The sequence below is a fragment of the Sorangium sp. So ce426 genome, assembly GCF_051475585.1.
GTDB lineage: Bacteria > Myxococcota_A > Polyangia > Polyangiales > Polyangiaceae > Sorangium > Sorangium cellulosum_B.
In genome coordinates this window covers 3,450,659-3,681,344 of record NZ_CP150341.1, presented here as the reverse complement: position 1 = coordinate 3,681,344, position 230,686 = coordinate 3,450,659, and the positions used below count along the sequence as shown (strand labels likewise).

General features: G+C 71.0%; 144 protein-coding genes, 2 tRNA genes and 3 pseudogenes (2 of these 149 cut by a window edge). 83 read left to right on the top strand and 66 right to left on the bottom strand.

The features are described from left to right. Positions 1-662 carry the 5' portion of a formylglycine-generating enzyme family protein gene (locus tag WMF44_RS13905; protein WP_437299600.1) on the bottom strand. It extends 631 nt beyond the left edge of the window, so 662 of the gene's 1,293 nt are visible here — the first part of the coding sequence; it begins with the start codon at positions 660-662; its stop codon lies beyond the left edge, outside the window. A gap of 4 nt (positions 663-666) precedes the next feature. Then, entirely contained in the window at positions 667-2,112 is a 1,446-nt protein-coding gene (locus tag WMF44_RS13900) for a sigma-54-dependent transcriptional regulator (protein WP_437301561.1), read from the bottom strand. 400 nt (positions 2,113-2,512) lie between these two features. Here WMF44_RS13900 and WMF44_RS13895 point away from each other — a divergent pair, with 400 nt between their 5' ends. The 12 genes from WMF44_RS13895 (at position 2,513) to cyaY (ending at position 13,588) form a co-directional block, all read left to right on the top strand. Beyond that, complete coding sequence (locus WMF44_RS13895; RefSeq protein WP_437299599.1) at positions 2,513-3,292, top strand: tetratricopeptide repeat protein; 780 nt, start codon at positions 2,513-2,515, stop codon at positions 3,290-3,292. A gap of 138 nt (positions 3,293-3,430) precedes the next feature. Next, positions 3,431-4,645, top strand: coding sequence for a hypothetical protein (locus WMF44_RS13890; protein ID WP_437299598.1), 1,215 nt, complete (start codon positions 3,431-3,433; stop codon positions 4,643-4,645). Beyond that, on the top strand, positions 4,642-5,949 hold the full coding sequence (locus WMF44_RS13885; RefSeq protein WP_437299597.1) for a hypothetical protein: 1,308 nt from the start codon (positions 4,642-4,644) through the stop codon (positions 5,947-5,949). Before WMF44_RS13890 ends, WMF44_RS13885 begins: the two co-directional genes overlap by 4 nt. An 11-nt stretch (positions 5,950-5,960) precedes the next feature. Then, the gene (locus tag WMF44_RS13880; protein ID WP_437299596.1) at positions 5,961-6,545 is read left to right on the top strand and encodes a hypothetical protein; all 585 of its coding nucleotides are present in this window, start codon (positions 5,961-5,963) and stop codon (positions 6,543-6,545) included. Between the two features lie 128 nt (positions 6,546-6,673). Beyond that, entirely contained in the window at positions 6,674-7,375 is a 702-nt protein-coding gene (locus WMF44_RS13875) for a winged helix-turn-helix domain-containing protein (RefSeq protein WP_437299595.1), read from the top strand. 3 nt (positions 7,376-7,378) lie between these two features. After that, the gene (locus tag WMF44_RS13870; protein WP_437299594.1) at positions 7,379-8,755 is read left to right on the top strand and encodes a histidine kinase dimerization/phospho-acceptor domain-containing protein; all 1,377 of its coding nucleotides are present in this window, start codon (positions 7,379-7,381) and stop codon (positions 8,753-8,755) included. Positions 8,756-9,041: 286 nt separating this feature from the next. Further along, positions 9,042-9,782 carry a polyprenyl diphosphate synthase gene (uppS, locus tag WMF44_RS13865; RefSeq protein ID WP_437299593.1) on the top strand — a complete coding sequence of 247 codons (741 nt, stop codon included), beginning with the start codon at positions 9,042-9,044 and terminating at the stop codon, positions 9,780-9,782. Between the two features lie 111 nt (positions 9,783-9,893). Next, positions 9,894-9,967 (top strand) — tRNA-Arg (locus WMF44_RS13860). Between the two features lie 64 nt (positions 9,968-10,031). Beyond that, entirely contained in the window at positions 10,032-10,313 is a 282-nt protein-coding gene (locus WMF44_RS13855; RefSeq protein ID WP_012235184.1) for a hypothetical protein, read from the top strand. Positions 10,314-10,413: 100 nt separating this feature from the next. Further along, the gene (phnA, locus tag WMF44_RS13850; protein ID WP_437299592.1) at positions 10,414-11,709 is read left to right on the top strand and encodes a phosphonoacetate hydrolase; all 1,296 of its coding nucleotides are present in this window, start codon (positions 10,414-10,416) and stop codon (positions 11,707-11,709) included. A 34-nt stretch (positions 11,710-11,743) separates the two neighbouring features. Then, on the top strand, positions 11,744-13,192 hold the full coding sequence (phnY, locus tag WMF44_RS13845) for a phosphonoacetaldehyde dehydrogenase (protein ID WP_437299591.1): 1,449 nt from the start codon (positions 11,744-11,746) through the stop codon (positions 13,190-13,192). Positions 13,193-13,249: 57 nt separating this feature from the next. Beyond that, positions 13,250-13,588, top strand: coding sequence for an iron donor protein CyaY (cyaY, locus tag WMF44_RS13840; RefSeq protein ID WP_437299590.1), 339 nt, complete (start codon positions 13,250-13,252; stop codon positions 13,586-13,588). Between the two features lie 25 nt (positions 13,589-13,613). Here cyaY and WMF44_RS13835 read toward each other — a convergent pair whose 3' ends face one another. Beyond that, positions 13,614-15,323 carry a hypothetical protein gene (locus WMF44_RS13835; protein WP_437299589.1) on the bottom strand — a complete coding sequence of 570 codons (1,710 nt, stop codon included), beginning with the start codon at positions 15,321-15,323 and terminating at the stop codon, positions 13,614-13,616. Positions 15,324-15,753: 430 nt separating this feature from the next. Between WMF44_RS13835 and WMF44_RS13830 the strand changes: the two genes are divergently transcribed. The 8 genes from WMF44_RS13830 (at position 15,754) to WMF44_RS13795 (ending at position 29,801) form a co-directional block, all read left to right on the top strand. After that, the gene (locus tag WMF44_RS13830) at positions 15,754-17,961 is read left to right on the top strand and encodes a pseudouridine synthase (RefSeq protein ID WP_437299588.1); all 2,208 of its coding nucleotides are present in this window, start codon (positions 15,754-15,756) and stop codon (positions 17,959-17,961) included. 117 nt (positions 17,962-18,078) lie between these two features. Continuing rightward, positions 18,079-19,566 (top strand): HD domain-containing phosphohydrolase, encoded by a 1,488-nt coding sequence (locus WMF44_RS13825; RefSeq protein WP_437299587.1) that lies wholly within the window; start codon positions 18,079-18,081, stop codon positions 19,564-19,566. 6 nt (positions 19,567-19,572) lie between these two features. Next, the gene (gene lipB / locus WMF44_RS13820; RefSeq protein ID WP_437299586.1) at positions 19,573-20,421 is read left to right on the top strand and encodes a lipoyl(octanoyl) transferase LipB; all 849 of its coding nucleotides are present in this window, start codon (positions 19,573-19,575) and stop codon (positions 20,419-20,421) included. A 143-nt stretch (positions 20,422-20,564) separates the two neighbouring features. After that, positions 20,565-22,841 carry a hypothetical protein gene (locus tag WMF44_RS13815; protein ID WP_437299585.1) on the top strand — a complete coding sequence of 759 codons (2,277 nt, stop codon included), beginning with the start codon at positions 20,565-20,567 and terminating at the stop codon, positions 22,839-22,841. Positions 22,842-23,035: 194 nt separating this feature from the next. After that, positions 23,036-23,734, top strand: coding sequence for a hypothetical protein (locus WMF44_RS13810; RefSeq protein WP_437299584.1), 699 nt, complete (start codon positions 23,036-23,038; stop codon positions 23,732-23,734). A gap of 126 nt (positions 23,735-23,860) precedes the next feature. Next, entirely contained in the window at positions 23,861-24,412 is a 552-nt protein-coding gene (locus tag WMF44_RS13805) for a hypothetical protein (protein WP_437299583.1), read from the top strand. 161 nt (positions 24,413-24,573) lie between these two features. Continuing rightward, complete coding sequence (locus tag WMF44_RS13800) at positions 24,574-27,603, top strand: hypothetical protein (protein WP_437299582.1); 3,030 nt, start codon at positions 24,574-24,576, stop codon at positions 27,601-27,603. A gap of 92 nt (positions 27,604-27,695) precedes the next feature. After that, positions 27,696-29,801: a S9 family peptidase gene (locus WMF44_RS13795; protein ID WP_437299581.1), complete on the top strand. Its 2,106-nt coding sequence runs from the start codon at positions 27,696-27,698 to the stop codon at positions 29,799-29,801. A 139-nt stretch (positions 29,802-29,940) separates the two neighbouring features. Here WMF44_RS13795 and WMF44_RS13790 read toward each other — a convergent pair whose 3' ends face one another. Both WMF44_RS13790 and WMF44_RS13785 read right to left on the bottom strand, forming a co-directional pair. Beyond that, entirely contained in the window at positions 29,941-30,696 is a 756-nt protein-coding gene (locus tag WMF44_RS13790; protein WP_437299580.1) for a hypothetical protein, read from the bottom strand. A gap of 552 nt (positions 30,697-31,248) precedes the next feature. After that, positions 31,249-32,487 carry a leucine-rich repeat domain-containing protein gene (locus WMF44_RS13785; RefSeq protein WP_437299579.1) on the bottom strand — a complete coding sequence of 413 codons (1,239 nt, stop codon included), beginning with the start codon at positions 32,485-32,487 and terminating at the stop codon, positions 31,249-31,251. 372 nt (positions 32,488-32,859) lie between these two features. Here WMF44_RS13785 and WMF44_RS13780 point away from each other — a divergent pair. Both WMF44_RS13780 and WMF44_RS13775 read left to right on the top strand, forming a co-directional pair. Then, positions 32,860-32,997, top strand: a tRNA-Arg gene (locus tag WMF44_RS13780). A 166-nt stretch (positions 32,998-33,163) separates the two neighbouring features. Beyond that, a complete protein-coding gene (locus tag WMF44_RS13775) occupies positions 33,164-34,795 on the top strand; it encodes a TROVE domain-containing protein (RefSeq protein WP_437299578.1) in 1,632 nt (543 codons plus the stop codon). Between the two features lie 361 nt (positions 34,796-35,156). Here the strand turns inward: WMF44_RS13775 and WMF44_RS13770 are convergent, their stop codons facing one another. From WMF44_RS13770 to WMF44_RS13760, 3 genes are all read right to left on the bottom strand, one after another. Continuing rightward, positions 35,157-35,588, bottom strand: coding sequence for a hypothetical protein (locus WMF44_RS13770; RefSeq protein ID WP_437299577.1), 432 nt, complete (start codon positions 35,586-35,588; stop codon positions 35,157-35,159). A gap of 390 nt (positions 35,589-35,978) precedes the next feature. Continuing rightward, positions 35,979-36,164, bottom strand: coding sequence for a hypothetical protein (locus WMF44_RS13765; protein ID WP_437299576.1), 186 nt, complete (start codon positions 36,162-36,164; stop codon positions 35,979-35,981). A 230-nt stretch (positions 36,165-36,394) separates the two neighbouring features. After that, on the bottom strand, positions 36,395-37,642 hold the full coding sequence (locus tag WMF44_RS13760) for an aspartate kinase (RefSeq protein WP_012235167.1): 1,248 nt from the start codon (positions 37,640-37,642) through the stop codon (positions 36,395-36,397). Positions 37,643-38,019: 377 nt separating this feature from the next. On the opposite strand from WMF44_RS13760, the gene WMF44_RS13755 reads away from it, so the two are divergent. From WMF44_RS13755 to WMF44_RS13710, 10 genes are all read left to right on the top strand, one after another. After that, complete coding sequence (locus WMF44_RS13755; protein ID WP_437299575.1) at positions 38,020-39,216, top strand: ATP-binding cassette domain-containing protein; 1,197 nt, start codon at positions 38,020-38,022, stop codon at positions 39,214-39,216. A 5-nt stretch (positions 39,217-39,221) separates the two neighbouring features. Continuing rightward, positions 39,222-39,956, top strand: a complete 735-nt coding sequence (locus tag WMF44_RS13750; RefSeq protein WP_012235165.1) for an ABC transporter permease — start codon at positions 39,222-39,224, stop codon at positions 39,954-39,956. Between the two features lie 9 nt (positions 39,957-39,965). Beyond that, a complete protein-coding gene (locus WMF44_RS13745; RefSeq protein ID WP_437299574.1) occupies positions 39,966-41,810 on the top strand; it encodes a GldG family protein in 1,845 nt (614 codons plus the stop codon). A gap of 27 nt (positions 41,811-41,837) precedes the next feature. Then, positions 41,838-42,914, top strand: coding sequence for a DUF4340 domain-containing protein (locus tag WMF44_RS13740; RefSeq protein ID WP_437299573.1), 1,077 nt, complete (start codon positions 41,838-41,840; stop codon positions 42,912-42,914). Positions 42,915-43,544: 630 nt separating this feature from the next. Next, positions 43,545-45,368: a fatty acyl-AMP ligase gene (locus WMF44_RS13735; protein WP_437299572.1), complete on the top strand. Its 1,824-nt coding sequence runs from the start codon at positions 43,545-43,547 to the stop codon at positions 45,366-45,368. Continuing rightward, complete coding sequence (locus tag WMF44_RS13730; RefSeq protein ID WP_437299571.1) at positions 45,355-46,239, top strand: class I SAM-dependent methyltransferase; 885 nt, start codon at positions 45,355-45,357, stop codon at positions 46,237-46,239. The genes WMF44_RS13735 and WMF44_RS13730 overlap by 14 nt, the downstream gene beginning before the upstream one ends. A gap of 3 nt (positions 46,240-46,242) precedes the next feature. Beyond that, on the top strand, positions 46,243-46,494 hold the full coding sequence (locus tag WMF44_RS13725) for an acyl carrier protein (protein WP_437299570.1): 252 nt from the start codon (positions 46,243-46,245) through the stop codon (positions 46,492-46,494). Continuing rightward, a complete protein-coding gene (locus WMF44_RS13720; protein ID WP_437299569.1) occupies positions 46,491-47,366 on the top strand; it encodes an acyl-ACP desaturase in 876 nt (291 codons plus the stop codon). Before WMF44_RS13725 ends, WMF44_RS13720 begins: the two co-directional genes overlap by 4 nt. A 36-nt stretch (positions 47,367-47,402) precedes the next feature. Beyond that, a complete protein-coding gene (locus tag WMF44_RS13715) occupies positions 47,403-48,731 on the top strand; it encodes a beta-ketoacyl-[acyl-carrier-protein] synthase family protein (protein ID WP_437299568.1) in 1,329 nt (442 codons plus the stop codon). A 56-nt stretch (positions 48,732-48,787) separates the two neighbouring features. Further along, positions 48,788-50,938 carry a thioredoxin domain-containing protein gene (locus WMF44_RS13710; protein WP_437299567.1) on the top strand — a complete coding sequence of 717 codons (2,151 nt, stop codon included), beginning with the start codon at positions 48,788-48,790 and terminating at the stop codon, positions 50,936-50,938. On the opposite strand, the gene WMF44_RS13705 is transcribed toward WMF44_RS13710, so the two are convergent. Together WMF44_RS13705 and WMF44_RS13700 are read right to left on the bottom strand one after the other, a co-directional pair. Continuing rightward, positions 50,919-51,176, bottom strand: a complete 258-nt coding sequence (locus WMF44_RS13705; RefSeq protein ID WP_437299566.1) for a hypothetical protein — start codon at positions 51,174-51,176, stop codon at positions 50,919-50,921. The two genes, WMF44_RS13710 and WMF44_RS13705, sit on opposite strands and share 20 nt — an antisense overlap. A 40-nt stretch (positions 51,177-51,216) precedes the next feature. Further along, positions 51,217-52,902, bottom strand: coding sequence for an OmpA family protein (locus tag WMF44_RS13700; protein ID WP_437299565.1), 1,686 nt, complete (start codon positions 52,900-52,902; stop codon positions 51,217-51,219). A 361-nt stretch (positions 52,903-53,263) separates the two neighbouring features. Between WMF44_RS13700 and rpmH the strand changes: the two genes are divergently transcribed. The 3 genes from rpmH to yidD all read left to right on the top strand — a co-directional run bounded on the left by rpmH (position 53,264) and on the right by yidD (position 54,439). Then, entirely contained in the window at positions 53,264-53,413 is a 150-nt protein-coding gene (rpmH, locus tag WMF44_RS13695; RefSeq protein WP_012235155.1) for a 50S ribosomal protein L34, read from the top strand. A gap of 10 nt (positions 53,414-53,423) precedes the next feature. Then, complete coding sequence (gene rnpA / locus WMF44_RS13690) at positions 53,424-53,987, top strand: ribonuclease P protein component (RefSeq protein ID WP_437299564.1); 564 nt, start codon at positions 53,424-53,426, stop codon at positions 53,985-53,987. A gap of 71 nt (positions 53,988-54,058) precedes the next feature. Next, complete coding sequence (gene yidD / locus WMF44_RS13685; RefSeq protein ID WP_437299563.1) at positions 54,059-54,439, top strand: membrane protein insertion efficiency factor YidD; 381 nt, start codon at positions 54,059-54,061, stop codon at positions 54,437-54,439. On the opposite strand, the gene WMF44_RS13680 is transcribed toward yidD, so the two are convergent. Continuing rightward, positions 54,436-54,597 carry a hypothetical protein gene (locus WMF44_RS13680; RefSeq protein WP_437299562.1) on the bottom strand — a complete coding sequence of 54 codons (162 nt, stop codon included), beginning with the start codon at positions 54,595-54,597 and terminating at the stop codon, positions 54,436-54,438. The genes yidD and WMF44_RS13680 overlap by 4 nt on opposite strands. On the opposite strand from WMF44_RS13680, the gene yidC reads away from it, so the two are divergent. The 10 genes from yidC to WMF44_RS13630 all read left to right on the top strand — a co-directional run bounded on the left by yidC (position 54,596) and on the right by WMF44_RS13630 (position 71,396). Then, the gene (gene yidC, locus WMF44_RS13675) at positions 54,596-56,380 is read left to right on the top strand and encodes a membrane protein insertase YidC (protein ID WP_437299561.1); all 1,785 of its coding nucleotides are present in this window, start codon (positions 54,596-54,598) and stop codon (positions 56,378-56,380) included. The genes WMF44_RS13680 and yidC overlap by 2 nt on opposite strands. Then, positions 56,373-56,936 carry a protein jag gene (locus tag WMF44_RS13670; protein WP_437299560.1) on the top strand — a complete coding sequence of 188 codons (564 nt, stop codon included), beginning with the start codon at positions 56,373-56,375 and terminating at the stop codon, positions 56,934-56,936. The genes yidC and WMF44_RS13670 overlap by 8 nt, the downstream gene beginning before the upstream one ends. A gap of 379 nt (positions 56,937-57,315) precedes the next feature. Continuing rightward, on the top strand, positions 57,316-57,669 hold the full coding sequence (rplS, locus tag WMF44_RS13665) for a 50S ribosomal protein L19 (protein ID WP_012235149.1): 354 nt from the start codon (positions 57,316-57,318) through the stop codon (positions 57,667-57,669). A 279-nt stretch (positions 57,670-57,948) separates the two neighbouring features. Continuing rightward, on the top strand, positions 57,949-59,121 hold the full coding sequence (locus tag WMF44_RS13660) for an FHA domain-containing protein (protein WP_437299559.1): 1,173 nt from the start codon (positions 57,949-57,951) through the stop codon (positions 59,119-59,121). Positions 59,122-59,349: 228 nt separating this feature from the next. Further along, positions 59,350-61,491, top strand: a complete 2,142-nt coding sequence (locus WMF44_RS13655) for an FHA domain-containing protein (protein ID WP_437299558.1) — start codon at positions 59,350-59,352, stop codon at positions 61,489-61,491. Positions 61,492-61,533: 42 nt separating this feature from the next. Next, positions 61,534-63,693: a protein phosphatase 2C domain-containing protein gene (locus WMF44_RS13650; RefSeq protein ID WP_437299557.1), complete on the top strand. Its 2,160-nt coding sequence runs from the start codon at positions 61,534-61,536 to the stop codon at positions 63,691-63,693. Positions 63,694-63,959: 266 nt separating this feature from the next. Next, complete coding sequence (locus tag WMF44_RS13645) at positions 63,960-64,097, top strand: hypothetical protein (protein WP_437299556.1); 138 nt, start codon at positions 63,960-63,962, stop codon at positions 64,095-64,097. Between the two features lie 220 nt (positions 64,098-64,317). Beyond that, complete coding sequence (locus tag WMF44_RS13640) at positions 64,318-67,416, top strand: FHA domain-containing protein (RefSeq protein WP_437299555.1); 3,099 nt, start codon at positions 64,318-64,320, stop codon at positions 67,414-67,416. A 4-nt stretch (positions 67,417-67,420) separates the two neighbouring features. Next, a complete protein-coding gene (locus WMF44_RS13635) occupies positions 67,421-70,252 on the top strand; it encodes a TonB-dependent receptor domain-containing protein (protein WP_437299554.1) in 2,832 nt (943 codons plus the stop codon). Between the two features lies 1 nt (position 70,253). Next, positions 70,254-71,396 (top strand): hypothetical protein, encoded by a 1,143-nt coding sequence (locus tag WMF44_RS13630; RefSeq protein ID WP_437299553.1) that lies wholly within the window; start codon positions 70,254-70,256, stop codon positions 71,394-71,396. A gap of 180 nt (positions 71,397-71,576) precedes the next feature. On the opposite strand, the gene WMF44_RS13625 is transcribed toward WMF44_RS13630, so the two are convergent. From WMF44_RS13625 to WMF44_RS13555, 15 genes and pseudogenes are all read right to left on the bottom strand, one after another. Continuing rightward, entirely contained in the window at positions 71,577-72,320 is a 744-nt protein-coding gene (locus WMF44_RS13625) for a class I SAM-dependent methyltransferase (protein WP_437299552.1), read from the bottom strand. Between the two features lie 305 nt (positions 72,321-72,625). Next, positions 72,626-73,495: a PTS sugar transporter subunit IIA gene (locus WMF44_RS13620; RefSeq protein WP_437299551.1), complete on the bottom strand. Its 870-nt coding sequence runs from the start codon at positions 73,493-73,495 to the stop codon at positions 72,626-72,628. Between the two features lie 4 nt (positions 73,496-73,499). Then, a complete protein-coding gene (locus WMF44_RS13615) occupies positions 73,500-75,695 on the bottom strand; it encodes a cation:proton antiporter domain-containing protein (RefSeq protein ID WP_437299550.1) in 2,196 nt (731 codons plus the stop codon). Positions 75,696-75,912: 217 nt separating this feature from the next. After that, positions 75,913-76,671, bottom strand: coding sequence for a TraX family protein (locus WMF44_RS13610; protein ID WP_437299549.1), 759 nt, complete (start codon positions 76,669-76,671; stop codon positions 75,913-75,915). Positions 76,672-76,714: 43 nt separating this feature from the next. After that, positions 76,715-77,728 carry a TauD/TfdA family dioxygenase gene (locus WMF44_RS13605; protein ID WP_437299548.1) on the bottom strand — a complete coding sequence of 338 codons (1,014 nt, stop codon included), beginning with the start codon at positions 77,726-77,728 and terminating at the stop codon, positions 76,715-76,717. Positions 77,729-77,760: 32 nt separating this feature from the next. Next, positions 77,761-78,513, bottom strand: a pseudogene (locus tag WMF44_RS13600) (thioesterase domain-containing protein); the annotation flags it as partial. A gap of 36 nt (positions 78,514-78,549) precedes the next feature. Continuing rightward, positions 78,550-80,379: pseudogene (locus WMF44_RS13595) on the bottom strand (amino acid adenylation domain-containing protein); the annotation flags it as partial. Between the two features lie 72 nt (positions 80,380-80,451). Continuing rightward, positions 80,452-86,361 (bottom strand): annotated as a pseudogene (locus WMF44_RS13590) (amino acid adenylation domain-containing protein); the annotation flags it as partial. A 67-nt stretch (positions 86,362-86,428) separates the two neighbouring features. Then, positions 86,429-102,253: a non-ribosomal peptide synthase/polyketide synthase gene (locus WMF44_RS13585; RefSeq protein ID WP_437299547.1), complete on the bottom strand. Its 15,825-nt coding sequence runs from the start codon at positions 102,251-102,253 to the stop codon at positions 86,429-86,431. Continuing rightward, on the bottom strand, positions 102,250-108,798 hold the full coding sequence (locus WMF44_RS13580) for an amino acid adenylation domain-containing protein (RefSeq protein WP_437299546.1): 6,549 nt from the start codon (positions 108,796-108,798) through the stop codon (positions 102,250-102,252). Before WMF44_RS13580 ends, WMF44_RS13585 begins: the two co-directional genes overlap by 4 nt. Continuing rightward, positions 108,795-120,575, bottom strand: a complete 11,781-nt coding sequence (locus WMF44_RS13575; protein WP_437299545.1) for a non-ribosomal peptide synthase/polyketide synthase — start codon at positions 120,573-120,575, stop codon at positions 108,795-108,797. The genes WMF44_RS13580 and WMF44_RS13575 overlap by 4 nt, the downstream gene beginning before the upstream one ends. 8 nt (positions 120,576-120,583) lie before the next feature. Continuing rightward, positions 120,584-121,690 (bottom strand): TauD/TfdA family dioxygenase, encoded by a 1,107-nt coding sequence (locus tag WMF44_RS13570; RefSeq protein ID WP_437299544.1) that lies wholly within the window; start codon positions 121,688-121,690, stop codon positions 120,584-120,586. 140 nt (positions 121,691-121,830) lie between these two features. Beyond that, entirely contained in the window at positions 121,831-122,043 is a 213-nt protein-coding gene (locus tag WMF44_RS13565) for an MbtH family protein (protein WP_437299543.1), read from the bottom strand. Positions 122,044-122,069: 26 nt separating this feature from the next. Beyond that, positions 122,070-123,740, bottom strand: a complete 1,671-nt coding sequence (locus WMF44_RS13560; protein WP_437299542.1) for a cyclic peptide export ABC transporter — start codon at positions 123,738-123,740, stop codon at positions 122,070-122,072. 598 nt (positions 123,741-124,338) lie between these two features. After that, positions 124,339-125,928 carry an SDR family NAD(P)-dependent oxidoreductase gene (locus WMF44_RS13555; RefSeq protein WP_437299541.1) on the bottom strand — a complete coding sequence of 530 codons (1,590 nt, stop codon included), beginning with the start codon at positions 125,926-125,928 and terminating at the stop codon, positions 124,339-124,341. A gap of 268 nt (positions 125,929-126,196) precedes the next feature. Here WMF44_RS13555 and WMF44_RS13550 point away from each other — a divergent pair, with 268 nt between their 5' ends. Then, positions 126,197-127,708: a PAS domain-containing sensor histidine kinase gene (locus WMF44_RS13550; RefSeq protein WP_437299540.1), complete on the top strand. Its 1,512-nt coding sequence runs from the start codon at positions 126,197-126,199 to the stop codon at positions 127,706-127,708. Between the two features lie 9 nt (positions 127,709-127,717). Continuing rightward, entirely contained in the window at positions 127,718-128,071 is a 354-nt protein-coding gene (locus tag WMF44_RS13545) for a response regulator (RefSeq protein ID WP_012235137.1), read from the top strand. Between the two features lie 27 nt (positions 128,072-128,098). Here WMF44_RS13545 and WMF44_RS13540 read toward each other — a convergent pair whose 3' ends face one another. From WMF44_RS13540 to WMF44_RS13530, 3 genes are all read right to left on the bottom strand, one after another. Beyond that, on the bottom strand, positions 128,099-128,656 hold the full coding sequence (locus tag WMF44_RS13540; RefSeq protein ID WP_437299539.1) for a hypothetical protein: 558 nt from the start codon (positions 128,654-128,656) through the stop codon (positions 128,099-128,101). A 129-nt stretch (positions 128,657-128,785) separates the two neighbouring features. Continuing rightward, positions 128,786-131,863: a DEAD/DEAH box helicase gene (locus WMF44_RS13535; protein WP_437299538.1), complete on the bottom strand. Its 3,078-nt coding sequence runs from the start codon at positions 131,861-131,863 to the stop codon at positions 128,786-128,788. A gap of 229 nt (positions 131,864-132,092) precedes the next feature. After that, positions 132,093-132,878, bottom strand: coding sequence for a hypothetical protein (locus tag WMF44_RS13530; RefSeq protein WP_437299537.1), 786 nt, complete (start codon positions 132,876-132,878; stop codon positions 132,093-132,095). A gap of 913 nt (positions 132,879-133,791) precedes the next feature. Between WMF44_RS13530 and WMF44_RS13525 the strand changes: the two genes are divergently transcribed. The 7 genes from WMF44_RS13525 to WMF44_RS13495 all read left to right on the top strand — a co-directional run bounded on the left by WMF44_RS13525 (position 133,792) and on the right by WMF44_RS13495 (position 142,469). Then, positions 133,792-134,694, top strand: a complete 903-nt coding sequence (locus WMF44_RS13525) for a hypothetical protein (RefSeq protein ID WP_437299536.1) — start codon at positions 133,792-133,794, stop codon at positions 134,692-134,694. 554 nt (positions 134,695-135,248) lie between these two features. Next, positions 135,249-135,746, top strand: coding sequence for a hypothetical protein (locus tag WMF44_RS13520; protein WP_437299535.1), 498 nt, complete (start codon positions 135,249-135,251; stop codon positions 135,744-135,746). Between the two features lie 205 nt (positions 135,747-135,951). Then, on the top strand, positions 135,952-136,980 hold the full coding sequence (locus tag WMF44_RS13515) for a hypothetical protein (protein ID WP_437299534.1): 1,029 nt from the start codon (positions 135,952-135,954) through the stop codon (positions 136,978-136,980). Positions 136,981-137,077: 97 nt separating this feature from the next. Further along, on the top strand, positions 137,078-138,364 hold the full coding sequence (locus WMF44_RS13510; RefSeq protein WP_437299533.1) for an RNA polymerase sigma factor: 1,287 nt from the start codon (positions 137,078-137,080) through the stop codon (positions 138,362-138,364). 340 nt (positions 138,365-138,704) lie between these two features. Beyond that, entirely contained in the window at positions 138,705-139,502 is a 798-nt protein-coding gene (locus WMF44_RS13505) for an RNA polymerase sigma factor (RefSeq protein ID WP_437299532.1), read from the top strand. Between the two features lie 254 nt (positions 139,503-139,756). Next, complete coding sequence (locus tag WMF44_RS13500) at positions 139,757-140,824, top strand: 3-deoxy-7-phosphoheptulonate synthase (protein WP_437299531.1); 1,068 nt, start codon at positions 139,757-139,759, stop codon at positions 140,822-140,824. A gap of 268 nt (positions 140,825-141,092) precedes the next feature. After that, on the top strand, positions 141,093-142,469 hold the full coding sequence (locus WMF44_RS13495; protein ID WP_437299530.1) for a hemolysin family protein: 1,377 nt from the start codon (positions 141,093-141,095) through the stop codon (positions 142,467-142,469). Positions 142,470-142,578: 109 nt separating this feature from the next. Here the strand turns inward: WMF44_RS13495 and WMF44_RS13490 are convergent, their stop codons facing one another. Continuing rightward, a complete protein-coding gene (locus tag WMF44_RS13490) occupies positions 142,579-142,788 on the bottom strand; it encodes a hypothetical protein (protein WP_437299529.1) in 210 nt (69 codons plus the stop codon). Positions 142,789-142,973: 185 nt separating this feature from the next. Between WMF44_RS13490 and WMF44_RS13485 the strand changes: the two genes are divergently transcribed. Both WMF44_RS13485 and WMF44_RS13480 read left to right on the top strand, forming a co-directional pair. Then, entirely contained in the window at positions 142,974-144,773 is a 1,800-nt protein-coding gene (locus WMF44_RS13485; protein ID WP_437299528.1) for an MXAN_6577-like cysteine-rich protein, read from the top strand. A gap of 47 nt (positions 144,774-144,820) precedes the next feature. Further along, positions 144,821-145,777, top strand: coding sequence for a YheT family hydrolase (locus WMF44_RS13480; protein ID WP_437299527.1), 957 nt, complete (start codon positions 144,821-144,823; stop codon positions 145,775-145,777). A 100-nt stretch (positions 145,778-145,877) separates the two neighbouring features. Here the strand turns inward: WMF44_RS13480 and WMF44_RS13475 are convergent, their stop codons facing one another. Then, a complete protein-coding gene (locus tag WMF44_RS13475) occupies positions 145,878-146,621 on the bottom strand; it encodes a YqjF family protein (RefSeq protein ID WP_437299526.1) in 744 nt (247 codons plus the stop codon). Positions 146,622-146,727: 106 nt separating this feature from the next. Here WMF44_RS13475 and dhaK point away from each other — a divergent pair, with 106 nt between their 5' ends. From dhaK to ptsP, 3 genes are read left to right on the top strand one after another with little or no spacing between them, the layout of a single operon-like run. Beyond that, entirely contained in the window at positions 146,728-147,729 is a 1,002-nt protein-coding gene (gene dhaK, locus WMF44_RS13470) for a dihydroxyacetone kinase subunit DhaK (RefSeq protein WP_437299525.1), read from the top strand. A gap of 3 nt (positions 147,730-147,732) precedes the next feature. After that, positions 147,733-148,392 (top strand): dihydroxyacetone kinase subunit DhaL, encoded by a 660-nt coding sequence (gene dhaL / locus WMF44_RS13465; RefSeq protein WP_437299524.1) that lies wholly within the window; start codon positions 147,733-147,735, stop codon positions 148,390-148,392. After that, entirely contained in the window at positions 148,389-150,836 is a 2,448-nt protein-coding gene (gene ptsP, locus WMF44_RS13460) for a phosphoenolpyruvate--protein phosphotransferase (protein ID WP_437299523.1), read from the top strand. The genes dhaL and ptsP overlap by 4 nt, the downstream gene beginning before the upstream one ends. 113 nt (positions 150,837-150,949) lie before the next feature. Here ptsP and WMF44_RS13455 read toward each other — a convergent pair whose 3' ends face one another. The 7 genes from WMF44_RS13455 to WMF44_RS13425 form a co-directional block, all read right to left on the bottom strand. After that, positions 150,950-152,491, bottom strand: coding sequence for a pentapeptide repeat-containing protein (locus tag WMF44_RS13455; protein ID WP_437299522.1), 1,542 nt, complete (start codon positions 152,489-152,491; stop codon positions 150,950-150,952). Positions 152,492-152,502: 11 nt separating this feature from the next. Beyond that, positions 152,503-153,123, bottom strand: coding sequence for a pilin (locus tag WMF44_RS13450; protein WP_437299521.1), 621 nt, complete (start codon positions 153,121-153,123; stop codon positions 152,503-152,505). A gap of 179 nt (positions 153,124-153,302) precedes the next feature. Beyond that, positions 153,303-154,421 (bottom strand): non-hydrolyzing UDP-N-acetylglucosamine 2-epimerase, encoded by a 1,119-nt coding sequence (gene wecB / locus WMF44_RS13445; protein ID WP_012235118.1) that lies wholly within the window; start codon positions 154,419-154,421, stop codon positions 153,303-153,305. Positions 154,422-154,584: 163 nt separating this feature from the next. Continuing rightward, on the bottom strand, positions 154,585-157,422 hold the full coding sequence (locus tag WMF44_RS13440) for a cation-translocating P-type ATPase (RefSeq protein ID WP_437299520.1): 2,838 nt from the start codon (positions 157,420-157,422) through the stop codon (positions 154,585-154,587). A 290-nt stretch (positions 157,423-157,712) separates the two neighbouring features. Continuing rightward, a complete protein-coding gene (locus WMF44_RS13435; protein ID WP_437299519.1) occupies positions 157,713-158,438 on the bottom strand; it encodes a class I SAM-dependent methyltransferase in 726 nt (241 codons plus the stop codon). A 42-nt stretch (positions 158,439-158,480) separates the two neighbouring features. Further along, a complete protein-coding gene (locus WMF44_RS13430; RefSeq protein WP_437299518.1) occupies positions 158,481-159,431 on the bottom strand; it encodes a glycosyltransferase family 2 protein in 951 nt (316 codons plus the stop codon). A 169-nt stretch (positions 159,432-159,600) separates the two neighbouring features. After that, positions 159,601-160,902: a glycosyltransferase gene (locus tag WMF44_RS13425; protein ID WP_437299517.1), complete on the bottom strand. Its 1,302-nt coding sequence runs from the start codon at positions 160,900-160,902 to the stop codon at positions 159,601-159,603. A gap of 88 nt (positions 160,903-160,990) precedes the next feature. Between WMF44_RS13425 and WMF44_RS13420 the strand changes: the two genes are divergently transcribed. Further along, a complete protein-coding gene (locus WMF44_RS13420) occupies positions 160,991-162,598 on the top strand; it encodes an oligosaccharide flippase family protein (RefSeq protein WP_437299516.1) in 1,608 nt (535 codons plus the stop codon). Positions 162,599-162,832: 234 nt separating this feature from the next. Then, positions 162,833-163,756 carry a DUF4123 domain-containing protein gene (locus WMF44_RS13415; protein WP_437299515.1) on the top strand — a complete coding sequence of 308 codons (924 nt, stop codon included), beginning with the start codon at positions 162,833-162,835 and terminating at the stop codon, positions 163,754-163,756. 42 nt (positions 163,757-163,798) lie between these two features. Here WMF44_RS13415 and WMF44_RS13410 read toward each other — a convergent pair whose 3' ends face one another. Genes WMF44_RS13410 through xseA form a run of 3 tightly spaced genes read right to left on the bottom strand, consistent with a single transcriptional unit; the run spans position 163,799 to position 168,682 of the window. Then, positions 163,799-165,988: an amylo-alpha-1,6-glucosidase gene (locus tag WMF44_RS13410; protein WP_437299514.1), complete on the bottom strand. Its 2,190-nt coding sequence runs from the start codon at positions 165,986-165,988 to the stop codon at positions 163,799-163,801. Beyond that, a complete protein-coding gene (locus tag WMF44_RS13405; RefSeq protein WP_437299513.1) occupies positions 165,985-166,971 on the bottom strand; it encodes a shikimate dehydrogenase family protein in 987 nt (328 codons plus the stop codon). The genes WMF44_RS13410 and WMF44_RS13405 overlap by 4 nt, the downstream gene beginning before the upstream one ends. Beyond that, a complete protein-coding gene (gene xseA / locus WMF44_RS13400; RefSeq protein WP_437299512.1) occupies positions 166,958-168,682 on the bottom strand; it encodes an exodeoxyribonuclease VII large subunit in 1,725 nt (574 codons plus the stop codon). Before xseA ends, WMF44_RS13405 begins: the two co-directional genes overlap by 14 nt. Before the next feature lie 157 nt (positions 168,683-168,839). On the opposite strand from xseA, the gene WMF44_RS13395 reads away from it, so the two are divergent. The 4 genes from WMF44_RS13395 to WMF44_RS13380 all read left to right on the top strand — a co-directional run bounded on the left by WMF44_RS13395 (position 168,840) and on the right by WMF44_RS13380 (position 172,289). Then, the gene (locus WMF44_RS13395) at positions 168,840-169,220 is read left to right on the top strand and encodes a biotin carboxylase N-terminal domain-containing protein (protein WP_437299511.1); all 381 of its coding nucleotides are present in this window, start codon (positions 168,840-168,842) and stop codon (positions 169,218-169,220) included. Between the two features lie 137 nt (positions 169,221-169,357). Further along, positions 169,358-170,515, top strand: coding sequence for an IMP dehydrogenase (locus tag WMF44_RS13390; RefSeq protein ID WP_437299510.1), 1,158 nt, complete (start codon positions 169,358-169,360; stop codon positions 170,513-170,515). Positions 170,516-170,717: 202 nt separating this feature from the next. Further along, positions 170,718-171,062, top strand: coding sequence for an SCP2 sterol-binding domain-containing protein (locus WMF44_RS13385; RefSeq protein ID WP_012235105.1), 345 nt, complete (start codon positions 170,718-170,720; stop codon positions 171,060-171,062). 42 nt (positions 171,063-171,104) lie between these two features. Continuing rightward, on the top strand, positions 171,105-172,289 hold the full coding sequence (locus WMF44_RS13380; RefSeq protein WP_437299509.1) for a CaiB/BaiF CoA transferase family protein: 1,185 nt from the start codon (positions 171,105-171,107) through the stop codon (positions 172,287-172,289). A gap of 91 nt (positions 172,290-172,380) precedes the next feature. Here the strand turns inward: WMF44_RS13380 and WMF44_RS13375 are convergent, their stop codons facing one another. After that, positions 172,381-173,952, bottom strand: coding sequence for a hypothetical protein (locus WMF44_RS13375; RefSeq protein ID WP_437299508.1), 1,572 nt, complete (start codon positions 173,950-173,952; stop codon positions 172,381-172,383). Positions 173,953-174,093: 141 nt separating this feature from the next. Between WMF44_RS13375 and WMF44_RS13370 the strand changes: the two genes are divergently transcribed. Then, positions 174,094-176,931 (top strand): protein kinase domain-containing protein, encoded by a 2,838-nt coding sequence (locus tag WMF44_RS13370; protein WP_437299507.1) that lies wholly within the window; start codon positions 174,094-174,096, stop codon positions 176,929-176,931. A gap of 10 nt (positions 176,932-176,941) precedes the next feature. Next, positions 176,942-178,021, top strand: a complete 1,080-nt coding sequence (locus tag WMF44_RS13365) for a hypothetical protein (protein WP_437299506.1) — start codon at positions 176,942-176,944, stop codon at positions 178,019-178,021. 58 nt (positions 178,022-178,079) lie between these two features. Here WMF44_RS13365 and WMF44_RS13360 read toward each other — a convergent pair whose 3' ends face one another. After that, on the bottom strand, positions 178,080-178,895 hold the full coding sequence (locus WMF44_RS13360; RefSeq protein WP_012235100.1) for a uracil phosphoribosyltransferase: 816 nt from the start codon (positions 178,893-178,895) through the stop codon (positions 178,080-178,082). A gap of 243 nt (positions 178,896-179,138) precedes the next feature. Here WMF44_RS13360 and WMF44_RS13355 point away from each other — a divergent pair, with 243 nt between their 5' ends. Continuing rightward, complete coding sequence (locus tag WMF44_RS13355) at positions 179,139-179,627, top strand: SMI1/KNR4 family protein (RefSeq protein ID WP_012235099.1); 489 nt, start codon at positions 179,139-179,141, stop codon at positions 179,625-179,627. A 57-nt stretch (positions 179,628-179,684) separates the two neighbouring features. Further along, positions 179,685-181,622 carry a protein kinase domain-containing protein gene (locus WMF44_RS13350; protein ID WP_437299505.1) on the top strand — a complete coding sequence of 646 codons (1,938 nt, stop codon included), beginning with the start codon at positions 179,685-179,687 and terminating at the stop codon, positions 181,620-181,622. A 54-nt stretch (positions 181,623-181,676) separates the two neighbouring features. Here WMF44_RS13350 and WMF44_RS13345 read toward each other — a convergent pair whose 3' ends face one another. Beyond that, entirely contained in the window at positions 181,677-182,669 is a 993-nt protein-coding gene (locus tag WMF44_RS13345) for a hypothetical protein (protein ID WP_437299504.1), read from the bottom strand. Between the two features lie 185 nt (positions 182,670-182,854). Between WMF44_RS13345 and hisD the strand changes: the two genes are divergently transcribed. After that, complete coding sequence (hisD, locus tag WMF44_RS13340; protein WP_437299503.1) at positions 182,855-184,237, top strand: histidinol dehydrogenase; 1,383 nt, start codon at positions 182,855-182,857, stop codon at positions 184,235-184,237. A gap of 167 nt (positions 184,238-184,404) precedes the next feature. Here hisD and WMF44_RS13335 read toward each other — a convergent pair whose 3' ends face one another. Further along, positions 184,405-185,334, bottom strand: coding sequence for a DUF4388 domain-containing protein (locus WMF44_RS13335; protein ID WP_437299502.1), 930 nt, complete (start codon positions 185,332-185,334; stop codon positions 184,405-184,407). A gap of 362 nt (positions 185,335-185,696) precedes the next feature. On the opposite strand from WMF44_RS13335, the gene WMF44_RS13330 reads away from it, so the two are divergent. Beyond that, the gene (locus WMF44_RS13330; RefSeq protein WP_437299501.1) at positions 185,697-186,779 is read left to right on the top strand and encodes an L-erythro-3,5-diaminohexanoate dehydrogenase; all 1,083 of its coding nucleotides are present in this window, start codon (positions 185,697-185,699) and stop codon (positions 186,777-186,779) included. Positions 186,780-186,881: 102 nt separating this feature from the next. On the opposite strand, the gene WMF44_RS13325 is transcribed toward WMF44_RS13330, so the two are convergent. The 6 genes from WMF44_RS13325 to WMF44_RS13300 all read right to left on the bottom strand — a co-directional run bounded on the left by WMF44_RS13325 (position 186,882) and on the right by WMF44_RS13300 (position 195,557). Then, positions 186,882-189,098: an ATP-binding protein gene (locus tag WMF44_RS13325; RefSeq protein WP_437299500.1), complete on the bottom strand. Its 2,217-nt coding sequence runs from the start codon at positions 189,096-189,098 to the stop codon at positions 186,882-186,884. Between the two features lie 107 nt (positions 189,099-189,205). After that, the gene (locus WMF44_RS13320) at positions 189,206-189,580 is read right to left on the bottom strand and encodes a hypothetical protein (protein ID WP_437299499.1); all 375 of its coding nucleotides are present in this window, start codon (positions 189,578-189,580) and stop codon (positions 189,206-189,208) included. Between the two features lie 4 nt (positions 189,581-189,584). Beyond that, positions 189,585-193,148 (bottom strand): sigma 54-interacting transcriptional regulator, encoded by a 3,564-nt coding sequence (locus tag WMF44_RS13315; RefSeq protein WP_437299498.1) that lies wholly within the window; start codon positions 193,146-193,148, stop codon positions 189,585-189,587. Positions 193,149-193,418: 270 nt separating this feature from the next. Then, complete coding sequence (locus WMF44_RS13310) at positions 193,419-194,297, bottom strand: DUF2520 domain-containing protein (RefSeq protein WP_437299497.1); 879 nt, start codon at positions 194,295-194,297, stop codon at positions 193,419-193,421. Continuing rightward, a complete protein-coding gene (nadD, locus tag WMF44_RS13305) occupies positions 194,294-194,956 on the bottom strand; it encodes a nicotinate (nicotinamide) nucleotide adenylyltransferase (protein ID WP_437299496.1) in 663 nt (220 codons plus the stop codon). Before nadD ends, WMF44_RS13310 begins: the two co-directional genes overlap by 4 nt. Continuing rightward, positions 194,940-195,557, bottom strand: coding sequence for a hypothetical protein (locus WMF44_RS13300; protein WP_437299495.1), 618 nt, complete (start codon positions 195,555-195,557; stop codon positions 194,940-194,942). The genes nadD and WMF44_RS13300 overlap by 17 nt, the downstream gene beginning before the upstream one ends. Positions 195,558-195,900: 343 nt before the next feature. Here WMF44_RS13300 and WMF44_RS13295 point away from each other — a divergent pair, with 343 nt between their 5' ends. Continuing rightward, positions 195,901-197,175: a 2Fe-2S iron-sulfur cluster-binding protein gene (locus WMF44_RS13295; RefSeq protein WP_437299494.1), complete on the top strand. Its 1,275-nt coding sequence runs from the start codon at positions 195,901-195,903 to the stop codon at positions 197,173-197,175. Positions 197,176-197,215: 40 nt separating this feature from the next. Here the strand turns inward: WMF44_RS13295 and WMF44_RS13290 are convergent, their stop codons facing one another. The 3 genes from WMF44_RS13290 to WMF44_RS13280 form a co-directional block, all read right to left on the bottom strand. Beyond that, positions 197,216-197,947 carry a heme exporter protein CcmB gene (locus tag WMF44_RS13290; RefSeq protein WP_437299493.1) on the bottom strand — a complete coding sequence of 244 codons (732 nt, stop codon included), beginning with the start codon at positions 197,945-197,947 and terminating at the stop codon, positions 197,216-197,218. Next, entirely contained in the window at positions 197,944-199,887 is a 1,944-nt protein-coding gene (speA, locus tag WMF44_RS13285) for a biosynthetic arginine decarboxylase (RefSeq protein WP_437299492.1), read from the bottom strand. Before speA ends, WMF44_RS13290 begins: the two co-directional genes overlap by 4 nt. 228 nt (positions 199,888-200,115) lie before the next feature. Beyond that, the gene (locus WMF44_RS13280) at positions 200,116-200,484 is read right to left on the bottom strand and encodes a hypothetical protein (protein WP_012235084.1); all 369 of its coding nucleotides are present in this window, start codon (positions 200,482-200,484) and stop codon (positions 200,116-200,118) included. Between the two features lie 207 nt (positions 200,485-200,691). Between WMF44_RS13280 and WMF44_RS13275 the strand changes: the two genes are divergently transcribed. After that, on the top strand, positions 200,692-201,705 hold the full coding sequence (locus WMF44_RS13275; protein WP_437299491.1) for a CPBP family glutamic-type intramembrane protease: 1,014 nt from the start codon (positions 200,692-200,694) through the stop codon (positions 201,703-201,705). Positions 201,706-201,754: 49 nt separating this feature from the next. Here WMF44_RS13275 and WMF44_RS13270 read toward each other — a convergent pair whose 3' ends face one another. Then, positions 201,755-202,240 carry a hypothetical protein gene (locus WMF44_RS13270; protein WP_437299490.1) on the bottom strand — a complete coding sequence of 162 codons (486 nt, stop codon included), beginning with the start codon at positions 202,238-202,240 and terminating at the stop codon, positions 201,755-201,757. Between the two features lie 219 nt (positions 202,241-202,459). Between WMF44_RS13270 and WMF44_RS13265 the strand changes: the two genes are divergently transcribed. Continuing rightward, positions 202,460-203,164, top strand: a complete 705-nt coding sequence (locus tag WMF44_RS13265; protein WP_437299489.1) for a lytic transglycosylase domain-containing protein — start codon at positions 202,460-202,462, stop codon at positions 203,162-203,164. A gap of 251 nt (positions 203,165-203,415) precedes the next feature. After that, on the top strand, positions 203,416-204,801 hold the full coding sequence (locus WMF44_RS13260) for a KamA family radical SAM protein (RefSeq protein ID WP_437299488.1): 1,386 nt from the start codon (positions 203,416-203,418) through the stop codon (positions 204,799-204,801). Positions 204,802-204,855: 54 nt separating this feature from the next. On the opposite strand, the gene WMF44_RS13255 is transcribed toward WMF44_RS13260, so the two are convergent. The 5 genes from WMF44_RS13255 to WMF44_RS13235 all read right to left on the bottom strand — a co-directional run bounded on the left by WMF44_RS13255 (position 204,856) and on the right by WMF44_RS13235 (position 213,313). Beyond that, positions 204,856-205,959 (bottom strand): helix-turn-helix transcriptional regulator, encoded by a 1,104-nt coding sequence (locus WMF44_RS13255; protein WP_437299487.1) that lies wholly within the window; start codon positions 205,957-205,959, stop codon positions 204,856-204,858. Positions 205,960-206,535: 576 nt separating this feature from the next. Further along, positions 206,536-207,168 carry a hypothetical protein gene (locus tag WMF44_RS13250; protein WP_437299486.1) on the bottom strand — a complete coding sequence of 211 codons (633 nt, stop codon included), beginning with the start codon at positions 207,166-207,168 and terminating at the stop codon, positions 206,536-206,538. 151 nt (positions 207,169-207,319) lie between these two features. Further along, positions 207,320-209,380, bottom strand: coding sequence for a MopE-related protein (locus WMF44_RS13245; RefSeq protein ID WP_437299485.1), 2,061 nt, complete (start codon positions 209,378-209,380; stop codon positions 207,320-207,322). A gap of 234 nt (positions 209,381-209,614) precedes the next feature. Further along, positions 209,615-211,291: a hypothetical protein gene (locus tag WMF44_RS13240; RefSeq protein ID WP_437299484.1), complete on the bottom strand. Its 1,677-nt coding sequence runs from the start codon at positions 211,289-211,291 to the stop codon at positions 209,615-209,617. Positions 211,292-211,582: 291 nt separating this feature from the next. After that, on the bottom strand, positions 211,583-213,313 hold the full coding sequence (locus WMF44_RS13235; RefSeq protein WP_437301560.1) for an OmpA family protein: 1,731 nt from the start codon (positions 213,311-213,313) through the stop codon (positions 211,583-211,585). A 768-nt stretch (positions 213,314-214,081) separates the two neighbouring features. Here WMF44_RS13235 and WMF44_RS13230 point away from each other — a divergent pair. Next, on the top strand, positions 214,082-214,861 hold the full coding sequence (locus WMF44_RS13230; protein WP_437299483.1) for a formylglycine-generating enzyme family protein: 780 nt from the start codon (positions 214,082-214,084) through the stop codon (positions 214,859-214,861). Between the two features lie 209 nt (positions 214,862-215,070). On the opposite strand, the gene WMF44_RS13225 is transcribed toward WMF44_RS13230, so the two are convergent. The 4 genes from WMF44_RS13225 to WMF44_RS13210 form a co-directional block, all read right to left on the bottom strand. Beyond that, entirely contained in the window at positions 215,071-216,828 is a 1,758-nt protein-coding gene (locus tag WMF44_RS13225; protein ID WP_437299482.1) for an FG-GAP repeat domain-containing protein, read from the bottom strand. A gap of 20 nt (positions 216,829-216,848) precedes the next feature. Next, on the bottom strand, positions 216,849-218,729 hold the full coding sequence (locus tag WMF44_RS13220) for an IgGFc-binding protein (RefSeq protein ID WP_437299481.1): 1,881 nt from the start codon (positions 218,727-218,729) through the stop codon (positions 216,849-216,851). Between the two features lie 299 nt (positions 218,730-219,028). Then, positions 219,029-220,057 carry a cytochrome d ubiquinol oxidase subunit II gene (locus tag WMF44_RS13215; RefSeq protein WP_012235070.1) on the bottom strand — a complete coding sequence of 343 codons (1,029 nt, stop codon included), beginning with the start codon at positions 220,055-220,057 and terminating at the stop codon, positions 219,029-219,031. Beyond that, positions 220,047-221,408, bottom strand: a complete 1,362-nt coding sequence (locus WMF44_RS13210; protein WP_437299480.1) for a cytochrome ubiquinol oxidase subunit I — start codon at positions 221,406-221,408, stop codon at positions 220,047-220,049. Before WMF44_RS13210 ends, WMF44_RS13215 begins: the two co-directional genes overlap by 11 nt. 145 nt (positions 221,409-221,553) lie before the next feature. Here WMF44_RS13210 and WMF44_RS13205 point away from each other — a divergent pair, with 145 nt between their 5' ends. The 3 genes from WMF44_RS13205 to WMF44_RS13195 are packed head-to-tail and all read left to right on the top strand — an operon-like array spanning position 221,554 to position 224,709. Beyond that, positions 221,554-222,864 (top strand): thymidine phosphorylase, encoded by a 1,311-nt coding sequence (locus WMF44_RS13205; RefSeq protein WP_437299479.1) that lies wholly within the window; start codon positions 221,554-221,556, stop codon positions 222,862-222,864. Positions 222,865-222,923: 59 nt separating this feature from the next. Further along, a complete protein-coding gene (locus tag WMF44_RS13200) occupies positions 222,924-223,955 on the top strand; it encodes a sensor histidine kinase (protein ID WP_437299478.1) in 1,032 nt (343 codons plus the stop codon). Positions 223,956-224,004: 49 nt separating this feature from the next. Next, positions 224,005-224,709 carry a response regulator transcription factor gene (locus WMF44_RS13195; RefSeq protein ID WP_437299477.1) on the top strand — a complete coding sequence of 235 codons (705 nt, stop codon included), beginning with the start codon at positions 224,005-224,007 and terminating at the stop codon, positions 224,707-224,709. 165 nt (positions 224,710-224,874) lie between these two features. Here WMF44_RS13195 and WMF44_RS13190 read toward each other — a convergent pair whose 3' ends face one another. Next, on the bottom strand, positions 224,875-225,315 hold the full coding sequence (locus tag WMF44_RS13190) for a hypothetical protein (protein WP_437299476.1): 441 nt from the start codon (positions 225,313-225,315) through the stop codon (positions 224,875-224,877). 129 nt (positions 225,316-225,444) lie between these two features. Then, positions 225,445-225,912, bottom strand: a complete 468-nt coding sequence (locus WMF44_RS13185) for a DUF3293 domain-containing protein (RefSeq protein WP_012235064.1) — start codon at positions 225,910-225,912, stop codon at positions 225,445-225,447. Between the two features lie 292 nt (positions 225,913-226,204). Between WMF44_RS13185 and WMF44_RS13180 the strand changes: the two genes are divergently transcribed. The 4 genes in view from WMF44_RS13180 to WMF44_RS13165 are tightly spaced (each overlapping or abutting the next) and all read left to right on the top strand, a layout consistent with a single transcriptional unit that may run on beyond the window. After that, entirely contained in the window at positions 226,205-227,290 is a 1,086-nt protein-coding gene (locus WMF44_RS13180; protein ID WP_437299475.1) for an ABC transporter ATP-binding protein, read from the top strand. After that, on the top strand, positions 227,287-228,033 hold the full coding sequence (locus WMF44_RS13175; protein WP_437299474.1) for an ABC transporter permease: 747 nt from the start codon (positions 227,287-227,289) through the stop codon (positions 228,031-228,033). Before WMF44_RS13180 ends, WMF44_RS13175 begins: the two co-directional genes overlap by 4 nt. Continuing rightward, on the top strand, positions 228,033-229,739 hold the full coding sequence (locus WMF44_RS13170) for a GldG family protein (protein WP_437299473.1): 1,707 nt from the start codon (positions 228,033-228,035) through the stop codon (positions 229,737-229,739). The genes WMF44_RS13175 and WMF44_RS13170 overlap by 1 nt, the downstream gene beginning before the upstream one ends. Further along, on the top strand, positions 229,739-230,686 hold the start of the coding sequence (locus tag WMF44_RS13165) for a DUF4340 domain-containing protein (RefSeq protein WP_437299472.1). 1,392 nt of this gene lie beyond the right edge of the window; only the first 948 of its 2,340 coding nucleotides appear in the window; the start codon lies at positions 229,739-229,741; its stop codon lies beyond the right edge, outside the window. Before WMF44_RS13170 ends, WMF44_RS13165 begins: the two co-directional genes overlap by 1 nt.

Here is a 230,686-nt window from a genome sequence, read left to right as displayed (position 1 = left end):
GTCGGGCCGTTGCCTCCGCGCAGGGTGACGAGCCCCGGCTTGCCGCTGCCCCGCTGCCACTGGCTCGAGGTCCAGGTCCATACGCCGCCATGGAGATCGTGCACCCCGAATGCGCTCACGCACCCGGCGTTCACCCCGTTGGGCGTCAGGACCCGGCTCTGCCCGGTCGCGCAGAGCGGCGCCTTGTACGTGTCGCCGTACTCGTACGTTGTGTTGTCCGGCCCCTTGCAGGCCCGCTCGATCTCGAGCTCCGTGCAGAGGCGCTTGCCCTGCGCCTCGCACAGCGCGCGCGCCTCGTCCTGCGCGATGTTCGTGGTCGGGATCGCGCCGACCTCGTTGGGGTACGAGAAGATGTCGATGTAGAAGCCGTGCATCACGACCTGCGCGCCCGCCATCTCCTCGTCGGCGATGCGCGGCAGCCGGTCCGGCGGCGTGCCCGCGATGAGCACGCCCTTCGGGATCCACGCCATGCCGGGGCGCGGCTCCGGCTCGGTCTGGCTCACGTCCCAGGGCGGGGCGGCGTCGAGATCGGCGTCCGTGCCCGACGGGGCGCCGCCGCGATCGCAGCCGGGAGAGGCCGCGAGGAGGCCGGCGAGCGAGGCGGCGGCGGCGAGGGCCTTCCCCCCCGGCGCGCGGACGGAGCGATGCTCGCCGAGGCCCACGGGCTCACTCGGCGTCGCGCTCGCGGAGGTTCAGCTCCTTCATCTTGAGCTGGAGCCCCTTGCGCGAGATCTTGAGGAGCCGCGCGGCGTGGGTGACGTTGCCGTGCGTCTGCTTGAGGGCGCGCTCGATGAGGTCGCGCTCGAGCTTGCTCATCGCCGCCTTCACCTGCTCCTTGAGGCCGTCGGGCGTCGACGGCGCGGCGGAGGTGTCCGCGGCGGCGGCCGCGAGCGGCAGCGACGCGCCGGGCAGAGGCGTGGCGCCGCCGCGGATCTCCTCCGGCAGGTCGTCGAGGCGGATGCGCGCGCCGTCGGCGAAGAGCAACGCCCGCTCGACGACGTTCTCGAGCTCGCGGATGTTCCCCGGCCAGGCGTGCGAGGCCAGGCGCTCGAGCGCCTCGGGCTCGATGCTCTCGATGCTCTTCTTGAGGCGCGCGTTGAACTTCGCGACGAAGTGGGTGCAGAGGTGGGGGATGTCGCTCCTCCGGTCGCGCAGCGCGGGGAGCGCGATCGGGACGACGTTGAGCCGGTAGAAGAGGTCTTCCCGGAACGTGCCCGCCGCGATCTCCCGCTTGAGGTCGCGGTTCGTGGCGGCGACGAGCCGGACGTCGACGTGGATGGTCTTGATGCCCCCGACCCGCTCGAACTCGCTCTCCTGCAGGACGCGCAGGAGCTTCACCTGCATCTCGTTCGGGATCTCGCCGATCTCGTCGAGGAAGAGCGTGCCGCCGGAGGCGAGCTCGAAGCGCCCCGGCTTGGAGCCGACCGCGCCGGTGAAGGCCCCGCGCTCGTAGCCGAAGAGCTCCGACTCCATGAGGTCCTTCGGGATGGCCGCGCAGTTGACCTTGATGAACGGCCGGTCGCGACGGCCGGAGTTCTCGTGCAGCGCCCGCGCGACGAGCTCCTTCCCGGTGCCGCTCTCGCCGCTGATGAGCACCGTGGTCGGCGTGTCGGCGACCCGCTCGAGGATCGCGTAGAGCTCCTGGATGGGCGGGCTCTCGCCGATGATGCCGAACCGGTCGGAGCCCCCCCGGGGCTGCGCCGCGGAGACGTCCCGCGTCGCGTCCGCGCTCGCGAGATCGCGGGTGCGGAGGGCCTTCTTCACGACGACGCGCACCTCGTTCTGATCGAACGGCTTCGTGATGTAGTCGAACGCGCCCGTCTTGAGCGCCTCGACGGCGTTGTCGACGGTCCCGTGCGCCGTGAGCAGCACCACAGGCCGCGACGGGTCGTCGCGGAGCGCGGCGCGGAGCAGGTCCATGCCGTCGACCTTGGGCATCCGGAGATCGGTGATGACCAGATCGATGTGGTGCTCCTTCAGGAACGCGAGCCCCTCCTCGCCGTCTTCCGCGGTGTGGACCTCGTAGCCATCCCGGCCGAGCTGGGCGCTGAGGACCCGCCGGAGGTTCGCCTCGTCATCCACGACGAGGATCTGCTTCTTTTCGGGGAGCATCACCGGGCGAGACTAGCAGAACCGGAAACCAAGCAAGCGCCGGGACCGTCCCTCGACGATCCTGCCGGCCGGTCGGCCACCCACGCGCCGCGCGGGCGCGCCGGCGGCGTTCCCCGCCCCGCTCCCGCGGCCGCCGCCTCGCTCTGGACTCCCATGCCGTCCCCCGGCCGTCGCTTCGCTCGGGGCTCCTGTCCCGCTCCCCTGGCCGCCCCTTCGCTCGGCGCTCGCCACGCCGGTCGGCAGGCCGAACGCATTGCCTCGAGGTCCGCAACTATTCCTTTTTCTCGCTGCCGGCGAAGCGGATCAGTATGCTGCGGCCACTTCTCGGAGGGCGGCTCGGATGCGTGTGCTTCGGACTTGGCTGGTCGGTCTCGGCGCGGGGATATTCCTCGCCGCGGGGTTGGCCTTAGCAGGAGATCCGGCCATCGAATACCCCGAGTGCTACCGCACGGCGACCCCCGCCGACCTGGAAGGCGCCAAGGGGGCGCACAAGGCCGCCACCCAGTTTTACGAGCGCGCTGACTACGATCGCGCCATCCAGTACTGGAAGGACGCTTACCAGCTCGACTGCTCGGCGCACGGCGTGCTGATCAACATCGCCAACGCCTACGAGAAGAAGGGCGAGCGGGCCGAGGCGGTCACGGCGCTGGAGACCTACCTGGCCCGCACGCCGGACGCGAGCGACGCGCAGACGATCCAGGACAAGATCCAGAACCTCAAGAACGCCCTCCGGCCGGCGCCGAGCGCCAGCGCGAGCGCGTCCGCGTCCGCGCCGGCGGTGCTCCCGACGGCCCCCACCGCCTCGGCGGTCCCGGATCGCCCCAGGGAGGAGCCTCCGCCGCAGCCTCCTTACGGCTATTCGCCGTGGGTCGCGACGGGCGCCGGGGTCGTCACGCTGCTGGTCGGCGGGATTCTCACCTCGAGCGGCTTCGCGGACATCAGCGCCGCCGAGGATCGTTGCCCGTCGCGCAAGGGCTGTACGGAGGAGGTGGCCGAGAAGGGCAATCAGGGGCGCACGCACGCGACGGTCGGCGGCGTGCTGCTCGGGTTGGGCGCCGCCGGCGTCGCCGGTGGCCTCATCTGGGAGCTCGGGTTCAACCAGCCCTGGCCGAGCAAGCTCCAGCTGACGCCGGTCGCTGGACCGGGCGCGGCCGGGCTCGGCATGACCGGCCGCTTCTAGGGCTGGCGACCTGGCGCCGGGCGCGACGGCGACGGGGTCGGGCGCCCCGGCCGCGCGGGACGGCGGGGAGGCAGAGGCTGGCAAGCGAGCGCCTCCTCGCGAGCGAGCGCTCACCGGCGCATCGTCTACTCTCCTGTCGTGCATCTCAGCTCCTACGCCCGCTCGCCCCTGACACGGCGCCGTCTGCGCAGGATCGCGCTCCCCTGCGCGCTGCTCGCCGCGCTGACGGGCACGATGACGGCGGTGCTCGCCGATGGCGACGCCGCTGCGCCCGCGATCTCGCGGGTCGGCCGTCTCCTCGTGCCAACGGCCGTCGCGGCGCTCGCCGATCCCTCCGCGCCACCCAGCGTCGCGATCCTCGCGACGCCTCCGGGGGCGGCCCGGACCACGCTCCACATCGCGCCGATCGGCGGAGCCAAGGCCGGTCCCGCGCTCGCCGCGCTCCGGCACCTGAGCGACGCCGTGGTCCGCGCCCGCGTCGTCCCGCGAACGCGGCTCGTTGTCGCGACCGCCGAGACGAGCCCGTCCAGCGACCGCTCGTTCAACGCGAGCCTCTTCCGGATCCAGCCGGGCGCAGAGCCCGTCGCGCTCTGCGACGGCGTGGTCCACGCGAGCCGCCCGCTCGTCACCGCCGAGGGGCGCGTCTTCGTCTCGCGCGGCGTCGCCGGCCCGGAGCGGCAGCCCAACAACAACCCCACCCAGATCCGGGTCGACGCGCTCACCATCGACGAGGTCGACCTCGCCACCGGCGCGATCCGCACCGTGCACCGGCACACCGGCCACCTCGCCTTCCTCGCCGGCGCGTGGAACGGCGAGCTCGTCCTCTACCGCGTCTCCCCGGCGTCGGCCGACATCGTCCTCGTGGACCCCGACTCCGGCGCGACGCGGGTGATCGCCCCGTCGATCCCGCCGTTCGCGCGCGATTTCTCGATCGACGCCGCGGCGGGCGCGCTCGTGTTCCAGGAGCGGCACGAGACCGACCCGGGCCTGTGGGTCATCGATCGGATCGATCTCGCCCGGGGCAAGCGCACCCGGCTCGGGGCGAGCGCGAGCCACGGCCTCGCCCCGTACGCCTGGCCGGGCGGCGGGCTCGCGTACACGCCCGAGCGCGCCACCGGCTTGTCCGTCGTCGGCGCGCGCGCCGCGATCCGCAGCCCGCTCGGGCCCGGCATCGACGCCATCCAGGCCGTCTCGCAGGACGCGGCGTGGGTGGCGGCGCTGCACACGAACCCGTCCGCGTTCGCCGTCCCCTTCGCGATCCGGGTGGAGAGCGGCGAGGTCGCCACGATCCCTGCGCCACCCGGAGCGCGCATCGCGGTCGCCGGCTTCACCGTCGCGAAGGAGGAGCCGTGACGGGCCGCCTTCTCCTGATCCCGGCGGCGCTCTCCGCGGCCGCGCTGCTCGCGCCGGCCGCGCGCGCCGCGTACTGCCCCTGCTTCACGGCGTCGAGCGCGTACAACGATCGCGGCTGCGCGATCGAGGCCGTGCCCGGGATCAACCCCTCCGTCGCGGAGTGGAACGCCATCTTCGATCGCGTCTCGCGGGGCCCCGAGGCCTGGGGCGACGCCGGTCCGCCGGCCTTCAACCTCGGTCAGGGCTGCGATCTGCCCGAGGCGCGGCGCAACGTTCCCGCCACGTTCCCCTGCGAGCTGCTCAAGGCGATCGCCATGCAGGAGTCGGGGTGGCAGCAGTTCTGCGCGCCGGACCGGCCCATGGATCAGGTGGGGGAGAGCTCGCGGACGATCATCTCCTTCGACTGCGGCTACGGCGCCTCGCAGATCACGAGCGGCATGCGGCGCGGCGACAGCCCGGATTTCGATCCTCGCCGCGTGGCCGCGGAGCCGACCTACAACGCGGCCACCGGCACCCAGATCCTGGCCGCGAAGTGGAGGGCCACGCGCTGCGTCGGCGACCGGCAACCCGCGTTCATCGAGCACTGGTACAGCGCCGTGTGGGCCTACAACGGGCTGGCGTACGTCAACAACCCGAACAACCCCAACTACGATGCGGGCCGCGGCGTCTACGACCCGGCGATCGGCGGCGCCGTTCCGTACCAGGAGCGGGTGTTCGGCTGGATGGAGCACACCGGGGGGCGCTGGGAGAGGACCGAGGTCGCCTACCCTGACCTGGGCGAGATCGGCGGCACAGGCGCGCCGCCCGCGCTCTCCGATCCCCGCTGCGCGTCGCCGACCGACTGCACGCGCAAACGTCCCCTCCATCTCACGCGCTGCGCGGACGACGGCGGCGAGACGGGCAGCGGCGGCGAGACGGGCAGTGGCGGCGAGACGGGCGGCGGCGCAGGCAGCGGCGGCAGCGCAGGCGGCGGCGGCGGTGAAGGCGGGAGCGGCGGCGCAGGCAGCGGCGGCGATGAAGGCGGCGGCACGGGCGGCCGCGGCGGCGCAGGCGGGAGCGGCGACGATGCCGGTGACGCCGGCGGCGCGCCGATCGCGACCACAGGCCACGGAGGCGCTGGAGCCCCGCTGGGCAACGACGACGACCACGACGGCGAGACGACGGTCGGCATCTACGGCCGATGCTCCTGCGACGCGCCCGGGAACGGCGCGGCCGCGGGCGTGGCGTCCTGGCTCTCGCTCGGCGCCGGGGCGCTCGCGGTCGCATGGCGCCGGAGGCTTCCGAGGCGACGCCGCGCCGACTAACCTCGACATCCATGCCGCCTTCGCTGGGATCCGAGCACATCGCGGCGTGGGCTGCCCGGCGCGGCCTCGCCTTCACCGCGCGCCCCGACGAGACCTGGTTCCGCCGCTGGGAGCCCTACGACACGATCGCGCCGCCCTCCGCGTACCTCTCCGCGTGCACGTGGACGGCGAACCCCGGGCACGCGGTGATCGCCGAGCCCTGGTATGCCGAGGGCGAAGCCGAGCCCCTCGAGCGGACGCTGCTCGGCTTCGCGGCGCACCCGGCGCTCCAGCGCCGCGCCTCGATGCGCGTCGGCGAGCATTTCCTGACGCGCGTCGCCTTCATCGAGAGCGCTCCCCCACCCCGGGTCACCCTCGACGATGCGCTCTGGGACGCCCACGTGACGACCTTCGCCGCCTCCCAGCGCGAGGCCGCAGGCGCGTTCCACCCGCGGCTGCGCAAGCTCCTCGCCCGCCGCGGTTTCCAGGGGCACCTCGAGCTCCGCCCTGGCGGCCTCGTGGTCCACTGCGCCGGCCTGCAGCCCATCCCGGAGCACTACGAGCGGCTGCTCGGCGTCGTACGCGAGCTCGTCAGCGCGGCGATCCCGCACGCCTGAGCGCGAACGAACGCGGCGATCGCGACGCCCGCGAGCCCCCGCGGGGGCGGGGCCGGCCAGGCCCGCCGACCAGCCCCGCCGACCAGCCCTGTCGACGCGTCCGCCGCGCCGTTCTAGGCTCAGAGGCCATGGCCAAGGTCCTGGTCGTCGAGGATGAGCCGGCCATCGCCGAGTCGATCGCCTACTTCCTGCGCCGCGACGGGTTCGCGGCCACCGTCGCCACCACGCTCGCGGCCGCGGAGCGGGAGATCGACAAGGCCGACCTCATCATCCTCGATCTCATGCTCCCCGACGGCAGCGGCTTCGACCTGATCGGGCAGGCCCGGCGGAGCGCGGCGCGCGCCGCGATCATCGTCCTGTCGAGCCGCGACAGCGAGGCCGACCGCGTCGCCGCGCTCGAGACCGGCGCCGACGACTACGTGACCAAGCCGTTCTCCCCCCGGGAGATCGTGGCGCGGGTGCGGGCCGTCCTGCGCCGCGCCGCGCGGCCCTCGCCGTTGGCCGGCGCGCCGGCGCCGCTGCCGCTCGTGGTCGACGAAGCCACGCGGCGCGCGTACGTGAGCGGCCAGAAGGTCGACCTCACCCGCGTCGAGTTCGATCTGCTCGCCTGCATGCTGGCGGCGCCGGGAAGGGTCTTCACGCGCGCGCAGCTCATCGATCGCGTCTGGGGCGACGGGTTCGCGATCACCGACCGGACCATCGACTCGCACGTGAAGGGGCTCCGGAAGAAGGTCGTCGAGGCCGGCGGCGACGCCGACCTCATCGAGACGGTGCGCGGCGTCGGCTACCGCGTCGCGGACAAGCCGGGCCCCGCGGAAGGCGGCGGTTGACGCGTGCTGCGCCTCGTCGTCACCGCGGCGGCGGCGGTCTCGCTCATCCTGCTCGTCGCGCTGTTCGCCTCCCGCCTCGTCCGCGCCCGCACGGCGGGGATGAGCATCCGGATGCAGATCTTCATCGCGCTCGGCGGCATCGTCGGCGCGTTCGCGTTCGGGCTCGGGCTGCTCGTCATCGATCGCATCGAGGCGCGCGCGACGCTGCTCGCCGAGGGCAGCGCGCGCGACGAGGCGGCCGCGTTCGCCGCCGTGGCCGCGATGGAGATGGAGGTGCGCGGCGTCGATCTCGCGGCGGTGCGCGCGCTCGACGGCGAGGCCGAGGGCCCGACCGCCCAGAGCATCGCGCTGCTCGATCCCGAGGGCCGCGTGCTCCGGGCGCGCGGCGCCTCGCCGGGCGAGCCAGGGACCGTCTTCGTGACCGCGCCCATCCAGGTCCGCGGCCAGCGCGTCGGCAGCGTGCAGGTCGTGAAGCCGACCATCGTGGTGCAGCGGATGGTCGCCGACTTCGCCCCGCCGATCCTCGTGCTCAGCACGGTGCTCGGCGCCGCGGCGGCGATCTCGTCGTTCCTGATCGGCCGCACCATCGCGACGCCGATCGAGGCGCTCACCGAGTTCGCGGTGCGCGTGAGCGAGGGCGAGGTGCGCGCGGCGACGCCGCCGGCGCAGGGCCGCGAGGTCCAGCGGCTGACGCGCGCCATCGACTCGATGCGGCGCCAGATCGAGGGCCGCCCCTTCGTCGAGACGTTCGCCGCGGATCTCTCGCACGAGCTCAAGAACCCCGTCGCCGCGATCCGCGCGAGCGCCGAGGTGCTCTCCGAGGGCGCGCTCGACGACGCCGAGGAGGCCGCCCGCTTCGTCGCGCGCATCCGCGAGGCGACCACGCGCATCGAGGCGCTCCTCGGGGAGCTGCTGTCGCTCGCGCGCCTCGAGGCGCGCGGCGTGGAGCACGCCGCCGTGGTCGACCTTGTCGCGATCGCAGAGGCCGCCGCGGCGCGGGCGCGAGAGCGCGGCAGCCGCGTCGAGCTCGACGCGCCGAGCTCGGCGACGGTGCGCGGCGACGAGCAGTGGCTGTCGCGCGCCCTCGACAACCTGCTCGACAACGCGCGCACGCACGGCGACGCCGCGGCCCCCGTCCAGATCGCCGTGTCTCGCGTGGGCGGACAGGTCGCGATCTCGATCCGCAACCGCGGCGAGATCGGGCGGCACGTCGCGGGCCGCCTCTTCCGCCGCTTCGTGACGACCCGCGCCGACCGGGGCGGCACCGGCCTGGGCCTCGCGATCGTCAAGGCGATCGCCGAGGCCCACAGCGGCTCGGCCGAGTGCACCCACCGCGGGCCGCCCGAGGTCGAGTTCAAGCTCTCGCTGCCGGGGGCCTGATCCTGTGAAAGGGTGAGCTCTCTCGCCACGCCGCCCCTCCCCGGCGGCCCTCTTGGTTTCCGGGAGGTTTCCTCGGTTTGACAGCGCGCCGGATCGGTGGTGCGAAGGCGCCGCGGTGGTCGTCGGGCGAGCGGGCTGGAGCGCTCGCGCACCCGTCAGCGGACAGAGCGCCTTGAGCTCTCCCGCGCCATCCTCCACAGAACCTCCACAATCGCATCACCGTCGGCCCCCCCGCCGCGCCCATGCTCGGCGCAGAGTCTCTCGTCGTCCCCACCCAGGAAAGCCCATGACGTCCAGCAATCTCCCCAAGCACGTCGCGATCATCCTCGATGGCAATGGCCGCTGGGCGGCGGCGCGGGGGCTCCCCCGCATGCAGGGGCACCAGCACGGGGCGAAGGCCGTGCGCCTCTCGGTGCGCGCCTGCCGCGACCGCGGCATCCCGTACCTCACGCTCTACGCGTTCAGCGTGGCGAACTGGTCGAGGCCCAAGGACGAGATCGACGCGCTGATGCGCATCTGCCAGGAGTTCGCCGAGGGGGAGCACGACGAGCTGATCCGTCGAGGGATCGCGGTTCAGGTGGTCGGCGATCTCGAGGACATCCCGACGCCGACGCGGCGCGCGATGGAGAAGCTCGTGGAGGACACCGCCGGGGGCACCGAGATGACCCTGGCGCTCGCGCTGAGCTACGGCGGTCGCCGCGACATGGCGAACGCGATGCGCGCGCTCGCGGTCCGCGCGCGGGCCGGGCTGGTCATCCCGGAGGAGATCAACGAGAAGTCGCTCCGGAACTTCCTGACGACCAGCTCGATGCCGGATCCCGATCTCATCATCCGCACCGGCGGAGAGAAGCGCCTCAGCGACTTCCTGCTCTTCGAGGCCGCGTACGCGGAGCTGTTCTTCACCGACACGCTCTGGCCCGATTTCACCGAGGCGACCTTCGACGAGGCGGTCGCGACCTACAGCCGGCGACAGCGGCGTTACGGCCGGACCGGCGAGCAGGTCCGCCGCCTGGCCGCGTCGACCTGAGCGGACGTCGCCGGGCGCTCCCCGCGCCCACGGCGCTGGCGACGCTCGTAACGCTCGTAACGCTCGATTCCGCGTCCGCGATGCAGTACGAGAGATGCGCTTGTCGTCCAAGCGCCCGTAGCTCAGCTGGATAGAGCAGCGGCCTTCTAAGCCGCGGGTCGCAGGTTCGAATCCTGCCGGGCGTGCCGAACGTCCTCGGTGCGTCGCTTGACGGTCCTGCCCAGCGCGGACCACCATGTCCCTGACGCCATGGATAAGAGGGTCGTGCTCGTGCTGGGCGGTCTGGTGCTGGGCGCGGCCGTCGCGCTCGCGGCGGGGCGAGTGCGCGCCCAGGGGCTCACGCCGAGCGTCCCCGCGCCGCGGTGGGAGCAGGACTGCGAGCAGGCGCACGGCGTGGACGAGGCGCGTGCCATCGCGAAGGCGCGGGGCGAGGGTGGCTGGGAGCTCGTGGCGCTCGACGCCGGCGTGATGTGCTTCAAGCGGCCGGTCCCGGCGCCTCCGAAGCCGGCCGATCCCTGGCCGGGTTACTGACGCACCGCCGCTCCCCTGCCCGCCGTTCGAGGCGGAGGAGCGCCCGTGGCGGCGCAGCGACGGCCCTTCTCGGCCCGCGCGCTGCGTGTCAGCGTTCGGCATGATCGAACTCGGCGATCGGCGCTATGCGCTGCCCGCGCGCAAGACGGTGGTGTTCTGCGTCGACGGGTGCGCGCCGGAGTACCTCGACCAGGCGCTCGCGGACGGGCTGATGCCGCGGCTCGCGGGCACGCTCGCCGCCGGCGGCCTGTACGTGCGCGGCCGAGGCCAGGTCCCGAGCTTCACGAACCCGAACAACGTGTCGATCGTCACCGGCCAGCCGGCGCGCGTGCACGGCATCTCGGGCAACTATTACCTCGACGCCGCCACGGGGGAGGAGGTGCCGATGAACGATCCACGCTTTCTGCGCGTCCCGACGCTCTTCGAGAAGATGGAGCAGGCGGGCGTCAGGACCCTCTGCGTCACGGCCAAGGACAAGCTCCGCGCGCTCCTCGGCGCCTGCCGCGAGGGGGGTCCTCGCCCGATCTCGCTGTCAGCCGAGAAGGCGCACGAGCAGGCCATCCCGGAGCACGGGATCGGCTCGATCACCGCCGCGGTCGGCCGCGAGAACCCGTCGATCTACGACTGGGACATCTCCCACTACGCCATGGAGATGGGCCTCGCGCTGCACGAGCGGCTCTCGGCCACGCTGCTCTACGTGTCGCTGACCGACTACGTGCAGCACAAGGAGCCGCCGCGCGGGCCGATGTCCGATCGGTTCTACGCCCGCTTCGACGCCCTCTTCGGCGAGTACCTCGACGCCGGCTTCGTCTGCGGCATCACCGCGGATCACGGCATGAACGACAAGACCTCGCAGGACGGCTCGCCGAACGTGCGCTACCTGGACGACGCGCTGCGCGAGGCCGGCCTCTCGGGCTTCCGCGTGCTCCTGCCGATCACCGACCCGTACGTCGTGCACCACGGCGCGCTCGGGTCGTACGCGACCGTGTACCTCGGCGCGCCGGACGACGGCGCGCGCGCCGCGCAGGTCCTCGGGCGGCTCCCGGGCGTGGAGGTCGTCCTGACCCGGGAGGAGGCAGCGCGGCGCTTCGCGCTGCCGCCGGATCGGATCGGCGACCTCGTGATCCTCGGCGATCGGAGCACGGTGCTCGGCAAGAGCGCGGCCTACCACGACCTCTCCGCCGTGCAGCGCGGGCTCAGGTCCCACGGCGGCCTGCACGAGGCGGAGGTGCCGATCCTCGCGAGCCACCCGCTCCGGCCCGGAGAGCGCGCCTGGCTCCTCGGCGCGGAAGCCGCCGAGGCGGACGCGGACGCCGCGCGCGGCCGGCCGAGCGCGCTGTCGAACGCGGACGTCTTCGATCTGGTGCTCAACCGACTCTCGACCGCCATGGCCTAGCGCCGACGATCGAGCGCCTGAAGGGGGGACAGCGATGGGCTCGATGCTCTCAATCGATCGACCAGCGTTCCATTTTCCGTGCCTGATCGGGGGAAGGCCGGTGAACCGGGACGAGGTCATCCTCGTGCGCTACCCGTTCACGGGCGAGGTGATCGGCAGCGTGCCGAGGCTCGACGAGGGGGCGGTGCTGGAGGCGCTCGCGAGCGCGTCCTCCGGCCCGCCGCGGCTCTCTCGCCACGAGCGCAGCGAGATCCTGCTCCGCGCCGCGGCGCACATCGAGGCGCAGGCGGGGGCGGTGGCGCGGCTCATCACGTGGGAGAGCGGGCTCTGCCTCAAGGACACGGCCTACGAGGTGCGGCGCGCGATCGACGTGCTCCGCTTCTCCGCGTACGAGGCGCTCCGCGACGACGGCCAGTGCCTCGCGTTCGACATCTCGGCGAACGGCAAGCCCCGGCGGGGGTACACGCTGCGCGAGCCGCTCCGCCTGGTGACGGCGATCACCCCGTTCAACCACCCGCTCAACCAGGTCGCCCACAAGGTCGCGCCGAGCGTCGCGAGCGGCAGCTCCATGGTGCTCAAGCCGTCGGAGAAGACGCCCCTCTCCGCGATCTACCTCGCGTCGGTGCTGCACGAGTCGGGGCTGCCGCCGGGCATGCTCAGCGTCGTGACCGGCGATCCGGCGGAGATCGGGCGCGCGCTCGTGACCCACCCCGCCGTGGAGCTCGTGAGCTTCACCGGCGGGGTCGAGATCGGCAAGCGCATCGCCGGCCTGCTCGGCTACCGGCGCGCGGTGCTCGAGCTCGGCGGCAACGACCCGCTCATCGTGCTCGACGACGCGGATCTCGACGAGGCCGTGCGGCTCGCGGCGTACGGCTGTTACAGGAACTCGGGGCAGCGCTGCACGGCGGTGAAGCGGCTCATCGTGAGCGAGCGCGTCGCCGACGAGCTCGCCGGGCGCCTCGCCGCCGCGTCGGCGCAGATCAAGGTGGGCGATCCGCTCGATCCGGCGACCGACATGGGGACGGTGATCTCCGAGGCCGCGGCGCGGCAGCTCGAGGCGGCGGCCGAGGACACGATCGCGCGCGGCGCCCGGCTGCTGTTCGGGAACGAGCGCCGCGGGGCCCTGTACGGCCCCACCGTGATGGATCATGTCCCCCGGGACGCCCCGTCCGTGCAGCACGAGACCTTCGGCCCGCACGCGCCCATCCTGCGGGTGAGGGACATCGACGAGGCGATCGCGGTGGCGAACGGGACGAGCTACGGCCTCTCCGCCGGCGTCTGCACGAACGACCTGGGGCGCGTCCACAGGCTCGTGCGGGAGCTCCGCTGCGGCACGGTGAACGTGCGCGAGGTGCCGGGGTACCGGTCCGAGCTGTCGCCGTTCGGGGGGATCAAGGACAGCGGCATCGGGATCAAGGAGGGCGTCGTCGAGGCGATGAAGGCGATGACCAACGTGAAGCTCTACACGGTCCCCTGGGAGTGAGGGGGCGCCGGCGCTTCCCCGTACCGCCTCGGCGCGCGCCGTTGTAAGCGGATCGGCATGAGCGGAGAGCCCCTATCGGAGCGAGAGTTCGACGACGTGGCCGATCGGTCGCTGCGCGCGCTGGATCGAGCGATCAACGAGATCCCCGACGGCGTCGAGGCCGACCTGCAGAGCGGCATCCTCACCCTGGAGTTCGAGGACGGCATCAAGTACGTCGTCAACAGCCACCGCGCGGCGCGGCAGATCTGGATGGCCGCCGAGCGGGCCGCGTGGCACTTCGACTACCGGCCGTCCGAGGACCGCTGGGTGGCCCAGAAGTCGGGCGACGAGCTCTGGAGCACGCTCGAGGCCGTGCTGTCCCGGAAGCTCGGCCGCGCCGTGAAGCTCGCTCGCTGAGCCCGCGGTCCCGGGGCGAGGCGCATCACAGGGCGAAGCGGATGCCGAGCCCTCCGACGAGGCCCGTCACGGAGGCGCCGACCCGGAGGTCGAACGCGACGCGGTCCCACGGGCGAAGCGCGAGCCCGATCTCGGGCAGGACGAGCCACGGATAGACGAGCGGACGCAGGCCTTGAGGCCGCCCCTTGGGACGGGTGAACCAGCTCGGCTCGACATAGCCGGGGTAGTGATCCGCGTCGTAGTCGAGCTGGTTACAGTACCGGAAGCTCCCGACCGGGTTGTTGGGCCCGCGGCATTTCACATAGCGGTACGGGTCCCCCGGCACGAAGGAGCCCGGGTCGCCGGGCACCGCGTCGCCGGGATATGCCTGGGTCCGGTAGAGATCGCCCATGAACGTCCAGCCCACGCCAAGGCCGGCCCCGACGCGGAAGGCGAACAGCTCGTCCCGATCGAGCGGGATGTTCCAGACCAGGCGGACCCCCGCCTGGAGCGCCTGGAGATCGCTCTCGACGATCTCGTAGTCGGTGTCCGGGTGTCCCTTCGGCTTGAACGGCGTCTCGTCCATCCAGAAGCGCGCGTAGGCGACCGAGAAGACGAGATCGAACCGCCGCCCGAGCCGCGTGGACAGCGAGATGTCGCCGCCGGGGACGAGGACGTCCCGCCCCCCTTCCCCGAGGAGCCCGAACATGAGCTGAGGGATGAAGAAGCCCTGGAAGCCTGCGCCGAGCCACACGTCGCGCTGCTTGCGCGGACTGGGCGGCGTGGGCTCGGGCATCTCGACGGCGGGCTTCGGCTTCTCGTCGGGGCCCGTCGCGACGCGCGGCGTGTCCTCGGCCGGCTTCTCGGCGGCGCGAGGCGGCTTCTTCGCGACCGGCTTCTCGGCGGCGCGAGGCGGCTTCTTCTCCGGCGGCTTCTTCGCGACCGGCTTCTTCGGTGGCTTCTTCTCCGGCGGCTTCTTCGCGACCGGCTTCTTCGGTGGCTTCTTCTCCGGCGGCTTCTTCGCGACCGGCTTCTTCGGTGGCTTCTTCTCCGGCGGCTTCTTCGCGACCGGCTTCTTCGGTGGCTTCTTCTCCGGCGGCTTCTCCGCGCTCGGCTTCTCCGCGCTCGGCTTCTCCGCGGCCGGCTTCTCCGGTGGCTTCTTCGCGACCGGCTTCTCCGGCGGCTTCTTCCCCCCGGGCTTCGGCTTGAGGCGCAGCTTGATCTCGCGCCGCTGCTTCTCCTTCAGCGTGATCTTCTGCGACGTCTCCTCGTGGCCCTCGGCCCTCGCGACGATCACCAGCACCTCGCCCGGATCGAACCGGTGCGGCGCCGACGGCTCGCTGATCACCTCCCCGTCGATCTCGACCACCAGCCCCTCGTACGGCTCCGCCGGCGTGACGACGAGCGTCGGGATGCGCGCATCGAGCTGAGCTGCCTTCTTCTTGGCCGATGTGATGGCCGCGACATCCCGCGCGTTGTAGCCGGGCGCCTTCTTCTCGCTCGCGACCTTGTGATAGATGTCGCTGGCCTTCAGCAGCTCGCCCTGCTTGACGTAGCAGTCGGCGAGCGGAACCGCCGAGCTCGGGCGATGCCGCTGGCTCTCGGCGGACTCGAGCAGCGGGATCGCCCGCTTGCAGAAGCCGCCTCTGGCTGCGTTCATGCCCTGGTTCGCCTCCTTGTCGCCGGGTCCGGCGAACACCGGAGGGGCGAGCAGCACAGCCAGGAGGCCGAAGAGAGAAGCGATCGGAAGGCGCAAGAGGCGCTCAGTCTACCATCGCCCCCACGGGGCGCGCGGGACGGACCGGGCGCCGCGACGCTGCGACCGCGGATGTCGCGAACGGCGCGGCCGGAGGTAAGGAGCAGCGCCAGGGATCGCCCACATTGGCCCCTGCGTTCCCTGGCGGCTGGCTCGACGGAGCGAGCGGGGCCTGGACCGCCCACCGTCCGGGCAGATACCGCAGACCCCGGCGAAAGCGCGGGATCTCGTCAGGATCCAAGAGCGCTCCCCGGCGCGCCGAGCGCCGCAGACGAAAAGCTCGACGGATTCCGCTTTACACCTTCGACGCTGGCCGAGAGCCCCTGTAAGCTCCCCCGGAATGGCTTCCGGCGCAGGTATCGAAGGACCGCACGGGCTGGGCGAGAGCACCAGCGCAGAGGGATCGGGCGGCGGTGTTTTGTCCGGGCCCGTGCGACGCACATTGAAGGCAGGCGAGATCCCGAACACGCTGATCGAGTGCACGCACTCGGTCGAGTGCGCGGGCTGTCCGCTCATCGCGGGGGATTACGCGGAGCAGCTCGGCACCAAGCGTGCTCGGGTCGTGTCCGCAGCCGCGCACTACCCATCGCTCGGGCTGCTCCAGACGAGCTCGGTCATCCCGGCCGATCCGATCACCGGCTACCGCGGTCGAGCGAAGCTCATCGTCGCCCCCTCCGGCGCGATCGGGCTGTACGGCCGCACGGGACATCACGAGGTCGTCGACATCCCGGGCTGCCGGGTGCTCACCCCGGCCCTCGCCGCGGTCACCTCGCGGCTGCGCGAGCTGATCGCGTCGCCGCCGCCGGAGGTCCGGCCGCTGCTCCTCCCGTACGACCCGGCGAGGGGCGGCGTGCTCCGCGCCCTCGATCTGCGCGAGGTCCACCTCGCGCCCGGGACGCCGCTCTTCGCGGAGGTGGGAGCGACGGAGGACAACCCGGCGTTCGTGCTGGTCACGTTCGTCCTGCAGCGCGAGCGCGCGTGCACGCGCGAAGAGCTGCGGGAGGCCGGCCGCGCCATCCGCCCGATGCTCCCGCGCGTCATCGGCGTCGCGGCGAACTTCCACGACGCGGAGGCGCCGCAGATCCTCGGGCCCGAGACGATCGTGCTCGACGGCACCGCGCACGCGGAGGACCGGATCGGGCAGACCTACCACATCGCCGCGTTCGGCTCGTTCGTGCAGGCGCACCGCGCGCAGGCCGCGCGCGTGCACGCCCTCCTGCTCCGCGAGATCGCGTCGCTCGAGAACGACGGGCCCGTCATCGAGGGAGAGGCCGCGCTCGGCCCCGCCTCCCGGCGCAAGGAGCCGCCGCGCATCCTCGATCTGTACGGCGGCTCGGGCGCGATCTCGCTCGCCCTCGCGCAGGGCGGCAACCGGGTCCTCATGGTCGAGTCGTTCGCGCCCGCGGCGGCGAACGCCCGCGCAGCGGCCGAGGCCCAGGGCCTCAGCCAGCGCGTGGAGGTGCGCACCGGCGACGTCGCGGAGATCGTCGGCTCCCTCGTCAACAGCTCGGAGAAGTTCGACGGCATCGTGGTCAACCCGCCGCGCCGCGGCGTCTCCCCGACGGCGCGCGAGGCGATCGCGCGCCTCGGCGCGCCGCTGCTCGTCTACGTCTCGTGTGATCCCGACACGCTCGCGCGCGACCTCGATCACTTCTGCCGCCTCGGCTACTCGTCGACGGAGCTCACGCCGCTCGACATGATCCCGCTCACGGAGGAGATCGAGACGATCGCCGCCCTCCGCCGGACACCCCCGCCCGCGCCGAAGGTCATCTACGACGACGACGGCGTGCTGGTCGTCGAGAAGGGCCCCCACGAGCCGGTGGCCATGCAGCCGGAGTACCTCGGCTCGCTGCTCGCCCGGTGCGCCCGCATCCCGGGCAGCACGACGACGCCCATCATCGTGCACCCGCTGGATCCGGGCACGAGCGGCCTGGTCATGCTCGCCCGGAGCGAGGAGGCGGCCGCGCGCTGGGGCGAGGCGCTCGCGAAGACGGGGCGCCTCATCTACCTCGCCGCGGCCAAGGGCGTCACGCCGGGCAAGGGCGCGATCACCCGCGATCTCCGCGAAGGGACGCGCACGTACACGGCGCGCACGCGGTACCGCCGCCTCGCGGTCGCGTCGGGCCACTCGATCCTCCGCGTCATCCCGGACGGCGGGCGCACGCACCAGATCCGGCGGCACCTCGCCGCGATCGGGCACCCGATCCTCGGCGACGAGCGCTACGGTCACGTGCCCACGAACCGGTACTTCGAGGAGAAGCACGGGCTCGATCGCTCGTTCGTGCACCTCGTGCGCATCGAGATCGAGCACCCCCGCACCGGGGTGAAGATGATCATCGAGTCGACGCTGCCCGGCGATCTGCGCTCCGCGCTGGAGCGCTCGACCGGCCCCTCGGTCCTGCGCTTCCTCGAGCAGAAGCACGCCCTCGGCGAGCAGCGCGCCGTGCCCGTCCTGACGACCGCGAGCGACGAGCCCGCGCCGAGCAGCAGGATGATCCCGCTCCGCCCCGAGGACGCGGAGTCCGCGCCTCCTCCCTCCATCCGCAGCCCCGGGCCCATCTCGATCCGCGTCCCGGATCTGGACGAGTCGCCCCGGACCATCCGGCACCCCATCATCTCGACCGGCGACGAGGACTGAGCGGCCCGCGCGCGCCGTGTGGATCGGCCACCCCGGCGAGGCGGGTCCGCTCCTGTGCCCGACCCGCCCACCTTGGTGCGATGCGCTGCGAGCGGATCTGGTAGGCTTACCGGCCGCATGTCCACGTTTCCAGAAGACCGCCCTCGCATCCTCGTCGTGGACGACGAGAAGGTGATCCGCGACATGCTGGCCGACTTCCTCGGCATGGAGGGCTACTACGTCCGCACTGCGGAGGACGGCTCCAGCGCGCTGAACGAGCTCACGAAGGGTCACTACGATCTCGTGATCAGCGATCTCAAGATGCCGCGGATGGGCGGCATCGCGCTGCTGGACGAGATCGGCAAGACGGCGCCGAACGCGCTCACGGTCATCATGACAGGCTTCGGCACCGTCGAGACCGCGATCGACGCGATGAAGCGCGGCGCCTACGACTACGTGCTCAAGCCGTTCAAGCTGGACGAGGTGGTGCACGTCGTCCAGCGCGGGATCGAGAAGCAACGGATGGCCGCCGAGAACATCCGGCTGCGCGAGGCGGTGTCGCTCTACAAGGTGAGCGAGGCCATCGCGGCGAGCCTCTCGCTCGACCAGGTGCTGGAGACCGTCGCGGACAGCTGCCTCCACGAGGTGTGCGGCGATCTCATCTCGACCTGGCTCGACGACGGCGAGGGCGGCTTCTTCGAGCGCCAGCACCTCCGCGGCCCGTCCATGCCGGCGGGCGCCGACCTCGGGCGGCTCGACCCCGCGCTCGTGCTCGAGCACTTCCGCCCCGACGCGCAGCTGCTCGAGCAGGGCATGAAGGGGCTCAGGTTCTTCGCGGCGGAGCCGGCGCTCCCGCTCCAGTCGCTCGTCGCCGTGCCGCTCCGCATCCAGAAGCGGCTGATGGGCTTCCTCGCCGTCGCGTCGTTCACGCGGACGAGGCGCTTCGACGAGGGGCAGCGCAAGCTGCTCAGCATCATCGGCTCGCGCGCCGCCGCGGCGATCGAGAACGCGCGCCTTTACCAGGATCTCCAGGCGACGTTCCAGCAGACGATCGAGGGCCTCGCCAAGGCGATCGACAAGATGGACCGCTACACGTCGGGCCACTCGGATCGGGTCGCCGTCTACGCCGTGCTGCTGGCGCAGCGGCTCGGCCTCGGCCCGCACGAGATCGAGATCGTCCGGCAGAGCGCGCTCATGCACGACATCGGCAAGATCGGGTGCGTGCTCAACCTGAACAAACCGGGCAAGCTCACGAACGACGAGTACGAGGTGTTCAAGCGGCACCCCGCCTACGGGCGCGACATCCTCGACCCGATCAAGTTCCTGCATCCGCTCATCCCCGGCGTGCACCTGCACCACGAGCGCTGGGACGGGCGCGGCTACCCGCTCCGGATGCGGGGCAACGAGATCCCGATCATCGCGCGCATCATCTCCGTGGCCGACACGTACGACGCCATGACGAGCGACCGCTCGTACCGCCGCGCGCTCCCCCACGAGGTCGCGGTGACCGAGATCGAGCGGTGCTCGGGCTCGCAGTTCGACCCCGAGGTCGCGGCCACCTTCACGACGCACATCGAGGCCTACCGCGAGGAGCGGCGGGCGCGGGGCGAGAAGGTCCCGGAGTAGCCAGCCATGCCGACCACCTCGCTCCGCGACCTCCTCCAGCCCGCGACCGGCCAGGCGACGGCCGTCGAGGCGCCCCGGCCGAGGCGCGCGCGCGCCGTGTGGATCGGCCGGCGCCGCTATGCCCCGATCCACGATCTGCAGAAGCAGCTCGTCGAGGCGCGCGCGCAGGGGCGGATCGGCGACACGATCCTGCTCCTGGAGCACGATCCCGTGATCACGCTCGGCCCGCGAGCGAACCCCGAGAACGTGCTCCTCGACGCCCGCGCGCTGGACGAGCGCGACATCGACCTCGTCGCGACGGGGCGCGGGGGCGACGTCACCTACCACGGCCCCGGCCAGCTCGTGTGCTACCCGCTGCTCGATCTCAGGCCGGACCGCTGCGACGTGCGCAGGTACGTGCGCTCGCTCGCGGAGGTGATGATCCTGCTCGCGCGCGAGCACCACGTCGAGGGCGGCGTGGTCGACGGCATGATCGGCGTCTGGGTCGATCGCGCCGCCCCGGAGGCGTGGGGCGGCGCCGAGTGGGCGCGCGAGATCGCGAAGCTCGGCGCGATCGGCGTGCGCCTGTCGCGATGGCTCACGATGCACGGCTTCGCGTTCAACATCGCGGTGGACCTCAAGGCGTTCGAGCTGATCGTGCCCTGCGGCATCCGAGAGCACGGCGTGACGTCGCTCCACCAGCTCACCGGGCGGAAGCTCACCGTCGCCGAGGTCGCCCTCGCCAGCGCGCCGCAGCTCGCCCGCGGGCTCGAGCTCGACGTCGCCTGCGTCGAGGATCTGTCGGCGGTCACGGATCTCGCGGGCGCGCTCCTCGCCCCGGACGCCCCCGCCGCCGAGGGCCGGAGCGCGCCCTAGCCGCGCGCGCCGGCCTCCGGGGCGAGGAGCGCGCTCGCACGTCGCGCGCGCGCTCCGCGGGTGACGCCGCCTCGCGGGACGTGGAACACGCTGCGTCGCGGAGGCAGTGTCGCTCGGCCGTGCCGTGGGCTAAAAGCCGTCCCGTGTGCGCGCAGCCCACCCCACGGCCTCGTGAGCGCGACGGGGGCTCCCCGCTCCACCGCGACGCCTCGACCGCGCGGCCGCCCTGGCGGCGCCCCCTCGCCCTGGCGCTCGCGGCGGCCGCCGTGGCCGTGCCCGCGCTCGCTCTCCTCGGCCCTGTCGCGGCGATCCGCGTGGGCACGCGCACCGCCGCCGCGTGCCTCGCCTCGATCGAGGCGCCGCGCGGCCCGGCGCTGCCCGACTGCAGGCCCGAGATCCGCTGGTTCGCGCTGCCGTCGCGGCTGCCCTGGACCTACAGGGCGGCGAGCGCGCTGGCCGAGGAGCTCGGCGTGCGCGCGGCGGTCGCCGACTACACCGACGCCGCGGTCGGCCGGCCGGACGGCGCGGCGCTCGCCGGCGCGACCGAGGCGGTGGCGACGGCCCAGGCCACGGTCGCCGCCGGGACCGGGCGCGTCACGTTCGATGAGCTCGGGCCCGCCCGCGGCGCGCCGAGCCTAGGCCGCGAGGCGGCGAGGCTCGGCGATCGCCGCACGCTCCTCTCGCAGCCGGACCGCTGGACCGACTGGCACGTGCGCGTGCACACCCTCAGAGCGGCGCTCACCGAGGGCGACCCGCAGCGCGCGCTCGCGATCGCCAAGGGGTACGCGGCGATGGAGCCCCGCGACGAGGATCTGCGCACGACCACCGGCGCGATCCTCTGCCTCGGCGCGGACGCCGAGGCGAAGCGCGGCATCGAGCTCCTGACGCTCAACCAGGACGACCGGGCGTCGAGGCGCTACGCCGGCATGGCGCGCAACTGGGGCGAGGTCCGCGCCGTCCTCGTCGCCTGCGCCGCCCGGGCCGGCGTGGAGCCTCCGCCGATGCCGGAAGCCCCCGAGGCCGGCGTGGCCGACGCCGTGGAGGCGCGGCTCGCGCAGCGCGCCCGCCTCGCCGCCGCCCGGAAGGACGCCGTCGAGGCGACGCGGCGCGCGACGCGCGCGATCCGCGACCTGCTCGGCACCTCGGCCGCGCTCGATCCCGAGGCCCGCGGCGATCTGCTCGCCGTCGTGCTGGCGGAGGACGAGGCGCTCGACGCGGCCGAGGCCGCCGCGCTCGCGCGGCCGGAACCGGAACCGGAAGAAGACGATGGGGGCGAGCCCGCGGCAGGAGAGGCAGGCCTCGACGGCGCCCCGGCGCGCGTGGAGCCCCGCGCGGCGACGGCACTGCCCGCGGGCTCGCTGCGCGCGCTCGACTGGCTCCCGGAGCGCGGGCTCGCGAGGCCCGCGATCGCCGGGTCGTTGCGCGCGCGCGCCGCCGCGCGCGCCGCCGAGCTGGCCGCCGCCCCCCAGCTCTCGCCGTCCCAGGCCGACGCGCTGCGCGCGGCCGCGGGCGCGCTCGCGCTGCGCGCCGCCCGCGAGCTCGCGCTCGAAGGCGACGCGCCCCGGGCGGTCGACGCGCTGGATCGCCTTGGCCCGCTCGCCCCGGAGCTCGCGCCGGAGGCGGCCCGGGCGCTCGCGCGATCGAGCGTGTGGGCCCTCGTCGGCGAGCGCGATCGCGCGCTCGATCTCGTGGAGCGCGTCGACCTCGCCGCCGCGCCGCCAGCGCTCCGCGCGGCCGTGCTCCTGCAGCGCGCCGAGCTCCTCGCCTCGCGCGGGCGCCGGCGCGACGCCGCGCGCGCGGCCGTGCTCGCCGACGAGGAGGCCGCCGCCGCGCGCGCGGTGGACCCCGCCGGCGAGGCGATGCTTGCCCGCGCGGAGCTCGCCCTGCTCGACGCGCGATCGCGGTGGACCCGGCTCTCCCTCGCGCTCCCTCCGGGCGACTCGCCGCTCCGCCAGGGCAGCCCGCCCGCCCAGCTGCCCGCGGACCACGCCGCCGCCTGGCCGTGGGTCGGCTTCGCGAGCCTCGACGCGCCCTGGGCGCGCGACGGCCAGCCGGCGCTCTCGCGCGCGCTCTCCACCTGGAGCGCCGCGCGCGACGCGCCGCCGCCCGCGCGCCGCGCGCTCCGCTACGCCGCCCTCCGCCGGCGCGGCGACGCGCCGCCCGCGCTCGTCCCGTACGCCGCGCTGTCGGCCCAGCTGCTCGGCGACGGCGAGGGCGATCCCGAGGTGTGGCTCGACGCCTTCCTCGCGCTCGACGCCTCGCGCTTCTCGCTCCGGCGCTACGCCTTCGCCCGCGCCGAGGCGGCGCGATGGCGTGGAGATGAAGGCAGCGCGGCCGCATGGCAACGCCGGTACGACGCCCTGCGCGCCGTGGCCTCCGACCCGGACCGCGCCGAGATCGCGCGCTACCTCGGAATCTGACGCTGACGGACGCTGACGGACGCTGACGGACGCTGACGGACGCTGACGGACCCTGACGGGCGCCGACCGACGCCGACCCGCGCGGCGGGCCCGCGAAAAACCTGGAGATCCCGCGGCCGCACACCTGGCGGCGGAGGGGCTTCATTCCTACGCTACGGCCTGGCTCGCGGAGATCTGCTCGCGGGGGAGTCCTCATGTGTCCTCATTGCGGAAAGAACGCGCCCGTCATCCACCGCGGGCTCGCCGCGTACTGCACCGCGTGCGGTCGGGAGCGCCTGCCGTTCGCGGGCAAATCGGTCAGCCTGGCGGGGCAGCCGTCCAGGGTCGGCGGCGCGGTCGCCGGCGTGCTCGGCTGGCTGGTCCTCATCGGCGGGACCGCGCTGGCGCTCCTCCTCGGCCTGGGCGCGGCCGCGCTGTTCCCGGGGTCGATCGCCGGCCTCGCCATCGGCCTGCCGATCGGCTTCGTCGCCCTCGCCGTCGGCCTGCTCCTCCTGCTGGGCGGGCGGAAGCTCTCCCGCTCCGGGGCGAAGGCCTCGCGCGACGCCCAGGTTCAGGCGATCTTCTCGCTCGCGTCGCACCGCCGCCGCCCGCTCACGGCGCAGGAGGTCGGCGTCGCGCTCGACCTGCCGGCCCCGGAGGCGGACGCCCTGCTCACCGAGCTCGCCAAGGAGCGCCCCGGCGACGTGGGCGTCGAGATCGGCGAGCGCGGCGAGATCCTCTACACCTTCCCCGGGATCTCGGGGGCGGCCGCCGTCCGCTTTCCCCGGCCGTCGCTCCGCATCGATCCGGGCGAGGGCGCGGCCGACCCCGCGGCGCGCATCTACGCCGACGAGATCGAGGACGAGGGCGCGGAGGCGTCGCGCGCCCCCCGTCGCCGCGAGCAGCTCCGCTGAACATGTCCTGCGGCGCGCGTGCTAGCCTCGGCCGCGCGCGCCCATCGAGCGCCCGGCGCGCGCCGTCGTCGCCCTCGATCCATGGTTCGCCGCGGGGGCGCTCCGGGCTGCTCGCCGCAACCGACCATGAGATGCCCCCCTGTCGCCCTGCTGACCTCCGCCGCGCTCGCGCTCCTCGCGCTCCTGGCCCCCTCGCGGGCCGACGCCTTTGAACGGCAATGGCATGCCGGCGCCGGCGTCGGCTACGCGCTCCTCGCGGACGGCGGGACGTACCCGGGGATCGGTGGCAGCCTGCACCTCGCCTACGGGCTCACGGACGCCTTCAACGCGGTCGCCGAGGTCAACACCGCGTCCCACCCGGGGGGCGATCTCATGCTCCTCGGCGCATCCGCCGGCGCCACGTACGTCATCGATATCCTGCAGTGGGTCCCCTACGTCGGCCTCATGACCGGCGCATACGACAGTGTGCGCCTCGCGCCCTGCGGCTCGTCTGGCCAGCCGGGCTGCCACCGGGGGCAGTTCGGGGTCTCCATCCCGTTCGGCATCGACTACGCGTTCAATCGCGAGTTCGCCGCCGGCTTCGCTGGCAAGTACACCCTGCTCCTCCCTGGCGCGGGCGACGGTCCGGGGAGCTATTTCACGGCGTTCGCCCGCGCGGAGTTCCTCTGGGGATACTAGAGCGGGGTGCAGGCTCGTAGGATACGGGCCCAGCCGCGAGGCAGGCGAGCGAGGCGCACGAAAGTACGCCGCAGCGAGCCGAACGACGCGGAGGATCCCGTGGCGCACGACGAGGCGCCCCGCTCTGGGCCGTGTGCGCCTGGAGAGAGGAGGAGCGGACCGTGGAACAGCTCTGGCAGCGCATTTCCGAGGGCCGGCACACGGCCTTGCTGAACATCGTCCCCGGGGATCCGCCGGCGCGGCTCGGGCTGCGGATCGTGCGGGTGCGCTGCGACGTCCCCGAGATGACGCTCGGACCGCTGCGCGACGCGCGGACCCAGATCGAGCGCCTCGCCGGCGGGGCGCAGGCGACGATCGATCAGGCGCGCGGCCGCGCCGCCTCGGGGCTCCGGCGCCGCCTCCTCGGCGACGTGCACGAGCTGATGGTGGACGCCGAGTTCATCGAGACCGCGAACCGCCTCGCGCAGCAGGCGGATCGCACGTGGGCCATCGTGTTCGACGCGGTCGAGCACGCCGATCCTGCCACGCTCGACGTGCTGCGCCGGGTGGTGTCCCGCCCCGACGCGCTCCGCGTCGCGCTCGTCCTCTCCTTCCGCCTGCACGCGCCGACCGGCCCCGCGGGCGGCCTGGTCGACGCGATGCGCGCCGCCTGCGGAGCCGACGCGCTCCTCCGGCCGGCCGACGGCGCGATCACGCTGACGAGCGCGACAACGCCCCCGCAGCCGCAGCCGCAGCCGCAGCCGCAGGTCGCGGTGCGCGAGCTGCCCGGCGAGGTGCTCCGGGTGCTCCGCGCCGGCGCGATCGTCGGCTCGGGGTTCGAGAGCGAGCTCGTCGCCGCGCTCCTCCGCGTCGACGCGCTCGACGTGCTCGATGCGCTGCAGCGCGCCGCGGACGCGGGTGTTCCTGTCGAGGACCGCGGCGACGGGCGCTTCCATCTCCCGCAGGAGACCGTCGATACGCTCCGCGGATCGATCCTCCCGTCGCTCGCCCGCGTGTGGCACCGGCGGCTCGCGACGCTGCTCAGCGAGGAGGGGACCGCGCCGGACGCCGCGGCCGCGCGCGAGCCGCGCGCCGCTCCGGGCGTCGCCGCGGCCGATCACCAGGCGGCCCATGCCGCGGCGCCGCCGGCCCACGCCGCGGCGCCGCCGACCCAGAGCGCGGCCATCCTCACGTCGACCGTCGAGCGGCACGTCGTCGGCGGAGCGAACCTCGGCGTGCCTCGCGGCGACGACCCGGCCACGAGGGCCGCCGCGCAGGCGAAGGCCGGGGCGCCGCCGCTCTCGACGGCGCCGCCGTCCGCGTCGTTGCCCGCCATGGCGACGCCGCGCACGGTGGCCGCCGCGCCCGCACCCCCACCGCCGGGCCTGTCGCCGGCGACGGCGTCACCAGCGGCCGCTTCGCCCGGCGTGCCCGTCGCCGGCGGGCCGACCCCCGAGGCCGGCGGCGCGGCGACCGCCGATGAGTGGGAGAAGACCGCCGACCCCACGCTCTCGGTGGCGCGCGGCGGGGTGCCGCGGGCGGCCGAGACGCTGAGGCCGCCGCCAGCCGTGGCCCCTGCCGGCGGTGCGTCCATGAGCAACACGCGCCGCGCGCCGCCGCGCGTCACCCAGGACAGGCCCGCGCCGATGGCCCCCGCAGGGCCCGGCAATCCCGCGTGGCCCTACGCCGATCTGTTCCACCGCAACCCCGAGAGCCGCCGCGTCTCGGAGCCGCCCGAGTCCCTCATGTTCGACGCCCCGCCCGACTCGCTCGACGCGCCCATCCCGGGGCCGATGCGGGTGCCCCGCGATCTCGCGTCCCTCGGCGGCGCCTTCCCGGACGAGCCGAGCCGCTCGGCCCGCGGGGCCTCGCTGCGCGTCCCTGCCGCGCTGTCCGAGCGATCGTCTTCCGGATCCCGCCACGCCTTCTCCTGGCCGGCGGCGGCCGACTCCGTCGCCGGGCGCGCCGCGGCCGAGTCCCTGCGCGCCGCGGCGCCGCTCGGCGTGTCCATGTACCCGGCGCCCGCGGCGCCCGATCGCGCCGAGGCAGCGGGCGCCGCGAGCGCGGCGGCGCACGGCGCTGGACGCCACCTCCACGACGTGCGCGCGGCGGCGCACCTGACCGAGGCGGGCGAGCACGAGGAAGCGGCGCGGCGCTACTGCGCGGCCGCGGTCGAGGCGGCGGACATGGGAGCGTACGCCCAGGCGCTGAGCTACGGGCGGAAGGCGCTCTCGCTGCTCGACGGCATGCCGGCCACGCCCGCGCGCCGCCGGCTCCGCATCGGCGCGCTCGCGGGCATCGCCCGGGTGCAATGGCAGGCGGCCGGCCCGGACCCCGCCAGCACGCTCGCCGACGCGCTCGAGGTGCTCGACGCCGCGCGCGCGCTCCTCGCGCAGGGCGACCCACCGGAGCTGCACGCCGACGTCGCCGTGCTCATCGCTGGCGTCTGTTACGACATGGGCGACGCGCGCTCGCTGGAGCGCGCGCTGGAGGAGCTCGCGACCGCGAGCCGCCAGCTGCTCGACGCCGGGGACGCGCTCGGCGCGGCCCGGCTGCTCAACGATCAGGCGGCGGTCCACGTGCGCATGGGCGATCCCGTCCGCGCGACGCACCTTCTGATCGAGTCGCGCCGGACCTTCGAGGAGCGGGCCCGGGTCGATCCGTCGGCGCGCGTCGAGCTCGCCGAGACCGACCACCTCTTCGCGCGGATCCCGCTCCACGTCCCCGCCCGCCCCGGGCGCGAGTCCGACGCGCTGTCGATGGGCCTCGACCACGCGCTCGCCGCGGAGCGCGCCTACAAGCAGCTCGGCGACACCCGGGAGCTCGCCCGGGTGTGGGAGACGATCGGCCGGCTGGAGCTCCGCAACGGCCGCCTCGACCGCGCGACGCAGCGCCTGACCGCGGCGATCGAGGCCGAGGAGGCGCTCGGCGACCTGCTCGGCCTGGCCCGCTCGACGGCCGCGCTCGCGGAGGTGCTCTCGGCGAAGGGGTTGCACCGGGAGGCGCTGGCGGTGCTGGCCGAGTCGATGGTGATGAACCTCGAGAAGGGCTCGCCGCTCGGGCTCGCGTACAACCGCCGCGCCCTGAACGCGCTCGTCCCGAACATCTCGCTCCAGGGCGAGGAGGCCGAGGAGCTGCGGAAGCTCGCGGCGCAGCTGGCGGCGGCGGAAGCGGCCCTCGGCCGCGCGAAGCTCCCCGGCGAGCTCGACTGAGGCGGGCCCGCGCCGCGCGGCCTCTTGACCTTGCCCGCGCCGCGCGGCCTTTGACCTTGCCGGCGCGCGCCCGCTCCGGCGAAATGCGCCGCATGTCGTCCTCCTCGACGCGGCGCGTGCGCCATGGCGCCGCGCGGCGCTCCTTGCTCGGCTTGCTCGGCTCCCTCGCCCTCTCCGCGGCGTGCGCGCCGGCCCCGCCGGTCCCTCCGGCGGCTGCGCCTCGGCCTGCCGCGTCCGCGCCTCTGGCGCCGCCTTCGCCCGCCGGACCGCCGCGGCCTGCTGCGCCCGCGCCGGAGCGGCCCGGGTACGCGGGGCACGGCGCGGCGAGCGTCTCTCCGGAGATCCTGGCGCGCTACGCGCCGCCTCCGCTCCCGGACGACGTCTCGCGCCGGATCCAGGCCATGCTCGACGTGCGCGCGCCTTCCGGAGGCGTCCTCGGGCCGGATGGCAAGGCGCTCTACTTCACCTGGACGATCACGGGGACGAGGCAGGTCTTCCGGCTCGACGGGCCGCAGCGCTTCCCGCTGCAGCTGACGGGCGGCGAGGATCCGACCGTCGTGGCGGACGTCACGCCGGACGGCGCGCGCCTCGTCCTCTCGCGCGACCGCAAGGGCGAGGAGAACCCCGGGCTCTACCTGCAGGACGTGAAGGGCGGCCCGCTCGTCGCCATCCAGCACATGCCCGGCGTGCAGACGCAGCTCCAGTTCGTCTCCGACGACGGGCGGCACGTTTACTATCGGGCCAACGACGTCAAGAAGGACGCGTACGTCATCTACAGGTACGACATCGCGTCGAGGCAGCGAGAGGTCGTGTTCGATCGCGAGGGCATCTGGCGCGCCGTGGACGCCGCGGGCGACGGCCGCCTGCTGCTCGCGAAGGACGTGGGCTCCAACATGAGCGAGCTCTTCGAGTGGGCGCCTTCCGCGAAGGCCGCTCCGGGCGCCGACCCGCTGACTCCCCTCTTCGGGCAGGGCGAGCGCGAGGACTACAGGGCCCTTTACGGCGCGGCCCCCGGCGAGGTCCTCGTGCTCACGCCGCGCCTCGGGGAGCACCGCCGGCTCTACAGCTGGAAGGCGGGGAAGCTCACGCCGATCTCGCCGGAGATCCCGTTCGACGTCAGCGCGTTCTCCGTCGATCGGGCGAAGAAGAGGATCCTCTACACGGTGAACGAGCGGGGCTACACGCGGCTCCGCGCGCTCGACGCGAGGTCGCACCGCGAGATCAAGCTGCCCGCGCTCCCGGCGGCGGATCACGTGACCCCTGTCTCGACGACGCGGGACGGCCGGTTCACGACGCTGCTCCTGGAGACCTCGACGTCGCCGGCGACGGCGCATGTCCTCGACTGGACGACTGGCAAGCTTTCGCAGTGGCACGCTCCGAGCATGCCCGAGGTGGCGCCGGGCGCGTTCTCGGCGGCCGCGCTGGAGTCCTATCCAGCGCGCGACGGGGCGCAGATCCCGATGTTCGTGCGCCGCCCTGCGCGGTGCGAGCGGCCGTGTCCCGTGATCGTCCATTTCCACGGCGGCCCGGAGGTGCAGACCAGGGCTGGGTTCAGCGCGCGGGCGCAGATCTTCGTGGACGCCGGGTTCGTGTTCGTCGAGCCAAACGTCCGCGGGAGCGACGGTTACGGCAAGACATGGCTGCACGCCGACGACGGCGCGAAGCGGCTCGACGTCATCACGGACATCGAGGACGCCGCGAAGTTCGTCAAGGCGAGCTTCGGCCACGAGGGCCGGCCGCCGAAGGTCGGCATCTTCGGCGGCAGCTACGGCGGCTATTCTTCGCTGATCGGCATGACCATGTTCGCCGGCGCGTACGACGCGGGCGCCGCCGTCGTCGGCATGAGCAACCTCGTGACGTTCCTCCAGAACACGGCGCCTTACCGGCGCATCCTCCGGATCTCCGAGTACGGTGATCCCGAGAAGGATCGGGACGCCTTGCTCAAGCTCTCGCCGATCACGTACCTCGATCGGGTGAAGGCGCCGCTGCTGATCGTGCAGGGCGTGTCCGATCCGCGGGTCCCTGCGGGTGAGTCGGTGCAGATCCAGCAGGCGCTGGAGGCAAGGAAGATCCCGTCCGAGCTCATCCTGTTCGCCGACGAGGGGCACGGCGCGCAGAAGCGGGACAACCAGGTGCTCCAGTACGGGCACCTCGTGCGTTTCTTCCGGGCGCACCTCGGGGGCGGGGACGGCAGGTAAGGAAAGAAATGAACCGCCATGGCGCCGAGGACGCCAAGATTCTTTCTCTCCTTGGCGTCCGTGGTGTCATGGCGGTTCTAAATTCCGCTCTCTCCTGGCGGTTTCAACCCGTCGAGCTCCGGCGTGAGCAGCGGAATCATCACGCGTGCTCGTGCTCGTGCTCGTGCGCGTGCGCGTGCGCGTGCGCGCTGGCCGGCAGGCGTCGCGCGGCGGTGGCCACCTCGGCGGCGCGGGGGGCGCGCGGCAGATCGCCGAAGATCTCGGGCATCAACGACGTCTTGCCGTGGAGCCGGAGCACACACTCCACGAGGAGCTTCGCCGCGCGGTAGGTGTTGAGCCACTCGTCGCGCGCGGCCTTCATCTCCGGGGTGATGGCGCGGCGCGCGAGCCGGGTCTTGCGCACGCTCCGGATGAGCGGCTCGAGGGTGTCCCGGGAGCGCTCGAGGTCGGCCGTCCACGCCTCGCGCTCGGGCAGCTGCCCCTCGTGCTGCTCGATCACCTCGATCGCGTGCGTCAGCGCCGCGGCGAGCGCCGCGGGGCGGCGGCGCAGCACGGTGGCGAGCGTCTGGCCCTGGAGGAGCTCGCGGGCCAGCGCGACCCCGTTGGGCCGCGAGGCGGCGTGCTCCACGAGGCGGCGCAGCAGGCCGCGGCCCGCCGCGACCGGATTGGCCCTGCCGCCCCTCGATCCGCGGACCGCGCCGGGAGGCACGGGAGCGGCCGTCGCGTCCAGCTTCGCCTTGCGCAGGGCTTCGGCCGCGGCGTCGAGGCGCGCCGTGACGGTGCGCAGCGCCTTCCCGAACCCCGCGTCGACCGGCACGACGAGCTTCTGTATCTGCGACGCGGTGAAGCGGCCGTACGTCTCGATGTCACGCTGGTAGATGTAGGGATCGGGCATGGGAGCGACTCCACCGCGCGCGTGCGCGTTCAGGGCGGGCGCCATCATACCTGTCGCCGGCGCCGACGAAAGGAGTCGAGCTCGCGAGAGCGGGAACGGGGGCGCAGCCGACGACAGCCTGCCGCCGACGTCGCGACCTGACCAGACCCTCGTCTCCAGCCTGCCGCCGACGTCGCGACCTGACCAGACCCTCGTCTCCAGCCTGCCGCCGACGTCGCGACCTGACCAGACCCTCGTCTCCAGCCTGCCGCCGACGTCGCGACCTGGCTGAGCCCTCCTCTCGCACCCGCCTCAGAGGTCTCGACCTACCCCAGGGCACGCGCCACGACGTAACCCCCAGGTCTGGATCTGGGCGTTCCTTCAAAATTCTACCGATCCCTGGATCGTACCCCCCTCACGCCCACGGTGATGAGCGCGCTCCACGGTCGCGACGTTCCGGATCCCCCGCACAGGTCCGCCTCACGCGCCCTCTGGATCCCCACGGCCAGGGATCCTGACGTGAAAGGCGGTCCGCGCGCAGCGCCCTGGCTCGGCGCCGTCGAGCCGAGGCGCTCATTCGCAGTTCGCGTTCGGGCAAGGAGTGCACGCAGCGGGCGAGCAATGGCCGTCGACCTCGATATTCCTCGCGCAGAGCGCGTCCAGCACGCTGCCGAACGAGCTCTCGCCGGGGTTCCCCGAGAGAGAGACCCGCGCGCAGGATTGGAACACGACGTCGTTCAGAGGAGACGCGTCCTCGATCAGGTTGTCCGACAGATCCAGTCTGACGATGCGCTGTACGCCCAGGAGGGGTGTGAGGTCGGTGATGGCGTCGGAGCGCGCCTCGATCCACGTGAGACCCGTGAGCCCCGTGACCCAGCTCAGATCCGCGCCGCTCGATCCGATCTCGCTGATCTGCACCACCACCAGCTGCGGGTGGCTGGCGAGCGGGGACGTGTCCGTCAGCGGATTGCGATCGAGCCCCAGGTTCTTCAGCTTGGGCACGTTCGCGGGATCGAGCCCCGCGATCGACGCGATGTGATTGCCGTCGAGCTGAAGGTTCTCGAGGGCTGGAAGCTCCGCTCCGAGGCGCGCGTCCTCGACCTCCGCATCCGCCAGGATCAGCGCCCTCAGGGAGCCGTGGCGCGGCAGCGTCCCGAGGCTCCTCACGTCGGTGTTCGTGAAGTGCGCGACGTTCAGGGCCGGAAACTTGGAGAGGCTCGAGAGCTCGGCGATGTGCGTGCGATCGACCGCGAGTTGGTAGAGGGCCTGCACGCCGTCCAGCCCTTCGAGCGCCTCGAGCGGATTGCCCGACAACATCAGGTGCTGAAGCTCCGGAAGGTCATTGAGGTCGCTCGTCGACGAGATGAGATTGTCCTTCGCGGACAGCGTGGAGAGCGCCGGGTGCCCGGAGAGCGCACCCAGCGAGACGATCCGATTCTCGTCCAGGTACAAGGAAGTGATCCGCGGCAGGCGCGCGAGGACCGAGATGTCCTCGATCTCGTTACCTCGGAGGGACAGCTGCTCGGCCGACGTGGCGCACTCGAGGCCGCTCAGGTCCTCGATGCCGAGTCTGCTGAGGAGGAGCGATCGAGGAACGGCGACCGCCGCCCCCGGAATCGGCTCGTCGGCGCCGAGGCCAAGCATCTGTCGGAGGCCCGCGGCGAGCGCCGGATCCGGCACCTCCAGAATACCGCTGCAGCCCTCCGGAGCGGGCCTGGCGTCGACGCTCGCGCCCGGAGCGCCGCCCGTGTCCGACGCGCTCCCATCGTCGTCGAGGGGGGCGCAGCCGAAGAGGGAAAGGTACGTGGCCAACACGAAGCAGCTTGGCGTTCGGATGAGCATGAGGCGGCTCCAGCAAACCCGATGCCGCCGAGCACGGCCAATTCTGGCGCATCCCGCTCATCCCCCCGCCTGATGGGCCAGGCTGCGCCACATCCCTCGCGCCGCGTCGCAGCCGGCTCGCTCGACGGGCGCGTTCGTCAGCGGCGCGCGCCTTCTGGCGCGCCGACCACGGCGATCGCTCCGTTCTAGCGTTTCATCTAGGATTTTATCCCGTAGGATATGCAGCGCACGGACGGGACCCGTCGGCTGCCCTCGCTCCCGCCCGTGAACCCCGGAGTTTCCGCGGTCGGCGCCGGCCGAGACCACCTTGGCATCCGCCCTGCAATACCCCCCTGCGTCCACGCCAGAGTAGCTCAGCGGTTAGAGCGCGAAAACAACTCCGGACGGTGTTCTCCGGCGCGATGAGCGCCGGCAGTGAGATCCGGGGTTACTTCCCTTCTAAGGACGAGGCAGCGGGTTCGACTCCCGCCTCTGGCACCAGGGTGCAGCGCGGCAGTGAGCGTCACGGTTCCTTCGTTTTGACACGACCAACCCCGTGACCACCATCCTCCGCGCTGCGCCCGCTTTCTCGAGCGGGGCGCACCTTCAACCCGGCGCCCCGCTCTCGACCCCTCGCCGCGCGTGCGTCGAGGATGGAGGTGTCATCATGGCGTTCTTTCAGCATCTCAAGCGTCAGGACAAGCGCAGCGCCGACGCGCACCTGAACTGGATGGGCGGCCGCTCCTACGACATCGCCGATCCGCTGAAGCGCCTGCGCCTCGCGGCCTCGTCGTGCTTCTTCGGCGAGCCCATGTACTACCACCTCGATCCCGCGGATCCGCGCCCGGCGAAGGCCGTGAGCGCGGCGAAGGCGAAGACGTCGGCGAAGGCGGCGAGGAAGGCGGCCGCCCGCGCGCGCCTCTCGGACGCCGAGGTGCGGCGCCTGCGCGAGACGCTCGGCGCCGTGGACCCGGCCGAGTGGCGCAAGCTCTCGCCGGCGGCGCTGATCGAGAAGGCCATCGACGAGGCGCTCGCGGCCGACCCGGAGGCGACGCTCGCCGAGGCGGCGCGGCTGCGCGAGGAGGAGCACATGCGCACGACGCCCCAGGTCATCCTGGTGCGCGCGGCGAACGCCGCCTCCGTGCGCGGGACGGGCCTCGTGCGCCGCTACGCGCCGTCCATCCTGAAGCGGGCGGACGAGCCGGCGGTCGCCCTCGCGTACCAGCTCTACCGCTTTGGCAAGCCGGTGCCGAACGCGCTGAAGCGCGCGCTGCGCGACGCCCTCGAGCGCTTCGATGATCACGCCCTCGCGAAGTACCGGCTCGAGGGCAAGGGGAGCAAGACCGTGGACGTCATGAACCTCGTGCACCCGAAGAGCCCCAGCGTGGACCGCCTCGCGAAGGGCGCCCTCCGCGCGACGGGCCGCACCTGGGAGGCGATCGTCTCGGCGCGCGGCTCGAACCGGTGCGCGTGGCGCAAGGCGCTGCCGGTCATGGGCCACATGGCCCTGCTGCGCAACCTGCGCAACCTGATCGAGGCGGGCGTGCCGTTCGACCAGTTCTTGCCGAAGCTCGTCGAGACGGCCGCGGAGGGCAAGCAGCTGCCGTTCCGGTACTACAGCGCTTACCGCGCCGTGAAGGGCTGCGCGCCGGGCGCCGTGCTCGACGCGGTGGAGAAGTGCCTGAACCGATCGCTCGGCCAGGTGCCGTACTTCCCCGGCCGCGTGATGGTGCTCTGCGACAACAGCGGCTCCGCGCAGGGCACGACCACGAGCAGCCTCGGGACGATGCAGATCTCCACGATCGCGAACCTCACGGGGGTCGTGGCCGGGATGCGCGCGAGCGACGGGCACCTCGGCGTGTTCGGCGACCGGCTGGAGACCTTCGCTGTGCGCAAGCAGGAGAGCGTGTTCTCGCAGCTCGAGAAGGCGGAGCACCTCGCCCGCACGATCGGGACGGCGACCGAGAACGGCGTGTGGCTCTTCTGGGATCGCGCGATCCGCGAGCGGCAGCGCTGGGACTCGGTGTTCGTGATGAGCGACATGCAGGCCGGCCACGGCGGCCTGTACGGTACGCGGCCGAAGGACTACGCGGACTTCGCCTGGAACGGGCACTACATCGACGTGGCGAAGCTCGTGGCGACGTACCGCGCCCGGGTGAACCGCGACGTGCGCGTGTTTTTGGTCCAGGTCGCCGGGTACCAGGACACGCTGGTGCCCGAGTTCTACGACCGCACCTACATCCTCGGCGGCTGGGGTGAGGGGCTGCTGCGCTTCGCCGCGGCGATGGCGCAGGACTAGCGTCCCGTCCCTGGAGAGCGCGAACCCAAGGAGCGCAGCAGCGGGTGCCGAGTCCGCTGCTGCGCCAAGGACGGCCGATGGATCTGGGCGTCGGGCGACGACGCGGAGCGCAGGGTCACAGCGGCTGACGGCACGACGCATCGCGGGCGCGCCTTCGCGCTCCTCGATGTGGTGAGCCTCGTGGCCTCGCTGTCGCCGGCGAGCGCCGCCTCGGGCTCGCGGGGGGGCCCGCCCTTCCCCTCCGGGCCTGCGCCAGCCCGAGACGATCCTCGATCCGGCAGGCGCCGATCAGAAGCTCAAGGCGTTCGGCGCCCGCGTCGCGCGCGACGTGCGGCGGTGAAGGTCGGCGCGGGCTGCGCCGTCACTCGCACGCGTAGCCCACTCCGCTGCAGTCGTTCGGGCACTCGTCGCAGTAGACGCAGGAATACATGGCATGGGCCAGCGCGGCGCCCGCCGGGAACGTCTCCGCGCATTCGGCCACGCATTCAGGATCCAGCCCGCACGTGACCGTAGTGCACTCCAGGTAGAGGACGCATGAGTCGCTGCCCCCGCAGGCGTCGAGAGCAGCTGAGCAGTTGCCTGCGAACGCGCATTGGACACACCCGCTGGCATAATCTCCGCAGACGTTCGTGTTGTCGCAGACGAGCTCCTCCTCCAGGGCGAAGGCGTCTGTCGCGTGGCTCTCGCTGCCACACCCCGCCTCGCCCGGCGCGCAGTCGCTCGCTTCGCCTGGTGAGGCGACCGTGCACGACGCCGCGGACACGGCAGCTCCCGCGGCGACGCAGAACAACATGAGCGAAGACGCAATCCTGAAGCGCAAAGCGAGCTTTTTCGATGTCATTGATTTTCCTCCAGCAGACGTGGTGGCAAGGCGGGCTCTAGACCCAATACATCGTTGAAGACAAGCCTGTCACCGCCCCCCCGCAGCGTTAACCTAATCAGCGGAGCCGATCAAGCGGCAGCTGCTCTGACGCAGCGGCGTGACATGTCACGTGACATCGGAGAGGCGTGACATGTCACGTGACATGGGAGAGGCGTGACATGTCACGTGACATGGGAGAGGCGTGACATGTCACGTGACATGGGACATCGGAGGCCCGACTCCGCACGCCGGCGGTGAAGTGAAAGCGGCTACGCTGTACGGCGTGTCATCGGAGCCGGCGCGGCGCGCGCAGGGGCCGTATCAGGGACACGTCAGGTCGTCCGCAGCGCAGGCCTCGCTCGGCGGAGCGATGTCCGCGCGCCCGTTCGCCGGCTGCGAGCTCCGGATATAGAAGTCGCTCTGGACGAAGCGATCGACCCGCGTGAACACGATATCCACGCTCGGGGAGCTCCGCCCCTCGTGCCAGGCGCTCTGCGCGCCGCCCATGGACTGACCCTTGTCCACCACCCGCGCAGGGCCGCCCTGGAGGTGGATGCCTCCACAGGTGCCGACGGCAACGTCGCTCGGTCCGATGAGCTCAGCGCGCGCATGGAGCGACGCCGTGCACCCCTGACGGAGCGATCACGACGCCACAACGCAACACGCCGCGAGCAGCCTCACCGACCGGGTCGGGGGCCGCTCACGGCGAGCGCATCACGACGGTGGCAGAGGTTCGCTCAGGCTTTGCCGCCGAGCCCGAAGCCATCGTGCAGCGCACGGACGGCGAGCTCGGCATACTTCGTCGAGACGAGGCACGAGATCTTGATCTCGCTCGTGGAGATCGCCTGGATGTTGATCCCCTCCGCCGCGAGCAGCTGGAACATCCGCGCCGCCACGCCCGCGTGCGTCCGCATCCCGAGGCCGACGATCGACACCTTCACGATGTCCTCCTCGTAACGGATGCTCATCGCGCGCACGCCGCTGGAGACCTTCTCCATCACGAGCTTCGCCCGCGGGAGATCCGCCTTGCCAACGGTGAACGTGACGTCCGCCTTTACCTCGCCGGACGTGCCGCGCGTCTCCAGGCCGTAGCTCGGCGCGTTCTGGATGATCATGTCGACGCTGATGTTCTCCTCGGCCAGCGCGCCGAAGATCTGCGCCACGACGCCCGGCTTGTCGTCGACGCCGACGAGCATCACCCGCGCCTCGTTCCGGTCGAGCGCCACGCCCGTCACCGTCACGCTCTCGAGGGACTGCTCCTCGCTGACGACCCACGTGCCCGGCACGTCCGAGAACGATGACCGCACATGCACCGGGACACCGTACTTCATCGCAACCTCCACGCTCCGTATCTGAAGGACCTTCGCTCCCAGCGAGGCGAGCTCCAGCATCTCTTCGTAGCTGATCCGCTCGATCTTCCGCGCCGTCTTGCAGATGTTCGGGTCCGTCGTGTAAACGCCGTCGACGTCCGTGTAGATCTCGCACTCGGCGCCCACCGCCGCCGCGATCGCCACGGCGCTCGTGTCGCTGCCGCCCCGGCCGAGCGTCGTGATGTTGCCCGCGTCGTCCACGCCCTGGAACCCGGCGACCACCGCGATCTTCCCCCCGGCCAGCGCCTCGTGCAGCCGCTGGGCGTCGATCGCCTTGATCCGCGCCTTCGTATAGGCGCTGTCCGTCAGGATCTTCAGCTGGTGGCCGAGGAAGCTCCGCGCCTTGCCCCCCTGCGCCTGGATCGCGATCGCCATCAGCGCAGCCGAGACCTGCTCGCCGGTCGCCGCGAGCGCGTCCATTTCCCGCGCGTCGGGCACGGGCGCGATGTCCGACGCCAGCTTGAGCAGCCGGTTCGTCTCGCCGGACATCGCGCTGACGATGACCACGACGTCGTGACCGGCCTGCTGTGTGGCGAGCGCCCGCGCGGCCGCCCGCTGGATGCGCTCGATGGACCCGACGGACGTGCCGCCGAACTTCTGGACGATGAGGCTCACGCGAGGTGTGGCCAACTAGTCCAACACAGCCGCTCGGGTCAAGGAGAAATTCGGCAACGGCGCGCGCCGGACGAGCCCGTCCCGCGCACGACACGCCGCGGAGGAACCGCTGCGACCCCGCCAAACCGGGGATAGCCCGGACAACCGTGCCCGGTGCGCCCCCGATCGCCGGGAATAAACCCCAGGTTCAGCCGCTTCGGGTCGGCGCTGTTGACAGAGATCCACCCGCCGCTACGATGGCGCCGCCATTCGCCTGGGTAATGGGTGATCCAGGGTGCCACAACGGCGCGCCCGCCGGTCAGTGCGGGGGGGATCGCCAGGGGCGAACGACGGAGCAGGGCGCTCCGCTTCTCAAGGAACCATCTAAGGAGGTCATTTTGGCTAGCGATGTGATGATCGAGGCGAGCTCGCTGACCAAGCGCTATGGGTCGCTGCGCGCGCTCGACAAGGTGAGCTTCGAGGTCCATCGCGGCGAGGTCGTCGGCTTCCTGGGACCGAACGGGGCCGGCAAGTCGACGACGATGCGCATCCTCACCTGCTTCCTCTCGGCGTCGGCCGGGACGGCGCGGGTCCACGGGTACGACGTCTTCGACGACCCGCTCGATGTCCGGCGCAAGCTCGGGTACCTGCCCCAGCGCGCCCCGCTCTACGGCGAGATGAACGTCTGGGAATACCTCTCGTTCGTCGCCGACATGCGCGGCCTCGATCACTCGCTCTTCAAGAAGCGGATGAAGGGGATCGTCGAGGTGTGCGGCCTCGCCCAGGTGCTCGGCAAGGACATCGGCACGCTCTCCCACGGCTATCGCCAGCGCGTCGGCCTCGGCCAGGCGCTCGTCCACGACCCCCCGATCCTCATCCTCGACGAGCCGACGAGCGATCTCGACCCGAACGAGAAGGCGGAGGTCATCCGCTACATCAAGGAGATCGGCAAGGAGCGGACGATCCTCCTCTCCACCCACAACCTGTCCGAGGTCGAGGCCGCCTGTGCCCGCGCCATCGTCGTCTCCAAGGGGCGCGTCGTCGCCGACGGCCCGCTCGACGACATCCGCGCCAAGAGCGGCAAGGTCCGGTACGTCATCACCGTCCACGAGAAGAAGGTCTTCGAGGGCGGCGACGGTTACCGGTCGGGCGCGCGCAAGCCCCCGACGGCCCAGGAGGTCCAGGAGGCGCTCTCCGGTCTGCCCGGCGTCACCAGCGTCACCGAGCTGCCGACCGGCGACAGCGCCCACAGCTTCCAGCTGCTCGGCGCGCTCGGCGGCGACATCCGGCCCGAGCTCTTCCAGCTCGTCGTGCAGAAGGGCTGGCTCCTCCTCGAGATGCGGCGCGACTCGCAGAGCCTCGAGGACGTGTTCAAGGCGCTCACGCGCGGCGACGAGCGCAAGGACCGCGGCCGCAAGCTGATCACCGACGACCTCGACGACGAGGACGAGGCGGGCGCGCCGGCCGACGACGAGGACGACGAGGACGACGAGGACGAGGACGACGACAGCGCCGGCGACGAAGCCAAGGACGGCGGCGACGGCGACGAGGACGAAGGCGCGAAGGAAGAAGCGCCCGCCAAGAAGAAGGGCTGAACGGTATGAGCACCACCCTGACCATCGCGAAGCGGGAGTTCCGCTCCAACTTCGATTCCCCCCTGGCCTATGTCGTGATCTGCTTCGGGCTGATCGCGCTCGGCGTCATCTTCTTCCTGATGAACGGCGGCTTCTGGCAGGCGGACCGCGCCTCGCTCGTGCAGCTGTTCAGCTGGGCGCCGATAGGGCTCTCCTTCCTCATCATCCCCGTCATCACGATGCGGCTCATCGCCGAGGAGAAGCGGAGCGGCACGCTGGAGATGCTGATCACCCTGCCCGTGCAGGATCACGAGGTCGTCCTCGGCAAGTTCCTCGGCGCGTGGGGGCTCGTCCTCGTGCTCGTCTTCTCGACGATCCTCTACCCGCTGATGATGTTCGTGTGGCCCTGGCACCTCGGCGCGCTCGACAGCGGGCCGGTGCTCTCGGGGTACATCGGCCTCGTGCTCTACAGCGCGGCGGCGGTGTCCATCGGCCTCCTCATCTCGTCGCTGACCGACAGCCAGGTGATCGCGTTCTTCATCACCTTCCTGGTGCTCGGCTTCCTGCACGGCGTGGACAACCTCGCCGACTACGCCCCGTCGCTCTTCCGCGACGTCCTCTCCTTCATCAGCTTCGACACCCGCCTCACGCCGTTCGCGCGCGGCATGGTGTCCACCCGAGACATCGTCTTCTTCCTCTCGATCACAGCGGGCTGCCTCATGGCCTCGTTCAGGGCGCTCGAGCGCAGGAAGTGGGCGTAAGGACCAACCATGGAACGGAAAGCCAAAGCCGCGACGCAGACAGGCGTCTACCTGGCCATCGTCGCCGCCATCCTCGTGGCGGCCAACATCATCTCGTACGGCGCCTACAAGCGCTTCGACATGACGAAGGCCGAGAGGTTCACCCTCTCGAAGGGCTCGGCCCACCTCGTCCGCGAGGGGCTCAAGCAGGATCTCCAGATCGACGTCTACGTCACCCGGGGGCTCCCGAAGCACGAGGCGTTCATCCAGGACCTCACCGACCTCATGAACGAGTACGAGCAGGCCTCGAACGGCAAGCTCCACTACGCGATCATCGAGGCGAAGACGGACGAGCAGCGCGCCGCCGCCAAGGAGGCGGGCCTGCAGGAGGCCGCCTTCGGCGAGGGGAGCGAGACCGGCCAGGATCAGGCCACGATCACCCGCGGGTTCATGGGCATCGCCTTCAAGTACGGCAGCGAGAAGGAGGCGATCCCGATGCTCTCGCCGGACCAGGCGCAGGGCCTCGAGTTCTGGATCACGAACACCATCCGCGAGATCCGCGACAAGGCGGACGCCATCGACACCAAGATCGGCGTCGTGACCGGCAAGGATGAGATCAAGCTGACGGACGCGAACCTCGTCGCGTCGCAGGGCGGCCGGGGCGGCGGCCCGTCGATGCGCGCGCTGCTCGAGCACCACTTCCCGTTCTACAAGTTCGAGGACGTCGATCTGAAGGGCGGCGACAGCGAGATCAACAAGGAGCTCGCCGGCCTCGTGATCACGCAGCCGGGCAAGGAGTTCACCGAGAAGGAGCTGCGCCGCATCGACCAGTTCATGATGCTGGGCAACAAGGCGCTCGCCGTGTTCGCCGGCGCGGTGAACCTCAAGGCGTCCGACCCGGCGATGAAGGCGTCGCTCAACACCTGGGGCCTCGAGAAGCTGCTCGACGGCTACGGCGTCGAGATGAAGAAGGAGGCGATCCTCGACTGGAGCCGCTCGATGGCCATCCCGGTGCAGACGCAGTCGGGCCAGATGATGTGGTTCCGCGCGCCGGGCATCCTCCAGCTCCAGGAGGACAGCCGCTTCGACGAGAAGGAGCAGATCCTCGACTCGTCGTTCCCCGGCTTCTTCCGCCTCCCCGAGCTCTCCTTCCCCTTCCCGTCGACCCTCGTGCCGCACCCGGAGAAGCAGCCCGAGGCGACGATGAAGGTCGTGGCGCGCTCGACGCCGAAGACGACGGTCGACGTGTCCGAGGCCATCGACATGAAGTTCTCGGCGGACTGGAAGCCGAAGGGCGAGTACGCGCAGCGCGCGATCGCGGTGACGGTCGAGGGCAAGCTCAAGAGCGCCTTCGGCGGCCAGGAGGGGCTCGGCATCAGCGCGCCCGCGGAGAGCGCGGACAAGGGCCGGATCCTCGTGCTCTCGGCGTCGCAGTTCCTCGCGAACCCGTTCGCCCGCTCCGGCAACCCGCCCCCCATGCCGCCGCAGATGGCGATGATGGGCGGGATGGGCGGCGACGAGGATCTCCTGATGCTCTCGCAGCCGTACGCGCAGAAGTACCTGACCGCCACCATCCTGGCGTTCAAGAACACCCTCGACTGGATGGCGGGGGACAGCACGCTGCTCGCCGCGACCGCGAAGATGTTCGGCGAGACGAACCTGACCTACGCGGGCATCGAGAAGCCGAAGCAGGAGGCCACGGACGACGAGGCCACCCTGGCGAAGAAGGCCGAGGAGTACCGGGCGGAGCGCAAGACGGTGCAGCAGCGCGTGCAGTGGACGCTGACGCTCCTGCCGGCGGCGCTCTTCGCCGTGTTCGGCCTCATCCGGTGGCGGCGTCGCGAGAGCGCCCGCGAGAACATCACGCTCGACTGAGCCAGAGCCCCATCGGGTGAAAGAGCCATGAAGACCGAGCACAGAATCTACATCGCCCTCGCCGTCCTCGCGCTCCTCGGCCTCGGCGTGTACTTCACGCAGAAGAAGCAGAAGGACGAGCTCGCCGCGCACTCGGCGACCGCCGCCACGGCGGATCTGCCGAAGGTGGGCGTCTCGAAGGACGACGTCGAGAAGGTCACGAAGATCGCGATCAAGAACGCCGACAAGTCCGACGTGACGCTCGAGAAGAAGGGCGACACGTGGGAGGTCACGAAGCCCGTCAATGCCAAGGCGAACGCGGCGAACGTGCGGAGCCTCCTCGACAACCTGAAGGAGCTCAAGCTGAAGGAGGTCATCGACCGGACGAGCGGCACGTACGGTCAGTACGAGCTCACCGACGAGAAGGCGCTCCACGTCGTCGCGTACAAGGGCGAGGAGAAGGCGCTCGACCTGTACTTCGGCAAGAGCGGCTCGCGCGGGCAGATGGCGCGCGTCGACGGGCAGGACGGCGTCTACGTCGCGGGCGGCTACTCGAGCTACCTCTACACGCGGGAGCCGAAGAACTGGCGCGAGACGTCGATCCTCAAGTTCGAGGACGAGAACGCTATCCAGGTCTCGGTCGAGAACAAGAACGGCCTGTTCAGCTTCTCGAAGAACGGCGACAAGTGGGCCGGCACGTTCGCTCAGCGCGACAAGGGCGGCAAGCTGGGCGCGGCCTCCGCGAAGTGGGAGAAGTTCGACGAGGCCAAGGTGAAGGACCTGCTGCGCGCCTTCAAGAACCTCGGCGCGGAGGACTTTGGCGACGAGAAGTCGGACACCGGGCTCGACGCGGCGGCCTCGAACGGCGGCATCATCACGATCAAGCTGAAGGACAACGCGGGCGACTTCACCGTCAACGTGGGCAAGATCGCGAAGGGGTCGAGCCGCTACGCCACGAAGGAAGGCGGCGACGGCACGATCTACGTCCTGTCGTCGTGGTCGGCCGACTGGGCCCTCGCAGAGGCGAAGAGGTTCGAGAAGACCGAGAAGAAGGACGACAAGAAGGGCGAAGACGCCCATGACGACGAGGCGGCGGGCCACATGGGCCTGGACGGCGTCGAGTAGCCGGCGACGTCGCGCATGAGAGCGGGAGGCGCTGGGAGACCGGCGCCTCCTTGCATTTTGTGCGCCCGCCTCCCGAAGCCGCGTCGGCGTCGCTGCGGCCCAACCAGACAACCTCAACCCGGGTCGGCGCCGGAAACCTCAACCCGGGTCGGCGACGGAAACCTCAACCCGGGTCGGCGCCGGAAACCTCAACCCGGGTCGGCGACGGAAACCTCAACCCGGGTCGGCGCCGGAAACCTCAACCCGGGTCGGCGACGGCAACCTCAACCTGGGTCGGCCGGCAACCTCAACCTGGGTCGGCCGGCAACCTCAACCTGGGTCGGCCGGCAACCTCAACCCGGGTCGGTGCTATCGGCCCGTGTGGCTCCCGCGCCACGCGAACCTCGATTCGCACTCAGAGGCCGATGTGACGAATATTCGACGCACTCTGCGCACGATTTTTCGTCACCTATGACCACCGCGCCCGGTCGCATCAGAGGCGTTCACGGCGGAATCAAGCCCAAACCCTGGATTCCCGTGTTTTCTGTTTGCCCTGGCTCGATTTTCGCTTATGGCTGCGCTCACTCAGGCCCCCGCTGTCCTTATCGGACGGATCACGACATCCGGCCGACCTGAGCCGCCAGAGACCCTATGCGCACGTTCGTCGAAGTCCTCCAGCAGAATTCGGTGCACGCCGACCGCGCAGTCACGTTCGTTCGCAGCTCCGGGGAGGAGCGAGCGATCAGCTACGCCGAGCTCTGGCTCGAGGCGAGGCGCCGGGCCTACGCGCTTCGCAAGCTCGGGCTCCGCAAGGGCGACCGCGTCGCGCTGATCCTGACGGAGGCCGACGAGTTCGTCCTGACCTTCGTGGGCGCGCTGACGGCAGGCATCGTCGCCGTCCCGATGTACCCGCCGCAGTCGCTGGCCAAGCTCGAGGCGTACGGCGAGACGGTGCAGCACATCCTCGAGGCGTCGGGCGCCAGCGTGCTCGTCACGAACGAGCAGCTCAAGGAGATGATCGACGCCTACCTCGCGGCGAACGGAGAGAGCCGTGAGGCCCTGCCAGGCCTGCGCGTGGTCCTCGAGCGCGACCTGCGCGCGGTCGATGGGTCAGACGCATCCGACGCATCACACGCGGCCGAGCCCTGGCGCGTGTCCCTCGACGACCTCGCGTTCCTGCAGTTCACGTCGGGGAGCACCTCGCGGCCGAAGGGCGTGATGGTGACCCACCGCAACCTGACGGTGAACAGCCACGCCATCATGTTCGACGGGCTGCGCTCCACGCCGGAAGATCGCGGCGTCAGCTGGCTGCCCCTCTACCACGACATGGGGCTCATCGGCTTCGTCATCGCGCCGCTCTACGCGCTCGTGCCGGTGATGTTCCTGCCGACGACGGCGTTCATCCGCCGCCCGTCGCTCTGGCTCGACGCGATCCACAGGTTCCGCGGCACGATCACCTTCGCCCCGAACTTCGCCTTCGCCCTCGCCACGCGCGCCGTCACCGACGCGCAGGCGGGCAGCTGGGACCTCTCCTGCGTGCGCGCGCTCGGGTGCGGCGCCGAGCCGATCCAGGCCGACGTGCTCCGCGCGTTCCTCCGCCGCTTCAGCGAGCGGGGGCTCCGCCCGGAGAGCATCCTCCCCTCGTACGGCATGGCCGAGGCCACGCTGGCGATCACGTTCAGCGACCTCAAGGCCCCGCTCACCACCGATCGCGTGGACGCGAAGGCGATGCAGGCCGGCAAGGCGTGGCCCGCGAACGGCGGCGCCTCGCTGGAGCTCGTCTCCTGCGGTCGCCCCCTCCCCTGCCACGAGCTCATCATCGCGGGCCCCGACGGATCGCCGCTCGGCCCGCGTGAGGTCGGGGAGATCTGGGTGCGCGGCCCGAGCGTCGCCGCCGGCTACTTCAACGAGCCAGAGGCGACGGAGGCCGCGTTCGGAGGGGGCTGGCTGCGGACAGGCGATCTCGGCTATACCGTGGCCGGCGAGGTGTACCTCTGCGGCCGCTCCAAGGACCTCATCATCCTGGGCGGCAAGAACTACTTCCCCCAGGACATCGAGCGCATCGCGTCCTCCGTCGAGGGGGTGCGCGACGGCCACTGCGTCGCGTTCTCGTGCCTCACCGCCGAGGGGGCCGAGCGCGCGATCGTCGTCGCCGAGGCCAAGCGGAGCGTCGCCGGCGTCGCGCAGGCGATCACCCAGGCCGTGCGCGCCCAGCTCGGCGTGCAGCTGTCCGAGGTCGCGCTGATCAAGCGGGGGACGCTGGCGAAGACGTCGAGCGGCAAGGTGCGGCGCCGCGAGATGAAGCGGCGCTTCGAGGCCGGCGAGCTCGAGGTCGCCTCGGACATTGACGAGGGCGCGACGCCCTCTCCCCATGGCGACGTGGTCCGCGCGGGCGGCCCTGTGTCGCGAACCGAAGGGGGCCGCGCGGGCGGCGCCCCGGCACGTGTCGAAGGAGTCATCGATGGGATCCAGTAAGGCCGAGGTCGAGGTCAGCTACGACGTCTCGAACGAGTTCTTCAGGCTCTGGCTCGACGAGCGCATGAACTACACCTGCGCCGTCTACGAGTCCCCCGAGCAGTCGCTCGAGGCCGCGCAGCTGAACAAGCTCCGGATCCTGTCGGACTTCGCCAAGGCGGGGCCCGGGAGGAAGGTGCTCGACATCGGCTGCGGCTGGGGCGCGGCGCTCGAGTACGTGGCCACGGCGCGCGGCGTGACGCGCGCCGTCGGCGTCACCCTGTCCACCGCGCAGGCCGCCGAGGTGAACGCCCGGAAGATCCCCGGCGTCGAGGTGGTCGGCGGCGACTTCCGGACCTTCGCGACGGCCGAGCGGTTCGACAGCCTCATCTCGATCTGCATGATCGATCACCTGTGCTCGCCGGAGGAGGCGCGCCAGGGCAAGGCGATCGACATCTATCGGGCTTACTTCAAGAAGGCCTGGGAGCTCACGAACAAGGGCGCCTGGTTCGGCCTCCAGACCATCCTCCGCAACCGGACGCCGCGGATGACGCCCTGGGGCGGGCTCCCCGCCGGCACGAGGAAAGATCTGGAGGACATCTACTTCGTCACGAAGGAGATCTTCCCCGGCGGCCTGAACCCTCGGCTCGAGGACATCATCCAGGCGGCGAACCCCTACTGGGAGGTGATGCAGGTGAACACGCGGCGCGAGCACTACCAGCGCACCACCGCGGAGTGGCTCCGCCGGCTCAGGCTGAACGAGAAGACCATCCGGTCGACGTGGGGGGACAAGGTCTTCGACGACTACGATCGTTACCTGTCGACGTGCGTGAACGCGTTCGACAAGCACTACAGCTCCCTCGCTCAATACGAGCTTCGCAGGATCGACTGAACCATGACGGACAAGACCAATCTGCTCGAGATTTTCAAGACGGTTGCCGCCCGGGTGGACAAGCGCGAGTTCCCGAACGTCACCGCGGCTTCTGTGATCACGGAGCTCGGCATCGACTCGCTCTCGATGATGCAGATCGTCGGAGAGATGGAGACCGAGCTCGGCGTCATGATTCCGGACGAGGATCTGGTCGAGCTCATCACCGTGGGCGACCTCTGCAAGAAGGTCGGAGAGCGGCTGGAGGCGACCGTATGAGCCGGCTGGAGGAGAAGATCTTCCAGGAGTACATGACGTTCTTCGAGAAGGCGGAGCGCGAGCGCCGCTGGAACGTCTTCCAGGACATCCCCTGGGAGCGCGTGAACAAGGACGCGAGCGAGGAGCTCGCCCTGTGCGCGGAGACCTTCTGCTCGGTCGAGATGTACCTGCCCGACTACGTGTCGAACGGCATCAACCTCGTGCGGAAGTACTTCGGCCAGGCGTGGTTCCAGGCCAACTGGGCGTATGAAGAGTCGAAGCACTCGCTCACGCTGATGCAGTACCTCCTGCGCTCGGGCAAGCGCACGGAGGAGCAGCTCAGCGATCTGCAGCACCAGATCTTCGCGAAGAAGTGGGACCTCCCGTTCCACACGCCGCGGCAGATGACGTTCTACGGCTGCGTGCAGGAGATGGCGACGTTCGTCATCTACGTGAAGCACCGGGAGCGGGCCGCGACGGAGGGCGACGAGTGCCTGCGGACGATCTACGACTACATCGCCCGCGACGAGATCGCCCACTGCCGCTTCTACCAGAGCGTCGTCAAGGTGCTGCTCGAGGAGGACCGGCCGGGCACGCTCGCGGACATGGCGCACGTGTTCGCGAACTTCGAGATGCCGGGCGTCGGGATCGTCCCCGACTACGACTCGCGCATCCTGAAGATGCGCGAGGCCGGCGTCGACCGGAACGTGTTCATCCAGAAGGTCTACATGCCGATCCTCAAGTACCTCGGCGTGGGCCGGCACGAGATGCTCGCCGCCCAGCGCGCCGCGCTCGAGCTTCGCCGCGGCGGTGAGCGCCGTGACCCCTCGCTCGAGGGGCTCGCAAGCGCTCCCAACCTGGACAACACTGCGCCCCAGGCGCTGTCCGCCTGAACCTTCCACCTCCCCCCAACGAGCAAGAGCAGTCCGATGCGAAGGCGCGTCGTCGTGACCGGGATCGGCGCCGTTTGCCCGCTGGGCAACGACGTCGCCACCACCTGGCAAAACCTCCTCGCCGGCCGATCCGGCGTGGACTACATCCGCGATTTCCCCGTCGACAGGCTCCGCAGCGACATCGCGGCCAGCGTGAAGGGGTTCGATGTCGCGAGGTACCTGTCGCCCAAGGAGGCGGAGATCTATGGCCGCGTGACCCACTTCAGCCTCGCGGCCGCGGTGGAGGCGCTGCGCGAGGCCGGCATCGCGCCGATCGAGCGCGCCTCCGCCGCGGAGGACGAGGCGGCGGAGCGCGCGGGCGCGCGGGCCCAGGGCGCGCCGCCGCTCGCGGCCGCGGCGCCGGCGAGCGGCTTCGACCGGACCCGCGTCGGGTGCCTGATGTCCACGGGCATGGGGTCGGTCGAGATCTTCGAAGAGCAGGTCGGCAGGAGCGCGGCGCGCGGCCCGCGGGCCGTGTCGCCCTACTTCATCCCGGGGGTCATGCCGAACGGCGCCGCGGCGCTCATCTCCATGCGATACGGGCTCATGGGGCCTTCGTACAACCTCGCGAGCGCGTGCGCGACGGGCACGCACTCGATCGCGACCTCGGCCCTGATGATCGAGGCGGGCGAGGCCGACGTGATGGTCGCGGGGGGCGCCGAGGCCGCGACGCGGCTCAACACCGTCGCGGGGTTCGGCAACGCGAAGGCGCTCGCCAGGGCCGTCGACGGCGACCCGGCGCGCGCGAGCCGCCCGTTCGACCGGCGCCGCCAGGGCTTCGTGATGGGCGAGGGAGCAGGCGCGCTCGTGCTCGAGGAGGAGCAGCACGCGCTCGCGCGCGGCGCGAAGCCGCTCGCCGTCGTGGCCGGCTTCGGGATGACCACGGACGCGGAGCACCTCACGCGGCCGCACTCGGGGGGGCTCGGGCTCGCGCTCGCGCTTCAGCGCGCCCTCGCCAGGGCGGGCACGGCGCCGGAGGCGATCGGCTACATCAACCCGCACGCGACCTCGACGCCGCAGGGCGACGCCGCCGAGGTGCTCGCGCTGCGGCGCGTCTTCGGCGAGCGCCTCGCGCGCATCCCGATCTCGGCGACCAAGTCGATGATCGGGCACCTGCTCGGCGGCGCCGGCGCCGTCGAGACGATCGCGGTCGTGTGCTCGCTGCGCGACCAGCTGCTGCACCCGTCGATCAACGTGGATGAGCTCGATCCGGAGTGCTCCCTGGACGTCGTGAGGGAGCGGCGGGCGGTCGATCTGCGTCACGCGGTGAAGTGCTCGGCGGGCTTCGGCGGGCACAACTGCGCGCTTGTGCTGGAGCGGGCGTAGCGCCGGCGACCGCGCCACGGCTGGCGGCCCCCCGCGCCCGGCTCTACGTAGGGCCCATGGCAGCCCACAAGAACAGGCTCGCGAGCGAGTCGTCGCCGTACCTCCTGCAGCACGCGCACAACCCGGTCGCGTGGTACCCGTGGGGCGCCGAGGCGCTCGATCTCGCGCGCCGAGAGGACAAGCCGATCCTCCTGTCCATCGGCTACGCCGCCTGCCACTGGTGCCACGTGATGGAGCGCGAGTCGTTCGAGGACGAGGCGATCGCCCGGCACATGAACGACCTCTTCGTGAACATCAAGGTCGACCGGGAAGAGCGGCCCGATCTCGACCACATCTACCAGCTCGTCGTGCAGCTCATGGGCCGGAGCGGCGGCTGGCCGCTGACGGTGTTCCTCACCCCGGATCAGCGCCCCTTCTTCGCGGGCACGTACTTCCCGCCGAAGGACGCGCTCGGCATGCCCGGCTTCCCGAAGGTGCTCGACAAGATCGCCGACGCCTTCAGGAACCGGCGCGACGACGTCGAGCAGCAGGCGCAGGAGATCACCCATGCCATCGAGCGCGCGCAGCGCGCGCCGGCGCGCGCTGCAGGCGTCGTCGCGCCCGCGCCGTCCGATCTGCTCCGGCGCGCGTCGCGGCAGCTGCTCGCGCGCCTCGATCCCCGCCACGGCGGCATCGGATCGCGGCCGAAGTTCCCGAACACCATGGCGCTCGACGTGCTGCTCCGCCGCGGCGTGCTGGAGGGCGATCGCGTCGCGGCGGAGGGCGTCGAGCTCACGCTGGACAGGATGCGGGACGGCGGCATCTGGGATCACCTGCGCGGCGGCTTCCACCGCTACTCGACGGACGAGCGCTGGCTCGTGCCCCACTTCGAGAAGATGCTCTACGACAACGCGCTCCTCCTGCGCCTCTACGCCGACGGGTTCCGCGCGTTCAAGAAGCCGATCTACGCCGAGACGGCGCGCGAGATCGTCGGCTACCTGTTCGCCGAGATGCGCGCCCCGGAGGGCGGCTTCTACGCGTCGCAGGACGCCGACTCGGAGGGGCGCGAGGGCAAGTTCTTCGTGTGGACGCTCGAGCAGCTCCGCGACGCCGTCGGCGAGGATCAGCTCGCGTACGACGTGGCCCGCCTCGTCTTCGGCATCAGCGAGGAGGGCAACTTCGAGGACAGCGGCGCGACGGTGCTCTCGCAGCACCGCACGCTCGATCAGGCCGCGGCGGTCATCGACGACGGCACGGGAGGCGGCCCCTCGACCCACCTCGATCGGTGCCGCGACGCGCTCGCGCGCGCCAGGGTCGCGATGCTCGCGGCGCGCGACGCGAGGCCTCGGCCGGCGCGCGACGACAAGGTGCTCGCGAGCTGGAACGGGCTGCTCATCGGGGCGCTCGCCGACGCCGGGCGCGCGCTGGACGAGCCCGCCTGGGTCGACGCCGCGGCGCGCGCCTTCGCGCTGCTCGAGCGGAAGCTCCTCCGCGGCGGCCGCGTCGGCCGCTATCTCAAGGACGGCGCGCCTCCCGGCGCGAAGAGCGAGCAAGGCGGCTCCGGGGCGGCCGTGCGCGACGTCCGGCCAGGGTTCCTCGACGATCAAGCGTACCTCGGGAACGCGGCCCTCGACCTCTACGAGGCCACCTCCGACCCGCGCTACGTCGACGTCGCGCGCGCGATCGCCGACGCGATGATCGCGCACCACTGGGACGAGGCCACGCCCGGCTTCTTCTTCACGCCGGACGACGGCGACGCGCTGATCGCGCGCACGCAGGACATCTACGATCAGGCCGCGCCCTCGGCCGCCTCGATGGCGGCGCTCCTCTGCCTGCGCCTCTCCGAGATCGCCGACGAGCGTTACCTCTCACCGGCAGAGCGGCAGCTGGACGCCCTCGCGCCGACGGCGCTCGAGAACGCCTTCGGTCTCGGCCAGACCGTGTGCGTGCTCGACCGCCTGACACGCGGTGCAGTGACGGTCGTGGTGGTCGGCGAGGCGGGCTCGGCGTCGGCGGCCGAGCTCACGCGCGAGGCGTTCAAGGCGTACCTGCCGAACCGGGCGGTCGTGCTCGTGGATCCGGCTCGGCCGGAGAGCGCCGCGGCGGTCAAGGTCGTCGCCGAGGGCAAGCCCGCGCGCCCTGATGGGGCGGTCGCCTACGCATGTCGCGGGCGGACGTGCTCGGCGCCGGTCACGACGGCGGCCGACCTCAAGGCGCTGCTGGCGTGACGCGGCACGCGCCGAGCTCGCACGGGCCGCGATCCGGGGCGCCTCCGCAGGTACAGCCGGACACCGGGCCCGGCGCGTGGGTCTGCGCGCATCCACGTCCGACGCCTTCGGCGCGGGCGTCGCTCGGAGCGCAGACCTCCACGTCGAGCCTCGAGTCGTCGTCGAAGTCCGTGACGAAGGTGCAGCTGCAGCGGTAGGGCGTGCCCTGCTCAGGGCGGCACGCCGGCGAGAGCACCACGCACAGCAGGGCTCCCGCGCGCGCCGCCCGGATGAGCCACCTACGGCGTGACGGTACCGCCACCCTTGTCGCCGCCAGCCTTGTTCCCGCCCGTGTTGCTCTCGCGGATGTGGAACTCGACGCGCCGGTTCTTCTGGCGCCCGGCCTCGGTGTTGTTGTCGTCGATCGGCCGCTTCGGACCGAAGCCCGCCGCCGTGAGCCGGGCGGGATCGATGCCGCCCCGCTCGATCAGGTACGTCCTGACCGAGTGAGCGCGATCGTTCGAGAGCTTCTCGTTGAGCTGGTCCGAGCCCCGGTTGTCGGTGTGGCCCTCGATCGCGACGAGCGTGATCTCGGGGTTCACCTTCAAGAGCCGGACGACCTCGTCGAGGATGCTGTAGCTGTTCGGCAAGATCCTCGCGCTGCCGGTCGCGAACTGCACCTGCTTCAGGATCTGGATCTCGCTCGACCCCGTGATGCGGCGGATGAACTGCGGGCAGCCGTTCTTCGTCGGCTCGGGGCTCGGCTGGCCCGGCTCCTTGGGGCAGGCGTCCTTCGCGTCCGGGATGCTGTCCTCGTCGGCGTCGTCCTCCGGGCAGCCGTCGGCGTCGTTGATCTTGTCGAAGTCCTCGGGCTGATCCGGGCACTTGTCGCTGGTGTCCGGGATGCCGTCGCCGTCGCGATCGGGCAGCGCCGGGCAGCCGTCGTCGCGGTTCGGCGGCTTGCCGTCCTCGGGATCGGTCGGGCAGAGATCGATGTCGTCGGGGAGCCCGTCCTTGTCCGTGTCCGCGGCGCGCGGCGGGACCGCCTGGAAGCGCCTGCCAGGAGACATGGGCTCGACGTCCTTGATGCCGAACGAGTAGCCGATGACCCCGACCATCCGGAAATCCGGCGCGTAGCCGCCCGACAGCCGCGTTCCGGCGCCGACCCCGAGCCACCCCTTCTTCCGCTGATCGAGCGCGAGCCGCCCCTCGGCCATCCACTCCAGCGGCGTGTTGTCGCCGGTGAACGTCGTGCCGCGGCCGAGGCCCGTCGATCCGAAGATCTGCGCGCCGAGCCGCAGCGCCCCGTTCCGCAGCGGGAGGAAGCCGCCGACCCCCCACCTCCACTCGTTCGTCACGGCGAAGTCGTTGAGCGATGAGTACGGACGGAAGTGCACCCCGGTGTTCAGGACGAAGAACATCGACTTGAGATCGATCTCCCCCGAGAGCCCGATCATCGCGCTCGCGGCGTTGTCGCCCGAGAACGAGAGCTTGCTGCCGGTCGGCACCCACGCCGTCACGTTGGCGCCCAGCTTGAAGAAGCGATCCTCGGTGCGGTACAGGATCGCCCGCCCGTCGAGCCGGATGTCCATGAGCGCGGCGGTCGACGGGCTCGCCGCGTCCTCTGCGCCGGCGACGCTCGGGTCGTTCGTCGGGTTGCTCGTCTGGAGGGCGATGATCGGCAGCCCCACCTGGAACGAGAAGCGGTCGAGCAGCTCGACGCCCCCGTTGAAGTAGCCGATGAGCTGCGAGGACACCGGCGAGCCGTGTTCCCTGCTGAACCGCCCCGCGGCCTGCTCGTCATTCAGCATGTTCTCGACCCGGAAGGGATTGAGGCCGAGCCCGAGCCCGAACTGCCCGAAGAAGCGCGTCTCCGGCGCCACCTGCGGTCGCCAGAGCGCGATCGAGTCGTCGGGAGCGCCGGCCATGTAGAGCCGGTCCAGGTAGAACGTTCTCGTCTGCGCGCTCACAGGGAGCGCGCTCAAGAACAAGGCTCCCGCCGCAGCAGCCGCCAGCGCGCGTCGCTTGACGCCCCGTGCGGGCGCGTGCTGCTTTTCCCCCTCATGTCCTCCGGTGCGCGTCAAATTCCCTCCTGTGACCCGCTCTTGAACGACCGTTGCGGTCGATCGGAGGCTACACGCTAACCCAGGCCTCTAGAAAGGTGAGAGAGAACGGCGAACGTGGGCAAGGCGCGTCATCTCCCGTCACCGCGCGTAACCGCCCGTGACCGCGCGTAACCGCGTCGTCTGGTGTTGACCTGGGCCAAATGCCGTGCTTTCTTGCGCGCCCGCTTGACGTGCGGCCAGGATGCCGCCGTTCGCGGTCCAGACCGAGGGACCACCAGCCATGAAGCGCACCTACCAGCCCCATAACACCCGCCGCGCCCGGACCCACGGCTTCCGTGCGCGTATGGCGACCGCCGGCGGTCGCAAGGTCATCAACAACCGCCGCCGCAAGGGCCGCGCCCGGCTCGCGCCCACCATCTACAAGAAGTAACGCGGCGGTGATGGCGCCAGCGCAACCGCGCTCGTCGGCGTCCTCCTCCTCGTTCCCGCGCGAGCGCCGCATTCGCAGGCGGGCAGAATTCGTCTGCATCCAGAACGGTGGTCATCGCGTCAGCACCCGCCACCTGCTGATCCTCGTCGCGGCCCCCACCGAGGGCGCTGCTCGCGGCGGGGCCCTCCGCGGCACGAAGAGCGCTGCCGCGCCTGTCCCATCCGGGGCGCCTCGCCTGGGCCTCGTCGCCTCGCGCAAGGTGGGCGGCGCTGTGGCGCGCAACCGCGCGAAGCGCCTGCTCAGGGAGGCGTTCCGGAGATTCCCGGAGCTCTTCCCGGAGCGCGTCGACATCGTGGTGATCCTCCGCACCGGCGCCGGCTCGCTCGGCCTCGATGACGTCCTCGCGGAGCTTCGTGGCGTGGTTCCGGTGCTCCGCCGCCGGGCAAAGGAGGCGCTCACTGCCGCGTCGCGCGCGCGAACGGAGGTCGTGGCCGAGCGCCGCGCAAGCGATCCACCGGCGCCCGCGCCAGACCCGACTGACCCGACCAACCCGACCGACCCAGCCGGCAGCTAGAAGATGGCGCGGCATACCTTGCGCCCTGGTGCGCTGGGCCCCAAGCTCCTCGCTCTCTCACGGCTCACCGCATGCTGGCGACGCTCCTCCTCGCGCTGATCCGCGCCTACCAGATGACGCTCTCCAGGCTCATCGTGGCGTTGATGGGCCCGGTCTGTCGGTTCGAGCCCTCCTGCTCGCGCTACGCCGCCGCCTGCATCGTGGACCACGGGGCGCTCCGGGGGAGCTTGCTTTCGCTCAAGCGACTGTGTAGGTGTCACCCGTTTCATCCAGGCGGGTTCGACCCTCCGCCACCTCGTCTTCGCCGTGCCGCGGCTGCCCGGATGCCGCGTCAACGGGACGCTGACCCGCGGGATACGACACGCTGTTCGTCTACTGGCGCGGAGCTCGCCTCGCGCGCCTCATCCCCCTGTCGAGCGGGCTTCAGCGGCCGGGTCACCCTCATGGACTAATCCCGCTCGGCCATCGACAAGGCCCCCTGCGGCACGGCGCCCGACACGCCGCGGAGCGAAGCCCGCACGAAGCGACCCTGGGCAGCCTCGTGAGGCGTCACGAGACGCCCGTAGCGAAGGGCGCGGCTCGAGATCCTGGGATCGACGAAGGACTTCATGGAACGCAGCAATATCGCCAAATGGCTGTTCCTCGGCCTCGCCATCATCCTGTTCTTCCAGTTCGGCAAGCCGCTCCTCTTCGGTGAGGGCGCGCCGCAGCTGCAGCCGCTCGACGTCAACGACAGCACGGCCCCCGCCGAGCGCGCTCCCCCGGAGATGTGCGTCATCGACGGAGACCGCTTCAAGGCTGAGCTATCGACGCACGGCGGGTCGCTCCGGCACCTCTGGATGACGGACCCGAAGTACACGACGGGGAACGGCGAGCGCAGGCCGATGGACCTGGTCACGACCTCGCTCGAGTCGCGGATGCCTCTCAGGACGGACCTGCACCTGCCTGGCGGCAGCGCGCAGCAGGTGCCGTTCGACGACCTCGACTGGAAGCTCTCGGCGCAGGACGGCAAGAGCTGCACGTTCACCTACGCCGACAGCGCGACGAGGCTCACCAAGGTCGTCGCGGCCACGGGGCGTCCCTTCGAGCTCTCGGTGCAGATGACGGTCGAGAACCTCGCGCAGGAGCCGCGCAAGCACCGGCTCGCCGTCGAGCAGACCGCGTGGCGGACCCAGAAGGAGACGGAGGGCCATCTCGGCCTGATCTCGGAGTGGATCACCGAGACGGTCGCCGCGACCGACCAGAAGACCGAGCGCCAGCTCCCCGACGCCTTCGAGCCGGGCGACTTCAAGGACCCGGAGTTCACCGCCGAGCGCTGGCGGCGCACCCCGGGCAACGCGCGGTTCGCCGCCGTCTCGAGCAGCTACTTCAGCAAGATCGCGATCCCGCTGGAAGGGCCAGGGCAGCCCACGGCCGAGACGCAGATCGAGGACGTCTGGGATACCTCGAAGTTCCAGGACAAAAGCAAGGACCCGAGCTACGGGCACATCTATCGCGCGCGGCTCGCCTATCCGGAGCACGAGCTCGCGCCCGGCGGCGCGGTGACCTACAAGCTCCTGTCCTTCACCGGGCCGAAGGAGCGCGAGCTGCTCGCCGCCGTGGATCACGGGGCGAGCGAGGTCATCAACCTCGGCTGGTTCTCGCCGATCGCGAAGCTCCTCGTCTCGTACCTCTATGTCCTCTACGGCGCCGTGGGCAGCTGGGGCTGGGCCATCGTCCTGCTCACCATCACGGTCCGGCTCCTGCTCTTCCCGCTGAGCATCCAGCAGATCAAGAGCGCCGCGGCGATGCGCAAGCTCAAGCCGGAGATGGATGAGATCAACGCGAGGTACAAGGACGACGCCGCCCAGCGCGGCCTCGCGATGCAGGAGCTCTGGCGCAAGAACAAGGTCGCGAACCCGGTCGTGGGCTGCTTCCCGATGCTGCTCCAGATGCCGGTATGGTTCGCCCTCTACACCGCGCTCCAGACCGCGGTGGAGCTCTACCACACCCCGTTCGGCCCCGTGATTCCGGACCTGTCGGCCCCGGGAAAGTACTTCATCATTCCCATCGTCCTCGGCGGCTCGAGCTTCATCCAGCAGAAGCTCATGCCCCCGCAGGGCGACCCGGCGCAGCAGAAGATGATGCTGTACCTGATGCCCGGCATCTTCACCGCGATGATGCTCTTCCTCCCGGCCGGCCTCGGCGTTTACATGTTGACGAACACCTGGCTCGGCATCGGGCAGCAGGTGCTCGTCGAGCGCTACCTGAAGGCGAAGAACGAACGGGCCGGCGGCATCCAGGTGCGAGAGGTCGCGAGCGCGGAGCCCCAATCCGCGATGAAGAAGACTCCGGGCGACGACGACAAGTCGGCCCCTGCTCTCGGAAAGGGAAAAGCACGTGTCCGTGGATAGTGAAGTTGCCGAAAGGGGAATCGACGCGGCGGACGTCGATGTCGATGCCGAGGCGCAGGGCGCTGGCGACGCGGCCGAGTTCGAGGAGGACGGGCGCGCCGACATCGCGCTCGACTTCGTCATCGATGTGCTGGCGGCGATGGGCATGGACTGCACCGTCGACCTCCTCGAGAACGAGGAGGAGGATCCGCCCGAGGAGATCCGGCTCGAGATCGAGGGGAAGGACGCGGGCCGCGTGATCGGCAAGAAGGGGCAGACGCTCTCGGCGCTGCAGTTCCTCGCCAACCGCGTGATCAACCGGCCGGGCAAGAAGCGGCGTCATGTGATCATCGACGCCGAGGGCTACCGGCAGCGGCGCGAGGACACGCTCTCTTCCATGGCGCGCAGGCTGGGCAAGCAGGCGGTCGAGGAGGGCAAGATCATCACCTTCGAGCCGATGAACCCGCAGGACCGCCGCGTCGTCCACCTGGCGCTGGCGAAGTTCCCGGGCGTCGTCACCAAGAGCGACGGCGAGGGAGAGGCCCGCCGCGTGCAGATCATCCCCGTCCGCCGCTGAGGCTGAAGGCCCGGCACGAAGCGCGCCCCCAACGCGCACCCAACGCACGCCCAACGCACGCCCAACGCACACCTGACGCCCACCAGGCGCGCGCATCAAGAGCGACTGCGCCGCTGCCGGCGTTGACACCGGATCGCCCGCATGCATAATGCCGCACCTCTCCGGTACCCCCCGGGGAGGTGCGCGGGCACGCGCTCGCGCCCATGTTCTCCCGGAACCGCAACCGGGTTCCATCTGCGTTCATCGCGTGAAGCACGAGGGCCGCGCGCGGCCCCCGCTCCGCCGGACGCAGTCCCCGAACGGCGGCGGCCCAGCCCCCTTGAGCACGGGCACGGGACCGCGAAGACGGATCCCCGACCCTTTGAAGGATTGACCGACCATGCAGACCTCGAACATCCTCGCGAAGATCGAAGCTCCCCTGTTCCGCGAGGGGATCCCGGATTTCCGGGTCGGCGATACGGTGCGCGTCCACTACCGGATCGTCGAGGGCGAGAAGGAGCGCATCCAGGTGTTCCAGGGTGTCGTTCTGAAGCGCCACCGCGCCGGGGTCCGGAGCACCTTCACCGTGCGCAAGGTGAGCTTCACGGTCGGCGTCGAGCGCATGTTCCTCCTCCACAGCCCCCGCATCGACAAGGTCGAGATCGTCTCGCGCGGCGTGGTCCGCCGTTCGCGGCTCTTCTACCTGCGCAACCTGGCAGGCAAGGCCGCTCGCGTCCGCGACGCAAAGGATTGATCCCGCCGGCCGGCACCCCGGCCGCGAGCAGAGCGCTCCCGCAGAGCAGATTGCCAGGGGGACAGCCGGCTCCCTGGTTCGATCGCGCGCGCAAGCATCCATGGCACGGCGCGGAAGCAGCTGTGCGCTGGGCGGCGACGCGTGCATGCGCGCGCACGCACCGCGTTGCCGGCCTGTAGCAAGGGTTCTCGCATACTTCTTCCTTGATCCTCGGCCGAGCGGCCACGGTATGCTCGCGGCGGCGGTGCCCCAGCGCCGCGAAACCCGAGAAGGATCACCATGCTCTGTCCGCGTTGCGGTGCGCCCGCGACCCCCGCCGATAAATTCTGCGCTGTGTGCGCCTCGCCGCTCACCCCGTCGGGGCCTGGAGCGTTCGGGGCTCCTCCGCCGCCGCCGCCTCCTCCTCCGCCGTTTCCTGCTCCGGGCTTCGGTGCGCCCCCCGAGCCTCCCCCGAACTATGGCTCGCCGAGCGGCGGTTTTGGTCCGCCCCCGCCGGCGCCTTTCGGGGCTCCTCCAGGCCCGCCTCCCGGGTTCCCGCCGGCGCCCGAGGGCAACCCGGCTGGCTTCGGTCCGCCTCCGCCCTTCGGGCCGCAGCCTGGTGGCTTCGGTGCGCCCCAGCCGCCGCCTCCGGTGCCGCTGAAGCCGCCGCCGTTCCCGCCGGAGCCGCCGATCTACGGCGCGCCGGGCGGAGGCTACGGCTCGGCCCCGAGCTTCCCGGAGCAGCAGGGCAGCTATCCCGGCCCTCCGCCCCCGCGGCCCGGCTTCGGCCCGCCCCAGCAGCCCGGCTTCGGTCCGCCGCCGCAGCCGCAGGGCGCGCGCTGCGTGCAGGGGCACGCGATCCCGGCGGGCGGCTCGTTCTGCATGGAAGGAGGCCACCCGATCGCCCTCGACGGCATCCAGATGAGCGGCGATCCCTTCAACCAGACGGCCTATGCGCCCAACCAGCAAGGGGCATCCGCGCCGCCGCCGATACCGCAGGCGAGCGGCAGCGGCGCCTACGGCGAGCCGCCGCAGCCACAGCAGAACCTCGCCCCGCCGGGCCCGCCGCCCGCGTACATCCCGCCTCCTCCCGCGGTGCGTCCGGCGACGCCGGCGCCGCCGAGGGCCGCGGGGCAGGAGAGCCGCCGCACCCTCGCCGGCTTCCTCGTCAGCTTCCAGGACGACGCGCTCGGCAGGTTCTGGCCGCTCTGGCAAGGCAAGAACATCGTCGGCCGCGCCGAGACAGGGCAGAAGGTCGACATCGAGATAGCGCACGGGACGACCTCGACCCACCACGCGACGCTCGAAATCGACGGCGGTCGGATCGTCCTCGCCGACCTCGGCTCCACCAACGGGACATTCCACAACGAGGAGGCGATCGGCTTCCAGGGCCGACGCGAGCTGCGCGATGGCGACAAGATCCGCTTCGGCGGGTTCAGCGTCATCCTGCTCAGCGTGGCCGCGCGGGCCTGACGGGCCCATCGCACGAGGAGAGGCGTTGCCGAGCCTGGCCCCCTTCCCCCGCGACGTTCGACCGGCACCTGGCGCCCCTGCCAGGCTGCGTGAAAACCAACCGGATAGCCGCCGCCAGCGCGCGGCGGCCGCCCCGCTCGCGCAGGGAGCGCTCCTCGGCTCCCTCGCGCCCGCTGGAGATCCCCACGCATGACTCCCTCTCATGACGCGACTCGCCCGATCCACTCCATGAGCGCCTCCGCCCGTCGCGGCAGGCGCGAGGGCAAGGCCCTGCGCTGCGCGAGGCTCCTCGCGCTCGCGGCCGCTGTCCTCGCGCTCCTCGCCGGACAGCGCCGCGCCGAGGCCGCGCCCGAGGCGCACGTGCTCCGCATCGACCCGCGCGCGAGCACCGTGGACGGCTCGCCCGTGCTCACGACCGTGCTCGAGGTCGTGCAGAACAAGCGCCTCAGCGACCTCACCCGCAACTGCGCCGCGCTCACCGGCAACGCGAACCTCGACTGCGTCGCCGACGCGATCGAGCAGCCGTCGGCGCTCTACTCGTCGTTCGACTTCCCGGACAAGAACGCGATCCTCTCCGTCACGGTCGACGGCACGGATCTTCCGGCGAAGTTCGAGTCGAAGGCGCGGTGGGGCGACAGCGCCGGTCAGCCGGGCGTCGGGACGGCGTGGCTCATCCTCATCGACGCCGCGTCGAGCATGGGCAACCGCTTCGACGAGGCGAAGGCGGTCGCGAGCGCGTTCGTCAACGCGATGCAGCCGAACGACATCGTCGACGTGATGTTCTTCAACGATCGCGGCGTCGTCGAGGACTCGAAGTGGGTGAGCAACAAGCAGGCGGCCGCGCAGGCGATCGCCGGCGTCGCGCGCACCTACCCGACGCAGGGCCGCACGCGCCCGCTCTTCACGATCATCAAGAACGCCGCCACCGACGCGTTCAAGGAGCTCGGCAACGCAGGTCAGGGCGTCCAGGTGCCGATGCACCAGGCGATGGTGGTCCTCTCGAACGGCTCCGCCGGCGCGGATCCCAGCTCGACCGCCGCCGCGTCGAACCTCCTCCGCGAGTACCTGACGAAGGGGCGGTTCCCCGAGAACAACGACGTCCTGCCGAAGACGCCGGTGCCCGTCATCTCGATCTGGTTCCCGAGCCAGCTCGTCGAGGAGTTCACGGCGAACGCCCGCGAGTTCATGGAGGGGATGGCGAACACCGAGATCGGCGGCTTCTTCAGCGTGGTGCGCGACGGCCAGCAGCGGCGCGCGGCCAACATCGTCAACGCGATCCGCACCCGCTTCAACAAGATGCACATCGTGAAGTGGCGGGTCTCGTGCGTCGCGCCGAGCATCACGCAGACGTTCAAGCTCGCCTTCATCAACACGGATCCGCCGATCGCCGGCGACGCCACCTTCCAGAACGTCCCCGTCGGCATCGATCCGACCGCGTGGCCGCTCGACGTCGACCGCGACGCGACCGACCGCGCGGCGAAGAAGACGCCGATCTATCCCGGCGGCACGGTCAAGATCTTCGGCAACTTCTGCTGGGGTGGCAACGCGCAGCGGGCCGAGATCTACATGGTCCCGAAGAACCAGGCCGCGCCGCAGTCGCTGCAGGGCGGGAACCTCGAGGACGCGAAGAAGGCCCAGCGGACGCTGATCGAGGGCGGGATGCGCGGCAAGGCGATCTCGGCCGGCGACAGCGTCGTCGAGTTCGAGCTCCCGGACACCGACAAGTTCCTCGTCGGCAAGGGCGACCAGACGACGGCGCGCCTCATCATCTACGACAACCAGGCGCGGCGGACGAGCGCGGTCACGGCCGACAAGATCCTCACGCTGAAGGCGAAGGAGGCGCCGCTGCCGTACCTGCTCATCGGCGGCGTGACCTTCGGCGGCGTCGTCATCGTGCTGCTCCTCGTCTCCATCTTCCGCGGCGGCGGGAAGCGGCGCGGCGGCACGGTGGCGGCCGCGCCCCCGAGGCCCATCGTGGCCGGGAGCGGGCCGCCTCCGCCCTACGCGCCCGCGCCGCCGCCTCCGGGCGACTTCGGCTATGGCGGCGGGCCGATGATGGGCCCCCCCATGGGCGGGGCCAGCCGGGCGACGCTCTCGGGCCCGGCGGGCATCTTCACCGTGCACCCCGGCGCCGAGGTGCGCGCCGGGCGCGACGGCGCCTCGTGCCTGATCGCGCTGTCGGAGCCGCGCGTCTCCGGCACCCATGCGAGCGTGAAGCTCGAGGCCGGCCAGCTGTTCGTGCGGGACGAGAACTCCAACAACGGGACCTACGTGAACGGCCAGCGCATCGCCGCGGCCGTGTGGACGCTCGTGCCGCCCGGCGCGTCGTTGCGGTTCGGCCCCGTCGAGTTCAGCGTCCGTTTGGAGTAGCGTGTCCGGGGCCCGTTCTCGCGCCCCGAGCGACGCCCCCCCATGATGCCCCCGACCGAGTCCTCCCCGCACCTCAAGATCGAGTTCGCCCAGGCCAGCGATGCTGGCCGGGACCCGAACAAGCAGGTCAACGAGGATGCCTGCGGCTACGCCGAGACCAAGTTCGGTTACCTGTGCGTCCTGTGCGACGGCATGGGCGGACACTATGGCGGCAGCGAGGCGAGCCGCACCGCCATCCAGACCATCTTCGAGATGATCGAGCGCACGCCCGCCACCGTGGATCCGAGCGGGGCGCTCAAGGCCGCGATCGAGGAAGCGGGGCGCCGCGTCTACCAGCTGGGCGGGCCGCCGGAGAACCGCGTCCGGCCCGGCTCGACCGTCGTCGCGATGGTCCTCCACGAGCGCGGCGTCGATGTCGCGCACGTCGGCGACAGCCGCGCGTACGTGATCCGGAGCCACCAGATCTACCCCCTCACGCGCGACCACTCGATGGTGCAGGGGATGATCGACGCGGGCATGCTCACGGAGGCGCAGGCGATCGGCCACCCCGACGCGAACAAGATCACGCGCGCGCTCGGGATGAGGCCAGAGGTGGAGGTCGAGGTTCGACCCGAGCCGATGGAGCTCTACCCGGGAGACGTGCTGATCCAGTCGAGCGACGGGCTCACCGATCTCGTGCTCCCCGGCGACATCCTCGGGTGCACGCGGCAAGCGCTCGCGTCGGGCTCGGTCGATCACGCGTGCCGGATGCTCGTGCAGCTCGCGAACCACCGCGGCGGTCACGACAACATCACCGTGCAGATGGTCCGGGTGCTCGAGACGGGCAGCCGCTCGCTGACCATCGCGCACGGGCCGCCAGGGGCGGCGGGCCCGGGCGACGGCGTCCATCCTGCGCGCGCTTCGCGCCCTCAGGAGACCGTCGCGATGCCCCGGTCCGATGCGGCGGCGATCGGCCAGCAGCACGCCACGAGCACGCCGCTCCCCCACGGCCATGGCGCCCCTGCGGCCGCGAGCGGCGCGGCGGCGGGCATGGCGGCCGCAGGAAACGCGCCGGCGCCGTACCCGGCGTCCATCAACAACGCGATCACCGTGGTCCCGACGGGCTCCCCCGACACGCCGCGCCCTGCGTCCACCAGCGACGCCGTCACCGTGGTCCCGGCAGGCTCCACCGGCGCGCCGGGGCTGCGTCCAGCGTCCCCCCGCTCCGCGGCGACCGCGGCCTCGGCGGGCTCCGACGACGTGCCGGCCGTCGCGCCGACAGCCACCGACGACGTGCCGGCCGTCGCGCCGACAGCCACCGACAACGTCCCGGTCATCGCGCCGACAGCCACCGACAACGTCCCGGCCGTCGGGCCGGGTGCTGCCCATGGCGCGCCGGCGCTTCGCCCCACCACCGTCGACAGCGCGCCGGCCGTGAGCCCCACGGCCACCGACGAGCTGCCTCCCGTGGCTCCGGCCGCTGCCCCCAGCGCGAAGGCCGTGAGCCCCACGGCGGCCGACGGCAGGTCGGCCATGACGCCCACGCCGATGGACTCCGCGCTGGCGCTGCCTCCAACCGTGCCAGGCGCCCATCCCCCGGTGGCTTACCCGAACGCGCCCGACGCGCCCGCCGTGCTGTCTCCCCTTCCCCTGAGCGCTCCCGCGCCGCCTCCCATGGGCCGCGCCGCGGCCCCTCAGCCTGGTTCGTTCGGAGCGCCGCCTCACCCAGGCGCCGCTTACGGCGCTCCGCCCCACCCCGCCGTCCCCTACGGCGCACCACACCCTCCTGGCGCCGCCTACGGCGCGCCGCCCCCTCCTGGCGTCCCCTACGGCACGCCGCACCATCCTGGCGCCGCGTACGGTGCGCCGCCTCACGTCGGCGCCGCCTATGGTGCGCCTCTTCACGCGACCGAGCAGGATGTTCCGCCGCCTTCGGTGGCCTTCCCGGGGCACAACCCAGCAGCGCCCGGTGGTCCCCCGGTCGCCGCCGCCCCGCCCCCCCACCTCGCGCCCGCGCCGCTGCACGCTCAGGCGTACGCCGCGACCGGCCCGCGCCCCGCGCCAGCACCGAGCTTCTCCGGCCCCGTCTCGTCCTCCGGGGCACCGAGCGTGCCGAGCACCGTGCGCGCCCCGCGCGGCGTCTACATCGCCCTCATCGCCTCGGCCTCGGCCGTGATCCTCGTGCTGTTCGTCTTCCTGCTCTGGAAGCTCCTCGGCAGCTGAGGCGGAGCGGAAAGACGCGGAAAGACGCGGAAAGACGCGGAAAGACGCGGAAAGACGCGGAAAGACGCGGAAAGACGCGGAAAGGCCGCCCCCACCCACCGCCCCGCACGGACGAGCGGAAACCTCGACGGACACGATCACGACGACCGAGCTCGGCGCGCTCGACGCGCTCGACTCAGACGACCACCGCACAACGGCCCCGCTCGTGGAATGCGATTGAAGAAAGATCGGATTCCGGATTAGCCTAACTTTCCGGAGGTCCCTCCATGCCTGGCGACCAAGAGCTCGAGCACGGCGACGACATGCATGGCGCGCCTGAGGATCTGGAAGAAGAGGTGCCGGAGTCGACCCGTACACCCTCTCTCGAGGAGGCCCGCGCCGGCTTCATGCTGCTCGATCTGTGACCCGCTGAACCCCCTGTTCCCGGAAGTCACGACGCTCCGCGCCGACACGCCGTTCGTCGATCGGGCGAGAGCCTCCCGCCGAACGGCGCCCATCGCCGCGCGCGTGCGGAAGCGCGCTCCTCTCCCGCGAGCGGCGCCGCGACAGCGTGGCGCGCGGCGGCGCACGGGACGCGCCTCTTCCCTTGCCCTCCCCGACGGCCTGTGGTGAAACGCGGCCCGCATGATCCCGGGGCTAGGCAAACAAAGCATCACGATCGGCAGCGCCCCCACCTGCGATGTGGTGCTCGTCGCTCCCGGCGTCCTGCCCGAGCACGCGCGCATCGTCAACCAGGGGGGTGGCAAGCTGCTCTTCTCCTGCGGGCAAGGGCCGGCGTCGGCGAACGGGCGGCCCCTCTCGCCGGGAGAGCAGGTCCCGTTCGACTTCCGCACCCAGTTCGTTGTCGCGCAGACGCCGGTCCCGCTGAACCATCCGGCCATCACGCTGATGCTGGCGTCGCCCGGGAGCCTCGCGCCCGCGCCCGGCCAGGTCGTGATCGGACGAGACCCCGGGCGCGCCTCCCTGGTGCTCCAGCACCCGAGCGTCTCGAGCCAGCACGCGACCGTCACGCTCGATCGCATGATGGTCATCGACCACAACTCGACGAGCGGCACGTACGTGGGCGCGCAGCGCATCGCCGCTGGCTCGCCGACGCCCATCGATCCGCAAGGCGCCATCGCGTTCGGGCCCGTCCCCGTCCAGATCAGCCTGCTCGTCCAGCTCGCGCAGGCCGCCCGGCAGTCCGCGCTGCCGGCCGCCTCCGGCGCCCCGCCCGCGGCGAGCGTCCTGCCGCCGCAGCCTGCCGCTTCCGGCTACGCGCCGCAGCCTGCCGCTTCCGGCTACGCGCCGCAGCAGCAGCCCGGCGCCGGCGGTTACGCGCCGCCAGGCGTCGCCGGCGGTTACGCGCCGCCGCAGCAGCCCGCGCACGCGGCGTCCTCGGTGCCCGCCGCCGGCGCGCCCGGGAGGAAGAACAAGACGGTCCTCGGCCAGCTCGACTTCTCCGGCGGGGGATCGAACGTCAAGAAGATCGGCCGCACGCCCGACAACGACATCGTGCTCGCCCACCCCCAGGTGTCGAGCCACCACGCGCTCCTGCACTCGATCAACGGGCAGCTCTACGTCGAGGATCGCGGCAGCGCGAACGGGACCTACGTCCGCGGCAACCGCATCGCGCCCGGCCAGAAGATCGCCGTGCAGAGCGGCGAGAAGATCTACATCGGGCCCATGCCCCTCCAGATCGAGATGGGGGGCGCGGGCGCCGTCGAGGTCATCCAGGAGGAGTACTCCGCCGATCGGTGGGCAGGGCGCCCGCTCTACGAGATCGAGGCGTGGAGCCTCGCCCTCCAGGTCCCCGACCGGGACAACCCGAACGAGCAGAAGACCCTGCTCGACAACGTGTCGTTCAAGGCGCTGCCGGGCGACATGATCGCGCTCATGGGGCCGTCGGGCGCCGGCAAGACGACGCTCCTGCTCACGCTGAACGGCTACCTGCCGCCGACGAGCGGCGTCGTCCGCATCAACGGCGAGGACCTCTACAACATCTACGACACGCTCCGCGGCTCCATCGGCTACGTGCCGCAGGACGATCTCGTCCACCCGGAGCTCACCGTCTTCGAGGCCGTCCGCTACAGCGCGAAGTTCCGCCTCCCGCCCGACTACACCGAGGCCGAGATCGACGCCCGCGTCGAGCAGACGATCAAGGATCTCGGCCTCGAGGGCGTCAAGAACCTCCAGATCGGCAAGCCCGAGAACAAGATCCTCTCGGGCGGGCAGCGCAAGCGCGTCAACATCGCGCTCGAGCTCGTCACCGATCCGGTCATCCTCTTCCTCGACGAGCCGACCTCGGGCCTCGCCGCCGACGACACGACCGCGCTGATCAGCCTGCTGCATGACCTCACGAAGGCCACCGGCAAGACGATCATCATGACGATCCACCAGCCGGCGAAGGACGAGTTCGAGAAGTTCAGCCACGCGCTCATCCTGGGCTACGGCGGCATCCCGATGTTCTTCGGGCCGACCCGGCCCGACGCGTACCGCTTCTTCGGCAGCTGGAAGGAGCGGCACGGCCAGCAGAACGACGTCGACAACCCGCGCGACATGTTCGAGATGCTCGCGCTCCGCGAGCGGCCCATCTTCGATCAGCTCCGCGCGCGGAACCCGAACGCGTCGCGCGGCGACGCCAGGAAGCTCGCCGCCATCGAGTGGCGCAAGGAGTTCTTCAGCGACGGCAACCCGACGTACCGCCGGATGTACTCCGGCCGGCGCGAGATCGGCACCGGCCAGGGGCAGCGCGGCATCCCGGCCGGGCGCGCCACGACCAAGGGGCAGCTCGGCCTGCTCCTGTCGCGCTACTTCAAGGTGAAGAAGCGCGACATCGGCGGCACCCTGATCATGCTCCTCCAGGCCCCGATCATCGGCATCCTGCTCGCGATCGTCTTCGGCGGGCAGGAGAAGGCGATCCCGGCGTGGTGCCTCGGCGCGCTCCAGGAGCTCGGCCGCCGCGCCGGCGGCGCGGACCAGAGCACCGACGTCATCAAGGGCATGGAGGTCACCACCGACCACACCGCGGCGATCTTCTTCCTCGTCGTCGCCGCGGTCTGGTTCGGGACCTCGAACGCGGCCCGCGAGATCGTCAGCGAGCGGGCCATCTACCTCCGCGAGCGCATGGTCAACCTGGGGCTCGTCAACTACGTGCTCTCCAAGTACCTGCTGCTCGCCGGCTTCTGCCTCGTCCAGTGCACCGTCCTGCTCGCGATCGTGTTCTTCGCCCTCGGCTTCCACGGCGGCATGCAGGCGTTCGGCATGCAGCTCGCCGCGCTGACCGCCACCTCGCTCAGCGCCGTCGCGATGGGGCTCCTCCTCTCCACGGTGGTCGCCTCGTCCGAGGCGGCCATGGCGCTCACGCCGATCGCGCTCATCCCCCAGGTCGTGCTCGGGGGGCTCATGGTGCCGATGACGACCGTGCCGCACCTCCGGCCGCTCATGTACATCATCCCGGCGCGCTGGGGCTTCGAGGGCGCGATCGCGCCGGAGCGGCTCGCGACCGCGGAGGATCCAGCGTGGGTCATCGATCTGCACCGCACCGACACGAGCGCCGCGGACTTCATCGAGGGCGGCAAGTTCAAGTGCGCCATCGCGCAGATGGCGGCCGACAACTACGCGGGCGCGTGGGGCTTCACCACGTACGATCAGACCTGGATGCCCTATGCGGTGCTCGCCGGGATGACGTTCATCATCCTCGTCACGCTCTGCGCGGTGCTGAAGCGGCGCGACCCGGTGTGACGTCGTGACAACGCAGGAGCCCGCCGCTTCCCTCCGCATCGATGACCGGCGCGCGCGCCGGCGCCCGCGCGCGCGAAGCCACCGCAGGCCGGCCGCCGCGGCGCTCCTCTCGCTGCTCGCCGCCCTCTCCCCCGGCCTGGCGCAGGCGCAGCAGCAAGGCCAGGAGGGGCAGGCGGCGCCGCAGGCGCCCGAGGGCGGGGCGGCCGTGCCCCGAGGCGCGGGCGGCGCGATCGTCACGCCGCCTGCCTCCACGGCCGCGCCGGCGGGGAAGGCGACGCCGCCGCGGGCGCTCAACTACACGCCCCCGGAGTACCCGCCGGAGGCCGAGAAGCAGGGGCGCGAAGCGTCGGTCACCCTGCAGCTCGACATCGACCGCGACGGGCGCGTGAAGCACGCCGTCGTCGTCGAGAGCGCGGGGCACGGGTTCGATGAGTCGGCGCTGGCCGCGGCCCAGAAGCTCGAGTTCGAGCCCGCCCGCCGCGCGGACGGGACCCCCGCCCCGGCCCGCATCCTGTACCGCTACTCGTTCACCCTGAAGACGGCCTCGCCGCCGCCGGCCGCCGGCGAGCCCGCGAGGCCCGCCGAGAGCCTCCGCGGCGCCGTGCTCGCCAGCGGGGGCGACGTCCCGCTCGCCGGCGCCACCGTCTCGGTCGCGCGCGTCGCGGGCGCGGGCGCAGCGACGCCCGCCGCGCCGCCGGAGCTCACGACCGACGAGGGCGGCGCCTTCGCCTTCGCCGCGCTGCCGCCGGGGCGCTACCAGGTCACCATCGCGGCGCCCGGCTTCGAGCCGCTCTCCGTCGAGGAGGCGCTCGCCCCCGGGGAGCAGCTCGAGGTGAAGTACCGGCTCCTGCCGCAAGGAGACGGCCTCGAGGTCACGGTCCGCGGCAAGCGGCCGCCGCGCGAGGTGACGAAGCGCACGATCGAGCAGCGCGAGATCAACCGCATCCCCGGCACGAACGGCGACGCCCTGCGCTCGCTGCAGAACCTGCCGGGCGTCGCCCGCCCGCCCAGCATCGCGGGGCTGCTCATCGTCCGCGGCTCCGGCCCGCAGGACACGCAGACCTTCGTCGACGGCACGCAGGTGCCGCTCATCTACCACTTCGGCGGCCTCTCCTCGGTCGTGCCGACCGAGATGCTGGATCGGATCGACTTCTACCCCGGCAACTTCAGCGCCAAGTACGGCCGGGTGCAGGGCGGCATCGTCGACGTCGCCCTCCGCTCGCCCAAGGAGGACGGCAAGCTCCACGGCCTCGCGCAGATGGACCTCATCGACGCGCGCGTCCTGCTCGAGGGCCCCGTGCCGTTCCTCGAGAACACCCGCTTCATGGTGGCAGGACGGCGGAGCTACATCGGCGAGTCGTTCGGCCCCGTGCTCGAGGCCGCGGGCGCAGGCGTCACGCAGGCGCCGGTCTATTACGACTACCAGGTCCTCCTCGAGACCGAGCCCACGCCCTCCGCGCGGCTCCGCCTCACGTTCTTCGGCTCCGACGACGCCCTCGAGCTGCTGCTCAGCGACCCGGCGCCCAACGAGCCGGCCCTCTCCGGCAACGTCGGGCTGCACACGGCGTTTCAGCGGCTCCAGCTGCGCTACGATCACGAGCTCACCGACAAGGACCGGCTCGACGGCGTGCTCGCGATCGCGCGCGACGACGCCGATTTCGGGATCGGGCCGATCTACTTCCAGCTCGATCTCAAGACGATCTCCGGCCGCCTCGAGTACGCGCGGCGCATCTCGAAGGGCACGGTCTTCAACGCGGGGCTCGACGTCTTCGCCGGCCTCTACGCCGTGAACCTCCGCGCCCCCGGGCCGAACCGCCCCGGCGAGCCGCCGAACCAGCCGTTCTCGACGCGCACCCTCCAGGAGGTCTCGCGCGACGGCGAGTTCTTCTACCCCGCGGCGTACGCCGAGCTCGAGCTCGCCCCGACCCCCCGGGCGAAGATCGTCCCGGGCCTGCGCCTCGACTACCAGGACCTGAACAAGCAGGCCACCGTGAGCCCGCGCGTGAACGGGCGCTTCGACGTCGTCCCCGGGTTCCCGCGGACCACGGTGAAGGGCGGCCTCGGGGTGTTCCATCAGCCGCCGCAGTTCCAGGAGGTGATCCCGCCGCTCGGCAACCCCGGCCTGAAGTCGACCCGAGCGCTGCACTACGCGGCCGGCGTCGAGCAGGAGCTGACCCGGCACATCGAGGCGTCGGCCGAGGGGTTCTACAAGCAGCTCGACGAGCTCGTCGTCGGCGTGAACCGGCCCGGGTCGATCCAGCTCGACTACCAGAACGTCGGATCGGGCAGGGTCATCGGCGGCGAGTTCCTGCTCAAGTACAAGCCCGACGATCGCTTCTTCGGCTGGGCCGCGTACACGCTGTCCCGCAGCACGCGGGTGCCGGAGCCCGGCGAGCCGGAGCGGCTCGTCCCGTTCGATCAGACCCACATCCTGACGGTGCTCGGCAGCTACCGCCTGGGCGACGGCTGGGAGTTCGGCGCCCGGTTCCGCCTCGTCTCCGGCAACCTGGTCACGCCCAACGTGTGCAACGTCAACGAGCAGAGCTGCGACCCGTACCGCACCAACGCGCTCTTCTACGCGCCCACCGGGACGTATACGCCCATCCCGTTCTCCGGCCCGAGCAGCGAGCGGCTCCCGCCGTTCCACCAGCTCGATCTGCGCCTGGACAAGACGTGGAAGTTCAAGACCTGGCGGCTCTCGGCCTACCTCGACGTGCAGAACGTCTACAACAACGCGAACAGCGAGGCGATTCAGTACAATTACAACTACACAGCCCGACAGTACGTCACCGGGCTGCCCATCCTGCCGAGCTTCGGGATGCGAGGAGAGTTCTGAGATGCGCGGGGCGCAGGCGATGAACGGCGCGGCGAAGCGCGAGCGTCCCGAGCGCGGCGGGCGCCGGTGGCGGCGCGCGGTGCTGGGGACGCTCGCGCTCGCGGCGATCGCGTCGCCGGCGATCGCGTCGGGGTGCGTCGCGGGCTTCGATCCGCCGAGCCTCGTGAGCGGGCTCCGCGTCTTCGCGGTGGTCGCCGACAAACCGTACGCCAACCCCGGCGACCAGGTCACCTTCCGGATCCACTACCAGGACGGGCTGGGCGGCCCCGAGGACGGGTCGCGCCCCGTCTCGGTCTACTGGTTCGGCGGGTGCGAGAACCCCGTCGGGGACGACTACTACGGCTGCTACGCGCAGCTCGAGGGCATCGCCTCCGAGATCGAGGCGTGGGTGGAGCGAGGCGATCCGACGGTCCCGCTGCCCGACCTCAACGGCGTGCGCCCCGGCTTCGGGGACACGTACACGATCACGATCAGCGACGACATCCTCACCGGCCGCAAGCCACCCGCCACCGGGGGTCCGGCCTCCGGGAGCGCGTTCGTCTTCTTCGTCGCCTGCACCGGGGAGCTCGGTCTCGTGGAGGACCAGGGCACCGGCCGCGCCGGGACGTTCCCCGCCGCCTGCTTCAGCGGCGGGCGCCGGCTCGGCCCGGACAGCTTCGTGCCCGGCTACACGCAGATCTACGCCTTCGAGGGGGGTCGCGAGAACGCGAACCCGGAGCTGCAGGGGCTCACGCTCGACGGCGAGCCCCTGCCGGAGGACTTCGCCGGCATCCCCACCGTCCAGCGCTGCCGCGTGAGCGCGGAGGCGCGGCGCGAGGCCGGCTGCAGCGCGGAGGATCCGTTCGTCGAGTGCGACGCCTACGAGCTCGACGCGATCGTCGACCCCGACACGGTGGCGGAGGTCGATCCCAGCGCGCAGCACCAGGCGCTGAAGGAGATCGTCTGGGTCGACTACTTCGCCGATCTGGGCGATCTCGACGGGAGCATCAAGCTCGTGAGCGACGCGAACGAGGGGTACGTCGGCGATCACGCCGTGAGGTGGATCCCGCCCGCCGAGCCGGGCGTCGCCACGATCACCGCGGTCCTGCGCGACGCGCGCGGCGGCTCGTCCGTGGTGCAGCGCCTCATCCGCGTCACCGAGTGAGGGATCGACCGGATCCTCTTCTTCCGGCGCGCCGCCGCCGGTCGAGACGCCGCTCGACGCCTCGGCGGGCTTCTTCCGGGCGCTCCGGCTCAAGAGCCGCCGCGTCGCGATGGGCGCGAGCCGGGGGCGTGTCGGTCTTTCGTCTTCCGTATCCTGTCTGCGTCTCCCTGCCGGGCACGCTCAGCGTGCGTCACATGCCCACAGGTTCCAGGAGTACTCGGGCGACACCACCTGGTGCTCGCTGCGCCTCACGAACGCAGGATGCTCTTCCAGCAGGCGCTCTTCGGTCGGGCAGCAGAGGACCACCAGGACCTGCCGACCCGTCTTGACGCGGAACTGGTGCAGCTTGTCCAGGACGCCGCGAAAAAGGGAACCGCTGAACGGACGGAACATATAGATCAGCAAATTGCTGTCAGGAAACTCGAAATCAAGCGCGTTGGCGTGGCTCACCCGGATGGACCTGCACTTTGTCGCCCTGTCCCCCGCGCGACTCTCCAGATACTGGCCGATATTTCTGTTCGCGATCTCGCAATGGGCCGGGGACACTTCGACCCCGATGATCTCCTTGAAGGGGAACCACGACGCGATAAGGACCGCACGTCCCCAGCCACAACCCAGGTCGATGAACGAGAACTCGCCGGGGTTCAGCTCCTTCGTGACGGTTGAAAGGATGTGCCGCATCACTGGCTCTGGTATGGGCACGTACCTGATCGCGTTCGTCAGGACGTTCTCATCGGTGATGCCCGCGTCCCTCGCCTCCACCGAGCCAGATGTCGTAACTCCATATCTCCGGTCGAAGTCGTCCGTCGCGCCATTTGCCAGGAGATATGCCGTTACGTCTTTGATCGTCTTCCACGCACCGAACATCTTGTAGTTGTTGACGGCGATCTGGAGCTTCGCTCTGGTGTCCGGATTGAAGTTCATGGGATATCCTAAATACCTCTGTGGCGCCGGTCGGAGGTGCGCACCGGTCGAATTGGCCCAGAATGATTCACGGGGAGATGCCTTCGGGGGTTCCTCCCCAGTCACGGCTCAGCCCCACGCACGAAGGCGCTCTTCAATGAGGGGAGGCGGAACATTTGAAATTGAGAATCATTTTCATGAAGGGATGCTGCCACACCGCCGAGGAAATGGGAAGCCCGTCATCCGCAGGCGCTCCCCGCTCAACCCCTGCCCGCGTCTCCGCGTTCCGCTTCAGCGTCCGCACGGCCCTTCGATGAGCGACATCTTCAGCCGCAGCCCGCTTCGATCTGCGCGAGCTGGTCGATGAGCTGCGCGGGGTCGCGCGCGGCACACAGCGCATCGGCGGCCCCGAGCCTGGCGAGCCTGGCCGCCTGGGCGAGCAGCTCGAGGTGCGCGCGGCCCCCCTCGGCGCAGACGAGGACAACGAACAACCGGAGCGGCGCCCCGCCCGGCGTCGGCACCGCGAGCGGCTCGGCCAGCGTCGCGAGCGCGGCCGAAAGGCTCGCGCCGGGGACGATCGCGTGCGGGACCGCGACGCCGTTGCCGAGCGCCGTGGACGACTCGCGCTCGCGCCGCAGGATCTCCTGGGCGAGCGCGCTCGCCGAGATCGGGCCGCCGGGGGGCGCGAGCCGGGACGCCGCGACGTCGATGACGTCCTCGATGTCCGCGCACGAGAGGTGCAGCACGACGCGCTCGGGCGTGAGCAGCTCGCAGAGCCGCCGCGGGGGCCGCCCCCCGAAGGCCGCGCTCGCCGGGAACTCGGCGTCGATGAACGCCTTGATGCGCGCGAGCTGCGGGCCGCTGAGGTTGCGCCGCGCGAGCTCCACGCAGAGCGCCTTCGCCGACGGGACGCGGTCGAGGTAGCGGGAGACGAGCGGCTCGACCTGGTGGCCGAGCTCGAGGAGCACCGCCGGCGGGAGCTCGAGCGCGCCCGCGATCGCCGTGAGCCGGTCGGGCGTGGGGATGGCGTCGTGCCCATGCTCGACGCGGCTCAGGTAGGCGCTGGAGACGCCGATGCGTTGCGCGAGCGTGCGGAGGCTCAGGCCGGCCTCGACGCGGAGGAGCCGCAGCGCGGCACCGAACTCGGCGAGCGAACGCGCGCGCGCGGCGCTCTCGGCGTCGGAGGTAGCCGGCATGGGATCAGGAACGATCGGGCTCGACCGCGAGGGCGGCCGGGAGGACCTTCGGGACGGGCGCCGTGGCCGGGGCGGACACGGCGGCGGGCTCGTGGTGCCGCACGACGAGCAGCGAGGTCGGGCACCCCTGGATGATGTGCTCGGCGCGGATGCCGAACCGGCGCTGCGCGAGGCCCCACTCGGGACCGACGCCGACGAGGACGAGATCGTAGCCGCGCTTCGCCTCCTCGAGGGCCGCGTCCGCCGGGGAGTCGTGCTCCACCACCTTGAGAAGCACCTTGGACTTCTGCAGCGCGCCGCCCTCCTCGCCCTCGAACACCTCGTCGACCGTCCGCTGCGCGCCGAGCGTGTCGTCGGACCTGCGCTCCGGCTTGACCACGTGGAGGATGGTGACGTCGGCGCCGACCTGCTGCGCGAGCCGGCGGGCGAGCGAGAGCGCCGCCCTGTCGTGCAACGTGCCGTGGAAGGGCACGAGCAGCTTGCGGACCGCGGCGAGCCCGCGATCGATGAGCACGCCGACGTCCGTGTGGGCGCCGCGCATGACCTCGTAGACGGTGCCGCCGAGCACGGTCTGGCTGAGGAGCGGCTTGTGCCAGCCGACCAGCACGAGGTCGGCCTGCTTCACGTCGGCGACGTTGCAGATGTCGTGGCTCGGCTTGGGCGAGACGAAGGAGAGCGGCCGGACCTCGGCGCCCAGCTCCTTGGCCCGCGACAGGAGCGGCGCGAGCGCGGCCGCCCCGTGCTGCTCGGGCCCCTGGTCGAGGTAGAACGAGCCGCGATCGGTCGGCGGGATGAGGCGCAGCGCGTAGAGGCGCCTCGCGTCGGGGCCCGTGCCGGCGAGGGCGCTCGCGAGCGTCACCATGCCGGGGCCGGAGCGCTCGTAGGAGACGCACATGAGCACGGTGAACACCTCGGCTGCCGTGGGCAGAGGCGTCCGCTCCGGCACGTCGGCGAGCTCCTTGGCGAGCTCCTCCGGCGGGTAGATCCAGCGCAGGAGCGGCGTGGTCATGAAGGTGGTGACCAGCGCCATGAGCACCATCATCGTGAACAGCTTGGGCGAGATGATGCCCAGATCGAGCCCGAGGTTCAGGACGATGAGCTCCATCAGGCCGCGGGTGTTCATGAGGATGCCGAGCGCGCTGGCCTCCCGCCAGCTCTGGCCGGTGAAGCGGGCGGCCACGGCGCTGCCGCCGAACTTGCCGAGGCAGGCGACAAGGATGATGAGGCCGCACATCATCCAGCCGTCGGCCGAGTTGAGCAGCCCGATGTGCGTGCGCAGGCCGCTGTAGGCGAAGAACAGCGGGAGCAGGAAGACCACCGCGAAGTCCTCGAGCTTCTCGGCGAGGCTCTGCGCGAAGCCGGTGCCCTTCGGCATGATCGCGCCGAGCATGAAGGCCCCGAACAGCGGGTGGATGCCGATCATCTCGGTCATCCAGCTCGACACGATGAGCAGGAGGAGCGTGACGGCGACGAGGTCCTGCGAGAGCCCTTCCTTGCTGGAGCCGCGCTCGCCGAGCCGGACGAGGAAGGGCCGGACCACGAGCAGCATGCCGGCGATGTAGGCGACGGCGAAGACGGTGGTCCAGACGGCGCCCACGAGCCCCGTGGCGCGCGCGATCGAGACGACGAACGCGAGGATGCACCAGGCGGTCACGTCGTCGACGGCGGCGCACGTGATGGTGAGCGCGCCGACCTTCGTGCGCAGCAGGCGCCGCTCCGTGAGGATGCGCGCGAGCACCGGGAACGCCGTGATGCTCATGGCCACGCCCATGAACAGCGTGAACGACGAGAACGGGACGGAGCTGTCGGAGAGCCGGGGATACAGGTAGAGCGCGAGGAGCCCGCCCAGCGCGAACGGCACGACGATGCTCGTGTGGCTGATGATGACCGAGGCGTGGCCGCGCCCGCGCAACAGCTTCGGGTCGAGCTCCAGCCCGATGAGGAACATGAAGACGATGAGGCCGACCTCGCTCACCAGCTTCAGGAGCGGCAGCGACTCGTTTGCGAACAGGAGCGCCGACGCATCGGGGAAGAGCCAGCCGAACAGCGACGGGCCGAGCAGGATGCCCGCCGTCACCTCGGCGATGACCATCGGCTGCTCCATCCGGCGGGCCACCAGGCCCACGAGCCGCGCGCAGGCGATGATCAAGAACGCCTGGATGAGGAAGCGGCTCAGCGGGTTGTGGATCAGGATCTCCATGCGGAGCGCTCCCTCCTGGTGGTAAGTGTTAAGTTATCGCTTACCAACGGGCTGTCTCGACTGTCAAGAAAAGGATGCGCAGCGTCAAACGGCCGAGCTCGCCCGTTGATCGCGGCGCATCCGGCGTGCGCCTGCGCGGCATCCTGTGCGTATTCCTGGGTGTTCTGGCCACCCGTTGTGACTCCGGCCGAGCTGCCCCTCGGCGCGGACGTCGAGATCACACGGAAGCGCCCAGGAGCTCGAGGATCCAGAGCACCAGCATGTGCCCTGGATAGAAGATCTGCAGGGCATGCCTGTGCAAAAGACGATGGTCGTTCTTGAGGCGCCGCCCCGCCTGCAGGAGAACCCAAGGCAGGAAAGTGGCAGCGAGGAAATACAGAACGGTGGCTTGCACCGCCCCGCCAGCGCCATCTTCTCGGATCCTCGCCTCGAGAGGATAAAGGTTGATCGAGGCCAGCAGGACGAAAAGGAGCGGCCAGGCGCCGCGCTCGCCCTTCAGCGCCAGCACGAGGACGGCGGGCAGGCAGACGCCTGCGAGGCCGAATTCAAGCGTCGTGGGCATCCACACCGTGAGGGGAACAAGGGCGACGATCACGTTGCGCCAGACGGGCGCGAGGCGCGATAGAAAGGTGGCGACGGCGCACCCGGCGGCCAGCGTGAAGACGACATTCACCATGTCATCCTGGTGCCGCGCGACCTGCGAGATCGGCTCCGTGAACGCGGCGAGGAGGAGCAGGCTCCCCGCCTGGCGAAGCCCGTCGCCGCCCGCGCGGATGACCGCGACGGCGGAGGCATAACAGAACAGCGGGAAGGAAGCGCGGCCGATCAGGAACATGACCGTGCTTCCATAATCGAGCAGCAACGTGTTCACATGGTCGACGACCATGCAGAGCGCCGCACAGATCTTGACGAAGTCCAGCGCACGACCGTCGAGGCGCGGCAGACACAACGAAGAGGGCGGTCGCGCTGTCTTCATGTCGCTTCTCCCTGCGCCGGCGACCGCTCCTCGGGCGCCGTCCTCATGCCTGAGCGCGCAGCAGGGACTCCTGTGAGACGACATCCCCGACCGCCACCAGGATCTGGCGGTCTCCCTCGAACGGGCTCCTGGCGTGAGCCACGGCCAGGTTGTCCAGGAGCGCGATATCCCCGAGCCGCCATGTGAAGCGGACCGCGGTCTTCACGGTCACCTTCAGGACCTCGGCGATCATCTCGTCCGGAATAGGGCTGCCGTCGCCGAAGCAGACGTTCCGAGGCAGGTCCCCTGGCGCGAGGACCGCTCGAAGCGCCGAGGCGGTCCTTGCATCGAGGCAGGACACGTGGTGCAGGAGCACCTGATTGCAGAAGCTCCGCTCTCCGGTCGATGGGTGACGTATCGCCGCAGGCGCGCGCGTCGCGATGCCCAGCGTCCCGTCCTTCTTCCACTTCCACTCGACCCCTTGCTCCCTGCATTGCTGTTCGACAGCGGCGCGATCCTCGGTGCGGAAGAAATCCTGCCAGCGCACATCGACGCCCCGGATGAAATTGCGCACGTACAGGAGGCCCTTCCGCTCGAAGAGACGCACGAGGTCGGGATCGAGGGCGCGGTAGACCTTCCGGCTGTCGACGATGGGGGTCTCCCCTCCGGTGAAATCGGCGCGCCCACAGAAGAAGAGCTGCCGCGAGGGCAGCCTCGGGGTGTGCGCGCCCTCGTGATGAAACAGGATCGCTCGGTCCTTCGGGTACACGGTCGCATCGTAGACGAACTCGGCGCTACGGCGCTTCACGAGATCGCCGTAGCGGGGCTCGAGGGCCCCGCAGAGCGCGCCCGCCGCACGCTGGAAGGCCGCCTCGTCGGGTACGCGGAAGCCCCTCAACAGGACGGCCCCATGCTCCACGAGCGCGCTGTCGACGCTCGCCCGGTGGAGCGCGAGCCAATCGACGAGATCCCCCCCGTCGCGCTCCGGCTGCACGAGGTAGGGAAGCGAAACCCCTGGGCCCGGCGCCACGTGGTTTACCGGGCTCAACGTCCATTCAGGCAATGATGAAACATTCATCGACGCTCATTCTCCCGTAGATTGACTCCGCCCTAGCCGCTCACCGAGCGACGGACCCCGTCGCGCAGGCGGTCATCGAGGATGATGCTCGCGTGATCACCCTCCAGCACCACCGACGAAGCCAGACGCAGCTTCGACTCGAGATCACGCACGTTCACCCCGCTCCCGCGCCGCTCGAGCGACGCGCTCGCCCACCAGACGTGCACATCGGAGGAGATCGGCCTCAGGTGATATCCATCCATCAGCAGCTGCGTATTGGCGGAGTCGAACAGCTCGCGCTCCTCGATGAGATCGAGCTTCTTCTCCGCCAGATCGCGCTCGATGAAAGAGCGGAGTATACGCCCGCGGGTCCCCTGGCCCGCGACCTCCCAGAGACGCTCCCACTTCGCCCGCAGGAGCGATCGCTCGATCCAGCCGGACAGGATCTGCTGATGCTCGGAGCCCACGAGGTCCTCCGGAGCGCCGCTCGTCCGGTCGTCCTCATCCAGAAGACCCGTGGGGTCGACCAGGCCGACGAACCCAACGTCGAGGCCTCTCCGCTCGCACACCCGCGCCACCTCGATCGCGATCACCCCACCGAGCGAGTACCCGAGCAGGTTGACGGCGCCGCCGCGCCGGCTCCTCTCGATCTCATCGACGTAGTGCTCCGCCATCGAGCCGATGGAGTCGTCGACCCACCCCTCGAGATAGAACGATCTCGACTGGACTCCGTAGATGGGCCGCTCGCCTTGCAGCTGCAGCGCCAGGGGCCTGTAGTGGAGCACGTGCCCGCCGCCGGCATGCAAGCAGTACAGCGGGCTCCGGCTCCCGCCACCTCCCATGGCGACCAGCGTGTTCAGCGTGTCTGACCGTTGCTGCCCGGCGAGCGCCTCCGCCAGCTCGGCGACGGTCTGGGACTGGAACGCCAGCGCAAGAGGCACATGACGCTTCAGCGCGCGACCTAGCGCCTGGGTCATGCGCACGGCCGACAGGGAGTGGCCCCCCAGCTCGAAGAAGTTATCATGGATACCCACGCGCGGGACGCCCAGCACGTCGGACCAGATCTCCGCCACCTTCTGCTCGATGTCGTTCCTCGGTCCGACATAGCTCCTCTGAAGCTGCCCCCCCTCGGGCGCCGGCAGCGCCCTGCGATCCACCTTGCCGTTCGCCGACAATGGAAGCGAGCCGAGCAGCATCACCATCGAAGGCACCATGTAGTCCGGAAGCACCGACTTCAGGCCCGCGCGGAGCTCGTCACGGAAGCTCCCCTGCTCCTCGACCCCCGCGGCGTCCAGCCCTTCCCGCGCCGGAACCACGTACGCTACGAGCCGCCTGTCTCCCGGCGCGTCCTCCCGCGCGACCACCACCGCCGCGGTCACCCCCGGCTGCGCCAGCAGCCGCGCCTCGATCTCGCCGAGCTCGATCCTGTAGCCACGAACCTTGACCTGGTGGTCGAGGCGGCCGACGTACTCGATGACTCCATCAGGGCGATATCTCGCCAGATCGCCGGTTCGGTACAGCCGCTCTCCAGGCGCGTCCGCGAACGGGCTCGGCACGTACGCCTCGGCCGTCTTCGCCGGGTCACGGACGTATCCGCGCCCCACACCGACGCCGCCGACGCAGAGCTCTCCCGTCACGCCCGTCGCCACGAGGTCGAGGTTCTGATCGACGATATAGAGCTGGGTGTTGTCCACGGGCAGGCCGATGGGGACGTAGCCACCCCGCGCGGCGGGCAACTGACGCACGTCGCGCACGGTGTACAGGGAGACATCGTCCGAGCACTCGGCGGGACCGTAGGCGTTGATCAAAGGGACCTGCGGATAGTGCGCCAGCCACCGCTGCGCGACGTCCGCGGGCAGCGCCTCGCCCGTCGGCAGCAGCCAGCGCAGCCGCAGCCGGTCCGCCGGCGGCAGCCTCCCGCTCGCCAGCGCGCTCGACACCAGGCTGGGGACGCTCTCGAGGACCGTGATCCCCCGCTCTGCGGCGTGGTCGAACAGCGCGATCGGATCATGCGCGATCTCGTCGGTAACGATGTCGACCACGGCACCGCAGAGAGGCGCGGTCAGGAGCTGCCACACCGAGATGTCAAAGCATTGAGAGGCCGTCTGCGCGATGACGTCGCCCTCCGTCAGCCCCAGGTAGGGCACCTTGCTCAGCTGGTTGTTCAGCATGCCTCGCTGCTCGACCATCACGCCCTTCGGCGTTCCGGTCGAGCCCGATGTGTAGATGACGTACGAGAGGTTCCTCGGACCGCCATGGATCCCCGGATTCGTCTCCGGGACCTCGCGTCGCGAGAGCGACTCCACGAAGAGGAGCTCCGCCCGCTCGCCCTCCGGAACCGGCTGCAAGACCCCCTGGAGGAACGGCCGGAGCGACTCCCGGCTGATGATCACGCGCGGCCGGCTCAGCTTCACGATCTCCGCGACGCGCTGCGCTGGGTGCCGCGGGTCCAGCGGGAGATACCCCGCTCCGGCCTTGAACGTCCCGAGCACCATGCCGAGGAGCTCCAGCCCACGCTCGTCCAGGACCGCGACAACGTCATCCAGCCCGACCCCCAGCTCGATCAACGCGTGCCCGACGCGGTTGCTGCGCGCGTTCAGCTCGGCATAGCTCCACGACCGCTGGCCGCACGTCGCCACGATCCGCTCAGGAAACGACCTCACCTGGCGCTCGAAGAGCTCGACGTAGCTCGTCGTCGCCGATCGGTCGGCCCGCGTGCGGTTGATGTTCTCCAGCATCTCCCGCTCCTGCTCGTCGAGGATCGAGATGCTCCCCAGCCGCTTGTCTTCTCCGTGGATCAGCTCCTCGAGCGCCACGCGGAAGTGCCGCAGCAGCATCTCGGCCTCGTCCCTGCCGAAGATCTGGCTGTTGTACGAGAGGTGGAGGCCGAGGCGCTTCCCCGGATACAAGACCACCGTCATCGGGTAGTTGGTGTGCGTCCTGTTGCTGAGGTTCTCCGCTCCGAAGAGCGCCCCCTTCTCGACCACGGCCTCGTCGAACGGCGCGTTCTCGAACACGAACAGGCTGTGAAACAACGACTTTCCACGGACCTCGCTGCACTGACGGATCTCGGTCAACGCCAGGTGCTCGTACTGTCGAATCTGTACGTTCTTCTCGAATATCTCGCGGATCCAGGCGGACGCTCGCTTCGTCCTGTCCACACCGACGCGAAGCGGAATGCTCTGGATGAACAGGCCGAGGATGGACTCGGCGTCCTTGATCTCCACCGGGCGCCCGGCGACCGTCACCCCGAAGACGACGTCATCCAGGCCTGAATGGCGCGCGAGCACGAGCGCCCACGCTGCCTGGGTGATGGTGTTCGGCGTGAGCTCGAGGCGCTTCGCCAGCGCATCGAGCCGACCCGTCGCATCCTCCGACAAATACTCGTAGACGTCATCCACACGATGGTTCGCGAGACCACCGTCGTCCGAGATGGCCGCGGAGCCGATCGGCGTGGGAAACCGGAACCCCTCCAGATCCCTTCTCCAGAACGCGCGCGCCTCGTCGACGCTCTGCCGCGAAAGCCAGGCGACATAGGTCTTGAACGGCGGCACGCCCGGCAGCTCCGGCTCTCGACCGAGGACGAGCGCATGATAATAAGCGAAGAAGTCGCGCAGCACGAGCGAGCCGCACCATGCATCCATCAGGATGTGATGGTAACTGCTCATGAAATAGCTCTCCTCGGCGCTGCATCGGATCAGGCGGGTCGTGAACGACCTGGGCTTCGACAGATCAAAACCTCGTCTCAGCTCTTCCTTCTGCAGGGCGTCGAGCGCCGCCCGCTGCGCCTCCTCCCCGATATCCGTCCAGTCCATGCACTCACAGACGGATCCCGGGTCCTCGTGGACGACCTGGATCGGACCCACGTCGTCGTGGAACAGGAACGCCGTGCGCAAGATCGGGTGCCTCTGGACGACGCGCCTCCACGCCTCCTGAAAGGCCGCTGTGTCGACAGGCTGCTTCACCCGGTACACGTTCTGCATGTGGTAGATGCCGGACCCGGCGCTCAGGATCGAGTGCATCCAGAGCCCCTGCTGCATCGGGGTCATCGGGTAGATGTCCTCTACGTCGCGGTAATCCAGCGCCAGCGAGTCGATGACCTCTTGTGACATCCGCAACAGCGGGAAGTCCGACGGTGTGGCGCTCCCGACGTCGCCCCTCGAGCAATGCGCTATCACAGCACGCAGGTGGCGCAGGTACGCGTCCAGGAGCGCTCTCGCCTGCGTCTCGTCATGGATCTCCGCGCTGTAGCCGAGGTCGACCTTGAGGCGCCCACCATGGATCAGCGCGTCGACGTCCAGCCACGCGCGCCGGGCGCCGTCGGGCCCGCGCGATGCGCCCGGCGACTCGCTCGCGACCTTGAACAGCCCGCCGTCCGTGAACAGCTGATCGAATTGCCCAAGGTAGTTGAAGGTGATCTGGGGACGGGCGCCCTCCAGCAACGCCTTCCCCTGATCGTTCAGGTAACGGCACACACCGTAGCCCAACCCCTTGTTCGGGATGGCCCTGAGCTGTTCCTTGACCGACTTGATCGACGCGCCAAGATCTCGCCTGTCCGGGGTCAATCTCACCGGGTACAGCGTCGTGAACCAACCGACTGTGCGCGTGACGTCCACGCCCTCGAAGAGGTCCTCCCTGCCGTGCCCTTCCAGCTCGACGAGCGCGCTCTCCCCCTCGGACCATTCGCACAGGGCATGCGCCAGCGCAGTCAGCAGCAGATCGTTGATGTGCGTGCGATAGGCCCTCGGAGCCCTGGACAGCAGCTGAGCTGTCTCGGATTCGGAGAGCTCGGCGCTCATCGACCTCGCCGATGCCACGGTGTTCTTTCCGTGCGGGTTCGCCGCTGGTAGGCTGCGCGCGGGGGCGCAGGCGACGCTCCTCCAGTAGTCGAGCTCTCGCCGGATGGTCTCGCTCTGGGCGTACTCCCGAAGCGCCTCTGACCACTGCTTGAACGAGCTGGTCTTCGAGGGCAAGACGAGCGGCGCGCCGCCCTTCACCTGACGGTACGCCACCAGGAGATCCTCGAGGAGGATGCGCCACGACACCCCGTCGACCACCAGGTGGTGAATCACCAGGAGAAGCCGCCCCGGCCGTTCGCCTCCGAGGTCCATGTAGACGGCCCGCAGGAGAGGACCTGACTCCAGGTTCAGGCTGCGCTGCGCGTCACCCGCGACGCGCGCAATCGCTCCGTGGATGTCCGTCTCCCGGCTCAGATCGACGCGTCGCGCCGCGCTGGGCGTCGCGCCTTCGTGGTATCGCTGCCTCCGTTGCTCTCCGTCCTCCTGGAAGCGGAGCCTCAACGCGTCATGATGCCGCACGACGGCCTGAAGCGCCCTCTCGAGCGCAACCATGTCCAGCCGCTCGGTCAGCTCGAACAGAGCGCACTGGTTCCAGTGGTTCGCGTCCGGAAACCGCTGCTCGAAGAACCACCGCTGGACGGGCGTGAGCGGCACATCCCCCTTCACGAGCTCGGCCGCGGGCTCCCGAGCTGTCACGATGCGCGCCGCGACGCTCGCCATCTCCGCGATCGTCGGGTGGGCGAACATCTGCTTCGGCGTGAGCTTGATGCCGACCTTCCTCGCGCGCGCGACCACCTGCAGCGTGAGGATCGAGTCTCCACCCAGCTTGAAGAAGCTGTCGTGAATTCCGACGCGCTCGACGTTCAACACGTCACGCCAGATCTGGACGAGCTTCTCCTCCACCTCTGTCCGCGGCAGGGCGCCCTCTGCCTTCACCGTCCTCCCCGGCTCCGGAAGCGCCCTGCGGTCGAGCTTGCCGTTCGCCGTCAGCGGGAAGGTCTCGAGCCAGACGAAGTCGGTCGGGACCATGTATTCCGGGAGGCGCCGCCGAAGCCCCGCCTGGATCGCGTCCCCGTCGCGGTATCCATTCTTGCCGATCACGTACGCCACGAGCCGCGCGTTGCCGGCTTGACCCTCGTGCACGAGGACGTGGGCGTCGGCGACGTCGTTCATGCCCATGAGCTCCGCGCGCACCTCGCCCAGCTCGATGCGATAACCACGCACCTTCACCTGCTCGTCGATGCGGCCCAGGAACTCGATGCTCCCGTCTTCCAGATACCGTGCCCGGTCTCCGGTCCGATACAACCTCTCTCCACCGCCGCCATACGGGTCCGGGACGAACCGCTCCGCCGTCAGCTCCGGGCGGTTCAGGTACCCTCGCGCGAGCCCCGCCCCGCCGATGTAGATCTCTCCGATGACCCCGGCAGGCACCAGCGCGAGCTCTCTGTCGAGCACATAGACCCGGCTGTTCGCCAGCGGTCGGCCCAGCGGCAGCGTCGCGCTCTGCGCCGCGCCCTCCGGCCTGTGCTCATGCGTCAGCACCCCGACCGTCGTCTCGGTTGGACCATAGTGGTTGATGAGCCGGCAGCTCCCGTGATGTTGGACCTTCGCCACGAGCTCCCACGAGGTCGCCTCTCCACCCAGGATCAACGCCTGCCTTGGCAATACACGCTCCGGCTGCGCCGCCTGCATCAGCCCCTTCAGATGGCTCGGCACGATCTTCAGCACATCCACCTTGTGCTCGTGCATGTACTCCGCCATCGCGTCCGGATCGAAGATCCGCTCTTCCGAGAGCAGGTGCAGCGCGCGGCCGGAGCACAGCGCCCCGAACAGCACCGTGTTGCCCAGATCCGCGGCGACGGTCGAGACCATCGCCATGGCGGCCTCCTCCGCGAGCCCCAGCCGTTCGAGCAACGCCTGCACGTAGCTCGCCACGCCTCGGTGCGTCACGACGACGCCCTTCGGACGCCCCGTCGAGCCCGACGTGTAGATCACGTAGGCCGCGCCGTCCGGGGACACCGGGGGGCTCTGCGTCGCCTCCGGCGCCCCAGCGACGTCCGGCGCGTCCGGCGCGACGACCTCCACATCCAGCCCTGCGAGCGCCTCTCGACCGGCCGCGTCCGCGAGGACGACCCGCGCTCCGCTGTCCTCGATCATGTCGCGGAGGCGCGCCTGCGGGAGCTTCAGGTCCATCGGCACATACGCCGCGCCGCTCTTCAGCACCCCGACCAGGCCGACCACCAGCGCCGCGCTCCGCGGCAGCAAGACGCCGACACGCGACTCGGGCCCGATACCCCTGGCTCGCAGCCAGCGCGACAACCTGCTGGCTCGCCGATCCAGCTCGCCGTAGGTCAGCGATTCCCGCTCGAACTGGACAGCCAGCGCCAGAGGTCGCCGCTCCGCCTCCCGCGCGATCCGCTCATGGACGCGGGACCATTCGAGCGCGGCGATCGGCGCGCTTCGCACGCTGGCATCAGCGCCGTCCGCGCTCCGCGCTCGTCCGATGGTGACCAGCGGAGCGTCGGCCCGGCTCATCAGCTCTGTCGTCAGACGCTCGAAGAGCCGCAGCATCGACCGCGCGGCCTCGTGCGTCACGCGGTCGCAGTGGTACGAAACCGCGACCTCGATCCGCTCCCCGGGCAGCACCACCAAGGACAGCGGATAGTTGTTCCTGCCTCGGAATGTGATGACATCTCCGTCCAACGACTCTTCCGGGCGACAGACCGACACGCGCACGTCCACGCCTTGCAGGCCGCCGACGACGTTGTCCACCGGGTAGTTCTCGAACACCACGATCGACTCGAACAGCGGATTGTCGCGGCCGAACGCGCCGAGCGCGTTGATCCTGGGCAGGGTCGAGTGCTCGAACTGCCGGAGCTCGCCGCTCTGCGCCTGGAGCCGGCGCACCCAGGCAGCGGCCTGCTCCCTCGGATCGATCCGCACCCTGACGGGCAAGGTGTTGATGAACATCCCGACCATGCCGTCCACACCGACGATCTCCGGGGGTCGCCCTGACACGGCCGCGCCAAAAACGACGTCGTTGCTCCCCGTGTACGCCTTGATGACGAGCGCCCAGACCGCTTGAAAGTACGTGCTCAGCGTCACTTTCCACTCGCGGCTCACGCTCCGCAGCCGTTCAGACACGGCGCGATCGAGGAGCGCTCGCTGTTCGGCGTAGCGAGGCTCGACGTCGTGCCGCGGGCTCCGGCGCCCGGGGAACTCCACGGGACTGTCGTATCCGGCGAGGACGGCGCGCCAGTACCTGACCGCCGCCTCTTGATCTCGCTCCTTCAGCCAGTGAACGTACCTTCGGTACGGAGGTACGTTCGGAAGCGACGCGACCGTCCCCGCAGCTTCCGCCCGGTACTGGGCGAGCACCTCGGCGAGGACGTTGGCCACGCTCCATCCATCCATCGTGATGTGGTGGTGCTCCCATACGAAATAGAAGTCCTCCGGACCGACATCGATCAACGTCAGCCGCAGGTCCGCGGCGCGCGCAACGTCGAACCCTCGCGCGCGTTCTTCGCGCAGAAACGAGGTCAGCCTGCCCTGGATTTCATCCGCGCCGACGCGCCACGAGAGGGTGCGGAGCGTCGGCTGCGACTCCCGGTAGACGATCTGGATCGGCTCCTTCGTCTTCTGCCACTCGATGTCGCTCCTCAGCGCTTCGTGCCGCCGCACCACCTTGGCCCAGGCGCGCACGAACGCGTCCTTGTCCAGGCGCCCCTGCAGCCGAACACAAAGCTGAATCAGATAGGGATCCCCGCCGGCGGGCGCCTCCAATGAATGAAAGAGGAGCCCCTGCTGCAAGGCAGTGAGCGGATAGATCGCTTCTACGTTCTTCTTGTTACGCATGGACCAACCTGCACGTAAGTAATTAGGGCGATGCCGCGATGCCGCGATGCCACCGATGCCGCGGGGCTCAGTCGTCAAAGAGCGAGTTCAGCTCGTCCTGAGCGAGGGCGACCTCCGGGAAGTCCGAGGGAGTGACGCCTCCGGCGTCCTCACTCACGCAATGCCGGATCAGCTCTTGCAGCCAGTGAATGTATCGCTCCGCCAGGAGCTCGATCTGCCTCGTGTCGTGGATGGCCGCGCTGAAGGTCCATTCCAGCAAGAGGCGCCCGCCCGCCACCATGCCGTTGACCTCCAGCCATCGGTCACGGGCATTTCCTCCGCCCCTCGACGTCCCCGTGGACTCCGAGGCCGGTCGAAACATCCCGCCCGCTCCGAGCACCTGATCGAACTGTCCGAGGTAGTTGAAGCTGACCCGCGGCTCGGGACCGGTGGCCAGATCGCTCCCTTTCTCGCTCAGGTAACGCAGCACCCCATACCCGATGCCCTTGTTCGGCACCTGCCGCAGCTGTTCCTTGATGCTCTTGATCGAGGCGTCCAGGCCGCCTCGATCCGGCGTCAGCCGGACCGGATATACCGAGGTGAACCACCCCACGGTCCGCGTGACGTCCAGGCCCTCGAACAGATCCTCCCTCCCGTGCCCTTCGAGCTCGATGAGCACGCTCTCCTCGGCGGACCACTCGCACAGCGTGTACGCCAGCGCGGTCAGCAAGAGGTCGTTCACCTGCGTCCGGTACGCGTGAGGGGCCTGGGTCAAGAGCCGCGCCGTCTCGGCGGCGTCGAGCTCCACGGTCGTCGTGCGAGCCAGGGCCACCAGGTTCTCCCCTCTCGGGTTCATCGCCGGCAGCTCGGCCGGCGCCTGTCCCACCACGCCTCGCCAGTACTCCAGCTCCCGATCGAAGCCGCCGCGCTCCGCGTGCTCCTCCAGCACCCGGGACCAGCGCCGGAACGAGCTGCTCTTGACCGGCAGACGAGCGGGCACGCCGGACAGGAGCCCCTCGTACACCACCTGGAGGTCCTCCAGCAGGATTCTCCATGAAACGCCGTCGACGATCATGTGGTGAATCACCAGGAGCAGGCGTCCCGGGCGCGCAGCTCCGAGATCCATGTACACGGCCCGCAACAGCGGCCCTTCCTCCAGATGGAGGCTGCGCTGCGCTTCATTCGCCGTGCGCGTGATCGCCGCGGCGACGTCCGGCTCGCCGCTCAGGTCCACGCGCCAGCACGTCTCCGGCTGGTTCGATTCGCTGTACCACTGCTTCCAGCGGCCTCCTTCCAGTCGATACCGAAGCCGCAGCGCGTCGTGGTGCTCGACGATCTGGTCGAGCGCTCTTTTCAGCAGGTCGACGTCGAAGCGCCCGTGGATCTCCAGCAGCACCGACTGGTTCCAGTGGTGCATCTCGGCCAGCTGCTGCTCGAAGAACCAGCCTTGGATGGGCGTGAGGCCGACCTCTCCCGACGCGTGATCCTGCTCGACGCTCGCCGGCGCCATCGCCCCCGCTACCGCGGCCAGCGCCTCGAGCGTCTGGTGCTGGAACAGATCCTTCGGCGTGATGCGGATACCGATGTTCCGCGCCTTGCCCACCACCATGAGGGCCACGATCGAGTCGCCGCCGAGCTCGAAGAAGTTGTCGTGGAGGCCAACCCTCTCGATGTGGAGAGCCTCTCGCCAGATCGCCGCGAGCGCCGCCTCGATCTCGCCACGAGCTTCGATATAAGGCTTCTGCACATGGGTCAGATCGGGCGCCGGCAGCGCCTTGCGATCGACCTTGCCGTTCGGTGTCCGCGGGAGCCTCTCCAGCAGGACAAAGAAGCTCGGCACCATGTACTCCGGCACCGCCGCCTTCAGCTGCGCGCGGAGCGCCTCGCGGAGGCGCGCCTCGTCTTCCGTCCCCGGAGACGCGAGGCTCGGCTGCTTCGGGACGACGTACGCCACGAGCCGCTTCTCCGCGGGCGTGTCCTCCCGGAGGACGACCACCGCATCCTCGACCTCATCCGCCTGAAGCAGCCGGGCTTCGATCTCTCCGGGCTCGACGCGGTAGCCTCGGATCTTGACCTGATGATCCTTCCGGCCAACGTACTCGATCACGCCGTCTGGCCTGTAGCGCGCCAGATCCCCGGTTCGGTACATCCGCTGTCCGGGGGTGTCGCTGAAGGGGTTTGCGACGTACGACTCCGCGGTCCGCGCCGCGTCCTGCAGGTAGCCGCGTCCGACGCCGACGCCCGCCACGCAGAGCTCGCCCGTCACGCCCGCCGGCACCAGATCGAGGTGCTGATCGACGATGTACAGCTCGGTGCCGTCCACGGGGAAGCCGACGGCCACATACGGCGTCTTCTCCTCCGGAGCGCCACGCAGGGTATACAGCGCGACGTCATCCGAGCATTCCGCCGGACCGTAGGCGTTGACCAGCGGCACCCCTCGGTACTGGTCGAACCACATCTCGGCCACCTCGACCGGAAGGGCCTCTCCCGTCGGGAGCAGCCAGCGGAGCGGGAGCCGCGCCGCGCTCGGCAGAGATCCGCTGGACAGCGCGCTCCGGATCAGACCCGGGACGCTCTCCAGCACCGTGATTCCGCGCCGGGTCACGTAGTCGAACAACGCCACGCCGTCATGCGCAACGTCGTCAGGCACGATCTCGACGCGCGCGCCGCAGAGCGGCCCCGTGAGGAACTGCCATACAGAGATGTCGAAGCACTGTGACGCCGTCTGCGCGATCACGTCTCGCTCCCCCAGGTCGAGGTACGGGACCTTGCTCAGCTGGTTGTTCAACATGCCGCGCTGCTCCACCATGACGCCCTTGGGCCTCCCGGTGGACCCAGAGGTGTAGATGACATAGGCGAGGTTCGCCGGTCCGCTGTAGATTCCCGGGTCATGCTCGGGCAGCGCCATCCGGCGCATCGACTCCAGGAACATCACCTTGGGGAGGTCGTCCCCTGAGGCGGACGACAATGCTTCTTGCAAGAGGAGCCGGAAGGATTCGGTCGCCAGCACCACGCGCGGGCGGCCGGACTCCAGGATCTGGCGGACGCGCTGAGCTGGATGGCGTGGGTCCAGCGGAAGGTACCCGGCCCCTGCCTTGAGCGTCCCGAGGATCATGCTGAGCAGATCGACGCTCCGGTCGTCCAGGATCGCCACCACGTCGTCCAGGCCCACCCCCTCGCCGATCAGCGCGTGCGCGACGCGGTTGCTGGCGATGTTCAGCTCGGAGAACGTCAGCGCTCGCGCGCCGTCCGCAGCGGCCACCCGGTCAGGGTGCCGAGCGACCCGCTCCTCGAACAGGCTCGCGTAGGACGTCCACGCGCGACGCTCCTGGCGAGCAGCAGCGCCGTCGCGCGTCGCTCTCCCCTTCCGGATCAGCGCCGTACGCTCCGCGTCGCTCAGCAGCGGAAGCCGGCCGATCCTCTCCTCTGGAACGGAGGTGATCGACTCGAGCAGCACCCTCCAGTGCTCCGCCATCCGCTCGATCGTCCCGCGCTCGAACAGGTCCGTGCTGTATGTGAACGACGCGTACAGCCTGTCCCCCTCTTCCGCCGTGTCCAGGGACATGTCGAATTGCGTCGTGCCGCCCTTGAGCTCGAGCGCCTCCATCCTGAGCTCATCCAGCTCACCGAGGGCCTCGTACGATCGCCGCTCGTGATTGTGCATCACCTGGAACAGAGGTGTGCGGCTCAAGCTCCTCTCCGGGTTGAGCGCCTCGACGAGCTTCTCGAACGGCACGTCCTGATGCGCCTGCGCTCCGAGCACGGCGTCCTTCACCCTCTCCAGCGCGTCTTCAAAGCTCAGGCCTGCGTCGAGGTGGGTTCGAAGCACATGCGTATTGACGAAGACCCCGATCAGCGGCTCCACCTCCAGGTGGTTGCGGTTCGCGTTCGGCACGCCGACGCGGATCTCCTCCTCCGCTGAGTACCGATGGAGGAGCACCTTGAACGCCGCGAGGAGCACCATGAACAGCGTGGCGCCCCGCTCCTGCGCCAGCGCCCTCAGCCGTCCGGAGAGCTCGGTGGAGAGCTCGAAGCTGTGCTTCGCGCCGCGGTAGCTCTGCGCCGAGGGCCTCGGGTGATCCGCCGGCAGCGAGAGCACCGGGTGCTCGGTCCCGAGCCGCTCCTTCCAGTACGCGAGCTGCCCTGCGAGCTCCCCTGACTCGAACCGTCGACGCTGCCATGACGCGTAGTCGACATACTGTACCGGCAAGCTCGACAACGCCGGCGACCGGCCCTCGCTGTACGCACGATACAGCGTGACGAAATCCTTGACCAGGATGCTCATCGACCAGCCGTCGGACACGATATGGTGCATCGTCACGAGCAGCACATGCTCGCTGTCCGAGAGCTCCAGCAACGTCACCCGAAGCAGCTCGTCTCGCTCGAGGTCGAACGGCCGAGAGGCCTCCTCTTCGGCCAGCTCGCGCGCGCGCCGCTCGCGCTCTGCGCCCGGGAGCCCGCGGAGGTCCACCCTGGGGATGGCCAGCCGAGCGGCATCGCGGATCACCTGGTAGCCCTGTCCGTCCTCCTGCCCGAACGTCGTGCGCAGCGCCTCGTGACGCTCGACCAGCGCAGCGAAGGTGTCCGCCAGGGCCTCCGGGTTCACCCCTCCCACGAGCTTCACGGCGAACGGCACGTTGTACGCCGCGCTCTCCGGCTCCAGTTGCCACAGGAACCACAGTCGCTGCTGTGCATAAGAGAGCGGCTGGCGCTGCCCTCGGTCCACACGAACGAGGGTCGAGCGAGGGCCCTTCGCGCCGAGAGCGACAGCCTCCTCGACGCGCCCGGCGAACTCGACCAGAGTCCGTCCCTCGAACAGCGCCCGCAGCGGCAGCTCCACCTCGAGGGCGCTCCTGACCCGCGAGATCACCTGAGTCGCCAGCAGCGAATGCCCTCCCAGCTCGAAGAAGTCATCGTGGATGCCCGCGCTCTCCACGCCGAGCACCTCGGACCAGATCTCGGCCAGCTTCCGTTCGAGCTCGCTCCTCGGCGCGACGTAGCTCCTCTGCACCTGGTCCCCTTGAGGCAGGGGCAACGCCGCGCGATCCACCTTCCCGTTCGAGGTCAGCGGTAGCTCATCCAGGAGCACATACGCGGCCGGCACCATGTACTCCGGGAGCGCCGCGAGGAGCGCCGCGCGGAGCCTGTCACGGAAGCCCCGGGCCTCCTCGGCCGCCGCGGACGAGAGGCCAGCCTGCGCCGGGACCACGTACGCCACGAGCCGCTTCTCTCCCCCGTCGCCCTCACGCCCGAGGACAACGGCTCGCTTCACCCCGCTCTGCTCGGCGAGCCGCGCCTCGATCTCCCCGAGCTCGATCCTGTACCCGCGAATCTTGACCTGATGATCGATTCGCCCGATGTACTCGACGGCGCCATCCGCTCGGTACTTCGCCAGATCTCCTGTCCGGTACAGGCGCTCGCCGGGCGCCTCGCAGAACGGGTTCGGCACGAAGCGCTCCGCCGTGAGCTCCGGCCGGTTCAGGTATCCACGCGCCAACCCGGCTCCTCCGACATAGAGCTCACCCACGACGCCGGCCGGGACTGGCTTGAGCTCCGCGTCGAGCAGGTACCAGGTGAGGTCCCCGATCGGCCGGCCGATCGGGCTCACGGAGGCGCCCCGCGCGTCCTGCGCGGTCAAGGGTCGATAGGTCACATGGACCGTCGTCTCCGTGATGCCGTACATGTTGACGAGCTGCGGTGACCGGTCCCCGAAGCGCGCGAACCACGGGCCCAGGCTGCCCACCTCCAGCGCTTCACCGCCGAACACGACGTAGCGCAGCGGCGGTCTCGGCGCGGCGTCCCCCCGCAGCTCCGCCACGTGCATGAGCTGGCGGAACGCCGATGGCGTCTGGTTCAGCACGGTCACGCCTTCCCGACACAAGAGCTGATAGAACTCGTCTGCCGAGCGACTCGTGTAATAGGGGACGACGACCAGCTTCCCGCCGTGGAGCAGCGCCCCGAAGATCTCCCACACCGAAAAGTCGAAGGCGTACGAATGAAACAGCGTCCACACGTCGGAGGCGTTGAAGCGGAACGACGCCTCCGTCACCTCGAACAACCGCAGCACGTTGTGGTGGGAGAGCAGCGCCCCCTTCGGCCTGCCGGTGGAGCCCGACGTGTAGATGCAATAGGCGAGGTTCTCCGGGTGGGTCGAGGTCTCCAGATCCTCTCCGCTGTAGCCCTCGATCTCGCGGACGTCGCGGTCCAGGCACCAGACCGCGCTGTCCCCCTCCGGGAGCCTCCCGAGGAGCGCGGCCTGCGTCAGGACCACCCGGGGTCGCGCGTCGCTCACCATGTACGCGAGCCGCTCAGGCGGATAATCCGGATCGAGCGGCAGATACGCGCCGCCAGCCTTCAGGATCGCCAGCAGGCCGATGACCATCTCGATCGAGCGCTCCACGCAGATGCCCACGAGGACATCCGGCCCCACCCCGAGCTCTCGCAGCTTGCTCGCCAGCCGGTTTGCTCGCGCGTTCAGCTCGGCGTACGTCAGGGCGTCGCCGTCGCACGACACCGCCGTAGCTGCCGGAGTGCGCCCAGCCTGCTCCTCGATCAGCTGGTGCAGGCAGCGCTGGGCTGACATGGGTCGGAGCTCCGCGTCCGCGGCGCCCTTCGCCAGCATGGCTCGGGGCTCTGCCGGGACCTCGTTCCGCGCCCCGTTCCACATCTCGAGCACGTCCGAGCGCTCCGACGCGTCGAGCAGGGGCAGCCGACCGACGCGCGCGTCCGGGTTCGACACGATGGCCCCGAGCAGGTTCATCCAGTGCCGCGCCATCCGGTCGATCGTCGCGCCGTCGAACAGGTCGGTGCTGTACGTCAGCGACGCGTGCAGCCCAGACTCGTCCTCTTCTGTCGCGAGCGTCAGATCGAACTGGGTCGTCCCGCCGCCGAGATCCACGTCCTCGATCCGAAGGCCTGCCGGCGTGTCCAGCGGCGTCCGTCTCGCTCGCTGATGATTGAACATCACCTGGAACAGCGGGTTGTGGCTCATGCTCCGCTGCGGGTTCAGCGCCTCGACCAGGTGCTCGAACGGGAGATCCTGGTTCATCTGAGCCTCGAGCGCCGCCGCCCTCACGGCGTCCAGCATCTCCCCGAAGCTCATGCTCCACCGGACATCCGATCGCAGCACCTGCGTGTTGACGAAGAGGCCGACGACCCGCTCCACCTCCACCGCGGCACGGTTCGCGATGGGCACCCCCACCCGAATCTCGTTCTGTCCGGAGTAACGATACAAGAGCACCTTGAACGCAGCCAGCAGCACCACGAACAAGGTCGCTTGCTTCGCGTGCGCGAGGTCCCTCAAGCGGCGCAGCAAGACCGGGTCGACCTCGAACCGACAAGTCGCACCTCGATGGCTCTGGAAGGCCGGTCGCGGGCGATCCGACGGCAGCTCCAGCATCGGATGCTGCGTTCCGAGCTGTGCTTCCCAGTACGCGAGCTGACGCCGGAGCTCTCCCGATTCCAACCACGCTCGCTGCCACACGGCGTAGTCTGCGACCTGGATCGGAAGGCTCGGCAGCTCCGGCTCGACCCCCTCGCTCACGGACCTGTACAGGCGCGCAAACTCCTCCACGAGCACGTTCATCGACCACGCGTCCGACACGATGTGGTGCATCGTCACCACGAGCACGTGCTCCTGATCCGCGAGCCTCAGCACCTTGACGCGCAGGAGGGAGCCGGCGGGGAGATCGAACGGGCGACCGATCTCCTCCTTCGCCTGCTCGCGAGCTCGGTTCTCTCGGTCGCTCTCCGCGACGCCGCGAAGATCCACGACCACCACCTCGACGTTGCCGGCGTCGACGACCTCCTGGTAGCCCTGCCCCGCCTCTTGCTCGAACCTCGTACGGAGCGCCTCGTGCCGCGCGACCAGGGTAGAGAACGTCCTTGTCAGCGCGTCCAGCTTCCAGTCTCCCCGGAGCCGCACGACCCTCGCGATGTTGTACGCCGCGCTCTCCGGCGAAAGCTGCCAGAGGAACCACAGCCGCTGCTGCGCGTAGGAGAGCGGCAACCGTCGATCACGGCCCACGGGGCGGAGCGGCGGCCTCCGGCTCTTCACGCCCTCTCGCTGCGCCTGCTCGACCCGAGCGGCGAGCTCGACGACCGTCCTCGCCTCGAACAGGGCCCGCAGCGGCAACTCCACGTCGAGCTGCTTTCGCACGCGCGACACCACCTGGGCGACCAGGAGCGAGTGGCCCCCGAGCTCGAAGAAGCTGTCGCGGACGCCGATGCGCTCGACGCCGAGCACCTCGGACCAGATCTCGAGGAGGCGCTTTTCCAGCTCGCTCCTCGGCGCAACGTAGTCCTTCTGCACCTGGCTCTCCCTGGGCAGAGGCAGCGCGTTGCGGTTCACCTTGCCGTTCGCCGTCAGCGGGAGCTCCGCCAGCAGCACATAAACGGACGGCACCATGTACTCGGGCAGCGCCGCCTTCAGCGCCTGGTGGAGCTCCTCGCGGAAGCGCCGCGGCGCTTCGCCGGTCTCCGACTCCAGGCCGGCCAGCGCCGGCACCACATACGCGACAAGCCGCTTCGTTCCGGGTGCGTCCTCGCGCGCGACCGCCACGGCCGCGCGCACCCCGTCCTGCTCCAGGAGCCGTGCCTCGATCTCTCCGAGCTCGATGCGGTGCCCTCGGATCTTGACCTGATGGTCGCACCTGCCGATGTACTCGATGCACCCGTCCGGGCGATACCTCACGAGGTCCCCTGTCCGGTACAACCTCTCGCCGGCCACCCCGCCGAACGGGTTCGGAACGAAGCGCACGGCCGTCAGCTCAGGGTGATGGAGATAGCCTCGAGCCAGCCCATCTCCGCCGATGTAGAGCTCTCCCACCACGCCCACGGGCGCCGGACTCATCCTCTCGTCCAGCACGAACATCGTCGTGTTCCCGATAGGACGCCCGAGGAGCGGCTCGGGGCGATCGCTGTCGAGCGCGTGGCGCGACGACCAGATCGTCGTCTCCGTGGGGCCGTACAGGTTCCAGACGCGGCCCGCGTGCTGGATCAACCTGCCCGCCAGATCCGCCGGCAGAGCCTCTCCTCCGCACAGCACCTTGCATCTCGGCATCGCGCCGAACCCCGGCGATTGGCTCAACATCCGCCACGTCGCGGGCGTCGCCTGCATGACCGTGATGCCCTCCCTCCCCACGTGCTCCAGGAGCGCCTCGGCGTCCGATGCCGCCTCTCGCCCGACCAGAACCACGCGCGCTCCCACGAGGAGCGGCAGGTACAGCTCCAGCCCCGCGATGTCGAACGACAGCGAGGTCAGACCCAGGACCCGATCGCTGGCATCGAGACCGGGGCTCTCCCTTATCGTGCTCAGGAAGTTGACGACGGAGCGGTGGCAGACGACGACCCCCTTCGGCCTGCCGGTGGAGCCTGAAGTATAGATGCAGTACGCCAGATCTTCCGGGTGTGTCAGGCTCGGCAGGTCGCCCGTCCCGAGGCCATCCGCCTCGATCCAGTCACGGTCGAGGCACCACACCACGCCCTGCGTGCTGGGCGCCCTCTCCAGCAATCGCTCCTGCGTCAAGAGCACCGTCGGCTGCGCGTCGCGCACCATGTAGGCGAGGCGCTCCGCCGGATACTCTGGATCCAGCGGCACATAACCGCCGCCCGCCTTCAAGATCCCGAGAAGCCCGATCATCATCTCGAGGGACCGCTCAACGAACATGCCGACCAGCACGCCCGGCCCGACGCCGAGCGCGCGCAGCCTCCGCGCCACCTGATTGGCCCTCGCGTTCAGCGCCGCGTAGCTCAGGAGCTCGCCCTCGTACGACGCCGCGATGGCCTCCGGCGTGCGCCTCACCTGCTGCTCGATCAGCTCGTGCAGGCAACGATCCGCTGGATACTCCATTCGCGTCGCGTTGGTCCCCTCGAGGACCTTCCGCTCGACCTCGCTGGCGATCGAGATGTCTTCAACGCGCTTGTCGGAGCCGTCCGCCAGCTGCTCCAGCGCCCCCTGCAGGTGCCGGAGGAGCGCCTCCGCTTCCTCCCCGCCGAGGATCTCACGATGATACGAGAGCCGGATCCGGAAGCGACTGCCCGGGAACACCTCGATCGTCACCGGGTAATTGGTGTGGGTCCGGCTTCTGACGCTCTCCAGCGCGAAGGCAGCCGCCCCCTCGGCGGCCTCCGCGTCGATCGGCGCGTTCTCGAAGACGAGGAGACTGTGAAACAGAGATGTCCCACGCACCGCGCTGCACAACCGGATATCCGTGAGCGGCAGGTACTCGAACGGACGGATCTGCGCGTTCTTCTGAAAGACTTCACGAATCCAGGATGAAATGTCCTTCCTCCGGTCCACCCGGACACGGAGAGGGATACTGTGAATGAATAGCCCGACGATGGCTTCCACCCCGTCCAGATCCGCCGGGCGTCCGGCGACCGTCACGCCGAACACGACGTCATCCAGACCGGAGTGGCGGGAGAGCACCAGCGCCCAGGCGGCCTGAACGAGGGTGTTCGGCGTCAGCCCCCAGCGCTTCGACGACGCCAGGATCCGCGCCGTCGACTCTTCAGTCAAGTGGACGTGACAGTCGCCGACCTGTCGATTCGACAGCTCGCCTTCGTCCGACACGGTGGTGAAGGGGAGCGGCGTGGGGTACTGCAGACCCTCCAGCTCCTGTCTCCAGAACGCGCGCGCTTCGTCGGCGTCCCTTCGCATCAGCCATTCCACGTACGCCCTGAAGCGCGGCACGGACGGCAGCTTCGGCTCTCGTCCCTCGACGATGGCCTGATAACAGGCGGCGAAATCACGCAGCACGAGCGAGCTGCACCACGCATCCACCAGGATGTGATGGTAGCTGCTCGTGATGTACATCTCGCTCTCGCTCACGTGGATGAGCCGCATCCTGAACAGCTGTGGCTTCGACAGGTCGAAGCCCAGCCTCAGCTCGTCCTCGAGGATCCTGTCGAGCGCCTCGGCCCGCTCTTCGTCCCCGAGCGTCCTCCAGTCCAAGCACTCGGACCACGCGCTCACGTCTCCGTACACGATCTGAACCGATCCGATGCCTTCATGAAGAACGAACGCCGTGCGCAGGATCGGATGCCGCTGCACGACGCGGCTCCAGGCCTCGACGAACGCGCTCGGGTCGAGCGGCCTCTTGACCCGATAGACGTTCTGCATGTGGTAGACGCCGGACCCGGCGCTCAGCAGGGAGTGCATCATCAGGCCCTGCTGCATGGGCGTCATCGGGTAGATGTCCTCCACGTTCCGGAGATCGATCCCGATGGAATCGATGGCGGCCTGAGGCGCGCGCAGCAGCGGGAAATCCGATGACGTCGCTCCTCCGAGCTGGACCGTGGCGCAGTGCTCCAGGATCGTCTGCAAATGATGAAGCCAGAGATCCGCGAGGGACTTCACATGCGCGTCCTCATGAATCGCCGAGCTATAGACGAAGTCGATCCTGAGCTGCCCATCATGGATCAAGGCCTCGACGGCCAGCCAGGTGCGCCGCGCGCTCTCGGGGTCCCGGGGCCGAGCAGCGGGCTCCTTCGCTATACGGAACAGCGCATCGCCCTCGAAGAGGTGTTCGAACCGTCCGAGGTAGTTGAACGTGACCTGCGGGTTGGCGCCTTCCGCGAGCGTCCTCCCGCCGGCGCTCAGGAAGCGCAGCACCCCGTAGCCGAATCCCTTGTTCGGAACGCTCCTCAGCTGCTCCTTGATGCCCTTGATGGATCGGCCGAGATCGCCGCTCTCTGGCGTCAACCGGACGGGATACAGGGTCGTGAACCAGCCGACGGTGCGGGTGACGTCGATCCCCTCGAAGAGATCCTCTCTGCCGTGGCCCTCCAGCTCGATGAGCACGCTGTCTCGTCGACCCCACTCGCAGAGCGCGTGCGACAGCGCTGTGAGCAGCAGGTCATTGACCTGGGTGCGATAGGCGCGTGTGGCCTCCGAGAGCAGCCGATGCGTGTCGGATTCATCCAGCTCGACGCTGACCACCCTCGCCGAGCCCACGCTGTTTATCCCCCGTGGGTTCGCGGCTGGCAGGCTCGGCTCCGTCCCTTGGACCACGCGCTGCCAGTACGCCAGCTCCTCTCCGATCGTCTCACGCCGGGCGTGCCTGGCCACCGCCTGCGACCACTGCTTGAACGAGCTGGTCTTCTCGGGCAGCACCACCTCATCGCCGGCCTTCAGCTGCTGGTACGCCGTTCGCAGATCTTCCAGGAGGACTCGCCAGGACACGCCGTCGACCACCAGGTGATGGATGGTCAGCAGCAGTCGGCCCGGCTGCCCTCCGAGATCCATGTACACGGCTCGCAGCAGCGGCCCCTTCGCCAGATCGAGGCTGCGCTGCGCGGCCTCCACCGCGCGTCCGATCGCCGCCGCGACATCGGTTTCGGCGCTCAGATCGACACGACGAGCGAAGACCGGCTGTGCCCCCGTGCCATAGCGCTGCTTCCACTGGCCTCCCTCCCTGCGGTAGCGCAGCCTGAGCGCGTCGTGGTGAACGGCGAGCCGCTGGAGCGCGCTCTCCAAGAGCGCGACATCCAGATCACCCCGCACTTCCAGCAGCAGCGACTGGTTCCAGTGATGCGGCGCCGGGATCTCCTGCTCGAAGAACCACCTCTGGATAGGCGTCAGCTCCACGTCCCCTGCCGCGCTCTCGCCCGAGCCCTCGCGCGCGGCGCGCGCGGTGACGAGAGGCGTCGCGACCCTCGCCGCCTCGGCGACCGTCTGATGTTCAAACAGCTGCTTCGGTGTGAGCTTGATCCCGACCTTCCTCGCGCGAGAGACGGCCTGGAGCGCCAGGATGGAGTCCCCCCCGAGCTTGAAGAAGCTGTCGTGGATGCCGACGCGCTCGACCTTCAGGAGCTCACGCCAGATCTGGACGAGCTTCTCCTCCAGCTCGTTCCGCGGCAGCACGACCTGCGTCTCCACGTTCCCCGGGGCGGGCAGCGCCCGCTGGTCCAGCTTGCCGTTCGCCGTCAGCGGGAAGCTCTCCAGCCAGACGTATTCGGCAGGCACCATGTGCTCCGGCAGCCGCGCTTCAAGCGCCGCCCGAAGCGCGTCGCTGTCCCGATATCCATCCTTCCCGATGACGTACGCCACGAGCCGCGCGTTCCCCGCCTGACCTTCGCGCACGAGCACATGCGCGTCCGCCACCGCGGACGACGCCGAGAGCAGCGCCGCGCGCACCTCCCCGAGCTCGACGCGGTAGCCGCGCACCTTCACCTGATTGTCGGCGCGCCCCAGGAACTCGATGCTCCCATCCTCGAGCGTGCGCGCTCGGTCCCCCGTCCGGTACAGCCTCTCTCCACGGCTGCCGTACGGGTTCGGCACGAAGCGCTCCGCCGTCAGCTCCGCGCGGTTCAGGTACCCGCGCGCCAGGCCGGCGCCCCCGATGTAGATCTCTCCTATCACGCCCACCGGCACCGGCTGCATGTCGCCGCTGAGCACGTAGACCTGGCTGTTCGCCAGCGGGCGGCCCAGCGGCAGCGTCACGCTCTCCGCCGCTCGCTCCGCCCGGTGCTCGTGCGTCAGCACCCCCACCGTCGTCTCCGTCGGACCGTAGTGATTGACGATACGGCAGCCGCCGCTCTGCTGGATCTTCTCCACCAGCTCCCACGGCGTCGCTTCTCCTCCCAGCACCAGCGTGTGCCGCGGCAGCACGCGCTCCGGCCGCGCCGCGTGCATCAACCCCTTCAGATGGCTCGGCACGATCTTGAGCACATCCACCCCGTGCTCATGCATGTACGCCGCCATCGCGTCCGGATCGAACACCCGCTCTTCCGACAGCAGGTGAAGCGGGCGGCCCGAGCACAGCGCGCCGAACAGCACCGTATTGCCCAGATCTGCCCCCACCGTCGACACCATCGCCATGCTGGCCGCTTCGGGCAGCGACAGCCGCTCCAGCAGCGCCTGCACGTAGCTCACGACCCCTCGGTGCGTCACCACGACGCCCTTCGGCCGCCCCGTCGACCCCGACGTGTAGATCACGTACGCCGCCTCATCGGGCGACACCTCCGCGCTGAGCGCCTCCTCCGGCCCCTGGGCGACCTCCGCCGCGTCCGGCGACACGACCTCCACGTCCCGCCCCGCGAGCGCCCGCCGGACGCTCTCCTCGCCCAGCACCACGCGCGCTCCGCTGTCCTCCACCATCTCGCGCAGCCGTGCCTCGGGCAGCGTCGGCTCCATCGGCACGTACGCCGCTCCGCTCTTCAGCACCCCGTACAGCCCCACGATCAGCGACGCGCCGCGCGGCAGACACACCCCGACACGCGCCTCGCGCCCTATCCCCCGGGCGCGCAGCCAGTTGCCAAGCCGGTTCGCGCTCCGCTCCAGCTCCCCATAGCTCAGAGCCCGCCCCTCGACCCGCAGCGCCACCGCTCCAGGGCGCAGCGCCGCCGCGCGACCGATCAGCTCATGAACGCCCTTTTCTTCCCCAGCAAACGGCCCGGCGCTCCAGCGCCCGACCGCCTGCTCCTGCTCCGCGGCGTCCATCCAGCGCAGCACGCCGATCGGGCGAGTCGGCTTCGCCACGGCGTCGGCGAGCAGCACCCTCAGCGTCTCGCCCATCCGCGCGATCGTCTGCGCCCGGAACAGGTCCGTCCGGTAAACGAAGCGGCACGAAAGCCCCCGCGGCGTCTCCGTCACGTGCAACGTCAGGCCAAACCTTGCGACATGCTGCTCAGGCCGCTCCCAGCTCACCTCGAGCCCGCGGATCGCGCGGCTGAGCTCGTCGGCCTCTCGATGCCACGAGAACAGGACGTCGAACAGCGGTGAGTTGTCGTTCCGTCGCTCTGGCTGCAGCGCCTCGACGAGCCGCTCGAACGGCAAGTCCTGGTTGGACTGAGCGCCGGCGACCGTCTGACGGACCCGCTCGATGTGCTCGGAGAAGCTCCTCGAGCTGTCAACGAGGGTCCGCAGCACCTGCGCGTTGACGAAGAAGCCGACCACCCCTTCTATCTCCGCCCGATGACGGTTCGCCACCGGTACGCCGACGCGAACGTCCTTCTGCCCAGCGTAACGGGACAAGAAGAGGCTGAACCCGGCCAGCACCGTCATGAACAACGTGGCGTTGTGCTGCTTCGCGAGCGCGGCGAGCGCCTCGGTCAGCTCGCCCCCGAGCTCGAACCAGTGATCCGCGCCTCGATGCCCCGCGATCACCGGCGGCTTCCCGTCGGCCGGCAGCGCGAGCGCGTACTCCTCTGCCCCGAGCTCCGTCCTCCAATAGCTCAGCTGCTTCTCCATTGTCGGCCCGGCCGACAAGCGCCGCTGCCATAGGGCGTAATCGGCATACTGGATCGGCAAGCTGGGCAGCGAAGGACGGCGGCCGCTCTGTATCGCGTCATAGAGCTCCATGAACTCCGCGATCAGGATATTGTTGGACCACTCGTCGGTGATGATGTGATGCATCGTCAGCAGCAGACGATGCTCTCGCCGGGACAGCCGCACGAGCTTCGCTCGCAGGAGCGGGCCCTGCTGCAGCACGAAGGGGAGGCGGGCCTCCTCGTTCGCCAGGTCGCGCGCCCGCGAGGCGCGCTCTGCCTCCGAGAGCTCCGACAGATCGACCTGAGCGAGCGCGACCGGCGCTGTCGGGGAGACCACCTGGACGGGATGCCCGTCCTCCTCCGCGAAGGTCGTGCGCAGCGCCTCGTGCCTCTCGACCAGCTTGCCGATCGCGCCCTCGAGGGCCGCGACGTCGAGCTCACCGCGCAGGGTGAGCACGCTCGGCATGTTGTACAGCGGGGTGCCTGGCTGCAGCTGATCGATGATCCAGAGACGCTGCTGCGCGAACGAGAGGGGCACGCGGGCGGGCCGCTTGTTCACCACGATCGGGAGCCGCGCCGCGTCTATCCCTTGATCGGTCAGCCACTCGACGAACAGCCTCTGCTTGTCCTCCGGCAGCGACGACAGGCGTTCAGCGACCTTCCTCAGCTGCGTCGACTCGGCGTTATCGATGTGGCTCATTCTGAAGTCCCCAGCTCGTCCAGCTTCTTGAACATCGCAGCGACGTCGATGTCTGTGACGGATTGGCTCGCATCTCGGCTCACGACACGAGCGAGCTCCTCCACCGACCCAGCCTCGAACAAAGTACGAAGTGACAGGTCCACGGCCAGGTCGCCCCTGATCCGTGAGGCCATCCGGGTCAGCAACAACGAGTGCCCGCCGAGATCGAAGAACCTGTCGTGAACCCCCACGCGCTCGACCCCGAGCACGTCGGACCAGATCTCCGCCAGCTTTCGCTCGATCTCGTTCCTGGGTGCGACATAGCCTGTCTGTACATGGCTCCTCTCGGGCACCGGGAGCGCCTTGCGGTTCACCTTCCCGTTCGCGGTCAGCGGCAAGCCGTCGAGCAGCACGTACACGGCGGGCACCATGTACTCGGGCAGCACCGCCTTCACGCCGGCGCGGAGCTCGTCGCGGAACCGCCCTGTCTCCTCGCTCCCCGCCGACGTGAGCCCAGCCTGCGCCGGAACGACGTACGCGACGAGCCGCCGTTCGCCGGGCACGTCCTCCCGTGCGACGACCACCGCCTCCCTGACCCTCTGCTCGCGGAGCAGGCTCGCCTCGATCTCGCCGAGCTCGATCCGGTGCCCACGGACCTTCACCTGATGGTCGCTTCGGCCGAGGTACTCGATGTCACCTCCTGCGCGGTACCTCGCCAGATCCCCTGTCCGGTACAGCCTCTCCCCGGACGCGCCGCCGAACGGGCTCGGCACGAAGCGCTCCGCCGTCAGCTCGGGGCGACGATGGTATCCACGTGCCAGCCCATCACCGCCGATGTAGAGATCCCCGGCGACCCCTATCGGGACAGGGTTCAGCGCCTCGTCGAGGACGTAGATCGCCGTGTTGCCGATCGGGCGCCCGAGCAGCGGCTCCGCGCTGTTCACGCCGAGCGCGTGGCGGGACGACCACACCGTGGTCTCCGTCGGACCGTAGAGGTTCCAGACCTCTTCGAAGCGCTGGACGAGCTCTCGCGCAAGATCCTCCGGCAACGCCTCCCCACCGCAGAGCACCTTGCACCTCGGCATGGCGCCGAAGGCCCGCGACCGGGTCAGCATCCGCCACGTCGCCGGCGTCGCCTGCACGATCGTGATCTCTTCGCTCGCCACCCTCTCGATCAGCGCCTCTGCGTCCGACGCCGCCGCGCGCTCCACCAGCACCACGCGCGCCCCCACGACCAGCGGCAGGTACAGCTCCAGCCCTGCGATGTCGAACGACAGCGACGTCAAGCCCAGGACCCGGTCCTCCGGCCCCACCCCGGGGCGCTCCTTCATCGTGCTCAGGAAGTTGACGAGGCTGCGGTGGCAGATCGTCACCCCCTTCGGCTTGCCGGTCGATCCTGAGGTGTAGATGCAGTACACGAGGTTCTGCGGAGCCGTGATGCTCGGCAGGTCCTCGGTGTCATAACCCTCCACCTCACCCCAGTCCCGGTCCAGGCACCACACCGCGGCGCTCGTGCTCGGCGCCCTCGCCAGCAGCCGCTCCTGCGTCAGCAGCACCTTTGGCTCCGCGTCCTCCACCATGGTGGAGAGCCGCTCCGCCGGGTACTCCGGATCCAGCGGGACGTACCCCCCACCCGCCTTCAGGATCCCGAGGAGCCCGACCATCATCTCCAGAGATCGCTCCACATGGATGCCGACCAGGGAGTCCGCTCCGACCCCGAGCTCGCGCAGCTTCCTCGCCAGCTGATTGGCTCGCGCATTCAACGCTGCGTAGCTCAAGGCCCGTCCTCCGTACGACACCGCGACCGCCTCCGGCGTGCGGGCGACCTGCTCCTCGATCAGCTCGTGAAGGCAGCGCTCTCTCGGATACGAATGCTGCGTCTGGTTCCACGTCACGAGCGCCTCCGAGCGCTCCGACTCGCCGAGCAGGGCGAGCTCTCCGACGCGCGCGCCGGGGTTCGACAAGACCGCGTCGAGCAGGTTCCTCCAGTGCGACACGAGCCGCTCGATCCCCCCCCGCTCGAAGAGGTCCTTGCTGTAGGTCACGCTCGCGCGCAACGAACGCTCCTGCTCCTCCGTCTCGATCGAGAGATCGAACTGCGTCGCCTCGGGCTCCTGCTCGAGCTTCTTGACCGTGAGCTCCGGCATCTGCCCCAGCGCCTGATGCTCCCGCTTGATGTGGTTGTAGAGCACCTGGAACAAAGGGTTGTGGCTGAGGCTGCGCGGCGGGTTGAGCGCCTCGACGAGCTGCTCGAAAGGCAAGCTCTGGTTCGCCTGCGCTCCACGCACAGCGTCCCTCACCTGCAGCAGCAAGTCCTCGAACGTCGTCCTGCCGTTCACCCTCGTGCACAGGACGTGCGTGTTCACGAAGAACCCGATGAGCGGCTCCACCTGCGGATGACTGCGGTTCGCGTGCGGGACCCCGACGCGGATCAGCTCTTGCCCCGAGTACCGGTGCAGCAGCACCTTGAAGGCCGCCAGCAGGACCATGAACAAGGTCGCGCTCTTCTCTCGCGCGAGCGCTCTCAGGCGGTCGAGCAGCTCGGCGCCGAGCTCGACGTGGAGCGTCGCCCCTCGGTAGCTCTGCACGGCCGGGCGCGGATGCGCGGCGGCCAGCTCGAGCACCGTATGCTCCGGCCCCAGATGATCCTTCCAGTACTGGAGCTGCCGCTCGAACTCGGCAGACTCGAGCCACCGCTGCTGCCAGACGGCGTAGTCCGCGTACTGTATCGGGAGGCTCGGCAGCTCGACCGCCTTCGCCTCGCGATGCGCGCCATAGAGCTTCACGAGCTCTTCCACGAGGATGTTCATCGACCATCCGTCCGACACGATGTGGTGCATCGTCACGAGCAGAACGTGCTCCTCGGCCGAGAGCTTCAGCAACGCCACCCGCACCGGCCAGCCCCGCTGCAGATCGAACGGGCGGCGCGCCTCCTCTTCCGCCAGAGCCCGCGCTCGCGTCTCGCGCTCGACGCCGGAGAGCCCGCTCAGATCGAGAAGGGGGATCTCGACCGCATGGGCGTCGAGGACGACCTGATACACCTGCCCTTCTTCTTGCTCGAACCTGGTTCGCAGCGTCTCATGCCGGGACACGAGCGCCGTGAACGCGCTCTGAAGCGCCTCGATCTCGAGGTCGCCCAGCAGCTTGACGGCGATCGGCACATTGTAGGCCGCGCTCTCCGGCGACAGCTGCCACAAGAACCAGAGACGCCGCTGCCCGAACGAGGTGGGCAGCCGCCCGCCTCGCGCGACGGCCTCGATGTCGCCTCCTCCACGCCCGCCGTCGCCGGCTTCGTCCGTGTCGAGCGACGCCGATAGCTCGGCGATGCTGTGACGGTCGAACAGGTCCTGTATATCGAGCATGACGCCCGATTTCCTGGCCAGCGCGATCATCTGAAACCCGAGCAGCGAGTCCCCCCCGAGCTTGAAGAAGCTGTCGTGGATGCCGACGCGCTCGACCTTCAGGAGCTCACGCCAGATCTGGACGAGCTTCTCCTCCAGCTCGTTCCGCGGCAGCACGACCTGCGTCTCCACGTGCCCCGGGGCGGGCAGCGCCCGCTGGTCCAGCTTGCCGTTCGCCGTCAGCGGGAAGCTCTCCAGCCAGACGTACTCGGCAGGCACCATGTGCTCCGGCAGCCGCGCTTCAAGCGTCGCCCGAAGCGCGTCGCTGTCCCGATAGCCATCCTTCCCGATGACGTACGCCACGAGCCGCGCGTTCCCCGCCTGACCTTCGCGCACGAGCACATGCGCGTCCGCCACCGCGGACGACGCCGAGAGCAGCGCCGCGCGCACCTCCCCGAGCTCGACGCGGTAGCCGCGCACCTTCACCTGGTTGTCGGCGCGCCCCAGGAACTCGATGCTCCCATCCTCGAGCGTGCGCGCTCGGTCCCCCGTCCGGTACAGCCTCTCTCCACGGCTGCCGTACGGGTTCGGCACGAAGCGCTCCGCCGTCAGCTCCGCGCGGTTCAGGTACCCGCGCGCCAGGCCGGCGCCGCCGACGTAGATCTCTCCTATCACGCCCACCGGCACCGGCTGCATGTCGCCGCTGAGCACGTAGACCTGGCTGTTCGCCAGCGGGCGGCCCAGCGGCAGCGTCACGCTCTCCGCCGCTCGCTCCGCCCGGTGCTCGTGCGTCAGCACCCCCACCGTCGTCTCCGTCGGACCGTAGTGATTGACGATACGGCAGCCGCCGCTCTGCTGGATCTTCTCCACCAGCTCCCACGGCGTCGCTTCTCCGCCCAGCACCAGCGTGTGCCGCGGCAGCACGCGCTCCGGCCGCGCCGCGTGCATCAACCCCTTCAGATGGCTCGGTACGATCTTGAGCACATCCACCCCGTGCTCATGCATGTACGCCGCCATCGCGTCCGGATCGAACACCCGCTCTTCCGACAGCAGGTGAAGCGGGCGGCCCGAGCACAGCGCGCCGAACAGCACCGTATTGCCCAGATCTGCCCCCACCGTCGACACCATCGCCATGCTGGCCGCTTCGGGCAGCGACAGCCGCTCCAGCAGCGCCTGCACGTAGCTCCCGACCCCTCGGTGCGTCACCACGACGCCCTTCGGCCGCCCCGTCGACCCCGACGTGTAGATCACGTACGCCGCCTCATCGGGCGACACCTCCGCGCTGAGCGCCTCCTCCGGCCCCTGGGCGACCTCCGCCGCGTCCGGCGACACGACCTCCACGTCCCGCCCCGCGAGCGCCCGCCGGACGCTCTCCTCGCCCAGCACCACGCGCGCCCCGCTGTCCTCCACCATCTCGCGCAGCCGTGCCTCGGGCAGCGTCGGCTCCATCGGCACGTACGCCGCTCCGCTCTTCAGCACCCCGTACAGCCCCACGATCAGCGACGCGCCGCGCGGAAGACACACTCCGACACGCGCCTCGCGCCCTATCCCCCGGGCGCGCAGCCAGTTGCCAAGCCGGTTCGCGCTCCGCTCCAGCTCCCCGTAGCTCAGCGCCCGCCCCTCGACCCGCAGCGCCACCGCTCCAGGGCGCAGCGCCGCCGCGCGACCGATCAGCTCATGAACGCCCTTTTCTTCCCCGGCAAACGGCCCGGCGCTCCAGCGCCCGACCGCCTGCTCCTGCTCCGCGGCGTCCATCCAGCGCAGCACGCCGATCGGGCGAGTCGGCTTCTCCACGACGTCGGCGAGCAGCACCTTGAGCCGCTGGATCATCCGCTGGATCGTCTGCTCCTTGAAGAGATCCGTCCGGTAGATGAACTGGCCGACGAGCCCGCGAGGCGTCTCCGTCATGTGCAACGTCAGATCGAACTTCGCGAGGCTCTCGACCGACGGCTCATGCATCAGCTCCAGATTGTGGTCGATCTGAAGATGCCCCGCGACCTCCCGATGCCAGGACAGCATGACCTGGAAGAGCGGATCGTGAGAGAGCCGGCGTTGCGGCTGCAAGGCTTCGACCAGCTGCTCGAAGGGCACGTCCTGGTTGCTCTGGGCCTCGGCGACCATGCTGCGGATCGAGGCCAGATAGTCATCGAAGCACGATGAGCCGACCACCGTGCTTCGAAGCACCTGCGTGTTGACGAAGAACCCGACGAGCCCCTCGGTCTCCGACCGATTGCGGTTCGCGGTGGGTACGCCCACCCGGATGTCGCTCTGCCCCGAGGTCCGATGCAGGAGCACGTGAAACGCAGCGAGCACCGTCATGAAGACGGTCGCGCCGCGCTGCTTGCTGAAGCTGAAGAGTCGTCCGGTGAGCGCGCTCCCAACGTCGAACGTGATGTTTGCGCCCCGGTGGCTCGGTATCGCTGGACGGGGAAAGTCCGTCGGCAGGAGCAAGGCGTACTCGTCGGTGCCGAGCTGCTTCTTCCAGTAGTCGAGCTGCTTGCCCAGCACGGCGCCCTCCAGCCAGCGCCGTTGCCACAACGCGTAGTCGGCGTACTGAATCGAGAGCTCCGGCAGCTCGGCGTCCTTCCCGCGCACGAAGGCCCGATATGCATGGGCGAGCTCGGACGCCAGCACCCCGTTCGACCATTCGTCGGACACGATATGATGCATCGTGACGACCAGCCAGTGCTCGCCGGGCGACAAGCAGAGGAGCTTCGTCCTGAACAGCGGGCCCCGCTGCAGGTCGAACGGGACCGCCGCCGCCTCGTCCGCCAGCGCGCGCGCTCGCGAGAGCCGCTCCTCCGCCGGCAATCCGGAGAGGTCGATCCGGGGCACGTCGATCGAAGCGCCCGCCGCGATGACCTGCGCCGGCTCCCCGTCCACCTCGTCGAAGGTCGTCCTCAGCACGTCGTGACGCTCGACGACGGCGCCGATGGCTCGGGTCAGCGTCGCCACGTCGAGCTCGCCACGCAGCACGAGCACGGAGGAGAGATTGTAGAGCGCGGTGCCTGGTCTCCACCGATCGATCAGCCACAGGCGCCGCTGGGCATACGAGAGCGGAAGGATCGCAGGCCTGCCCGCGGCGACGATCGGCAGCTTGGTGATCTCGATGCCCCTCTCCTCGAGGCGCATCAGAAACAGATCCTGCTTATCGGGCGCGAGAGACGAAAGGCGCAGGGCGATCTCTCTCATCTGTCGGGTCTTGCTGCTCGCGACTTCGGTCATTGGGCCTGCTCCAGCTCCTCCAAGAGCTCCGACATCACAGCCATCTCCGCGGCTGCATCGGAGTCGTCATATTCCCGCTCCATGATCTCGGCGAACGACGCGATCGATGTCGCCTTGAACAGCGTGCTCAAGGGGAGCTCGATGGCGAGGCGCTGGCGAACACGCGACGCGATCTGGACGGCCAGGAGCGAGTGGCCCCCCAGCTCGAAGAAGTCGTCGTGGACACCGACGCGCTCGACCCCGAGCACCTCGGACCAGATCTCCGAGAGCCTTCGCTCCAGATCGTTCCTCGGCGCCACGTAGCGCTTCTGCGTGTCCTGCGTGTCAGGCGCGGGCAGCGCCTTGCGGTTCACCTTCCCATTCGCGTTCAGCGGAAGCTGATCCAGGAGCACGTACACCGGCGGAACCATGTACTCCGGCAACACGCCTTTCAGCCATGTGCGCAGCTGCTCCCGGAACGCGTGCGCCTCCGGCTCCGCGGTCTCCGCGCGGACGAGATACCCCACGAGCCGCTTCTCCCCGGGCGCGTCCTCGCGCACCAGCACAGCGGCTTGTCGGACTCCGTCGTGCTCGACGAGCCGCGCCTCGATCTCGCCGAGCTCGATCCGATGACCGCGGATCTTCACCTGCTGATCGACGCGGCCCACGTACTCGAGGAGGCCGTCTGGGCGATAGCGCGCGAGATCGCCGGTCCGGTACAGCCGCTCTCCTGCGTCCTCCGCGTACGGATCGGGCACGAAGACCTCGGCGGTCTGCGCGGGATCTCCGAGATAGCCACGACCGACCCCGACGCCGGCGACGCACAGCTCCCCCGTCACGCCGACAGGGACCGGTCGCAGCGCGGCGTCCACCACGTAAAGGCGGGTGTTGTCCGTCGGGCGACCGATCGGCAAGCGGAGCGCGTCGGCCGGCGGAGGTCCGTCGATTCGATGCAGCGCGACGTCATCGGCGCACTCCGCGGGTCCGTAGGCGTTCACCAGGGGGATATCCGGGTACCGCTCGAACCAGAGGCGAGCCAGCTCCGGGGGCATCGCCTCACCGGTCGGAAGCATCCAGCGCAGCCGGGGCAAGGCCACGGGCGGCTGCAGGAGCATGCCCTCGATCAGCGACGGCACGCTCTCGAGCACGGTGATCCCCGTCTTCTGCACATGCTCCAGGAGCGCGACGGGATCGCGCGCGATGTCGTCCGGCACGATCTCCACGCGTCCCCCGAACAGGAGCGCCGCCAGGAACTGCCAGACCGAGATGTCGAAGCTCTGCGAGGCGGTCTGCGCGATGACGTCGTCCTCGGACAGATCGAGGAACGGGATCTTGCTCAGCTGGTTGTTGAGCATGCCCTGGCTCGTCACCATCGCGCCCTTCGGAGCTCCCGTGGAACCGGAGGTGAAGATCACGTAGGCGAGCTGATCTCGAGGGACAGCGCCCGCCGCCGCCGCTCGCTCGGGGAGGTCCGCCGACGAGACGGATTCCAGGCGGAGGATCGACGGTCGTGGCGGCGACAGACGCGCTACCGTCGCCTCGATCGCCGCGGCGTGCGGCGCGTCGCTGAGGACCACCGAGGCTCCGGCGAGCCTCAGGATCTGTGCTGTCCGTTCGGCAGGATGCTTGTCGTCCAGCGCCAGATACGCTGCGCCTGCCTTGAAGACCCCGAGGATCATGCAGAGCATCTCGAGCCCGCGCCCGGCGAGCACCGCGACGAGCTCGCCGGGCTCGACCCCGGCTCGCCTGAGCGCATTCCCGATGCGGCTGGCGCGCCTGTCGAGCTCGCCGTAGCTCAGCGCCTCGCCCTCGCAGGCCGCCGCTGTCCGGTCCGGAGACCGCGCGACCTGCTCCTCGAAGAGACCGATGAAGCCGCGCTCGAGGCGGTGGTCACGCCGCGTGTCGTTCCACGCCTTCAGGAGGCGCGCCTCCTCGGGCGCGGCGGTCGGCAGCTTGCCCAGCTCCGCGTCCGGGCTCCGCGCCATGGTCATCAGCAAGCGCTGAAAGTGCGCCAGCATGCGGGCGACGTCATCCGCGTCGAAGATCCTCTGGTCGTACGAGATCTGCAGGCGCAGCCGTCGACCCGGGACGACGACGACGGTGATCGGGTAGTTCGTGTGCGTCCGGTTGCCGCTGAAGTCGGTCCTCCGCTCGATCAGGGAATGGTCCAGCGGCGCGTTCTCGAAGACGAACAGGCTCTGAAAGAGCGCATGCCCGTAGGGCACGACGCTGCACGCCTGGATACCCAGGAGCGGCAGATGCTCGTACTGTCGCATCGCGACGTTCTGGTCCTGCAAGCGCCTGAGCCAATCCGCCACCGGGACCTTGTCGGAGAGCGGCGGCACCCGGACCCTGAGCGGGATCGTGTTGATGAACAACCCGATCGTGTCCTGGATGTTGGCTATCTCGGCCGGGCGTCCTGCGACCGTCACGCCGAACAATACGTCGCGGAGACCGCTATACTGGGAGAGCAGCATCGCCCAGGCGCCTTGCGCGAACGAGTTCACCGTCAGCTGACGCTTGCGCGAGAGCGCGCGGAGAAGCGCGGTCTCCTCCTCGGTGAGGTCCACGAAGCGATCGGCGATCTGTGAGAAGCCCTGTCCGTCCCGTACCGGCCTGTCGATCGCGAGGGGCGTCGCCGCTTCGAAGCCCTCCAGCGCCTCGCGCCAGTACCGCCGCGCCGCGCCGACGTCCTGGCGCTGCAGCCAGGCGATGAAATCCCGGAACCGCGGGGGGCGGGGCAGGGCCGCGCGGCGCCCCTCCAGCGACGCCTGATACAGCGTGAAGAAGTTCATGAACAGGAGCGAGCGGCACCAATCGTCGATCAGGATATGGTGGTAGCTGTTCACGAAGTTGTAGGTCGTCTCCCCGGTGCGAATCAGCCGGATGCAGAGGAGCGGCGCCCTGCTCAGGTCGAACCCTCGCCGGCGCTCCTCCTGCAAGAGCTCGTGCAAGCGTCGCTCCTGCTCCTCGCCGCTCAGCTCGCGCCAGTCCAGATACAGGACGGGCGAAGTGACAGCGCGATGGATGATCTGCAGCATCTTGCCTTCGAACTGCCAGACAAAGGAGGCGCGCAGCGCCGGATGGCGCTCGATCACACGCTCCCAGGCGGCGATGAACGCCTCGGGGTCGATGCCGCTGCTCAGCCGGTAATGATCCTGCATCAGGTAGATGCCAGAACCAGGCTCGAGCAACGTGTGCAGCAGGAGCCCCTGCTGCATGGGGCTCAGCGGGAAGATATCCTCGACATCCCGGGCCGGCACCGGCAGGGCGTCGAGCTCTTGCTGCGTCAGCCCCGCGAGCGGAAAATCAGACGGCGTGAGCCGGTCCGCGACGCTCCGCTCGCCGTGCGAGCTCGGGTCACCACCTGCGGTGTCAGGCAGAGCCGTCGAGGGCTCGCCGACGCGCGCCGCCGAGGCCAGCGACTCCAGCGTCTGGTGCTGAAAAACATCCTGCGGAGTAAGCTGGATACCGGCGCTCCTCGCCTTCCCCACCACCTGGAGGGCGATGATCGAGTCGCCTCCCAGCTCGAAGAAATTGTCATGAACGCCGATTCGCTCGACGCGCAGCACCTGACCCCAGATCTCCGAGAGGCTTCGCTCCAGCGCGCTCCTCGGCGCGACGTAGTCCCGCTGCGCCTGGCTCGCGTCCGGCGCGGGCAGCCGCTTCCGGTCGAGCTTGCCGTTCGCCGTCAGCGGCAGCGCCTCGAGCAGCACGATCACCGGCGGGACCATGTACTCCGGCAACACCGCCCTCAGCGCGGCGCGGAGCTGCTCGCGAAACCGGTCCTGCTCCGCGCTCCCCGCCGACTCGAACCCGGGCTCCGCCGCGACCACGTAGGCCACGAGCCGCTTCTGACCAGGCACGTCCTCACGCGCCACGACCCCCGCCGCCGCGACCCCCGCCTGGTCCAGGAGCCGCGCCTCGATCTCTCCGAGCTCGATCCGGTACCCGCGGATCTTCACCTGGTGATCGCTCCTGCCGACGTACTCGATCACGCCGTCCGCCCGGTACCGCGCCAGGTCTCCTGTACGATACAACCTGTCGCCGGGTCCCCTGCCGAACGGGCTCGGCACGAAGCGATCCGCCGTCAGCTCCGGGCGATTCAAGTACCCACGCGCCAGCCCGTCCCCTCCGATGTACAGGTCCCCGATCACGCCGACGGGCGCTGGATTCATCACCTCATCCAGGACGAACATCTCTGTATTGCCGATCGGCCGGCCCAGCAGCGGCTCCGGACGCTCCAGGTCGAGCATGTGGCGCGACGACCAGATGGTCGTCTCCGTCGGGCCGTACACATTCCAGACACGCCCCGCCTTTCGCACGAGCGTATCGGCGAGATCCGCCGGCAGCGCCTCTCCGCCGCACAGCACCTTGCACGGGGGCAATGCGCCGAACCTCGGCGCCTGGCTCAGCATCCGCCATGTCGCCGGCGTCGCCTGCACGACCGTGACCGCGTCGCGCTCCATCCGCTCGAGGAGCGCTTCCGCGTCCGACGCCACCGCTCTATCCACGAGCACGACCCTCGCGCCCACGATGAGCGGCAGGTACAGCTCCAGCCCGGCGATATCGAACGACAGCGAGGTCAAGCCGAGGCACCGGTCGTCCGGCTGCATGCCAGGGCTCTCCTTCATCGTGCTCAGGAAATTGACCAACGCACGATGGCAGATCGTCACTCCCTTCGGCTTGCCCGTCGAGCCTGACGTGTAGATGCAGTACGCCAGGTGCCCCGGATCCGCGAGGTTCGTCAGGTCGCCGGCGTCGTACGCGTCCACCTCGCCCCAGTCCCGATCCAGGCACCAGACCCGAGCCTCGGTGCGTGGCCCTCTCCCGGCCAATCGGTCCTGAGTCAGCAGGACTTTCGGCCGCGCGTCCTCGACCATGTACGAAATCCGGTCCGCCGGGTACTCAGGGTCGAGCGGCACGTACGCCCCGCCTGCCTTCAAGATCCCGAGCAGGCCCACCACCATCTCCAGCGAGCGCTCGACGTGGACGCCCACCATCACGTCGGGCCCGACCCCGAGCTCTCTCAGCCTTCTCGCCAGCCGATTGGCTCGCGCGTTCAGCTCCGCGTAGGTCAACGCTCTGTCCTCGTGCGACACCGCGATCGCGTGCGGCGTGCGCCCCACCTGCGCCTCGATGAGCTCATGGAGGCAACGCTCTCCAGGGTACGCGCGCTGCGTCTCGTTCCACTTCACGAGCGCGTTCGAGCGCTCCACCGCATCGAGCAGCGGGAGCTGCCCTACAGGCACGCTGGGGCCCGAGACGATCCCCTGAAGGAGGTTTCGGAAGTGGCGCGCCATCCGCTCGATGGTCGACCCATCGAACAGATCCGTGCTGTACGTCAGCGCGACGTTCAGGCCGCGTCCTTCCTCCGTTGTGTCGAGCGACAGATCGAACTGCGTCGAGGAGCTGGGGCGCGCCAGCTTCTCGACCCGAAGCCCGGAGATGCTCTCGAATCCCCCGTGCTCGTGCTTCTGGTGGTTGTACAGGACCTGAAACAGCGGGTTGTGGCTCAGGCTGCGCTCCGGGTTCAGTACGTCCACCAGCCGCTCGAACGGGACGTCCTGGTTCGCCTGCGCGCCGAGCGTCGCCTCCTTCCCCCGCTCGAGCAGCTCCTCGAAGCTCGCCGCTCGGTCAACCCGCATCTGAAATACATGGGTGTTGACGAAGAGCCCGATCAACGGCTCGACCTCGACGCGATTCCGGTTGGCGCTGGGCACACCGACGCGGACCTCCTTCTGCCCGGAGTAGCGGCACAGCAGCACGCTGAAGGCGGAGAGCAGCACCATGAACAGCGTTGCCCCCCGCTCCTGCGCGAGGTCTTTGAGCCGAGCGCACAGCGCCTCGTCGATCTCGCAACGGAACGTGGCGCCTCGGTAGCTCTGAATCGCGGGCCGCGGGCGGTCCGTCGGCAGCGCGAGCAGCGGGTGCTCCTCCCCGAGCTGTCCCTTCCAGTACACGAGCTGCCGCTCGAGCTCCCCCGATTCCAACCACCGCCGTTGCCAGATCGCGTAATCCACATACTGGATCGGAAGGCTCGGCAGGTCCGGCTCGACGTTCTTGCTGTACGCGCCGTACAGGCGCGAGAACTCCGCCAGCAGCACGTTCATCGACCAGCCGTCTGAAGCGATGTGGTGTACCGTGACGACGAGCACGTGCTGCCGCTCCGCGAGCCGGAGCACCTTGACTCGCAACAGGGAGTCACACGTCAAATCGAACGGCTTCTCGCCGTCCTCTTCTACGAGCCGTCGCGCTCGCTCCTCACGCTCGCCCTCCGGGAGAGCGCTCAGGTCGACCACGGGGATCTGGACGAAGGACGCCTCGCCGATCACCTGGTAGCCCTGTCCCTCCTCCTCCTCGAACCTGGTGCGCAGCGCCTCGTGCCGCGCCACAAGCGCCGTGAACGTACTCTCCAGCGCCTCGAGGTTCAGCGCGCCCGTCAGCCTGACGGCCGCCGGGATGTTGTACGCGCCGCTCAGCGGCGACAGCCGCCACAGGAACCACAGGCGCTGCTGCGCGTACGACATCGGCAGACGCTGCCCGCGATCCACGAGCGCCAGCGGCGGTTGCCTGCTCGTCGCTCCTCCCGAGGTCGCCTGCTCGAACCGCGCGACGAAGGCAGCGAGCGTCCTCGCCTCGAACAAGGCGCGCACCGGCAGCTCGACGTTGAAGCGCTTCTTGACCCTCGAGGTCACCTGCGTGGCGAGCAAGGAATGACCTCCCAGCTCGAAGAAGTCGTCGGACATGCCGACTCGCTCGACACCGAGCATCTCCGCCCAGAGCTCCGCCAGAGCGCGCTCGATCTCGCGCTCCGGCGCGATGAAGCTCCTCTGTCCCACGCTCGCGCTCGGGGCCGGAAGCGCCTTCCGATCGAGCTTGCCGTTCGCGGTCAGCGGCAGCTTGTCCAGGATGACGTATTGATGAGGAACCATGTACTCCGGCAGCTCGACCCGGAGCCGATCACGGAGCTGCGCCTCCAGCGGCCCCCGGCCCTCGGTCGACTCGACAAGGCCAGGACCGGGCACGACGTACGCCACGAGCCGCTTTATCCCGGGTGCGTCCTCCCGCGCGAGCACCGCCGCCTCCTCGACGGCCTCATGCGCGGCCAGCCGCGCCTCGATTTCGCCGAGCTCGATGCGGTAGCCGCGGATCTTCACCTGATGGTCGCACCTGCCTACGTACTCGATCACGCCGTCCTCTCGGTACCGCGCCAGATCGCCGGTTCGATAAAGCCGCTCTCCCGCCGCGCTGCCGAGCGGATTCGGCACGAAGCGCTCCGCCGTGAGGTCCGGGCGGTTCAGATAGCCGCGGGCGAGCCCGTCTCCTCCGATGTAGAGCTCTCCGACCACGCCGACCGGCACCGGGCCCATCACCTCGTTCAGCAAGAAGATCGTCGTGTTTCCGACGGGCCGTCCGACGAGCGGCTCTGCGTCCTCCCCGTCGAGCTCGTGACGCGACGACCAGATCGTCGTCTCCGTCGGACCGTACAGGTTCCAGATGCGATCCGCCTTTCGCGTGAGCTCCTTCGCCAGATCCGGTGGCAAGGCTTCCCCTCCGCACAGCACCTTGCACCTCGGCATCGCCGCGAATCCAGGTGACTGGCTCAGCATCCGCCACGTCGCCGGCGTCGCCTGCATGACCGTGACGGCCTGCCGCTGCACGCGATCGAGCAGCGCTTCGGCGTCCGACGCGACAGCGCGCCCCACCAGCGCGATCCGCGCGCCCACGAGGAGCGGCAGGTAAAGCTCCAGCCCCGCGATGTCGAACGACAGCGAGGTCAGCCCGAGGACGCAGTCGCTCGAGCCGATACCGGGGCTCTCCTTCATCGTGCTCAGGAAGTTGACGACCCCGCGGTGACATACGGCCACGCCCTTCGGCTTGCCCGTCGAGCCCGACGTGTAGATGCAATAGGCCAGGTTCTCCGGGTGCGTGACGCTCGCGAGGTTCTCCGCGCCGTAGCCCGCCACCTCGCGAAAGTCCCGGTCGACGCACCACGCAAGCGCTCCAGAGGTCGGCACCTCTCCGAGGAGTCGCTCCTGCGTCAGAACCACCTTCGGTCGCGCCTCCTTCACCATGTACGCGAGCCGGTCCGCCGGGTACTCGGGGTCCAGCGGCACATACGCTCCGCCCGCCTTCAAGATCCCGAGCAGGCCGACCACGAGGTCGAGCGACCGCTCCATGTGGATGCCCACCAGCGAGTCCGGGCCCACGCCGAGCTCGCGCAGCTTTCTCGCCAGCTGATTTGCTCGCGCGTTCAGCTCCGCATAGCTCAAGACGTCGTCTTCGTACGACACCGCCACCGCCCTCGGGCTGCGCCCGGCCTGCTCCTCGATGAGCTCGTGAAGGCAGCGGTCCCTCGGGTACTCCAGCCGTGTCGCGTTCCACGTCACGAGGACGTCCGAGCGCTCCGATTCGCCCAGCATCGAGAGCTGCCCGACGCGCGCGCCAGGGTCCTCCCCGATCGCCTGGAGCAGGTGCATCCAGCGTTGCACCATCCGCGCGACCTCGTCGTGGTGGAATAGATCCGTGCTGTACGTCACGGTTCCCTTCAGTCGATCGCCCTCTTCCGACGTGTCGAGCGAGAGGTCGAACTGCGTCGCCGTATCGGGGCGCTCCAGCCTCTCGATGCGAAGCCCGGCGAGCTCCCCCAGCGCGGCGTCGTCGAGCCTCTGGTGATTGAACATCACCTGGAACAAAGGGTTATGGCTCAGGCTGCGCTCCGGATTCAACGCTTCCACCAGCTTCTCGAAGGGCACGTCCTGATGCGCCTCCGCGCCCAGCCAGGCCTCCTTCACCTGCTCCAAGAGGAGGTCGAAGCGCACGCCGCCATGCACATGGGTCCGGAGCACGTGGGTGTTGACGAAGAACCCGATGAGCCGCTCCGTCTCCAGGCGGCTCCGGTTGGCGCTCGGGACGCCGACGCGAACCTCGGTCTGCCCGGAGTGCCGCGCGAGCAGCACCTTGAACGCCGAGAGCAACACCATGAAGAGCGTCGCGTTCCGCGCGAGCGCGAGCTCCCTGAGGCGAGCGGCCACCCTCGCGTCGATCTCGAAGCGGATCGTCGCGCCCCGATGGCTCAGCGCGGGAGGCCGGGGGCGAGGCGAGAGCTCCAGCACCGGATGCTCGTCGCCGAGCTGCCTCTTCCAGTAGGCGAGCTGGCGTTCGAGCTCTCCGGACTCCAGCCATGTTCGCTGCCAGACGGCATAATCGGCGTACTGGACCGACAGGCTCGGCAGCTCCGGCTCACGGCGGCTCTGGTACGCGCCGTACAGGTCCACGAACTCCCGTGCCAGCACGTTCATCGACCATCCGTCGGACACGATGTGGTGAACGACCGTGAGGAGCACGTGCTCGCGCTCCGTCAGCCGCAGCAGCTTCACCCGCACGAGCGGCCCCCGCTCCAGATCGAAGCCGTCCTCGAGCTCTCGCGTCAGGAGCGCGCGCGCGAGCGCCGCCCGCTCGCCCGCCGGCTCGTGCTGGAGATCCACCACGGGGACGTCGAGCTCCGTGGCGTCGCCGATCACGCGGTAGGCTCGCCCTTCGTCTTGCCGGAACGTCGTCCTCAACGTCTCATGGCGAGCGACGATGGTTTGAAACGCCCGCTTGACGAAGTGGACGTCGAGCTCCCCGGAGAGCCTCAGCGCCCCGGCGACGGTGTATGCGGTGCTCTTGGGATCGAGCTGCCATAAAAACCAGAGGCGCCGCTCCCCGTGGGACAGCGGCATCCGGCCGTCGCGCTCCACGCGCGGGATCGGCTCGGGTCCGCTCTGCCGTCCCTCTGCCCGATATCGCTCGATGACCCGCGCGAGCGCCTTGAGCGACGGCGCCTCGAACAACGCCCGCAGCGCCACCTGGACGCCGAACGCCTCGTTGATGCGCGCGAGCATCTGCGCGGCAGACAGGGAGTTGCCTCCCAGCGAGAAGAGCGTGTCGTCGCTCCGGACGACCGGCGCCTTGAGGACGTCGCGCCAGATGTCCGACAGGCGCCGCTCCGTCTCGGACTGCACGTCGGCTGTCCCGGCGACGACCTCGCCCGCGCCGCCGGTCATTCCCCGCACGCTCCCGCGCTCGTACACCGCGAACGCGTCCAGCGAGCTCTTCTCCCACCCTGCGCGGCACGCCGCTCGCCGGAGCTTGCCGCTCGACGTGATCGGCAAGCTCCCTGGGTTCAACAGCAGGACGACGCTGACCGCCTCGCCGTGCTCCTGCGCCACCGCCTCGTTGATGGCGCGGCACACCGCCTCCGGCTGGATCAGCTTCTGAGCACGGCGGCTCACCTCGGCTGCGACGCCGATTCCCTCTTGCCCGTCGACCTCGACGGAGAACGCGGCGACCCGCCCTGCGCGCACCACCTCCACCTGATCCTCGACGGTCCTCTCGAGGTCCTGAGGGTAGAGGTTGTGTCCGCGCACGATGATGAGGTCCTTCAACCGACCCGTGATGAAGAGGCTGCCCTCGTGCTGGAAGCCGAGATCTCCGGTGCGCAGGTAGACGCGGCCCTCCCTGCTCGTGAAGGTCCGCTGCGTGGCGTCGGCGTTCTGCCAGTAGCCGTGCGCCACGCTCGGGCCGGATACCTGGATCTCACCGATGCGCCCGGGCTCGAGGGCGCGGCCTGTGTCAGGCTCGACGATGACGATCTCGTGCAGCGACTGCGCCTTGCCGCAGGCGACGATTTCGCGCTCGCCGTCCGCCGGGATCGCGACGTCCTTCGCGAGCCCACGCGCGTCGAACGACGTCGACGTCACGCCGTCGCCGCGCCGTACCCCCGCGACGATGAGCGTCGCCTCCGCCAGTCCGTAACACGGGTACAGCGCCCGCGCGTCGAACCCCACGCCCGCGAACCTCTCGGAGAACGCCCGCAGCGTGCTGGCTCGCACCGGCTCGGCCCCCGAGAACGCGAGCCGCCATGACCGCAAATCCAGCCCATCGAGCATGCCGGGCTTTATCCGCTCGACGCACAGCCGGTACGCGAAGTCCGGCCCGCCGCTGACGCTGCCGCCGTACGTCGAGATCGCCTGCAACCAGCGGATGGGCCGCTCGATGAAGCGTTGCGGCGCCATCAGCACCATCGACAGCCCGCTGAACAGCGGTTGCAGCAGCGTGCCGATCAGGCCCATGTCGTGGAACAGCGGCAGCCAGCTCACGACGACGTCGCTGTCGTCCATCATGAACGCCTCGCGGATCGAGCGCTCGTTGGCGATCAGGTTGTCGTGCCCCACCATGACGCCCTTCGGCGCGGAGGTGGATCCGGACGTGTACTGCAGGAAGGCGATGCTCCCCTTGCGCAAGGACGGCATGCGCCACGCCGTTGCGTCGGACGTCGGGATGTCATCCGTCGAGACGAGCTCGATCGACGACGCGCGGGGCACGTGCTGACCCAGCGACCGCAGGGGCTCCAGCAGGCCACGCTCGGTCAGGATGAAGCGCGGCGCGGCGTCGCGGATGACCGCCATCAGCCGGGCGAGCTGCTGCTGCTGCATCGACTCCGGCGGGTACGCCGGCACCGCGATCATCCCCGCATAGAGGCAGCCGAGGAACGCCGTGACGTAGTCCGCGCTGCTCGGATACAGGAGCAGCGCGCGTTCCCCGGCCGGCGCCAGCGACTGAAGACGAGCCGCGATGGCGCAGGCCCGCTCGTGGAGCTCCCTGTAGGTGAGCACCTCGCTCGCGCTCTCCCCGTCGGTGAGGAAGCGCAGCGCGACCCGCTCCGGGTGGACGCTCGCCCGCTCGGCGAGCAGCTCGACGAAATTTTCAGCACGCGTACAAGCATCCATAGACATTTTCCCCGGCGCCACGTCTTCTCTCAACCCCGGTCTTCCGAGTACCCCTGGGCCATCGCTGCGATCACCCTGCGCGCCCCCTTGAACGGGTTGCGCGCGTGCGCGGCGAGCATGTTGTCGAGCATCATGATATCCCCCGTCTCCCACGGGAAGGCGACCTGCAGCTCACCCAGCACACCGCGGACCTCGTCCAGAATGGAGTCTTCGATCGGCTCTCCATCTCCGTAATACACGTTGCGTGGGAGCTCGTCCTCGCCGACGGCGTCGAGGAGCGCCTCACGCACCTCGGGCTCCAGACCGGAGATATGAAACAGGTGGGCTTGATTGAACCACACCATGTCTCCGGTCCCAGGATGGCGAGCGACGGCCTGGCATATCTGTCGTGTCCGAAGCTCGCCGTCGTCCTTCCACTCACAGGCGATCCCATGACGGCGGCAGAACTCGTCCACCGCATCGCGGCTGTCCGTGTTGAACACCTGCGGCCAGGGCACATCGAGGCCGTTGCCGAAGTTCCGCACGTACATGAGCCCATGCTCCACGAAGCGCTCGCGAATGCGTCGATCCACGCGCCGGTACACCTCGCGGCTGTCCGCGATGGGCGTCTCTCCGCCTTCACCGGGCGCCACGGCACAATAGAACCAGATCTTCAGCGGCCACTCACGGCTATACGACTGCTCATTGTGCAGTGGGATGTGCTGGTGTGCAGGGTACTCCGTCGACGAGTAGACGCCCTCCGTGATCTTCGTGCGCGGCGTCGATCCGAACTCATAGCCAAGCAGCGGATGCCCGAAGGCCGCGCAGAACTCGCGGAAGCCAGCGACGTCATCGACCTGGAAGCCTCGGAAGAGGATACCCCCGTGCTCGGCCAAGCTCCGCTCGACCTGCTCCCGAAGCGCCGGGAAGACCTTCATGATGCCCTCACCGCCGCGAGCCGGCGACACCACGAGCGGCAGTCGACCATACGGTGTCGACGACCGGTTCCTGAGCGACTCGCCGGTGAGATCTTCCGCCTGAACCGTGTTCATCACAAGCTCCTCGCGCGACCGCCGCGCATCAAGAACACTCCGCGCAGCCCCGCGAGCAACGCGCTCCAGCGCCTGCGCACACCACGACCACCGCGCGACGAGCACGAGCGCGCGCGATCCATCGAGATACCTAACAGACGCGGAGATTCGGTCTCGTCTCCGCGCCGTTCAAGAGCCTCGTTCAAGCCGATCTGGGCCGCGGGTCCGACGCGTGCAGCCGGCGGACCCACGAGCCGCTCGCCGCACTACTGCTGCGCTCGATCCATGTGCTTGCGCAGGCTGAGAGGTCGCATGTCCGTCCAGTGCTCCTTGACGTACTCCAGGCACTCCTGCTTCTTCCCGGTCTTGCCCACCTCCGTCCAACCCTTCGGAACGTCGAGGTAATCTGGCCAGATCGAGTACTGCTCCTCGTGATTGACGACCACCTTGAAAATCGTATCTTCGCTATCCCAGCTCATCGCCATCCCTCTTCTTAGGTGTCGCGTCAGGCGCTCATGAAGGCTCGCGCCCGTTCGCCGGCGTGCAGCGTGTCTCCGTCGGCGCGCGGGACGAGCCTGCCGAACTCCAGCTTGATGCAGCGGTCAGCCAGGTGAAAGTAGCGATCGTCGTGGGTGATCGCGATCACGGTCTTTCCCCTGGCTTTCAGCTCGGGCAAAAGTCGTTTGTAGAATACCTCCTTGTAGGCCGGGTCCTGATCGGCCGCCCATTCGTCGAACACATAGAAGGGACGGTCCTCCAGGTAGGAGATCAGGAGCGCCAGACGCTTCCGTTGGCCCTGCGACAGCTTCGTCGTGGAGACGACGCCATCGACGACCTTCACCTTGTGGTCGAGCTCCAGCTCGACGAGGAGCGCTCGGGCACGCTCGTCGAGCTGAGCCCGCTCCAGGCCGATCAGGCTCTCGAACAGGTAGAAGTCCGAGAAGACCGCGGAGAAGTGCTGCCGGTACGCGTCGCGCGTCTCCTCGGTGACCGGCTCACCGTTCAACAGGATCTCCCCGCCCTCCGGGGCATAGAGGCCGACGAGGAGCTTCGCGAGCGTCGTCTTGCCGCTCCCGTTGCCGCCGATGAGGAAGACAATCTCCCCGGGGCGGAGCTCGATGTCGATCGGCCCCAGCAAGAACGACCGGTCCTCCCTCTCCACGTAGTAGCTGTGCGTGACCCGGCGCAGGCACAATCTCTCGACCGGACGCGGCGGAGGGGCGTGCGCCGGCGTCTTCCCGTCAGGCAGGCTTCCGGTGAGCTGATGAACGCGCTCGAGCGCGATGTGAGCCCTGCTGAGGTTCGGGATCGCCTGGAGCACGGCCTCCATGGGCAGCATCATGTACAGGAACACCAGGGCATAGCCGGACATCACGTGGGCATCGACCGCGAAGAGGCGGCCAAGGATGAATAGAACCGCGCCGATGAAGACGAAGAACAGAGAGCTGCCCCAGCTCTCCGCGGCGACGTAGATCGTCATCCCTCTGGCGCGCTGCGCGCGCACCCGCTCGATGCTGTCGTTCAGCAGCTCGGAGAGGAAGGCCTGCTTTCGCGGCCTGTGGAGCTTGAGCTCCTTGGCCCCGTCGAACAGGGCCCGGAAGTGATGAAAGAGCTCGTCCTCGTGCTTGCGTGAGGCGCGCAGATGGCCGATGGCCCTCGTGTGCGCGAGGTGGTACCCGAGCGAGCCCAGGAACACCATGGTCGCCGCGAAGAGGAACACCTGCCATGAGAGGACGCACAGATAGACCAGAGAGCCCAGCACGACGGCGCCATGCATGACCAGGTTGGGGATGGTCACGAAGAACTGAGAGAGGGTCCCGATGTCCTCCGTGAGGATCGCCAGGATGCGCGCTGCCCCCTGGACCTCGAGATCCCGGAAGGGGGCGTCGGCGACCTGGCGGCTGACGTACGCGCGCATCCGGGCGAGCGTCCCCTGGCTCAGGTGCACGAACAGGGATTGAGAAAGCCAGCGCAAGATCAGCACGAGCAGGCTGAGCCAGGCGAACCTCGACCCCAGCGCAGGCATCGCGCCGGCGTTTGCGGCCAGCGCTTCATTGATGACGGCGACCACCGCTGCGCCGCAGAAGCCGCTGGCCAGGCTGGTGATCAAGGCCGCCAGGATCAGCCAGCGCGACGACTGAAACAGGAAGGCAAACAGCGCCGCGCCTCGCCACATGTCCCGTCGTCTCGGCGTTGTTCCGCCGGGCTTCGCCTGTGCTTCCAACGCCATCTCCATGCGCTCGCTGCGCCGGGTCGTGACCACGCCTACACGAACCGGCATTCCCTTCGACCACGGCGAGGTGTCGCCTCGGACGCGGCGCAGCATGTGCGCCGGCATGCTCTATTACACAAGCCGAATGAACTTGAATATTACTTTCAACTTCAACTCAGCGGCGTGTATCACATTCTCTGGACGCTTGTCAAGTTTTTGGTGACGCGCTGCATGTCTCGTGGGTGTACCGCGGTGGTCTGGCCCACGCGCTGCCCGGCCTGGCGCCGTGCTGGCCGGGCTTGACGGCGGCCGCGAGGGTTCGTCGGTCGCCGGGCCAACGAGGGTGGGTGCGTCGCGGCGCGGGCCACGAGGGTGGGCGCGTCGCGGCGCGGGCTACGGGGTGGGTGCGTCGCGGCGCGGGCCGGTCCTGCGGCGCGCCTGTCGGGTAACCGCTGCGCGAACGACGTCTCGCGCCGAGGCCACCGCGTGCGCGCGGCAGCGGCGTAGGTCGCGCCGGCGGCCGCGCCACGGCCGCCCCGCCCGCCCGCGCGCGCGGCAGCGGCTACCAGTCGGTCGGCGTGTAGTCTTTGAAGAACTGCCCGTACGCGTGCTGGCCGCTGAGCAGCCCGGAGAAGATGGGGTCGCAGATGCGGGCGGCGCCGTCGACGATGTCGAGCGGCGGGTGGAAGCCGTGCTCTTCCAGCTTGCGGGCGGCGAGCGCCGCGGGGTCCTCGTCGGTGACCCACCCGGTATCGACGCTGTTCATGAAGATGCCGTCCTTCGCGTAGTCGGGCGCGGACGTGCGCGTCATCATGTTGAGCGCGGCTTTCGCCATGTTGGTGTGAGGGTGCCTGTCCGTCTTGTAACGGCGGTAGAACTGCCCCTCCATCGCCGAGACGTTGACGATGTGCCTGTCGAACGTGGGCCGTCGCATCATGAGCGGCTTCAGCCGGGAGTTCAGGACGAAGGGGGCGACCGCGTTGACGAGCTGCACCTCGAGCATCTCGACGGTCGGGACCTCGGCGAGGGTGAGCCGCCAGCTGTTCAGCGTCCGGAGATCGACCTGCTGGAGATCGGCGTCGTAACGCCCCTGGGGGAAGAGCAGCTCGTCGATGCGCTCATCGCCCGGAGCCGGGATCTGGGAGAGCAACGCGGGCTCGCGCAGGCCCGCGGTGGGGTCGGCGCCGGCGACGAGGGGGAGCGTGCCGCACGCGCGGAGCGCGTCGTACTCGCGGAGCGGGGGTTGAGCGCCCTGCGGGAGGGAGCGGACGGGCGCGGTCTCGCCCTCGATGAGGTGGCCGTAGAAGCCCGGCGGTCGCCGCACGGTCTGGCAGGCGTTGTTGATGATGAAATCGAGCCGGTCGAGCGTGTGGAGGAGGTGGCGCGTGAAGAGCTCGACGCTCGGCGTGTGCCGGAGATCGAGGCCGTAGATCGCGACCCGTGATCCCCAGGCGTCGAAGTCGCGCTCTGCCGAGAAGCGGCGCGCGGCGTCGTGCGGGAAGCGGGTCGTGACGATGACCCGCGCGCCGGCGCGGAGGAGCATGATGGCCGCCTGATAACCGATCTTGACGCGCGCGCCCGTGACGAGCGCGACGCGGCCGTCGAGCGGCGCGGTCTGGCTGCGTTTGCGGTAGTTGAAGTCGCCGCACGCGGCGCACATCGCGTCGTAGAAGAAGTGGACTTTGCGGAACTCGGCCTTGCAGACGTAACACTTGCGCGGCCGCGCGAGCTCCGGAGCGCCCGGCTCGGCCGGCGGCCCGGGCTCCTCGGCGGCCTCGGGCGGCGACGCGGGCTCCTCGGCGGGGTCGGCCCACGACAGCGGGGGCGCGGCCGGAGCGAGCGCGTCCGGCGTGCGGAACACCGGCTCTCGACGGGCGACGCGGATGCCGACCGCATCGAGCAGGGCGGCGTCGGCGGACTTCTGCGCGTGCCGGTCGCGCTTGCGGAACGCCCGGGCGAGCTCTCGCTGCTCGGCGCGCTCGGGACGCGAGACGCGGCCGGCGGCCAGGAGGAGCCGGCGGCGGTCCTCGGCGCTGATGGAGGCGAGCTGCGCGCGATCGAGGGCCAAGGCCTCCAGCACCTTGAGGCAAGCGTCGAGATCGGCGGCAGTGAACGGCCGGCCTGCGCCGGCGGCTTCGCGGTCGGGACTCATCGAAGCGTGCGTGCATAGCACGCGGAAGACCGCGCGCGAACCGCGGCGGCGCCTCGGGTCCTGCCGGCACGCTTCGAACCGCGCCGCATCGCGCCGCTCCGCTCTGCTCTGCTCCGCGCCCAGAGCCCCGCGGACGAGCCGCGCAAGCCGCGTCCTGTTCGCCGGCTGACGATTGTACACTACGCCCGCACATCCCCCTGAGCCCTCGGAAACTTCAGCAGAGGATCTTATGCTCGAGTCGCCACACAGTCTGTTCGCGACGGAATTCATGCCCCATGGCCATTGCTACTTCTGGCAGCCGGGCATGGTCTGGCTGCAGGTCGTCACCAACCTGGCGATCGGCTTCGCCTATCTCTCGATCTCCCTGACCCTCGCCCATCTGGTCCGGCGCATCCGGGACATCCCCTTCCAGTGGGTGTACCTCGCGTTCGGCACCTTCATCGTTGCCTGTGGGTTCACGCACTTCATGGATGTGTGGGTCATCTGGCAGCCGTTGTACTGGCTGGATGGGGCCCTCCGGGCCATCACGGCGATCGCCTCCGTCGGCACCGCCATCCTGCTCTTTCCGCTGCTCCCCAAGGTGGTCGCGCTGGCGGGCGCGGCGCGCGTCACGCGCGAGCACGAGCTCCGCACGGAGGAGCTGAACCGCCAGCTCTCGGCGCTCTACGAGAACACGCGGGAGACGCTCGCGGAGGCCATCCCGCAGCTCGTATGGACCGCGACGCCGGACGGGGAGTTCGACTACTTCAACCGGCGCTTCACGGAGTACGTCGGCGAGCGTCTGCCCAGCGGCGCGGCCTGGACGGCCGCCATCCACCCCGAGGACGCGGATCGGGTCGTGGCGCGCTGGAAGGAGAGCTTCGCCAGCGGAGACGCCTACGAGATCGAGTACCGGATCCGGCGCAGCGACGGGGTCTACCGCTGGTTCCTCGTGCGCGGGTTGCCCCTGCACGACACGACCCGGCGGATCGTGAAGTGGTTCGGCACCTGCACCGACATCCAGGAGCAGAAGATCGCGGCCGAGGAGCGCGAGGTGATGCTCCAGCAGGCGCGAGAGGCGGTGAGGGCGCGAGAGATCTTCCTCGCCGTCGCGGCCCATGAGCTCAAGACGCCGATCACGCCGCTGCGCGCCGAGGTGGAGAGCGTGCTGCGCGCGGCGCGCGCCGCGCGCGCAGACCGCCTCACGCCCGAGCGCCTTGTCATCAAGCTATCGGTCGTGGAGCGGCAGATCGATCGCCTGGAACGGCTCGTCTCCGACCTGCTCGACGTCTCGCGCATCGCCGCTGGACGGATCGAGCTTCAGATACAGGAGGTCGACCTCGCGGAGGTCGTGTGCGAGGTGGTCGATCAGCACAAATACGACCTCGCCAGGAACTCGATGTCGCTCCAGCTCGCCGCCGACGCCACGGGAGGCTGGGATCGCAGGCGCCTCGACCAGGTGGTGAACAACCTCCTCACCAATGCGCTCAAGTACGGCCGCGGGCGTCCGATCACGATCACCGTGTGGTCAAGCGATGTCCGCGCGTGGCTCACGATCACGGACCAGGGCATCGGCATCGCGCCCGAGCAGCAGGCCATCATCTTCAACCAGTTCGAGCGCGCGGTCTCGGAGCGGCACTACGGCGGGCTCGGGCTCGGGCTGTGGATCGTGCGGCAGGTCGTCGGGGCCATGGGTGGGACGGTGTCCGTCGCGAGTGAACCTGACGTCGGGTCGACCTTTACCGTGGAGTTGCCTCGACAACGTGGGAACCTCGATGACACCGAGACCAAATCTCCTTAAGCTGACACGATGAAGCACATCCTGTTGGTGGAGGACAACGAGGATATTCAGATCTCGCTCCGCGATGCGCTGGAGGAAGACGGTGCTTACAGCGTCATGACGGCTGGAAACGGCGCGGAGGCGCTCGCGCTGCTCGAGCGCGGCGAGCGGCCGAATATGATGCTCGTCGACCTGTTGATGCCCGTCATGGACGGTGTGGAGTTGATCGACCGGATGCGGCGCGACGCGCGGTTCGCGGGCATCCCGGTCGTGGTCCTGTCGGCCGCGTCGATCACGTCCCCGCCGCCCGGAACACCGTTGCTCAGGAAGCCGATCCGCTACGAGGCGCTCCTTGGAGCGGTCCAGAAGGCGTGCGGGTGTTGACAGCGGTGCGCTCGCGCACAGAGGACGCTACTTGCCGGCGGGCGCGTAGGGGCAGGGAGCGCCGCCTTCTCCGGTCTCGGCGAGGGCGCCCGTCGAAGGATCGAGGGTGAGCGTGGTCGGGAACGGGTGAGCGCCCGGCCCCTGCGACCCTTCGGAGACCGAGAGCAGGAGCGTCCTGTCGGCGCGCTTGAACGCCCCCTTGCGATGGACGATGCCCGACCAGACACACGCCACGTTCGGCGGGCAGGGAGAGACGCGATCCTCGGCGACGAAGCTGCCGTCTTTCGCGAGGGAGAGCCGGCGCTCGTACTTGCGCGGACCGCACGCGGCGGAGCTCCACGTGCCGAACAGCGCTTCCTCGCCGGGCGCGGTGGTCGCGCTCCGCGCCGTCGTGGCCGGCGCCTGGGGCGTCGCGGTGACCGTGGCAGAAGCCTGCGGCGCGGGCGCGCCCGGCGCCGCGGTGGACAGCGGCTCCTGAGGCTCCACGGGTGATGACGGCTCGGGCGCCGGCTCGCGCGGGCCGTTGACGGTGCACGCAGCGAGCGGCGCCAGCAGCGCGGCGAGGGGGAGGATGAACGTTCGCATCACACCCGCTCATCCCATGGCGGCTCAACCCGCGCAACGCGTGCACCGCCGGAGGCCGCGGCGATGCGCCCGCCCCGCGAGCGACGACACGACGGGGAGCGCCGCGCGGAAGGCCGCGATCGGCGTGCGCTACCCCAGCAGCGCGAGCAGATCCTCCCGCGTCAGCGAGGCCGCCCTGTCCGCCTCGCCCAGCGCGGCGCCCGCGATCGCGCGCTTCCGCTCCTGCAGCGCGAGGATCCCCTCCTCCACCGTGTCCTTGGCGACGAGCCGGTGGACCATCACAGGCCGGTGCTGTCCGATGCGGTGGGCCCGATCGGCCGCCTGATCTTCGACCGCCGGGTTCCACCAGGGATCGAGCAGGAAGACGTGATCCGCCGCGGTCAGGTTCAGGCCGGTGCCGCCCGCCTTGAGCGAGATGAGCATCACCGGCGGGCCGCCCGGCGACTGGAACTCGTTGACCACCCCGGCGCGATCGCGCGTCCCGCCGTCGAGGCGGCTCCACGGGATCCCCGCCGCGTTGAGGTGCGGCTCGACGAGGTCGAGCAGCGAGGTCCACTGCGAGAACACGAGCGCCTTGTGGCCGTCCGCGACGCACTCCTCGAGCGCCTCGATCAGCCGCGTCACCTTGGAGGAGGGCGCGCTCCGCGCCGCCGGCGCCGCGCCGCCGGCGCTCGATCCAGGGATCAGCGCCGGATGGCAGGCCGCCTGGCGCAGGCGGAGCAGCGCCTCCAGCGCCGCCATGACGCTCGCCCCCTCCGCGAGCTTCTCCACCACGTCCTTGCGGGTGGCCGCGCGCACCGCGTCGTAGAGCTCGCGCTCTGCCTCCTCGAGCTCGCAGTAGAGCACCATCTCCGATCGCGGCGGCAGCTCCGGCGCGACCTCGCCCTTCAGCCGCCGCAGCACGAAGGGGCGGATCTTCTGCCGCAGCTCGGCCGCGGCGCCCTGCACGCCCTCGGCGATCGGCCGGCCGTAGCGCTCCTGAAAGGCGCTCCGCCCGCCGAGGAGGCCGCGGTTCGTGAAGTGGAGCAGGCTCCAGAGCTCCTCGAGCCGGTTCTCGACCGGCGTGCCGCTCAGCGCCACGCGCAGCTCGGCGCGGAGCGCGAACGCCGCCCGCGCCGCCTGGCTGTCCGGGTTCTTGATCGCCTGCGCCTCGTCGAGCACCACGGCCTCCCAGGCCTGCGCCGCGAGCAGCTCGGCGTCGTTGCGGAGCACGGCGTAGGTCGTCAGCGTGACGTCGGCCGCAGGATCGAGGGCGCGCCGCGTGCCGTGGTAGATTGCGAACCGGAGGCCCGGGCGGAAGCGCCGGATCTCGTCGGCCCAGTTGTGGACGACGCTGCGCGGGCACACGACGAGCGTCCGCCCGCGCAGCGAGCAGAGCGTCTGCAGCGTCTTGCCGAGCCCCATGTCGTCGGCGAGCACCGCGCCGAGGCCGGCGTCGCGCAGGAACGACAGCCAGTCGACGCCGCGCCGCTGGTAGGGGCGCAGCGTCGCGGTCAGGTCGGAGGGCAGCGGCGCCTCCGGGAGCGACGCGAAGCCGTCAAGCAGCGGCATGAGCTTGTCGAAGCCCGACGGGCGCGGGTACTCGATCTCGTCGCACAGCGCGGCCAGCGCCGGGAGCGCCGCGGGCGGCACCTCCTTGTCTTCGCGCCGCGCCGCGAGCAGATCGGCGACGCGCGCGCCGTACTTGTCGAGCCACTCCGAGGGCAGCGGCGCCCACCCGCCGCCGAGGAGCGGCACGAGCGGCAGGCCGTCCTGCCACGCGCGGATCACGGCCGTCGCGTCCGCGCGCTTCGGGGGCGCGCCGGCGCCGTCGCCTTCGTCGCCCGCGCCGTCGTCGCGCCCCGCCGAGAGCTCGAACTCGACGTCGAAGGCCCGATCCTGGATGACGAAGCGCGGCACGAGCGCGGCCTTGCCGAAGATCTCGCCGCGCGCGTCGGCGAAGGCGCGGGCGTCCCACGACTCGAGGCGCGAGGCGAAGCGGATCGCCTCGACGCCGTCGAAGTCGACCCGGCGGCCCGGGATGAGGTGGAGCTCGTCGCGCAGCCGGATCAGCAACATGCGCTCCGCGGGCTCGTCGCGGACGGGCACGGCGCCGGACAGGTGCACGAGCCGGCCGTTCTCGATGCGCGCCTCCGGCGGATCGCCGTACACGAGGCTGGGCACGACGGAGAGCGTGTGCTCCTTCTGGCTGAGCTCCAGGAGGATCCGCGGCCGGGACGCGCCGCCCGCGCGCGGCAAGCGCTGGCTCTGGATCGTGACCGGGACGCGCTTGGTCAGCTCCGGCAGGACGTCGGTCACCAGCTTGCCGAGGTCCCCCCGCGGGAACACCCGACGGAGCGGCAGCCGCTCGAGCTTCGGCCCCGTGAGGTCCATCTCCCGGAGCAGGTGCAGCGTGCCGCCGCACCGCACGACGCCCGACGCGATCACCTCGTCGACGCGCGGGTCCCGCTCCACGACGAGCGCCGCGCCATCGTCGTGATCGCGCACCGCCGCGCGAGGGCCGATCGCCTCGCTGGAGACGCGCACGGGCGCGCCGTCGAGCTCCACGTCGGCGACGCCCGAAAGCGCCGCGAAGAGCTCGGGCTGGCGATCCGAGGGGAAGTAGCCGTGCTGCTTCGTGCCCACGAGGCGGTCGATCGCCAGGTCCTCGTGCGTCGGGTAGAGCTCGGGCAGCCTCGGCCCCGGCCGCTCCGGGCTCGCTGGGGCCCGCACGGCGCGGCCAGCGAGGCTGGCGAGCGAGATCCGGAGCGGCTCCTCGGCGCCGCTCGCGTGCACGATCATCCGCTCGAGCGCGAGCACGAGCCCCTTGCGCCGGAGCCGGTACCGCAGCCGCGCCGGCGGCGTAGCCGCGGCGGTCGCGCCGCCTTGCGCGGCCGGCTGCCCTTGCGCCGCCGGCTGGCCCTGCGCCGCCGGCTGGCCCTGCGCGGCCGGCTGGCCCTGCGCGACCGGTTGCGAGAGCGACAGCGTCGCCGCGACAGCGTGCGCGCAGGGGTCGATTTTTCCACCGCAGTCGCACGTCCACTCGGCGTCCGCTGGGTAGAGGGTGACGGTTGGTGCAACGGGCTGCCCGGCCGCCTTGACGCGGACCACGATGGCATCGCCGCGATCCTCCCGTCCGAAGGCAGCGCCCTCACGGGCGAGCTTGACGCCCTGGGACCAGAGGCCTGGAAGACAGGCTTTCCTGATGGCTTCGAGAAGACCCTGCACTGAGACTCCAGACACCGACGGCTGGCCGCGGGAGCTCGCGCGCTCTCCCGGGACCAGCGCGACTTCTTGGGATGTTCACAGAAAGACGAAGATGACGGAAAGGGGTTCAGCCGTCTTCTTCGTCTTCTTCCGCTTCTTCTGCTGCCTCGCCTTCCAGGTTCCGGGAGCTTGCCCGGCATGAGCGGGGCGCTGCTGTAGCAGGTATCCGCGCGGCATCACGTCGCGAGCTTCACCGACGCGTCAGGTGCTCACGGTAGCGCGTCGTGAGCTCCATCCAGCGCAACGTGAGGATCGGCTCGCGCTCGAGCCGATCCTGCCAGCTGCGATCGACGGCCTTCCACAGGTCGCGGTCGGCGATGCCGTGGCGCAGGAGCGCCTGGTCGAACGACGAGGCCGCCCCGATCGACGACTCGGCGCAGAGGACCGCGTACTGCTGAAGGCTGAGCGAGGGCAGCGCGCTCCGCGCGCCCGGAAGGTCGCTCCGCGCGGCGGGCGCAGGGGCCGCACCGCTCGGCGTCGCCAGCGCCGGCGCGGCAGGCGCGGCGCCGCTCGCGTCGAGCTCGCCGGGAGATCGCCGGAGGGTGACCCCCGACCGCGCGTTGCCGCCATCGAGCTCCAGCGGCTCGGCCTCCGGCGGGAGCTTGATCGAGGGCAGCGGCAGGGCCCGCGGCACCTCGACGGTCTCGTCGGCCTCGCCCTCCGAGGGGGGGCGTTTTCCGCTCGACGTGGGGACGATCACGGACTGCGGCGGCGAGGCCGCGCGCCGCGGCGGCGCGGAGGAGGCGCTCCCCCGGCCGCCTCGCCGTGAGCCGGCGCGCTCGCCGTCGGGCGCCGCGAACGACAGCACCGGACCGGCGTCGGTGATGTCCATCTGCAGGATGATCTCACCCGTCCTTCCGCGGACGACGAGCCGATCGCCCGCCGGCGTCACCTCCATCTCGTAGCGCCGCCCGGAGGAGAGCGAGACGGTCGCCGAGGGGACCGGCGCGCCGCTCGCCGCCCCCCGCGAGCCCATCTCATCCTGAGGACGGAGCCCGGCCTGATGCAGCCCGCGCTCGCTATCGGGTGGATCCCCACTCATCAGGATCGAAGCCTAACGCAGCAAGCGCACGCCCCGCGAGCGCTTTCGACGCGTGCGTCGCAGGCGTCGCCTGTGACGCGTGCGACGCGTGCGACGCGTGCGACGCGTGCGACGCGTGCGACGCGTGCGACGCGTGCGACGCGTGATTCAAGCGTCTGAGCCCGGTCCCAGCACGCCGCCTGGGGCCACGCGGCTCGCTTTCCTGCGATCGGGCGCGGCGCATCCGAGCCCGACCGACCCCCTCCGACGCGGTGCGCCCGGTCGCCTTGGCTCGCGCCTGAGCGCCGCGGCCTGCGCTCGGTCGCGCAGGGTTGCGCAGGAGCGCGCTCGGTCACCCAGGAGTTGGGTCGAGGGTGCACCCCGACACCGAGCGCTTACGTGGCCCAGCGTGTCTTCATTTCACGAGGTGCCTCGCTGCTATCAAGCCCGGGCTCCGCCGACAAAAATCGCCGCCGTTGGCGTTTTCTTGGAATTTCTCGGCGCTGATCGCAATGCGTCGAGAGAGGGTCATTCCTGGCGCAACCCCGCCCATCTTCGCTTGAAACGGGCGCGTCTGTAGTAAAGCGGGCTGCGAACTCTTCCCGACAGGAGGTCTATGAAGACTACCTCTCTCGCCCTTGCGCTGCTGTTCACCGCGTGCACCCCAATCTACACCGAAATAACTTACGAGACATGCGACACCGAGTGTGAGAACGTGCTCAACCAGGACGCATGTCTAGCGGAATGCGGGACGTGCGTGGATCAATGTGAAAGAGAGCCCTACGGGCCCGAACGCTGGGATTGCATAGCGGAATGTCGAATGTGCGCGAAAGTGTGTAGAAACCAGCCTGACCGCGACGCGTGCACCTTGGCATGCGACGACACGTGCAGCGGCGACCAGTGTGGCGAGCCGGCTCCGGAGGGCTTCTATGGCCCGGCGCTGCTCTGGGTCGGCAGAACCGTGGACGAGCCGAACTGCCCCGGCAGCGCCCCGACCAGGGTGTACAGGGGGTACGAGACCGCTGACTTCCCCTTCGGGTGCAGCCCATGTCGGTGCGGCGAGCCAGCCTGCGCCTTGCCCGCCGATCTCAGGACGGCCGCCTCGCTGAAGTGCGATGGCTCGCCGGTCTCGGTGCATGAGCCCCGGGACATGCTGAACGGCACCTGCGTCGTGCCCAGCGGCGCCCTGGCGAACGATCATCAATCGATCGTCCTCGGCGCGACCCGGGTGACGCCTTGCGAGGCCAGCGTCGAGCCCCCCCCGGTGCCACAGTTCAACTTGCGGTGGTATCGCTCCGGCGTGGCGTGCGGAGGCACCCCCAAGGAACCCACGTGCGCGCCTCCGTCGACGACGTGCGAGTCACCCGATCAGGAAGACGCCTTCGCTCGGTGCATCATGTACCTCGGCGAGGGCGAGGTGACCTGCCCGGAAGATTATCCGGAGGACGTCGTCCTCTACGACGGCATGAGGGACGAACGCCACTGCACGCCGTGCGAGTGCGGTCCTCCGACAGGCAGCGAGTGTTCCCTGGCGCTCCTTTCCTTCCGGGACGGCGCGTGCGGCGAGCTGATCACCGCCGGTACCGCTTCGAGCGATGCCCCGGGCTGCGTCGCCGCCAAGCCCGGGGAAACGCCCAAGAGCATGATGGCTGTCTGGCAGGTCAACCAGCCCGGAAGCTGCGAGCCGAGCGGCGGAGAGCTGCGAGGCGAGATCGTCCGCACCGGTCCGAGCACGTTTTGCTGCCAAACACGTCCAGGCGAGAACGGGTGACGGCCACGCGCCGCGATGGGCGGCGCAGCGCCGCCCGAGCCACACGATTCGGGCTTCTCCTGAACCACGGTCGGGCTTGACCAGAACCTGTGATGTCGGGCAAAGGCGCCAAGTAGATGGATCCGTGGGCATGACGGAAAAATCTCTCGGTAGGGAGAAATCGACGAGCCAAAATGCAATGCGACCCGCGCGCTCGAGAGCGCACACAAAAGCCTTTACGTGCGCTCCAAAGTCAGTATCTACAGGATCACGACGTGGGAGCGGCGACGTCGAGCCGGCCTCCGTCACGCGGCAGAGGTGCACTGTCCTACGGGCGCCGGAGACGTTGAAGAGGGGGGCCACATGGCGGGGTGTTGCGGCCGGACGGGAGACAGCGGCGTGCATCGGGTCGAGGTGTCCACTCCGCTCCGTACCGCACCGATCCCGCCCTAGCCGGGACGCCGATGCGACGCGCCGGTTGTGCCGCCGTGCTCGTTGTCTTGATGGCGACGACCCCGGTGCACGCGGATACGCCTCGGTCTGAATCGGGACGGGAGACTCAGGAGGACGACCACATGTTCCGCGGCGAGATCTCCGCGTCACCGCTGCTCGCGGTGGGCCTCCTGCCCGCGCTCGGCGGAGGGGCATCTTTCGCCACGGCGTTCCGCTGGCCCAGCCTGTCGATCGGCGTCGAGGCGCGGATGTTCACCTCCCTGGCGGACACCTTCGCGGACGGCGTCCTTGTCCATGCGAGCCTCGCGATGCCGACGCTCGACATCTGCGGTCATCGCGGGGTGCTGTCGGTGTGCGCCGTCTTCGACGCCGGCGAGCTGCGGATCACGAGCGACCCCGGCGTCAGCATTCGAGCGCGCCAGCCGTGGGTCAGCTCGGTCGGCCTGCGGGTCGCGGGCGACTGGCGCTTCTCCGAGCAGCTGTTCCTGCGCGGGTTCGGCGAGCTGCACACGAACCACAGCCGTCCGTCCCTCTGGGTGAACAACAGAGAGGTATGGCGGGTCCCTCCGCTCTCCGGCGTGGTCGGCGTGGGGCTCGTGCTCCCCGTGGATGCCTTCTGAGCGGTCACCCTGGCCGCTCCCTGGACGGGAACGCGGCCGATGACACCTGGCCTGAACAAGCGGTCACCACGCCGCGATGAGCACCATGTCAGCAGCATCAGCAAGAGACACCGGGGCTGACGCGGCAACGCGGGACCGACCCGGCTCCGCGCGCCGGCGATCCCTGGCCGGACTTCGGGCGGGCGGAACCAGCGTCCGAGCGCCGTTGTGGCTCGTCGCCGCGGCCACGGCCCTGCTGTCGCCCTGGCGCGCCGGCGCCGCGCCGCCCCGCGCCGCGGTGCAGCTCGAGTACCGGCGCGCGCCGGGGGCCGAGCGCTGCCCGGGCGAGGGGCTCCTGCGCGAGGAGATGGCCAGGCAGCTCGGCTATGACCCGGTGGAGCCCGAGGCGGCCGCGCAGGCCAAAGCCCTTGTCTTCCGCGGTCCAGGGAGGGAGATACACGCCACCATGGATCTCTACGACGCGGATGGATCCATCGCATGGTCCCGGCACCTGGTCGTCTATCACGACGACTGCAAAGAGCTTGTCATGAACATGGCGCTCTCGCTCCGCGTCGCGCTCGATCCGAGCCTCCACGTGCCGCCCGCCCCGCCCGCCCCTCCCCCCCCGCCCGCCCCTCCCCCCCCGCCGCCCTCCCCTGCCCCGCCCCCGCCCGACGCCCTTGCCGCCGCGCCCGCGCGGCGGGCGTGGCCCGACGTCAGGGTCGGCCTTGCGGGGTCCGCTGTGTTCGGAACCCTGCAGGAGACGACCGCCGGGACGGCGCTCCACGTCGCGCTCCGTTATCCATCCTTCACCCTCGGCGTGGAAGGCCACGTTCAATTGCCGGTCACGGTTCAGCTCGACGAGGCGACGAGCATCTCGACCTGGCTCGCGGCGGCGAACGTGATGCCGTGTTCGCAGCGCCGTCACCTCTTCGCTTGTGCCGTCGCGTCGGTCGGGATCGTGACCACCTCCAGCACCGGCGCCAGGATCATCGACACCTCGTCGCTCTGGCTCGCCACAGGGCCGCGCGCGGGCGTCGAGATCCCGATCACCGATCGGCTCGCCATCCAGTTCTATGGCGACATCGTGCTGCGCCTCTCGGAGTTCCGCGTCGAGAGCCAGGAAGGTGTGCTCTGGACCCCGCCGGCCTACGGCGGGCTCGTGGGCTTCCGTCTCGACGTGCATCTCGATCCGCGGAGCGAGGCGCCCGCGCGTCGCGCTGCCCTCCCTCGGGGTGCCGAGGCAGCGCATTGACAAGCTTCGCGACGACGCCGTCGCCACGCTCGAGGGGGGAACAGAGATGGGGTCACCGTCACGCAAAAACACATCCGCAGAGCCTTCCCACGCCCGCATGGCGGAGATCGCCGACGAGCACCTCTCGTTCATCGCCCGCTACCTCGCCCGCCTCGGGGTCCGCGCGCAGGACATCGAGGACGTCGCCCAGGAGGTCCTCGCCGGCGCCTACCGTGCGCTGCCGCGGTTCGATCCCAGCCGGGGCACCGTGCGGTCGTGGCTCATGGGCATCGCGACCCACCAGGCGTCGAACCATTTCCGACGGGCCCACCGCCGCCACGAGCGCCTCCGGCCGTTCGACGATCTCGCGGCGCTGCCTGACGTCACCCCCGACTCCGAGCAGCACGCCATCGCGAGGGACCGGCGCTGCGTGCTCGACAAGCTGCTCCAGGAGATGCCCATGGAGCGCCGCTGCGTGTTCATCGCCCATGAGCTCGAGGAGATCGACATGGCCGAGATCGCCCAGCAGCTGTCGATCCCCCTGAGCACCGCGTGGAGCCGGCACCGGCTCGCCTGGGTCGACATCGAGGCGGCGATGCGTCGTTGGCAGGCGCGGCAGCGCGGCCGCGGGCTCGCGCTCATCCCCTTCAGCGCCGGCGCGCTCGTCCAGGAGGCGCGCACGGGAGGCGAGGGCGCGCCGACGTGGCTCACGCGGCTGTACCGCAGCGTCCGCGGGGCGTTCTCTCCGGGGCCATGGAAGCTCCCGATCGAGGGCGGCGCGCCGACGCGGGCAGGCTCGCTCCATCTCGCCGCGAGCATCGCAGTCCCGCTGGCGAGCGCCGCCGCCGTCATCGCGCTCACGCTCGGCGCGCTGCGCGCCGCCTCGACGCCGGCCGCCGCCGGAACGCGCGCCGCGACCGGGCTCGCCATGGCGGCCATGCGGACGCCGCCGCCCCCGCCCGCGCCGCCGCCGCCGTCCCCCGCCGCGCCACCGCTGCCTTCCCCGGCCGCGCTGCCGCGGTCCCCGGCCGTGCTGCCGCCGCCGCCCGGCGCAGCTGCAGCGGCGGACGATCCGCAGGGCGGCCGGATCGCGGCCGCCGGGAACCCGCGAGCGACCGGCGCGGCGCCGCCCGCGCAGAAGGCCGCGCCCCGTCCGTCGGGCGGAGCGACCTTGCCCTCCGCGGGACCGTCTGGGGCGTCGAACGATCAGGAGATCGCCGCCGAGCGCACCCTCATCGACGGCGCGATCACGGCGCTGTCGCGCGGTCGTTATGCGGAGGCGAAGCGCCGGCTGATCGAGCACCGGATGAGGTTCCCGGCTGGCCGCCTCACCGCCGAGAGGAACGCGGCGCTGCGCGCGCTCCGCGCGAGGACGGCAGCCGCCGGGCCCCGCCCGCTGCTCTAGAGCACTGCTCGGATGACAAGGCGTTGAACCGCCGAGGACACCAAGAGAGTGGAGCGCTGGCTCCTATCGACCTCTCGTCCGCCTCTCCTCTCCGAGCCGCCGCAGCACGCGCAGCCGAGAGCTCGGTCGAGGGCGATTCCCCCGTTCAGTTCCCGACGACTTCAGTGCTGCTCTCCTGCACAGGATACCTTCACCAGCCCAGCCGCCGCAGAGCCCTGCTCTTCCCGTCCTTGGCGCCTGGGGGCGAGACGCGGGGGATCGCGCGCGCACAGAAGATCATTTTTCAGAGCTGATGGCTTTTTTTTGAGATGGGAGATCAGCTCCTCCTAATTAAGCGAGCATGGGACAACCGCATCGCACTCTCGCACCGTCGATGCCGCTGGATAGACAGCGGGCCTTCGTCCGGCTCTTTCGGGGGAAGACCTACGACTCCGTATGGAATTGGCTTAGGCGGCTCGGGGTCCCACGCCGTGATCGGCGAGACATCCTCCAGGATGTGTTCCTCGCCGGATACCAGAGCTTCCCGTCCTACGACCCGCTCCGCGCCCGACCGGAGCGGTGGCTCAACAGGATCACGGTCCACGTGGCCGCCCACTACCGCGACCGCGCGCACCACCGGCGCGAAGAGCTGTCCTCCGGCCACGCCCCGCGCCGCGTCGCCGACGAGCGCCCGAACGCCGAGGAGCAGATCGACGCAGAGCAGACGCGCTCCCTCATCCTCTCGCGGCTCAGGTCGCTGCAGGCCGAGGAGCAGCAGATCCTCATCGCGCACGACCTCGAGGGCGTGCCGATGGCGACGGTCGCCGAACAACACGGGATCCCGCTGTCGACGGCGTACAAGTGGCGCACGCGCGCGCTCGCGTCCCTGCGCGCGCTGCTCGAGGAGCCCCGCGCAGAGCGAAGGCAGCAACGACCGCCGCGACCGACGACCGCGAGCGACGTCACCGAGGCGGCGCGCTCGGCGAGCGCCGCACGCTCGGCGAACACCCCACGCCGGACGGCGCTGGCAGAGCGACCCGCCCGCTCGCCCACGGCGGGCACGAAGCGGCCGGCGGCGCCCTGCCGCACGCAGCCGAAGGGCGCCCCGTTCCTGCGGCGACCGGGCGGGGAGCGGGCGCACTCGCCAGCGCGCATATGACCCGGCGGAGACCGCCGGCGCGGTCGGGCCAGCGCTCGCGCGAGCGCCAGCGTGAAGCCCGGATCCGGCGCCCCCCCATGGCCCGATAGCCCGCCCGCGCCAGCGAGACAAATCTTCAGGCCGATCGCAAGACGTACGGGATACGGGATACGGGATACGGGAGTACAGGGCGCCGTGCGACGACCAGAAAGCGCCTCCGGCCCACGCGCGGGTAGTCGGGGCGTATGTCGTCGCGCTATGCTGGAGCCTCAACGATGTACTACTCGACCGACGACCTTCGTATTGCAGGGCTCAGGCCCTTGATCCCCCCCGCGATCCTTATCGAAGAGATCCCCGTCAGCCCCGCGGCCTCCGAGACCGTGGCCTTCACGCGCAAGGCCGCCGAGCGCGTGATCTCGGGCGACGACGACCGGATCATCGTGGTGGTGGGCCCCTGCTCCATCCACGACCCCAAGGCCGCCCTGGAGTACGCCGCGCAGCTCCGGGAGGCGCGCGACCGGCTGAGCGACGATCTGCTCGTGATCATGCGCGTGTACTTCGAGAAGCCGCGCACCACGGTCGGCTGGAAGGGGCTGATCAACGATCCCGACCTCGACGGGAGCTTCTCGATCAACAAGGGGCTCCGCGTCGCCCGCGGGCTGCTCCGCGACATCGCCGAGCTCGGCCTCGCGAGCGCGAGCGAGTTCCTGGACACGATCTCGCCGCAGTTCATCGCCGATTTCATCTCCTGGGGCGCGATCGGCGCGCGCACGACCGAGAGCCAGATCCACCGCGAGCTCGCCTCCGGGCTCTCGTGCCCCGTGGGCTTCAAGAACAGCACCGAGGGCGACGTCCAGATCGCCGTCGACGCCGTGCGGGCCGCGCGCGAGGCGCACCATTTCCTCTCCGTGACGAAGCAGGGGATCTCGGCGATCGTGGCGACGCGCGGCAACGCGTCGTGTCACGTGATCCTGCGCGGCTCGCAGCGCGGGCCCAACTACGCGGCCGAGCACGTCCGCGAGGCGGCCGACCGCCTGACCAAGGCGGGCCTGCCGCGCCGGCTGATGGTCGACTGCAGCCACGGCAACAGCCAGAAGGATCCTGCGCGCCAGAGGATCGTGGCCGAGAGCCTGGCCGACCAGCTGCGCTCGGGCTCGCGGGACATCCTCGGCGTGATGATCGAGAGCCACCTCGTGGGAGGCCGACAGGATCTCGCGCCGGGCAAGCCCCCCACCTACGGCCAGAGCATCACCGACGCCTGCCTCGGCTGGAGCGACACCGTTCCGGTGCTCGAGCTGCTCGCGCAGGCGGTGCGGGACCGGCGCGCCAGCAAGGCGGCGTGAGCCCTCCGCGCAGCGCCCGCGGCCGTGCGTGACGCCTGCCGCCGTGCGTGACGCCTGCCGCCGTGCGTGACGCCTGCCGCCGTGCGTGACGCCTGCCGCCGTGCGTGACGGCGCGGCTGGCGGCGCGACCACCGCTGCGCGCGGCCGTTCCCTTCAGAAAATTTCACCATGAGCACAATCCGCGGCCCGCGGCACGCTGCAGCCACGGCCGCCTGGGTTTCATGCGCCGCGGGTCCGGCGCCGCTGCCGTCCGGGCGAGCGACACGCTATGCCTGCACCCGGGAACGCCGCGGAGGGAGCCGCCATTCTCTCGGAAATCCTCATCATCCTGGCCCTCGTGCTCGTGAATGGCGTCTTCTCGGGCGCCGAGATCGCGATCGTCACGGTCCGCAAGACGCGGCTCGACCAGCTCGTCCAGTCGGGGAGCCGCCGGGCGTGGGCGGTGAAGCGCTTGCGGGGCAACCCGGAGCGCTTCCTCGCCACCGTGCAGATCGGCATCACCGTCGTCGGCGCGACCGCGAGCGCCTTCGGCGGGTCGACCCTCGCGAAGGACCTCGCGCCGGTCCTCCGCGCTGTGCCGTGGGTCGGGGACGCGGCGGACGAGCTCGCGTTCGCCGCGGTGGTCGCGCTCGTCTCCTTCCTGTCGCTCGTCCTCGGCGAGCTCGTCCCGAAGTCGCTCGCGCTCCGCGCCTCCGAGCGGTACGCGATGCTCGTCGGCCCGCCGCTCCGCGGGCTCTCGTCGCTCGCCCGCCCGCTCGTCTGGCTGCTCACGGAGAGCTCCAACCTGGTGCTGAGGCTCTTCGGCGACCGCACGAACTTCGTCGAGGCGCGCCTCTCCCCCGAGGAGATCCAGCAGATCGTCGACGAGGCCGCCGAGGCGGGCTCGGTCGACAAGCGCGCCGGCGAGATCGCGTCCCGCGCCATCGATTTCGCCTGGCTCACCGCGCTCCAGGTGATGCTCCCCCGCGGCCGCGTCGTGGCGCTCCCGCGCGACGCGGCCGCCCCGGAGGTGCAGCGCGCCGTGCTGGAGCACGGCCACACGCGGATGCCGGTCTACGAGGGGTCGAACGACAACGTGATCGGCTACGTCACGATGCCCGAGGTGCTCGCGCTCCTGTGGGGCGACGGGCAGTTCTCGCTGGAGAGCATCCTGCGCCCGGCGTACTTCGTCGTCGGGTCGATGCCGGCCGTCGATCTCCTCGCCGAGCTGAAGCGGCGCCGGCTCCAGCTCGCCGTCGTCGTGGACGAGCAGGGCGGCATGATCGGCATCATCACGATGGAGGACCTCGTCGAGGAGCTCGTCGGCGAGATCTTCGCCGAGAACGAGGCGCACCCGCCCCACGCAGAGACGATCCGGCGCGAGCCGGACGGGTCGGCGCTCGTGCCCGGCGACATGCCGGTCCACGAGGTCAGCCGGCAGCTCGCGATCACGCTGCCGGACGACGTCCGCTGGTCGACGGTCGCGGGGCTCTGCCTGGGGCTCGCCCGGCGCATCCCCGCGCCCGGCGACGTCGTGACGACCCCGGACGGGGCGGAGCTCCACATCGTCGACGCGAGCCCGCGGCAGATCCGCACGGTGCGGGTCCGCATCCCGCCCGCGCATGCGAGCGAGCCCGAGGACGAGGAGCGGCGCGGCGAGGGCTGAGCCGGCGCGACGCGTCAGGACGCCGGGACGGACGCGCCCGGGGGCCTCCGCTGGAAGCGGTCGACCACCACGCAGCGCCGGGCGAGGAGGACGAAGACGACGGCCGCGATCAGGAGGAGCGCCGCGAAGAGAAGAGGTATTGAAGCGCGCCCATGAGCACGTTGAGCGCGGCGACGCCGGCGGTGATCGGGTTGCCCGTGATCGCCGTGCCGGCCGAGCGCCGCGCGGTGCACGCCGCGCACGGGTGGTAATTGGCCTTCGCCGCGTGCTCGTGGATCAACATGGTGTTGATCATGAAGAACGTTGAGATGTTCTTCATCCCACCCTGTGGTCAAGGTGTGCGACGGTGGCAAAACGGCGCGCGCGCCGGCGCAGGCGACGATCGACGATCTGCGCGCGGGATTCAGGCTGCAAGGATTGACATCCTGGAAGGCCATCGTCGTATCCTCCCGGTAGCTCCGCGTTACGACCCCCGTCGTCGGCGACTCTGCCGAGGGAAGGTTCATGGAAAAGCTCAAATCGCGCTTCAGGCTCGCGCCGACGTATACCCTGCTCTGGCTCGCTGCGGCGGCGCTCGCCGCCGTGGCATCGTGTTCGGACGGCGGCCCCAGCACGAGCGCGTGCGTCGCGCCGGAGACGGAGTGCGACGGCATCTGTATCAACACGGGCACGAGCACGAGCCACTGCGGCGCGTGCGGCGTGGCGTGCGGCAGCGACCAGACCTGCCGCGACGGCGCGTGCGTGGACGTGGCCGCGTGCGACGACGGCCTCGCGTCGTGCGGCGACAGCTGCGTCGACACCCAGAGCGACGAGGCGAACTGCGGCCGCTGTAACAACGCCTGCGAGGAGGGGCAGACCTGCGAGGCCGGCGAGTGCCAGGACGAGGGCGGCTGCCCCGGCGGGCGCACCGACTGCGGCGGCACGTGCGTCGACGTCGCGTCCGACCCGAGCAACTGCGGCGAGTGCGGCGCCGCGTGCGTGGACGGCCAGACCTGCGAGTCCGGCGAGTGCCAGGACGGCGAGTGCTCGGAGGGGCTCACCGACTGCGACGGCGCCTGCGTCAACCTCCAGAACGACGCCGGGCATTGCGGCGCGTGCGGCACCGCGTGCACGGACGACCAGACGTGCGTCGCCGGCGAATGCGAGGACGGCTGCGGCTCCGGGCTCACGGCCTGCAACGGCGTCGAGGTCTGCGTCGACCTCCAGACCAACGCCGATCACTGCGGCGAGTGCGGCGCCGCGTGCAACGACTCGCAGGTCTGCCAGTCCGGGGCGTGCGCGTGCACGGTGAGCCCGGGCAACGATCTCGGCAGCGCCGTGCCGCAGATCGTCAACGGCACGACCGCGGGCCAGGCGAACACGTATTCCCCGACGTGCTCCGCCACGAGCGCGGGCGAGCGCATCTACTCGTTCACCGCCGCGACCGCGGGCGTCTACTCGTTCGACAGCACGAACTCCGGCTACAGCGTCGTCCTCGCCCTCCTCGACGCGACGGGGTGCTCCGAGATCGCGTGCAGCGCCGACCCGAGCGCGGTCATCACGGCCGACCTGGCCACGGGCCAGACCGTCTACATCGTGGTCGACGGCGCGGAGGGCGAGGCGGGCACCTTCGAGCTGAGCGTGACGCGGGCGAGCGCGCCGAGCTGCCCTGCGGGCACCCTCGCCTCGTCGGTGCCGCAGACGATCACCGGCAGCACGATCGGCCGACCCAACAGCGTGCGGCCGACCGTGACGACGGCCTGCCGCGACTCGAGCAGCCCCGACGCGGGATACGCGTTCACGGCGCCGGTCGCCGGCGACTACACCTTCGATACGTTCGGATCGGCGTTCGACACGATGCTCCACGTGCACGACGCGACCTGCAGGGGGGCTCAGCTCGCGTGCAACGACGACACGACCGTCGAGCAGTCGGAGGTCACGGTGACGCTCGCGGCGGGTCAGACCGTCGTGGTCGTGGTGGACGGCTCGACCGACACCAGCGACGGCGCGTTCACGCTCAACGTGAAGCGGGCCGTCCCGCCGCCGGTATGCGACGGCTCGGGCACCTGCGGCGACGGCAGCTCGGGGTGCATCCAGTGCGCGTTCGACACCAGCTGCGAGGACGAGCTCTCGGCGTGCACGGAGAGCACCGCGTGCATGGAGTACGTGAGCTGCTTCCGCACGTGCGACACGGATGCCTGCAAGGCGGCCTGCAGGACGGCAGACTCGGCCAGCGCGGCCCTCTACGACGCGATGCTCCAGTGCGCCCTCTGCGACGTGTGCCGGAACGATTGCAGCGGCTCGTCGGAGGTCGTGTGTCGCTGAGCGAGCGGGTGAAATAGAAACGCTGCGTCACCCGTGTTACGAACGGGATGATGCAGCGCATCCTCCACGGCCACTTCTGGACGGTCGCTCCCTGGCTCAAGCATCAGATTCACGCCCCGCGGCTCGCTCCGTCTTCCCCCTTCTCGGTCCACGTCGATGAGACTCCTGCCGGGCCCGTCCGGCTGCTCGGCAGGATCCGCCACCGAGAAGACGCGGGCTCGCTCCTCGTCGTCGTCCACGGGCTCGGCGGTACGAGCGAGAGTTATTATGTGGTCGAGGCCGCCCAGAGGGCCGAGCGCGCGGGGCTCGCCTGCCTGCGCATCAACCTGCGCGGCGCCGGGGGCGACGGAGACGACATCTACCACGCTGGCCTGTTCTCCGATCTCCACGCCGCCATCACCTCCCCCGAGCTCGACCGGTACGAGCGCGTGCTCGTCCTCGGCTACTCGCTGGGCGGGCATATCGCCCTCCGTTACGCGGCGTCGGGCGCGCTCGACGGGCGCGTCCACGCCGTGGCGGCCGTCTGCCCGCCGCTCGACCTGGAGCGGGCCGTCGCCGCCATCGATCAGCCCGAGCGGTGGGTTTACCGCAGGCACGTGATGTCCGGGCTGAAGGAGATGTACACCGCCGTCGCCTCGCGCCGCGCCGTGCCCGTGCCCCTCCAGGAGGCGCTCGCCATTCGCACGATCCGCGAGTGGGACCGGCGCATCATGACGCGACGCTTCGGCTACCAGAGCGCGGAGGCCTACTACGCGAGCGAGAGCGCCGCGCCGCGCCTCCGCGACATCGCCGTCCCGTCGCTGATCGTCGCGGCGGAGGCCGACCCGATGGTGCCGCTCGACACGGTGCGGCCGGCGATCGAGGCCCACCCGCGCTCGCCGCTGCTCGACGTGCAGTGGCTCCGGCACGGCGGGCACGTGGGCTTCCCGCGGACGCTGAGCCTCGGGTTCGGGGCGGCGCCGGGCCTCGAGTCCCAGGTCATCCACTGGCTCACGAGGCATTGACCCGCGGGCGCAGGCCCGCCCGTGCCCGCGGCGCTCTGGCCCGGGCTCCCCGGGGCGCAGGAGCGCGATCGGATCACCGCGCGGCCGCGGCGCGGCGGCGTCACCCGCGCGGCGCGGCGGGCGTCAGCGCATAGACGTCGACGTCCACGCCCGGGCTATAGAGCACGTGCGGCGCCCCCGCCGGGGCGGGCAGGCCGGCCGCGGCGACGACGCTCTCCTCGACGTGGGTCACCTCGGCCCGGTGGAGCGGATAGGGCGCGTGGTGCACCTGCCCGATCCTGAGCGCGCCGCCGCTCGCGGCGAACAGCAGGTAACGCTCGGCCAGGAAGTGCTCGAAGGTCCCCGGCGCCGCGGCGCCGCCGTCGATCGCCGCGCCGACGCGATAGCGCGCCTCGAAGCGCGCAGGCACGGGGCCCGGCCAGCGCCGCTCGCTGCGGTAACGGACCTCCCCGTCCCTCGACTCGAGATCCATCGAGGCGTGGTGATAGGGCAGGTGCCAGCCGACCCGGGCCGCGACGACCGCGATCGCCTTGGCCGCGTCCAGGCTGAAGAACCAGACGCCCGGCGCGCGCCCCTCGTGGTGGACGTAGGTGCGGACGTTGAGCTCGTGGAAGTTCGAGATCCCGGGCACGCTCGGCGACCACCAGGGGCTGACGTCGCGCATGGTGAAGGCGACGACGCCGACGTACGCCCTGCCCTCGAAGGTGTCGAGTTCGAGCGCGGGCGGCACGACGGCGCGCAGCGCGGCGATCGGCGTCTCCCAGTGCAGGAAGAGCAGCTCTCTCCAGCGCTGGAAGCCCGCCGGGCGGCCAGGGGGGCGGAGCGTGGGGGCGATTCGATCCACGGCGACCTCAGCATAGGACGGCGCGGTCAAAAGATCTCCTCTCGCGGCGGGCAATGGCATGGGGATATCCTGCGCGCGGGCCGAACGGGCACGGAGCGGAGGCAGGATGAAGAAGCTCATCAATGCGCCGGACGATCTCGTCGATGAGGCGCTCGAGGGGATGGCGCTCGCGCACGCCGAGCTCCTCCGGGTGAACGCCGCGCCGCGCTTCGTCACGCGCGCGGAGGCGAAGGACAAGGGCAAGGTCGCGCTGCTCTCCGGCGGCGGCAGCGGGCACGAGCCGCTGCACGCCGGGTTCGTCGGGCGCGGCATGCTCGACGCCGCCTGCCCCGGCGCCGTGTTCACGAGCCCGACGCCCGACCAGATCTTCGAAGCCACGCGGGCAGTCGACGGCGACGCCGGCGTGCTCCACATCATCAAGAACTACACCGGTGACGTGATGAACTTCGAGATGGCCGCCGAGCTCGCGCGCGAGGCGGGAATCCCGGTGGAGGGCGTGCTCGTGAACGACGACGTGGCGGTCGAGGACAGCCTGTACACGGCCGGACGGCGCGGCGTGGGGACGACCGTCCTCGTCGAGAAGATCTGCGGCGGCGCCGCCGAGGCGGGCCGCCCGCTCGAGGAGGTGGCGGCGCTCGGCCGGCGGGTCAACGCGCATGGCCGCAGCATGGGGGTCGCGCTCTCCGCCTGCACGGTGCCGCACGCCGGCAAGCCGTCGTTCGAGCTCGGCCCGGGCGAGATGGAGGTCGGCATCGGCATCCACGGCGAGCCCGGCCGGCGGCGGGCCAAGCTGGAGCCGGCCGACCGGGTGGCCGAGATCCTGATGCAGCCGATCCTCGACGACCTGCCGTTCGAGCCGGGCGACGACGTGCTGCTGTTCGTCAACGGCATGGGCGGGACGCCGCTCCTCGAGCTCTACGTCGTGTACCGCAAGGCGCGCGCGATCGCGCAGGGGCGCGGCCTCAAGGTCGCGCGCAGCCTCGTGGGGTCGTACATCACGTCGCTCGAGATGGCCGGCGCGTCGGCGACCCTGCTCAAGCTCGACGACGAGATGCTCCGCTGGTGGGACGCGCCGGTGCACACGCCGGCGCTGCGCTGGGGGACCTGAGCCATGGACGCCTTGAACGGCGCGCACATCGCGGCGTGGATCGAGCGCGCGGCCGACGTCATGGAGCGCGAGAAGGCGCTCCTGACCGAGCTCGACGCGGCGATCGGCGACAGCGACCACGGCGTCAACATGGCGCGCGGCTTCACGGCGGCGCGCGCCCGGCTCGGCGACCTCGATCACGGCGACGTCGGCGCGCTGCTGAAGGGCGTCGGGATGATCTTGCTGTCGACCGTCGGCGGGGCGAGCGGCCCGCTCTACGGCACGCTGTTCCGCGACGCGGGCCAGCGGGCGGCCGGCGCCGCGGCGCTCGATCTCGCGGCCCTGGCCGGGTGCCTCGAGGCGGGCCTCGACGGCGTGAAGCGGCGAGGCAAGGCGTCGCCCGGCGACAAGACGATGGTCGACGCGCTCTCCCCCGCGGTCGACGCGCTCAAGGCCGCGCTGAGCGCGCCGGCGCCCACGGGCGACCCGGCGCGCTCCCCGCTCATGGACGGGCTCGCCCGCGCCGCCGAGGCGGCGCAGGCCGGCGCGCTCGCGACCGTGCCGCTCATCGCTCGCAAGGGCCGGGCGAGCTACCTCGGTGAGCGCAGCGCTGGGCACCAGGACCCCGGCGCCACGTCGTGTTCGCTCTTGCTGCGGAGCCTGGCCGCGACGGCAGGCGTATGAGCGGAGCGGCGGGCCGCGTCGGGCTCGTCCTGGTCTCGCACAGCCGGCAGCTGGCCGAGGCCACCGAGGCGCTGGCCCGCCAGATGACCGGCGAGGCGGTCGCCATCGCATGCGCGGCGGGCGCGGGCGACGGCGGCGCGGAGCTCGGCACCGACGCGACCGCGATCGCCGCGGCGATCGAGCGCGTCTGCGGGCCGGCCGGCGCAGTCGTGCTGATGGACATCGGCGGCGCGATCCTGAGCGCCGAGACGGCGCTCGAGCTCATCGATCCGGCCATCGCCGCGCGCACGCGCCTCACCGGCGGGCCGATCGTGGAAGGGGCGATCGCGGCCGCCGTGCGGGCTGCGGCGGGTGGCAAGCTCGATCAGGTCGCCGCGGAGGCGCGGCAGGCGCTCGTTCCGAAGGCCGAGCAGCTCGGCGAGGCGGAGCGCCCCGCGTCGGCGGCGGTGGCCGCGACCGACGCGGGCGCGCCGGCCGCGACGGTCGAGCTCGCGATCGCCGATCCGGGCGGCCTGCACGCCCGCCCCGCCGCGCGGCTCATCACGCGCGCGGTGACCTTCGACGCGGCGATCACCCTGGAGAACGTGACGGCCGCGCGCGGTCCGGTGCCGGCCTCGAGCCTGATCGCGCTCGCGTCCCTCGGGGCGCGCCGGGGCGACGTGCTGCGCTTGCGCGCGACCGGGCGGCAGGCGGCCGAGGCGGTCGAGGCGCTCGCCGCGCTCCTGCAGCGCGACGCGCCACCGGCCGCGCCCACGGCGCCCCTCGCGTCGTGCCACGCCATCCCCGTCGCGCCCGGCGTCGCCCTCGGCCCCATGGTCCGGCTCGTGCGGTCGACGCCGGAGGTCCCCGAGACCACGGTCGACGATCCTGCGGCCGAGTCCGAGCGGCTGCGGCGGGCGCTCGATCTGGCAGCGCAGGACCTCGGCAGCGCGCTGCGCGGCACCGACATCCTCGACGCCCACCAGGCGCTGCTCTGCGACCCGGCGCTCGTCGACGAGGCGATCTCGCGCATCGAGCGGGAGCGCTGCAACGCCGCCTGGGCCTTCCGCCAGGCGATCGACGCCGCGGCCGCGATCTACCGGCAGCTCGACGACCCGTACCTGCGGGCGCGCGAGGCCGACGTTCACGACGTGGGCGACGCCGTGGTGCGCGCCCTGCTCGGCGGCGCCGCGGCGGTGCTGCCCGACGGGCCGCCGGCCGTCGTCGTGGCCGAGGACCTCACGCCGTCGGAGGCCGCGCGGCTCGATGCGGGGCGGGTGCTCGGCGTCATCGACCGGCGCGGCGGTCCCACCTCGCACGCGGCCATCCTGCTGCGGAGCGCCGGCATCCCCGCGGTCGCCGGGGCCGCGGCGCTGGTGCCTGACGCTGGAGGCGCGCGCGCCGGCCTCGACGGCGCGACAGGCGAGGTGTGGCTCGACCCGGATCCCGAGACAACGATCGAGCTCCAGCGGCGGCAGGCGGCCCTCCGCGCGTCACGGCGGCCGCCAGGCGCCCGGGACGGCCGGTTGCGCCTCGCCTGCGGCCGCGAGGTCGAGCTCTGGGCGAACGTGGCTGGCCCCGCGGACGCGCGCGCCGCGCGCGAGGCGGGCGCCCTCGGGATCGGGCTCCTGCGCACCGAGATGCTGTTCCTGGACCGCGTGGACGAGCCTGGCGAGGACGAGCAGGCGGAGCTGCTCGCGGAGATCTTCGCGGCGTTCGCCGGCGCTCCGATCGTGGTCCGCACGCTCGACGCCGGCGGGGACAAGGCGCTGCCGTACCTCGAGCTCGACGCCGAGACGAACCCCAGCCTGGGCGTCCGCGGCGTCCGCCTCTCCCTCGCGCGGCCGGCGCTGCTCGAGGCGCAGCTCCGCGCGATCCTGGTCGCGGGGCGCGGCCATGACATCCGGGTGCTGGTCCCGATGGTCTCGATCGCCGCGGAGGTGAGCGCCGTGCGCGCCGCGCTGGAGCGCGCGCACGAGGCGCTCGCGGCGACGGGCGCGGCGCACCGCTGGCCCGTGGCCACGGGCATCATGGTCGAGGTGCCGTCGGCGGCGCTCATGGCGGAGCGCCTCGCGCGCCAGGCGGACTTCTTCAGCATCGGGACCAACGATCTGACGCAGCACACGCTGGCGGCCGAGCGTGGTCACCCGCGGCTGCACGCGCTCGCGGATCCGGCGCACCCGGCCGTGCTGCGGCTCGTGCGCGGGGTGGTGGAGGCGGGGCACGCCGCGAAGCGGCCGGTCTCGGTGTGCGGCGAGGCCGCCGGCGATCCCGGCGTCGCGCCGCTCCTCGTCGGGCTCGGGATCACGCGCCTCAGCATGGGCGCCTCCGCGTTCGACGCGGTGGAGGACGCGCTCGCCGGCGCCTCGTTCGCCGATCTCGCCGCCATCGCCGAGGCGGCGCTCGCGGTCGACGACGCGGCGGCGGCCCGCGCAGCCCGCGCGGCGGCGCGGCGTCCGGGCTGACGTCGGTGCCGTGACGGAGCGGCCGGACGCCTGGCCAGGGACCGCCAGACGTCTGGCCAGTCCGGCGCCCGACCTCCCGAGCGATCCGGCCCGCGACCGCCGATCGCCGCTCGCTACAGCGCCCCCGCCGGCGCGGCGCCCTCGTGCGCGGAGCGCGCGGTGGTGTCGCCCGAGGGCTGATTTGCCCGCGCCGGGCGTCCCAGCAGGCACGCGCCCTCGCCGGGCAGCTCCGTCGCCGCGTCGCACGCCGCGAGCTCCCAGCCGGTCGCCTGTTCGGCGTCGGTCCCGGTGAGGTCGGCACCTCGGAGGTTGGCGGCGGTCAGATCGGCGGCCGCGAAGGTCGACTCCATCAGCGCGGCGCCCGAGAGGTCCGCCCCGGCGAGGCGCGTGTTCCGGAAGCTGCTCTGGCCGAGATCGGCTCGGGAGAGATCGAGCCCCGACAGATCCAGCCCCTCGAAGCTGCGGTGACCGCTCCGCGCGAGGAGGCGTACCGCGGTGGACCGTTGCGCGGCGTCGCCCGAGGCGAGCGTGGCGCGCAGCCGGAAGACCGCGAGGCGCGACGGATCGAGGCCGTAGACGAGCGTCGCGGCGAACGCGGCGAGCACGAGGCGGGCGCCCAGGGAGCGCGCGGCGTTGCGTTCGGCGCCGACAAGAGGCAGCGCGAAGGTCAAGAGCGCCGCGCCCAGCGCGCTGCCGGCGTGCGCTGCCAGGAGGAGGCCGCGCGGAGGGATCTTCGTCAGGGCGACGGCGGCCGCGAGGACGAGGAGCAATGCGCCGCCGGCGAGCGCGAGGCGCAGCTCGGTCGACCGCGCGAGCTCGGGCGCGCCCGGCGCCCTCCGAGGGCCACCGGACACGGCAGCGCGGCGGACCGCCGGAGGCTCGCGCTCACCGGCAGCGCGGCGCGGGGCGCTGATCGCCACGCCCTGGCGGGGAACGTCGTTCGCGGGGGGCATCCGCTGCGACTCGGGTATCCGCTGCGACTCGGGTGGCGCCGAGATCCGCTGCGACGACCACGCCGCCTCCATCCGCCGCGAGTCCGGCGCCGCCTCCATCCTCCGCGAGTCTGGCGCCGCCTCCAGCCGCCGCGAGTCCGGCGCCGCCTCCAGCCGCCGCGAGTCCGGCGCCGCGGGGCGACGGCTCCGCGCTGCGCTCTCGGGGACCGCGTCGGCGCTCGCGAGGGCGTCGCGCAGCGGCGAAGGGAACGAGGCGATGTCGTCGAACGACGCGCCCGCGCTCGCCAGCGCCAGGATGGCCTCCTCGTCGAAGCCAGAGCGCGCGCACGCCGACGGATCGACGCGCGCGCCCACGAGCGAGCCCGCCGAGGAGAACGAGCGCGGGAGCTTGGCCCCGCGCAGATCCGCGGCCGCGAGCAGCGCCCCGCCGAGCAGCGCCCCCGAGAGATCGGCCCAGCGCAGGTCGGCCCCGGTGAGGTCGGCGTTGACGAGCGACGCGGCGTCGAGCCGCGCCCCCCCGAGGTTCGCGCCGGTGAGCTTGGCGCCGTCGAGGCGCGCGCCCGCGAGGTTCGCGCCCTGGAGGTCGGCGCAGCGCAGGTGCGCGGCCGCGAGGTCCGCGCCCGGGAGCTCGATGGCGGTGCTCTCGCCGCCGCGGCGCGACGAGAGGGCACCGAAGAGCGTGTGGAGAGCTGCGGTGTCCATGGCGGCGCCGCCTACTCGTCCGGGTCGATGGTGCCGATCGTGCTCGCGAACACCACCTGCCCGTCCTTCATGTAGCCGTCCAGCGCGAACCACGCGTGCGTATTGTCCCCGTCGAGGTCGCCTCGCGCATAGGCGGCCCACCTGCGATCCACCGGCACGTCCTCCGGGAAATGGTTGACGGAGACAGGCATGGGAGAGCCACCGAGTCGATATCGATACTGGTACGACTGAGGGTGGCTGACCGCGAACGCAAGGCACTTCCAGCCAACGGTCGGACTCCCGGTGTTGTAGTCCACCCCCGGGCTGGGATCGGGCTGATATTTCTGCCCCTGGACACGATAGAACGCGTTGGGCACGGTGACCGCATCGCTGCACAGCGGCTGGACCGGCGCGGTGCCCGACATCGCCTGGAGGCGCTCGGCCGAACCGACGACGGCCCTGGCGATGCCGCCGACCGTCTGCTTGGCCTCGGCCGATTTGGCGAGCACGAGGTACCTGGACACCCCCTGGGTCCCCAGGGCGGCCAGGATCGCCACGACCCCGCCCGCGACCATCACCTCGACGAGCGAGAAACCTCGTTGACCTCGCCCTCGCGCCGCCCACTCCACGCCAGGTCGAAAATTTCTTGCCACGATACAACTATATACCGGGGCTGTTCATCGATAAACAAGCACAACCCAGGGCGCTCCGGGCCATGGAGCGCTGTTTGGTCGGGGGTTGTGGGGATTGTGGTCGAGCGGCCGGCGCGACGCCCACGTAGGCCACGGAAGAAGCGATGGGGCGGCGCGGTGAGCGAGGGTGGGCGGTGAGCTCAGGCGCGGGGGCCAGCGGTCTTGGGCGGCGGATCCCCCGCGAGGAACGCTTCGAGCGCGTCGGCGATGCGCTCGCCGGTCTTGCCGTCCCATCCCTCGGGCACGGAGCCTCGCTTGGCGCGGCCGTCGAGGATGGCGTCGACCTCGCGCGCGATGAGCGCGGCGTCGAGCCCGACGACGATGTTCGTGCCCTGCGTCACGGTGATGGGCCGCTCGGTGCCCTGACGCATCGTGAGGCACGGGATCCCGAGCGCGGTCGTCTCTTCCTGGATGCCGCCGGAGTCGGTGGCGACGAGCAGCGCATTGCCCATCACGGTCACGAAATCGTCGTATCCGAGCGGCTCCATGATCCGGAGCCCCTTCGTCTCGCGGAGGCGCGCCGACAGCCCGAAGGACTCGGCGCGGGCGACGGTGCGCGGGTGGACGGGGAACACGGTCGGCAGGCGCTGCGCGATCGCCTCGAGCGCGTCGAGCGTCTCGGCGAGCCGCTCGGCGCTGTCGACGTTGGCCGGGCGGTGGAGCGTCGCGATCGCGTACTTCTTCGGCTCGAGCCCGAAGCGCGAGAGCGCGTCCGTCTGGCGCTTGAGGGCGTAGTGGACCGAGTCGATCATCACGTTGCCGACGAACCGGATTCGCTCGGGCGGGATGCCCTCCGCGAGCAGGTTGGGGTGGGCGTCGTGAGAGGGGGTGAGCAGGAGATCGGAGAGCTGGTCGGTGAGGACGCGGTTGATCTCCTCGGGCATCGTCCAGTCGCGCGAGCGCAGCCCGGACTCCACGTGGACGACGGGAATTCCGAGCTTGGACGCCGCGAGCGCGCCTGCGAGCGTGCTGGTGACGTCCCCGACGACGACAACGACCTTGGGCCGGTGCTCGATCATGTCGGCCTCGGCGCCGACGAGGACCGCCGCCGTTTGCTGGGCGTGCGAGCCGCCGCCTGCCTTGAGCGTGTGATCCGGCGTCGGCAGGCCGAGATCCCGGAAGAACACATCGCTCATCGTCGTGTCGAAGTGCTGCCCCGTGTGGAGCAGCCGCATCGGCAGGCGGCGCGCCTTGAGGGCGCGGCAGATGGGGGCGAGCTTCATGAAGTTCGGGCGCGTCGCGGCGACGAGGTAGATCATCTCGACCGAGGATGATGCCGTGGTACCCGGCGCAGCACCAGCGTTTTGACGGAGCCGCGGGCGCGGCCGGCGCGCGATATCGTCGCTGCCGTCGCTGTTACCGCTGTCACCGCTGTCACCGCTGTCACCGCTGTCACCGCTGTCACCCACGATTCCACGACACCTACGCGCCGCGGTTCGCCATCGCGCTCGCGACGCCGCCCACGTCGGACGGGTCGGACCTGCGCTCGCGCTCCGCCGAGCGCCGCGCCCGGCGTGTGCGCCACCACCGCTCGGCGGTCATCACGGGCAAGATCGACATCGCCACCAGCGTCGACTTCACCCACGCGTCGAGCGAGAGCGGCGCCGAGCCGAACAGCGTGTGCATGAACGGCGCATAGACGAAGCAGAGCTGCAGCGCGAGCAGCGCGCCGATCCCGACGTAGACCCAGGGATTCGAGAAGAGCCCGATCTTCAGCATCGAATCGCGCAGCGACCGGCAGTTGAGCACGTAGAAGATCTGGAACAGCACGACCGTCGTGACCGCCGCGGTCTGGGCCTCGCGGTAGGCGAGCTCCGAGACGACGCCGCCGCGCACCTCCGTGATGTACTCGTAAAAGAACAGCCCGATCGCCCCGGCCGTCATGAGGACCGCGACGATCGCCGTACGCACGAGCACGAACCGGCTCAGGATCGGCTCGCCCGGATCCCGGGGTGGGCGGCTCATCACGTCCTTCTCCATCGCCTCGAACGCGAGCGGCAGGGAGAGCGCCACCGTGGCGACCAGGTTGACCCAGAGGATCTGGACGGCCGTGATCGGCATGAGCGGCGCGCCCCCGACGATCGGGAAGGTCATCACCGCCACGAGCAGGATCAGCGCCTCGCCCAGGTTCGTCGGCAGCACGAACGCGAGCGCCTTGACCAGGTTGTCATAGACGCGGCGCCCTTCCTCGACCGCCGCCCGGATGCTCGCGAAGTTGTCGTCCGTCAGCACGACGTCGGCGGACTCCTTCGACACCGCGGTCCCCGTGATCCCCATGGCCACGCCGATGTCCGCCTGCTTGAGCGCCGGCGCGTCGTTCACGCCGTCGCCGGTCATCGCGACGACCTTCCCCTCGGCCTGCAGCGCCTTCACCAGGCGGAGCTTGTGCTCCGGCGCGACGCGCGCGAACACGTGCGTGGACGTCGCCGCCGCGCGCAGCTCGGCCTCCGAGAGCCGCGAGAGCTCCGTGCCGTTCATCGCGCGCGCACCGTCGGGCACGAGCCCGAGCTGCCCGCCGATCGCCCGCGCGGTCGCCAGGTGGTCGCCCGTGATCATCTTCACGGTGATCCCGGCCGCGTGGCACGCCTTGATCGCGTCGATCGCCTCGGGCCGCGGCGGGTCGATCATCCCCTCCAGGCCGAGGAGCTCGAACCCCTCCGGGAGGTGCTCCTCGTCGAGCGAGGCCACGTCGCGGCCCGCCGGCCGCGAGGCCACGGCGAGCACGCGCATGCCCTGCGCCGCCATCTGCTCGACCTGCGCCATCACCTGGGCCCGCCCCGCCTCGCCGATCGCGGCGCGGCCGAGCACCGCCTCGGGCGCCCCCTTCATGAAGATCACCCGGTCTCCGCCGGGGGCCTCGTGGAGCGTCGCCATGAGCTGCCGCTCCGACGAGAACGGGACGACATCGACGCGCCGGTGCTCCCGCCGCGTCCCCTCGACGTCCACGCCGAGCTTCTGGGCCGCGACGACGAGCGCCCCCTCGGTCGGGTCGCCCTCGATGCCGCAGGCGTCCCCCTCGCGCTTCATGCGGGCGTCGTTGCAGAGCAGGCCCGCGCGGAGCAGCGCGCGCACCGCCTCGGGCACCTCGCCGACAGGCGCGCCGTCGCGGCGGAGCTCGCCTTCGGGCGCGTAGCCGACGCCGGTCACCTCGAGCGCGGCGCCGGCCTGCTCGAGCGCCGCCTCCCCTTGCGCGCCGGCGGCGGGCGTCCACAGGGCCCGGACCGTCATCTCGTTCCGCGTCAGCGTCCCGGTCTTGTCCGAGCAGATGACGCCCGTGCTGCCCAGCGTCTCGACCGCGGGCAGCTTCCGGATCACCGCGCGGCGCCGCGCCATCCGCTGCACGCCGATGGCGAGCGAGATGGTGATGATCGCGGGCAGCCCCTCCGGGATCGCGGCGACCGCGAGCGAGATGCCCGCGAGCATCGCGTCGACCGGCGGGTAGCCCCGGAGGAGCGCGACCCCGACGATGAGCAGCGCGACCCCGACGATCGCGATGGTCAGCACGCGGCCGACCTTGGCCATCGAGCGCGTGAGCGGCGTCTCGATCTCGGTCGCCTCGTGGAGCATCGAGGAGATGCGGCCGAGCTCTGTCGCGGCGCCCGTGGCGACGACCACCGCGGTGCCCGCGCCGCTGGTCACGAGCGTCCCGCCGAAGGCGAGGTTCTTGCGATCGCCGACGCCGGCGTCCTCGGGGACCGCCGCGACGTGTTTGTCCGACGGCACCGACTCCCCGGTGAGCGCCGACTCGTCCACGTGGAGGTTCTTCACCGAGAGCAGCCGGGCGTCAGCCGGGACCTTGTCGCCGGCGTCGAGCACCACCACGTCGCCGGGGACCACGTCGGCGGCGGGGATCAGGCTCCGCTGGCCGCCGCGCACGACCGTGGCCGTCTGGGGCACCATGTCGACGAGCGCCTCGATCGCCTTGCCCGCGCGGAGCTCCTGGACGAAGCCGATCGCCGTGTTGAGCACCACGACCGCCAGCACGACCGCGCCGTCGATCGCCTCGCCCATGGCCATCGCGAGGGCCGCCGACGCGAGCAGCACGTAGATGAGCGGGTCGTTGATCTGACGGAAGAGCAGCTTGAGCGGGCCGTCTCCCTTCGCGCGCTGGATCACGTTGGGCCCGACGTCCTTGAGCCGCCGGGCGGCCTCGTCGTCCGCGAGGCCGGCCTCGGCACTCTCGATCCTGGAGAGCACATCGGGGGCAGACAGGCTGTGCCAGGCGATCGCGGCCGATGGGGGGAGGACGCGTTGGGACATGGAGTCATCTCCTGCGGCGGCAGCCGCGCCGTGCGCGCTGAACCGACCGGCTGTCGCTGCTCATCACGTGGTCTTCACGTGCTGGCGCGTGGTTTCCCCCGTCGTTCGGCACGTCTCATGCCAGACCGCGCCACAGCGGAACCGGGCTGTTCAGCACCCTGGGCGGCTCGCGCACAGGTGTTCGGCGGGACCTTTTCACCCCGGCGGGGAATTTTGCCCCGCGACGCTCGCCCCGCCCGTCCGGCGACACGTCAGAGAGGGGTGCGGGCTCGCGGCGCTCGGGGCCCAGCCTAGCCGCGCGCGTACGCGAAGGTGCCGTCGATGTTGAACAGCCGCGTCGCCTGGACGAGCTCGGCCACGGTCACGCCGAAGCGCCGCACGAGCCGGTCGGCGACGTCGCGCCGGAGGATGTCCCTGCGAAAGACGTGCAGCGTGCGGGGGGCGAAATACCCCTCGAGCTCCGCGAACGTGAGGCGCTGGTAGTCGGCGGTGCCGGGGACGGGCCGCCGCGACACGACATCGTAAAAGAAGAAGATGCCGCCCGGCCGGAGCAGACGGAGCGCCTTGTCCATGAGGCCTCGCTTGAGCTCGGCGTTGGTCACCGACGACAGGACCGCGAACATCATCACCACATCGAACGGGCCCCCGACGTCGGCCGTCAGGAAGTCGCCCGCGACGAAGCGGACGCCGGCGAAGCGCGAGCGCGCGAGCTCGGTGCGCTGCGCGACGAGATCGATGCCTGTGAGGCGCGCCGGATCCGCGCCGAGCTCGACCAGCCAGGCCAGGTTGGACCCCGACCCGCAGCCCACGTCGAGCACCGACATCTCGCGCAGCGCCTCGGGCGTGCGCACGCCGCACGCGACGAGCGCCTCGCGCACGCGGCGCTGCCGCTGCCGCGCGACGAGGTACGGGTGGGCGTTGAGCAGGCTCGCCCAGGGGTTCCCGGGCAGGAAGCGCTCGGTGTAGTGCCGCTTGATCGCCTCGAGATCCCGCTCGAAGCCGCCCTCTTCAGCCATCGGTCCGCCTCCCTCCCCCGCGCGCCCCGCCGGCCCGCTCCATCAAGGCTGCCCCACGGCCCACGCCGGCAGGCGCTGGACCCCCCAGCGCACTGCCTTGAGCAGCCCGAGCGCCACCGTTTGCTCCACCGTGAGCCGGCGATGCGGCTTCCGCCGCGCGAGGTACGCGTCGAGGTAGCGCAGGAACTCGGGGTCCGGCTCCATGCCGCCCACCTCGCGCCGGATGCGCCGGTACTTGCGCGTCTTCCAGATGAAGTTCTCCCAGCTGTCGAAGTAGTCGTGCCGCATCAGGAGGTCGGGCACGTAGACGACCCGCAGATCAGGGAAGTCCTTCGCGATCCGGTAGACGAGGTAGACCCCCTCGGCGCCGTAGAACTGATCGGGAAAGCCCCCGGTCGAGAGGTAGACGCCGCGCCGGATCGCCATGTGCCCCTCGGTCGCGAGGACGTCGTCGACGACGTCGTCGCCGCGGTCGTAGTGCCCCGCGAGCGTGCAGAAATAGGGGTGGTCCTTGGGGATGATCCGGCCGCGCATGGCCGCGATGCGGGGGTCCTGGAAGACGCGGCAGACGACCTCGACGAACGTCGGCGCGATCAGCCCGTCGTCGTCGATGAAGGCGACGTACTCGCCCCGCGCCCAGGCGATGGCGGCGTTGCGCGCGGCGTTCAGCGGGATGCCGTCGGTGAGGCGCAGCTCGACGTCGACGAGCGGGGCCGAGCGCGGCCGCAGGTGCTCGATGCCGCCGCTGTCCGCGAGCAGGATCTCGAACGGCACGTCGAGCGCAGCCGTCTGGCCGCGCGCGTGCTGGAGGCACTCGATCAGGTAGTCCTTCGCCTTGTAGGAGATGACGATCAGCGTGAGCTTCGGCGACGGGACCTCGCGCCGCACGATGAGGTCCTTCACCTCGGGCGCGTATTTCGCGCGCCACGCCGCCTGAAGGGCGCGCTCGGCCTCGGGGAGCCCCGCTCGATCCTGGAGAAGATGGTCAGGCATGGCGGGCTCGCATGCCACGGGGGCCGCCGCGCAGGCAAGGATGTCGAGCGGGCGCCGCCGCGCAGGCAAGGATGTCGAGCGGGCGCCGCCCGGAGAGCGGCGCCGGCGCGCGCGCTCGGCGCGGAGAGCGCCGCGTCAGGCGCGCGCGCTCGGCGCGGAGAGCGCGGCGTCAGCCCCTCGGGCCCGCCGCGACGTCCTCGAAGAGGCGGGCCAGCGCCCCGGCGCTGGCGCGCGCGCTCAGCGCGGAGAGCGCCGCGTGATCGGGCTCGACGAGCGGCCGACCGGCCGCGCGCGCGTCGAGCGCGTCCTCGATGCGGCGCTCGATCGCGGCGGCGTCGCCGGCCGCGTGCGTCCAGCCGAGGCGGGTCGCCTCGAGGATGCGCTCGACCTCGGGGGACGCGAAGGCCGCGAGCACGGGCGCGCGCGCGAGGAGGTAGTCGTAGAGCTTGCCAGGCAGGAAGTACGGCTCCTCGCCGCAGCCGGCGAGCAGCGCGAGATCGGCGCCCGCGACGAGGCCGAGCCCCTCGGCGTACGGCAGCACCGTGCGGTACTCGAAGAGCCGCGACACGCCGAGCTCCTCGGCGAGGCGGAGGTCGCTCCCCGCGACCCGCCCCAGGTTGAGCAGCCGGATCGCGCCCGGGCCGAGCGATCTCCGGCGCGCGACGGCCGCGAGCGCGCGGACGAACGGCGCGAGCGTGCGCTCGCTGTAGCAGTTGCCGAAGTGCACGAGCGTCACCGCCTCGCCGCGCTGCGGGGCGGCCGCCGCGTCCGGATCGAAGCCCGTCCGGATGCACGCGACGCGGCGCGCGATACCCCGCTCGACGTAGGCGTCGCGGGTCATCTCGGACGTCACCGTGAAGGCCGCGGCGGCGCCCACAACGGCCCGCTCGACGAGCGCCGCTGCCGCGCGGCTCCACGCGGGCCGCGTCGCCATCACCGGGCCGAACGACCACGGATCGCGGAAGTCGACGACGACCGGCCGGCCGATGGCCCTGCCGGCCAGCACGCCCGCGAGCACGGCCTCCCACGGCGGCCCGCTCGCGAAGATCACCTCGGCGCCGACCTCGCGAGCGAGGCGCGCGATGCGGGCCGCGAGGGTCGGGACGCGGCCTGCATCCGGGCCGATCACCGGGACGTAGCGGATCTCGGCGGCGACGCGCGCGAAGCCCTTGCGCCGCGCGACCGGCACCGGCGCCTCGGTCGGCGCCTCCAGGGTGCCGTCGGAGCCGAGCGCGCGGCGCGGCATGCGCGCGAGCTCGGCGTCCGTGAGGTAGTCGCGGCGCACATCGCACGCGGGCAGGTCGGCGTCGGTGAACGATGGATCCACCCGCTCGCCGGGAGGCGGCTTGGCCGCGAGCACCGTCGTCTCCCAGCCGTGCTCCGGCAGAAATTTCGCGAAGCGGTACGCGCGCTTACCGCCGATGCTGAACCGCGGGGGGAAGTAGTAGCTCACGAGGAGCGCGCGCTTCATCGCGGGACCTATATCATGGGCTAGCCGGGCGCCGCGCGCGCGCGCCTCGGGAGGCCGCTCCCGCCCGCGCATGTGCTACCGAGCCGCCATGCAGGACGAGCAGCCCGCCCCGGTCGAGCCGAGCGCGCCCTCGCGGGCCCCGGAGGTCGCGCGGGCTGCCAAGGCAGCGCCGGGCCCCGGCGAGGCGCAGGGCACGTCGCTGGCCGACCGGATCGGGATGATCGTCGGCGGGCAGGTCGTCAACACGCTGATCGTCCTCGTGCAGGGCATCGTCGTGGTGCGGCTGCTCGGCAAGGCCGAGTACGGCGTGCTCGCGTTCGCGACGATGCTGTTCGTGACGGGGCGCGATTTCGCGCTGCTCTACCTCCCGGAGTCGTTCCTCTATTTCGCGCCCAAGGTGACCCGCGCCGAGCTCCGCGGGCTGGTGCGGCAGAGCATGCTGCTCCTGGTCGGCCTCGGGGCGCTGTCCGCGCTGGCCTTCTCGGTGTTCGCGCTGGTCCCCAGCGTCTTCCTCGACGGCCGCGAGGGCGTCACGCAGCTCCTCCTGCTCATCGGCCTCATGAGCGTGATCGCCTACCCGGCGAGCGTGTTCAGCCCGCTCTTCATCGCCACGAACAACCACCGCAAGTCGGCGGGGCTCGCGCTGGTCGTCACGCTCTCGAACGCCGCAAGCGCGATCGTCCCCGCGGCGCTCGGGTGCTCGATCGCCTGGATCGTGGCCGCGCAGTGCGCCGCGCAGGCCCTCCGGCTCTGGCTCTCGTACCGGCTCTACGCGCGGCTGTTCCAGGACATCGCCCCGGCCCCGTTCCCTGGCGGCGTCCGGGCGCAGCTCGCCTACGCGCTCCCGCTCTCGGTCACGCGCTTCGCCGGCCTCTTCAACCAGAAGCTCGACAAGTTCGTCATCGGCCTCTTCTTCAGCGCGGGCCTGTACGCCGAGTTCGCCGTCGGCTCGCAGGAGCTCCCGCTCGTCGGCGTCCTCGCCTACTCCGTCGCCTCGACGATGCTCCCCGACCTCGTCGCCCGCGTCGAGGGCGGCCGGACGCCGGCGGAGGGCGCGAGGGCGGCGATCGACCTGTGGCACTCGGGCGTCCGCAAGACGACGCTGATCATGCTCCCGATCGCGGTGTTCCTCCTCCTCTTCGCCGAGCCGCTCATGCGCGCCATCTACGGCGACGCCTACGCCGGCGCCGCCGTCCCGTTTCGCATCTACTCCGCGCTCCTGCCGCTGCGCGTGACGGCGTACGCGATCCCGCTGATGGCGTTCGGGAAGACGCCGATGATCCTGCGGATCCAGGTGCTCTCGATGGTGTTCAACGCCGCGGCGAACCTGGTCCTCCTGCCGACGGTCGGCATGGTCGGCGCGCCGCTCTCGGCGGTGCTGACCCAGGTGCTCGTGATCGCCTTGACGGTGGCCTGCATCGCGCGCTTCTCCGGCGTCGGCCTCCGCGGCGTCTTCCCGTGGGGCCATTACGGGCGCGTCGCGGCCACCGCGATCGTGGCCGCGGCGCCGCTCGCCGCGCTCCTGCTCACGGGCGCGACCGACAGGCGCCCCGCGCTCTGCCTCGCGCTCTGCGCCCCGCTCTACGCGGGACTCTACCTCGCGGCCGCGCGGGTCACCGGCGCGCTCGCCCCCGAGGACCGGGCGTTCGTGGCGCGCTGGCTGCGCCTCGAACCGCTGCGGAGTCGCCACGGCTGACGCATCCGCGCGCGTCGCACCGTCGCTGTCTCGGGCGGCGAACGAGGGCTGCCGGCGTGAAATCCGCGCAGGCTGCTTCAACGCGCCCTCGCCTGGAAGGCGGAAAAGATTGACAGTCGTCCGGTCGTCTCTCACGCGTCCCGCGCGGCGCCCGCCTTCGGGTGGATTTCCCGCCGATCGGTGTTCTAGGCTTACTTGCCGGCCTCATCGGCGCCTTGTGCGATGGAGACGACCATGAGCGAAGACCAGGAAGCAGGGCTCGTCCTCCGGGTCATCTCGGGCCCCCTGGCCGGGCAGACGGCGCGTATCCCTGGCGACCGTCCGCTGCTCGTCGGCCGCGCGCCTGAGTCGGATCTCTCGATCACGAGCGACGGTGAGCTCTCTGCCCTGCATTTCTCGGTGGAGCAGATCGACGGCAGCTACCTCCTCCGCGACCTGGGGAGCCGCAACGGGACGCAGGTCAACCGGGAGCGGGCGCGCGAGGTGTCGCTCCGGGACGGCGACGAGATCCGCGCGGGGGGGACCGTCTTCGCGGTGGTGCGCCGCGAGGTGAACCGCCGCTACGCGCCGACCGAGCCCGCGCCGCCCTCGCGCCGCGCGCGCAGGCCCGCGGCGCTCGCGACCGGGGCGCCGTTCGCCGCGTCGGCGCGGGCGCGGCTCCGGCAGGAGCGCTCGCCCCTCTTCGCGGTGGTCGACGCCGCCCGCGACCCGCGCATCCGGCTGCTGCTCGGCGAGGCGGGCGAGCAGACCGCCTCGCTCTACACCGGCTTCCAGGGCGAGATCCTCGCGGACGTCGGCCCCACGCTCGTGCACCTCCCGCACGGATCCAGGCTGCTCGACGCGCTGGTCGACGGAGGCTGGGGCGACTGCTGGGGCGTCTTCCTGACGAGCGACCGCCCGTTCGGCGACGTGCGGAAGCACCTCCGCCGATTCCTCCTCGTCGAGAACGGGACGGGCAAGCAGCAGTATTTCCGGTTCTACGACCCGCGCGTGCTCCGCGGCTTCCTGCCCACGTGCGGTCCTCGAAAGCTCGAGGCGCTGTTCGAGGAGGTCGAGGCCTTCGCCATGGAGGCCGAGGATCCGGGGAAGCTGCTCCGCTTCACCGCCCGGGGCGGCAAGGCGCTGCGCGAGGAGTCGGCGCTGGAACGCGAAGGCTGAAGGCGCGCGCCGGCCCCGCGGGCCGGCGTGGGCCGGCGTGGATCAGCGCGGCGGCGCGCCCGCGGCGCTGCCTGGGTCCTGGGCGGGCAGGTCCCAGGCGACGAGGCGCAGGAGCTCTGCCACGCTGAAGGCCTGCGCGAAGCTGCCACCAGGGTGGTGCGGCGGCTCGCCGGAGGCGACCTCGGGCACCTGGCCGAGCGCGATCTCGTTCGCGGCCGCGGAGGCCGCGAGCCGGTGCAGCAGCGGGATCACGTGCTCGCCGAGCGTGGAGAAGCGCCGGGCGGCGCGCGCGTAGAACCCGAGCAGGAACGGCCAGGCCGTACCCTGGTGGTAGGCGCTGTCGCGCGCCTCGGGGCCTCCCTGGTACCGGGGCGCGTAGGCCGGATCGGACGGTGAGAGCGTGCGCACGCCGGCGGGGGTCACGAGCTCCAGGCGGACCCGCTCGAGCAGCGACGCGGCCCGCTCCGGCGTGAAGCAGGCGGGATCGACGGCGACGGCGATCAGCGCGTTGGGGCGGATCGACGCGTCGCGGAACGCGCCCTCCCCGTCCGCGCGCTCCGAGATGACGTCGTACGGGTAGCCGGTCTCCTCGCACCAGAAGCGGGCGGCGAAGCCCCGGCGCGCCGCGCTCGCGGCCGCCTCCGCCCGCCCCGCGAGGCGGGCGTCGCCGGCGGCCCGCGCGAGGCGCGCGAGCGTCTCCGACCCCCTCGCCCACAGCGCCGTGAGCTCGACCGGGCAACCGGCGCGCGGGGTCACCGCGCGGCCCGCCACGCGCGCGTCCATCCACGTGAGCCCGTCGACGGCGCCCTCGCCGAGGCGCCCGGCGGCGAAGAGGCCGTCGGCGGTGACGTGGATCCCGTTCCGGGTCCCGCGCACGGCGGCCTCGAAGGCGTCGCGGAGCGCGCCGAGCAGCTCGCCCGCCACGAACGGGTGCGTGTCGCCGACCGCGTCCGCGAGCAGGCGAGCCGCCTCGAACAGCCAGAGGGTCGCGTCGGCCGCGTGGAAGTCCGCCGGCTCGCCCGCGTCGGGGAGCCGGTTCGGCACGAGGCCGTCCTGCATCGCGTCGATCATCGCGCGGAGGACGCGGATCGCCGCCTCGGTCTTGCGCGGCACGAGGTAGAGGCCGGGCAGGGAGATGAGCGCGTCGCGGCCCCACACCTCGAACCAGGGGTAGCCCGCGATGACGCTGGGCCGCGCCGCCGCGTCGGCGCGGAACGCCTCGGCCGCGATGGAGAGCTTCCGCTCCAGGAGCGGGCGCCGGGGCCCCGGGTCCTCGGCGCGGATCGCCGCGCTCGCCGCCGCGAGGAGGTTCTCCGGCTCGTCGTCGGGCAGCGCGCCCACCGCCACGAGCAGGTGCACCGGCTCGGCGCCGATCACCGTCTCGAAATGGCCCGGCGTCCAGAGATCCTCGAGGAAGTCGAGGCCCCGATCCTGCTCGCCGAGGTACTCGAAGCGTCGCCACCAGTCCTGCGAGCCGACGAACGTGCCCTGGTAGCGGAAGCAGATCCGCGGCAGCGCGCGGTTCGGCTGCACCCGGACCTCGCCCATCACGGGGCGGTCGCGCCCCGAGCCGGGCTCGCCGCGCGCCGCCCCTGCGCGCAGCTCGACCTTCTGCGAGATCCCGCCGTTCTCGCGGAGCAGCTGGTGGATATGGCGGGCGGCGAGGAGCGGGCGCAGCGTCAGCATCACCGGATCCGCCCCGCTCCAGGCATAACGGAGGACGGCGGCGTTCTCGCCGCGCACGAGGCCGAGCGTCACCTCGAGCTCGCCTCCCGGGACGGCGTACGCCCAGCGCGGGAGCGGATCCTGATCGAAGCGCTCGAGGTAGAACGAGCTGCTCTCCGGATCGATGCCCGGGAACTGGTGCTTGGCGAGGTCCCACCGCGGCCACGAGGCGCGGCGCTCGGACGGCGCGCCCTGCTGCCGGACCGGGCGGACGCAGACGTCGACGTGCGAGAGCATGACGTGCCGGCGCCGCGGAGGGTCCAGGGCCGCGACGAGCAGGCCGTGGTAACGGCGGGTGTGCATGCCGGCGATCGTCGAGCTCGCGTAGGCCCCCGCGCCGTTCGTGTGCAGCCACTCCTTCCGCGCGATCGAGAACTGGCCCCGCACCTCGACGTGCGGCCACGGCGAGGCGTGCTCGAGCGCGGCGCCCTGGCCGCGGTGCGCCGCGGGCGTGGACGACAGCGCGTCGTGGGTCGGAAAATTCCGCCGGGATCCGTCCGAGCTCATCGACCGCCGGTTGCCTTCCTGAGCGAGTCCTCGGCTGCGGCGCGCATCACCTCGACCGGCGCCGGGAGGCCGGTCCAGAGCGTGAAGGACTGCGCCGCCTGGCCGACCAGCATCCCGAGCCCGCCTTCGGCGCGGAGCCCTCGCTCGCGCGCCGTCCGGAGGAAGGGCGTCACCGGGGGGTTGTAGACGAGATCGTAGAGGCACACGCCCGGCGAGAGCGCGTCCCACGGGATGATGCCCGTGACCTCCTCCCCGGGCGGCCCCCCGAGCATGCCGGCGCTCGTGGCCTGGATGATCAGGTCGGCGGCGACGGTGAACTCGCTCCAGTTGAGCCGCAGCGCCACGGAGGACTTGCTGCTGATCGACCTGTCGGTCGGGATCGGCCAGGGCGCGGTGAGCGCGCCGAGCTCGGACGCGCGCTGCCCCGCGGGCGACTCGAGCATCGCCTCGGTGCTGGTCCACGAGCGGGTGGTCACGCTGATGAGGTGATAGCCGAGCAGCTTGCACGCGGCGATCGCCGCGAACGCCGCGCCGCCCGCGCCGATGATCACCGCGCGCTGGCGAGGGATCGAGCGCGCGCCGTACGGCCCCTCCGGATCGTCCCCGCGGGGCGGGGCGGATCCCAGGAGCAGCGCGAGCTCGTCGCGGAGCGCGACCACGTCGGTGTTGTACGCGGTCACGCGCCGCGCCTCCGACGCGCAGAGGACGTTCGCGGCGCCGACGTCGGCCGCGCTCGCGTCCACGTCGTCGACCATCGACATGATCGCGCGCTTGTGCGGGATCGTGACGTTCGCGCCGGAGATAAGGCCGCTCCGGATGTCGCTGACGAAGCGCGCGAGCTCCGCGCCGGTGGGCACGTCGAACGCGCTGTAGATGTGCGGCAGGTGGTGCGCCCGAAACGCGGCCGAGTGCATCGCCGGCGAGACCGAGTGGCCCACCGGGTGCCCCACGAGACCGAACATTCGCCGCTCAGCGTTCGACATGGTGCCTCTCCTCAGGGCCGGCCTCCGCGCCGCCCTGCCCCACCGAGACCTGGCCGGCGGCGCCCGCGCGACCGAGGGTCGGGGCGTGCTCCTCGGCCGCGAAGCCGAGCCCGAGCTGCTCGCACGCGGGCGCGCCGGGCTGCGTCCTCTTGCGCCTCGGCGCGCGGCCGGACGCGGCGCGCGGGCCGCCGCCCTGGCGCGCAGGCGGCGCGGGCGCCGCCGCGGCCGCCGCGGCCGACGCTGCCGGCGCGGGCGCGTGGCCCTCGACGAGCGGCTCGTCCGGACCTGCGGTGACGACGACCCGCGCGAGCAGCGCGCCGTGGTGCACGCGCACCGCGATCGGATCGCCCGGCGCGACCTCGCGGTGATCGCGCACCGCGCGCCCCGACGCGTCCGTCGCGATGGCGTAGCCGCGCGCGAGCACGCGGAGCGGCGACATCGCCTCGAGCCGGGCCACGTCGCCCGCGAAGCCCTCCCGCAGGAGGGCGACGTGGCGGTGCGCGGCGGCGGCGAGGCGCACCGACAGCGGCCTGAGCGCCCCGCGGGCGCCCGCGAGCACCGCGCGCGGGTGGCGCGCGGCGAGCCTCCGATCGAGGCGCTGGAGCGCGGCGCCGTCCTCGACGAGGATGCGTTCCATGCGGCGCCGGAGCCTCGCCATGGCGTCGTCGATGCGCTGCTGGGGCTCCGCCAGGATCTGCGCGGGCGAGCCGAGCCGGGCGCGCTGCCGGTCGAGATCGGCCCGAGCGCCCCGGAGCCGGTGGGCGATCGCGCGGCGCATGCGGGCCTCGAGGTGCTCCAGCGCCGCGCGCCGCGCGGCCGCGTCCGCGACGAGCATCTCTGCTGCCTGCGAGGGCGTGGCGGCGCGCGCGTCGGCGGCGAGGTCGGTCAGCGCGACGTCGATCTCGTGCCCCACGGCGCTCACGATCGGCACGCGCGCGGCCGCGACCTTCCGGACGACGATCTCCTCGTTGAACGCGCTGAGGTCGTCGGCCGAGCCGCCCCCGCGCCCCACGATGATCACCTCGATGCCCGGGAACTCCTCGAGCAGCGCGATCGCGCGCACGATCCGCTGCCCTGCGCCGGCGCCCTGCACCGGCGTGCGCGCCAGGATCAGCCGCGCGCCGCCGCGGCGGAACGCGACGGTCACGATGTCGTGGATCGCCGCGCCGTCGCCGCTCGTGACGACGCCGATGATCCGTGGATCGACGGGCAGCTTGCGCTTGCGCTCCGGCGCGAAGAGCCCCTCGGCGGCGAGCTTCTCCTTGAGGCGGAAGAGCGCCTCCAGGAGCGCGCCGCGGCCGGCGAGGCGCGCGTCGTCCGCGGAGAACTGGAGCCGGCCCCGAGGCACGTAGACCGTGGCGCGGCCGGTGAGCACGACGCGCGCGCCGTCGGCGAGCAGCTTCCGCGCGCGCGGCGCCGCGGTCCTGTACATCACGCAGTCGATGGCCGCCTCTTCGCTCTCGTCCTTGAGCGTGAAGTAGGCGTGGCCGCTGCCCACGACGCGCAGGCCCGAGATCTCGCCCTCGACGCGTACGTCCGCGGTCGACCCCTCGAGGATCCGCTTCAGCCGGCGATCCAGCTCCGCGACCGAGACCACCTCCGGCTCGGCGCCCCGCTGGCGGCGCGAGGGCGGCGGGCCCGTGAGCTCGCGAGGCTCGGCGACGGGAAGGGCCGCGAACGAGAGCTCGGGCGGGATATCGCGGCGCTGCACAGGGCAGACGTACCCTTTTGCTCGGCCTGTGGAAAGACTCTCGCGGGCCTGATCCCGCGTCAGGCGAGCCCGCCGTCGGGCGCGCGGCGAGGCTCGGCGCGGAGCGGCGGAGCGACGGGCCGCTCGCGGAGGCGATTTCGTGTGAGAGGGCCGGCTCGTGATCCGCAAGGTCCTCCTCCCCGACCGCGGTGAGATCGCCGCGCGAGTCCTCCGATCGCTGCATGAGGCCGGCCTCCAGGGCATCGTTGTCTGCAGCGACGCAGGCGGCGATCACCTCCATGTCCGCCTCGCGAGCGCGTCGTACGCCATCGGCCCCGCGCCTGCGGTCGAGAGCTACCTCCGCTTCGACCGGATCTGCCGCGTCACCAGGCGTTCCGGGGCAGGCGCCATCCATCTCGGGCACGGAAAACCGCGAGTTCGAGGAAGCATGCGAGCGGACCTCGTCGCCGAAGGGGGATCGCAACGCCGCGTGACACGTCGCAGCGCACGCCATCCGCGACCCGCCAGGGACGTCCTCGCAGGTCGTAACCGGTCGTAACCGGTCGTAACCGGTCGTAACCGAGCGGGTCATCGACAACGCGCAGCACCCTACGCAGCGCGTTGTCCCAAAGTCCCCTCGCTCCGGCCTCGGTCAATGCTATTCTACCGCCAACTTTCGGCCGGGGTGGAGGTGCGATGGGACGCGAGGCGAAGGGCCAGAAGGACCCGCTTGGGTCCGTCGCGATGCTCCCGTCGATCGAGGTCCGAGCCCACGAGCCTCCCTCTGCGACAGGCAGGCCGGCGACGCAGCGCGCGGGCGAGCGGGCGAGCGACGCCGCCGTGACGCCTTTCCCCCGGGCCCGGTGGTTCGACGCGACCGCTCCCGACGTGAGGCCGGCGGGGGGCACGGACACCCGGCGGCGCTGGGCGATCCCGCTCTTCCTGGCCGCGCTCGTGCTGGTCGTGACCGCGCGCGGCCTGATATTCCGTGCGCTGTTGCCGGTCGCCCTCGTGACGGCGGCGGTCGCGCTGCTCGCGCGGGGACGGCGGCAGCTCGTGCCCCCTCCGCAGGTGAGCCGGCGCGGGCTGAGCCTCGAGGGCGATCAGCTGCTCCTTCGAAGCCAGAGCAGCGCCGCGCAGCACGTGCTGCTCACCACCCGCGAGCGGTTCGGCGTCACGCTCCTCGCGACGCCGCGCCGGGATCGCATCGTCGCCCTGCTCAGCTCCAGCGCCGGGATGTCCTCCATCGGGGCCGGCTTCGACGGCCCCTCGCGGCGCACCTTCGCCGCGCTGCTCGACCACGCGTCCGTCGTGGGCTCCGACGAGGTCGGGCTCGAGGCGATCGGCCCGGACGGCGAGCCGATCTCGCTCAGCCCCGCGGCGCTCGCCGCGCTCCTCGAGGAGCTCACGCTGCGCTCTCCTGGGTGCCTCGAGCGCTTCCTCCTGACCGACGCGCGCGGCGCCGCCCTCGGCCTCGACAGCCGCGAGCTGCGCGCCGGCGGCCGCGTCTTCGATCTGACGGCGCCGCTCGAGTGGCGCGCGTTCGTGTTCCAGGAGGCGCTCGGGCAGGCGATCGCGGTGTACCAGGGAACGTGGGTGCGCCAGGGTACCAGCGAGATCTCCCTCGTCTGTCTGCTGCCCGCGATGACGCCGCCGCTCGACGGGCTGGGGACATCGCTCGGCCCGCTCGATCGCGGCGCGCTCCGTGACCTCCGGCTGATGCAAGGCATACCGGAGAGCCCGCCGCCCGCCGATCAGCGCGTCGCCATCGATCGCCTGCTGATGGTCCCGATCCGATCCGCGCTGGACAAGGCGCCCCGGCCCGCCGCGCAGGCGCCGCGCGCGCGCGCATGACGCATCCACCGTGAAGAACCCAGCGCCAGGGTTGTCCTGATGGGCCGACGAGACGGCGCGCCAGGGCTGCCCTGACGGAGCGAAGAGACAGCGCGCGGGCGTCGTGCTTCGCTTGACTCCCGCGCGCGGGCACGGGTAAACCGCGCTCGGTATCCAGGCGATTTCGAGTCACCACGTCCCACACGACATCCGGAGGCGATCCATGGCCGTCGATATCCAGAAACTGTTCAACGAGGAGCTGCCCGCTGCGCTTGTGAAGCATTCGGACGCGGCCAAGCAGATCGGCGGGAAGTACCAGATCAACGTGACGGGCGAGGGCGGCGGCGAGTGGCTGATCGACCTGTCCGACAGCGGGCCCAAGCTCTCCTCGGGCAACCCTGGCAACGCGGATGTCACGATCTCGCTCAGCAGCGAGGATTTCCAGAAGCTGCACGAGAACCCGCAGGCGAACTCGATGCAGCTCTTCTTCGCGGGCAAGCTGAAGGTCACGGGCAACCAGATGCTCGCGATGAAGCTCCCGAAGCTGTTCCAGCTCAACGCGGGCTGATCCGGGCGCCGGCCGAGATAGGGCGAGCCCACCTGCGCCGCCGTGCGCCCTCTCATCGACACGCGCGTCCTCGATCTTTCGAGGCTGTTGCCAGGCCCCTTCGCGACCCTCGTGCTCGCGGATCTCGGCGCGACGGTGGACAAGGTCGAGGACGTCGCCGGCGGGGACTTCCTGCGCCAGCTCCCCCCGCAGATCGCCGGAGAATCCGCGGCGTTCCAGCTCTTGAACCGCGGCAAGCGCAGCGCCCTGCTCGACCTGAAGGCGCCCGAGGGGCGCGACGCCTTCCGCCGGCTCGTCGCCGGCTACGACGTGCTCTTCGACCAGTTCCGCCCGGGGGTGCTCGATCGGCTCGGGCTCGGTCACGCGGCGCTGCGCGCGGACAACCCGCGGCTCATCGTCTGCGCGCTGACCGGCTACGGCCAGACGGGCGCCCTGGCGGCGCGCGCGGGGCACGATCTGAACTACATCGCGCGCGCGGGGGTCCTCGGCGCGCAGGGGCCCGCCGAGGGGCCGCCGCAGGTGCCGGGCTTCCAGGTCGCCGACATGAGCGGCGGGATGTGGTGCGTGATCGCCATCCTCGCCGCGCTGCGCGAGCGCGAGCGGACCGGGCAGGGCGCGGTGCTCGACATCGCCATGACCGACGGCGTGCTCGGCTTCGCCCTTCCCACGCTCGCCGCCGCGCTCGCGAGCGGGGGAGAAGCGGTCGGGGAGACGGCGCGCGCGGGCGCCGCGCCGCTCACCGGCGGGCTCGCGCCGTACAACACCTACCTCTCGAAGGACGGGCACGCGATGGCCCTCGCCGCGCTGGAGCCGAAGTTCTGGGCCTCGTTCTGCGAGGGCGCCGGGCTCGATCCCGACCCGAGCGCGCTCGTCCCCGGGCCGCACCAGGCCGAGCTCAAGCGCAAGCTGGCCGCCGTCGTTCGGGAGAGGACGCGCGCCGAGTGGGAGACCTTCGCCGCCGAGCGCGACTGCTGCCTCGAGCCGGTCCTCGATCCGCGGAGCGCCGCGGCGGATCCCCACCTCGCCTCGCGCGATCTCCTGTTCGAGATCGCCTCGCCGCGCGGACGGATCCCCCAGCTGAGGACGCCGGTCACGCCGGCGGGCGCCGCGTTCGCGCCGGCGCCTCGAGCCGGCGAGCACACGCGCGCCGTGCTCCGCGACGCGGGCTTCTCGGAAGAGGACATCGACGCGCTGATCCGCGCTGGCGCGGCGCGGGAGGAGCGCTGACGGCCGTCGCTCGCGAGCGCGCCGCGCGCCGAGCGCCACGCCGAAGACGCGCGCGGCGCGCCGGCAGCGGCGACCGAGCCCGTGCTTCGCGTCAGATCTTCTTCAGCTCGTCGACGAACTCCCAGTCGGCGATGAGGTGCTTCTTGAGCATCAGCGACAGGAGCGCGGCGAACATCGCCTCCCAGCGCACGTTGTTGCCGAGGATCTCGCTCGCGTCGGCGCCGTGCGACACCGCGCGCAGCGCGGAGACCAGATCGCGCGCGGTGAGGCCCGAGTCGTCCGCCGTAGGAGGAGGAGGCGGCTCGGACTGCGCGGTGGCGCGGGGGGACGGGGCTTCTTTTCGCTGCTGCTGCGGCTGCTGCTGGGATTTGGACCCGCGCGCGGGGAGCGTGATCGTCGTCCCGTCGAGCAGGGTGAGCGAGACCATCCGCCGGCGACCGCGGCCTTGCGGCGCGGGGATGTTGCGCACCTCGCGCTCGCTCGGGGGCTCGTCGCCGTAGTCGGGCACGCTCTCCGGGACGGGGCGCGCCGCAGCGCTGGCGCGTCCGAGCACCGCGCCGAGGAGGACCGCGGCTGGCGTGCTCGACGTCGGCGCCCCGTCCAGGCTCGGCGCCCCGTCGCCGGCGGAGGCCGAGACGGGCCCCGGCGCGGAGCTCGGGCGCATCGTCTTCCGGCGCTCCGGCTGCGCTGCCTGCGCCTGCGCCTGCGCCTGCGTGGACTGCGCCTGGGCCGCCTGCGTGAACTGCGCCTGCGCTGGCTGCGCAGACTGCGCAGACTGCGCGGATCGTGCCGCCTGCGCCGCCGCGAGCAGCTCGGGCGTCGGCGCGACCTTCAACGTCGGCCGCGAGCGCTCGTCCGGCCGGCCGCGGATCTGCCGCTCCTCCGGGGAGCTGCGGACTTCCCTGGCCGCGGGGCGAGGCGCTTCCCACGCCAGCTCGTCCTCCATGACGCCCACGTCGGAGGGGTCGACGTCGGAGGTCTCGATCGCCGGCCCCGCGTCCTCCATCAGCCGCGCCCCGGATCGCGAGACGGGCCTGGTGAGCAGCAAGGGCTCCGGCGTCGATGGCGTCAGCGGCGTGTCCTCCGCGTGGCGCGCGGTCTCGGGCGCTCCGGAGAGCTCGGACGAAGGCGGCGGGTCGGCGGGGCGCGCCCGCGACTGCGGCTCGCTCGCCTGGGCCTGCTTCGCGGGCGCGGGCGGCGGCGCCGAGCGGGCGCGCGCTCCGTAATAGACGCGGATGGCGTTCCGGATGTCGCTCGGCGGAGCGATCATCGCGCGCACGGGCAGGCCGGAGAACGCCATGCACTCCTTCATGCCGTCCTCGTTCGTCGGATCGTCCATCGCGACGTACAGCGTCTCGCCCTGGTTGCGGACGTGGCGAACGTAGATCGGGACGAGGCAGTAGCGCTCGGCCACGTCGTGCGGGACGAGGTTGAGCAGCTGCCGCGAGAACTCGATGTGCAGGAGCGACACCCAGGGGACGGCGAGCTGGTGCGACAGGATCTGCGTCAGCTGGGTTTCGTTGATGAGCCCTTGCTCGACAAGGAGCGTCCCCAGCCGCCGGCCATCCGTGCGCTGCTGCTCCAGGGTCCTCTCGAGGGCGTCCTGGGTGATCATCCGCGCGTCGACCAGGAGCTGACCGAGACGTAGGCGAGGCGTAACCATCGCGCCCGAGGTTACCCCAAGAAGGATCCAGGACCTAACAGACGGCTGGACGAGCCTCCCCGCCCCCTCCAGACGGCGCCCCCGCGGGCCGAGGGAGACCTCGACTCCAATCGTTATCCCGAACGTGGTAAGGTCCCGCGCGTGTCCACAGTGGTCTGCCCGCAATGCGCGAATCCGTGCGAGCAGGCGCACAAATTCTGCCCGGTGTGCGGCTTCCCGATCTCGGAGTTCAACCGGACGTCCGACGATCCGCTGATCGGGACGACGCTCCCTGGCAACTACGTGATCCTGGAGCTCGTCGGGGTGGGCGGCATGGGCCGCGTGTACAGGGCCGAGCAGAAGGCCCTGGGGCGCACCGTGGCCGTCAAGATCATCCATCCCCACCTGCTCGGCGACGAGAGCGCGTCGGTCCGGTTCATCACCGAGGCGCGCGCCGCGAGCCGCCTCAACCACCCGAACTCGGTCGGGGTCATCGACTTCGGTAAGAACGGCGGGCAGCTCTACCTCGTCATGGAGTTCCTGCGCGGGCGCGACCTCGCCCGCGTCGTCTACGAGGACGGCCCGCTCCCGTTCCGCCGCATCGTCGACATCCTCTGTCAGGTGCTCGCGGCGCTCGCCGAGGCGCACCACCTCGGCATCATCCACCGCGATCTCAAGCCCGAGAACATCGTGCTCGAGCCGATGCGCTCGGGCGGCGACTTCGTGAAGGTCGTCGACTTCGGCCTCGCGAAGCTGAAGGGGGAGGTCGCGACGACGAACATCACGAGCCCCGGCATCGTCTGCGGGACCCCGGACTACATGGCCCCGGAGCAGGGGCGCGGCGATCCGATCGACGCGCGGAGCGACCTCTACGCGTGCGGCGTCATCCTGTTCCAGCTCCTGACCGGCCGGCTCCCGTTCGAGGCGGAATCGCCGACGCAGGTGGTGCTGATGCACCTCTCGTTGCCGCCGCCCGATCCCGCCCTGCTCGCGCCGGAGCGCGAGATCCCCGAGCCGCTCGTCGAGGTCACGCTGCGGGCGCTCGAGAAGGACGCCGCGCGGCGCTACCAGTCGGCGGACGAGTTCGCGGCGGCGCTGCGCGCGGCGCTCGGGACGTTCGACACCCCCTCGGGGCGCTTCTCGTTCTCCGACGCGACGGTCATCTGCGGCTCGTGCCGGGCCATCGTGCCGCGCGGCCAGAAGTTCTGCGGCGAGTGCGGCGCCAGGATCGCGCAGGCCCACTCGCCCGCCCCTGCGCCGCGCGCGGCGCCCCAGGCCGCCCGGCGCGATCGCGCCCCCTCGGCCCCCACGCTCCCGCTCCCGTTCGCGGCGCGCGAGGACGACCTCGCGTGGCTCGACACCTGCCTCGCCGACGTCGAGGGCTCGGTCGTCGCCGCGCGCATCGTCGGCGAGCACGGCGTCGGCAAGACCCGGCTCCTCCGCGAGTTCCTCGACGTCGCCGCGAGCCGGGGCGACATCGTCATCCAGACCGGCCCGGACCCATGGGGCGCGGAGGTCGGTTACTACGCGCTCCGCTGGGCGATCGCCGGGCTCGCCGAGCTCCCGCCCGACGGCGGCAACGCGTCGAACTGGAGCGGCGCGACGCCAGAGGCGCGGCGCGGGCTGCTCGAGATCTTCGGCAAGGGCGATCGCGGGACCGACGTGCGCAGGCACGCCTGGAACAAGCCGACGGCGGGGGGCCTCTCGCCCGACGATCGCCGCTTCATCGCCGCGGAGGCCCTGCGCTGGGCGCTCTCTCGCGCGCAGCAGACCGCCTTCCCGCACCGGGTCCTGCTCGCGATCGACGACCTGCACGCCGTCGACGGCGCGAGCCGGAACGCGTTCGCCGACGTGATCGCGGAGCCGCCGCTCGCGGCGCTGCTCATCGTCGCCAGCCACACGCCGGGCTTCGAGCCCGAGTGGGGCGGCGCCGTGCGCGCGCTCGGCGGCCTCCCGAAGGACATCGCGCTCTCGCTCCTCCGCAGCAGCGTGGGCCTGGACCACCGCGCCGCCCGCAAGACGCCGCCGAGCATGGGCGGCCTGCGGCTGTCGCCGCGGCGCGACCCGCCGGACGGCGCCGCCGATCAAACCCCGCTGGCCCTGCCGCCGAGCGCGGCGAGCCCGGCCGTCCTCGGCGGCGAGGCCGCGACGGTGCCGCCGCTCTACATCGACCAGCTGGTCCGCTACACGCTCGAGGGGGGCAGCGATCCGCCCGCGCGGATGGCCGATCTCGTCGCCGCGCGGATCGAGCGGCTGCCGCAGGACGCGCGCCGCACGCTGCAGGCGCTCGCCGTCATCGGCGACGCGGCGGACCGGGCCACGCTGCAGCGCCTGCTCCCGGACATCCGCGCCTTCGACGACCTGCTCGGCAAGCTCGCGTCGGCGGGCATGATCGAGGAGCACTCGAGCGGCATCCGCACGGCGCACCCGCTGCTCCGCGACGTGACGCTCGCGACGATCCCGGCCGGCGTCCGGCGCGATCTGCACGCCAAGGCGACGTTCGACAGCGCGGGCGACCCGCTCGCGCTGCCGCTCGAGGTGCAGGCGATCCACGCCTACCACGCGCAGAACGCGTTCGTCGCGCTGATGCTCCTCGAGCAGGCGGCGGACCGCTCCGCCGCGCGCGGGGACAGCGCCGGCAGCGTGCTCGCGCTGCGCCGCGGCCTCGATCTGGCGCGGCGGGAGATCTTCCGGGGCGAGCTCGACGATCCGGTGCGCGCCGTCCTCATCTTCAGCCGGAAGCTCGGCGAGGCGCTCGCGCGCGCCGGTGATCTGACCGACGCCGACGGCGTGCTGCGCGAGGCGCTCGACCTCGCCGGCCCAGGCGGGCCTGATCGCGCGCTCGTCCTGGGCGCGCTGGCGCACGTGGCGCACCAGCGCGAGCGCACGGGCGAGGCGTCGATGTACCTCCGCGAGGCGATGGACCTCGCCCGGCAGGGCGCCGACAGCGACGTGGTGCAGTCGCTCGACAAGATGCGGCGCGAGTGGATGTCGCGCTGAGCGAGAGACGGTGAACGACGAGGAACGATCGCGAGGGCCCGGATCGCCGGCGAACGCAGCGGCATCGCCGCCGCGCGCGCCGTTCATCGCGCGGTGGGACCTCGACAAGACCTACCTCCGGACCGACTTCGACACGCTGCGCGACCTCGTGCGGACCGCGATCGAGCGGCCGGATCAGAAGCGCACCGTGCCGGGCGCGGGGTCGCTCCTGCGCGAGCTCGGCCGCGCGGGCGTCGAGACCCACATCCTCTCGGGCAGCCCGGAGCAGCTCCGCTCCCGCATCGAGCAGAAGCTGCGGCTCGACGGCGCGCGCTGGGCGTCGCTCACGCTGAAGCCCAACCTGCAGAACATCCTCCGGCTGCGCTTCCGCGCGCTGCGCGGGCAGCTCGGCTACAAGCTGCCCGCGCTGCTCCAGCGGCGCTGCGAGCTCGCGGATCAGCGCGACCCGAGCGGCGCGCTCATCCGCGAGGTGCTGCTCGGTGACGACGCGGAGGCCGACGCGTTCGTCTACTCGCTGTACGCGGACGTCTGCGAGGGCCGGGTCACCCCGCTGGAGCTCGGCGAGGTGATGCGGCTCGGGCACGCGTACGACGACACCATCGTCGATGCGATCCGGTTCGCGAGCTACGTCGAGAAGGGCCCCGTCGTCGAGCGCATCCTGATCCACCTCGACCGCCAGTCCTCGCCCTCGGATTTCCGGATCTTCGGCGACCGGGTCGTCCCCTTCTACAACTACCTGCAGGCGGCGTTCGTCCTCCACGAGGACGGCCGGATCGCGGCGCACGCCGTGCTCCGCGTCGCGCAGTCGCTGGTCGTCGCCCACAACTTCGACAGCGTCGCGCTCGCGCGGAGCTACGTCGATCTGTCGCGCCGCGGGCACGTCTCCGGCAAGGGCATCGCGTCCCTCGCGGCCGCTTACGGCGAGCTCGCGCAGCGCAGGGCCGCGGGCGCGAGCGATCTCGGCGCGATGGTCGCGGAGCTCACGCGGCTCTGCAGCGATCTGCGCCCCGCCGTGAGCCGGCCGCACGCGGACATCGACTACCGCGCGCTCGCCGCCGGCCACAACCGCCGCTCGAAGCGCGGCCGCTGACAGCGGGCGTGCGAGGCGGCTGCGCCGGCGCGGCGCCGCCGCGGCGACGCCCTCGCGCTCACAGCCAGGCGTTGTTGAGGATCTCGCCGACGCCGCCGGCGCCCGGGACGATGTACTGGATGCTGTTCAGGCCGCGCTCCTCGTCCCAGTGCGTGCCCGGCTCGGTCTTGAGCACGCGCGCCGGCGAGAGGCCGCGATCGAGCCGGAGCGCGTAGATGATGGCGTCCGGGTGCGCCTCGGTGACGCGGCGGATGTACTCGGGCGTCACGATGAGGTGCATGGCGATGCACTTGGCCGGCCGCCCCTCGAGCGCGGTCTTGTAGTACGTCATGGCGCTGACCATGGACGAGCCGGTGGCGCCCATCGGGTCGGGGAAGAGCACGTGGCGCCCCTCGACGTCGCGGCCGATCTTGGCGTCGTGCCAGGTCGCGCCGACGACCTCGCCCTGCTCGTTCGTCTGCCGGCTCATGAACAGGTGATCCTGCCGGACCAGCGCGGGATCGAGGACCTCGTTCAAGAGCTCGTAGACGACCTGGGAGGGCATCGTCCCGGCGCGCGCGATGCCCACGGTGACGGCCTTGGTCGCGCGCGACAGCGCGGCGCCGCGATACACGGCCTCCGGGTGGGAGGAGATCATCCGGGTCGGGATGTCGACGCGCGCACGCCCCAGCTCGGCGGCGAGGACGGCGCGCGCCAGGTTCTGGTAGAGAACCCCGACGAGACGCCCGACGTCGGGCTGGACCGTCTCCGGGGAGCAGGCTCGAGCCAGCAGAGTCCATGCGAGCGGGTCATCGAGCAGGTGCACGCACGGACCGTACCGGTGGGCGATTTCGGGGGGCCGGAATCGACTCTCAGCGTACGCAACGTCGACCATCGTTTTTCTGTTACACTACCTGGCCCGGCGCGGGGTATTCCTCCGGGTGCGCGCCGGTGCTCTCCCCGGGAGCGGAGTGGTTTCGAAGCGATGAGGGCGCCCGCCCAGCGGGCTGTCCCGGTGGACTTGCAAAGGAAGGGATGTTCGGTGGATAGCGACCTTGCCGAGTCGGTTACGGCGCTCAAGGATGCCTTTGTCCGAAGAGGCATCCCTGCGAGGTTCGGAAAGGCGGCTCCAGCGGCGGTGGAAGAGCTGCGCAAGACGCTGCGGGTGCCCGCGAGGTACCGCGCTTTCCTGCAGGAGGCCGACCCGCTCGACGTCGAGACGGTGACCCCGGTCGAGCGTGTACGCCTCATCCCCTCCGAGAAGCTCGCGGCCGAGCAGCAGGCGAACGGCGGCGACAGCTCCCTCGCAGGCTGGCGCAAGAGCTGGATCCTCATCGCTCGCAGCGCCCTGCTGGGAGATCCCTATTTCCTCGACATCTCGAAGCTCGACGCCGAGGGGGACTGCCCCGTGTTCACCTGCATGACGGGGACCGAGTCGCTCAAGCCGGAGCTCTGCGCGTCGAGCTTCCAGCAGTTCCTGCGCATCCTCGCTACCTCGATGGAGGTCGCGTCCGGCTTCGGAGAGAGCGGCCTCGACGACGACGACGAGGCCATCTTCCGCGAGGCGCTCGCGCCGAAGATCAAGACCATCGACTCCGCGGCGCTCCGCGCGGGCCACTGGACCTGACGTAACCTCCACGGCGCGCTGCTCGCCGGGCGCGCCGCGGATCGAGCTGACCGCGCCATGGCCAGGTGCCTCGTATGCAACGCCGAGAACCCCGGCTCCGCCCGGTTCTGTGTGGCGTGCGGCGCGTCGCTGACCGCGAAGGAGGCGGGCGCCGGCGCGGCGGCCTCGGCGCCTCCCGCGCCCGGCCCGCGGGCGACCGTCCCAGGGCAGCCGCTGCTGGGCGCGCTGGCGCCCGAGGATCCAGCGCACAGGGCCAGCCTCTCGGCCCTCGCGGCCGGCGGCGCGAACGGGCCCGCGGCGAACGTCCACGCGCCTCACGTCGTCCCCGCGCCGCTGGCGGGCTCGCTGCCGCGGCGCGCGCCGGGCGGCCACCTGCCGGCGGGGACGCTCGTCGATCAGAAGTACGTGGTCGAGCGGGTGCTCGGCGAGGGCGGCATGGGCGTCGTCTACCTCGCTCGGGACGTCCACACCGGCCTGCACGTGGTGCTGAAGGCGGTGCGCCAGGAGCTCGGGCACCGGCCGGACGTGCGCGCGCGGACGCTCGCCGAGGGCCGCGCGCTCGCGCAGATCGATCACCCGAACGTCGTCCACCTGAAGGCGGTGGTGGCGGAGCGAGACGACCTCTGGCTCGTCATGCAGTACATCGACGGCGAGAGCCTCGAGCAGACGCTCGCCAGGTACGCCGAGGAGCGCCGGCGGATGCCCCTGCCCGAGGCGCTCTCGATCTTCCGGCAGATCGCCTCCGGCATCGCGGCCGCGCACCGCGAGGGGGTGATCCACCGCGATCTCAAGCCGGCGAACGTGCTCCTCCGCGGCAAGGACGGCGTCGCGAAGGTCACCGACTTCGGCATCGCCAAGGCCGAGGCGGACGCGCTCGCGGGGCGCGGGCTGACCAAGGGGATCATCGGCTCGCTCTATTACATGTCGCCGGAGCAGGTCCTCGGGCGCCGCGATCTCGACAAGCGGGTGGACATCTACGCGCTGGGCGTCGTGCTCTACGAGATGCTGGTGGGGCAGGTGCCGTTCGACGCCGAGAGCGACATCGAGATCATGCGGCAGCACGCGGAGGCGCCGCTCCCCCTGGTCAGCGCCGTGCGTCACGACGTCCCTCCGGAGCTCGACGCCTTCCTCCGGAAGGCGTGCGCCAAGGAACGGGCGGATCGCTTCGCCAGCTGCGAGGAGCTGCTCGCCGCGCTCGACGCGATCGCCCACCCTGCGCCTGCCGCGGCCGCCGCGCCGCTCGGCGCGTCGAGCCGCCCGCCGCCGCCCGCGGCCACGACGGTCGACGAGGTCCGCGAGCGGCTGCGGTCGCCGTCGGGCGCTGCGCTGGCCAGCGGGCCTGCGGGGTCGCAGCGCGCGCGCGGCTCATGGCTCGCGATCGGCGCCGGGGCCCTCGTGATGTTCGGCGGGGCCGCCGCGCTGCTCGGGCTGGGCGTGCTCGACAGGCCGCGCGAGGGTCGCCGGCGGGCCGCCTCGTCGAGGGAGCAGCGCCCGGCGGCCAGCGCGAGCAGCACCACCCCGGCGACGAGCGCGGAGCAGCCGCAGCCGTCGCCGCTCGCCAGCCTGACCGGGCTGTGGGTCGGCAACGGGCGCGAGCTCGAGGCCGTCCTTGCCGGCGAGTCGCTCGAGTTCCGGGTCCGCCGCCCGGAGCAGTTCGCGCCGCAGGACTATGCCGAGGGCGAGGCCCGCTTCTCGCTGCGCGAGATCCCCGGCGAGACCGGGGTGTTCGCCGTCGAGGACCGGCTCCGCTTCATCGCCCCCGAGTCGCGCAAGTTCGATCCGGCCCGCTCCAGGGGCACCTGCCAGGACGTCCGCAGCGCGGTGGAGGGCCACCCCCTGCGCGCGAGCTTCGACGGGGCCCGCCTGAGCGTCGAGTTCGCGAAGATCGAGCCCTCGACGAGCAATTTCGTGGTGGAGCGCGGCAAGGTCGTCAGCTGCGTCGGCCTCAGCGCCCTCCCCGCCACGCGCGTCGTGAGCACGCTGTCGAGGATGTGAGCATCGGCGCGCTGGCGCTGAAGCCCGCCCGGCAACGCGCGTCGCCGAGCGGGCTCAAAGTCCACCCACGGCGGGCACCGGCTGCGGCTTCCCGGCGTGGATGACCGCGCAGCGGACGGTCGTCGACGAGGTCGGCGCGCTCGCCCGCCCGCCGCCCAGCACGAGCGTGCCGAAGATGCTGCGCGCCGCCGCATCGACCTCCGCGGCGCCGCGCGGCGGCACCGGGTTCCCGCTCGCGTCGAACACCGTCACCGCCTGCACGACGCCGCGGGCGATCTCGCCGTCCGGGAAGGACATCATCACCGTGGCGCGGACGTAGGCCGAGGCCCCCTCGACGATCCCGAAGCTGTACGGCTTCTTCGCGAAGGCGCCGCAGAAGCCGCTCGTGCCCATGCCGCCGTCGGGCCCGTAGTTCGCCGACGCCCACTGCCCCACGTTGACCGTGAGCCCGCTCTCCCCCGAGCCCTGCGCGTACTGGACGCACTGCGCGAGCGCGGGATCCCACATCGCGCCCGTTGGGCAGCGCCCGACCTTCGCGCACGCCTGGCCGGTCCAGACCTCGTCGCGCGCGCAGGTCTGCGAGAGCGGGACACACGCGGCGGTCGGACCGTCGACGATGAGCTCCTGGCCAGGCGGGCACCCGAGCTTCTGCCCGGCGCCGACCGCGACGCCGATGTTGGTCGCCACCTGCTCGCGCGGCACGCAGTAGCCCGTGCTCTGGTCGATCTCGTCGCCGGGCCGGCAGCGATCGGGAGCGCACCCGCCGGCCTCGTAGTGGCGACCCACGCCGCAGTAGGCGTTCGCCGCCTGGGGTGTGAGGCACTGGCCCGCGACCGAGAGGTAGCCCTTCAGGCACCGGCAGCGGTTCTGCTTCGTGTCGAAGCCGGCGCCGTCGCTGCACGACGAGATCGAGCAGCGGCAGCTGCTGCCCTGGCAGATCTTGAGGAAGCAGGAGTTCTCCGGGCAACCGACGAGCACGGCAGGCGCCAGCGCGAGGAGCACGACCGAGAGCGCGGTGGAGGCGAGACCAAACGAGCCGGACCGCATCGGGCGACCCTACTCGATCCGCTCAGACCGGGGAACTCGGGGAGCGACGCGCGGCGGCCGCCGCGATGCGCTGCCGCGCCCGCGGCGGTCGCAGCGGCGCGGCCGACGTACCGGCGGCCGGGGTGGTGTGGTAGGGGGTGTCGCCGTCCACGCGGAGATTCCACCGCGCCGGGCCCTATCAAGCCATGCTGCCCATCTACATCGAAGGTTCGCCTCAGTTCGAGTCCACCCTGTCAGCCCTGCGCACCCGCGGCACGGGCGACCTCGCGAACGTCACGCCGGCCGTGACCGAGATCATCGACAACGTGCGGCGCGGGGGGACGTCCGCCGTGCTCGGGTACATCGAGAAGTTCGAGCGGAGGACGTCGAAGGCGCTCGTCCGCCACGCAGGCCCCGAGGCGGAGGGCGGCTTCGGCGGAGCCGAGGCGCTCGCGAGGCTCTCGCCGGAGGTCCGCGCCGCGCTCGAGACCGCGGCAGCGAGGATCGCGCGTTACCATGAGCGGCAGCGCGACGCGGGCGACCTCGGCCCCGCGAACGTGACGGCGAACGGGCCCGCGCTGCAGGCCGGCTTCAGCTACGAGGAGGAGGGCGTCCTGCTGGGCATGCGCGTGCGCCCGCTGCGCCGGGTCGGCGTCTACGCGCCGGGCGGCAAGGCCCGCTACCCCTCCAGCGTGCTCATGTCGGCCATCCCCGCGCGCATCGCCGGCGTGCGGGAGATCGTCCTCGCGAGCCCGTCGGCCGACGACGCCACGCTCGCCGCGGCGCACCTCTCCGGCGTGACGACCCTGCTCGACTCGGGCGGCGCGCAGGCGATCGCGGCCATGGCTTACGGGCTCCCGGAGCTCGCGCCGGTCGACAAGATCGTGGGGCCCGGCAACGCCTACGTCGCCTGCGCGAAGAAGCTGGTCTTCGGGGATGTGTCGATCGACGGCATCACCGGGCCGAGCGAGATCCTCGCGCTCGCCGACGAGTCCGCGGATCCCCGGCTCGTCGCCGCCGATCTGCTCTCGCAGGCCGAGCACGACGAGGCGTCCTACGCGCTGCTCGCGACGACCTCCGCGAAGCTGGCGGAGGCGGTCGCGCGCGAGCTCGACGCGGCGCTCCCCGAGCTCACGCGTCGCGCGATCGTGCAGGCGTCGCTCTCGACGCACGCGGCGGCGCTGGTCGTCGGCTCGCGCGCTCGCCTCGCCGAGATCGCCGATCAGCTCGCGGTCGAGCACGTGGCCTTCCACGTCGCCGACGCCGAGGGGCTGTTCTCGGAGATCGGCACGCTCGGCGCCGCGCTGCTCGGCGACCTAACCCCGGTCGCCGCGGGCGACTACCTCGCGGGGCCCTCCCACGTCCTCCCGACCGGCGGCTCGGCCCGCTTCGGCGCGCCGCTCGGGGTCTACGACTTCGTGACGCGCGCGAGCCTCATCCGGTACTCGGGCGCGGCGCTCCGGACGCAAGGCCCGATCATCGAGAAGCTGGCCCTGGCCGAGGGCCTGCAGGCGCACGCCCGCGCCGTGTCGCTCCGCCTCGCGAGCAAGGCGACCGACCCCGCGAAGCGCGGCGCGTCGCAGTCCTGACACCGCGCTGCCGCCCGGCGCGCCGCGCCCTCGGGAGCGCGGCGCACGAGGGCGCGCTGTCGACCGCGCTCCCCTGACCTATCGTTCTCGGCTCAGCCGAGCGCTGCGCGCGCCGCCGCGATCGGCCGCCTTGCGCGGCCTCGCGGCGCCGTGCGCCCCCGCCAGGCTCACTCGGCGCGGAGGTAGCCCGCGTTGATCATCTTCAACACGGACTGCGCGGTCTCCAGATCCGTCGCGGGGCTCTTGTTGAGGACCATCGCGAGGTGCCCGTGGTTGTAGACGACCTGGAGGACGTCGAGATCGACGGGCGAGAGATCGCGGAGCTGCGGCTTGAGCGGCTGGGGGATGAGCAGGCGCGCCGACAGGTCCGGGAGCTGGTGGCGGATGTTGTTCAGCTCGTCGATCTGCCGGAGCCCCTCCATGAGGAGCTCCTGCACCGTCGCGCTGATCTCGCCGGTCATGACCCGCTCCTCGGCCGCCTCGAGGTCGAACGTCCCGCCGGCCCAGGTGAGGATCCGGTAGACGCTCTTCAGCGGCGGGACGTCGGTCAGATCGTTGATGGTCGCAAAGGTCACGATGCCCTTGCGCAGGTAGATCTTGCCGACGTCGTCGTCGGAGCGGACCACGAGGACGCCGCTCTTCTTCGATGTGCCGAAGAGCTGCAGCAGATCCGGGAGCGGGATCTCGTCGATCGACCCGGACATCGACCGGGTCTGACCGCTCCTCAGCGATGGCTCGTCCATCCGTTTCCGCGCCGGCGGCGCGCCCGGGTCGGTGGAGACGACCTTGAGGATGCTGGTGCCGATGAGCACCCGATCGCCTTCCTTCAGGGTCGTCTTCTTGATCTTCTCGCCGTTGACGAACGTCCCGTTCGTCGAGCCGAGATCCTCGATCACAATCGACTGTTCGGTGCAGGCAATCCGGGCATGGCGCCGGGAGACCATGTCCTCGACGAGGACCATGTCGAGGTCGCTGGAGCGACCCACGACGATCTCCTGCTGCTCCCCGAGGGGGAATTCGCCGCCTTGGTACTTCCCGGAGATGAAGCGCAACGCTAGTTGCCGCGTTGCCGACACCTTGGGAGCGTGGTTATCCATCGCAGGGAGTAAAAACCTTCGTGCGCTTACGAGAGCGCCAGCAGGGGGCAAAGCTTAGTTTCACCGAGCAAAGGTGGTCAAGAGATCCGGTCCGTTCTTTCAAATGAGTCGGCTCGTCCGATCCTGACGCAACGCGCCGGCCCCCCTCCCTCGGCCGCCACAGGGGCGCGCCGCGGGGGTAGGGGCCAACGTACTCGGCGCACGCGAGTGTATCCAATTTGAGGGAAAGAGGGCGATTGGCTCCGTCGAAACGGTCGGCACCGCCGGTTTCCGGGGCCCCCGGGCCCCGGGCGGCGCGCCGGGCCGCCTCAGCGAGGAATCCTGCGGTCGCTCGGCTCATTGCCCTTGCTTTCGAGCCCGGCATGTTGAACGGCCTCGGCGTGAGCTCCGAAGCGACGCGACCCACCCTCTCCGCAGGCGATCCGCTGGGCACGCACCGCGTGCTCGATCCACCGGGGGCCATGCCGCAGCCGGCAGAGCGGCTGGACGCCGACGCCTCGCGCCACTTCGAGACCGAGATCGTCGTCGATGTGCAGACGCTGAACATCGACGCCGCGAGCTTCCGCCAGATGGAGGAGGCCTCCGGCGGCAGCCCGGACGGCGTGGCCCGGCTCGTCCTCGAGACGGTGGCGCGCCGGGGCAAGCAGCACAACCCGGTCACCGGCTCGGGCGGCATGCTGCTCGGCGTCGTGCGTCGGGTCGGCGCGCTCGCCGAGCACCGCGGCGTCGCCGTCGGCGATCGCGTCGCGACGCTCGCGTCGCTCTCGCTCACGCCGCTCTCGCTCCGCCGGATCATCGCCGTGCGGCCCGCGTCCGCGCAGATCGACGTCGAGGGCACCGCGATCCTCTTCGGATCGGCGCCGCTCGCCCGGATGCCGACCGACATGCCCGAGCGGCTCGCCCTCGCGCTGCTCGACGTCGCGGGCGCCGCGCCTCAGGTGGCGCGCCTCGCCGGCCCGCGCGACAGCGTCGTGGTGCTCGGCGCGGGCGGGAAATCGGGCCTCCTGTGCGCGGCCGAGGCGCGGCGCTGCGTCGGCCGCGCCGGGCGCGTCATCGGGATCGAGGCGTCGCCGGGGCTCGCCGCCGATCTGCGCTCGCTCGCGATCTGCGACCACGTCGCCGTCCTCGACGCGCGCGACCCCCTCGCCGTGCGCGACGCCGTGCTGCCGTTCACCGGCGACGCGGGCGCCGACCTCACGCTCTCGTGCGTGAACGTCCCAGGCGTGGAGCTCAGCGCGATCGTCGCCACGCGCGATCGCGGCAAGACGTACTTCTTCGCGATGAGCACGAGCTTCACCGCCGCCGCCCTGGGGGCCGAGGGGATCGGCAAGGACGTGGATCTCTACATCGGCAACGGCTACGCCCACGGACACGCCGAGCACACGCTCGCGCTCGTGCGCGAGCATCCCGCGCTCGAGCGGCTCATGACCTCGCGCTACGGCTGAGCGCCCCGCTCGACGCGACGCGCGCGGCGCGCATGCGCCCAGACGCCGCGGGCGCTTCTGGGACGCGCCCAGGCGCCGCGGGCGCCTCCGGGGCCACCGGCTTCAGCCGGGCCGCTCCTGAGGGGCCGCCTCGGCGGGCGAAAGCGCCGCGGGCGACGGCTGCGGCGCGCTCAGCTTGTCGACGGCGGCGGGGAGGATCACGGCGAAGGTGCTCCCCTTCCCCTCGTACGACCGGACCTCGATGCGGCCGCCGGCGCTCTGCGCGATGCGCTGGCTGATGGACAGGCCGAGCCCGGTCCCCTTGTCCTTCGTCGTGAAGAACGGCAGGAAGATGTTCGCGAGCACCTTCTGGGAGATCCCGGGGCCGTTGTCGGTGACGTTGAGCTCGACGAACGGCTCGTCCGAGCCCGAGCCGGGCCGCGTGCCGCGGCCGAAGCGGACGCGCGTCGAGATCACCACCTTGCCCCGGCCCTTCATGGCCTGAACGGCGTTGCGGAACAGGTTCATCAGCACCTGCCGCAGCTGCTCTGGATCGATGGCGACGCGGGGGAGATCGGGATCGAGCGTGACCTCGACCTCGAGCTGGTCGTTCCTGCGCTCGATCGAGAGCACCTGCAGAGTGCGGCGCACGATCGCGTTCACGTCGGTCGGGACGACCGAGCCCTGCGCCGGCCGCGCGAGATCGAGCACCGAGCCCACGACGCGATCGAGCCGATCGACCTCCTCGAGGATGATCCCGAGGAACTCGCGCGACGCCGCGTCGATCTGCGCTTCCGGCACGGGATCGGCGAGCAGCTGCGCCGCCCCCTTGATCGCGCCGAGCGGGTTCCTGATCTCGTGCGCGAGCCCGGCCGCCATCTGGCCGAGGAGCGCGAGCCGGTCGCGCTCCTTCATCTGCGCGTAGAGGCGCGAGTTCTCCAGGACGACGCCGATCTGCGCGGCGAGCGTCTCGAGCAGGGTCAGCTCCTCGGGCGAGAACGCGTCGCGCACGCGCGTGTCCGCCACGACCAGGAGCCCGATCGGCTCGCCCTGCTCGTCGCGCGCGCACAGCACCACGCCCGAGCAGAGGCTGCCGAGCACCTCGGCCGCCGCGAGCACCGCGTCCTCGGGGACCTGGGGCCGCACCTCCGTCCGCCGCGCGAAGTTGCCGTCGTCGTCCGCGTCGCTCTGGCTGCGGCGCGCCCGCCGCTCGCGCGCCTCCCGCTCCAGCTCCTCCATCGCGAGCGGCCCGCGGTCGAGGCGATCGAGCAGCGCCCTCGCGGTCGCCACCTCGATCCGCTCGGGGACCCGCGGCCCGAGCGAGGCGAGCCGGTCGAAGCCCGTCCCGTCCTGATCGCGCAGGTAGAGCGCCGCCGCCGTGACCCGGCGCGACTGCTCGAGCGCGCTCATCACGATCGAGCCCATCTCGTCCACCTCGAGCGTGTGCACGAGGCGCCGCCGGGCCTCCGCGAGCGAGCGGTCGAGGTCGAACCGCTCCCGCAGGAAGAGGCGCTGGAGCTGCTCCTCGACGCGCTCCCGCAGCGGGTCGAACAGCACCAGGATGACGATCGCGGCGAGCACCGCGTTCAGGTACATCGTGTTGAAGCCGCCGATGAACGTGAGCAGGAGATAGAAGATCAGCGCGATCAGGAACGCGACCGCCGTGGCGACGAGCAGGCGCGCGAGCATCTCGTAGGCGTCGAGCAGGCGCTCGTGACGGAGGGCCTGGGCGAGGACGAACAGGAACACGATCGAGAGCGCCGCGCCCACGGGCGGCGGCTCCGCGCCGAGGAACCAGGCGAAGTCGGCGACGCTGGCGAGCCCGGCGAGCGCGCCGATCACCACGAGGAACCGCACGCGGCGCTGCGTCGCGCGCGAGGAGCTCTGCTTGCCGCGCTGGCCCAGCGTGTACAGCCCCGCGGTGAGCAGCGCGAAGACGTAGAGGAAAATGCAGCCGCGCGTGAGCCAGTCGAGCCACGAGCCCGGCTCCCGGCTCACCAGCACGAGGACGAACAGCGGGATGACGAGCACCCCCGCGAACCGGAGCAGCCGCGAGCGCCGATCCGGGTCATGGGGGATCATCGCCTCGAAGAGCTGCAGCGCGAACTGCGGGAGAAGCACGGCGAGGATCGCCGTGAAGCGCTCCCAGATCGAGGCCTGGAAGAAGCCGAAGAGCGACTGCGAGAGGTACCAGAGCCCGACGTCGGCGGCGAACGCGGCGAAGAAGAGGTGGACGCGGCGGACGCGACCTCGCAGCAGCGTCGACGCCGCGATGGCGAGGGCAAGGGCCCCGCAGACAAGGGTCGTCCGTGTGCGGAGATCGATCCCGAGCGGCGCCACGCGCGAAGGCTACCGCGGCGAGCCGCGCGGCGACCGCAAAACGCGCCGGGGAGCGGGGCCGGGCGGCGCCGGGGCGCGGGCGCGCTCAGGCCGCCCGGGCGCGCGGCTCAGCGCGTCCCGTCGCTCTCGGAGGGAGCGGCGTCGCGTCTGTCCGCGCTGCTGGGGCTCCACGGGAGCGGGTCCGGGTTGCAGCGCTCCTGCGATCGCACCTCGATCGTCGTGGGCGCGCCGTCACCGCTGGACGGCGGCGCGACGTCGCGCGGCGGGAGCGACGCAGGCGAGACGAAGTCGGTGACGGGTACGACGACATCGCCGTCGGTGCCATCGCTCGATCCGGACGCTTCTTCGGAGATCATCGGGTCGAGATCGCTCCACGCTTCGACGCTCTGCTCCTCGTGCTCTGGGGACGCGATCGCGCAGCCCGCCAGCAGCAGAGGCGCCGCGAAGCCCCCCGACAGCCAACTCCTCCAGCAACCTCGCATCACTTCAATCCTCCGAAGTCCCGCCAAAGCCATACTGTTTGACAAGCTGGGAAAGCCGCGGGCGTTTCATGCCCAGGAGCACGGCGGCGCGCGTGATGTTCCCACGACTCTCGTCGAGCGCCCTAGCAACGCACTCGCGCTCGATCTCGCGCTTCATGTCGCTGAGGCTGACCCCTCCGCGGACATGAGCGTACGCGAGCTCCAGCGGCGTGCGATCCACGGGCGTCGATGGGGAATGTGCCACCAGCGTCGCCTGATCGGGCGCCGACGCGCGTGGCCCGCTGGACGGCTCTCTGGGCGCGTCTCTGGACGGCTCTTTCGACGATTCTCTCGACGATTCTTTCGACGATTCTCTCGACGATTCTTTCGACGATTCTTTCGACGATTCGAAAGCAGGGTGCATGCCAGCCCTCGGTGTCATCGGAGCGCTCACCTGCTCCGCGGCGTCGAGCTCCCGCAGCCCTTCGACGTTCGTCGTGAAATCCTCGAGATCGATCACCTCGCCGTCCGCGAAGATCGCCGCGGCGCGCAGGGCGTTCTCGAGCTCGCGCACGTTCCCCGGCCAGGCGTGCCGCGACAGCGCCTCGATGGCCCGGCTGGACAGGCGCTTCGGCGCCACGCCACGCTCGCCGCCGATCCTCTCCAGGATCGCGGCCGCGATCGCGGGCAGATCCCGCGGCCGATGGCGCAGCGCGGGGACCTCCAGGACGACCTGCCGGAGCCGGTAATAGAGATCTTCCCGGAACTCGCCCCGGGCGACCATCGCACGCAGGTCGCGGTGGGTCGCGCAGAGGATCCGCACGTTCGCGCGCAGCGGCGTGACACCCCCGACCCGCTCGAAGGTCTTGTCCTGCAGGACGCGGAGCAGCGCGACCTGCGTGCGCGGCGAGATGTCCCCGATCTCGTCAAGGAAGAGCGTCCCCCCCTCGGCGAGCTCGAAGCGCCCGCGGCGGCGCGACGCCGCGCCGGTGAACGACCCCTTCTCGTGGCCGAACAGCTCCGAGAGCAGCAGCGTCTCGACCAGGGCGGCGCAGTTGACCTTGATCAGCGGGCCCGCGCGCCGCGCGCTCACCTCGTGGATCGCCTCGGCGACGAGCTCCTTCCCGGTGCCGCTCTCGCCGTGGATCAACACGGTCGCGTCGCTCGCGCCGACCTTCTCGATCTGGTGGATGAGGCTGAGCAGCGCCGGCGTCGTCCCGACCATCCGCTTGATCGCGGGGCCCGCGCTCGCCGGCCTCGGGGCGCGAGCCGCTCCCCTTCCGCACCCGGCGCACGCGCTGGAGCCGCAGAGCTCGCAGCCCCTCGGCTCCGCCTCGGCCGCGCTGCGCGCGCACGCCTCCAGCCGGGCGAGCTCGGCGAAGCTCCGGCGCGCGAGGAACTTGCGCGCGATCTCGGGCGGGAGCGACTCGGCGATGCGATCGCGGAGGTCGATCGCCGCCTCCAGGTGCGAGCGCGCCGCCGTGGGCTCGTCCTCGGGGGCGCGCGACGCGCGGTCCCCGGCGGACGACGCGTGGTGAAGGAGCACGTGCGCCTCCAGGGCGCACTCGTGGCTGTGGGCCTGGCGCGACAGCGCGAGCGCCTCCGCGGCGATCTGCCCGAACGGCGCGCCGGCGGCGCGCGAGCACATCGCCTCGAGGAGGGCGATCTCGGCGCGGTGCCGGTCGGAGGTCGCCTCGGCGCGCGCCCGCTGGATCATCTGACCGGCCTGCAGGAGGTCGCCGTCGTGCAGCGCGATGCGCGCGGCGATCGCGTAGCACTCGCCGAGCTTCGAGCCGGCGCCGCAGGCGAAGGCGGCCGTGAGCTCGGACCAGGCGTCCACCGTGCGGCGGCACTCGAGGTGGATCTGCGCCGCCACGTAGGCGACGTGCGTGATCCGGACGCCAGGGATGACGTGGCCGCAAGCCTTCCGCGCGAACGCGAGCGCCTGCTCGGCCTCCTCGATGAGCCCGAGCTGCAGCCGGATCTCGGCGAGGTTCGTGATGAGGTTCACGAGCGCGACCTTGTCGCCGATCCTCCGGAAGATCTCGATCGCGCGCTCGAAGAGGCGCAAGGCCTCCGGGTACTCGTGCTTCAGGTGGGCGATGACCGCGAGGTTCGTGAGCGCATAGCCGGTCGCCGCGCGCTCGCCGCGCCGCTCGCCCTCCTCGAGCACGCCGGCGAGCATCGTGCGCGCCTCGTCGAGGCGGCCGCTGGAGAGCAGCGCGATGGCGCGGTTCAGCCGGGCGCGCAGCTCGCTCACGTGCTCGCCCGCGCACGCCGCCTCCCACGCGTCGGCCGCGAAGTGCAGCTCCGCCTCGGCCCAGGCCTGCTGCGCGAGGAGCAGCTTGCCGAGGATGTTGCGCGCCTGGAGGCGCGTCGCGATCTCCCCAGCGCCGGCGAGCCCCTCCTCGGCGCGCGCCTTGGCCGCCGCGAGGTCGCCCGTCTTGCAGCAGAGCTCCGCCATCTCCACGGCGCCGCGCGCCCGCTCCTCGGGCGTGGCCGCGAGCGAGAGCGCCCGCGAGAGCACCATCGCGGCGGTCGTGAGGTCGCCGCGCGCGCTCGTCGCGCGGCCGCGCACGAGCAGCGCGGCGAACGTCTCCCGCTCGCGCTGGGCCGCGGAGGAGAAGTCGATGGCGAACTCGATGTCGCCGAGCCGGAGCGCGAGCGTCGCCGCGCGCAGCAGCCGCTCGCCCGGCGCGGCGCTCCCGCCGGAGAGCGCCCGCATCGTCCGGGCCCAGCGCTGCCAGAAATCGGCGCGCGCCGACGGCTCGCCGACCGAGGAGATCGCGAGCATCGCCGCGGCCTCGGCGCGATCGTCCTGGCCCAGCGAGGCGAGGAGCTCGCTCGCGCGCGAGAGGCTCCACGGGTCGGACGACTGCTCCTCGAGCGCCTCCGCGATCGCGAGCACATCCTCGCGATCGACGCCGGCCGGGTCGACGATCGCGCGCCGCGCGGCGACCCACCCTCGATCGTCGACCTCGATCAGACCGAGGGCGGCGAGCTCCTGGGCGACCCCCTGGCACGCCGCGTCCCCGGGCCCGGGCTCCGCGCGCCGCGCCGCGAGCTTTCGGAGCTGCGCGGACGGCCAGGGCCGCTGGCTCAGCGCGAGCCGGTCGAGCAGGCGCGCGGCCTCGCGGCTCGGCGGCTGCCGCGCGGGGCGCTGCTCGGGCGGCGCGGCCAGCACGGCGGAGCAAAAGCCCTCCAGCGCGTCGAGCCGCTCGATCTTCGCGACGACCCGGCGCTCCGCGTCCGCCGCGAACGCCTCCCAGAAGCGGTGCAGATCGTCCGGCGACGCGATGCCGTCGATCGTGAGCGCGCTCGTCCAGGGCCGCATCGCGCCGTCGCTGCACACGATGACCAGCGCGGAGCACGACCCCTCCGCGATGAGGCGCGTGACCTCCTCCAGCACCAGGCTCCCCCAGCTGGTGGCCTCTCCCTCGGCGACCAGCAGGATCGCGCCTTGCGCGGCGGCGCTGATGCCCTGCGCGACCGCCGCCGGATCGGCAGAGGTGACAGCGCAGCGAAGCGCGAGATCGCGCCATGGATCCCGATCCGCGGCGTGCGCGGCCGAGATCAGCGAGCGTCCCACACCTCGAGCGCGGCGCGCGAGGTGGGAACAAACGGCGTCCAGGACCGACCGCTGTCCATGGACGTGGAGCACCCCACGCGACGCGGCATCACGGACGCGCTCATCGAGCGCCCGGAACCCCCCGGAGTCGCTCGTGATGACGGAAGAAACGCAGGCTGCGGCAACGGATCCCAAGGCAACAAAAGCGTACCTCTCCGCCGGACCGCGCATCAATGGATCCCGCCGTCGAATATAATGAGGCGCCTACCTCACCATAAGAAAATTACAGTCTTATTGCGGTGTTCCGTCCAGGACCCGCTGGATGGCGTCGAACGCATCCGCGGGAGCTTCGCCCAGGACGCGGGCCAGCGGGAGCTGCGTCGCCGCGGCGGCGACGTAGAGCGGTACGAGGTGCGGCGCGAGCCGACGGAGCGCTTCGAGGTGCCGCGCGACGCCGGCCGCGTCGCCGCGGCGCACCGGCCCCGTCAGCGCGTCGGGCACGCCGAGGACCTCCACGTTGTCCGCGACCGTGCGGAGCAGCGGGCCGAGCATCTCGGCCGCCGTCCTCCGATCGATGCCCGCGCGCTCGAGCAGGTCGACGCCGGCGGCGGCGAGCGCGGCAGCGCCGTTGGCGACCAGGCCCGCCGCCGCGTGGTAGGCGACGCGGTCGAGGCCGGAGAACGTGCGCGGCGTCATGCCGAGGCACACCCCGAGCGAGCGAGCGGCGCGCACGGCGGTCGGATCGCCGTCGATGTGGAGCTGGCCACGCTCCAGGAAGGGCGCGAACGAGGGCGAGGCGAACGAGATCATCGGGTGCATCTGCGCGACCGAGACGCGGCCGCCTCGCGCCCCCGCGAGCGCCTCCGGGCCGAGCGCGCCGGCGCAGTGCACCACCGCGACGTCCCTGTGGCCGACGAGCCCGCGGTCGCGCAGCGCCTCGGCGCACGGCGCGATATCCCGATCGCGCACGGCGAGGATCACGAAGTTCGCCTCGATGCGCTCCGACGGCAGGCCGTCCCGCGCCGGCCGGAGGGTCACCCGTAGCCCCGCGTCGCGGATCGCGCGCGCGAGCCCGCGGCCCACCTTGCCGCCGCCATAGATGAACACCTCCAGGAGGGCGTTGTCCTCCGGGTGCACCGGCGACGGGCGCGTGCTGTCCATCTCGCTCATGGATCGCTCCTGTAAAGGCGGTGCGCGAGCACGTAGTCCAGCACGGCGCGCGGCACGCGCTGGTGGACGGCCTCGAGATCGCCCGCCGCGAGCGCGCGGCGGATGTCGCTGCTCGAGATCCGAGGCAGCTCCACGTCCGCGGGGCGCAGGTGAGGACGAGCATCGGCCGGCCCCGCGTCGAGGCGCTCCGCGGCGGGCGCGACGACGCCGGAGCGGCCGAGGACGATCGGCGGGGCGAGCTGCTCGATGCGGTCGAAGCGGTGCCACCTCGGCAGATCGGAGAGCACGTCGGCGCCCACGAGCAGGCGCATCGCCCAGCCCGGGTGCGCCGCCGCGAGGTGCTCCAGCGTGCGCAGCGTGAGGCTCTCGCCGCCGAGATCGCGCTCGACGGGCGACACCGACACGCCCGGGAGCCACCCGAGCGCGAGGTGGCACATGGCCAGGCGATGCTCGAACGGCACGAGCTCCTTCGAGAAGGGGTGGCGGTAGACAGGGACGACGAGCACCTCGTCGATCGGCGCGACGGAGATCGCGTAGGTGGCCGCGAGGACATGCGCGACGTGGGGCGGGTTGAAGCTGCCCCCGAAGATGGCGACGCGGCGCGCCTCGGGCGCGCGCGCGGCCGGGGCGCGGGCGGGCGCGTCAACCGTGCGAGCCACCTTGAACCCTCAGCCTGGGGCCGGCGGCGGACGGGCCCACGAGCTCGCGCGCCGTCACCGCGCCGCTCGCGTTCATCACCTCGATCCGCACGCCGCCCTGCCCGTCGTCGAGGAGCGCCGTGCCGCCGTCGGAGCCGATCGGCCCGGGAGAGAAGAACGTCCGCGAGCCGACCTTCTTGATGAGCGGCTCCGGGCTCTTGCCGAAGACGAGGAGCGACGCCGCCACGATGTCCTCCTCGTCGAGCGCGGCCTTGTCGAACACGAAGAGCGCGACGCGCCCGTCCAGGATCTCGATGGTGCGCCGGCCCGACGGCAGGCTCATCAGCACCCGGAGGCGCAGCCGAGCGCGCTCGGACGCCACGAAGGCGTCGATCTGGTCCGGGGTCGCGGCGGCGCACCGAGCGGCCCGATCGAACAGCGCGCCTTCGGTGGGGTCCGCGCCGACCAGGCGCTGCGCCCAGCCCACGACGACCCTGTCGAGCGCGTCGTCCTCGGCGACGTAGATGACCCGCTCGGCGTGGCCTTCGTCGAGCAGGTGCTGCGCGCCGCGAGCGAGCGCGGGCAGATCACCCTGAGCAGGGCCGAGGACGCCGAGGCGCATCGGACACAGCATAGATCACCGCGCCAAGGTGAGGGCACCTTCTCCACTCCGCCCGCTCCGCGCACTACCCGCGCCTCGGCTGCCTCCCGCTGCCGCCCGTTGCCTCCGATTGCCTCCCATGATTCCCGCGCCTCCCGCGCCTCCCGCGCCTCCCGCGCCTCCCGCGCCTCCCGCGCCTCCCGCGCCTCCCGCGCCTCCCGTGATTGCGCGCCTCCGCGCGTCGGGCTCCTGCCGCCGGCGATCGTCTGTCTTTCCCTGCTCCGGCCTCTCTCCGTCTCTCTCCTCCATGCTCGCTCCCGCGCCCTCCTCTGCCGGCGCGGCGCGCGTCTGCTAGCGTCCGCCCATGTTTCGGCGAGCTCGCGCGCTCCAGCATCCAGTCACCATCACCCTCGACGGGGCGGACGTCCCGGCGGAGCGGGGCGAGCCCCTGGCCGTGGCGCTGATCGCCTCCGGGCGCGTGACGCTCGCGCGGAGCCCGAAGCTGCACCGTCCCAGGGCGCCTACCTGCCTGCGCGGAGGCTGCGACGGCTGCCTCGCGCGGGTCGACGGGGTGCCCAACGTGATGACCTGCCTGCGACCGGCGGCCGGTGGAGAGCGCATCGAGGTGCAGAACGTCGTGGGCTCGCGGCAGGCCGACCTGCTCCAGGTGACCGACTGGTTCTTCCCCCAGGGGATCGACCACCACCACCTGATGGCCGGCGTCCCCGGCCTGTCCGGGGTCATGCAGTCGATCGCGCGCAAGCTGGCGGGGCTCGGGCAGCTGCCGAGCGCGGCCCTCCCCCCCGAGCGCGCCGCGCGGCTCGACGTGGACGCGGCCGTGATCGGCGCCGGGCCCGCGGGCGTTTTGGCCGCGTCGGCGCTCTCGGCGCGCGGCCTCCGCGTGGCGCTGGTCGACGACGGGCTCGCCCCCGGCGGGTCGCTGGCCGGCGCGCCGCGCCGCGCGGCGGAGCTCCTCGCGCGATACCCGCTCGACGGCGTCCGCGTGCTCCGCCGTCACGTGGCCGCCGGCGTTTACCTCGGCGAGCTCCTGGTCGCCGGCGACGCGGGCGCGACCGTGATCAGGGCGCCCGCCAAGGTCTTCGCCACCGGGGCGCACGACGGCGTCGCGGCGTTCCCGAACAACGATCTGCCCGGGGTCTTCTCGGCGCGCGCTTTCTGCCGGCTCCTCGCGTGCGGCGTCGAGCCGACCGGCCCCGTCGCGCTCGCGGGCGAGGGCCTCTGGGCCGACGAGCTCGCGAGCGCCCTCGGCGACCGCATCGCGGTCCGGATCCCGCTCGCCGCGCTCGCCGCGGTGAACGGGATCTCGCAGGTGAAGAGCGTGACGGTGCGCGACGCGCCCTTCGCCCCCGACAGCCCGACGAGCGACGTCCGGATCGTGGCCGTCGCGGTGGACGCGCCGGCCGCGCCCGCGTTCGAGGTCGCCGCGCAGGCGGGCGCGCGCGTCGAGATCGACCCGCGCGCGGGGTACGCGGTGCAGGTGGACGCGCGCGGCAAGGCCGGCGACAGCCTGTGGGCGATCGGCGAGTGCACCGGCGCCCCGCTCGATCTCGCCGGCATCGCGCGGGCGGCGACGACCCTCGCCGACGACGTGCTCGCGGCGCGCGGCGCGCCCGCGTGAGCCTGCGGGCGCGCGCGTCGAGATCGACCCGCGCGGCGGCTCAGCCCTCGATGATCAGATCGAAGAGGCCGAGCCCGCCCGCGAGGAACACGACGTCGAACACGCCCATGAGCGCAACGTAGTCGGTGAGCTCGCCGATCGACGCGCCGCCGAAGAGCTCCCGCGTCCCCGCGACCGCGGCGAGCAGCGTGGGCGCGAGCAGCGGGAAGAGCACGCTCGCGAGCACGAGGTCGCGGGCGCGGGTGCGCACGGTCATGGCCCCGAAGAGGGTGCCGCTCGCGGCGATGCCCGGCGTCGCCGCGAGGCAGAAGAGCGCGAGCCCCGGGCCCGTCTTCACGAGATCCACCGCGAAGAGGAGCGCCGCGACCGGGATGATGATCACCTCGACCGCGATCACGAACGCGCAGAGCCCGAGCGCCTTGCCGGCGAAGAGCGCGCTCCTCGCGATGGGCAGCACGAGCAGGCCCGAGAGCGCGCCGTCCTCGCGCTCGCGCTGCCACGTGCGGCTCAGCGCGAGCACCGACGCGAACGCCACGCTCACCCAGATGACGCCGGGCGCGACCCGCTCGGCCGCGTCCTGGCCCGCGTAGAACGCGAGCGACGCGATCACGGCGACGAGCACCGCGAAGAACCCGCTCGTGGTGACGATCTCGCCTGTGGCGAGCTCGATCGCGAGGTCCTTCCGCGCGACGAGCGCCGCCTGGCGCGCCCAGCCGGGCCGGCGCCGGGGGAGCGACGCGCGGACCGAGGGCGCCGTGCTCTCCGAGATCACGGCGCGGAGGTGAGGCTCAGGTACGTCTGGTCCTTGAGCCCCCGCTCGTAGTCGGCGAGGAGCCGCATGCCCTCGGTCGGCTTGAGGAGGTCCTGCTTGATCGCGCCGTCCACCTGGGCCTTCACCTTCCCCACGAGATCGCGGTTGTCGTACTGGGTCAGCGCCAGCACCTCGTGGATCTTGTTCCCGGCGATCGTCTCCTCGATGTAGTACCCGCTCTCCTCGTCCTCATCGAGGAAGACGTGCACCTCGTTGACCCGGCCGAAGAGGTTGTGGATGTCGCCCATGATGTCCTGGTACGCGCCGGTCAGGAAGATGCCGACGTAGTACGGCTGGTCGCCCGAGATCGGGTGCAGCGGGAGCGTGTCCTTCACGTCGTTGAGATCGATGAACTTGCTCACCTTGCCGTCGGAGTCGCAGGTGATGTCGACGAGCGTGCTGTCGGCCGCGGGGCGCTCGTTCAGCCGGTGGATCGGCACGATCGGGAAGAGCGCGCCGAGCGCCCAGTGATCGAGCAGCGACTGGAACACCGAGAAGTTGCAGATGTACTGGTCGGCGAGCTGCTTGCGGAGCTCGCCGAGATCGTCCGGCACCTCCTCCGGCTCGAGCGACGACGCGATCTTCTGCATGCCCTCGGCGATCTCCCAGAAGAGGATCTCGACCCGGGCCTTCACGTCGAGGTTGAGGAGGCCGAGCTCGAACATCTTCTGCGCCTCCTCCTTGATCTGGAGGAGGTCGTGCCACGACTCGCCGAGGTTCGGCCCGGAGATGTTGTCCTTGATGTAGAGGAGGTTCTGGATGAGCTTGTGCTCCTCGGTCTGGATGTCGATCGGCGACATCGGCGTCTTCTCGATCGAGCCGAACGCCTGGACGACCAGCACCGAGTGGTGCGCGACGATCGCTCGCCCGGACTCGGAGACGATGTTGGGGTGAGGCACCCGCTCCTCGTCGCAGATGTCGGCGATGTTGTGCACGATGTCGCGCGCGTACTCCTCGACCGAGTAGTTCATCGAGGAGTGGAACGTCGAGCGCGAGCCGTCGTAGTCGATGGCGAGCCCGCCGCCGACGTCGATGTACTCGATGCGCTGCCCCATCTTGCGGAGCTTCGCGTAGTAGCGCGTCGCCTCGCGCACGGCGCGCTTGATGATCAGGATGTCCGGCACCTGCGAGCCGATATGGAAGTGGAGGAGCTTGAACGAGGAGCTCATGCCCGCCTCGTCCATGATCCTGATCGCCGCGAGGATCTCGGCGGTGGAGAGCCCGAACTTCGCGTTCTCTCCGCCCGACGTCTTCCACTTGCCCGCGCCCTCGGTGAGCAGCCGCACCCGGAGCCCGATCATCGGCTCGACGTTCATCTCCTTGGCGACGCGGGTGATCATCCGCACCTCGGAGAGCTTCTCCGCGATGAGGATCACCTTCTTGCCGAGCTTGCGCCCGATCAGCGCCGTGCGGATGAAGTTGTCGTCCTTGTAGCCGTTGCAGACGATCAGCGACTCGGGGTCGGTATGGACCGACAGGCCGGCGAACACCTCGGGCTTGGAGCCGACCTCGACGCCGTAGTGGTAGGTCTTCCCCGCGTCGAGGATCTCCTCCACGACCTCCCGGAGCTGGTTCACCTTGATCGGGAACACGCCGCGGTACGTCCCGCGGAACTTGCTCTCGGCGATCGCCCTGTTGAAGGCCTCGTTGAGCGCCCGCACCCGGTGATGGAGCAGATCCTGAAAGCGGATGAGCAGCGGCGTGCGGAGCCCTTGCTCGAGCGCCGCGTCGACGACGTCGCGGATCGCGATCTTGCTGCCGCGCTCCTGGAGCGGCGCGACCGTGAGGTTGCCGTCCGGGCTCACGTCGAAGTAGCCACGACCCCAGCGGTCGATCATGTAGAGCGACTTGGCGTCTTCGGTCGTCCAGACGTCGTTCTCGGTCTCGTGCGCGCTGCTCACGGTCGTTCTCCTTGGCGGGGGCCGCGGCCGGCGGCGCCAACACCTTCTCTGGGAGGGCCCCCAGGAGGGGGCTTCTGGCTCATCAGGGGGACGTCAGATCGTCGGTCCGACGCAGGACGGCGGGAGGCCGCGCGCTGGCGACGCGGCTCATTACGATAGGAACGCCTGACCTTCAAGGGCAGGCAGCCCGGTCACAACCGGCGGGAGGGGGCTCCGAGCAGCGCGCGCTCAGGCCTGGGCCTTCGAGGCCGCCTTCGCCCGCTTCGAGGCCGACTGGTAGAGATCGTAGAGGCGCGGGACCGGGTACGCCTCGAGGCGCTTCCTGTACCCCTGGTCCTTCGACCGGTTCAGGACGGTCAACGTCTCGTCGATGAGCTTCGCCCGCGTCCCGAACTTCTCCTTTACAACGCTGAACGTCGCGTGGAGGCGGAGGAGCTTGGCGTTCGAGACGTGATCCAGGCCCTTCGTGCCGCCCCGATCGGAGCTGACGCGCCCGAGCCAGAGGTCCTCGGTCGCGAACCCTTTCACGGCCTCGACGAGCTTCGCCTTGTCGCCGAAGCGCTCCTTCACGATCGCAAGCGGATTTTTGCTGGCCATTGCTGAGACTCCCACGGGCAGGCGAGGCCTGCGCCGGACATGCGCGAGATGACTCGCGCGGCTTTGAAGAGGGGCGCGATCTAGCAGAGCAGGGCGGGGCGCCGCAAGGCCGCGCTGCGGAGGGGCGGCGCCGGCGGCGGTCGAGATCCCGCGTCGCCCGAGCGTCGCCGCTGTGCTGGGCCGCGGATCGTGGTACACGGCGCGCCGATGCTCAACCTGGGGAGCTGGCTCGTGGCGCACGTCGACCGGCTCCGGCCGCTGAAGCCGCCCCTCTCGGACGTCAGCTCCCGCCTCGCCGCGCCCTCGTCGGCCCTGGGGAGCACCGTCCTCAAGGCCCTGTTCCCGGTCGTCGCGTTCATCGCGCTCGCGCCCGTCCTCTGGCTCTTCTTCCGGCGCACCTGGCGGGAGCTCGACGTCGAGGCCCACGAGCACCAGCGGCGCACCCTCGCCGCCGGCGGCTACGACCGCCGCCCCGCGGTCCTGTTCACCATCACCGCGGTCGTGCTCATGCTGCAGCAGTACTACGGCGGCCGCGCCGTCTACGACGAGCACATCCGGCCGTGGCTGCGCGAGATCGAGCTCGCCCAGTCGCTCTCGCCGGCCGGGACGCTGCTGCCCATCTCGATCCGCCGCTACGACGAGCTCTACGGCTACGTCTGGTGGTCGTTCACCCGTGTCTTCGGCTACGTCGCCATCCCCATGGTCGCGTGGAAGGTCTGCTTCCCGAAGGACAGCCTGCTCGACATGGGGCTGCGCGTCCGGGGGCTCGCGAAGCACGCGTGGATCTACCTGCTCTGCCTCGCCGTCGTCGTCCCGGCGGTGTTCGTCGTCGCGAGCGCGCCCGATTTCGGGACCTACTACCCGTTCTACAAGCAGTCCTCCCGCTCCTGGTTCGACCTCATCGCCTGGGAGACGATGTATTTCGCCCAGTTCTTCGCGCTGGAGATCTTCTTCCGGGGCTTCTGGCTCGCCGGCCTGCGGCACACGCTGGGCTCCGGCGCGATCTTCGCGATGATCGTCCCCTACTGCATGATCCACTTCGGCAAGCCGTACCTGGAGGCGGCCGGCGCCGTGGTCGCCGGGATCGCGCTCGGCTCGCTCGCGATGCGCACGAAGAGCATCTACTCGGGCTTCCTGGTCCACGTCACGATCGCGCTGCTCATGGACCTCGTCGCGCTGTCGAACCGCGGCGCGCTGCCGCGATCGTTCTGGGGGACGTGACGTCTTCTGATGTCTTCGCGGCCGGCCCGCCGGCCCTCGCGCCGCGGGCTCAGCCGAGCGTGCGGGTCAGCTTGCGCATGATCTCCGCCCGGCTTCGGTCACGGATCCCGCGCCGGTAGAGCGCCTCCAGCCCGCCGGCGGCCGCGCGCACCGCCTCGCGGTGCTCGCCGTCCCAGGGGAGCACCGCGAGCCTCCGCCAGAGGATCTTCTCGAGGAGCCGGGGCTTGCGCCTGGCCAGCGCGCCGCTCGCGAGCTCGATGACCCGAGCCGAGGTCGGGTCGGCGCGCATCGCGCGCACGAAGAACCCCACGGCCGCTGTCACGCGGCGGCCGCCGTGCATCGCCTGTACGCCGGCGTCGCACAGGGCCTCGGCCCGCTCGCGCGGGGTCGCGGCGCGCCGCGCGCGCTCCCGCGCGGCCTGCACCTCGGCGCTCAGCGCGTCCCGGCGCCGCCGGGCAGGGCGCATCTTGACGACGAGGAACAGGATGAAGAGGGCCGCAACCCCCGCGAGCACATGCCGCCAGCCGATCTCCATGGCGCCCGCCTTACTACAGCGCCCGGGACGTGCTCACCAGACCGAGCTTCCACGACGGGGGGCGGCGCGCCCGATCGCCTCACGACGGCGTCCTCGGGATGAAGGCGCGTGCCCGGAGCGTTGCGCTCCAATCCAGAATCCAGCTTCAGCTTCCTCCGATTCCACCGGCACGATTTCCGCCGATACGGTGCGGTTTGCGCGAGCGGACGATCGCAACCTATGCTGAACCGAGAGATGCCTGCCCCGTCGACCTCCGGGCCTTCCCTTCGCGTGCCCCTGCGCGCCCTCGCCGCCTCGCTCGGGCTCGCCGTCCTCGCGCTGCACCCGGGCAGCGCGCTCGCCGACATCTTCACGTACACCGACGCGGATGGAACGGTGCACTTCGCGAACCGCCCCAGCGGCGACGCGCGGTTCAAGCTGTACATCAAGGGCGACGGGCGCCGCTCTTCGACGACGCGCGCGGGGGTGACGCCCGTCGCGCCGAGCGACAAATCGCTCGAGCGCTTCAGCCGCTACGACGCGTGGATCCGTCAGGCCGCCGCGCTCTATCAGATCCCTGAGGAGCTCGTCCGCGCGGTGATCAAGTGCGAGAGCGACTATGATCCACGGGCCGTCTCGCCCGTCGGCGCGCAGGGGCTGATGCAGCTGATGCCGGAGACGGCGCTCCGCATGCAGGTGCGCGACGCGTTCGACGCGCGAGAGAACATCTTCGGTGGAACGCGGTACCTGCGCATCCTGGCCAACCTCTTCAACGGAGATCTCGATCTCACCATCGCCGGCTACAACGCCGGTGAAGGGGCGGTCATGAGGCACGGCGGCATCCCGCCGTACCAAGAGACCCAGACCTACGTGACGCGCGTCCGGACCTACTACGCGCGCTACCGCACCACCCGGGACACCACGGTCGCGTCGATCGAACCCTGACCGGCTCGCGCGCCCGCCAATCGTGCCCGCGCGCACACCAACAGCGAGCGCGCTCGCCAACCCCCCGCCCGCCCGCCAGAGGCGCCGCTCGGCGACAAGCGGCGCACATCGCCCCCGGCGGGGTACCGCGATGCTACGCTCCCAGGAACCGCTGCCGCAGCCTCTCCCGGGCAGGCCCCGAGACGCGCAGGCGCAGGCACGCGGCCATCCCTCGACGCTCTCTTTGCTCCGCGCGAGCAAGGGTCCACGACATGACGACCACCTCGAGCCTCATCGAACTCAGCAAGCGAAGCCACGACATCGCGCCCCTCAAGCCGCCGGTGGACCCGGCGTCCCTCCAGCACGCGAACCTGCTCGAGCTGCCCGATTTCCGGAGGATCCCGGCTTACGCCGACGTGACCGACGAGCAGTTCATGGACCACCGGTGGCAGGCGAAGAAGTCGATCACCCGCCCCGACAAGCTGCTCGACACGCTGCGCGGGATGGTGTCGGACGACTTCATCCGGGACGCGACCGAGGGCTTCGCGCGCGCGCCGATGAGCGTCCGGGTCTCGCCGTACATGCTCTCTCTGATCGACTGGAACGATCCGTACGGCGATCCGCTCCGCACGCAGTTCATCCCGCTGGCCTCGCGCTTCCTGCCGGATCACCCGAAACTCGGGCTCGACTCGCTGCACGAGCGCGCGGACGCGCCCGTCCCCGGGCTGACGCACCGGTACGCCGACAAGGCGCTCTTCCTGCCGCTCGACACGTGCCCCGTGTACTGCCGCTTCTGTACGCGCAGCTACGCGGTGGGCATCGACACGGAGGAGGTCGAGAAGACCCACTTCAAGGTCGACGAGGAGCGCTGGAAGCGAGCGTACGCGTACATCGCGTCGCGCCCCGAGCTGGAGGACATCGTCGTTTCCGGCGGCGACGCGTACAACCTGCGGCCAGAGCAGCTCGGCGCGATCGGCGAGGCGCTCCTCAGGATGCCGAACATCCAGCGCATCCGGCTCGCCACGAAGGGCCCGGCCGTGATGCCGCAGAAGATCCTGACCGACGACGAGTGGATCGACGCGGTGACGCGCACGGTCGAGCTCGGCCGGAAGCTGCACAAGGAGGTCGTGATCCACACGCACTTCAACCACCCGAACGAGATCACGGGCGTCACCCGCGACGCGATGAACAAGCTCTTCGAGCGGGGGATCACGGTCAGGAACCAGTCCGTGCTCCAGCGCGGGGTGAACGACACGCCCGAGACGATGAAGCTGCTCGTGAAGCGCCTGGGGCACGTGCACGTGCACCCCTATTACGTCTACATCCACGACCTCGTCCGCGGCGTGGAGGACCTCCGGACCACGCTGGCGACCGGGCTCGCGATCGAGAAGCACGTGCGCGGCTCGACCGCCGGGTTCAACACGCCGACGTTCGTCGTCGACGCGCCCGGCGGCGGAGGCAAGCGCGACGCGCACTCGTTCGAGCACTACGACCGCACGACCGGGATCTCGGTGTTCGAGGCGCCGAGCGTCAAGCCGGGGCAGCGGTACACGTACTTCGATCCGATCGATCAGCTCCCGGCCGAGGGGCGCGCCCGCTGGGCGGACCCGGCGGAGCACCAGAAGATGATCGACGAGGCGCTCCAGGCCTCGCGCTGAGGCGGGCCAGCTCCGAGGGTCAGGGATCCCACCCGGGATCGCTGGACTGCGGAGCTAGGCCTCGGCCGGCGGCTCCTCGTAGCGGGCGAGCGCGCCGGCGAGCTCGCGCTTCACGCGGTCCACGAGGTCGGGCGGCTCGACGACGCGCGCGGTCTCGCCGAAGCCGAGGACCCACGTCGCGAGCTCCGTCATGTCGCCGATGAGCATCGTGAGCCGCACGCCGCCGCCGGACAGCGGCGTGATCTCCTGAGACGGATGCACCTTGCGCGTCCGCACGAACTCGGTGACGCGCTCGTCGAAGTCGATCACGACGCGCCGGGGCTCGCCCCCGCGCCAGATGCCGAACTGGCCCTGGAAGTAGTCGTCGATGGAGAAATCCGGGGGCAGCTCGAACCGCTCGGTGACCGCGCACTCCGTGTCGCGCATGCGATCGAGCAGGAACGTGCGCACCTCGCCGCGCCCCACGTGGAGGCCCACGCAGTAGATCGCGTCCTTGTAGAGGACGAGCGCGTACGGGTGGATGAGCACCCGCTCCTCGCGCCCGTCCCGCGAGCGGCGGTAGCGGCACCGCAGGGGGCGCAGGTCGGCGACGGACTGGAACAGGTCGTCGAGCTCCTCGGTGCGCGCGGCGTAGTCCTTCGGCGCGAACGGGAGATAGAGGAAGCGCTCCTCCAGCCGCGCGTCGGCGACGCCGGCGTTCGGGCCGCGCCCGGGCCTGCGCGCGACGCCGAGGAGGCGCTGCGCGGCGAGGTCGATCTCCTCGAACAGGGTCGAGCCGCGCATCGGCTCGAACAGCCGGCGGGCGGCGAGCAGGGCGTACGCCTGCGTCCGCCGCACCTCGACGCGCCGGGGCGCCTCGCTCGGAGACAGCCGCCAGAGGCGAGGGCCCCCGGGGCGCGTGGCGACCGACACGAGATCGAGCTCGCGCTTGACCTCGACAAGGTAGCGCCGGAGCGAGCGCGGCGTGACGTTGAGCTCGCGCGCGAGATCGTAGATCGTCAGGCCGGAAGGGTGCTTCTGCAGCAGGCTGCGCAGCGAGTCGAGCCGCCGGTGCTGGGTGAACGGGCCGCGCGGCCGGCCGCGCTGCGCGCCGCCCCGCGCGTCGTCATCGTCCTCGTCGTCGTCGTCCGGCGGAGGAGGCCTCTTCGAGGCGGCCACTGGAGCACCCGCGTCCGCCCGCGGAGGGCCCGCTGGAGGGCGCACGCTCGGCGAGGACGGGGCGGCTGGAGGGCGCACGCTCGGGGCCGCCGTGCTCGACCTGACGTCGAGGGCCGCGTCCCCGGTGAGCCGCGGCGCCGCGCCCGCGCGCGGCTTCGAGGGCGGCGTCGCGCCGCTCGAGAACGGGTCGGCGGTGTGGCCGACGCGCGGGCGCGGAGAAGCCGCTGCCCCGCTCGATTTGCCGGCCCCCCGCGCGCGAGTGGACGCGGTGGCAGGCGCATGGGCACCCCCAGGGCCTGTGCGAACAGCGCGCGCCATCAGCTCAGCGCTGTATCGCATCACCCCCTCCCGTCCAAGATGTTTGTCCCGCGCCCTGCCGACCGAGCAGCGATCGCCGACCGGGCGCGCGGCGGCGGCGCTCGCGGCGCGCCAGGAAGCGGCGCTCAGCGCTCGCCACGGCGCCGTGAGCTCGCGAAAATGTCGTTGGGTTACGGGAATTTCGCCGCGGCGAGCCGCGGGGACGCAGCGGCGAGCGGCGCGGACTGGAGCGGAGCCGCCGCGCCGCCGGCGGGCGGCTCACCAGGGACGATCGCGCATCGTCTTCTTGTACTGCTCCTTGTAGAGGTCGTGGCACTGCTTGCAGCTCGCCTTCGCGCCGTCGACGTCGCCGGCCTTCGCCTTGGTGATGCCGGCCTTCGTGATCGCCACCCAGCTGCCCATGCCGGGCGGCGGCTTGCTGGCCACGTACTGCAGCGCCGTCGCGATCTTCGCGGCGTCGCCGCTCGAGGTCGCGGAGGCCATCGTGCTCTTCATCCAGGCCTGCATCGGGCACATCTTCTGGCCCTTCGCGCCGCACTCGAACTTCTTCTCGCCCGCCTGCGCGGCGCCGGTCGACGCCGGCCCCGCGGCCGCGGCGGCAGACGCAGCGGCCGTCGCCTTCGGCGCGGCCGTCTCCGCCGGCACGGCGGTCGCCGCGGCCGTCTCCGCCGGCGCGGCCGACGCAGCGGCCGTCGGCTCGGCGGTCGCCGCGGCCGGCACCGCCGCCGTCTCCGCCGGCGCGGCCGTCGTCGCCGCAGGGGCGGCGCTCTCGGTCGGCTTGCCCTCGGCCACCGCCCCCGGGGTCGCGTCGCTCCCCTTGCTATCGCAGCCGAGCGTGGCGAAAGACAGGCTCGCGAGCAACAGCGCGAGCGGCGTGATCGTTCTCCTCATGCAGTCTCCTTGGGTGATGATCGGAAGCGCTCCTGACGAGCGCGAGGCCGAGGGATGCGTGCCGCGGTCCTCTGTGCGCCGCGCAGTGTAATCGGGTCGCCGTCCGTCCGCTGCGGTCGCGCGCGTCGGTCGGGGCGCCATGCGCGGCGCTTCACTCGCGCGTGCCGGGCGTCGAGGCAAACGTCGACCACTGGAAGTTGTCGAGGAGGGCCACGGAATCGTTCCAGGGATCACCGGTGTCCCAAAGTACGAAGCGCAGCTCCATGATCTCACCCGGGGTGACATTGCCGTTCATGACCAGCCATCCGGTCCCGCCGCCCGCGCGCTCGCTCGATCCGCACCAGCCAGGGTCACCGCTGACGTGGGCGGGCGGCCTCGTGGCATCGAACCCCGTCCCGCGGAGCTGGGTGATGCTCGTGCAGGTGGTCGTCGTGCCGGGGGTGGCGCCGTCGGCGCACCCGGTCGGCCCGTTCACGCACTGGGTGAAGAGCCCGGTGCCGCCGAACGCGAGGTTCGCTCCCAGCGGGTAGACCGGCGCCCCGGCGGGCGGCGGATCATAGAAGGCGAGGTTCCCGTCCGCCGGGTTCGCCGCCTCGCCTGGAAAGGGCTCGAACGTCGAGTCGAGGAGCGCCAGAAAGAAGTCGTTGAACCGGCTGCACACCCACTCCGGATACTCGGACGAGAGGAAGAACGTCGAGACGCTGAACGCGCTCGCGTTCGTCGGCACGCGGACGCGCAGCTTCAGCATCACGGGATCGTGGGCCATCGCGCCGCCCTGCGGGTCAGGGCACCCGGGCGCGTTCGGGAGGTTGTCGCCGTTCGCCTCGAGCCAGTCCGCGGGCACCCTGCTCGACGTCCCCATGTCCTGGCCGCCCTGGAACGGGGCGAAGCTCGGCCTCGTGTTGTTCGGCGCCGCCTCGGCCGCGGCGACGCCGGTCGAGAGCACCGCGAGCCGCGCGCCCCGGAGCGGCGTGATGCCGGAGCCGAAGCCCTGGCGGATCGATCGCTGGGCCGCGGCCGGCGCGCTTGCGCCGTCGGCGCGGTGGAAGCTCGCGGAGAGGACACCCCACGTGCGCTGCGAGCGCGACGGCGGGCTCGCCGTCGTTGTGACGCAGAGATCGATCGCCTTCGCGTAATCGAGCGCGGTCGGCGAGTCGCTCGCGAGCCCGGCGTCGCAAGGCGCGATGTTGTCTACCGCGCCGTCGCAGTCGTCGTCGATCCCGTTGCCCGCCACCTCGAACGCGCCGCGGTTCACCAGGGCCGGGGTGCCGCACCCGTCCGACGGGGAGTCGCAGCAATCGCCGTCGCAGATCGTCCACCCGTCGCCGTCCTGATCGGGTGGGTTGTCGACGGCGCCGTCGCAGTCGTTGTCGACGCCGTCGGCGCACACGTCGAGCGCCGGCAGCACCTGGTGGAGGCATGGCCCCCACGAGAGGCCGCTCGGCCTGCAGGTGGAGACCCCCGGGGCGCAGGGAGCGACCCCCTCGGTGCCCGGCGATCCCTCGTAACACACCCTCGTGTCGCCCGGCGCGCACGAGCAGCGCCCGCGCTCCGCTTCGTCGTGCTCGCACCCGTCCGCCGGGTCGCGGTTGCAGTCGAGGAACCCGTCCTCGCAGGCGGTGAGCGCGCACGCGCCCGAGACGCAGGCGATCCCGGCGTGCGAGAGCTCTGGACAGGCGCGACCGCAGGCGCCGCAGCTCAGCGCGTCCGTCTGGAGATCGCGACAGACACCATCGCAGCACGCCGCGCCGCTCTCACACGGGTGCGCCGCCGAGCAGCCCTGAACGCACTCGCCCTCTCCGGTGCACAGCGCGCCCAGGGGACAATCGTCGTCGACGATGCAGGCAACACAGGCGTGCTTCGCGGGATCGCAGGTGAGCGGAGCTGCGCAGTCGGACTCGGCTTCACAGCCCGAAAGGCAGCGCTTCGCCTCGGGATCGCAGTACTGACCGGGCGGGCACGCCAGAGGGCCAGGCAGACAGGCCACGCAGTCGCCCGTCTCCCGGTCGCACAGCGGGGCGCTCGGGTCCGCGGCGCAGTCGGCCGGACAGCCGGAAGCGCCCTCGCCTCCCGCGCCTCGCGGGATGTCGGGGCCTGCCGCGCCGGCGCAGGACGGCGCCACGCCGGACGCCAGCGCGAGCCCGACCACGGCGGCGAGCCCTCCGCTCCAGGCCAGCGGGCGGCGACGGACGGCGCGGGTTCTTGTCGACATCGGCAAGCGGCTCCCCTCCTCCTCGGCGCGACGCCCCCGAGGGGTGGCCGGCCGCAAGGATCGTAGACTACCCGGTCAGCGCCTGGAAACACGGCAGATCGGCGCGGATGAGGCGCCTCGCCCGAACGTCACGTCATCGACGCGCCCCACACGACCACGGCGCGCTTTGCGACGCGCGACACACTGCCGCGGCGCGCTCGGCTGCGCCGAGCGGAGGTGCGACCGGGGCGTCGCTCAACGCGTGTGCTCGTAGAGCGTGAAGGCGCCGTCGCGCTCGATCCGGCGAAACGAGGGGTGCGCCGCGGTGAACACCGGCTTATCCGGCCGCTCGTTCCGGAGGATCACGTAATCGTACGCGACGCCATGGACATCCGGCTTGAACCACTCACCGCGGTTCGACGGCGGCGCGGGGAGGCGACGCTTCAGCGTGAAGGGGAAACCCACGTTGTGCCAGCCGTCCGCGCTGAAGCCCCCGTGCATGATCTGCACCCACGACGAGAAGTGGTTGGTGCCCTCGATGATCAGCGATTCATCGGTCCGTGGGGGCAGGGTCAGGAAGAGGACCTCGGCGCCCGGCGGGATCCGCTCCACCATCCGGGCGAACGGCGCGACCCGCTCCTCGAAGCGCGCGTATTTCTCCGAGAGGTGGAGCGGCAGCACGAGCGCGGCCGCCACGGCGGGGGCCATCAGGAGGCGCGAGCGGCCCTGGAGCGGCGCCGTGATGGCCAGGAAGCCGAAGAAGCAGATGAACGGCGAGAAGCGCCCGCTCACGAACCACCAGTCGAAGGGGCGAGCCAGGTGCAGCGGCACGAGAAAATAGCAGATCGCCATCGCAGCGCAGAGGGCGAGAGAGCGATGGCGGTGCAGCCGATCGAGGAGCGAGCCAGCAGGCGCGGCTGGCTCGCGCGCGGGAAGGCTGCGGCCAGGGAGGAAGCGCCGGGCGACGCGCGCGACGCCAGAGAGGCCCAGCAGCGACGCCACCGCGAGGAGCACCCAGAAGAGCCGGGTGTCGAGATCGCCCGATACCGAGTCGAGCGTGTACTCGGGGAACGATCGGAGCATCTCGTGCCATGGCACCCAGACGCCCTGGAACCGCGGGCCGCTCCGCAGATCGACCATGGGGCTCTTGAAGGCGACGAGCTGCCACAGGACGAGCGCGACGGCGGGCGCGAAGAGCGGCAGCGCGACGGCGATCCGCGACCACCGGGGCAGGTGGCACAGCATCAGCACGGCGACGCAGACGTAATAGCCGAAGAGGATGAGCGGATGGCTGAGGCCGCAGCCGACGCTGAGCAGCGCGACGGCGGCCCCGCGCGAGGGGCTCGGCCGATCGAGGTAGACGTCGAGCGCGAGCACGCCGGCGAGCAGCAGCGCGACGCCGACGAGGAACGGCAGGAAGCCGCACGCCCAGGAGAGGGTGAAGGCCAGCGGGAAGGTGAGGACCGAGAGCCAGGGGCTGCGCCGCGTCTGGCGCGCCCAGCCGAGCGCCGCCGCGGGGATGGCGAGCACATAACCGGAGAGCACGACGCGATTCGCGTTCTCGAGGCCGACGCCATAGGCGATCACGTGCGTCAGGATGTGATAGGCGCCGTAGGGGGCCGGACGGAGGCTGAGCTCGTAGAAGTCCCTGAAGCGCGTCCACGGCTCATCGAAGCTGTGCCAGATATGGACGGCCGCGAGGTGGTTCGGCAGATCGAGCAGCGGAAGGAACCGCACCCGCCATATCGGCACGACGGCTGCGACGGCGAGGAGCACGAACGTCGCGACGAACGCCCTGTCGCGGGGCCAGCGATTCCCGCTCCCGATCGCGGGAGGCGCCTCCGCGCCGGGAGGTCGAGGCGGCGGGGCGGCGGACGCGCCGGCCCGGGGCGTGGGATCGCTGTCGGGCGGGCTCGAAACGGGCATTTCCATGAGAGGTGTGGCGCTCCCCTTCCCTCCGCTGCTGCGCGAGGAGCGGGTAGGCCGCGAGCGTTAGCACAGCGCGCCGCGCGGATTGCAGCGCCGCGTGTCTTCCTCTAGTTTCCCGGGCGTTTCGCCGGGTGGACACCGCACGAGGGACGACCACTGGCCAGCCGGAGCGGCTGGCCGGGCCGACCCCGGCCGGCTCTCAGGAGATGACGTTTGCGTGCACATGCCGGGGCACGTGCACGCAAACGTCGCTTGATCTCGGGGGGAGGATCGGCCAGCCGCTCCGGCTGGCGCTTACCGGCCCTCGATCGTCTGCGACTTGATATGGAACTCGACGCGGCGGTTGCGCTGCCGGCCTTCCGGCGTGTCGTTGGACAGGAGCGGCCGGCGGGAGCCATAGCCGATGGAGGTGAGCCGCTCCGACTGAACGCCCTTGTTGATCAGGTAGACCCTGACCGCGATGGCGCGGTTGTGCGCGAGCCGGTCGTTGTAGTCGATGGTGCCCTGGTTGTCGGTGTGCCCCTCGATGCTGAGCAGCTTGATCTCGGGGTTCGCCTTGAGCAGGCGCACGACCTCGTCGAGGATCGGATAGCTCTGCGGGAGGATCCTGGAGCTGTCGAACTCGAACTCGACCTGCTTCATGATCTCGATCTCGGCGGAGCCCGTGATCCTGCGGATGTAGAAGGGGCAGCCGTTCTTCTCCGGGTCTTCGACGACGACCTGCCCCGGCTCCTTCGGGCACTTGTCCTCGGCGTCGGGGATGCCGTCCTGGTCCGCGTCCTCCTCGGGGCAGCCGTCGCGATCGTCGATGCCGTCCTTGTCCTCGGGGTCGTCCGGGCACTTGTCGACGACGTCGGGGATGCCGTCGCCGTCGCGGTCGGGCATGTCCGGACATCCGTCGCTCGGCTTGGGCTGCTTGCCGTCCTCGGGGTCCTCCGGGCAGAGGTCGATGACGTCGGGGTAGCCGTCGCCGTCGGTGTCCTTCTCCGCCGTGATCACGTAGTTGAAGCCGGGCGAGCGGGCGTCGGAGTCGGCGATGCCGAACGAGCCGCCGACGAGGGCGACCCCCCGGAAATCGGGCGCGTAGCCGCCGCTCATGCGGGTGCCGACGCCGGCGCCGACGTAGACCGCCTTGTCCTTGGTGAGGAACATCTTGCTGTTGAGCTGCCACTCGATGGGCGAGGCATCGAGCTCGCCCGCGGTCTCCTTGAGGAGGCCGAACGAGCCGAAGATCTCGGCCCCCAGGCGGAGCTTGCCGTCGAGGAGCGGGACGTAGCCGCCGACGCCGTACGTGAGCTCGCTGCCCACGACGAGCTCGTTGAGCGCCACGCGCGGCCGGATGGCGACGCCGGTGTTCAGGGTGACGAAGAAATCCTTGAAGTCGTACTCGGCGCCGAGGCCGAACGAGCTGCTCACGCCCCTGTCGCCGGCGAACGAGTAGTTGTTGCCGATGGGCACGAAGACCGCGCCGGTGACGCCCAGCCGGAAGCGGCGCTCGTCGAGCTCCAGGGCGACGAAGCGCGCGTCGACCCGGAGGTCCATCGGGGTGGCGGTCTTCAGGTCGACGCTCTGGTTGAGGCCGAGCTCGCGGTGGTAGGTCTGGTTGCCGTCCTGGAACAGGACGATGGGGAACGCGACCTGGAGGGCGCCGCGGCCGAGGATCTCGACGCCCGCGTTCAGGTAGGTGATGAGCTGGGAGGTGACGGGCCCGTCGCCCTCGAGCCGGTCCTCGATGGCGAGGTTGTCAACGTAGTTGTCGTCGCGAAGCGGGTGGACCGACACCCCCAGCCCGAGCTGCCCGAAGAAGCGCGTCCGTTCCCCCATGTGCGGGCGCCAGACGCCGATCCCGTCGTCGGGGGCGCCGGCCATCCTGAGGCGATCGAGGTAGAAGGTCCGGTCCTGCGCGCGGGCGGCGGAGGGCGCCAGCGCGGCGAGGGCCGGTGCGGCCAGGGCCGCTGCGGTCAGCGCGCAGCGAAGGCGCGACGGGCGTCGCGGCGCACGGCCCGGCAGGTTTCGTCGATCCATCACGGTGAGCTGTCCTCCAAGCAACGCTCGAAAAACGAGGTTGACGCGGGCGTTCCGCCGCATGCGGGCCGGCGTCCGGGCGGGAGACTACTCGGGCCGGGGGAGGATGTCTCCTGGGTCGAACCAGGAGGTGCGAGGAGGGCGGCGGGAGGGCGCTGCTGTGTCCGGGGCGCGCGGGGTCGAGGCGGCGGGCTGGCGCGCGGGTGCTTCCGCGTCGTCGGTGCGGTGTGTAGCGTGGGCCGCGTGGCGACGGTGAAGAAGCGGCGAACGGGCTACGGCGCGGGCGCGCGGATGGCTCCGCTGGCAGTTGCGGCCGGGATGACCAGCTGCGGCCTGATGCTCGGGCTCGACGACTTCAAGGACGCTCCGCGGGCGGGTGCTGGGGGCGGCGGAGCCGGTGGCGGCAGCGGCAGCGCCTCGAGCTCCAGCGCAGGAGGATGCGCGCACGACGAGCGCGACTGCGTCGGCGATACGCCCCGACAGTGCGCGGATGGGGAGTGGGTTCAGCAGCGGCCTTGCAGTGGAGAGACGCCAGTCTGTGCAAAGGGCCGTTGTGTACCGTGCACCGAGGGCGAGCGAGGGTGCTCAGGTGAGAAGCCGAGGCGCTGCGAAGGGGGCGCATGGGTCGAGGAGGCGCCGTGCGCGACGCCGTTCCCGGGGTGCCGCGACGGGGTGTGCGTCCCCACGAGCTGCCAGGGCGGCGACGCGCCTGGCACGGGACTGAGCTGCGGGGCCGACGGGGACAACGATTGCTGCGCCGCTGACGTCGTGGCGGGAGGAACGTTCGACCGCAGCAATAACGAGAGCTACCCAGCCACCGTCAGCGACTTCAGGCTCGACAGATACGAGGTCACGGTAGGACGATTTCGGACGTTCGTGGAGGCGCTGAAGGGGACGCGCAGGGATCCCCCGGCGCTCGGAGCGGGGGAGCGCCCCGGCGTGGCCGGCAGCGGGTGGCGCTTCGAGTGGACGTCCTCGCTCACCGCAAACACCCAGGAGCTAAAAGCGCAGCTCGAATGCGACTACTACCCGACATGGACCGACGAGCCGGGGCCCAACGAACACCGGCCGATCCATTGCGTCACGTGGTATGAGGCCTTCGCGTTCTGCGTATGGGACGGGGGCTACCTGCCCACCGAGGCCGAGTGGAACTACGCCGCCGCTGGCGGCGCGGAGCAGCGGATGTATCCGTGGGGTGAGTCGAGAGAGCGCGGGTTCGCTGCCAACGAGTGCAGGGGGAACGGCTCCTCCAGCGGATGCGGCGTCGCCGCGTTCCTGCCTGTTGGCTCGTTCTCGCCGTCCGGCGATGCGAAGTGGGGCCACGCCGACATGCTAGGAAACGTCTCGGAGTGGACCCTGGATTGCAGCGGTGATTATCCGATGCCGTGCGAGGACTGCTCGAACCAGGGCTGCTCCGTCTCATCAGGATACGTGGTTCGCGGTGGGAATGCCATCGCCCCGCTGTACGATACAGTGTTCAGAAACAGGGAAGACCGCACAGTCAGGACCCAGGGCGTGCGCTGCGCCAGAAAGGCCCAGGCTGAGTGACAAGCTCGACCGATGAGGCGCCGATTTCGGATGTCAGCGTCGGCACCTCCCACGAGATCCGTGGACAGAGATTGACCCGGGGCGCTCCGCCGCACTCCGATTAGGCCGAGGACTGAGGTAGCTTGCAACGGCGATCGACGTCTCGCGCGTCAAACCACGAGGAGCGAGGAGCGCTGCGGAAGGTGGCGCGTGCGGCGCCCACGCCGGCTTCACCGATGCGCCACAGCGAAGCCGAACTCTCTATCATCTGAAGGTTGCGCAATCACGGCATCCTCAGTCATAGGACTTGCCACCACTGAGCGCCCGAAATAGAGGTAGACGACATTCTCCTCCGTCATGGCGACCGTAAAATCCGAGTAGCCGTCCCCATTGACATCTCCAGGCGACCCCAGACGCTGCCCTGTCCGGTCTTCAATAGCATTTCTGTAAATTGCGACATCCGGCTCGCCCAGGTTCGATTCACCATCACCCAGATACAGAAGCACCTTGGGCGACCGGTCGGCAACTGCAACATCATCGAACCCATCATTATTGACATCACCAACCGCCGCGACCGTCAAGCCAAACGAGTCGCTTCCCGTGAGGGTCACGCTCGGCGTCGTCTCTAGCCCCTGCGGCCCACCGAGGTAGACATACGCACGATTATCTCTATGAACTCCAATGATGACGTCGTCAAATCCATCGCCATTGACATCACCAGCGGCACCGAACGAGGTAACGAACCGGGATTGACCGGAGGGGTCTACGAGCTCTACCTTCGGCGCAGAATCGACCCCTCGGCCCGGGTTTCCTTGATAGACGCGCACGACGTCACGATCGATTGTGTGAAACACCACCATCACGTCGGAAAACCCGTCTCCGTTGACGTCACCCGCCGATGAAACGAGCGAGGTCGCGTTCTCCCGGTTCTCTACGCGCTCGCCGAGCTCGAGATCGATCGGCGCGTCGAGCCCCGACGAGCTCCCCAGATACAACGACGCAGTCAACCAAGAGCGCTCAGTTGTCCCGACGATAACATCAGCGAATCCGTCACCATTAACGTCGCCAGCAGGCGCCATATAGGGCCCGATATACCCCTCCACCGAATTACCATCGATATCAAAACGGCCCAAATCGAACCGATCCCTACTGCTGCCACGATACACGAACGCCTTATCTCTATAAGGCGCCGCAACCAGCACATCGGCATACCCGTCTCCATCGACGTCACCGGCGCACGACAAAGACATCCCGAAGCCATCGTTGGCCTCGATGGGACTGGAGACGATGCCATCGTTATCCAGATTGAATTGCGCACCAGAGGTTCCGTAGTAGAAATATATGGCGCCTCTGGTAGGACTGCGACCGTAGGCGCTGATGGCGACATCGTCATAGCCATCAGCATTGTAGTCGCACTTGGTCCGGCCAACATTGACCCACCGCTCGGGCGAAAAATCTGAGCAGCTCCCCTGCACGCAGGCGCGCACACGCCAGTAATATCGCCGCCCAACGGGCGGAAGCAGCGCTATCTCCAGATCCTCTGCCGGCTGGTGCTCCGTAAGCTCGGTGATGACCGAGACGGCCTCATTCGCGCCTAGATCGGTGCCATACTCCAATTCGTACTCGATGGGAGCGCCGAACGGCGACGTCGACGCCTCCCACACAAACCGGGGCCTACGCGAACCGGCCTTCCGTTGGGCCCCCAGATAGGCGTCGTTCCGCGGGAGCCGCAGGACGGGTACTGTCGGCGGTCCCCTCGATCCGTCGCCGCCGCCAGACGTCGCCTCCCCGCTACCATCGCCGCCAGACGCCACCCCCCCGCCGCTGCCAGCCACCGGATGGGTAGGCGTGTCGACGAACTCGTCGAGGCCGAGGATCTTGCTGCAGCCCGTGAGAAAGACGAGTGCGAACCATCCCACTTCAGGCCCGAAGACCACATTGGATCGACGAGTTCTCATGACATTAACAAAAAAAATCGTACCGAACACACCGATGTCAAGCGGCGGCCCTAGTTTGCCACGGGAGGGATCTCGACATTATTGATGGGCAGGAATCCAGCACCGGCGGGGTATGCGTAAGAAACACGATAATTTTGCTGAATTGCACCCCATCCCCAGACCGTGACGCCGAAGGGGAGTTCGCTCCGCATCTCGTGTCGACCGTTCACGCACCCATTCACCGACTGCCACTCCCCGGTCATCAAATCAACAACAGTATACTCGTAGCTACCGTCACCAACAGGAGTCCACCCCGTGAGCTTCCCAACACAATCCAGCTCAACATCGGCAAATTCACCATTCACCCTCGATCGGGTACGGACGACAACGAGGCTCGTCTCCGGGTAAGTCGGATCGGTAAAAAACGCGTAATAATCGAGATACTGAGACGGCGGGATTACATTGACCCACTCTGGGTCCCCAATACCCCCGAAGAGAGAACCACCCGTCATATACTGACCGACATAGAACGGATGGTTAGCATCCTGACTTTTGACAATAAAAGGCTCACCTGTCGCGAACTCATACACTTCGCCCAGCCGCAGCTCCTCAGGCGCATTCTCTGGCCTCGATGGCTCCCAAGTGAGCCGCGTGCCGTCAACCATGCCCACAATTCGGTACGGCGGCGACTCATCCTGCTCCGTTCGGTTCCGGTGTCGAACCGCGACGTACTCGCTCCCGGTAGCTCTGACGGGCGCGATTTGCTGCTGTCCAGAGTCGCAATCACGAACATCACTGCCCGCAGGCACGAGCATGCAAGCATGCGCCCCGAATAGGCCAACAGGCTTGGTCGATTGAATTGGACTCCCGGTCAGCTCAGCCCGCTGTGTAATCTGCAGGAATTCGCCAGCATTCAGCGTATACGTCTTCGCTTCACCCGCGCTCGCGGACTCAACGCCGTCCCCCGCCTCTACATTCACCTTGGGAAGGATAGTAACCGCAGTATCATCTTCATGAGCGACGATGGCCAACGAAGGATAGGCACCATTGTACGCTGGAGACTGCGACTCTGACTCCGAGTACCCATTTATAGCCACGTAGTTGCTATCCCACGCGCTCGTCGGAAGCAGAAGCGTAGCCGAGGTGAATGACGCCTTACCTCCACCGTACGGAAGGATCTGGTAGGCCACGACTGGGAAGTCGGTCGTGATGTGAAAGGCCTTTCCGCGACCGGTGATTGGCTCGCCCGGAAACTCTGGGACGCCGGTTTCCTCATCCAGCGCTCCGGGCGCTGGGCAGTCCTCAATACCGCCCCCAGCAGACAACCTCGACAGGAACAGGACAGCAACTTGCCCCGCGGCAAGCTCATTGGTGTCAGCATACTTCGTGTAGGAAACGCTCTTCGTCTGCTCGTTCCATTCGGGAATGTAGGCGAAGGTGTTAACTGGAAGCTGCTCGCCATCGCGCTCAACGTTGATGTGAACCGGCAAGTTCCACGTATTCGCGACAATTGCAGCGAAACATGCGCCCTGGGTGGTCGGCCGCAGCGCCGTCTTCAGCGCCCAGTAATCGCATCCGTACGAGCTCTTCGACTCCCGCGCCGCCGTGCACGGGTCCGGCACGCACTGCGCATTGAGGCACCCCTCTTCAGGCTTGCACTCCTCGATCGTCGCACCATTGCAGCTGATGACCTTCTTCAGATCGTTGGAGCACGTGTACTCGCACCGCCCCCCCTCCCCGAAGGTCCCCGTGCTCCCCGCCTCCCCACCGGCGCCGCCGGTGCCGCTGCCGCTGCCGTTGCCGCTGCCGCCGGTCCCGGTGGGGCCCGAGCCGGAGCCGGTGAGCCCATGACGGTACGAGTCCGTGCACGCGGCGAACGAGCCCGTCACACCGGCTGTCGCTGCAAGTAACCCCACAATCGCGTGTCGACGGTATCTAGCCATGTTCGCCATCTCTACAGGGCTCCTTCCCCCACAAGCATCCTGAAACTTCGCGCCTTCGAGCGTAACACGGTTCGCCCGCCATGGGGAGGCTCGCGAAAGCGTTCGCATTTTTTCGGGGGCGTCGCGAGAGCGGGTTGCATGTCCCAGGAATGCAATGGACGACCCCCATCGCGCCATCGCCCCCTGGCGTCCGGACGGACACAGAGCCGCTGTTCAGCCAGCCGTCCTCACGCCTCCCCTGCGGGTAGGTCGAGGTGGTGCATCAGATTTGGCCACCGCGACTTCCACGTACGTCGGCCCCACTCCGCTCAATGGTCGTCGTCGCCGTCCGACGCAGCCCCCGCCCGGCCGCTGCCGAAGACGCGGAAGAGCACGTACAGCGATGGGAACAGCAGCACGGATCCGACGCCGAGCACCCAGACAAGCAATCGCAACGTCCTCGGGTTCGCCGCCGCGCCCTCGAGCGTCACGTCGGGCACCACCAGGAACGGGTACTGCGAGGCCGCCCAGCCGAGCAGGATCAGCGTGACCTGCGCCGCCGCCGCGAAGCGCGCCAGACGGAAACGGCGGGTCCACAGCGCGAAGAACGCCGCGGTGGCCGCGAGGCCCGTCGTGACATGGAGCGGCCACGTGATCGGATGATCCGTCAGCCCCTCTCGAATGAGCGGGGCGCCCCGGAACGACGCCGCGAACGACGCCAGCGCGAGCGCGGCCACCACGCAGCCCGAGGCGAGCGCGCGCCGCCGGAAATCGTCGACCAGCGCAGGCTCCTTCGCCTCGTTCGTCAGGTACACCGCCGCGAGGAACGCGAACAGCGCCAGCGCGAACAGCCCCACCACGAACGGAAACAGCGAGAGCCACGGCGCGAAGAAGCCGCTCGTCACCACCCCCGACGCCACCCGGATCCGCCCGGACGCCACCGCGCCGACGATCATGCCGAGCAGCACCGGGGCGATCACGCTCGCGAGCGAGAAGACGAAGCCCCAGCGCTTCTGCCGCCGATCCCCCCGGGAGTCGTAGCTGCGGAAGCTGAACGCCGAGCCGCGAAACACGACGCCCACGAGGAACAGCGTCAGGGGGACGTGCAGCGCGATCGAGATCGCCGCGAACGCGGGAGGGAACGCGGTGAAGAGCAGCACAACGACCAGGATGAGCCACACGTGGTTGGCCTCCCAGATCGGGCCGATGACCCGCTCGATGAGGGCGCGCTGCTCCCGCTTCCGCGGGCCGGAGGCGAGCAGATCCCACACGCCGCCGCCGAAATCGGCGCCCCCGAGCAGCGCGTACAGCACGAGCGCCGCCATCATCACCCCGCCGATGAACCACTCAGTGCGCATCGGCCTCGCCTCCCCCGGACGCACGCGGCGCGCCGCCGCCGCCGCCGCCCGTCACCCCGAGCGGCGCCGCGCGGAGCTGGCGCACGAGCAGGTAGACCACCACCACGCCGAGAAAGACATAGAGCGCCGTGAACGTCCAGAAAGGCGCCGCGAGGTGCGGGAACGGGGTCACCGCGTCGCGCGTGCGCATCGCGCCCCGCACGATCCACGGCTGGCGACCGAGCTCCGTCACCAGCCAGCCCGCCTCCATCGCCACGATGCCGAGCGGGCTCGCCAGGATCGCCGCCCAGAGGAACCAGCGCTGATCCGGGATCCCCCTGCGGCGCCACGCGAGCACCGCCCCGACCACCGCGAGCAGCGCCATCGCGGAGCCCGCGCCCACCATCACCTGGAACGAGAGGTGCGTCGCCGTGACCGGCGGCCACTCGTCCCGCGGGACCGCATCCAGCCCGGGCACCACCGCGTCAGGATCCGCGTGCAGGAACACCGAGAGCCCCGCCGGGATCTCGATCGCGTAGTCGACCTCGCCCCGCTCCACGTCGGGCAGGCCGCCGACGAGGAGCGGCGCGCGGGCCGAGGTCTCGAAGTGCGCCTCCATCGCCGCGAGCTTGGCGGGCTGCCCCGTCCCGACCGCCACCGCCGCGTAGTGACCGACGAGCGGCTGCGCCAGCGCCGTCACCCCGGCGATCGCGAACGTCACCGCGAACGCCTTGCGGAACAGCGGGCTCGACGGGTGCCGCAGGAGCACCAGCGCGTGGATCCCCGTCATCACGAACGCCGTCGCCTGATAACACGCGAGGATGCCGTGCAGCGTCTCGTGCTTCCACGGCGGGCTGAACATCGCCGCGACCGGGTCGATGTTCGCCGGGCGCCCGTCGACCATCGTGAACCCGGCAGGGTCGTTCATGCAGGCGTTCACCAGGATCACGAAGAACGCGGACAGCGCGCCGCTCAGCGCGACAAGCGCGCCCGAGAGCAGGTGCAGCCTCGGCGAGAGCTTGCCGCGCCCGTAGAGGTAGATGCCGAGGAAGATCGCCTCCGTGAAGAACGCGAACCCCTCGAGCGAGAACGGGAGCCCGATCACCTCTCCGAACGTCCCCATGAAGCTCGGCCACAGGAGCCCGAGCTCGAACGAGAGCACCGTCCCCGACACGGCGCCCACAGCGAACAGGATCGCCGTCCCCTTCGCCATGCGCTTCGAGAACTCGAGGTAGTCTCGATCGCCCGTCCGGTGCCAGAGCGCGTCCGCGATGACCATGATCAGCGGCAGCGCCACCCCGGCGGCGGCGAAGATCATGTGAAATGCCAGCGACAGGCCCATCTGGGCCCGGGCATAGAGGAGGCTGTTCATGAGGCCCTCTGCGGCTCCCTTCTCCCGCGCGACCGCTCCCTGTGCCGTGCCGCTCTCCTGCGGGGACGGTCCGCGCGCTCCCGCCGACCATAGGGGGGCCCGCGCCAGGGACAAATAGGGGCGAACCCGGGTAAGCTCGACGCCGATGCAGACCCTTGTCGAGCTCGTCGCCAAGAAGCGCGACGGCGGGCGGCTGTCCGAGGACGAGATCGCGCGGATCGTCCGCGCCCTCAGCGACGGCGAGCTCGCCGATTACCAGATGGCCGCGCTGCTCATGGCGATCTTCTTCCGCGGCATGGACGACGCCGAGACGGTCGCGCTCACGCGCGCGATGCTCCACTCGGGCGACGTCCTCGATCTGTCCGGCGTGCCCGGACGGAAGGTCGACAAACACTCGACCGGCGGCGTCGGCGACAAGGTCTCGATCTGCCTCGCCCCCCTCGTCGCCGCCTGCGGCGTCCCCGTCCCGATGGTGTCCGGCCGCGGCCTCGGCCACACCGGAGGCACCCTCGACAAGCTCGAGGCGATCCCGGGGTTCGACGTCGCGCTCGACGCCGGCGCGTTCGCGCGCATCGTCCGCGAGGTGGGGACGTGCATGATCGGGCAGACCGCGCGGATCGCGCCCGCGGACAAGCGCATCTACGCGCTGCGCGACGTGACCGCCACGGTCGAGTCGATCCCGCTCATCGTCGCCAGCATCCTCTCGAAGAAGCTCGCGGAGGGCATCGACGCGCTCGTGCTCGACGTCAAGGTCGGGCGCGGCGCGTTCATGAAGACCCTCGGCGACGCCCGCGCCCTCGCGACCGCGCTCGTGCGCGTCGGGACCGCGGCCGGCAAGCGCGTCTCCGCGCTGCTCACCGACATGAGCGCCCCGCTCGGGCGCACCGTCGGCAACGCCATCGAGACCCGCGAGGCGATCGAGGTGCTGCACGGCCGCGGGCCGGGCGACCTGGTCGCGTGCACGCTCGCCCTCGGCGAGGAGATGCTGATCGCCGGCGGCGCGGCGGCGAGCGCGGCCGAGGCGCGGCCGAAGCTCGAGGCCGCCATCGCGAGCGGCGCGGCGGCCGAGGTCCTCGCGCGGATGATCGCCGCGCAGAAGGGCGATCCGGCCGTGGTGCAGGACGCCGGCCGGCTGCCCAGCGCCCCCGTCGTTGTCGAGGTCGCCGCCCAGGACGAGGGGTACGTCGCCGCCGTCGATCCGCTGGAGATCGGCCTGTCGGCGGTCGCGCTCGGCGCCGGGCGGACGCGCGCCGACCAGCGCGTGGACCCCGCCGTGGGGATCGAGCTCGCCGCGGTGCGCGGCGATCGCGTGGACCGCGGCGCGCCCCTCGCCCGCATCCACGCGCGCCGGGCGGACGACGCGCGGGCCGCGGCCGATCGCGTCCGCGCCGCCTTCCGGCTCGGCCCGGCGCCCGCCGAGGCGCCCGCGCTCGTGCTGGAGCGGATCGAGGCATAGCCGCGCGCGGGCGCGCGCGGCGGCTCGCCGGCGGCGCGGGGCCCCACTAAGCTGCCGGCATGCGGACCCCGAGGCGCGACCTCACCACGCTCGGCTACCGGCGGATCATCCAGCTCCTCGTCTACCTGGTCATCATCCCCGGCGTGCTCCTGTCGGGCGTCGGCTTCCTCCTGCTCGTCCTCGGCGAGGCCCAGTACAACCTCATCATGGGGATCATCGTCCTCACGTTCTGCGGGACGCTCGCGACCGGGGTCATCCTCGTGTGGGTCTTCCTCCGGCGCGAGCGCAACCTGTCCGAGCTCCAGGCCGATTTCGTGTCCAAGGTCTCGCACGAGCTGCGCACCCCGCTCACGTCGATCCGGATGTTCACCGAGACCCTCACGCTCCGGCGCGGCGACACGATCAGCGAGGATCGCTGCATCGAGGCGCTCACCAAAGAGAGCGCCCGCCTCCAGCAGCTCATCGATCGGCTGCTCGACTGGGGGCGGATGGAGAGCGGCCGGCGCGTCTACGAGCTCTCGGAGCACCACCTCGGGGAGATCGCCGACGAGGCGATCCACGCCTTCGAGCCGACCCGCGAGAAGCGCAGCGTCGACCTCGACGTCTCCATCGACGCGAACCTCCCGCCCGTGCTCTGCGATCGCAGCGCGCTCGTCGACGCGATCGTGAACCTCCTCTCGAACGCCTACAAGTACGGCGGCCAGCCGAGGAAGATCAGCGTCTCCGCCCACGTCCTCAACCGGTCGGCGCTGCTCACGGTCCGCGACAACGGCAAGGGCATCGCCCGCGCGGAGCACAAGCGGATCTTCGAGAAGTTCTACCGGGTCGACGATCTCCTGGCCCGGCAGCAGGAGGGCTCGGGGCTCGGGCTGTCGATCGTCAAGCATGTCATCCGGGCGCACGGCGGCAAGATCCTCGTCGACAGCGAGCCCGGGAAGGGCAGCACGTTCACCCTCGTGCTCCCGCTCCGGAGCGCGCCCAAGGCGAGCGCCGAGCGACGCCCGCGGAGCGCCGCGCACGCCGCGCCCGCGGTCGCCGCGGCGCACAACGACGCGTCGGATCACGGCGCCGACGCGAGCGCGCCGCCGTAGCGCGGCCGCCGCCGGTCAGGACATGAACATGCTAGAGGACGTCCTCAGCATGACCCGAACCCCTCAGACACCGGCGCGGACCGTCCTGCTCGTGGAGGACGACCCCAGCATCGCGATGGGTCTCGAGATGAACCTGACCGCCGAGGGCTACCGCGTCCTCGTGGCCGAGGACGGGGAGCGCGGGCTCGCGCTGGCCCGCGGCGGCGGGATCGATCTCATCATCATCGACGTCATGCTCCCCCGGCTGAACGGCTTCGAGCTGCTCCGCATGCTCCGGAACGAGCGGCGCACCCTGCCGGTGATCATGCTGTCCGCGCGCGGCGCCGAGATGGACAAGGTGATGGGCCTCGAGCTCGGCGCCGAGGACTACATCACGAAGCCGTTCAGCCTGGCCGAGCTGCTCGCGCGCGTGAAGGCCGTGCTCCGGCGCGACGCGATCGCGCGCGCCGACGGGGCGCAGCTGCGCGCCGGCGACATCGTGATCAACGCGGCGACGCGCGAGGTCCGCCGCGGCGACGCGCTGATCGAGCTCACGGCGACCGAGTTCGACGTGCTGCTCTGCCTCGCCGAGGCGGGCGGCAGGGTCCTGTCGAGGGAGCAGATCCAGGCCAAGGTCTGGGGCCCGACGCACCACGGGACCCCGCGCACCATCGACAATTTCATCCTCCAGCTCCGCAACAAGCTGGAAGAGAACGCAACGACGCCGCGCCACCTGCTGACGGTGCGCGGCGTCGGCTATCGCTTCGTCCCCTAGAGCGGCGGTCACCCGCTTCGGATACGGGCCCACCTCGACGTTTTCGGTGCTCAGTGCACAGGAGTGCGCTTGCGCGCCGAAAACGCCGATCTGGGCCCGTCTCCTGTGCGGGAGACCGTCGCTCTGTTCGGCGGTCGGAGGGCGAGCGCTCCGGGGGGCGCCCTGTCAGGGCGCCTGACAGAACTTGTTGATGTTGTCGACGAGGGGATCTTCCTGCTTGATCGCCTTCTCGATCGACGCCTGGGCGGCGTTGCTCTTCTCCGCGTCGTTGGCGTCCGCCGCGGTCGCGAGATCGCGCGCCGCCTTGGCGACGTCCTTCGCCATGGCCTGGTACTCGCCCGAGAACTTCTGCAGCTCCGGGGTGGTCAGCTTCACCTGCGCCGCGTCGGCCGCCACCTTGTCCATCGCGTCGGCCATCGCCTTCAGCTCGCTCGACCCGCCCTGGTCGGTGCCGGCCTTGGTGCCTTTCTCGATGCTCTGAACGCCCTTGTTGATGACCTCGATGAGCGCGTTGCACTCCGAGACCTTGTTCTGGCCGCAGCCGCCAGCGCCGGCGACGAGCCCGAGCGCCGCGACGAGCGCTGCGAGGGTGACCTGGGTGCGCATTCTGCTGTGTCTCCTCATGTGGTGAGCGAGGCCGGTCCGCCCATCCCTAAACGCCTAGGCATGAACCCACATTTTGCGGGTACGTTTCAACATGGAATCCGCGATCGACGTCCACGACCGCCGCGTGGGTCAGGACCGCACCCGCCAGTTCCCCTGGAAAGTTCGGCCGATGTCGTCGGCTGTGGGATCGGTGATGATGAGCTCCGGCCGGCCGCCTTGCGCGAACACGATCGTGTTCTGCCGGAAGACGCGGCCGAAGGCGATCGCCTCGTCCCGGTCCATGCCGTGGACGAGCCACGCCGGCTCGCGCCAGATGCCCTCCGGCTCCGCCTCGGAGCCGACGCACGGCTCCACCCGGTAACAGCCGAGGATCAGGAGATCGCGGAGGACGTGGTGGCGCTGATCGTTGACCCGGCGGGGGATGAGCATCGAGCGCGGGTTGTAGGCGGTGAGCACCGCGAACTTGCGGGTCAGGAGCTCGGGGAGCCCGGCCTGATCCTGGACGATCTCGCCGTCCAGCGAGACGCGCAGCGTCCCCGCCGGGGTGGGGAACTCGTAGATGGTCGAGAAATACGACCGGAGGAGCGTCTGATCCATCGTGCAGCGGTGGTGTGAGGGGGCCGCGGCGCTCGGCGCACCGGGTGCGTCGCCTTGCAGAGGGGCCCGTGGCGTGAGCGCCCGGGCCGCCGGGCGCGACGGCGCAGGGTTACCAGAGACGCGCGGCTCTGGCTACTCGCCGGCGCCGCTCGCGGCCAGACCACCGCCAGACCACGCCAGACCGGCGCGCGCTTCCCCTGCCCCGCCCGGTGCGCTAAGCGTTCCGCGCGATCGACCGGCCTGCCCGCGCGCACCGCGCCGGCGGCCCTGACCCCCTGCGCCCGATGCCACGATGATCGAGGTCGAGCACCTCTCCAAATCCTACGGCCCCCACCAGGCGGTGAGCGACCTCTCGTTCCAGGTGAGCCAGGGGGAGATCGTCGGGTTCCTCGGGCCGAACGGCGCGGGCAAGAGCACGACCCTCCGCATCCTCGCGGGGTTCCTCGGCGCGACGTCCGGCCGGGTGCGGATCGCCGGCCACGACATCGCGGAGGAGCCGATGCGCGCGCGGGCCTCGCTCGGGTACATGCCCGAGACCTCGCCGCTCTACCCGGAGATGCGCGTCTCGGAGTACCTCGCGTTCCGCGCCGAGCTGAAGCTCGTGCCGCGGCGCGCGCGCGGCGAGGCCGTGGCGCGCGCCCTCCGCGACGCGCACGTCGAGGACGTCGCGAGCGTCCTGATCGGCCACCTCTCGAAGGGCTACCGCCAGCGGGTCGGCCTCGCGGACGCGCTCGTCGGCGACCCGCCGCTGCTCATCCTGGACGAGCCGACGGCGGGCCTCGATCCGAACCAGATCCGCGAGGTGCGCGCGCTCGTGCGCCGGCTCGGCCGTGACCGCACGGTGCTGCTCTCGACGCACATCCTCTCCGAGGTCGAGGCGACGTGCACGCGGGCGCTCGTGATCGCCCGCGGGAGGCTCGTGGCGGAGGGCTCGATCGACGAGATCCGCGCGATGCGCCGGTCGTCCGGCGCCCGCGTCGTCGTGCGCGGCGCGGTGGACGCGGCGCTCGCGGTGGCGCGCGGCGCGGCGCAGGTCCGCTCGGCCGAGGCGGAGGACGCCGGCGAGGCGGCGCGGCTCACGGTCGAGTTCGACGCCGGCGCCGACGCGGGCGAGGCCGCCGAGCGCCTCGTCGCCGCGCTGGTCGCCGCGGGCCTCGGGGTGCGCGAGCTCGTCCCCTGGGCCCCTTCGCTGGAGCAGGTCTTCTCCGAGCTGACCGCGGCCGACGACGCCGGCGCGCGGGGCGGCGCCGGAGAGCCGGCCGAGCCCGGGGCGGAGGGCGGCGAGGCGCCTCGGCCGGCGGCCGGGGACCGGAACCAGAAGAAGAAGGGCAGCGCGGCCCGGCGCGGCGAGGGCGGCGCGGTGAAGGAGCGGCGGTGAGGGGCTTCTGGCCGATCTTCAAGCGGGAGCTCTTCTCGCTCTTCGTGACGCCGCTCGCGTGGGTGCTGATCACCACGTTCCTGCTGGTGCAGGGCGTGCACTTCTTCCTGATCGCGACGCAGTTCGCCGGCGAGGTGGAGCTCTCCGCCGACACGGGCCCGGTGCAGGTCTTCTTCGGCCAGACGATCCTGATCTACCTGCCGCTGCTCTTCGTCTGCCCGCTGCTCACGATGCGGCTCTTCGCGGAGGAGCGCAGGAGCGGCACGATCGAGGCGCTCCTGACGGCGCCGGTCGGCTCCGCCGGCGTGGTGCTGGCGAAGTACGCCGCGGCCCTCGTGACGTACGTCGCGATGTGGGCGCCGACGCTGCTCTACGTCGTCCTCATCGGCAGGACCGGCGAGCTCGACTGGCGGGTCGTGGGGTCGAGCTACCTCGCCGTCTTCGCGGTCGGCGCCGGCTACCTCGCGATCGGGACGATGACCAGCGCGCTCACGAAGAGCCAGCTCATGGCCGCGGTGCTCAGCACGATGGCGGTGATGGGCATGTTCATCCTCGGCATCGGCGAGTTCATCTTCCCGGACGGCCCGGCCCACGACCTCTGCGCCTACGTCTCGGTGTGGACGCAGATGAACGACTTCTCCCGGGGGATCGTCGATCTGCGCCGCCTCGTGTTCGACGCGACGGTGGTCGCGCTGCCGCTGTTCGTGACCGTGCGCGCGGTGGACGCGTGGAGGTGGGGCTGATGTCCGGAGAGCGGCCCGCGCAAGCCGGGGCTCCGCCGCCGGGCACCTCGCTCGGCGAGAAGCTCTCGACGAGCGTCGGGATCATCGCGGCGATGGTGCTCGCGGTGCTGGTCAACTTGCTCGTCGCCCGCCACTACAAGCGCTGGGACTGGACGCAGGGCGGCCTGTACACGCTGAGCGACGCGACCGTCTCGACGCTGCGCTCGATCGAGGAGCCGATCCGCGTCTACGTCCTGCTCTCGGAGGGCGACCCCCTGACGCTCTCGGTGCGGCACCTGCTCGACGCGTACCGGGCCGAGAACCCGCGGATCGAGGTCGAGGTGACCGATCCCGACCGGCGCCCGGCGGAGTTCCTGGCGGTGCAGCAGCGCTACGGCGTCGTCGCGGGCAAGACGGACGACGGGCGCATCGTCACGGACGCGGCGATCATCGTCGCGCGCGGCGATCGGCCCCATTTCCTGACGGCGAGCGACCTCGTCGAGGTCGAGGACGAGGACGACCTGCGGTCGCGCCCGCGGCTCGAGCAGGCGCTGACCGGCGCGATCCGGAGCGTCCTGCGCAGCGAGCGGCCGCTGATCTGCTTCGCGGCCGGGCACGGGGAGAAGTCGATCGAGGCCGGCGGCGCCGGCGGGCTCGCAGCGCTGAAGGACCGGCTCAACAAGAACAACTACGAGGTCGTGGCGCTCGGCGGCCGCCGCGGCGCGGACGGCCACGGCCACGGCGACGAAGACGAAGAGGAGGCTCTCGCCGCGCCGGCGGAGCCCGCGCCGGAGGTCGATCTCGACCGCTGCCGGGTGCTCGTCCTCGCCGGGCCGAGCCGGCCGGTGCCGGCCAGCGACGTGGCCCGCTACCGCGCGTTCATCGAGAGGGGCGGCAGCGCGCTGATCGCGCTCGGGCCCGTGCCGGACGAGAGCGATCAGCGGTACGTGGACCTCGGGCTCTCGGGCCTGCTCGCCGTGGCGGGGGTCGAGCTCCGGTCGGACTTCGTGTTCGAGCTCGACCCGAAGCTCCGGTCGACGCAGGGCTTCGGCGAGACCTTCGCGCCGATCGTCAGGCCGCACCCGATCACCGAAGGACTGATCAAGGCGGCCGATCTCGGGCTCGGCCCGGTGCTCACCGTGGCGAGCTCGCTCGCGCCCACGGCGAGCGGGCCGGTGGTCCCGGCGCCCCTGCTCGTGACGAGCGACAAGGCCTTCGGCATGGTCGATTTCTTCGGCTGGGCCCGGGATCCGTCCGAACCGAAGCCGCGCGACGGCGATCACCCGGGTCCGCTCACGGTCGCCTGCGCCTCGGAGCTGCCGAAGCCCGCGGGGTCCAGCGCCGCGCACGGGCCGCGCGTCGTGGTGGTCGGCTCGCCCGGCGTGCTCTACGGCGCGAACTGGCAGAGCCCCGAGCTCCGCGGGACAGCCGTGCTCGTCGAGAGCGCGCTGTCCTGGCTCGCGGCGAGCCCGCCCATGCTCGACATCCCGGACAAGCCGGCGTTCACGGCGGGCCTGCGGATCAGCGAGGACTCGCTCGCCGGGATCTTCCGCTACGTCATCGTGTACATGCCGCTCGCCGCGGCCCTCCTCGGCCTCGCCGTGTACCTGGCGCGGCGCGGCTCCGAGCGCCGCCCCGGCGACAAGGGGGGCCCCGGCGCGCCGGCCGGACGCGACGCGCGCGGCGCGCCGGCCGGGGCCGGGGCCGAGCGCGAAGGATCGCCGTGATGCGGCCGCTGCGCCGGCACGCGACGACGCTGCTCCTTGTCGCGCTCACCGCCGCGGCGGCCGTCGCGCTGCTCGTCCTCGACCGGGGCTCGGTGTCCACCGACGAGGCCGAGCGGCGCAAGAAGCACCTGATCGAAGCGTGGCGACCCGACGAGATCACCGAGCTCACCGTCACGATGGCCGCGCCCGGCGCGCCGCGGACCGCGCGGCTCACCCGCGGCGAGGTCGACGACGCCGGCCAGCGCCCCTGGAACGTCGAGATCGACGGGCAGCGCTACCCGGCCGACGAGCCCACGGTCGACCAGCTCCTCGGCACGCTGGAGTTCGCGACCGCGGAGCGGCGCGTCTCCGCGGAGGCGAGCGACCCGGCCGCCCTCGGCCTGGCCCCGCCCAGGCTCTCGATCGCGCTCGCGATGGGCCCGCGCCGCGAGCGCCTGCTGCTCGGCGGCGGCGCCCCGACGCCGCCCGGCGCGGTCTACGCCGAGGTCGCGGGCCGAGGCGTCTTCGTCATCACGAAGCAGCTCGCCTCGGCCCTCGAGGTGCCGCCGGATCGCTTCCGCTCGCGGAGCTTCGTCCCCTACGTCGCCGCGGAGCTCTCGGGCCTCACGCTCGAGGGCGACGGCGGATCGCGGCGGTTCTCGCGCGCCCCCTGGGGCGGCGGCCGCGGGGCCGGCTTCCGCTTCGCGGAGGGCTCGCCCGAGGGCAGCGGCGTCCGGGTCAGCGCGCCGGCGCTCGATCTCGTGCTCTCGGCGCTCGACCGCATGCAGGCCGAGGCGTTCCTCTCGGAGGAGGAAGCGCGGCAGGCCGCGTCCTCCGGCGGCCCCCGGGTCACGCTGACGCTGGAGCCGAGCGATCCCGCGGCGAAGCGCGGCGTGATCGACGTGGGCGGCGCCTGCCCGGGCAGGCCCGATCACGTCGTCGCGGCGCGGCGCGAGCCCGCGCGCGCG

Excerpts from the sequence above, each read along its gene's own strand:
- WMF44_RS13900 (WP_437301561.1), bottom strand. The coding sequence starts at position 2,112 with ATGCTCCCCGAAAAGAAGCAGATCCTCGTCGTGGATGACGAGGCGAAC.
- WMF44_RS13880 (WP_437299596.1), top strand. The coding sequence starts at position 5,961 with ATGCCGCCTTCGCTGGGATCCGAGCACATCGCGGCGTGGGCTGCCCGG.
- WMF44_RS13875 (WP_437299595.1), top strand. The coding sequence starts at position 6,674 with ATGGCCAAGGTCCTGGTCGTCGAGGATGAGCCGGCCATCGCCGAGTCG.
- uppS (WP_437299593.1), top strand. The coding sequence starts at position 9,042 with ATGACGTCCAGCAATCTCCCCAAGCACGTCGCGATCATCCTCGATGGC.
- WMF44_RS13855 (WP_012235184.1), top strand. The coding sequence starts at position 10,032 with ATGGATAAGAGGGTCGTGCTCGTGCTGGGCGGTCTGGTGCTGGGCGCG.
- phnA (WP_437299592.1), top strand. The coding sequence starts at position 10,414 with ATGATCGAACTCGGCGATCGGCGCTATGCGCTGCCCGCGCGCAAGACG.
- phnY (WP_437299591.1), top strand. The coding sequence starts at position 11,744 with ATGGGCTCGATGCTCTCAATCGATCGACCAGCGTTCCATTTTCCGTGC.
- cyaY (WP_437299590.1), top strand. The coding sequence starts at position 13,250 with ATGAGCGGAGAGCCCCTATCGGAGCGAGAGTTCGACGACGTGGCCGAT.
- WMF44_RS13825 (WP_437299587.1), top strand. The coding sequence starts at position 18,079 with ATGTCCACGTTTCCAGAAGACCGCCCTCGCATCCTCGTCGTGGACGAC.
- lipB (WP_437299586.1), top strand. The coding sequence starts at position 19,573 with ATGCCGACCACCTCGCTCCGCGACCTCCTCCAGCCCGCGACCGGCCAG.
- WMF44_RS13810 (WP_437299584.1), top strand. The coding sequence starts at position 23,036 with ATGTGTCCTCATTGCGGAAAGAACGCGCCCGTCATCCACCGCGGGCTC.
- WMF44_RS13805 (WP_437299583.1), top strand. The coding sequence starts at position 23,861 with ATGAGATGCCCCCCTGTCGCCCTGCTGACCTCCGCCGCGCTCGCGCTC.
- WMF44_RS13795 (WP_437299581.1), top strand. The coding sequence starts at position 27,696 with ATGTCGTCCTCCTCGACGCGGCGCGTGCGCCATGGCGCCGCGCGGCGC.
- WMF44_RS13790 (WP_437299580.1), bottom strand. The coding sequence starts at position 30,696 with ATGCCCGATCCCTACATCTACCAGCGTGACATCGAGACGTACGGCCGC.
- WMF44_RS13775 (WP_437299578.1), top strand. The coding sequence starts at position 33,164 with ATGGCGTTCTTTCAGCATCTCAAGCGTCAGGACAAGCGCAGCGCCGAC.
- WMF44_RS13770 (WP_437299577.1), bottom strand. The coding sequence starts at position 35,588 with ATGTTGTTCTGCGTCGCCGCGGGAGCTGCCGTGTCCGCGGCGTCGTGC.
- WMF44_RS13765 (WP_437299576.1), bottom strand. The coding sequence starts at position 36,164 with ATGGGCGGCGCGCAGAGCGCCTGGCACGAGGGGCGGAGCTCCCCGAGC.
- WMF44_RS13750 (WP_012235165.1), top strand. The coding sequence starts at position 39,222 with ATGAGCACCACCCTGACCATCGCGAAGCGGGAGTTCCGCTCCAACTTC.
- WMF44_RS13745 (WP_437299574.1), top strand. The coding sequence starts at position 39,966 with ATGGAACGGAAAGCCAAAGCCGCGACGCAGACAGGCGTCTACCTGGCC.
- WMF44_RS13740 (WP_437299573.1), top strand. The coding sequence starts at position 41,838 with ATGAAGACCGAGCACAGAATCTACATCGCCCTCGCCGTCCTCGCGCTC.
- WMF44_RS13735 (WP_437299572.1), top strand. The coding sequence starts at position 43,545 with ATGCGCACGTTCGTCGAAGTCCTCCAGCAGAATTCGGTGCACGCCGAC.
- WMF44_RS13730 (WP_437299571.1), top strand. The coding sequence starts at position 45,355 with ATGGGATCCAGTAAGGCCGAGGTCGAGGTCAGCTACGACGTCTCGAAC.
- WMF44_RS13725 (WP_437299570.1), top strand. The coding sequence starts at position 46,243 with ATGACGGACAAGACCAATCTGCTCGAGATTTTCAAGACGGTTGCCGCC.
- WMF44_RS13720 (WP_437299569.1), top strand. The coding sequence starts at position 46,491 with ATGAGCCGGCTGGAGGAGAAGATCTTCCAGGAGTACATGACGTTCTTC.
- WMF44_RS13715 (WP_437299568.1), top strand. The coding sequence starts at position 47,403 with ATGCGAAGGCGCGTCGTCGTGACCGGGATCGGCGCCGTTTGCCCGCTG.
- WMF44_RS13710 (WP_437299567.1), top strand. The coding sequence starts at position 48,788 with ATGGCAGCCCACAAGAACAGGCTCGCGAGCGAGTCGTCGCCGTACCTC.
- rpmH (WP_012235155.1), top strand. The coding sequence starts at position 53,264 with ATGAAGCGCACCTACCAGCCCCATAACACCCGCCGCGCCCGGACCCAC.
- rnpA (WP_437299564.1), top strand. The coding sequence starts at position 53,424 with ATGGCGCCAGCGCAACCGCGCTCGTCGGCGTCCTCCTCCTCGTTCCCG.
- yidD (WP_437299563.1), top strand. The coding sequence starts at position 54,059 with ATGCTGGCGACGCTCCTCCTCGCGCTGATCCGCGCCTACCAGATGACG.
- yidC (WP_437299561.1), top strand. The coding sequence starts at position 54,596 with ATGGAACGCAGCAATATCGCCAAATGGCTGTTCCTCGGCCTCGCCATC.
- WMF44_RS13680 (WP_437299562.1), bottom strand. The coding sequence starts at position 54,597 with ATGAAGTCCTTCGTCGATCCCAGGATCTCGAGCCGCGCCCTTCGCTAC.
- rplS (WP_012235149.1), top strand. The coding sequence starts at position 57,316 with ATGCAGACCTCGAACATCCTCGCGAAGATCGAAGCTCCCCTGTTCCGC.
- WMF44_RS13660 (WP_437299559.1), top strand. The coding sequence starts at position 57,949 with ATGCTCTGTCCGCGTTGCGGTGCGCCCGCGACCCCCGCCGATAAATTC.
- WMF44_RS13655 (WP_437299558.1), top strand. The coding sequence starts at position 59,350 with ATGAGCGCCTCCGCCCGTCGCGGCAGGCGCGAGGGCAAGGCCCTGCGC.
- WMF44_RS13650 (WP_437299557.1), top strand. The coding sequence starts at position 61,534 with ATGATGCCCCCGACCGAGTCCTCCCCGCACCTCAAGATCGAGTTCGCC.
- WMF44_RS13645 (WP_437299556.1), top strand. The coding sequence starts at position 63,960 with ATGCCTGGCGACCAAGAGCTCGAGCACGGCGACGACATGCATGGCGCG.
- WMF44_RS13640 (WP_437299555.1), top strand. The coding sequence starts at position 64,318 with ATGATCCCGGGGCTAGGCAAACAAAGCATCACGATCGGCAGCGCCCCC.
- WMF44_RS13630 (WP_437299553.1), top strand. The coding sequence starts at position 70,254 with ATGCGCGGGGCGCAGGCGATGAACGGCGCGGCGAAGCGCGAGCGTCCC.
- WMF44_RS13625 (WP_437299552.1), bottom strand. The coding sequence starts at position 72,320 with ATGAACTTCAATCCGGACACCAGAGCGAAGCTCCAGATCGCCGTCAAC.
- WMF44_RS13620 (WP_437299551.1), bottom strand. The coding sequence starts at position 73,495 with ATGCCGGCTACCTCCGACGCCGAGAGCGCCGCGCGCGCGCGTTCGCTC.
- WMF44_RS13615 (WP_437299550.1), bottom strand. The coding sequence starts at position 75,695 with ATGGAGATCCTGATCCACAACCCGCTGAGCCGCTTCCTCATCCAGGCG.
- WMF44_RS13610 (WP_437299549.1), bottom strand. The coding sequence starts at position 76,671 with ATGAAGACAGCGCGACCGCCCTCTTCGTTGTGTCTGCCGCGCCTCGAC.
- WMF44_RS13605 (WP_437299548.1), bottom strand. The coding sequence starts at position 77,728 with ATGAATGTTTCATCATTGCCTGAATGGACGTTGAGCCCGGTAAACCAC.
- WMF44_RS13585 (WP_437299547.1), bottom strand. The coding sequence starts at position 102,253 with ATGAGCCACATCGATAACGCCGAGTCGACGCAGCTGAGGAAGGTCGCT.
- WMF44_RS13580 (WP_437299546.1), bottom strand. The coding sequence starts at position 108,798 with ATGACCGAAGTCGCGAGCAGCAAGACCCGACAGATGAGAGAGATCGCC.
- WMF44_RS13565 (WP_437299543.1), bottom strand. The coding sequence starts at position 122,043 with ATGAGCTGGGATAGCGAAGATACGATTTTCAAGGTGGTCGTCAATCAC.
- WMF44_RS13560 (WP_437299542.1), bottom strand. The coding sequence starts at position 123,740 with ATGTGGCGAGGCGCGGCGCTGTTTGCCTTCCTGTTTCAGTCGTCGCGC.
- WMF44_RS13555 (WP_437299541.1), bottom strand. The coding sequence starts at position 125,928 with ATGAGTCCCGACCGCGAAGCCGCCGGCGCAGGCCGGCCGTTCACTGCC.
- WMF44_RS13550 (WP_437299540.1), top strand. The coding sequence starts at position 126,197 with ATGCCCCATGGCCATTGCTACTTCTGGCAGCCGGGCATGGTCTGGCTG.
- WMF44_RS13545 (WP_012235137.1), top strand. The coding sequence starts at position 127,718 with ATGAAGCACATCCTGTTGGTGGAGGACAACGAGGATATTCAGATCTCG.
- WMF44_RS13540 (WP_437299539.1), bottom strand. The coding sequence starts at position 128,656 with ATGCGAACGTTCATCCTCCCCCTCGCCGCGCTGCTGGCGCCGCTCGCT.
- WMF44_RS13530 (WP_437299537.1), bottom strand. The coding sequence starts at position 132,878 with ATGGGCTCGCGGGGGGCGGCGAGCGGCGCGCCGGTCCCCTCGGCGACC.
- WMF44_RS13520 (WP_437299535.1), top strand. The coding sequence starts at position 135,249 with ATGTTCCGCGGCGAGATCTCCGCGTCACCGCTGCTCGCGGTGGGCCTC.
- WMF44_RS13510 (WP_437299533.1), top strand. The coding sequence starts at position 137,078 with ATGGCGGAGATCGCCGACGAGCACCTCTCGTTCATCGCCCGCTACCTC.
- WMF44_RS13505 (WP_437299532.1), top strand. The coding sequence starts at position 138,705 with ATGGGACAACCGCATCGCACTCTCGCACCGTCGATGCCGCTGGATAGA.
- WMF44_RS13500 (WP_437299531.1), top strand. The coding sequence starts at position 139,757 with ATGTACTACTCGACCGACGACCTTCGTATTGCAGGGCTCAGGCCCTTG.
- WMF44_RS13495 (WP_437299530.1), top strand. The coding sequence starts at position 141,093 with ATGCCTGCACCCGGGAACGCCGCGGAGGGAGCCGCCATTCTCTCGGAA.
- WMF44_RS13490 (WP_437299529.1), bottom strand. The coding sequence starts at position 142,788 with ATGAAGAACATCTCAACGTTCTTCATGATCAACACCATGTTGATCCAC.
- WMF44_RS13485 (WP_437299528.1), top strand. The coding sequence starts at position 142,974 with ATGGAAAAGCTCAAATCGCGCTTCAGGCTCGCGCCGACGTATACCCTG.
- WMF44_RS13480 (WP_437299527.1), top strand. The coding sequence starts at position 144,821 with ATGATGCAGCGCATCCTCCACGGCCACTTCTGGACGGTCGCTCCCTGG.
- dhaK (WP_437299525.1), top strand. The coding sequence starts at position 146,728 with ATGAAGAAGCTCATCAATGCGCCGGACGATCTCGTCGATGAGGCGCTC.
- dhaL (WP_437299524.1), top strand. The coding sequence starts at position 147,733 with ATGGACGCCTTGAACGGCGCGCACATCGCGGCGTGGATCGAGCGCGCG.
- ptsP (WP_437299523.1), top strand. The coding sequence starts at position 148,389 with ATGAGCGGAGCGGCGGGCCGCGTCGGGCTCGTCCTGGTCTCGCACAGC.
- WMF44_RS13455 (WP_437299522.1), bottom strand. The coding sequence starts at position 152,491 with ATGGACACCGCAGCTCTCCACACGCTCTTCGGTGCCCTCTCGTCGCGC.
- wecB (WP_012235118.1), bottom strand. The coding sequence starts at position 154,421 with ATGATCTACCTCGTCGCCGCGACGCGCCCGAACTTCATGAAGCTCGCC.
- WMF44_RS13440 (WP_437299520.1), bottom strand. The coding sequence starts at position 157,422 with ATGTCCCAACGCGTCCTCCCCCCATCGGCCGCGATCGCCTGGCACAGC.
- WMF44_RS13435 (WP_437299519.1), bottom strand. The coding sequence starts at position 158,438 with ATGGCTGAAGAGGGCGGCTTCGAGCGGGATCTCGAGGCGATCAAGCGG.
- WMF44_RS13430 (WP_437299518.1), bottom strand. The coding sequence starts at position 159,431 with ATGCCTGACCATCTTCTCCAGGATCGAGCGGGGCTCCCCGAGGCCGAG.
- WMF44_RS13425 (WP_437299517.1), bottom strand. The coding sequence starts at position 160,902 with ATGAAGCGCGCGCTCCTCGTGAGCTACTACTTCCCCCCGCGGTTCAGC.
- WMF44_RS13420 (WP_437299516.1), top strand. The coding sequence starts at position 160,991 with ATGCAGGACGAGCAGCCCGCCCCGGTCGAGCCGAGCGCGCCCTCGCGG.
- WMF44_RS13415 (WP_437299515.1), top strand. The coding sequence starts at position 162,833 with ATGAGCGAAGACCAGGAAGCAGGGCTCGTCCTCCGGGTCATCTCGGGC.
- WMF44_RS13410 (WP_437299514.1), bottom strand. The coding sequence starts at position 165,988 with ATGAGCTCGGACGGATCCCGGCGGAATTTTCCGACCCACGACGCGCTG.
- WMF44_RS13405 (WP_437299513.1), bottom strand. The coding sequence starts at position 166,971 with ATGTCGAACGCTGAGCGGCGAATGTTCGGTCTCGTGGGGCACCCGGTG.
- WMF44_RS13390 (WP_437299510.1), top strand. The coding sequence starts at position 169,358 with ATGGGACGCGAGGCGAAGGGCCAGAAGGACCCGCTTGGGTCCGTCGCG.
- WMF44_RS13385 (WP_012235105.1), top strand. The coding sequence starts at position 170,718 with ATGGCCGTCGATATCCAGAAACTGTTCAACGAGGAGCTGCCCGCTGCG.
- WMF44_RS13375 (WP_437299508.1), bottom strand. The coding sequence starts at position 173,952 with ATGGTTACGCCTCGCCTACGTCTCGGTCAGCTCCTGGTCGACGCGCGG.
- WMF44_RS13360 (WP_012235100.1), bottom strand. The coding sequence starts at position 178,895 with ATGGTCGACGTTGCGTACGCTGAGAGTCGATTCCGGCCCCCCGAAATC.
- WMF44_RS13350 (WP_437299505.1), top strand. The coding sequence starts at position 179,685 with ATGGCCAGGTGCCTCGTATGCAACGCCGAGAACCCCGGCTCCGCCCGG.
- WMF44_RS13345 (WP_437299504.1), bottom strand. The coding sequence starts at position 182,669 with ATGCGGTCCGGCTCGTTTGGTCTCGCCTCCACCGCGCTCTCGGTCGTG.
- hisD (WP_437299503.1), top strand. The coding sequence starts at position 182,855 with ATGCTGCCCATCTACATCGAAGGTTCGCCTCAGTTCGAGTCCACCCTG.
- WMF44_RS13335 (WP_437299502.1), bottom strand. The coding sequence starts at position 185,334 with ATGGATAACCACGCTCCCAAGGTGTCGGCAACGCGGCAACTAGCGTTG.
- WMF44_RS13330 (WP_437299501.1), top strand. The coding sequence starts at position 185,697 with ATGTTGAACGGCCTCGGCGTGAGCTCCGAAGCGACGCGACCCACCCTC.
- WMF44_RS13320 (WP_437299499.1), bottom strand. The coding sequence starts at position 189,580 with ATGCGAGGTTGCTGGAGGAGTTGGCTGTCGGGGGGCTTCGCGGCGCCT.
- WMF44_RS13310 (WP_437299497.1), bottom strand. The coding sequence starts at position 194,297 with ATGAGCGAGATGGACAGCACGCGCCCGTCGCCGGTGCACCCGGAGGAC.
- WMF44_RS13300 (WP_437299495.1), bottom strand. The coding sequence starts at position 195,557 with ATGCGCCTCGGCGTCCTCGGCCCTGCTCAGGGTGATCTGCCCGCGCTC.
- WMF44_RS13295 (WP_437299494.1), top strand. The coding sequence starts at position 195,901 with ATGTTTCGGCGAGCTCGCGCGCTCCAGCATCCAGTCACCATCACCCTC.
- WMF44_RS13280 (WP_012235084.1), bottom strand. The coding sequence starts at position 200,484 with ATGGCCAGCAAAAATCCGCTTGCGATCGTGAAGGAGCGCTTCGGCGAC.
- WMF44_RS13275 (WP_437299491.1), top strand. The coding sequence starts at position 200,692 with ATGCTCAACCTGGGGAGCTGGCTCGTGGCGCACGTCGACCGGCTCCGG.
- WMF44_RS13270 (WP_437299490.1), bottom strand. The coding sequence starts at position 202,240 with ATGGAGATCGGCTGGCGGCATGTGCTCGCGGGGGTTGCGGCCCTCTTC.
- WMF44_RS13265 (WP_437299489.1), top strand. The coding sequence starts at position 202,460 with ATGCTGAACCGAGAGATGCCTGCCCCGTCGACCTCCGGGCCTTCCCTT.
- WMF44_RS13260 (WP_437299488.1), top strand. The coding sequence starts at position 203,416 with ATGACGACCACCTCGAGCCTCATCGAACTCAGCAAGCGAAGCCACGAC.
- WMF44_RS13250 (WP_437299486.1), bottom strand. The coding sequence starts at position 207,168 with ATGAGGAGAACGATCACGCCGCTCGCGCTGTTGCTCGCGAGCCTGTCT.
- WMF44_RS13245 (WP_437299485.1), bottom strand. The coding sequence starts at position 209,380 with ATGTCGACAAGAACCCGCGCCGTCCGTCGCCGCCCGCTGGCCTGGAGC.
- WMF44_RS13240 (WP_437299484.1), bottom strand. The coding sequence starts at position 211,291 with ATGGAAATGCCCGTTTCGAGCCCGCCCGACAGCGATCCCACGCCCCGG.
- WMF44_RS13235 (WP_437301560.1), bottom strand. The coding sequence starts at position 213,313 with ATGGATCGACGAAACCTGCCGGGCCGTGCGCCGCGACGCCCGTCGCGC.
- WMF44_RS13220 (WP_437299481.1), bottom strand. The coding sequence starts at position 218,729 with ATGGCGAACATGGCTAGATACCGTCGACACGCGATTGTGGGGTTACTT.
- WMF44_RS13215 (WP_012235070.1), bottom strand. The coding sequence starts at position 220,057 with ATGCGCACTGAGTGGTTCATCGGCGGGGTGATGATGGCGGCGCTCGTG.
- WMF44_RS13210 (WP_437299480.1), bottom strand. The coding sequence starts at position 221,408 with ATGAACAGCCTCCTCTATGCCCGGGCCCAGATGGGCCTGTCGCTGGCA.
- WMF44_RS13205 (WP_437299479.1), top strand. The coding sequence starts at position 221,554 with ATGCAGACCCTTGTCGAGCTCGTCGCCAAGAAGCGCGACGGCGGGCGG.
- WMF44_RS13200 (WP_437299478.1), top strand. The coding sequence starts at position 222,924 with ATGCGGACCCCGAGGCGCGACCTCACCACGCTCGGCTACCGGCGGATC.
- WMF44_RS13195 (WP_437299477.1), top strand. The coding sequence starts at position 224,005 with ATGACCCGAACCCCTCAGACACCGGCGCGGACCGTCCTGCTCGTGGAG.
- WMF44_RS13190 (WP_437299476.1), bottom strand. The coding sequence starts at position 225,315 with ATGCGCACCCAGGTCACCCTCGCAGCGCTCGTCGCGGCGCTCGGGCTC.
- WMF44_RS13185 (WP_012235064.1), bottom strand. The coding sequence starts at position 225,912 with ATGGATCAGACGCTCCTCCGGTCGTATTTCTCGACCATCTACGAGTTC.
- WMF44_RS13180 (WP_437299475.1), top strand. The coding sequence starts at position 226,205 with ATGATCGAGGTCGAGCACCTCTCCAAATCCTACGGCCCCCACCAGGCG.
- WMF44_RS13170 (WP_437299473.1), top strand. The coding sequence starts at position 228,033 with ATGTCCGGAGAGCGGCCCGCGCAAGCCGGGGCTCCGCCGCCGGGCACC.